Genomic DNA, 230686 nt, shown 5'->3' with positions numbered 1-230686 from the left:
TAGCCATCGAGCCTTTATCGAAATATTTGAATTTTTCAAGCGGTTTACTTTCGACAATATTTACTAAGTTTTTTGCCAGGTGATGTCCCTGTTGAATTGCCGCTGGAGCTACCCCGGGATGGCCATTTGGCGTTTCTTCATCAATAATGGCTGCAACATCGCCAATGGCGTAAATGTTCGGATAACCCACTATTAAATTCTGGGTGTCCGTTTTTAATCTTCCTCCTCTAACAACCTCTGCTTTGTCTAAACCTGGGATCACCTGACCTTTTACACCGGCGCTCCAGATTACCGTTGAGCTTAAAATAGGAGGCTTATCTTGAAGTGTTAATGTGTGCCCATCGTAACCTAATACGCGGGTTTCGTTCATTACTTTCACACCCATCTTAAGCAAAAATTCTTTTGCCTTTTCCTGTGCCTGCTGCGACATTTGTCCTAATAGTTCCGGAGAGTTTTCTACCAAATAGATATTTACCTTACTTAAATCCATCTCTGGATAGTCATTTGGAATAACATGTTTTTTCAATTCTGAAATTGCTCCTGCAGTTTCTACACCAGTAGGACCACCACCAACCACAACAAAATTTAATAACGCACTCTTTCTTTCAGGGTTAACCTCAATGAGTGATTTTTCGAAATTCTGCAATATCAAACTTCTTAAATCTAAAGCCTCCGGAATTGATTTCATTGGCATAGAATTATCTTCGATTTCTTTGTTCCCGAAAAAGTTGCTCGTAGAACCTGTGGCCATAACCAGGTAATTATATTTAACGTTTCCGATATCGGTTTGTAAGCAGTTTTCAGCGGCATTTATTCCTGTAACCTTCGTAACCCTAAAAATGAAGTTTTTTTGTCCTTTGAATATTTTTCGAAGCGGGAAAGCTATTGATTCTGCTTCCAAACCTCCAGTGGCTACCTGATAAAGTAATGGTTGAAAAGTGTGGTAATTATGTTTATCCAACATCACTACCTGAAAGGGTTTGTTCTTTAATCTTTTTGCTAACTCAATTCCACCAAACCCACCACCAACAATTACTACTCTTGGGTATTCACTTTTTGGAAGTTGTAAATCCATTTTATCTGCTTTTTTGTTTGCAAACCTAACAAAAAGATAGCCAAAAGGTTTAAGAATCCAATTTTCAATGATTATTGAAAATAAGATAACTTTAGCATGACGTGGCGGGGTTTCTTCGGTTTGAGCAATACATTGAGTGAGATAAACCTGATGGAAACGAACATGAAGCGTAGCGGAATAAAGTGTACAGCAGGGCTACTGTTTCCTATGAAATACCGAAACTGATTTTCAACAAAAAATGAAATGTAAGTTAACCCTTTTATTTAAACAAAAAACGCCCCGATAAAATCGGGGCGTTCCATGTATTAAGACTTTGACGCTTACTTTTTCTTTTCTTCTGAACTACCCAAATCAATTACGATAGGAGTAGAGATGCATAATGATGAGTACGTACCAATAATACGACCAATCAATAGTGCGAAGATAAATCCGCGGATACTGTCTCCACCGAAGATGAAGATTACCAATAACACGAAGAATACCGTTAATGAAGTTAAAATGGTACGACTTAACGTACTGTTTAATGCGAAGTTGATTAATTGGTTGCGCTCTTCGCCATGTAAATCTTCTTTACCAGCTTCTTTCAAACGCTCACGGATACGGTCGAATACAACAACGGTTTCTGTCATGGTGTAACCCATTACCGTTAAAATCGCTGCGATGAAATCCTGACCAATTTCTAAAGAGAATGGCATAAGACCATCTAAAATAGTATAGAATGATAATACCATTAAAACATCATGCGCAAGTGCCAATACAGCACCTAAACCATATTGCCATTTTTTGAATCGTACAACAATGTAGATAAACATGAATATACATGAAATCAATACTGCGTAGAATGCACCATTAACAATATCGCTGGCAATAATTGGGGTTACTTTTTGCGAGCTCTCAATTTTATAGTTATCGCCAGTTAAACCTTTTTTCAAAGCATCCTCTACTAGTTTATCTGTTTTGATGTCCTGATCTTCGATATGGAAAGTTGTAGTGATTTTAACATTGCTTGCTTCTCCTGCAGTTTTAACCTCAGGTGTTTCACCGCCAAAAACTGGAGTTAATTTTGTTTTTACATCTTCAGTGTTAACCGCTTTGTCGAAATGAACCAAGTAAGTTCTACCTCCTTTAAAGTCAACACCAAGGTTTAAACCGCCATTTTTAAAGTACATTCCAATACCCGCAAGGATAATCACAGTAGAAATGATGTAATAAATTTTACGACGACCAACAAAGTTGAACGCTAAATTTTTGAAGGCATTACGTGTAAAGTTGTTATCGAAACTGATTTCCATTTTACGATCTAACATCGCTTCGAAAACTACTCTCGAAATTAATACAGCTGCAAACAATGAAGAAAGGATACCAATACACAAAGTAGTGGCGAAACCTTGAACTGGTCCGCTACCGAAAGCATAAAGGATAGCCCCTAAAATGAATACTGTAATGTTAGCATCCAAAATAGATGGCATTGCATGTTTGAAACCTTCTTTAATTGCAGTAGGAATGTTTTTACCTAAAGCAAGTTCCTCACGCACACGTTCAAAAATCAGGATGTTCGCATCAACTGATAAACCAATGGTTAGTACGATACCAGCAATACCAGGTAAAGTTAAAACCGCACCTAATGATACCAAAATACCAATGATGAAGAATAAGTTAACCAATAACGCGAAGTTAGCCACCCAACCTGCACGGTGATAATACAACGCCATGAAGATTAAGATCACGATAAATGCAATCACAAATGAAATTAAACCATCGTGAATAGCTTGTGCACCTAAAGTTGGTCCAACTACGTAGCTACCAGCAATACGAGCTGGAGCAGGCAATTTACCCGCTTTTAAAATGTTTGATAAATCTTTAGTATCGGCTTGTGTAAAGTTACCAGTGATTGATGAAACACCACCACCAATTTCATTCTGAACCGTAGGAGCAGAATAAACCATGTTATCTAACACAATCGCAATAGACTTTTTATTGTTTGGATCAGCAGCAGCTTCAGCAGTAATTTTTTTCCATTTCGCAGCACCTTCGCTGGTCATGTACATGGTTACTTCTGGTTTGCCTTTTTGATCGAAATCAGCACGTGAATCGCTAATTGCATCACCACCTAAATCTGGCTTGCCATCAGCGCTTGTTACTTTAATTGCATACAATTCGAAAACTTTAGAACCTTCTCTAGGTTTAACGCTCCACATAAATTTCATCGTAGATGGAATCGCAGTCGCAACTTCAGGAAGTTTTAAGTATGAATTAACTTTAGCAGTATCTTTTTGTAACGACATACCAACAACCGCACCTGGCATTAATTGTTGTTGTCCGTTTTCTCCCTGGTAGATTGGAAGACTTAAAACTGCATATAATGGATTAGATTTTGCCAATTCAGCTCTTACCGCTGTAGAATCTTTTTTAGCTAAGCCAGCAAGTTTGCCTTTATCAGTAGAATCTTTAGCTGCGTTTTCTAAGCCAGCTAATTTACTTCCAGCCTTCGCAGCAGTATCAGTAGTTGTAGCAGGTGCCTCAGTTTTTAAGGTTGATGCTAAAGTTTTATTGATGTTTTCTAACAAAGGTGCAACTTCCTGAACCTGGTAAACTTGCCAGAATTGTAATTCGGCAGAACCTTGTAAAAGTTTCGCAATACGCTCTTTATCTTGTACACCCGGCATCTCGATTAAGATGCGGTTACTGCCTTCTTGCTTTTGCATGTTCGGACTCACAACGCCGAAACCATCAATACGAGAACGTAAAACAGTAAATGAACGATCGATAGCGCTTGTTGCTTCTTTCTCTAAGAAAGATTCAACTTCGCCATTGCTTGCGCTCGGTTTTAATTGCGATGCATTATCTTGATTCGAAAAATAATCAGCAAGTTTTACACCTGGACTTAATTTTTCAAATTCATCAACAAAAATTTTGATGTAATCTTTACCACCAGCGTTTAACTGGATTTGTGCATTTTGAACTGCTTTGTTAAAGTTTGCATCAGTAGGGTTGCCCGCTAATGATTTAACCAATTCAGCTAACGATATCTCCATCGTTACGTTCATACCGCCTTTTAAGTCTAAACCTAAATTGATCTCTTTCGATTTAACCTCACCATAAGTAAATCCAACAATTGGATATACTTTTTCGGTACTCATCGAATCTAAATAAGCCTTTTCTTTGGCTGCATCACCTTTCGCATAGTTTTTTGCGTCTTTTTCCACCTTGGATGCTACCAAAGTGAAAGAAAGTGCATACGCACAAACGATAGCCAATACTATCGCTATAAACTTAATAAAACCTTTTCCTTGCATTGTTTGTTTAAAATAATTTGTCTTTCGCTGTTTTTTAACAAGTCGGCAAATCTAATTAAATTTTTAAATTATAGAACCCCTTAATTGATAATTTATTAAGATTAATTTTCGACAGAGAATTATCACTACAGATTCTTTACATCGAACAAGTTTTACAGATAAATTATGCGTCGGTTTATTTGGAAAGCAATTGCAGTATCATTTTGCTTTGGTTCGGTCCCGCTATAGTTCCAATCTTTTTTGTTATTGTCAGTACAAGCCTGTCAAATAACTTAACAAAAAAGTATTTCCACTTTATCGGGTTTAGTTGGCAGCTATAGAATTGAAATTTTGGCTACTAGCCCAATGCGCTCGTGATTACTTCGTGCCTCGCAATGATGGCTTTTTCTGATTACTTTCGTTTTAACACCTCAAAAGTATAATCGTACTTATTCTTTTCATCCGCTTTGTGAGGTTCAGCACTCACAACCTCCCATTCGCTGCGATCAATCTCAGGGAAGAAAGTATCCGCATCGAAAGTTTGATGAATGGTAGTTAAATAAAGTGTTTCTGTTTTTGGTAAAGCCTGGCGATAAATCTCGGCTCCACCCACAATGAAAACTGGTTTTTCTTCAGTCTTGGTAGTTTCTAAAGCCTCATCCAAGCTATTTACTACCTCAACGCCATCAATTTTTAAAGATGAATCTCTGGTAATCACAATGTTTCTACGGTTTGGCAAAGGTCTGCCAACAGAGTCAAATGTTTTTCGACCCATAATAATGGTATGACCTGAAGTAGTTTGTTTAAAAAACTTTAAATCAGCAGGCATGTGCCATAAAAGTTGATTGTTTTTGCCAATGGCAAAGTTTTCACCAACGGCTACGGCAATAGATAGCGAAGGGGTTTTGGGTTTATTAGTCATTGGTTCATTAATCTAAGTTGGGGATGGCGCTTTGTTAAGATTGCAGGTATACTAGCGGAATAGATCGCGTCGTCGTTCCTCCTCACAATGACGACAATAGAGGCGTCATTGTGAGGAGGAACGGGGTGGCATGCGATTCGGAGTAAGGCAATTTGATTTCTAACCCCGTAATTTCCATTTTGCTCTTAACTCCCCCTTTGGGGGTTGGGGGGTTAAACCGCTACCACTCCTTTAATATGTGGATAGGCCTCGTAATTCTCCAGAGTGAAATCCTCAAATTTAAAATCAAAAATGCTTTTTACTTCCGGATTGATTTTCATAGTTGGCAGTGGTTTTGGCTCGCGGCTTAACTGTAAGTGGGCTTGCTCAATATGGTTGTTATATAAATGGGCATCGCCTAAAGTGTGAATAAAATCACCAGCTTCTAAACCACAAACCTGTGCAACCATCATCGTTAATAACGCATAAGATGCAATGTTAAACGGAACACCTAAGAAAATATCGGCACTGCGTTGGTATAATTGGCAGCTCAATTTCCCATCAGCAACGTAAAACTGAAAGAACGCATGGCATGGCGGTAAAGCCATATTTTCTATTTCAGCAACATTCCAGGCAGAAACGATTATTCTACGCGAATCTGGATTGTTTTTAATGGTATTGATAATATTGGTAATCTGGTCGATATGTTGACCATCTGGTGTAGGCCAGCTTCTCCACTGTGAGCCATAAACTGGGCCAAGGTTTCCATCCTCATCTGCCCATTCATCCCAAATCCTTACACCATTATCTTTTAAATATTTAATATTAGTGTCGCCAGTTAGAAACCAGATTAATTCATGTATGATAGATTTTAAATGCAGTTTTTTAGTGGTAACCATCGGAAAGCCCTCTTGCAAATTAAAACGCATTTGATAGCCGAAAACGCTAATGGTTCCGGTTCCTGTACGGTCGTGTTTTTGAGCGCCGTTATCCAGCACGTGTTGCATTAAATCTAAGTATTGTTTCATATATCCCTAATCCCGAATAATCGTGACTTCCAAAATCTAAGTAAATAATTAAATACAAATATCTAAAATTTATGATTTGTTGATGCGGCTTTTTATGCACACTTGCCATTTACTAACATTGAAATGATTTTAGGCTTAACGGTTTTTTGAAACCTAAATAGTTGTACCAATTTGCATCATAGCCCTGGGTGCAGCGATTACCCTGCAGCGAGGAAGAATGACGAAGCGAAGCGTAAAAGCGAAACACAGGATGAAACTTAAATAAGTTTGAAGGTTTTGCGCTTCAAATTTGGGTTGAGAAATGATGCAGAAACATCAAACACTTAAAACACTTTTGTATGTTTGTGTGCGTATCGATTTTAGCTTTGACGGAAATCGTAAATCGTAAATCAAAAATCGTATCAGCATGTTATCCTTTCCAAACGCAAAAATAAACCTGGGCTTAAATATTACAGAGAAACGCAGCGATGGGTATCATAACCTCGAAACTGTTTTCTATCCAATTAATATTAAAGATTCGGTTGAAATTATTGATGCTGATGAAACATCTTGCAAAATCCACGGTATTGATATTCCGGGAGATGCAAACGATAATTTGTGTATTAAAGCTTACAATCTAATAAAACAAGATTACGATATCCCGGCACAACAAATTAATCTGTTAAAAAATATTCCGGTAGGGGCAGGTTTAGGTGGAGGTTCGGCAGATTGCGCTTTTCTGATTAAACTTCTGAACGATAAATTCAATTTAGGTTTATCAATCACACAAATGGAAAATTATGCCCGTAAGCTTGGGGCAGACTGTGCTTTCTTCATTGAAAACAAGCCTGTTTATGCTTTTAATAAAGGTGATGAATTCGAAAAATGTGAGGTTGATTTGTCAGGCTGGTTTAAAGTTTTGGTAAAACCGCCCATACATGTGAGCACAGCTGATGCTTACGCATTGGTAAAACCTCAAAAGCCTTTGCAATCCTTAAAAGAAATCATACATTTGTCGCCAACAACATGGAAAAATAAGGTTATCAACGATTTCGAGCCATCGGTATTCGCAAAATATCCCCAAATTCATCAAATAAAAACCAGTTTATACGATGCAGGCGCAACATTCGCTTTAATGAGTGGTAGCGGTTCATCGGTTTTTGCAATTTTTAACGAACCTGTTAAACTGCCCGAACTGGAAAAAGACAATTTAGTTTATTATAATATTTAAAAAGAGCTGAAAGGTTAAAGCTGAAAGACTAACGTAAATATGTCTTGATGCTTGATACTAAATACTCGATACTAACAACATGAATATAAATCTCATCCGCAAAAGCGGAAAATTTAATTTCGAGGCAGAAAACGAGAGCGGTTTTACGGTTGAGTTAGATGCAAAAGCTGCTATTGGTGGCGAGGGAAAAGGTTTCAGACCCATGGAAATGCTTTTGGTTGGTCTTGGTGGTTGCAGTGGAATTGATATGGTAAACGTGTTAACGAAACAAAAGGAACCGCTTGACGATATTAAAATTTCGATTAATGCGACCAGAAAAGACGAAGAAATGCCTCCGATTTTCGACGTAATTGATATTCACTTTGATTTATCTGGCGATTTGAATCCATCAAAAGTAGAACGTGCTTTAGCCATGACCTTTGATAAATACTGCTCGGTATCGAATATTTTAGGCCGCTCAGCAAAAATTAACTTTACATATAAAATAAATAATAGTAATTAGCAAGTATCGAGTAGCAAGACTAGTTCTTAGCACTTAGCACCAATTATTGATACTTCATACTAAAATCTTGATAGTAAGAAATGAAATCCGAAAATTTTGAAACCATAGCGATACGCACCCAGGTAGAACGTAGTCTGCATAAAGAACACTCAGCACCTATTTATTTAACATCAAGCTACAAATTTGATGATGCGGAAGAGATGCGGGCGCTTTTTGCCAACGAAAAAGAAGGAAATGTATACAGCCGATACGCAAATCCAAACACCTCTGAGTTTATTGAAAAAATGTGTTTACTGGAAGGTGCAGAAGATGGTTTTGCTACTGCGACTGGAATGGCTGCTATATTCACAACCTTTGGTGCATTTTTAAAAAACGGCGACCATATCATTTCAAGTCGTTCGGTTTTTGGTTCTACACACCAATTATTAACAAATGTTTTTTCTAAATGGGGCGTAACTTTCGATTATGCTGATTTGGATAAACCTGAAGATTGGGAAGGTTTGATTAAGCCAAACACCAAAATGATTTTTGTGGAGACGCCGTCAAATCCTGGTATTGACATTATTGACCTTGCATTTCTGGGTGATTTAGCCAAAAAACATCATCAGCTTTTGGTAGTTGATAACTGTTTCGCTACACCATATCTACAGCAACCACTTGCCTTAGGTGCTCATATTTCCATTCACTCTGCAACAAAGTACATCGATGGGCAAGGTCGTGTTTTGGGTGGGGTAATTTTGGGTTCAAAAGATTTGATTACAGAAGTCATGAATTTTGCCCGTCACAGCGGACCATCTTTATCACCATTTAACGCCTGGATTTTATCTAAAAGTTTAGAAACTTTAGCCGTTCGCATGGACCGCCATTGCGAAAATGCTTTAAAGGTTGCCGAATATTTAGAAAAACACCCAAAAATTAAACTCGTAAAATATCCATTCTTGCCATCTCACCCACAATATGAAATTGCCAAAAAGCAAATGAAACAAGGTGGCGGCATTGTTACCATCGTTATTGAAGGTGGGGTTGAGGGAGCCCGCAAGTTTATGGATGGGTTAAAAATGTTCTCTATATCGGCAAACCTGGCCGATACACGTTCAATAGCCACACATCCGGCAACAAGTACACACAGCAAATTAACCGAAGCCGAACGCAATATCGTTGGCATTGAGCAGGGTTCTATTCGTTTGTCTATCGGTTTAGAGCATATTAATGATATTTTAGCTGATATCGAGCAAGCGCTTTCGTAATTAAGTTTTTAACTTTACGAATTACAATTTTTAGAAAATCAATTTCAGCGGGGCGTCGGTTACGATAGCCCCGCTTTTTGTTTCAAGCTTTTTATTAATTCCTGTCATGCGGAGAAACGAAGCATCTGTTTCATCGGTTGCAAATATTCATTCATCAATATGCCAGCATATTTTAAGTCATTAATAAAAAGCTTTCCACTACAATCGGGTTTATTTAATTTATTTTGCTGCTGAAAACTTACATTCGAACATGAACGACATCGACTTCATCCTTTCCGAACTAAGAGCCATTAGCGAACCTGAATATTTGGAGAAGATGGCGCATTTCGGGATTGATATTACAAAAGCTTTCGGCATTCGGGTGCCAAATATTCGAAAACTGGCTAAAACTATCGGCAAGAATCAAAACTTATCCCTGCAACTTTGGGAAACTGGTTTCCATGAAGCCCGACTTTTAGCATGCTTCATAGGCGATTATAAACTTGTCACAGAGTCGCAAATAGATTCGTGGACAAAAGATTTTAACTCGTGGGACATCTGTGACCAGGCTTGTGCCAATCTTTTTGTTAAAACGCCTTATTTTAAATCGAAAGTTTTAGAGTTTGCAAACGCTGAAGCAGAGTTTGTAAAAAGAACCGCTTTTGTACTGATGGCTTGTGCTGCAGTCCATCTTAAAAAGAGCCTGATGAAACCTTTCACCAATTTTTACCAATCATTGAGCGGGAAGCTTATGATCATAGAAATTTTGTTAAAAAAGCAATTAACTGGGCCTTAAGGCAAATTGGGAAAAGAAATGCTGTACTTCATCCACATGCAGTCAAAACTGCAGAAAATATTCTTGCTCAGCAGAACAAAAAAGCAAATTGGGTGGCCTTAGATGCATTAAGAGAACTCAACGGGAATGTAGTTTTATCGAAGCTCAGTCGTTAAGTACTCCGCTTTTCGCTGCAGACTGAAAACTTTCTTACCCTACATCAATGCACAGGTTTAAAACCTGAAGTAAATTTGTATCATAAACAAGAAAGGAAATTTATGTCACAGTTTATTTTGCACAAAGAAAACACCAGAGGCCATGCAAATCATGGATGGTTAAATGCTCACCACTCCTTCAGCTTTGCTAATTATTACAATCCTGAAAGAATGCACTTTGGAGTTTTGCGGGTTTTAAATGATGACTTGATTGATGGTGGAATGGGTTTTGGAACACATCCGCACGATAATATGGAAATCATTACGATTCCATTGGCTGGAGCCATTGCGCACAAAGATAGCATGGGTAATTCGGCTGTAATTAAAAGTGGAGAAATTCAGGTGATGAGCGCAGGAACAGGCGTTAGCCATAGTGAGTTTAATGCCTTGTCTGATGAAAAATTAAGTTTATTGCAAATTTGGTTATTTCCAAACAAGAAAAATGTTACGCCGCGTTACGACCAGCTAACTCTAGATGTTGAATCTCGTCGTAATAATTTCCAACAGATTTTATCGCCAAACCAGGATGATGCTGGTGTATGGATTCATCAGGATGCATGGTTTTCACTTGGTAAATTTGATGAAGGTTTTGAAACAGAATACAAAATTAAAAAAGAGGGAAACGGTGTTTACGCTTTCGTCATCAGCGGAGAAGTTACCATAAACGGACAAACTTTAAGTAAAAGAGATGGTTTAGGTATTTGGGATACTGATCGCATCAGCTTTAAAGCAAATGCTGCAAATGCAGAAGTGTTGTTGATGGATGTTCCAATGGAATTTTAAATTTAGTTACTTTAAAGGTTGCGGGTTATAAGTCACACAGCTTAAGCTCGCAACTTTTAATATTTAACCCAAAAAATATGCAAACTACCATACTTTACATTGGCAGAGATACACAAATCACGATTGTGATGAACCGCTTATTGAATGCCCGCCCGGAATGGAAAGGTATTTGCGTATGTACCGATGAAGAAGCGATATCGATTTTAGAAGCGCAGGACGTTGATTTAGTGCTTTTGGGTAACGGTATTGATTTAGAATGCGAAAAAGCGCTTAGAGCGAATATAAATGCGCTAAAACCTGGAGTTAAAATTATTCAGCATTACGGTGGTGGAAGTGGTCTGCTTTATGGAGAGATTATGACTGCATTAAGCTAAATGCTATTAATGCTTTTAATAGTAGCAATATTCTAGCCTCCTAAACGGGATTGCAGCGATATCCTTTTTTTGTTGCACATCTACGGGCTCGCTGTAACAATCATAAAAAAAGATTTAGCGGAAAGCCCGACTGACAATCATCGAGGCCGATGTTTCGCTTTCCATAAACAGCTGTAGATTTAGCTGATATAATCCCTATCCTCATCACTCAGTTCTTTTTTTGTCGAAACCGGTTGGTTTCTTTCAATTTCGGCATCGTAGCTAGTTACTGTTTTTCTTGGTCGGCCAACAATGAAACCGATAACAAAACCGATGATAATGCAAATACCAATAACCAGAAGTTTAGATACCGCTACGGTTGATACGAGGAAATCGAAATCGACAGGCTCGGTGTTCACCATCAAAAAAATGGTTAACAATGCAGTTAGGATGATGATGAAGATGGTTTTTCCGCTCATGGGTTAAAAGCTATAATTAAATGAAAACTCTAATATCGGATTTTGATTGTAAATCTTATTAACAAAAACCAATCTTGCTCCTACATCAACAACAGGCTGATACCTCAAAATGTTTAAACTACTATTCAATTCTATACCATAAGTTTTAGGTTCGCCAAAATTGGTACCTACGCCAATGTTTTCATAGTGGCAAAATAAGCCCGCCCTGAAATTACGCACATAAGCCAATGAACTCAATTCCCAATCTGGAAAGACAAAAGGGAAACGATAGTTGAATAGCATACTGTTTTGAAGTTTGCTTTTCGCGAGGATGTTATTGTAGCCGTAAACCGTCGCAATTTCTGTAGCATATTGATTTACGCCACTTGCTTTCTGATAATTGAAACTTGCCAAAAAGGAATGGTTTTTCGCAAAGCCTGGAAAATAAAAGAAACTTTCCAGAGCCATAATTTCGCCGCCCAGGTTTTTATCGAAAGGTTGATGGTTGTAAGTTGCTCTAAAAACCTGAGCCCATTTTGGCGCAATGTCTCTTTCGGTTGTCCTTACACTATGATTAAAAGTGAAATTATATTCTAATGGGAATTTCAGCTCGCGGATAAAATTGATAGGCATATTCTCGGGCATGTACCTTTGGGTAAAACTGGTAGCGGCGTTAAGTGTAAAAGAATAATTTTGATTCCTGGCATTAAACGACAAGGGAACCGACGCATTGAGCTTGAAATAATTCTCTCTCCAATCGCCCTGCTGAATCGCGTTTTTAGCTCGGTAGAACGTTCGTTTCGGTCGGTTGCGATACAGCACACTAAATATAGGATAAAGTGCTTTATAACTCACGTCTGCTGTATATTCAAAACGCTTTAAATCCCGGTGATATTTCATACCGGTATAAAAATCCATGGTATTTAGTAAATTGTTAGACTGTAGCTCCAATCCAAAAACATATTCGTTATCGATCACAGGAATGACGCTGTGAAAACTGAACAAATTTAAGCCCTGGCGAAAGCGTTTTGATTGGTAGGTGCTATCAGGAATATTTTCAAATACATTGCCTACATTCTCTTGCTTTTCTGCTGCTGAAGAAAAATCAACGAAAGTATTTTCGCCTACCGGTTTTTCAGTAAATGTTTTCTCAGCAATTTCATAACCGTTGATTTTATAATCGTTGAAAATGATTTTGTCATCTTCAGTTTCTGTTGGATTGAAGGCGCCATATTTCGAATCAGTTAATGCACTGATTTTTTTGGAAAGGGTGTCAATGCTGTAGATATTATCGATGCCGTTAAAGTGTGCATTGAAAACAATTTTATCCTGGATGAAAACTGGTCGACTGAGCTGTTGCCTGCTGTTTGAAATAAGCAGGGTTTTTCTCTCACCGTTTATTAACCATAAACTTTTTCCTTTTTCGCTAACGCTGATGTACGCAATCTTATTTCCACTTCTATCAAAGTCTGGTGTCTGCAAAATTTCATTCTCAGGGTTAGGATAGACTTTTAAGATTTTGCCCGATGAAGCGTCGATTTCTACCAAATTAAATTGATTGCTAAGTTCAACTTTTACTGCAATAATTTTTTCGCCATCCTCTGAAAGGGTAGGAGAGAAGAGCCGGCTTCTGCTACTTAATTTTTTAAATTTTCTGGTCTTCAAATTATAAGAACAAATCACGCTATAACTTTGTTGTTTGTATCTTGGGTCATAGCGGATTTCATCCCAAACAATGGTGCCATTTTTATAACTAAACCAAGGGTTTTCCTGATAGCCAATTCCAAATAATTTTTCCTCCGTTTGGTCATCATTGATGATGGTGAAAAATCGAGCGTCCTGCTTACTTTCTTTGAGTGCTAAAATTTGATTTTTGTTTAAACGAACAGGAAGAAAATAATTGGTTGCTAATGATGTTTTTTGATTCAAACGTTCATAGTTTTCTGCCTGAATTTTTTCGCTTTGCTCTTTCCACTTTTGTACTAGTTTTTCCTGTGTAGAAAGGAAATATTTTTTCGTGTTTTTTCCGGTGATTTTTTTCAGGCTTTGTGAGAATGGATAAAGCCTCAGAGGTCTTCTTCTGATGTCGCCAAGCAAACTGTCGGAAATGAACTGCCCATATTTTTCTTTCATGTCGGCAACCATTAAATATCCGGTTTGATAGTAGCCTGGAGTGACGTCTTTATTTGAACCGAAATAAGCCTTGCTGTATGAGAATTTTTTCTCTTCCAAAAGAGACGCTCGAAAAGGCATGATCCAACTTGGCTGGCGGCCACGACCTGACTCGGTCAAAGCGGTTTCATTCACGACTGCATCTCCCTCGAAAAACCAGGTTGGTAAACCTGCACCAAAATATGCGAAGTAAACCAACTCGGGAAATGGATGTTTTCTTCCTCCTGTCAATTTGTCAAACTGTGCGATGTGTCGAAGTTCATGACCAGCAAGGTTATTTAACCAGTCTTGGCTATCAAAATATTGAGGTGGTGTAGTATAGAATTCCGACTTCCTCGGACCAAGCTGAACGAAGCCATTTGCAATGGTTCCGCGGTTCTGAAGTAGGAGAGGAATAGAGGTGTTTTGTTGTCTTAAACCTAGTCCGATTTTTGGATAGATAAATGGTAAAGTATTGGCCATGCGTTGTGCCTCTTTTTCCAATTCCTGCGGGTAAATGATTTTGAAGCCACCTGAGTGAATATAGTTCCATTTTACACTAAGTGGGTTCTGTGCGCTGCTGAAAATCTGACCAAAAACCGATAGTGAAATAAAACTTAATGTTATTGAGCATAAGTATTTGATAATTAATAATTTATTTGATTCTTCTGGATTCATCTGTATCGAATGCTAAAATATTTAGTTTTATTAAATTTTTTATCTACTTAGTAAGTTGTTTTTTAATTTATGTAAAATCCATAAAGTGCTGATATTTAAAAAAATGTGAATTTTATATAAATCGATATTATTTAAATTGTAATATGGTTTTTATCACTTATTTTACTCAATAAATCGATAGATAAGGTAATTTGATTTCACCTTATTTTATGCGCTTAATTTACACTTAATAATCGATTTCCCTTGGATTTTTTTAGAGCATATTTGTGTTTTTGTATACTCAATCGCTCATATGAGGTTGACGTTTTTCGGAATTTTGATCATTATTTACGCGAAATTTTTGGACTAATATTCTGTTTTTCATGGAAATTTCGTCTTCAGTAGCTTGCGGATTTAGCATCAAATTTTGATGGTTTTTTCATTTAATTCGCTGCTCATTCCCGGTGTTTAAGACTTATGGTAATCGCCGAAAGTCATCAAATTTGAGTGGATAAATTGTTTCGGAAATCAGTTTAAAAATGATTAATAGTGACTTAATGTCAGTTTTTTTAGAGACTATTTTTAAGTTAAGAATAACAGTTCTTCAATAAATGATTGCTGTTTGTAAGGAAGTTTTCTGGATTTTGGGCTCCGAGTTTTGCGTAAATTAGCTGAGTTTTGCCGCAACAATCTACGTTCGAGATCACCAAAATCATCAAAAATTCTTCGCATTTAGGCGAGTAAATAAATCTTAAACGTATGTTTTTGTATCGTTTTTATGCCCAAATTCATTCGAATTCGCTACTCATAATGGCATTTCCTTCGCATATTCGACCATGAAAGGCAGATTTCTAATTTTTACGTTAAAAACATTTAAATTTTATTAACTGCTTTATGGTCAGTATGATACGTGAGATATTCATGAATATTATCGTATTTGTATTAATGAAGCTTTAAGCTTTCATTATGCTTATAAATTGTAAGTTTTGGGTAGGTATTGTTGCATCTCATAGAGAAATTCTCGAAAAAAATATGCAGATGCAGGTGCTGAAAAATTAAGATTTGAGCTTTTAGGTCTTCTTAATTTTTCCGTGATTTGTGTGAAGTTTCAATAAATTTTTGAGTGAATATTTCATGGTAATCACTCGAACATCTATAGCTATTTTATCTGTTTTTTGCAGTATATTATTAAGTATTGAAATGGCTCAATATCCTATGAAACTAATGGAAAAAAGAAGTCAAATTAGGTCAGGTGTAAGGCAAGATGATAGGCATGATAATCCATCTCTTTTTAGTTGTGTTGTTAGGTCTGCTTTTTGCCTAAAGTGCCCTGCAGCGTTACTGCTTATTCTTTCTTTTTTTATAGATCGGATACAGAAAAATAGAACCTAAAATGATGAGCGCACCAATGTAAAATCCGCCTGTCATTTGCTCTTTATCTTTAAAGAAAAAGAAGGCTAATATGATGCCGTAAACGGGTTCCAGATTGGTGACTAAAGCAACGCGAAAAGCTGATAAAGTTCGCATTACAGATACTCCAGCAACGTAGGCTACAGAAGTGCAAAGCGTCCCTAAAATACCTATATAGAACCAGTTTTTCAGATCCAGATTAAACGGCAAATTAATTAGCGACCCATCGTAAAATCGATACAACGTGATCCAGAATAGTCCGCCAATTAATTCGTAAAATCCGATAATTGATGGTTCGCTTTTTTGAACCAGCGTTGAGTTTATGGTAGAAAAAAGACTGGATGCTACAGCGGCTAGGAGACCGAAAATTATTCCCAATGTATACTGACCTTCGAATTTGAAGATCATGTAAATCCCCAAAATAATTAATAATCCTATTAAAATATCACCCATTTGAATAGGCTGCTTTTTAATTAACGGTTCTAAAATTGCTGTAAATAATGTGAAAGAAGACAGGCAAACCAGCGTCACCGAAACGGTAGAAACTTTGATGGCATGGAAGAAAAATATCCAGTGAATGGCTACAATTCCACCTGTTAAAAAGAACTGAAAGAATTGCTTTTTGGTTATTTTAATATTCTTTTTTGTAACTAAAAACCAAAGAAAAAGTGTTGATGTGGCAATTAAAACCCGATACCAAACTAAAGGTACAGCATCGATTGTAATCACCTTTCCAAGTACTCCTGTAAAGCCCCAGATGAGCACGGTTAAATGAAGGATAAGGAGATTTTTTTTATTGATATCCATTATTACTTTGGCGCTTTTCTCAACAGGTAAATGCCCAAAGTACCAAATACAATTGTTGGTAGAAGTACTGCAATAAATGGTGGGAATCCACCTTTCGTGGAGAACATCTGTGTAAACTGATTAAATACGATATAAGCAAAGCTGATAAAGATTCCGATACCTAATGAAACGCCTACACCACCACGAACCTTTCTAGATGATAATGCCACACCGATAAGTGTTAAGATGTACGCAGAAAGCGGATGTAAATAACGCTTAAATTTTTCAAACTCCAGATCGTTCATTATCCCAGTTCCACGTATCTTTTCTTTCTGAATTTTCTCCGAAAGTTCTTTTGTAGAAAGGTTTTGTACCACATTATCGTAAGCTGAAAAATCATCCGGACGCATGTCTAAAATGGTATCTTTAACCTTACCGCTTCCATAAATCATAGATTCTTTTAGTCCGTCAATTTTTCTGATGGAATAGTTGCTTAGCTGCCATTTTCGCTTCAACGAATCCCATTTAATGTTGTCTGCAACAATCTTTTTTACCATTACATCGCCATTAAAATTATCAAGTGTGAAACGGTAACCGTAATTGGTTTTGTTATCAAAACTTTCGATATAGATGTAAGTTTTGTTATCCAGTTTCATGTGGATATTTGACTTCGTTGATGGGTCATTACGCTTCACGTATGTGTTTTCAAAGCTGTTTTTAAGCGTATTGGTGTATGGTAGGATATAGAGGTTAGAAACTAAATTGGCAGAAAAAATTACCGTTGCTGAAACAAAATATGGGAAGAGAAAGCGGTTAAAACTAACGCCGCCACTTAATATTGGTACGATTTCAGTTTGATCGGCCATTTTTGCGGTAAAGAAAATTACCGCAATAAAGTTGATTAAAGGCGAAAGCATATTCACATAAAAGGGAATGGAGCCGGCGTAATATTTGGTTAAAACGCCCCAGAAACTAAGTCCACTTTTCATAAAATCATCCATCTTTTCCGATAGATCAAATACCACAATGATGATTACGAAAATCGCCAGGGTGTACACAAAGGTGCCCAGGTATTTACCAATAATATATTGATCGATGATTTTGACTTTTCCCTTTAAGAAACCCATTTTACAGTTTTTGACCTAAAACTTTTACCATTTTATTCTTCCATTCATAGAATTCTCCGGAGATGATTTTCTCACGAGCTTGTTTTACCAGCCACAAATAAAAGTGCAGGTTATGTAATGTAGCAATCTGTGCGCCAAGCATTTCTTTACTGTGAACCAGATGCCTTAAATAAGCTTTACTAGTCACTTGATCTGCATGTAAATCACTTTCAGCATCTAATGGAGAGAAATCATTTTCCCATTTTTTATTTCTAATGTTAATAATGCCGTTTCGGGTGAATAACATTCCATTACGGGCATTCCGTGTTGGCATTACGCAGTCAAACATATCAACGCCTAATGCAATATTTTCTAATATATTAATTGGTGTTCCAACACCCATTAAATAACGCGGTTTTTCGTAAGGTAATATGTCGCAAACAATTTCAGTCATGGCGTACATTTCTTCGGCAGGTTCACCAACCGATAAACCCCCAATGGCATTGCCCTCACGATTCATACTGGCAATAAATTCTGCAGATTTTACCCTTAAATCTTTATATACAGAGCCTTGAACAATAGGGAAAAGTGTTTGATCAAAACCATATTTTGGTTCCGTATTATCAAAATGAGTGCAGCAACGTTTTAACCAGCGATGCGTCATTTTGATCGATTCCGCCGCATAGGTATAATCACATGGGTAAGGCGTACATTCATCAAAAGCCATGATGATATCCGCTCCAATTGTTCGCTGAATATCCATGGCATATTCTGGCGTAAACAGGTGTTTGGAGCCATCGATATGAGAATGAAAAGTAACGCCTTCTTCTTTAATTTTTCGAACTTTACTCAATGAATAAACCTGGTAACCTCCGCTATCTGTTAAAATCGGGCGATCCCAACCAATAAATTTATGTAAGCCACCTGCTGATTCCAGTATATCTAAACCTGGTCTTAAATAAAGATGATAGGTATTTCCAAGAATAATTTGTGCTTCGATGTCTTCTTTTAACTCCCGTTGATGAACAGCTTTCACCGTTCCGGCGGTGCCAACAGGCATAAAAATAGGTGTTTGTATTTCGCCGTGAGCGGTAGTTACTGTTCCAGCCCTGGCTTTTGATAAAGGATCGTTAGCCTGTAAAGTAAATTTCATATAGGATGCAAAAGTAACAAATTTAAAACACCTATATATACTGTTCACTCGTTTAATGGCGCAAAGCAAACAATAAAATAAACCCGGCGTTTATTTAGCAAACCCCTTTATTATGAGATCATTTTTTCATCATTTGTTGCTTTTATTTTCTGGAGTTATAATTGGTTTACCGGCGATTGCACAATATGATGCCGGAGCAACTTTAAGCTTAGGAATGGGGCATGGCTATAATGCTTTAAGTCAGAGTGTAATGAGCAATGCTTTCAAAAATAACGGTAATAACTCGGTTAGCAAATCAAATAATGCAGATTATATTTATTTAGGTGCGAGTAACTACAGTAGGTTTGAAGAGAAAATTACGAAAAGTTTAATGGAAAATAATCCAAAAAACGATAAAAATAAAATAAGAAGTTTTCTTTCCAGCACCAGAACAATGTTTCATTTCAATACGAAAAGTAGAGCCTATGGATTAAAAGACACTTACCTGTCTGATCTGCTGGCTACGGGTATTGCATGGAACTGGGAAATGTATCATCAAACTAAGGCTGACAATAAAAAGGTAGTCAATCTTCGTAACACCATAAAAAGTAACATGGCAAAAAGTATTGTAAAAAGTCAGATTGCTAAATTATCGGAAGATCAGCGACGTGAGTGGATACTAGGTTTTATGTATAATCATAGCATGTTGGCTCAAACCATAAAACAATCGGGCAAACTTTCTGCTACGCAAAAACGGCAATTGGCAGAAATGGCGAAAAATGCTGGTGTGCCAGATATTGCGACTGTTTCTTTATAGTAATATTAGGATGTTTTTTTCAACATAGGGTGTAATGCAGATTTAAAATGAGAAATTTGCGCCTATTTATTTTACCATCGTGATATTAACCCTACTTGAAATTATATTGCTTTCTGCTTTAGCTTTTTGCTTAATCATTCAGTTATACTTCGTTCTTTTCGTTCACCTGAAATTAGCAAATGCTACAATCGAAGAAGTTCCCTTATCTGCCAGAAAGCCTATTAGTATAATTATCTGTGCCAGAAACGAAATTAAAAACTTACAGCAATATTTACCTTTGGTATTGGATCAGCAATATCCTGAATTTGAAGTTGTGGTAGTAAACGATCGTTCCTGGGATGGGACGGAAGAGTTTTTGGAAGCCTGGGAGAAAGAACATAGTAACCTTAAAGTTGTTAAAATTTTAGACAATGAGAAGTTTATCGCAGGCAAAAAATTTGCAGTTACCATGGGAATTAAAGCTGCTAAACATGATTGGTTAGTTTTTACAGATGCTGATTGTATGCCTGCTTCAGCAAACTGGTTAATGGATATGCAGCAACCAGAAGATGAAAATACCGATATTGTATTGGGCTACTCTCCATATTTGAAGCGTAGAGGTTTATTGAATGCTTTGATCCGTTTTGAAACCTTTTTCACGGCGGTAAACTATCTCGGTTTTGCACTGAAAGGCATGCCATATATGGGTGTGGGTAGAAACATGGCTTATAAAAAATCGCTTTTTTTTAAAAGTAAAGGCTTTGCTGCGCACATGCATATTCCATCAGGTGATGATGATTTATTCGTCAATGCACATGCGAATAAATACAATACCGAAATCAGGTTAAACCAAGATAGCCATGTATGGAGCGAACCCAATCGTACCTGGGGTGGTTACTTAAAACAGAAAAAGCGTCATTTCGGAGCTGGAAAATTGTATAAATCAAAACATAAATTTATTTTAAGCCTTCAAATCATATTTCAGTTTTTATTTTACGGATTTTTTGTAGGATGCATGTTTCTGAGTAGAGAAGCGCAATATGCTGCAGGGGGAATCCTTTTGCTTAGCATCATGATCAGGTGTTTTGTATATCCGAAATTACTGAAACGGTTAAACTATAGCGATTTGCGTTGGTGGTTCCCGATATTAGATATACTTTTGTTTTTATTTCTAAGCCTGAACGGATTCCTGGCCATGTTTGGCAAGAAAAAAGTGAGCTGGAAATAAGGAATTAAGATTTTCAACTGACGACCACCTAGAATTAGATTCATAGTAACATCATGCAATTTGAATGATTGCACTTTAAACTTTCTACTTTTAATTTACAAATATGGCAGACATAAAACCAGATATCATTTTAAAATATTTTCCTGATTTAACTGAAAAACAAATCGATCAGTTTTCGCAACTATTTGATTTATACGTTTTTTGGAATGCGCAAATCAATGTAATTTCTAGAAAAGATATTGAAGAATTATATGAACGTCATGTTTTACACTCATTAGGTATAGCCAAAATTTGCACCTTTAAAGCAGGAGAATCCGTTTTAGATGTAGGAACTGGTGGTGGCTTTCCGGGCATTCCGTTGGCCATTTTATTTCCTGAAACACAATTTTATTTAGTTGATTCCATTGGCAAAAAAATCAAAGTGGTTAAAGAGGTGGCTTCTGCGCTCGGACTTGAAAACTTAAAAGCTGACCATTTAAGAGCCGAACAAATCAAAGAAAAATTCAATTTTGTAGTTTCTAGGGCAGTAACCCGTCTTGGGGAATTTTATCCCTGGATACAAGGCAAGTTCAAAAAAGAATCAATAAATGCCATTCCGAATGGAATTCTATACTTAAAAGGTGGCGATTTAGCTGAGGAGATTAAGGAATCAAAACTGAAAGCAGAATTATATCCGCTTTCAGAATTTTTTGAGGAAGAGTTTTTTGATACGAAATATGTGGTCTATGTGCCACAATAGCTTAATCTTTCATTTCAATAGCACCTCTTTTATTTTTTAGTGGTTCTCCGGCAATTTTCATGAAATATTGATAAGATCCTTTTGATAAAGGAGAAGCGAAATTACCATAATTGCCTTGTTTTCCATTCCAGTCATTTTTATAATCCATTGTGTTGTAAACTACTTCACCATGGTTATTATAAATTGTTAAAGTTTTGGTTTCATAATCCGAATCGGGAATAACTAGTAGTTCATTTTTGGATCTATCTAAGCTAAGTTTTGGAAAAGGTGGCGGGGTTGGAAACTTATCAATCGTTTTAATATTATCGCCTGTAATTTCTACAGCACCGTTTTTGCCTTTATTACCATATTTTTTGATAGCAACAGATTGATTTATTATTTTTACAGATTCAGTGTTTTGCACACCTACAAACAGTTTATTATCTTCAATTCCTTTTCCATTTACAACAATGAAACGTGGGTCCGTTTTGATGGCTTTCCCTTCGTAATAGGTGTTTCTTACGTAAAAGTATGTTTGAGGAAGTTTCTCCGTTTGTTCATTTTTTTTAATGGCAGACAGTTTTTTTGCCTTTAATGAAGTGCTATTTTTCTTTGTATCAGCTATAAGTAATTTGGGTTTTTCTTTAAATGGTGGCGTTTCTTGAAGTATGTTTCTAGATCGCACTTTCTCGGTTGACGAGAACACAACAATTGCGTAATCTTTACTAAAAGCCATAGTTGAAACAGAAATTGCTCCGCCTATGATTGGAATTACTAATAGCAGTTTGAGCCTTGCCCAACTTCCTGATTTTTTTTGATTTAACATGCTAATTCTTCTTTTTAAAATGGATGAACTAAATATTTGATTGGTGAATGTTAAATTTTGAGCATCTGAAGAGTTTTTAATTAGAAATAGCGCATAAGCGTATTTTTCAACTTCGTAACTAGTGGTTTCCTCATCTGCTAAATATTCATGTATTACTTTTATTTCTCTTTTAATTAGATAAGAGAAGGGATTGAACCAGTTTATAATGTGAAGAATTTCGTAAAACATTACATCAATGCTATGCTTTTGCCTGATGTGCACGAGCTCATGTTTTAGTATTGTGCTTTTTTCAGAAAGCAGAGGATCTAGAAAGAGGAGATTGAAAAAGGAAAATGCTACTTTGGAATCATTCAATTCAAATAGTCTTACGCCATTTTCTAGGGTTTTAAAAGAAGATTTTTTCATCTTCATTATTTTGCCCAAACTATATAAAAATTTTGCCAGAAGTAATATTGATACAATTAAATATATAGCAATCAAAATATTTTCAAAATTAAAAATAGACGCTTTAATTGGTGTTCGGAAGGATTCAGCTGGAGTATAAATTTGTTGAATTTCATCATTGAGAATATAATCAGCCACCAAATTTTCTGAAGGCTTTAAAAAACCTAGTTGAAAAAGTGGTAATATGAAGGCACTGACAGAAGTTGTGATCAAAAAATATCTGTTCAAAGCATAAAAAGTTTCTTTTTGCAAAAACAGCCTATAAAACCCATAAAATAAAATCAGGTATAAGTTTGCTTCGAGTAAATAATACAACCAATTCATCATTTGTCTTTTTTAAGTTTTTCAGCCAATTGAATAAACTCGTTTAGTTCTTTGTTACTCATACTTTTTTCTTTTACTAAAAAAGAAACCAAACTCTCATAAGAATTTCCGAAGTAATTATTCATAACTTTATCCAAGGCAAAGTGTTTATAATCAGCCTCTTTTATGATAGGGAAGTAGATATGAGTATTTCCAATAGCTTTATGGTTTAAAAAACCTTTTCCCTCTAAAACCCTTATAACTGTCGATACTGTATTATAAGCAGGTTTAGGTTCATTCATCTTTTCAATTACATCTTTTACCAATGCTTCTCCCATTTCCCAAAGGATGAGCATAATTTGTTCTTCTGCTTTCGTGAGCTCTTTTATCATGGTAACTATTTTTATAGTTTGGTTATATGAAGTTACTACTATATTTATAGTTTGCAAACTATTTTTATAGTTTATTTTTATTTATTTGATTTTCAGCGCTATAATTTCTATTTGAATAAAAGAGCATAAAAAAAACCTGCCGATTGGGCAGGTTTAGTAAAATTCTTTATCATGTGTTTAAAATTTATTCATTTTCTGAGGATTATCCCGCATCAGCATTTTATCTTTTAATGTTTGCTGTAAACCTGTCTGTTTATCAATGCTGATCACCACATCCAAAACGGTTTTTGCGGCATCGCTGAAAAATTGCTTGGTAATGGTAGAATATTCATCTGTTGCCTTGTGGTAATCTTTATGATCTTCCACGCCAAAATATAAAAAAGGAATATTTTTGGCATTGAATGCACCCTGATCACTTTGATTAGTCCAGTCATCGTGGCCCAATTTAGGATCATCATGACCTAAAATTACTTTGATGTCTTTCCGGTTGGTATCAACATATTTTTTTAACTCTGGATATTTAAAAGTACCAGCCACATAAAGCTCTCCTTTATCACTGTGGCTAATCATATCCATGTTCAGGTTAACAGCAATGGTGTTGATGTTAACTGGCGGATTGGCCACAAAAGCTTTTGCACCTTGTAAACCCATTTCTTCAGCATCAAAGGAAGCAAAAATGATGGTGTTATTAGGTTTGTTTTTTGCAAAGTAAGCCGCGATTTGCAGCAATCCTGCTGTGCCCGATGCATTATCATCAGCACCATTAAACACCTGTTCTTTTACCACGCCCAAATGGTCGTAGTGCGCTGAAACCACGATAACGTTTGTGCTTTTGCCAGGAATATATCCAATTACATTTGTTCCGTTAACTTTTGCTCCGCCTCTTGAATTAAAAGTAAACTCCTGTGCGTAATTTACGTATTGTGGGTAAGATTTTAAACCAAGTTTCTGGAAACGATTAATAATATAGGCTCTCGCCATTTCAGCACCTTTTGTTCCGGTTTTTCTGCCTTCATAGGCATCAGACGATAAGACTTCAACATCTTTCAAAAGTTGATTATCTAGTTTACCAGATCCGGTTGGAGATTGGTTTTTAACTGAAGAACAGCAGCTTAGCATCATGGCTAAGGGGATAATATATAGGATTTTCATGTTTTCTTTTCGTCATTGCGAGGCACGAAGCAATCTTAAGGTTAGCTTGAATAAGATTCGTGCCTCACATTGAAGATATATTTAAATTTGTTTAAAGATATTAAATATTGGGATATTGAAAGGAGAACGTTGCTTGTTTTGCGATATTGCGTAGCTGAAGCATCGGTAGGCTAAGTCATTGCGAGGTACGCAATCTCTTTTGCCAAAATAATATTTCAAATGAGATTACTTCGCCGACTGAAAGAGCCTCCTCGCAAAGACGAGAATAGAGTACTATCGCTTTTAGCTTAATCATTGAGTTTTGTCCTTTCGCTTCTCTACCTAAGCCGCCACTTCCCTTAAATCTACGGCCACAACTCTTGAAACGCCTTGTTCTACCATAGTCACACCATAGATGATATCAGTACTGGCGATGGTGCGTTTGTTGTGAGAAACGATGATAAATTGAGATTGATCGGAGAATTTCCGGATGATGTTATTGAATTTATCGATGTTAGTATCATCTAACGGAGCATCAACCTCATCAAAAATACAGAATGGCGCAGGTTTTAGTAAATAAAGCGAAAATAGGAGTGCGGTGGCGGTTAAAGTTTTTTCACCTCCGGATAACTGATTGATAGATAATGGCCTTTTGCCTTTCGGACGGGCAATAATATCGATATCAGCTTCTAAAGGATTATTAACATCAGAAAGAATTAAATCGCAGCTATCTTCTTCGTTGAAAAGCGAACGGAAAACAATTATAAAATGTTCACGTGCCTGTGTGAAGGCTTGCATAAATTTATCTTTTGCAGTATCATCAATCTCTTTTATGGTTTGTAAAAGATCGGTTTTGGCGGCATTCAGGTCTTTTTTCTGGTTTTGGATGAATATGTAACGCTCCTCCATTTCTTTAAAAGCTTCCATCGCCATAGAATTGATCGCTCCAAATTCATCAAGTTGGCGTTTCATTTTTTCAACCTTCTGCCGGATTTCAAACTCGCTTTCCAGTGCTTCAACTTCCGTTTCTGTTTCCAGAAGATCGTTAATGTCAATATTGAATTCAACAGCCAGCCGCTCTTTCAATGAGTTCAAATCTATTTTCAGCGTATTCTTTTTATCCTTGATTTCGGTCAGAAGGAAATCTGTTTCCTCCCGGTTTTTGCGGATATTTGTGAGACTATTTTCCAGCTCATTGATAGTTCCCTTTTGCTCAAAGTACTCTTTTTCTACTTCAGCAAGGCCTTTTTCCATATCTTCACGTTGCTGGTACATTTCCAAAAGCGTATCATCACTCAAATCGGTATGTTGCAAGGTAGCCGTAATTTGCGTTAGTGTTTCCTGCAGTTCCTTATCATTCTGGGCAACCCGCTTAGTCAGCGCTTCCTCTTGTACAAACCGATAATCAAGGTCCTTTTCCAAACCAGATAATTTGTTTTGCTGCTGATGAAAGCGAATATTATCCTGATTATATTTCCCTGCAGATTCGTTTACCTGATCAGCAAGATCCTGATAAAGCAATTGCTGTTCCTGCAAGTCAACATGTTCCTGCTGTTGCTTTCTCTGCAATTCAACTAAAGCCGGTAATTTTTCTGCCAAAGATTGTTCTATCGAAACAATTTTCTGTGCAATATCCGTTTTACGATTTTCGCTCGTTGTAATGAATTCCTGGTATTGATCACGACGTGTTTGAACTGAAATTTGTTCATTGATCAGACGGTTCAGCTCCTGTTGTAGCGTATTGATCTGGCTTACTTTTGACGCTTCTTTTAAATTAAAAATTTGATCCGTTTCAGTTGTAATCGCCTGATTATATTGATTAATCAATGATTCGGACATTTTGATTTCTTTAGCTAAATTTTCTAAATTTTTAGCCCGACCAATTCTTTTTCCTTCGAATAATCCAACAGAACCGCCCGCCAGCGTAAATTTTGTCTGTGCATATTTTCCGTTTTTTGCCAAAATAGTTATGCTTTCTGTGGGCGTTTCTTTGAAGATATTTTCCTGCTCAGCAACGGCGATATAAACATTTTGCAATAACAGGTTACAAAGTTGCTGATACTTTTTATCTACTTCAATAACCGATAATGCAGAAATTAGGCCTTCGTAAGTTGCCAGAGTTGTATTTTTCTCAGGGATGTTCTCCAAAATGAAGAAGTTCGCCCGCCCGCGACTGGAATCCGTTAGCAGGTTAATCGCCTGAACGGCATCAGCATAATGATCCACCACGTAGTGATTCATTACCGGTTCGAGATAATTTTCGATGGCGATTCGGTAATCCTCATCACAAAACAATATATCCGATAGGAGTAAGGCGCTTTTTGAGAATGCATTATTCTTTTTAAGGAAACGTATAGATTCAGGAAAGCCTTCCAAGCTATCTACAAGTGATTTTGTAAGGTTGTATTCGTTTTGTTTAGCATCCTTTTTACGGTTCTCCGACGTAAGCTTTTCCTTATTTGCAGCGAGGTTAGTTTCCGATTTAGCGAGGTTTTCTATTAAAGATTCTTCGGCTTCCTTAAGTTGTTTAATGTTCGTTTGCTTTTCCGAAACCTGGATATCAAGTTCTGCCAAGGCATGATCAAAAGCCTTCAATTCTGATGTTTTGGTTTCCGTATCACCAACATTTCTGCTGGTTTCCTGCACCAATGCATCTTTTTGAATGTTTAAAATATCAATTTCCTTTTGTGATTGATAAACCTGATTTTGCAATTCGTTAACTGACTTTACGAGGTTATCAATTCGATTTTTCTCCGTCTGCTGTTGCTCCCGAAGCGTATCAAGCGAAGACTTTAACAGTTTTAAATCGGATTCTACTTTATTAAAAACTTCTGTTTCAGTTAAAATCTCTTCATTTAAACGCTTAATGTTGTACTTGATATGATTAAGCTGGTTTTTATCCTTTTCCAATTCGCCCGATAAACGGGTTTCCTTTTCTTGTAAAAAACGCATCTGCTCATTCTTTACCTTTTTCTCACTCTCATAAGCACGAATTTTTGAGACTAACTCATTCGTGGCCTTTTGCTGAACAGAAAGGTTTTTTTCCTGATTTATGCTTTCCAGTTTAAACTTTTGTAATTCTGCCTCCTGGCTATCAATTTGAGTGCTTAATTCAGTTCTCAAAACCTGCTGATTTTGCTCTTGAAATTCAAGTGCATTTAAATCGGTGCGAAAAAAGGCAATACGATGCGTGGCCAATTGAACACTCAGTTCGCGGTATTGCTCTTTCAGTTTGTAGTATCGCTCTGCTTTTCGGGCTTGGTTTTCGAGTGTTTTTAAGTTTTTTTCAATCTCGAATAGTAAGTCTTCTACACGTTCTAAATCGGTTTCTGTATCTTTTAATTTGTTGAACGTTTGCTTTTTACGCAACTTATATTTCGAAATTCCGGAGGCTTCTTCAAACAACGAACGACGGCTGTGTTCCTTGTTGGTTATAATTTCATCAACCATTTTCAGCTCAATGATAGAATAACTATCAGAGCCAATTCCCGTATCGAGAAATAGATCTGTTATATCCTTTAAGCGGCACTGCACATCATTCAAACGGTATTCGCTATCACCATTCCGGTACAACTTTCGGGTTACTGTAACCTGAGAATAGGCCGTTGGAAGAATATTCTTCGTGTTATCAAAACTTAAGGAAACCTCGGCAAGTTGAGCCTGTTTGCGGTTTTTTGTGCCATTGAAAATGATGTTTTCCATCTTTTCAGAACGTAGTGCTTTGGTGCTTTGCTCACCTAAAACCCAGCGCATCGCATCAATAACATTCGATTTACCGCAACCGTTAGGCCCCACAATAGCCGTAACTCCTTCATTAAAATTGATGGTCACTTTGTCGCCAAAGCTTTTAAATCCTTTAATTTCTAACTTAGTGAGTTGCATGGTTTGTGATAGGGCGAACCGAGTTCAATAATAGGTATAAATTTGCTTTTTTTCAAGGCGATATACCGAATTTAACCGTTATGGGGACTTAATTTAACACGGCTTTAAAAGGGATTTGGGATGGAGTGCCCTGGTAAATTTAATAAGAATTGCCAGGGAAGCACGAAATACACGGAAACTCTTTTAAATAAGGAGAACTTACCAGATTAGGTGTAAATTTTAAAAATTGATTGAGGTGGTGATCACCTGAATTTATTTTCGGAATCTTTAAAGATAAAAAAAGCACAAATTTCTTTGTGCTCAATTCTTTGTGGTGAAAATTATGACTTATTTGCTATTGAGCTTACTTTACAATCATCAGTTTAGCAAACTTTAATAACAATTGCTTGTTGCCCAAGCCCTGAAAAAATACGGTTGCCTTAACATCAGGTAAATTACCTTCGAGGCTAATAATCTTCCCGAAACCGAATTTTTCATGCTCTACTTCCATTCCGCCCTGAAACTCGTGTGGTTGTGATGGCGCAAAACCAGGCGTTGGCACATGGGCTTTTGCCAATAACGAAGTCGTTTTCGGGCGAGGTGGTGGGGCAGAAGTTGTACTTGCTGGTTTTGGTTTGCTAAAGAAATCACGAGGCTGCGAAGTCCACGTTTTACGTTCATCATCAAAACTACCTTCAAAAACATTGCTTTTTGCGGGCTTAACATCCAACTCTAAAAACCTTGGATTAATTTCATTAATGAAACGGCTTGGTTCGCAGTTGGTAAGTGTTCCCCAGCGATAGCGGGAAGTAGCGTAAGTGATCGTTAATTTTATTTCAGCCCGGGTAATCGCAACATAAAATAGACGACGTTCCTCTTCTAAATCAGATCGTGAATTAACCGACATTTGAGAGGGGAAAAGGTTCTCTTCCAAGCCCACAATAAAAACGTTCTTAAACTCCAATCCCTTCGCGGAGTGAATCGTCATTAAAGAAACGGTATCCTTGTTTTTATCGCCGTCTTTATCATCATTGGTTAAGAGTGCCACATCCTGCATAAAAATATCCAGTCCTTTTTCTTCAATATCCTCACGCTCGGCAAACTCCTTAATACCATTTAATAATTCCTGTATATTTTCATATCTCGCTCGACCTTCAACGCTATCATCGGTATACAATTCTTTTAAAATACCAGCATGCTGAGCAATAAACAAGGCAGAGTCGTAGGCGTCAAGCTTTTTTGCTTCCGCCTGAAAGCTCTGAACCATCATTGAGAAATCGTTGAGCTGGTTGGCCAAACGGCCATCTACATATTGGTGTGCATTCGAAATCACATCCCACATGGTGATGTTATGCTGATCAGCGGCTACAATAATTTTGTCAATTGATGTATCTCCAATTCCACGTTTTGGATAGTTGATTACCCTTTTAATGGCTTCTTCATCCTTCGGATTAAAAGTCAAACGGAAATAAGCAATTAAATCTTTAATCTCTTTACGCTGATAAAAAGAGGTGCCACCATAAATTTTGTAAGGAACATTTAGTTTGCGCAAACCTTCCTCCATGGCCCTGCTTTGGGCATTGGTACGATATAAAATCGCGAAATCATGGTATTGGTAACCCTTTAAACCCCGTTCCTGGATAATGGATTCGGCAACTAATTTGCCTTCTTCGTTATCCGTAAACGCCCGGGAAACCTTAATCCGATCGCCTTCCACATTTTCTGAAAAAACATTTTTCTCCAATTGGTTTTTATTATTGGCAATAATGCTGCTGGCGGCATCAACAATATTTTGGGTAGAACGGTAATTTTGCTCTAGTTTATATACTTTTAAATCTGGATAATCGCGTTCAAAATTCAGGATGTTTTGAATATTTGCACCACGGAAAGCATAAATACTCTGTGCATCATCACCCACTACGCAAATATTTTGGTAAGCTGCAGCTAGTTTTTTCACAATGGTGTACTGCGAAAAGTTGGTATCCTGGTACTCATCCACCATTAAATACCTGAATTTTTGCTGGTATTTATTTAAAACATCCGGATGTTCTTTAAGCAGAATGTTGGTTTTGAAAAGTAAATCATCAAAATCCATGGCACCAGCCCTAAAACAGCGTTTAGCATATTGCTCATATATTTGCCCCATTAACGGACGTTTATTTTGAATATCTTCAGCCTGTATCTGGTCGTTCGCTTGATATTCGCCCCACGATATCAGGTTATTTTTTGCAGAAGAAATACGGCCGTAAACAAAATTTGGTGCGTATAATTTATCATCAAGCTGCATTTCTTTCAAAATAGCACGAATTACACTTTTACTATCATCGGTATCGTATATGGTAAAGTTGTTCGGATAACCAATTTTTTCAGCTTCAACACGCAAAATTTTCGCAAAAACAGAGTGGAAAGTACCCATCCAGATATTTTTAGCCTCAGCACCAACCACCTTCGAAATACGCTCCCGCATATCTTTACTGGCCTTATTTGTAAAGGTTAAAACCAGGATGTTAAAAGGGTCGGTTCCGGTTTGGATCAGATGTGCTACTCGAAAAGTAATTACACGTGTTTTGCCCGAACCAGCACCCGCAACAATCATTACCGGTCCTTTTGTATTCTCTACTGCTGCTCTCTGTTGTGGGTTTAATCCTTCTAAATAATCCAAATCGGTTCCTGTTTTTTTGAGGTTCAAAAATAACAATTCTCAAGTCTTTTGCGAAAAGTGTTAGTAATTACTTTAATACGGATTGCGATCCTGTTTGAAATATTTCAGTGTGCTTGATCGTCTGCTATAAATGTCGTCAAGCTAGCCTGAAATTCAGGATCGCAACTTTCATATAAAACAATAATGCTATTACACCCGAAATAAATCTAGGGTGACGGCCATTTAAACATTTTTGGTGAACAAAACTTATCGTTATGCCAAAATTACATATTGCTTTTTTAGGAATGGATTTTGATATACCGCTGCTATGGATGATAATAATATTAACAATAATATAGAGTTTACTGATATCCCAGAAGGATCAAGTACTGATATTTATGCTAATCTGAAAGAGAAATTAGAAAGCGTAGAAAAGTTTCCTGGCATTTACAACTTCAAGTTTATAATAACAGGCGGATTAGATAAGATTGAAGAATTGCGCAAAGTTTTGCCTGATGATGAATTTATAGAGCAGCCCTCTAAAACCGGCAAGTATGTTTCTATTACAGTTAAAAAGCAAATGCAAAATGCTGACGAGGTAATTGCCATTTACAAACAAACGGCAAATATCAAAGGCATTATGACACTCTAAGTTTTTTCCGCAGATCTAGCAGATTGTTACAGAACCTTTTCAAGGTCTGCGGGAAACAACATAAAGGTCGGCTACATCCAATTTTCATTACCACTCTCTACCTGGTAAAGCCAATAATTTACAAGACATTTGATTTCGCTATAATTTCCATATTTAAAACGAATTTTACCTGCTGCAGTGTGCAAACATAAATGGCCAACATCTACACCCTTGTGCCATGGATATTGCGAAGCCGTAATGGCCTGTATTTTATGAGGCATTATAATTTCATTTGAAATATCCCAAATGCCACTTGTTTTAATGATGAATTCCTGGTTTACAGCAATTCGATGCCTGCGGTAACTCACGTAAATCATGAATGCTCCTATAATAAGATAGGCGAATCCAAAACCAATAAAAGGCTTTATTTCAGGTACATTAAATGCTACCACTAAAAATATTGCCAGGGGCAAGATCAGTTTAAAAAAGATTGGCAGGTTCAGGAAGCGCCAGTCTGGGATAAAAGTTTTGCCTTTAACCGGAACCTGGCCTAATATCATATGCAGCAATTCATCACGCTCTATTTTATTGCAGCCAACAATTTCAAGGGTGTTTCCTTGCATTTCCTTTCCGTTTTTACTCATCCCGAAATTAGCCTGCTTTAAACTGATGTTAAGCATATTCAATTTCTTTTGAAAATAATTCTGGCTGTGTTTGGTAATCTGTACCTTATCCTGACTGATCATCGTATTCTTTTTTGCAATTAAACCTGATGACAGGATTAGAGAATGTTTTTGTCGCCCGATTTCAAGATCGAAATATTTATAAAAAGTTCTCACCAGGTTGATAATCAGCAAGGCTACCAGAAGCACTACAACTATAATGGCCACAGAAAACAACGTAGCTAAGCCCATCACAGTACTTTCTACATACCCATCGTCAACTTCTAAAAGATCCATAATATGACTTGCCTCCTGAATAAGATATATGAAAAACAGGAACATCAATGTTAAGCTTTGTCCGTAGTTAGATGTTAGGCCAACTTTTAACAGGGTAAGTGCACTAATTTTTAAAACAGGTGTTGCCGTTTCAGGCTGATGAACAGGTTCAGATGTTTCATTTACCGCATTTTTTTTTCTATCTAACAGATGTTCTTTTAGATTATATGCTGAGGCTTCATCTATTGCATAAATAACTACTTCTTCTCCACTGGCGCCAGCAGTATCGATCTTTAAACCATAAACACCGAAAATTTTTTGCAAAACATTTTGGTTGATGTTAACCTGTTGTATCTTCTCAAGATGTATAATTACCTGATCACGGTTTAGAATACCTTTATTCACCACAAACTCCTGATTTTGCTTGTTAAGAAAAAAAGTGAAATTACGGTACCATAAGTAGGAGATGATCACAGCGATTATTAACAGGGCTAAAAGACCTAGAAAAAGGTAGTGTTTGTTTTCTGATGTTCTGAAAAAAGCAATGATGATGGGGATGATAAGTGCTTTGATTACCCGGAATGACCCATGTGCCACAATTACGATAATGCCCGTAGCAGATTGACGCTGTGGTTTACTAAAATCGTTATTCACTGGCATTTGTTTCAGTTTCCACAGATTCAGTTGAATCGAGTTTATTAAGAATCAAGTCTCTGATGCTTTTCGCCTCATCAATCGGTATTCCACCAATCCGCAAATGGCCGCTCACTCCACCTGCAGTAAATATTTGTAGTGAGCCTAATTTAAACATACGGGATAAAATACCTTCATTTAACTCAATATGCTGAATCCTGTTTAGCGGTACAATCGTCGTCGATTCGGCAATAATCCCATCTTTATAAATTACATCCTGGGTTCTGATTGCGTAGCCACGTTTCCTGAAACTCGCCCAAAAAATCACGAAGAAACAAATCAGCAGCATGATATAAGCCGAAACAACGGCGATAAGATAGGGCTTAATCTCATCATTAAAAACTAACAAAAAGGCAGCAATAATTCCGAGGAGTAAAAAACAAATGATCAGATTAATGCAAATGACTTTCCAGTAACTGACGTGAGGTTTTTTTAAAGCGATTTCCTGATACTTCGGAAGTGAATTAATGTCAATTGCATCATTGGTAAAGTTTTCGGTAAGCATGGCTTAAATATTAAAACTAATAAATCCTTATTCAGACGGATGGGTATGCCTTTTGTTACCTCGCTACAATAAACTTTTTCGCTGCATTATATTGGCCTGAATCAGACGTTAGTTTTAAAAAGTATATTCCAGGAACAAAGGTTGAGGTATTGATCTCTAAAGTATGTTTGCCAACATTCAGGTATTCATTGAGCACCGTTTTAACCAGCCTTCCCATCATATCGTAAACCTGTATGGTTAGCTTATCGGTTTGTGGTAATACAACATCCAAATAGGTTTGGGTTCCGGCAGGATTTGGGTAATTTTGCGACACCACAAACATCAGGAATCTATCAAAAATAGCCTTGTTAATGGAGTCGAAGATTACATAACTAATCAATCGGTATCCTCTGGCATTCGGGTGAAATGCATCCTGGTATAAACTAAAATCCCTCCTCATGGCTGCGTTAACATCCGCGAGGTAAATTTTATATTCTGTTACTAACCTGCGGTAGATGACGTTTAATGATCTGATCACATTATTTACCGCAACTAATGGCGGATTATTGCGGTCATCAACATTTTGAAGCGTACAAACAATCGGAACCAGGTTTTGCTTTAAGCTGGTAGAAATCAGTGAGCGCATATTGGCTTCCGTTTCGGCAATGCTGCCCCGGTTATTTGCAATTGCCAGTGCGTCATTAATCCCCATTGATATGACAATAAAGCCAGTTCTGTCTTTAATGGCATTATCAATTCTAAGCAAACCCTGAAAGGTAGTTTGCCCGCCAATTCCATGGTTGGTGATATCTACAACCTTATTTACATAACAATTTGAGAAATTATTTTTAAGCATGGTTTGGAAACCGACACCGCCTACGCCCTCTACAGTACTGGCACCAAAGGTGACAATATTAATACTGTCTTTAGCGTAAAATTGGGCAGCTTCCGGGCAACTTACTCTGGGTGGAGTAGTGGTTTGAGAAAAAGCAGAAATACCAACATAAAAAAGCAACACCAAAAGGAGATAAAGTCGCGTGTTGATTTTCATTACAATTGATTCATTCGGATGTTAGTTAAGGATATTTCTTGAATGGTGCAATTTAACAAAAAATGGTTTAAATTATATTTCATTAAGTTGAATTTTATTTAAAAACAACAATTATTTAACAAATGTGGTTTGCGTAAAATTCGTAAGCTTTTATCATAATAAAATGATAAGATATACAACTGAAAATTATTTTCAATTGATTTATTCCCTCATGCCTTTTGTGCATAAATCTTATATTTGTCGAAATTCAATTTGTTATGCAAGAAATAAAAAATTATGTAGAGGCAAACAAGCAGCGTTTTCTAGACGAATTGTTTGAATTACTACGTTTTCCATCAGTTAGTGCCGACCCAAAATACAAAGGTGATGTGTTGAAAACAGCCGATTATGTAGCTCAAAAGTTGAAAGATGCAGGTGCAGATAATGTAGAAATTTGTGAAACGGCCGGTTATCCAATCGTTTACGGAGAAAAAATAATCGATTCATCTTTACCAACAGTATTGGTTTATGGCCATTATGATGTTCAACCTGCAGACCCATTAGAATTATGGCATACACCGCCGTTTGAGCCTACCGTTCGTGATGGTAAAATTTATGCCCGTGGTGCTTGCGATGATAAAGGGCAGTTTTACATGCATGTTAAAGCTTTTGAATTAATGATGCAAACCAATACTTTGGCTTGTAACATTAAATTTATGATAGAAGGTGAAGAGGAAGTAGGTTCTGCAAATCTTGGCATTTTTGTTAAGGCAAATGCAGAGCGTTTAAAAGCCGATGTGGTGTTGATTTCAGATACATCGATGATTAGCATGGAGCATCCATCTATAGAAACCGGTTTACGTGGTTTAGCTTATATGGAGGTTGAAGTAGTTGGCCCGAATCGCGATTTACACTCTGGTGTTTATGGTGGAGCAGTAGCAAATCCGGCAACAATCCTTTGTAAAATGATTGCTTCTTTGCACGATGAAAATAACCACATTACCATTCCAGCTTTCTATGATAAAGTGATTGAATTAACCGATGATGAGAAAAAGGCTTTAAATTCTGCTCCATATGATGAAGAGGAATATAAAAAAGACCTTAACATAGAAGAAGTATGGGGCGAAAAAGGCTACTCTACTTTGGAGCGTACTGGTACTCGTCCAACTTTAGAAGTAAACGGAATTTGGAGCGGTTACATTGGTGAAGGGGCCAAAACGGTATTGCCAAGTAAAGCAAATGCAAAAATTTCGATGCGCTTAGTCCCGAATCAAAGTTCAGAAGAGATTTCAGAGATTTTTGCTAAACATTTTGAAAGTATTGCACCTAAAAATGTAAATGTGAAAGTTACGCCTCATCATGGTGGCGAACCAGTTGTAACACCAACAGATAGTGTAGCCTACTGTGCAGCAGAAAAAGCGATTGAAGATAGCTTTGGTAAAACTGCAATTCCAACTCGCGGTGGCGGCTCTATTCCAATTGTTGCTTTGTTTGAAGATGTTTTAGGTATTAAATCAGTTCTTTTTGGTTTTGGTTTAGATAGCGATGCATTACACTCGCCAAACGAAAAATACGATATCTACAATTATTACAAAGGCATTGAAACTTTGCCATTGTTTCACAAATATTTTGCCGAATTGAGCAAATAAAATAACTTCAATTATTTATTAAAATCCCTGTTAGGTTCATCCAAACAGGGATTTTTTTTGGAAATGAACGTTCAGTATTTTATTGATGCTGCAGCCCTGCTATCCATTACAATCTTTTTAGGCACTGTTTGTAGAAGCACGAAGCATCTGTTTCATTGGTTGCAGATGCTTCGTGCCTCAGCATAACACTATATTTAACTTTGCTGCAACAAAAAGTATTTCCATTCCTATCAGGTTTATAATATACAGCAAAACTTTCATAGCAAAACAGAGCAAGCCACCTAAACCCGACCTGCATGGAAAATCCTTTACCGATTTTTTCAATCGGGAAAGATTTGAAATGGGGGCGGGGCTGAACTGAGCGATTAGCACTGCAATTGCTTTTCATAAAAAGAAAAATCGTTTTTGGCTATTTTTTTTTAAATTGTGCACATGAAATACATAATCTCATCTCTTTTACTTTTTGTAGCAAGCACTTCTTTTGCACAAAGTACTAAATCGATTAAGCAATCCGGAAACCCAATTTTTGAAGGTTGGTATGCAGATCCTGAAGCGGCTATTTTTAACAATAAGTACTGGGTTTACCCAACTTATTCTGCAAAATATAAAGAACAGGTTTTTCTAGATGCTTTCTCGTCAACAGATTTAGTAACCTGGAAAAAACATCCAAAAGTTTTAGATACGGCTGCAGTTAAATGGGCCAACAAAGCGATGTGGGCACCTGCAATAGTAGAGAAGGATAAAAAGTATTATTTGTTTTTTGGGGCAAACGATATACAAAGCGATAATGAAGTAGGTGGAATTGGTGTAGCGGTAGCCAATAAACCAGAAGGACCTTATAAAGACCATTTAGGTAAACCACTTGTAGATAAGTTTCATAATGGAGCGCAGCCAATTGATCAGTTCGTATTTAAAGATAAAGATGGGCAGTATTATTTAATTTACGGTGGATGGAAACATTGTAACATTGCAAAGCTAAATAACGATTTTACGGGTTTTTTGCCGTTTGATGATGGAACAATTTTTAAGGAAATAACACCAGATAAATATGTTGAAGGGCCATATATGTTCATCAGAAATGGTAAATACTATTTTATGTGGAGCGAAGGTGGATGGACCGGACCCGATTACTGTGTAGCTTATGCAGTTAGCGATTCGCCATTTGGCCCTTTTAAAAGAGTTGGTAAAATTTTAGAGCAAGATGCAGCGATTGCAAGAGGAGCAGGGCATCACTCTGTAATTATTAATGAGAAAAAGAATTCTTATCACATCGTTTATCACCGCCGTCCGTTAACAGAAACCAATGGCAATCATCGCGTTACCTGTATTGATGAAATGAAATTTGACGCAGATGGAAACATCCTTCCAGTAAAAATTACAAACGAAGGTGTTAAAGCTCAAAAAGTAAAATAATATTCTAAAGTCAGTTTTTAACCTGTTTAAAAACTGACTTTAATTGCTTTCAGCAATGTTGTGTGTCTGTTTTTTATCTAACAAGCTGAACCCGTAAGCACAAATTAAAAGGATGCAGGCCAATCCGAACCAAAGCCAGTTATAACCTAAGTGCTTTGCAATAAAAAAACCTGCCATTGGGCCAACTACCTGGGCGCAACTCCAGCTTAGCGTATATCCTGCAGCATATAAACCTCTGTTATGCTCGTTACTTCTACTAATAACTACAGTATTTATAAACGGAAGCACAAACATTTCGCCAATTGTAAAAGTTATGATTGTAAGTATTGCTGTAAATACATGAAAAATAATTGGCGCACTAAGCAATAAATAAGAAACTGCAAAGAAAACAGAACCTATTATTATAAAGAACATTGGCGACCTTTTCTTTTCAATTTTATTAATCATAATCATTTCGAACAGGGCAATTATAGCTCCATTTATGCCAATGATAATACCAATGGCAAACTCATTAATATGCCATTGCTCCTTAAAAAATACCGGAACCACCCTAAACATAAGGAATGCACAAGTAATAAAAAGTGTGGTTAACAATATAAAGCGAACATAAAAAGCATCTTGCCAGGGTTTCAAAATAACCATGCTGCTGCGATTTTCTTTTGCTTTCTTTATAAAATCTTTAACCTGAGGTAATAAAAATAAAATGGCTACGCCTACTAAAATGCTTACGCCACCTTCTACAATAAACAATAGCTTGTAATTTATCGAAGCAATTATTCCTGCCATGCTTATTCCGGCAGACCAGCCAATATTTACGGCAAGTCTGTTTAACGAATATGAACGCGTTATTGTACCCTCCTTGGCATAATGTGCCACTGCGGTAAAATTGGCCGGGCGAAATGCTTCGGAGAAAAAACTGATCACAACTGCCAAACCACACAGTGTAGAAAAATGCGTTATGGTAGAAAATAATATGAATAATAAACCACCAATAATTGAAGAAAGTATTTGAACGGGCCTGAAACCAATAATATCGGTTAGTTTACCTCCCGTAGCTGAACCCAAAATGGAGCCAACGCCAAACAAAGTAATGATTAAGCCTGCGTCAATTTCACTACGATGCAAACTCTGTGTAACATACAAACCCATAAACGGAACGGCCATACTACCGCATCTGTTAAACATCATCACAATGCTTAGCAGCCAGGTTTCTTTACTTAGGCCACTAAAGGATGATTTGTATGTATTTAAAATAAGTTTGAACATGGTGCGTTTTCGTGTGCAAAAGTAATAAAATGGGTTGTGATAAATGATGAGAGAGTAATGAATATTACAGGAAATTTCTTTACCTATTTGCCAAAATTTGCTGTAATGTAATTAATGAGTTAATTTCATTCTAACTAAATTGAAACCTCATGAAAAACAACTCCAAGTCCAGGCGTGATGCCATCCAGCAATTAGGTTTACTTTCAGCAGGAATGTTTATGCTTTCTTTAAACTCTTGTACTGATGAAAAAATAGCAAAAGATAATCTTAAAGAAACTAAGGCACCTTTGCCATTTTTAATTCCTGCTCAAAAACCTTTGGAAGTGGGACCGATGGGAAATAATATGAGAACATTGATAAGGAGTACCCAAACAAATAATCAATTCTCTTGTGTAGAAGCTGTTTTAGCACCAAAAAAAATTGCTGGAAGTCCTCACAAACACGATAAGCTTGATGAACTAATGTATGTTTTGGAAGGAACAGCATCTATCTTAATGGGCGATGAAGTGGTAGAAGTTAAAGCAGATTGTTGGCATTTAAGACCAAGAGGCATTGTTCATGTGGTCTGGAACTCGGGAAGCGAAAATCTACGTCTTATTGATATGTATTTTAATCAGAATTTTGAAGATTATCTCGAAGAAGTTTACTTCAAAATCATTCCGGAGGTCATTCAAAATAAATTATCATTCGAAGATCCAATAATAGCTAAACGCATGGCTGAACTAGACAGGAAATTTGGCTTAACCTATTATCCTGAAAAACAACAGGCGCTGATAGACAAATATGGTCTGAGTTAATTTTCAATTCAACTTCAATAAACATTGAGGAAACTAGATTACTACTTTTTCATTTAATCGCATTTTTTCTCAACTTTGCAGCAGCCATATGCCTCCAGAGAAAAGAATAACCACTACAAGAAAACCTTCAAACCGAAAACCCGTCAATCGAAAAAAGAAATCCAAGTCATTTCCAACACAGTGGAAAGTGGCTATAGCGGGTTTGCTTTTGATATTATTATCTCCTTTTTACTATGGATATGTGGTTAGTGCCTTTGTTTCAACCTGGCGTTGGATAACCGATATAGGCGAGGACCCGAGTTACAGAACTTATAAAAGTTTTGATATTAAAATACCTAAAAAATATTCTATTCATGGGATAGATGTTTCTTATTATCAGGGGAAGATTGATTGGGCACAAGTAAAGGCGATGGAAGAGGATGAAGTGAAGGTAAGTTTTGCCTTTATAAAAGCCACAGAAGGTGTTCTATTGGTCGACCCATATTTTCAAAGAAACTGGAGGGAAGCGCCAAAAGCGGGCATTGTTTGCGGTGCGTATCATTTTTTCCGCCCGAAGCGTGACGGTAAAACACAGGCTAAATTTTTTCTACAAGTTGTAAAAATTGAAAAAGGAGATTTGCCTCCGGTTGTGGATATTGAAACTTTAGATGGCGTTTCTCCACTGAAAATGCGGGCAGAACTTTCTGATTTTCTTAACTATGTGGAAATGAAAACGAAAGTCAGGCCGATTATTTACACTGGGTTAAAGTTTTACGAAGATTATTTGATTGAAAAGTTCGATGAATATCCGCTATGGGTAGCGCACTATTATCAGCCCAAGCTTCGATTAGATAACAGTCGGTGGAAGTTTTGGCAACATTCTGATAAGGCTAAAATAAATGGTATTGGCCATGTGGTTGATTTTAATGCCTTTAGCGGAGATAGTACAGCGCTGGCTGAAATGGTGGTTAAGTAACCCCCAACCCCCCTAAAAGGGGCTTTGCCCTTCAAATGTTTATCTATAGTTTAAAATCTAGTTTCTGTTTTTACGAATTTTGCATTGCCACCTAGCCTGTTGCTCCCCCCTTTAGGGGGCTAGGGGGTTATACCACCCAGCTTTCACACTTCTCTAAGAAAAATTCATCGGCTTCTGCACCAATTCCAGGCGTTTCCGGAACATCTAAAAAGTACCCATTGTAGGTTAAGCCACCAACAGCGGGGTCAACCAAGTGTCCGAGCAAAGCGGTATCTAAATCAAAAAATACAACATTCGGACTCGCCAAAGCAAAGTGAAGATTTGCGCTTAAGGCAATGCGACTTTCCAACATACTGCCAATCATACATTTTACTCCCGTTTGCAAAGCTTCTTCGTGGATTTTCTGCGCACCGAGAATACCTCCTGATTTTGAAAACTTAATGTTTAAATAGGTGGTAGATTGGCTGTTTATAAGTTTTCTTGCATCATGATAGTTGTAGCAACTTTCATCAGCCATCAACTTTACAGGAGAGTTTATGTTGAGTTCTGGTAGTTTGTCATCATACCAGGTTCTCATGGGTTGTTCACAAAATTCGATATTATATTGTTCAAGTTCGCCTAAGGCAAACAAAGCTTCATCAAATGTCCAGCCCTGATTTGCATCCAGGCGAATGGTAATTTCATCGCCAACAGCTTCCCGAATTTTTTTAACCCGTTCTATGTCATCATTAACTTTTTTACCAAGTTTAATTTTTAAAATGGTGCAGCCTTTTTCCTTGTATTGAACGGCAGTTTTTGCCATACCCTCGGGCGTATCTATGCCAATCGTCATATCCGTTTCTATTGTACGTTTGGTTCCACCTAAAAACTGATACAAAGGCAAATCTGCATTTTTGGCTGCAATATCGAATAATGCCATATCAAATGCACTTTTGATGGTGCTATTGTGGTCTGCATAACCTAACAAATCGTTCATTCTCTCTGGTATTTCCAATGGATTTTTACCTTTTAATATGGCGGCAAAATCCTTAGCCATTGCAATACAGGTTTCTTGTGTTTCCCCAACAATCATCGGGAAAGCAGAGCATTCTCCAATACCGTGAATTCCACTATCCGTGTAAATTCTAATCAAAACATTTTGCGCAAAGTGCATGGTTCCGGTTGCAATTACAAATGGCTCCATCGGGATGCTAAAACGATATATTTCGATGTGTGTAATTTTCATGTTTATTATTGGTTGGTAGAAAGTTTAAAGTAAATACTATGTACCCGTTTTATTTATAAATAGATTTCCAACTAAAATATAAAAACAAAAACTAAAACAAAACAGCTTTGTAGATAATTGATAGCTTTACCAATTCATTTTTATACTTTAATTACCATGTCGAACGTACATTCTGAGCCTAATAGTTTAATCAACGCTTCATCACCATATTTACTACAACATGCCTATAACCCTGTTCAATGGTATGAGTGGGGCGTTGAAGCATTGGAAAAGGCAAAAGCTGAAAACAAGTTGATTTTAGTGAGCATTGGTTATTCGGCATGCCATTGGTGTCATGTTATGGAACGCGAAAGCTTTGAAAATTTTGAGGTTGCCGAAGTGATGAACAAACATTTCGTTTGCATTAAGGTAGATCGTGAGGAACGCCCGGATATTGACCAAATTTACATGTACGCCATCCAATTAATGACAGGTAGTGGCGGCTGGCCATTAAATTGCATATGCTTACCAGACCAACGCCCAATTTATGGTGGAACTTATTTCAGAAAAAATGACTGGGTTAATATCCTGGAAAATGTGGCTGCGCTATGGTCAAATGAACCCGAAAAAGCCATTCAGTATGCAGAGCGATTAACTTCAGGCATCCGCGATAGCGAGAAAATAATTCCATCGGTTACAAAAGAAGATTACACTGATGAACATTTAACTGAAATTATTGAACCATGGAAACGCCATTTCGATATATCATTCGGAGGATACAATCGTGCTCCAAAATTCCCACTACCAAACAACTGGGTTTTCTTGTTGCGTTATGGCTACTTAAAAGATGATGAATCGGTTTTTACAGCGGTTTGCCACACATTAGAGGAGATGAGTAGAGGTGGAATTTACGATCAGATTGGCGGCGGTTTTGCCCGTTATTCCGTTGATGATAAATGGCATGTGCCGCATTTTGAAAAGATGCTTTATGATAATGCTCAACTGATCAGTTTATATGCTGAGGCTTATCAATGCACAAAATTTAACTCCTTTAAACAAACCGCGGTTGAAAGTATAAATTGGGTTTTTAACGAAATGACATCTCCCGAGGGTTTATTTTATTCGGCTTTAGATGCAGATAGTGAAGGCATTGAAGGTAAATTTTATGTGTGGGATAAAACAGAATTTTATGATCTGCTAGGTGATGATGCGCAATTATTAGGAGAATATTTCAACATTACCGAAGAAGGTAATTGGGAAGAAGAACAGACCAATATTTTGAGAAAAATACTGAGCGATGATGATATTTTATCAAAACATAACATTGATGCTGAAACGCTTTACACAAAAGTTGAATCGGCAAAGGCAAAATTACTAAATATCAGAAACCAACGGATTAGACCCGGTTTAGATGATAAATGCTTGACCGCATGGAATGGGATGATGATTAAAGCACTTGCAGATGCGGCAACCGTTTTAAGCCATGATTTATATTATCAAAAAGCAGCGGCGGCAGCCCGGTTTATCTTAGTCAATTTAAAAACAGCAAGTGGCGGCTTGTATCGAAATTATAAAAATGGAAAAGCTTCTATCACAGCTTTTTTGGACGATTATGCTTTTTTAATAGAGGCTTTGATTGCACTTTACGAATATGACTTTGATGAAAACTGGTTGAATGAGGCAAAATCTTTTACCGACTATGTGATTGAAAACTTTAGTGATTCTGAGTCACCGATGTTTTTTTATACTTCAGCAACCGGCGAAAGCCTGATTGCCCGTAAGCATGAAGTCATGGATAATGTGATTCCAGCTTCAAATTCGACAATGGCACAAAATTTAAAAGAATTAGGATTGCTATTCGATTTGGAAGGTTACAACAATAAAGCCGCAGAAATGCTTGCTGCCGTGCAGCCGAAAATTAAAACCTACGGATCAGCCTATTCAAATTGGGCAATACAACTGCTCAATGAAGTTTATGGTATAAATGAAATTGCACTTACTGGCGTGGAAACAGATGCCATTAAGCTTGAGTTAAGTAACTATTATATTCCCAACAAAATTACATTAGGTGGAACAAAAAGTAACCTGCCGCTGTTAAAAGGTAAGCAAAGCAATGAAACAAAAGTTTATATTTGCCGAAATAAAGTATGCCAGTTACCGGTTAACACTGTTGAGGAAGCATTAGCATATTTACATTAAAAAAGATTAAATGAATATTTCACCAAACTCAGTAGTCGCAGTAACTTATGAATTGCACACTACGAACGAAGAAGGACAACAAGTTTTTGTTGAGAAAGCTGATGAGCAAAATCCTTTAGTATTTTTATATGGCGTTGGCATGATGTTGCCTAAATTTGAGGAGCACTTAGCAGGTCTAACAACTGGCGCTGATTACAGCTTTGAATTATCTGCTGCTGATGGTTATGGAGAAATTGATCCAGGCGCTTTCGCTGATCTTCCAAAATCGATGTTTACAGAAGCTGGCGGTGAAGTTCCATCTGTTGGTGATGTAATTCCTTTACAAGATAATAATGGAAACCAATTCAGAGCTGGTGTAACTGCTGTTCATGATGAAACAGTTGCAGTTGATTTAAACCACCCTATGGCAGGTAAAAATTTATTGTTCGCAGGAAAAATTTTAAACGTTCGCGAAGCTACGCAAGATGAGTTGGCTCATGGCCATGCTCACGGCGCTGATGGCCACTCAGGTCACTAAGATTAAACATAAAGAGTGGCTTGCATCCCTATTAAGCTTTTGATCTCACTAGTTTTAAATATTAATTTGAATCAGTATGAAAAAGTTATTATTTGCACCGCTTGTATTTTTGTTATTTGTTGAACTTGGATATTGCCAGTCGGTTGATATGGTTGCCCTTAGGGAAAAAGTTCGGCACAATAAAAATTATATTGTTTATACCAATACTATAGATGAAACGGTAAAGGCTTCTTTGAATAAGGAGTTTTCGTTAAACGAAGTTGGCGCTAAGGTTGATAAAAGTAAGGTTGGTAAATTGCAGACCCTGCAGGAATTTAAAGATTTTTACAGAACAGCAGGAGTGAAGGGTGGCAATCGTTTGGCTGCTTTACAATACAAAATATCTTACAGCTTAAAAGCACTAATAAGGGATATTCCTGAATTAAAGAAAATTCCGAAAGCGCAGTTTAATGAATTGCTAAAGCCACCTCGACGTGTAGTTAAAACCAGGTAACAACTTTAGTGATCGTTAAAATCTGAAATTCTTGAATTGTCAAAACCAAAAATCCCGATGAATCGGGATTTTTGGTTTTATAATAATTTTGATGTAGATAAGAGCACCGGAGGATTATCCATTGTGTTGGTGGTGCTCAGTTTTAACACACCTTTCACTGTAATGGGCTGATAAGTAAATTTAATGGGTTCGGCCATTTCCACTAAAACCATAATCGGGATCCCATTTTTACCGCAATAGAAACATTGATTAATGGGTAAGGTAGAAAGCATAAACTTCGTTTGCTTCATGCCATCTTTAATCGGAACAATATATCCTGAAAGCTCAAAAGGTTTGTTCTCGAATTTTTTAATGCCCGGTGAGTAAACAGCATATTTTTCTGTCGGCTTTACAGTTTTAAAAGTGATACCGCCAATTACATCCCAGTTTGGAGAATCCATTTGATCGCTGGGATCATGCTGTGCCTGTGCGTTGAGGCCAATAAAAATTAAAAATATAAATGCCAGTGCTTTCATTATTCCTTTTCTCATGTCAGCACAAATATAAGAAAGATGTAAGTGGGCAAGTGTAATTCATTTATAACAAAACCAATAAATATTGCGAGTGTAATACGGTATGAATTAGGTTATCTATGATGTTGCCCTAAATTTCGGCATCAACATCTTTCTGGCCAGCTTTAATCGCTATGAACTTTTAAAAATCAATTTTCAGCCTCAAACCACCATTGGTAAGATTAAGATTGTCATTAGAAAAAGTCTTCATCGGCAGTCGCAAAAATGGTTCAATAGCAAAATCGGTTTTCTTCGATATTTTTTGCTTGTATCCTAATGAAAAATTGTAGAAGCCAATATATTTATCAGTTACACTTGAAGACTGGGCCTGAGGTTCAGAAACCCGTTCGGTAACGATAAGCATCCGCTGTTCAGCTACGCCGGATGTGTTGGCCACGGTAACATTTTTTCCACTGCTCACCAGGTAATTATTGTCTTGCCTGTTGTTTAAAATGGCCAGTGCCGACACTCCAACGCCTGTGTAAACCTTTTTGCTAATGTTGTATTTTAATTCCAATGGGATGTTTATTCCGCGAACACTGGCATTAACTGATTCCAGGCTTCTGGCATTATTCGCTGAATAGGTTGCCAGTGCGGCCGAGCTAGGTACAGCACTCGCCATTGCATCATTACTTTTTGCATATTGTGTCGATGGATTGCTCGTTGAACTCAACGATGAATAGGCAATACCTGAACTGATGGAAAGTTTTTCAGCCAATTTGTAGGAAAGCGAAAAACCATAATTCATATTCACTTTGTTGTCATTTCCCATTGCAGGTGCAACATAAACTCCCGGTTCCCATTTGGTATTTGCCTGGGTTTTACCAGTATTTTTCAATTCATTTATTTTGCTGTCTTGCGCCAGCAAATCTTCAAAAGTTGGCTTTTTAAGAGGTTTTTCTTTTTTAGGTTCAGCTTTAATTTCAAATTTTCTATCACTGTAAGAATTAAGTGGTATTTTAGTTAAAGCATTATCTAATACGTTGTGGTTTTCAATTGCAACAACCGGATCATTTGTATTAGCAAGTACGGTAATCGCCTGATCTATCTTCTGGCTATCTGGGCTTACCGATGCATCTTGAACCTGGCTATCTTTAGTAAAGGGCGTATTCAATGGTCCAACCATTTCAACCTGATCATTCCTAACCACCGGTTTTTTCTCTTGTCCTACTGGTTTTTCTTTAGTCGTTTTTTTATTTGTGATGACCAAATCCTGTTTACGATTTTGATTATTTAATATCAAAAATGTGCCACCAAAAATTAAAATCAACGCAGCAGCTACCCATAAAGGCCAAAAAATGAAACCTTTTGGTTTGTTCTCCTTTTCAGAAAAACGCTCCCATGCACCCGGCGAGTAAGATTCCTCGTGGTGTTGAAGCTGTGCGGCAATATGGTCTATTAATTCTTTATCCATTTTTTTTATAGGAACCAACCATTGTATTCAGGTAAAGTGTACGTAATTTATTTTTAGAGCGTGTTAAATATACGCGGCTTGAGCTTTCGGGGATATTCAACATTTTTGAGATTTCCTCATGGGCGAAACCTTCAATTTCATATAAGTTAAATACCAGTCTTTGCGTATCTGGCAAATGATTAAGTAAGTTCAAAATATCGTTTACATGCAATTCAGATGCGATAGATACTTCTGTAACAGGGTGCTCATCTTCGCCAAGGTCATCAACATAATACTGCGCTTTTGAAGTTCTGATTTTATCAATCGCAGTACGCGATGCAATTTGCGCAATCCAACCTTTAAATGATCGTTGTAACTCTTCTGGGTTTTTAGGCGATTTGAAGTTGCCCACGTGTTTAAATATTTTTATGAAGCTGTCATTTACAAGCTCCTCACTGTCTGAAGCATTTCTGGTGTACCTCAAAATAATGCCCATTAAATAGCCATAAAATGATTTATACATCATTTCTTTACAGCTATTGTCGTTTTTTACACAGCCTTTTAAAATTTCCTCAAAACTGAGTATTTTTTTTATCACTCCTGTAAAGGACTATTTAAAGTTTGATTAGTTTTTATCTGATATTTTAACCCTTATGCGAAATTAATGAAATAACACCATTCCCGCTTTAGAATGGTGTTATAAATGCATAGGTAGATATTATTTGTTTGTCATCACAGCTAATCCAAATTTTGTACTATCTGTTTTGCTGCTCAATCCTTTGGCCCAAATGGTATAAATTTTTCCCTTTTCAATTTTTATTGCCGGTAAAGTTGCTTTAACGGTTGCCGATCCCGCTTCTTTAACCTGGAAAGTATAACTTTCTGATGGATTGATGGACGCAAACGGGGTAAATTCTTTAAACGCTTTTGCGGTAAATAGAGCAGTGGCGTTTCCTTCAACAGCTAAATCTAAGGCGGTAGAACCCGGACTTAAGTTAATGAAACGTACTTTAGCTTTATCTGCATCTGGTGCTTTCAAATCATCTTCAACCAATAAAATTTTAGTTGATTTAAGTGTATCCACTACAAAAGCCGAGTAAAAAACACCTTGTTTCAAAGTTCCGGTGCCGCTGGTTAAGTATCTTAGCGAATCTTTTTTGGCAACGCCGATCACTCTGTTTCCTGGGTATGCTGCATAGTAGCCGCGATCGTTGGTGTAGGTAAAACTGCCGATTTTTTGATTATCTAATACAAAATCAAGCGCAGCGGTGCCCGGCGAAGCGTGAACGAAGCCAATTCCTGCAGCTTCGATAGGATCATTATTCCAGTCTTTTTTACAGGCAGAAAATATCGTTGTTATAGCGAGAAGAGAGAGTGCAATTTTTGTTGTTAAGCTAAAGTTTTTCAAATGAGTTTTCATGTTTTAAATCAATTTTAGAATCAAAATTGGTTAATGGCCATTAACACTTTTTCTTCTAAAACGATTAACGTGGTGAAAACGCTACAGCAACCTATATTTTTTATTTATTTAAATTATATTAAAATATACCAAGATATTTAATTACCAATTCTGGCGCTAACTTTTAAAATCATCTGACTATCTACGGCACTACCATTCACAGTTGCAGGTGAAAATTCAAAATATTTGAATCTATTAGTTTCGTCTATTAGCTGATAACTTTTGTTGTTGTTTGAAAATGAATAGTTAACAAAAGTTTTATCTATTCTTCCGAGCTTACTGATGTACAAATAGAACATTACTTGATATTCGGTATCCTTTTGCTCCAGTTCTTTGGGTATTCTCGCAGTTGATGTTAGGTACCAATACAAATTATTCATCATACCAATTTTTATCGGATACGTTACTTTATCACCTTGATTTAATGAATCAATATTATAATGCAGGGTTGTATCTGGAATATTAAATTCCATCTGTTTTAGGTTGTAGTTGTAAACTTGTGAAAGGCTGTCTTTATCAAAAAAACGCCATTTACCAACTCTTTCATTGTTTCTGTATAATCCTGTGGCAACAATTTTATTGTGCAGAAAAACTCTAGCAGAACCATTTTTGATATGTGGTTTTGATTTTAATTCGGTGCTTTCTTCTATCAAGTCAAAACCAATAGCGCTTTTTCTTATTCTTGTCGAATCACTCTTTTGAGCGAATGCAGTAAAACCAATAAACAGTAGCAGAAAAGTACAGCACGTTTTCATATAATTTAACTAATTTTTATAGGGTGATTTTGATTATTTCAATTAACTAAGTCTATGATTTGCCTTAACTAACCGTTAGTTTAGCTTTGATAATTATCTTACTTTTAACAGGTTTGCCATTTACATAGGTTGGTATAAATCTGAATTCATCATTTAGGAATCTTTTGATATTGAGTTCGGTTAAATTGGTATTGTAATTTTTTGATGAAAGCTTTTCCTCAACTTTTTCAAGATCGCCTCGTTCATTAATCGTGAAAATGTAAAACTGATCGTAACCTGCTGAATTGTATGGTATTCCATAATGATGTGATTCCTGAAATATCGCCTTAAATGCCATTCTAAAGCCGCCAATTTTTACAGGTTTTATCACACGATCGCCTTCTTTCAAGCTATCAATTACATAAGATATTGAATTTATTGGCTGGTTGTAATCTGCTTTTTTTAAATCATAGTTAAAAATTTGTTCTACACTATCCTTCTGTTTAAAGAAACGCCACCGCCCAACCCGCTTATCATTTTTATACAAACCATAAGCTAATATTACTTGGTCGTCAAATATTTGAGTTAACCCATTTCTAATGCCGGGTTTGGAGATTAATTCAGTAAAATTTTCCTTAAAACCAAAGGCATTCCTTTTCGAGCGTACTTTTGTCGAGTCGCTTTCCTGAGCGACCGCCACGAAGCCAATAAAAAATAAGAGGAGTGTAGAGAGCGTTTTCATCATATTTGATCAGGCTATAAAGAAAAAGGGTTTTGATGTAAAATCAAAACCCTTTTCAAAATATATTTAATCAATGCCTTAGGCGTACATTTCTTCGCGAAGTTTTGCCACATCAGGACTATTGATGTACTCATCGTAAGTCATTAACTTATCAATAGTGCCTTTCGGCGTAATTTCAATAATTCTGTTGGCTACGGTTTCAGTCAACTGGTGATCTCGTGAGGTAAATAAAATGGCACCCTTAAAATCTTTCATACCATTATTCAATGCTTCAATAGATTCCAAATCCAGGTGGTTGGTTGGTTCATCAAACATCAAAAGGTTTGCTTGCTGCAACATCATTCTCGAAAACATACAACGCATTTTCTCACCACCTGAAAGCACTTTTACGTTTTTCAGAACTTCTTCGCCTGAGAACAACATACGGCCTAAAAAGCTACGCACAAATTGCTCATCGGCATCCGTTCCAGAATATTCACGTAGCCAATCTACCAGGTTTTCATCCTTGCCAGCGAAATATTCAGAGTTATCATTAGGAATATCAGCTGTGCTAATGGTAACGCCCCATTTAAATTCACCTTTATCGGCAGGCACTCTACCTGTTAACACATCGTAAAATGCTGCGGTTGCCAAACTATTCTGAGATAAAATTGCAATTTTATCGCCCTTGTTTACCATAAAAGTAACTTTGTCGAATAAAGTGCCATCGTTTCCAGATTTTCCTAATGCATCAACCTGTAAAATCTGATCGCCCGCCTCACGACCTGTGTTGTTAAAAATAATGGCCGGATATTTTCGGCTCGATGCTTTAATTTCAGTAATATCGATCTTATCTAAAGCTTTTTTACGTGAAGTTGCCTGCTTTGATTTTGATGCATTTGCACTAAACCTGCGGATAAATTCCTGCAACTCTTTCACTTTATCTTCCATCTTTTTGTTCTGGTCACTACGTTGTTTTAGCGCCAGCTGACTCGATTCGTACCAGAACGTATAGTTACCAGTGTAGATGCTCATTTTTGCGAAATCGATATCAACAATGTGCGTACAAACTGCATCTAAAAAGTGCCTGTCGTGAGAAACCACCAATACAATGTTCTGGTAATCAGCCAGGAAATTCTCTAACCATGCAATAGTTTCAATGTCCAAATCGTTGGTAGGCTCATCCAGTAATAAAATATCCGGATTGCCAAATAGAGCTTGAGCCAATAACACACGTACTTTTTGTGTATTATCCAGTTCCTTCAATAATTTATAGTGGTTATCTTCAGTAATACCTAAGTTGCTTAACATGGTTGCCGCGTTGCTTTCCATGTTCCAGCCATCCATTTCAGCAAAAAGATTTTCCAACTCTCCGGCACGTTCACCATCTTTTTCGGTAAAATCTTCTTTCATGTAAATGGCATCTTTCTCTTTCATAATGGCATAAAGTTCTTTATGGCCAATCATAACAGTTTCCAATACCGAAAACTCATCGAATTCGTAGTGGTTTTGTTTTAAAACCGCCATTCTTTCTCCTGGAGTAAAGGCTACGCTACCTGAAGTTTGGCTTACTTCTCCCGATAAAATTTTAAGGAAAGTAGACTTACCTGCGCCATTAGCCCCAATTACACCGTAGCAGTTGCCCTGGGTAAATTTTAAGTTAACATCTTCAAATAATGTGCGTTTGCCGTATCGTAAAGATAAATTAGAAACTGAAATCATATTAAATAGAAATAAGCCGCAAAGATAGGCAAAAAGGTTGAGGGTAAAAAGGTAGAAGGCAAAAGGTATGGGATTAATAATTTGAAAATGATCGTTCAGTATCTTTTGGCAATTGTAGTCCCGCTTTCACTTCAATCTTTTTGTTGTCGTCAGTTTGAGTTTGTTGAAGACTGCAACAAAAAGTATTTTCATTCTATCGGGTTTATTTAACAATGGTTTGTGCTTTTGGCTAGAAAGACAACCCAAAGTACTATTTTGGCTAAAGCCGATTTGGCAAATGTTTTTATCTGTTGGTTGAAACCAATGGTAATGAATCGCGTTAGGTTTAATGATTTAAAACCAATGGCAATGATAAGCCATTGCCTGTACATTTAACCCTTTCATTGCCGTCTGCTTCAGCTGACGGAATTTTTTTTAATTTTATCATTCATGCAAATGTTAACAGATCTCCTAGAAAAACCAGTTGGCAAAATAGAAGTGGAGCAGTTTGCCGCAAAAACTTCGGCGCAAACTTTTTCTGCCAAAGATTTAATCGATTTGAGTTTTCATCCTAATGAACAAATTGGTTTCCGGGCTGCGTGGATTTTAGAACGTGTTTATTCCAATCATCAGGAGCGGTTTTTGCCGCATGCCACCTATTTCCTCCAAAAACTTCCGTTGCAACAAAATCTTTCTGCTTTACGCCATTACGTTAAAATTCTGGCTTTTATCACCAACAAAAAAACATCACCTGAAATTAAAGTCATCATAACAGATTTTGAAACTGACACGATTGTAGAAGTTGTTTTCGCTTGGTTAATTGATGAACATGTTCCTGTTGCGGTAAAATCTCACTGCTTAAACATTTTAGCCAACCTCATACCTAAACATAGCTGGATTAAAGAAGAATTAATTGATACAATGGAGTTTCTGGTAGATAAAGAAAGTATCGCTTTTTTTGCGAAGGTTAAACAGATCAGGAAACAGCTTAAGGTGAAAAGCTAAGAGTTTAAAGTGAAAAAGTGCCAGGAGTGGAGGAAATGTTTCGAAGTATAAATTCGGTTTTCCGCATAAGTGTCTGCTTTTGCTTTTTTCTGCTGGCAAGACATTAAAACGTCAAATCTTTTTGTTTAAGACGTTTTATCAAGTGCTTTCAACTTTAATCTTTTTGCTTTTGACTATTTTTACAAAATGAGCAATTATGAAATCGTATCTCAGGTTATAAAAGAGCGACGCAGTATTTTTCCTGCCAGTTATATTAAAAAAGAAATTCCTGTTGAGGTAATTAATCAAATTTTAGAAACTGCGAATTACGCACCCACGCATAAGCTAACACAGCCTTGGCGGTTTACCGTCATCAGGAAAGCAGGCTTGACAAAACTTGGTGAAGAACTTGGAAGATTATATAAAAATCTTGTATCGCCACAAAATTTCCTTCAGAAAAAATATGATAGTTTCGCTGAGAAAACGGAGCAGGCAGATTGCATTATTGCTATAAATATGGCCGTAACTGGTAAAATCCCGGAATGGGAGGAATTGGCTGCTGTTTCTTGTGCGGTACAAAATATGGCACTTACTGCCGAGAGTTTAAAAGTTGGAGCTTATTGGAGTTCGCCACCACTAATTCACGATTTGGGCGGATTTTTAGGCCTGGCGGAAAATGGAAAATGTATTGGCCTCTTTTACATGGGCTACCATAACGAAAAACCTTGGGCACCCAACCGAACCTCAATTGAAGAAAAGGTAAATTGGATTGAGGAGTAGCTCAGGCGCCCATCACCGCAGCGAGATGGCGAATCTTTGTAATTACACAACCTATTTCAAAAAATTTCCCGACTTCGCTCGAAATGACGACTTTCGCAGAGACCATTTTATTTTCAACATCAGCTAAATTTTTTCTTAATAACCATGTCTACTTTAAAAAATCAGTTATTTCAGCTTTGCTTTACTTTTATTCAAAATAGGATAGAAAATATTGAATATTCTATGTTACAAGCCAGGCAAGCTTCTAACGATGATACCAAAAGCAGTGCTGGTGATAAGTATGAAACCACCCGCGAAATGATGCAGCAGGAAATGGATAGGAATAGCAAATTACTTTATGAGGCCGGGCAACAGAAAATCGCTTTGCAACAAATAGAAAACGTGGATGCTGCCAAAGAAGCTAAAAATGGCAGTTTGATTTTAACATCAAATGGAAATTTCTATATCAGTATTAGTGCAGGTGAGCTAAATGTAGATGGAGAAAAGTTTATCGCAGTATCGCAAGCTGCACCGATAGGGCGAGCCTTTCTCAATGCAAAGGTTGGAGATGAATTAAGTTTTAATGGCAATAAATATCTGGTAAAGGAAATTTTATAGACTTTACCTTTAAACTTTTAATTTTTAACAATGTGGATTACATAGTTAAATAACACAACGGCATTCTATTTTATACCAAGTCTTTCAGCAAAGGCAGGAATTAAATAAGCTTTTAGTTCTGAGAAAGGAATAAAAACCACAATCTGCCCTTGTGCATAACTTGCTACCTCATAAGGATTATACATAAATGCCAATCCGTTTCTATTGAAATAAAAGTTGTTATTAGGTTTCAGAAAGTTATCAAACAATACTTTATTTAATTGATCTTGCGGCTTAATATTGTATTGCTTTCTTAAGTTCTGCTCCAACAATTTTTGCAGGGAATTGGAATCAATTTTAACCACATCATTCAATACCATCTGTTTTTTGTTTTTTACATCGAGGCAGAACATGGTGCTGGCATAATTTCCATGAGCACCACCAGTGTATGCATCTGTAAGATAGTCTACCACAACAAATCCATTTTCATTGTAAACAATGCTTTGCTGACTATCATCTGTATAATTCATCCAGGCTTCAAAACCACGATCAGGCCCATCTTTTTGTTGCTTGGAGATTTGTTGTTTGTAATCGGCGAAATATGCTGAGGCCATTTTTTTAAAACCAGCTTCCCGATTTACATTTCCAGATTTTATTCCAGAAATACTCTTCAGCTGATCATTTAGCCAATTTCCAGCATCATCAGTTGATTTGGCCTGTAAGTACTCAAAACTAATGGTTGCCTGTGGCGATTTTTCCCGTTCAGCAAATGCTTTTACTGAGTCGGTATAAACACCTGTGGTAAATTGGTAACTTCCTTCAGGATATTTCTCCGTTAACTGGATTGGAAAATTCTTTGTCCCCTTACCATCAGACCATGTTCCTTTAAAGCCATTTCCTGTCCATTTCAGCGCTAAGTGATTTTGCTTGGCGTCCTGGTCAAAGTAATAATCGTAAAAGCTATTTTCAAATAAAACGAGGCTGTCTTTGCCCACCAAAGTATCAGTCGATAAATTTAACCATGGGCCATCGTAGTGATAATTGCCATCGTATTCACCTTCTAGTTTTTGCAAATTCATCACTACTGCCTTTCCGGCAATGGTACCTTCCAACCTTTTATAAAAATTTGCTGGCAACTCTGTTAAGGTAGCGGAAGTGCTATCCGAAGTTTCTTCAGTACTTTGGTTATTTTTTGAATTGGTACATGAAGCGAGAATTAAAAGACTAAAAAGTGTAAGGTGGATATATTTTCTCATGATCATTTGCAAAGATATTCCCTTATTTTACAGATGAAACTATGATTTTGTTTTATTAAAGCTCTTGTTAATACTGTAATAAAGGTTTTTGGCAGAGTACCTTCCCGGATCAATAATTCTGCGAATGGTGTACAGCGGATAGTTTTCATCACGGGTGGTAGATAAGATAAATGCTGCTTTAAAGCCATGTTCTTTTAACTTATGCAAATTCGCAGCCTTGAAAACACCATAGGGATAGGCAAAATACTCAACTTTTTTTCCAGTGATTTCTTCTAATTTTTTTGTGGGTTCATCTATCTGGGTTTTCCAGTCTTCATCTTTAAACTGAGCAAAATTTTTATGATCATAGGTATGACTTGCAATTGTATTGCCTTCATCAGCCAACTGTTTGATGTTTTCTTTGGTCATGTAATTGATCCTTCCTTTTCTGCCAATAGAAACCGTCATGATAAAATAGACCCCTTTAAAGCCGTACTTTTTTAAAGTGGTGTTGCCGACTGTAAACTGATCCATATCGGTATCATCAAATGTAATCATAATCGGTTTCTCAGGTAGTTTAGCGCCATAAACCAGGTAATCATAAAGTTGATCGGGTAAGATGGTATGGTAACCGCTATCAGCCAGCATCTTAATATGATCTCTGAATTTGTCTGGAGAAATGATGTCATCACCTGCTCGCTTACTGTCACTAGCCAAAGCATTTCTAATTTGGTGGTAGCATAAAACAGGAACTTCTTTGCGTGCCAGAATGGCTTTGGCATCAGCTGGTTTTCTTTGTGATGTATCTGTTTTTAGGGTAGTGGTCGTTGTATCTTCAGTATTTTTTTCTGTCGCTGTTTGATGGCCACAAGCAGAAATCAATAAGACTAAAAGTAAGATAAACGTGAGGGGGTGGGGCGCTGCTTTAAAATTTTTGTTCAATTTGTTATCAATTATTTCACCAAAGATACTGCGTTTTCAGATAAAATAAAGTCTTTTTCAAAGGTGTCCCATTGTTTTGGTGATATCCCTGATTTTAGTGCATTCCGTTTAAAAAAGCTATAATCAGTCGCTTCTGCTTTGGCCATTAAGCAGGTATTTAAAAATTTAAACATTTGCTTTTCTCCGATGATTTGCTCCAGGCCCCTCAGTAAAAACGGGCCATAGCTGTAGCGATAAGTGCCAGAAATATCGTTCATATCTGTGATTGTGTTTAAAGGTTTTGCCTTGAAGTTTTTAAGCTGTTTGCTTCTATCCTGAAAATATTTCGTAGCAAATATTTTCCCGAATTTTTCTTCGCTGGCTTTTACTGATAAATACTCTGCGGTAGATTCCAGAAAAAACCAAAATAATGTTGAATTGGGTTGCAACACATTTCCAAAATAATAGTGGCCGATTTCATGGGCAATAAAAGGATAATCTGTAGAATCTTTCAGTTGAGGTTTTTGATTATCAATCATGTCACCAAGCTTAATACCTGCAAAAGCAATTGTTGGAAAAGCAACGAAGCCCCAGCTGCGGCCTTTATTAAATTTTTCTACTGGTTCATGTTCTATAAAGACGTTTTTAGTATTGTAAGGGATTTTGAGATTTTTAGAGAAATAAGCTTTCATTTCAGCAATATTCTGTTCAAAAACAGATAGCTGTCTTTGATTCATATTGGTGTTTAAAAATAAGGCACCATCCGTTTTCTGTACACCATAATCGCCAACAAATAACATAGGGGCAATGGCAATATCCGATTTAAACCTTCCAGCTGGCCCAGACTGAGGTAAATCGCCATTTACAAAAATGGTTTTGGCGCCTTTGGCACTTACCTGAATATTAAAGGTAACCTGCTCAATCAGCCGATCGTTTTTAACATCGTAAATAATGGGGTACCATTTCGATTGATCAGCAGCTCGCATGGTTTTACCATTGAAAGCGATCAAACCTTTAAAATCTATAAAGTTTAACGTGTCAGTATAAATGGGGAAGGCGCCGGTATACAAAATATGGAGCCGCTTCGGATTCACCATCGTACTATCTTTAAATAGTGGTGCATAGGTTAAACCTTCGCCACGCATTGCCCCGCCGTAAAAGCCAGAATATTTCACGGTATTGTTCTCAGCATCTTTAATCGCTTTAATGTTGAATCCTTTATTCAAAACAATCTGATAATCTTTACTCAGATTTGGGATTTTGCTTAATGTAAAATCACAGGTAATCTGACCGGTTTTCATATTAATATCGACCTGGCCGTTAAGATGCGGTATTTGAGCAGATGTTATACCTGAAATCAATGAAAGGATGAAGAAGGCAATTTTTCTCATGTCGTTTTTCGTTTAAAAAAGGAAAACCCCAGACAATGCCGGGGTTTTGAGTACTTAAAAGCTGTTTTTAATGCTGTTGCTTAAAGTCTTAGGACTCCAATAACCGCTGGCAATAATTCTGCGAATGGTGAATAATGGGTCTTTTTCGTCGCGTTTAGTAGATAGTTGATAAGCCATTCTGAAACCACGTTTTTTCAATTCAGGAATTCCTTCTGGATTCCATAAACCGAATGGATAAGCAAATTCAGTCATTTTTTTGCCGGTTATTTCTTCCAGTCTTTTCGTTGGTTTGTCTAATTGTTCTTCCCAATCCTTGCCGGCGTATTTTTTAAAGTTTTTGTGGTCATAGGTATGTGATCCGATTACATTGCCTTCATCAGAAAGTTGTTTAATCTGATCGCTGCTCATATAATCTACAAATTTTCCTTTTTTACCAATAGATACAGTCATGATAAAATACACTGCTTTATAACCCAGTTTTTTTAATGTTGGGTTTACGATAGTGAACTGGTCCAGGTCGGTATCATCGAAAGTAAGCATAATTGGTTTGCTTGGTAGTGCTGCTCCGGTATTTAAATAGGCATACAGCTGATCCGGCAAAATGGTATGATAGCCACTGTCAGCCAACATTTTCATTTGGTCTTTGAAGTTTTGGATCTCTACAATATAATCCTTACCCACCTTGCCATCTGTGGGTTTCCAGTTCCTTACCTGGTGGTAGCATAAAATAGGTACCTGCTTTCTGGCCAGAATGGTCTTGGCATCAGCCACTTTTATTTTCGAAATATCTACAGGCACTGAGGTGTTCTCTGCTGTTTTAGTTACCTGTCCGGTTGAATCGGTTCCATCGGTATTCCCGGTTTGAGAGTTAGATTGACAGCTGGCGAATAAAATAATGCCAGCAGCTATAATAGTAAGTAATTTGTATTTCATAGTATTTTAATTGCTACAAAACTATAAATTCTGGCAATTTATTATACACCCAATAAACTGGTGTTGATAAATAATTCAACCCTTAAAAATTTGATAAGCTAACTGTTTTATTACAATCTCCATCTATCATAATCAGCTTTTATTAAATAATTTAGCGCCTCAAACCAATTTTGATGAACAAACTTTACAAACTTTTTCTTTGTGCGCCGTTTCTATCCCTAACTGTGGCGGCACAAAATAAAACCTTTACGCTAACTGAGAATATTCAGGTACAACCAAAGGCAAATTATCAACTTGCTTCGCGATTTTCTCCAAATAAATTAAAGAAAATGGTTTATTCCACCTCGGTTGATCCACATTGGCTGAAATTGAGTAATCGTTTTTGGTACACTTTTGAAAGTCCGAAAGGGAAATTTTGGTACTTGGTAGATCCGAATGCAAAAACAAAAAAGTTGATGTTCGATAACGCGAAAATCGCTGCTGGTATCACCTTAGCAGTTCGCGATCCTTTTGATGCAGAACATTTGCCTTTAGAAAACTTAAAGTTTGCTGCTGATGAAAAGAGTATTTCTTTTGAAGTGAAAAGCACAATTGATGAAGTAAAGCCTGACCGCAAGGATAAAAAAGCTGCCGATTCACTACAGAAAAAGATTTTCTCTTTCAAATATGACCTGGCCACAGCAAAGTTAACTGAGGTGCCAAATTTTAGTAAGCCTAAACCAAAACCAAGCTGGGGTTCAGTTGCTCCTGATTCATCTGCCATTATCTTTTCACGCAATTATAATTTGTATTGGATGGATAAAGAGAACTACAAGAAAGCGGTTAAAAATGAAGAAGACAGCACCATTGTAGAACATCAGCTGACCAAAGATGGCATAAAATTTTACTCTTACGGAAGTGATGGTGATGGCGAGAATAATGTAGAGAATGAAAAAAATAATAAGAAACGCCGCGGTGCCTATGTACTTTGGTCGCCTAACTCCAGATACTTCGTATTAGATCGTACTGACTCCCGTAAGGTTAAAGATTTATGGGTAATTAATAGTGTTACTGCTGGCCGACCAACTTTAGAAACGTACAAATATCAAATGCCAGGTGAGGCTGAAGCACCACAAGACGAAATTTTGCTTTTTGATTTTCCGGCAAAGTCTTACAAAAAATTAAATATATCTGCATTTAAAGATCAAAGCATTGGCGTTTGGGGTAAACCTTCATTAGCTAAAGATCGTGATAATGAATTTCGTCCGTCGATTTGGTTGGGCGATGATAGCAGATTTTATTTTTCGCGTACCAGCCGCGATTTAAAACGCATTGATATTGGTACGATTGATATTGCTACAAGTAAAGTGACGCCACTCATTGATGAGCGCTTCAATACTTACGTAGAGGTAAATCGCCCTGGATTGATCAATAATGGAAAAGAATTGATTCATTGGAGCGAGCGTGATGGCTGGGCCCATTTCTATCTTTTTGATGGGAACGGAAAGCTTAAAAACCAAATAACCAAAGGTTCTTTTCATTGCGAAAGTATTGTAAATATCGATGAGAAAAACCGAATACTTTATTTCACCGCAAATGGCAGGGAAGGCAAAGAAGATCCTTATTATTTACATCTGTATAGCATCAACTTCGATGGCTCGAATATGAAGCTGTTAAACGCTGGCAATTTCGATCATGCAGTGAGTATGAATGATAATAACAGCTTTTTTGTAGATAATTATTCAAGGGTAAATACGGCGCCAAAATCTACTTTGTATGACAAAAATGGTCATAAAGTAATGGAATTGGAAGCTACTGATCTTTCCCTACTAACCGCTGCAGGTTATAAATTTCCGGAGCCTTTTACTGTGAAGGCTGATGATGGCGTAACTGATTTGTATGGCGTAATGTATAAACCTTTTGATTTCGACCCAAACAAGAAATATCCTATTATTGAGTACGTTTATCCTGGCCCACAAACGGAAGCTGTAAACAAAGCTTTTAGTAAGAGCATGGACCGTACAGAACGTTTAGCACAGTTTGGCTACATTGTAATCACCGTAGGTAACCGTGGTGGAAATCCATCACGATCTAAATGGTACCATACTTACGGTTACGGAAACCTGCGTGATTACGGATTGGCCGATAAGAAAACTGCAATTGAGCAATTGGCCTCAAAATACAGTTATATTGATGATACTAAAGTGGGTATTACTGGTCACTCAGGTGGTGGATTTATGTCTACCGCGGCGATGTTGGTTTACCCAAACTTTTTTAAAGCTGCAGTTTCTAATGCCGGAAATCATGATAATAGTATCTATAACCGTTGGTGGAGTGAAAAACATCATGGCGTGAAAGAAGTTATTTCATTAAAAGGCGATACATCTTTTAAATACAGCATCGATAAAAATCCTGATTTGGCCAAAAATCTGAAAGGTCACTTGTTATTAATGCATGGCGATGTAGATAACAATGTGCATCCGGCAAATTCGATTCGTGTAGCGAATGCCTTAATGAAAGCCGGAAAACGTTTTGATTTTTTGATTATTCCAGGGCAAAGACATGGTTTTGGGGATATGACAGAATATGCTTTCTGGAAATTGGCTGATCACTTCAACAAATATTTAATTGGAGATTTCTCAAGTCCGGAAGATGTCGATTTGTTGGAAATGGATCGGGATATCGAAAAGACTGGAAAGTAAATTCTTTTTAATTTTAGTCATGATTACAGCGAAGGCTTGCGTTAAAATGCAAGCCTTCGCTGTTTTTTAAAAACTGTTCGAGTTTAAAATCTGAAAGAGATAAGCTGATTGGTAGTTATATGGTTTTATTTTGATCAATAAGTTGCACCATACTTTTGTTAAACAAAGATAGGCTGGTGTCTAAAGAAGCAAAAAAAACCTTATCCGCATTTTCTACCTCAACAAGTCCTTTTTGCAGCACATTTTCACCATCCGGAGTAAGGCGAATTGTTTTTGCTCTGGTGTCAGTTTCGTGTTCTTGTCGCGTTACAAAACCTTTCTCCTGTAATGTTCGTAAAACCTTTGAAACCATCATTCTATCGGTATTACTCTGGTTTGCGATGTCAATTTGTGTAACTTCATTATTTGTTTTTGAAAGCCAACCCAACGCAGCAAGCAATACAAATTGTGTTTGTGTCAAATCCAATGGATCTAACACTTTTTTTAATTTACGTTGCCAAAGCATGGTAAGCTGTCCGAGCAAATAACCCGGACTATCATTCGGAGTTTTAAACTGAAATTCTATTTCTTTAGCCATTTTGATGGTGAAGCATTTTTGATGAAATTAACTCAAAATCTTTTTGATTGATTTCAAAGAAACCAAATCGAAATGGATAACCCCAACTTTTTTTATTAGGGATAAAATCTAAATCATCTATCAGCGGAAGAATTGAAGCATTCTTACATTCAAAAAACTCAATTTCGCGTCTGGATGGGTAAAAGTCTGCTGACACTTTAACTGTATAAGTTTCTTCAGTTCTTACTATTCCGATGGCTGTGAATTCCTGACATTTGTCTGGTTTCCCCATCCTTTGCTTCCCAGAATAATAGATTACGAAATCTCCTTTTTTCATTCGCTGTAAAGGCGAAAATTTTCCTTGGCAAGCCTGAGCAATCCCTTGTGCTTTACCCACTTTGACATGATCTTTAGAAGCCACAATGATCCAGTTTTTTACTATACGATCAGCCATCACGAGCGTTTAAATGGTTTCCAGAAAAGTAATCACATAGCCGTCGGGATCTTTTACCATTATCGTTCTGCCAAAAGGCGTATTATTAATATTCCCAATCAATGTTACTTCTTTAGCGATCAGTTGGTTTTGTAAATCCTCAATGTTCCCATCAATAGCAAACCAAAGCGACGTACCAATACCTAATTCTTTTCCTTCTATATCTCCGATAGGTGTCCTAATTGCGAAACTGGCTTCACCTTTATTATAAGTGAAAACACAGGCATAAGGATTACTCATTTCAGAAACTTCAAACCCTAATTTCTCTGTATAAAATACTTTCGATATCGCTAAATCTCTAACCTGAAGCGATGCAAATTCTAATCTTCTCATCATAAATTATTTTGTTGTCACAAATATAGTAATCACGACAACAATATAAGTGTTTTTCTTTTTTTTTATTTTTTGCCTCAATAGTTGGATATTTTTTTTTCCAGGCTAGAACAAAATGGTGATAAATCCAAGAAAAAAAATGTTCTTAAGAAAAGGATTAAGACAAATCCTTCAGGGTAAATTTAAGTTTCCTCAAGCAAAGCCTTATGTTTTTCTCCCCAGTTTTCTAAGGCTTTAATAATTGGTTTTAATTCATAACCTATGGCTGTAAGTTCATATTCTACCCGTGGCGGTACTTCTCCATAAACCGTCCTGGAAATTATTTTATTTTCTTCCAATTTACGCAGCTGAAGCGTTAACATTCGTTCGGTAATATTGGGCAAATTCTTTTTTAATTCACTAAACCTTAATTTCCCCTCCAGTAGCCAGGAGCAAATTACCAATGTCCACTGGCCGCCGATGATATTAGATGCATAAGCTTCAGGGCATTCATCTGCCAGTGCTTGCTTGTTGGCGAAATTGGTCGATGTTTCCTTAATCTCAGTCATACTTACATTTTATATAGTACATTACAATAGGCTGTTGATATACCAAAGCTACTGCAGGGGCATTACTTTTGTTTCAAATAATTTAAAATTTTGATAAAATGCAAACATTAATTATTGTTACTCATCCAGATATTGATAGCTCTTTGGTAAACAAAAGATGGATTGAAGCACTGCGAAAGTTTCCTGATCAATATGTAGTGCACCAGCTCCACCAGACCTATCCTGATGGAAAAATAGATGTTAAGGCAGAACAAAAGCTGATGGAAAAATATGATAAAATCGTGTTTCAGTTTCCTTATTATTGGTTTAACAGTCCGTGGTTATTAAAGAAATGGTTTGATGAAGTTTTAACACATGGCTGGGCCTACGGAAGTAAAAGCGGCTATCCACTATCCGGAAAAAAAATTGCGCTGGCAATTTCACTGGGTGTTGGTGAAGATGAACTTCGTCCTTCGGGAATCTATAAATATCCTTTAAAAGAACTTACCCGCCCGTTTGAGCTCAGCTTAGAATACGTGAAAGCAGATTACCGGCCGTTCTTCGCCTACTATGGAATAGAATATCATTCCACGCCAGCATACATTGAAAAAAGTGTTCCGCTATATTTGGAATTTTTGAAAGCTTTATAAGCTGAATACTATCATTATTCCTTTGCATCTTTTAAAACCAGAAGAAAGTGTGCGCTTCTAATATCAAACATTTGGTTTTCTCTAATGTTATTTTAATATGAATTATAAAAGTACAATTATGGCAGCATTTCTTCTAGTTGGGGGAATTGCCAGTAGCAATGCTCAGGATATAGATCAAAGTAAAGTTCCTGCTGCGGTAAAAGCCGCTTTCGCAAAAGCCTATCCAAAAGCAACCGATGTGGATTGGGAGATGAAAGGTGGAAATTATGAAGCTGATTTTGATTTAGGTAAAATCGATCACAAAGCCACCTACATGGGTAATGGCAAGGTCGTTTCATTTGAGAAAGATATTCCAAACGCACAATTACCCGCTGCAATAGCAAAAAGTATTAAAGCTAAATATCCAAAGGGTAGGATAGATGATGTAGACTGGATTAATACCGGAGGCAAAATTAGCTACAAGGTAGATATTGAAGGTACTCCGGATGTAAACGTTTGGTACGGTGCTGATGGCAAATTCATTAAAGAAGTTGCCGATTAATTAGCGATAACCACAGCCATTGGATCTTTAAATGGCTGTGGTTTTTTAGTTATATATGATTTTCATTAATGGTTTTGTGCCGGAGAGATGTATCAAAGCAAACCTTAAAAGATCTGATAATTAACTAAGATGTTAATATTCATTTCTGCAGATGCCCTGCCACAATATAAAAAGCTATGATTTTGTTGTTATTAATTTTTAATAGCGATTTATCTTCTTGCATAGTTAGTATAACCTCCATCAGCCAGCAATTCTGTTCCGGTAATAAAACTTGCTTCATCAGAAGCTAAAAATAAAACTGTTTTGGCAATTTCACTTGGATCACCTAATCTTTGCAAAGCTGTAGCTGATGCCATATAATTTTGGGCATCATCTGTAGCAACCACCTTATCAAATCCTTCTGTTTTAATAGGACCAGGGCTAATAATATTCACCCGGATTTTTCTTTCAGCAAGTTCATTTGCTGCAATTTGAGCAATTTTATTTACGGCTCCTTTGGTTGCTGAATAAATACTGGTGCCTAAATTCGAAGCGGTGGCCACTGTTGATGAGGTAAACAATACTGTTGCACCATCAGCCAAATGAGGCATCAATTTTTGTAGGGTGAAGAAAAAGCCTTTTACATTGGTATTAAACTGTGCATCGAAATCTGCTTCAGTTGCTTCCGCGATAGAAGCAAATACTGCTATTCCTGCGTTTAAGAAAAGTACATCTATTTTTTTTCCGCTTGCAGCAACTGCTTTTTCCAGCACATCAATCCCAGGTATATAGGAAGTGTCTGAAACGACCGTTTGCAAGTTCGAACTGTTAATTTTAGCCGCTGCCTGTTGCAGGTTTTCAGCGTTTCTGCTTGTGATAGTTACATTGGCTTCTTTTTCAATAAAAGCTTTAGCTGTTGCGAAGCCAATTCCTGTGCTTCCACCGGTGATCACTACATTCTTATTTTTGAAATTCATTTTAAATTATTTAAACGCTTTTGATGGTACAAATGTAGAACAGTTAAGTTCGTTTTCGTAACTTTGTAACGAAAAGTAACAGTAACACAAGAGTAACCAAGTAACCTCATGAGTATACCAGAAGCCTGCTTAATCGGGCACAAAAAAGAAATGAGAGCCGTTCAGGATTCAATGGATATATTGAGCGGCAAGTGGAAAATTGCCATTATTTCCTCAATATGTTATTATAACAAAAGGCGATTTTCGGATATTCTAAAGGATGTAGAAGGAATTTCAAACAGAATGTTGAGTAAAGAGTTGAAAGAACTGGAAATAAATAAACTGATTAACCGAACCGTTCTAGACACGCAGCCTATCTCGGTTCAGTATGAACTCACGGAGCACGGTTTAACGTTGAAAACCATTATCAATAACCTAACAGAATGGGGGATTGCGCACCGTAAGAAAATTATTGGTTAACCAGTCAAATATATCCTGCGGGTTGATCTGTTGGAAATTTGGACATATCCATAAAGAAAATTTCCCAGGTATGCCCGTCAAAATCTTCTAAAGTTCGTTGTTGCATAAAACCGTAATCCCTGATTTCATTTGGTTCGGTTCCGCCGGCCTTAAGCCCATTCTCCACAATCTTGTTTACTTCATCTACACTGTCTACAGATAGTGAAAAAAGTCCGGCTACTGCCGATTGGGTATCGGCAATGGGTTTGGTTGCAAAAGATGAAAATTTTTCGTGAGAAAGCAACATCACGAAGATATTTTCGCTCCAAACCATGCATTTTCCGGCATCGTCTGAAAATTGAGGATTGTTTTCAAAGCCCAATGCGGAGTAAAAATCCATTGATTTTTGAACATCCTTAACTGCTAAATTGATGAAAATTTGTTTGGCCATAACATCACTTGTTTTTTTGTTTTTTAAAATTATCGATTTGTAGTCCGCGATTTTAGTTCGGCATGACTGTTATTATAAATTTTACCTTTTTTTGGATGAGTGAATTTAATGGCAGACCAGGTACTGTTTACACTTAAACAAGTGCTTTCTACCAATCCAAACTCGTAACCATTTTTAATTACTTTCGGTAAGGATAAATCGGTATTGAGTTGTCCGCCCTTGGGCCACGAAACCCACAGCATACCATCTAGTTTCAGGTGCGCTTTTAACTTTGGGAAAACAGCTAGTTGTTCATCGCTTTGCGTTACAAATAAATGAATATAATCAAACTCGCCGGTTAAGGTTTTGGTCAATATTATATCAGGAAGAACAATTGATTCTATTGCTTCTTTAGGCGCATTCATAAAAAACGTTTTCGCATTTTCCTTTATTCCCATTTTTTGAGCTACCGTTTTCATTGTTGTATGGTAATAAACATTAGTTAAAATATCATCCTGTCTTCTCTAAATTAAAAAAAATGTAATAAAAAAACAGGATTGAATTTTTCAATCCTATCCTGTTTTGTCTGCGCTAAGCTGTTTCCTATTTTGAAGCCTCACCCCAAATTGGTCTTCCTACTCTATTTTTTCAGAGAATAGCCAAACTTCCTAAATTTTAGAATTCTCAATTCTCAATAAATCAATGCCTTTCTAAATTATTCTGTGTGACTTGCGCCATCAGTTTTAATTATCCGGTAATTTTTAAAGATTGTATCAAATTATCTTTTATCATGAGATGATAAGCTAAAACAATCGGGCTTCCAGGAAAATTCCCCGAAACTTCCGCTTTCAAAATTTCTTCTGCCGGTAAATATTCAATTGGTTCCATTACCGTCTGATATTCCTCGTTAGCTTTTTTAATCCATTGTTCAATTGCTGTTTTTCCTTGATGTGTTTTTCCTTCATCAAAAACTACGGCTGTTTCTGCAAAACAATTGGCGTATGCATGGCTGTCGAAATTGTTTTGCGCTTGTGTTAAGTCAGCGATTACTTTTGGTAAGTTCATTTTTAGTTTGATTAAATTGTTGGCACTGTGCCACCGTCGATTACAAAATTTGTTCCTGTTAAATAATTTGCCCTGGGCGAAACCAAAAAGCCAACTAATTCCGCTACTTCTTCCGGTTCTGCCGGTCTGCCAAAAGGTATTCCGCCCAAGGCATCCATTACACCTTGTTGCGCTTCCTCTACGCTACTGTTTGCGTTTCTTGCAAGCTCACCCAGCCATGCTTTTGATGCTGTCGTATTGATCCATCCTGGCGAAACAGTGAGTACGCGAACTCCTTTTGGCGTTACTTCATTTGATAGGCTTTTACTATAATTTATCAATGCTGCTTTTGAAGCTGCATAAGGTAATGTAGAGTCGTATAGCGGTAATTTACCTTGAATAGAGGCAATGTGGATGATCACGCCACTTTTTCGTTCAATCATTTGCGGTAAAAATCCTCTGTCCAATCTTACAGGAGCAAGCAAATTTGCCTGTAGGGTTGATACCCAGTCTTCATCCGTTAATGCGGCAAAGCCACCAGCTGGAGTTACTGAAGAACCGAGATTATTTACTAAAATATCCAGCCTTCCATATCTCGAAAGTACCTCGCTAACCAATTTTTGTGCATCTTCTGCCTTGCTTAAATCTGCAATGGCAAAGTGCTGGCCCGTAACTGCTACCTCCGGCGCATTTCTGGCAGTGGTGATCACCGTTGCTCCTGCTTTCTGAAGTCGTTCGGCAATGGCTTTTCCAGCACCTTTAGTGCCACCGGTTATTAAAGCTATTTTTCCAGATAACTCATTATTAAAATTAAATTGCTGTTCCATATCTATCGTTGTTTAGTACAAAATTGAAGCATATAACGGGTTTGCGCAAGTACGGAAAACCGAATTGCATACGGATAAATTTTTCCCCTATTGTACAATTTGGAACATAGGTGTACTTTTGATTATGAAGGATAGAAAAATTCCATTAAACTTAAATTGTGGACTCGATCTGATAGGAGAGGTGCTTTATGGCAAATGGAAAATTCGTTTATTATGGTTTATAAGCCAAGGCCATCAAAGACCTAGCGAACTGCAAACGAAAATTCCAGATGCTTCCCGCCGGGTTTTAAATATTCAGCTCAAAGAATTGGAGGAGCACGATTTGGTTGCCAAGAAGATTTACCCTGTTGTACCTCCAAAAGTAGAGTACAGCTTAACAGCGTTCGGACAAACGGTGATTCCTATAATCGCTGTATTGGGGAATTGGGGCAACGAAAACGAAGAGCGATTGAGAAAGCTAATTTTAAATGCACAATCGGTAACCGATGGTTTAGAAGATGAGGTTATCGGGCGATAAGCTTATCTTTTAGGCGAAGTTGAGCAGATTGTCTGATTAATTACTTGAATAAACTTCCCAGATACTTGATCAAGATTCAAGTTGTATATGATAAAATGTTCTATCGGCAAATCTTTACAAACCAAATCCGCCGTGTTAAAATAGCTTTCTAAACATCTTCGAACTTATCTAAAATCTGGCGGATGCTTAGGTTTTAGGAAATAAATTACTGCCTGGGCAATCGTTGCATCATAAGCGCTATTTTTTCCTAATCACATAAATACCCTTTTTACCATTTTCATGAAAATTGGTGCTATAATCGTAGGCTAGAAAACCAACATCACTTTTATTGGCAAAATTTAGAGGTAAGCCAAAAAGGTAAATATCGCTTTGCGTAATTGCGCCTATGCCATTGTGCTTATACCCAACGGTTTTAAAATTAAATACTTCATTGTGTACATTTAATTCGTAATAAGCAGTGCCGTAAAAGGTATTAGGAATACCTGGATTATAATATCCTTCGGTAGTATAGGTTTCCTTAGAAAAAGCCAGGGTTTTTAATGCTCCAAAAGCTTCATATTTTAGTGCTTGGTCTCGAAAAAAAGAAAAGTCTGAATTGTACGGCGTAATGTAATCGTCGGTATGACGAAGTTCATTAGAATAAGTTGCCCTTGCTGGGTCTTTAAGAAAATGCTCTTCGTGCCATTTATGAGGAATTTTTCTGCCTTTTATTTTACACTCTATTTTCGAACCTTCCGCATAAACATACATAGGGCCAGCGTTTAAAAAAGTATAAAGTTTTGTCCATTTGCCATCGTTGCGGAAGTACACGCACTGTGCGTTTTCCAAATCGGTATGCCAACCATAAAGCACAATGTCGGCAGTTGAATACTTCTGTTCGAATATTTGTTCCCACTCTTTTGGCGCTAGGTTTTTATCGCGATTAAGCACTTCGCTAAAAGGTAGGGCAAGCGGCTTAACAGCAGAAAAATCATAAATACCATCAGCGCCAATAACAAAACAATTAATTGATTCTACAAATTTAAAGGCATCTTTTCCCTCAAACTTAAGTTCAAATACGTTTTTTCCATTGCTATCTATTTTGATGATATGAAAATAACCATTGGTTTGGAAGTTGCTTAAGAGAAAGAAATTGTTTTGCGGAAAGTAGCGTATGTTAACATTGGCTGTTTCTGTAGCTCTGTACATTGCATATTTGTCCGATTTTAACCCATCGTTTAATTCAGGAAACTTTTTGTAGTTAGTAAAGAGCAATTTAGGGGATAGATTGATTACCGTGCACCTATCTATCACTAAAATGATGATGATAAGAATAAATATGAAGAGATACATTTTTTTCATTTTATGAGGTGGAGGTTTAATTTCTTTTGATTTTATGAAGTTTTAATAAACCTTGCTTCCGGCAATGGTAAGTGCATGTGTAGTTTTTATAGATGGGCAACATCTGCCATCAGTTTCTGCGTAGGCCAGTTTTTCGACGTAGATTTTGCCTTTAGTTATTTTAAGGAAGCTAAACATATAGTCGGGTTCATATCCGGCAATTACGTTAACGGCTGACCCGGTATTTTTGTAAAGTGTTAAACCTTGGGCAACGATGGTATTTCCACCTTCGTTTGGCGCAAGAGAAAAATAAATGGCGATATCCTCCAAGCCATCTCCGGTAAAATCTCCAGTAAAGGTGTCCTGGCTATCCAAATAGGCATTGTGCGCATTTAGCATAGTTGGTAAATACTTCGCAAATTGTGCTTCTGCAAGTTTTACGGCATCTTTTAGCGGAATTTTTTTCTGGTTCGATTCAGCTGTTCTTAATTCAAGATCCTTTTCTTTCAACGCTAATTTTTTTTCTTTTAGTTCTAGTTCCTTTTGCTTTTCCTCGGTGGCATTGTTACAGCCAAGTGATGTGAGCATAATCACTAAAATGAGAAGTCTATACCCTAATTTCATATCGTTAACAATCTAAAAAATTAATAATACGTAAACGTCATCGATTTAACCATTGTGCCTTCCTTTGAATCTACAATTATATCTATCAAACGCTTTATATTTACTAATATCAATAACAGCATCTTTCGGCAGATAAACGGTTTTTTGCGATACCGATTTTAGTCTCCCTTTTAAACCATATTTTTTTATGGTTTCATTAATGTCCTCTTTAGTTACCTGGTAAATATTTTTTGGCTGTAGATCAATTTTCTCGACCCTGTTTTGCCCACAACTTTGCAGGCAAACAAAAACCAGTATAATAGGGATGATATTTTTCGTTTTCATATCTTTCTAAAATGATTATCAGTAAAATTTTTAATTAGGTTTGAACCTTTTACCAACTAAACATCATCATAAAAATAGAATAAGAATTACGAATAAAATCTCTGATTACAATTCGCCTGGCTTTGCTAATAATTCGTCGGATTTTGATTGTTATTCGCAATTACCTTGGAGGAAAGATTGGGGTTGTAGCCTTTAACCTGGCCAAAACGGACTGCCTACTGTTTTAGTGGCTATCATCGCGTTTTAATACTGTTTTTTGTATACAGGTTAGAATGGGGAATTGGTCTATTTTTTTTTCCTGGCCTTTGCTGGTGGCAATTCTGTAAGGGAAATTCTAATTAATTCACTCAACCAATCACTGTCTTCTATTTTTTCTTCAATCAAGAAGCTTGGCTTTGCACCTTCGTAGGGTGAAGCTTCAACAACTTCCCCAATAAATGCTCTGCCAGAAATAGTTGGTTTAACAAATAACTTGTTGTCGCACACCAAGGCGAACAATATTTCGTCAGCATAAATTCCATACTCGCCAAACATTTTCTTAGCGGTTATTTTTCCCACATTTTGGATTTGTTCTACAACAAAATCTACAAAATTTTGGTCGGAAGCCATTGTTTAATATTTTATTTTAGGGTTAGGCATACATAAAACTACTGATTCCAGTTCGCAATTGCTTTTTGTAAAGCAGCATCGGTATTCAATAGTTTTAACAGCTCATCATCATTTAGTTTTTGTTTTTGCGATAACAGCATGCTCCATATTTTTTTCATTGAAGATGCTCCGCCTGCATCGTAAATATCGCCCGCCATAACATGGAAACGACATTGATACCAGCCATAATTATCGGGAAAATTTTTAGCTATTTCATTATAATTGGCTTCAAAATCTTCCAGTTTTGTAAATTTTAATCGTTGAGTAGGGAAGGAAGAAACTGCCGTTTTGGTAAACACAGTGATGTAGGGCAGTTGTTTAGGGTCGTTATCAGCCAGATAAGTGTGTAATAATATGTTGCACAACAATTCGTTTAGCCAATTTCGCTGACCAAGCATTTTGGCTGCACTCTGAAATGCATGTCCCAATTCGTGTATCGCTAATAAATCGAAGGCATTGGTTAAATTAATTTCACCATTCTTGTCGGTATAAGTTGCTTTCATTTTCTCGGCAAGTTCTTGAGGTAATTTGTCGACAGGAGCTGCATTTCGTTTCCAAAAATCATTATTTTCTGATGCGACCACCAATCTTCCATCTGGTAAATAATGTGGAATGCCATAAATAGCTTGTGGATGGGCATATTTTTTCCAATCAGTAGGAGATAAAACCAATAAGGTATAGCTTGGTTTTACATTGAATTGTTTTTGAAAGTAGGTTTCAGCTTTAGCTACGTCAGTTGATATTTTTACAGCCCTTTCTTTTGCGTTCTCGCTAAAGTAAACATTTTGGCTAATGTTGCTTAGCTTTTGAAGGCCATCATAGGTTTGGGCAAAAGTTAAATTAGTCAATACCAGAAATAACACGATGATGATCTTGGATTTCATAGCTTTCGAGTTTTGATTAAACGTATTGTAAGGTTTGTGCTGGTCGGAAACTGCTTGACGAAGAGGGGAGCGACAACGAAACTTTAACTAAAATACAAATTTTGATTCAAGTATAAATGTTGATGTCGTTGAAAGTTGAATTGAAAACTGTTTGTGAATTTGGCACTAAACCCAACAGTTTGCAAAACCCTCATTAGCAGTTGCCATTTTAATTGTAGGTTTTCTGCTCAACTTTACAATTTTCTTTTTTTGCGCTCTATGGCAATGAATTCGGGTAGATAATCCGGTGTACAACCTTTTGAAACCATTTGTTCTTTGTAAAGTCCTGTTTTTTCTCCCAGTGCAACACAACGATCTTGATATTTTTTTTCATAAACGCCAATCCAACCTGCTGTGAAATTCATTGCCCATTGCACTTCTGGTTCTTCGTTTTCAATTTTCTTTTCAATTTTAAAAAGCAATTGTTCACTATCTGGTTGTATTTTTCCCATCCAACGCAAACGAGCCTGATAATACCAGTAAACCCTTCTTTTTAGTGAAGAAGGATTATTTTCCCAACTTGTTAGAAAAGCAATCGTTCTTTTGTCTTTCATCAATTGGTTTGCCATTAGCCAATCTATAAGTTGCAGTTTTTCATTGTTTTCGTGTTGATTGATGTCATTAATTAAATCGTCAATCGCCTGCTCCGAAAGTTGTCTTTTGTCCATGATGAGGATTGCCAATTGTCTGGCAAAGAAAACGCCTGTTGCCCAAAGTTCCATTGCTAGCCCATGATCTTGTTTAATGTCTTTTGCAATGGTTCGCAAATCCCCAAGTTTGGTATTCATCCCACTAATTTGGGCGAATATTTTTTCAGCTTTGGTTGATAGTTTCATTATTAGCTTGCTATTTATAAAGTTGCAGATTAATCGAAGTATAAAGCGTGAATTTTAGACTTTCCGCCCGCTATTGCCAAAGCCTTATCAGTGGTACTGGTTTTCTTAATGTCCTTTTGTTACCTCGTCAAAAATTCGCAGATAGTTTCCACCACCAATTTTTCCAATTTCTTTTTCAGTATAGCCTGCTTTCAACAAGGCTTCTACAACTGTGAAATAAAAACCTTGTTTTTCTCCTCCCCAAACGTTATTGGTTGTATCGCCACCTTGTTTTTTATTTTCATTGCCTTGTGGTTTATCCTCACTGTTGAAATTGCTATCATTCTTGTTCTGCCTTGGTCTTTCTTTAGGTTGTTCCCATTTATCGTTTGGTGAACGATAAGCGGGTGTCATTTTGGTATCTGTTCCAATAGCAACATGGTCAATTCCCACAATATCTACCATCGCTTTTATGTTATCTGCAAAAGCAGTTGGTGTATCTGCAAGATGAGTCCAAATACCGATTACGCCGCCTGCATCTGCAACTATCTTGGCTTGGTCTTTACTGATTAATCTCGGTTTCATCATTTTTGCCATAAACTCCTTATCGCCCAAACGCGTATTTAAGCCTGTATGAGAGATGATGAACGGCTTTGTCATAACTTTTAAAGCACCGTTAATGGTATTGTTGTCGCAGTGTGAAAGGTCAACCAAAATTCCAAGTCGTTCACATTCTTTAATCACTTCTGCTCCGAATGTAGTCAGTCCGCCCCATTTAGGTGAATTGGTAAAAATGTCTCCCAAAGGAACAGACGCGTCATTGTCGTGTAGTAATGTTAAATGTCTTAATCCTCGGTCATAAGCAACTTTAAGTCTATCAATTTTTCCTTCTAAAAAGTGTGCACCTTCCACCGATTGAATTACAGTTGGTGTCTTCGTTTGGTGTGCACTTTTTAAATCTAATAAATTAAGAGAACGTTTCATTTTATTGTGCTCAAGAGCCGAGTCCATCGCTGTAAGTCCATTTAAAAATCGGTCATAAGCTTGTCCTTGTTCCGTTAATTTCTGATAGTCTACGGCAAATGTCATCACAATGGCAGATAAGCCGGAATTTTTCATTTGCCCGATCAGATCAATTTCTGGTCCCGGTAATTCTGAGGAGAGCAATGGAACATCGATATGATTATGCGTATCTATTCCAAAAGTTTTAGCAACAATTTTAGCCACTTTTTTTTCATCATCGCTCAACCAAGCCCAAGCTGAAAAAGGATTAGCAATAAGTGCAGCACTTGCCGCTGACATTGTTGCCAAAAATCTTCTTCTGGTCCATTCACGTTTAATTTCGTCCATTCTTTTTGTTCTATGATGATGTTTACGCGTTCGTTTTCATTTGGCTAATTGCTACTAACGCACTAACCTTGTGACAGCAATAGCATTCCGTCTGCCGAATATAGTACAAAAGCTAAATAGTACCGCAAAATTGAGGTCATGTTTGTAAGTGGTCACGGCAATGCCGTCCGGGTGGTTGTCCGGTTTCTTGCCTGTGTTGGTTCTGCATTTTCACCCCAAAAAATCAATGATAAATTTTGCGGTCTCATTTGGCTTTTCAGCAAGAATAAAATGACCACAATCTTCAACTTTTTTTAGTTGTAAGTCAGTTGTCGCGTTTGATAATGACATTTCTAACATACTGTATCCGCTACCACCAATTCCAAGCACGGGCATATCTAGTTTTTTGTAGGTTTTACTATCTTCAATGTCTTGTGGAAAGGCTTGATACCAGGCATTTGACGATCGAATTGCCTCTTTGCTGTTATAGGCAAATTCATACACTTCTTTATCAAAATCACTCATGCTGTTCTGGTCAACAAGTAAGTTTTTGAATAGCCATTTAATTACCATATTCATTCGTCCATCAAGCAGCTGTTCAGGGAGTTCTTTTACTTGATTAAATGCTAACCACCAGGGATAAAGGTAAGTTGCTCCTAACATTGGCAACATGGGTAATTGGTACATTCCGGCGTCCGGATGCGGGGTGTCCAACATTATTAATTTAGAAGTTGATTGTGGAAAATTTGCTGCAAAACTAAAAGCAACATGAGCGCCAATATCGTGTCCGCCAATGTGCACTTTTTCGTATCCCAATTGCTTGACAAGCTCAAATATGTCTTTCGCCATATTCTTTTTCTCGTAACCATCGGCTGGTTTGTCAGAACTGCCCATTCCTCTCATTTCAACAACGATAACAAAATATTTGTCAGCAAGAATAGGCATCACCTTATGGTAAGCCCACCAGGTTTCGGGATAACCAGGAATTAAAATTAATGGCTCCCCTTTACCACCTTCAACATAATGTAATTTCGTCCCATTCACCTCTGCATAGTTATTTGCAAAATTTGGTAGCGATTTAATAAGTGCTTCATTTGTGTATTTCATCCTGCTTTTTATTTGTTATTGAGTGCTCTGTTTTACATTGCAATAATAAATACTAGTTTTGTAACCAACAAGTATGAAGTATACTGTATAGTTAATATTTATTTTTGAATACCTACCTTATGAAATTGATAAATCAACTTTCCAAAGAAACAGGCATACCGATTGGAACCATTCGTTTTTACGAAAAAAGCGGGCTGGTGAAAGGTCAAACTAAGAAAGAAGTCACTACCAACAATTATGTATATTATGATGAGGAAACTGTTGAGAAACTTAGGTTTATACAAATGGCCAAAGCTGTAGGTTTTACCTTGTCAGAAATTAAAGAGGTTGTAGATGCCTGGTATAAAAAACAGATTAGTAAAGTGGCAAAAATTGAAGTGCTGAACAAAAAGTTGTTACAAATAGACGAGAAAATGAAGGAATTGAAGGCTGTCAAAAAGCAAATAGCAGTTTGTATATATAATATTGAGAACGAAGATGACTAAATCCTTTCAAGGAGTGGTGACGGTTTGCCGGTGACGTTTTGCGGCTTGGCGGTGGTGGGGAATCGAAGCACAAAACTTTAATTTTGCACAAAAGTTGAACCGAAGTATCCCGTACCTACGGGATTGATTTTGCAGTTTCGCCCCACTATTGCAAAGCCCTTGTTAGCGGTTCGGGCTTTTGTCTATTATCTCTTTAAATTTAGTTTTGTCAATACCGCCACCATTTTGAGAAATGTCGCCAATATCATTTTGTGTTTTAATAATTTTATAGTCTACAAGCACTCTCGAAATAATATCTTCAAAGTTATTTTTTACCCTTGCATAACGAAAGAACGTCTTGATATGTTCAGATTTCTTATCAGTAATTGCTCTAATTTTCAATTCAAAAAATGTTGGGATTGTCAACCTAACTAATTGCTGGTATTGCTTATAACTAAGTTTTTTACTTCCATTTACGTTTTTACTGTAATTTATTTTTGTGTCTTTTGAATTGAGTGGGAATGGCGAAATGTCCACAATGAGTAGTCCGATTTCATTACATATTTTAATAAAATCTTCCTTGTCGTCTATTTGCCTATTCAATATGTCGCCCAAATCACTTCGATAGAAAAATTGAGAATTGTTAGTTTTTGGATTGTAAATATATTTTTTAATATTTCCCCAAAGCGGTGCTTCAGCAATCATTAAATAATTTACCGTTTTGATTTGCTTAAAGTTGTCAAGCCAAATTTTGTAAATTTCATTAAAGGCATTTTCCAGGTAAATATTGTCTGTGTCAAACGCACCAGAAAGTCCATTTTGTTCGTAGAAAAATTTTAGGTTTGTTTTATTGTCAAAATAATTCATTTCTGTTGTTTTGTTGAAGTTCTGAACGTCGTCTTTAGCCTGATCGCTAACGGTTTGCAGCTTGACGAAGTGGCGGAAATCGAAGCACAAATGTTCAGTTTTGCACAAAAGTTCAATCGAAGAACTGCCGTTGAATTTAGCACTAAACCCGCCATTTTGCCAAACTGCTGTTAGGTGCAGTTTTATTTTATCTCAAAACTTATACCGTCAAACTTGTCGACAAGCTGTTGAATATTTATTGTCTGAATGCTCAATTGCGAACAAATTGCAGGTATTTTTTTGAAAACTTTATTGTCATTACTGACTTCTGTTTCTTCGGTTACGAGAAATACCTCCTCGTTTGGATTATCTTTTATGAGAGTAAGGCTTGTTAGAATTAATTTCATATCAGCCGAATTCATAAAGTCGTTTTTAACTGAGTCGTATTGAGTTTCTGTTAGGCGATTTTTCTGAACACCATTTACAAATTGGTTGTCTACCTGTCTGTAAAATTTAGCAGGTGCAGGTGGTAAGATGAACTCTGTATTGAATGGAAGTTTGTTCGTTTTATTAAAAGTCTTGTCAGTTAAAAACGCAAGTGTTGTCAAAACAATTCCTTTTGATGTGTAGGCACACTCATCAACAATCTTGTCAATAACCAAGATTTCTCCATTTGCAATTTTTGATTTAATTGCATCAAATAAAATTGTTTTCTTATCAAATGGTAAGTAGTACCGAACCAACGACAATAAAGAGCTGGTATCAATTACTACTTTCATAGAGGAAATTATCAATTTTATCTGGTTTTATGTTTAGCTTTTTGCAGAATTCGTATTCACTAATTACACCTTCATAAAATGCGGTTTGAATTGTTGATACTAACAATGGCGATTTAATTGGTATTGGCGTCGAACCACCAGGATTAATTCCGTTCTGCTTGTCTAATTCTCTTTTCTTCTTTAATTCTTCATTTTTAATTCTAAAGTCCTCTTCAAAACCAGCTTTTACTTTGTTGTAATTAGCTGGACTGATTTTATTAATCAAAAGCAATTTTGTAAAAATTGCAATTCTACTTAAATGAGTTTTTTCGGATATTGATTGAATTAAGTCAATATTATAATCATTTTGGGCAGTTGAATTATCAATAGTTTCAATGATTTCTTCAAATTCTCCACTTAAAAAATGGAAAGCAAAATCATTACACCAAGTTTCAATTCTTGATAATTTTTGATTTACGAAATCTTGATAATCAATTTGGTCTATTTCCTCTTCATTCAGAATATAATGCCCCAATTCGTGGGCAAGCGTAAATATTTCTCTTTTAAAAGAAATTTGTTGCCGTTTTAAAACAATAACATTTGGCTTAAGGAAAAAGCCGTCAATATTTGCTCTTTCTTTTTTGTTCCAAGTTTCTACAAACTCAAAAACTAAAATATTTTTCTCTGCAAGTTTTTTTATTAGTTCTGTTAGAAAATCTTTATCCTTGATTTTAAATTCGGGATTTACCAATTTTCTTATTTCTGTTGCTACATTTTTGGGATTACTGTTTAGTGTAAAAACAGGTAATATTCTATCAAACTTTATGTCAGATAGTTCAGCAATGGCGGATAAAGAGATTTTAAATTCTTCAAAATGATTTACAATCTTTCTTGCACCTAAACTTAAATCAACATCAAATTTAGTCTTTCTAAAAAATATACTTGCATCTTTAGAAACATCTGGTGATTTTGGGTCTAAATAGTAATGAATACCTTTATTGAAAACTTTATCAATTCTTTTAAGGTGTCCAAGTTCAATATTTGGACTTAATATCTGTTTTTTTGTTATGGGTTTAGTTAAACCTTCACTTATCAAAGGCAATAGTTCTTCAACCGACATCTTTAGCAGTGTCAGCAAGTACTTTAGCCTTTCTATGTTTTGTTCAACTTTCAAGAATTTTTCTTTAATTTATTTGCAAATATACTCAAATTTTTGGTTGACTGTCGATGCACAGTAGTTCGGGAAAATCGCACCTAACGTTTCGGGGCTTGGCGATGGCGGGCAAATCGAAGCGGAAACTTTCAACTAAAATACAAATTTTAATCGAAGCGCAAAACGTGAACTTTTGACGTTCCGCCCGCTATTGCCAAACCCTTGTTGGCAGATGCGCCTGTCACTTCGATTGTTTTAGTTTTGTTAAATTTCTAGAATATTTTCGATTTTTCAGCGTTATTTTTTTCTCGTTTTTTACTTGTTAAATCTCCATTTTTCAATTTTTTTTCCTTTGCGCAAGTTTCAGAACGTATTTTATTCAGCAGTTTTTGTTCGGCAAGATTTTGTCCATTTTTTTTGTTAAAGTCGAGTAGAAGTTGTCGAAACAGTTGTCAGAAATGGTCATTGAAAATTTCGTTAAGTCAGTGGTTTTTGAAAATTTTTGTCAGCGTTTTTTTAGTCCGATAGAAAATGAATTCAGACCTCTCAGCGCAAAGAAAGTTAGGTCTGGATTCAGTTTCTTTTATGATTCAAGTTTGTCCAATATTCAGAACCGTTGTTTTTATGCCGAATCTTCAATGGCGTTTCTGCCAACGTTTCGGGGCTTTGCGATGGTGGGGCAACCGAAGCACAAAACTTCAATTTTGCACAAAAGTTGAACCAAAGAACAACTGTTGAACTTTGCAGTTTCGCCCCACTATTGCAAAACCCTTGTTAGGCGATGTTTTTTTCGGCTTCTTTTATTTCCTTAATATTTCTAAAAAAAAATCGTCCATTATTTTCAATTCCAAATTCGCCTAAGCTTAATTTTTTTGCAATTAATTTGTCTTCAATAACTAGTATTTCGTCTGTTAATTCAGTATTTACTTCTCCGAAATTTACTTCAATAGCTGAAAATTGTATAAAATGCTTATCCGTTTCAAAAGCTATTTCAATTGGAACAAAATATTTACCTAAAAATGCTTTATGCCAATAAATTTTTGCATCAATTATTGTATCATTTAGAAACTTTGAAGGATAATTTTTTTGGTTTTTATTTTCAATAAATTCAAATTCAGTAATATTTCCTTTTTTTAAATTTAAGCCATTATAATGTTTTGCAAAAAAGTAATTTCCTAAGTAATATTTTTCGTTATTTAATATTATTTCAACGCCATTTAGTAAGCTTTTACCGTAAATATTTTCCTGTTCATTGTAATCAATATCTTCATCATCTAAAAAGAAAATTAGTTGATTAATTTGTTTTCCAATAAAGCTATTTGTTAAATCAAAAATATTTTGATATTCATTGATTTCCTCTTGATTCCACGTTGTTGTCATAAAATATCGCCTAACGTTTCGGGGCTTTGCGATGGTGGGGCAATCGAAGCACAAAACCTCAATTTTACACAAAAGTTGAACCGAAGAACAACCGTTGAACTTTGCAGTTTTGCCCCACTATTGCAAAACCCTTGTTGGCAGTAGTTTTTTTATTCGTTTCTATATGTTTTTAAGTTTTTCGTCAAACCAAATGTCTTCATAACCTTTACTGTCAATTAAAAATCTGAAACCAATGTCAAGTCCTAAATATTTAATTATTTCTGGTCTTTGTTGTAGCAAATGTTCAGCACAAATTGGTTTGAAAAAGTCGTCTGCTTCTGAATATTCACCCGTCCATATAAACCAACCCGTTGTTCTTTTTTCTGCTGGATGTCTTAGTCCATTAATTGGGTCTTTTTCAAGATTTGTGGAAACACCGATATTTAATTTCTTGTTGATTGGTTTCCAAGTTGAGTTACTTTTTTCGCAAATTTCTTTTTGTGTGTCAATGTGTACATTCCAATTATTATGAGTTAGCAAATCGTCTTTTTCAGACAATAAACGTTTTTTCCACAGTGAAACATTTGTTTTGTTAATTTCAAAATTAATATTCTCGTTATCCCACTCAAAAATTGTGTCTGAAATAATTTCGTCTTCGTCCCATTCGAAATCATCATCGCTAATTGCCGTCCAAGCAAAATTTTGAATCACAGTTTTGTCAATTTTATCGTCTAAAAAATTGTCGCAAAGTTCTATTAAATTTTGTCTGGTTACCTTCATTTCGGGTTGTTTCTAAAATTACTGCCAACATCTAAATTTACGCATTGCGTAAATCTAAGTTATAATCAATTGCGTAAAGCCATAAAATATTTCTGGCTTTACGAATGTTTAATTCAAATTCTGCAGTACAATTTTGAACCAAATGCGCAATCGCTTCCTTTATTTCCACTAAAATAGAAAATAATTTCACTTGCACATTACAGAAAACCGTATAGCGGTTTGTATTTTCAGCATTCATATATTTACTGATTTTGCCACTTAGCCCCGATAGGAGTGGAAAGCCCGCAATCCCGATTTTTTCGGGAGCGGACTTGAAACGGATAGCGGGAGCAAGCCTTAAAAGTTGCTGCTGGCTTTGCGCTTCAAATCCTAAAAAACTGTAAATCCTCAAAATTTATTAAATTACCATCCTAAAATTTCCTAAATGAAGAAAATCTTATTTTACGGAGCGGCGATTGCCATGTTTGCCAGTTCTTGCCAGCAAGCATCAGAAAGTGAAACAAGCGGGCCAGATTCTTTGGCCATTAAAGCAATTAACGATTCGAGCTTGACCAAATATTTATCGGCCATTGCTGCCGACAGCCTGGAAGGGAGAAAACCTTTTACCAATGGCGAAACCAAAACCATTAACTACCTAAAACGTGAGTTTGAACAACTCGGTTTAGAACCAGGAAACGGTGATAGCTTTTTCCAGGAAGTGCCTATGGTTGAAATTAAATCGATACCCGAAAGTAAAATGGTGATCAAAGGGAAAACGGGTAGTTTAAACCTGAATTACCTGACTGATTTCGTTGCCGGATCTCGTAGGGTGCAGAATGAAGTGAGTATTGCGAATTCACCTTTGGTTTTTGCCGGCTATGGTATTGTGGCGCCAGAATATGGCTGGAACGACTATAAAAACCTGGATGTAAAGGGTAAAACAGTGGTGGTGATGATCAACGACCCGGGTTTTGCGGATTCAACTTTGTTTAAAGGCAAAAACATGACTTATTATGGCCGTTGGACATATAAATTCGAAGAAGCTTCGCGGCAGGGTGCGGCTGGTGTGTTAATTATTCATGATACAGAGCCTGCTGCTTATCCATGGAGTGTGGTGAGAAGTGGCTGGTCGAAATCGAAGCTAACTTTGCAGTCGGCAGATAATGGCATGAACCGAACGGTAGTTGAGGGCTGGATTTCATTGGAAAAAGCGAAGGAACTTTTTAAAATGGCCGGACAAAGTGATGCCTTATTTGAAGCTGCCAGAAGGAAAGATTTTAAAGCTGTGGATTTGAATGCTAGCACATCACTTGTGGTGAAAAATAATGTCAAAAAATCAGTTACGTATAATGTTTTAGCTAAAATACCGGGCGATAAAAAGAAAGATGAAGCCATTATTTACTCGGCACACTGGGATCATTTAGGTGTGGGCGAAAAGATTCAGGGCGATTCGATTTACAATGGTGCGGTAGATAACGCTACGGGTGTGGCTTCGTTATTTGAGCTGGCTTCGGCGTTTAAAAAGTTGCCAAAAAAGCAGCAGCGTACCATTTTGTTTATTTCTTACACCGCCGAGGAGCAAGGCTTACTGGGATCGGAATATTATGCCAAACATCCCTCTTTTCCGCTGGATAAAACCGTGGCCAACATTAATATGGATATGATGGGTATTGCTGGTAAAACCAAAGATATTGTGGTCTATGGTTTTGGTCAGTCGGAGTTAGAGGATTATGCTGCGGCTTCGGCAAAAAAGCAGGGAAGGGTAGTGGTTCCGGATCCGGTTCCATCTTCGGGTTTATATTACCGTTCTGATCATTTTAATCTGGCTAAAGTAGGTGTGCCTTCTTTGTTTACCGGTTCGGGTGTCGACAATGTTAAAAATGGCAGAGAATGGGGTTTGAAACAAGTGGCTGACTTTACCAAATTCAGGTATCATTCACCACAGGATAATTTCGATGCCAATACCTGGGATTTATCTGGCATAGTGGAAGATGTAAGATTGGTTTTTGATATGGGCTATCGTTTAAGCAATGAAGAGATTTACCCGAAATGGAAAGATGGCTCGGAATTTAAGGCCATCAGGGAAAAGAAATAAGGCTAAACATCCGTTTGAACTTATTCAGAAAAGCATTGATAACCTCCAAATATTGTTTCAGTCGATTAAGGCTGTAAATTAAAAAGCCTCAGACTTGCAGATGTTTAATCTGCAAATCTGAGGCTTTTAGCTTATGAAACGTTCTGATTAAAAGTGGAACTGCACACCTAATTTAGGAGCGAAAGTGTTCGCTTCTAAACCGAATGAGTTTGCAGAAACTTCAGCACCTGTAAGTTCGTTTTTAACATTAAGATTGGTGTAGCCTAAACCATTAACTGAAACCTCGATACCGATTCTTTTGGTTGGGAAAAAGGCAAAACCTGGTGCGATATTTACACCAATGCTTGTAGTGGTCGCTACTTTTGCGCCGGTATCTCCATTATTGTTTACCACTTTATTGTTTCCAAAAGCCATTGGAACTGATAATTGTCCGAAGAATTTGAATTGATCTGATAAACCAACATAGTAACGACCGAATGGTGCCACCACGAATGCCTGGTTTAAGATATTTGAACTAACTTGTTTGTCATAGTCATAACCTACACCTGTTCCAATTGCGAAGTTATCGCTTACAAAATAACCTACACTTGGAACTACGCTAAAGCTTACATCAGATTTTGCTGCAGTTTCTACTTTTGTAGAATTGAAGCCCACATTACCACCTAAAATTACTTTACCTTTTTCTGTTTGTGCATTTGCTCCATACACTAAACCTGCAACTGCTACTACTGATAATAATAGTTTTTTCATCTTTTTTATTATTTATTTGTTTGTAAAAAATAGCCAGTTTTTACCTTTTTAATGTCTGACTATATTTGACTAAAAGTCAATACCGGTGCCAAAAAACACTGTCAGTATCATTAAAAAATCAGTTTTTATTCAACTCCTTAACTTTTAGTTAGATATGAATTTGGTGTTAAATCAATATTATTTTTGTGTGACTAAAAGTTAATCGACTGATTAATTTCGATAGGCTGTCAGATTGACAAACTGACTTTTTTTGTATAAATGTCAGCTTTAACCGGAAGGTTTGACACCTTTTGAGAATATCAAAAATGGAAAAAGCCGCTTAAGTTAAGCAGCCTTTGGTTATTCAGCAAATATGATTTTGTTTGTACGTTTTGGTTGAATGGAGCAAATGTGCGAGAATTTTTTTCAACACATTTAGCTGATGTAGGTCAACTATACTATCCGTTATACTTTAGATGCAACAATCAGATTTTCAATTTTCCTTTTGATTAAACTTATGGTTTTTTCATCCGTTAAATTTCCTGCTTCATCAAATTTTGTTTGTGCCTGTGCAATCAGTACTTCAGGCTGTAACACAGGATTCATATTCAGGAAAGTAAAAACAGGAAGGAAGGCCGTTTGCATTCTTACCGTTCCCCACATGCCCTGTGTAGCACCAAGCATGGCTACCGGTTTGTGCATCAGTGGAGCATCTTTTCCACGGCTTGCCCAATCAATTGCATTTTTCAATCCACCCGGAATGGAATAGTTATACTCAGGAGAGGCAATGATGAAAGCATCTGCCTGAGCCAATGCCGCTCTGAACTTAACCACGCTTGCAGGCCGTTCTGCTACCTCTGGTGTATCGTTATCTGCATTGTAAACCGGAATATCATCAAAAGGAACAATTTCAAATTCTATTCCTTCTGGTACTAATGTGCCAGCAAACTTAAGTAACATTGCATTGTACGAGCCTTTTCTCAGGCTTCCGCACAAGCCAACAATTTTTCTGTTCTTTTCCATACAGATAAAACCCCCGCATAATAAAAATGTTTGATACCAGCAAGGACCTGTCGTTCAGGATAAAAAAATATAATCGCTATTTTTGTGTATTATCAATTCCCTTATGACTGATCAAAATCCTTCCAAAGCAATTATCGAAAAAACAGTATTCCCGATTTTATTTGCGCTAAGTTTTTCCCATTTGTTAAATGATACCATTCAATCGTTAATTCCTGCAATTTATCCCATTATTAAAACCGATTACCATTTAAGCTTCTCACAAATTGGATTAATTACGCTCACGTTTCAACTGGCGGCTTCACTGCTTCAACCTTTTGTAGGATTATATACTGATAAAAAGCCACAACCTTACTCACTAGCTGTTGGGATGGGTTTCACCTTAATTGGATTGATAACGCTATCTCAATCGACTCATTTTTATACCATGCTGGTTTCCGTAGCCTTAATAGGCGTAGGTTCATCCATATTCCATCCGGAAGCCTCGAGAATGGCGCATGCGGCATCAGGTGGCAAAAGAGGTTTGGCACAATCTGTATTTCAGCTGGGCGGAAATGCAGGCAGTTCATTAGGTCCTTTACTAGCCGCCTGGATTATTGTTCCTTACGGACAGTTTAGCGTAGTTTGGTTTTCCATCATTGCACTTTTAGCCATTATCATTTTGAGCTATGTTGGCAACTGGTATAAAGGTTTTGTGCTTGCACGAAGTAAAAAAGCAGCTATTACCACCACAGTGAATCAGTTTTCGAAAAACAAGGTCATTTTTTCAGTGGTCATCCTTTTGCTGCTTATTTTCTCGAAATACTTCTACATGGCCAGCTTAACCAACTACTTCACCTTCTATTTAATCCAGAAATTCAATGTTTCAGTTCAAACCTCACAAATTTATTTGTTTGTGTTCCTTTTTTCCGTTGCAGCAGGAACGTTATTGGGCGGACCTATTGGCGATAAAATCGGAAGAAAATATGTAATCTGGGCATCTATATTGGGCACAGCACCGTTTGCGCTGTTATTGCCACATGCTAATTTGTTTTGGGTTGGCGTTTTAATTGTTCCTATCGGGATGATTTTGGCATCTGCATTTTCGGCCATTTTAGTTTATGCACAAGAGTTGATACCTGGTAAAGTAGGTTTAGTGGCGGGATTGTTTTTTGGCTTTGCGTTTGGAATGGGTGGGATAGGATCTGCTTTGCTGGGAAAACTTGCCGATTCAACCAGTATTGAATATGTATTTAATATTTGTGCTTTTTTGCCATTAATTGGATTGTTAACAGGGTTCTTACCAAATATTGAAACAAAAAAGAAATAAAAAATCCCGCCTTTTTCCAGGCGGGATAAATTTTAAAAATGAAAATTGAAACCTAAGCTAGGTACAAATGTATTTAAGCCAAAAGTGAAGCTATTGCTGTCGAAAGCAATCGCATTTTGGTTCTTTTCATCAGACTTATCATTTCTTTTGCTGTAAGCAAGTAATGGGAAAGAGAACTCAATCGCCCATTTCTTTGCCGGAAAAAAAGCAAAGCCAGGGTTAATTGATGCATTGTAAGTTGTTGATTTAGATTCTACACTTTGATAATTGAAGCTTCCGGTTCCACTTAGTGATTGATTAGTTTTTCCAAATGCGACGTCGAAATTAGCCTGACCAAAAAATTTGAACTTATCTGTGATATCTACATAATATCTCACAAACGGACCCACATTAAATGACTTGTCTCTTTGAATTGAAGTAGATATCAGAGGACTGTTTCCAACGGTGAAAAATTGCTCTACTACGTTTTTTCTTTCATCATAACCAATGCTTAAACCAATTGCAAGATTTTTGCTAAAGAAGTGGCCAACCCTTGGCATTACATTGAAAAATGTTGATTCGCTAGCGCCATAATTCATTGTACTAACAGGCCTTAACTCATCTTTACCATACCCAATTGATCCACCAATTATAGTGTTTCCCTTGTCTGTCTGAGCAATTGAAGTAAATGCAGCAGTGCATAATACTGCTAATAATAATAGTTGTTTTTTCATTACGTGTGTGTTTATTTGTTGGCGCAATTATAACACAAAAAAATTATAACAACTAGTTTGTTTGGTGGCTTAAATAAAGATTCGGCTTTATAAAAAAAAGCATCAACTATTTGGTTGATGCTTTTAAAAGGACGAATTTTAGCTGAAAAGCTTATCGTATGTCACTATTTTCCCAAATCGAACGATACGCCAATATTAAATGAGAACTGATTATTCAAACGCTCGTAACCAATGGCATCCGAATTGTATTTTGCAATCGGGAATTGTGCTTCTGTAAATAATCCGAATCCTTTATCAAAGAAAACTCTTCCGCCAACATGGCCACCAAAGTTTTTCAAACCAAGGTTTAAACCTGGGTACAAATCTACGTTTGATGGTAAGCCGATCACGTTACCCAGGTTGGCATTAAATCTTGCTTTAAGATCAAACCGGTCGCCAAAACCTGGCTTATCAATACCTGCAAAGGATTTTACGCCTAACAAATAACCAGCTTGTGCACCAATGGAGAAGCTTTGCCCCAGGCCATAGTCAAGCGAGGTAACAATTCCGGTGCCCCATTTTTGCAGATTGGCTCCGATCTGGAATCTCAAGTCTTCTTTTCCTTTATATGCATCGATTTGTGCATTTGCCTGCGAGTAAACGATAACCAGTAAAAATAAGCTCGTAATAATTCTTTTCATTTTTAAATAATTGATTTTATGGGTAATTAATAAATTCTTTTTCAATCTTTAAAACTGATGAAATACAGAAAACACCACACATCGATGCCTGATTTCATTACTTCATAGAAATAACAGTTCGAAAGAAATTTAAATTTTATGCAGCTATTAAAACAGCTGATATTACAGGATGTAAGTTGCTATAAGGATGTTTAGCAAGCCGATTTGGCGCTGCAAATATATAAGAAAAGATGGCGAAAGGGAATTATTACGATAAAATTTGCAGCTATGTAGTTTAAATGGTGTTGATCACTGTAAAAAAAGAAACTGCCTCATTAACACAATCCTTCAGACTTGGTTGCGGTTGACGAGGCAGCTCCTTTAATTTTCACGAAGGTATCTTTATTGCCGATTGAGTTTTTCGATAAAGTAATAGGTGTTTAATGCATCGTCCGAAGCAGGATCGTCGCCCTCATTTTGAATTGATTTTATTTTACCTTTACTTTTAGATGCCGTTGCATTGAAATACTCAAACCGGATGTTTCCAATCGTTTTGATCTTGCCATCTTCATCAGGAAATACTGAATTGTAATATGCTACCCGTACATCTCCAATGGATTTAATTTTTCCATCTTCTGACGGAAAAACGCTGTTGTAATACTCAATACGCTTGTCGCCAATAGATTTCACTTTGCCGTCTTCTGATTTAAAAACGGAATTATAATAGGTAATTGGAGTTCCATTAATTGATTTAATTTTTCCATCTTCTGATGGGAAAACACTGCTGTAGTATTCAATTTTACCACGGAAACGTTGTGCGTGAACCTGTAGTGAAGATATAACTATGAGCATGATCACAAAGCTGCTATATCTTGAAATTTTAGTTAATACATTTTTCATGAGATGATGTTTAGAAATGGAAATTAATGGTGAAAGTAGGAGTGAAGTTGTCCAACGCTAACCTTAAATTATTCTTCTTATCGAAGTTGTACAAAGATTCTTCAGCATAATAGTTCTGATGAAAAAATGTAACTATCGGGAAAGAAAATTCGAGGCTGGAGTCATCAGACAGGAGGTAAGTAAAGCCCGGAGTTAAGCTTGCGCCCCATCCTTTTGCTCTGGCATCTGTTCTGATTAAATAGCCTTCATCATCTATTCTATTAAAGGTATTGATTTGCAGGAGTAAGTTAGCTTGTGCAAAAAACTTGAAGCGTTTCTTTACATCTACATATTTTCTGATGAAAGGAGAAAGGCCAAAACTAAATTCTTTCGGACCATAGCGGTCTTCATATCTGCCATCTTCTTCATCCCAGGAAATGTAACTCTCCCCACGAAGTTTGGAAAGGTTTAAAGGGATTTCCAGCCCGATGGCGAGATTATCCTTTAAAAAATAACCGCCTCTGGGTGTTGCTGTAAAAGTGTTAATTGCAGCGGTAGAATTATTTTGCTTTGAAGTGCCAAAGCTTAAGCTGATGCCGGCAAAGCCACTGCCTTTTTCAGTTTGCGCATAGCTACGCCAACTGACGGCGCACAGCAGCGCCATGATGATTAATTTAGGTTTCATTGTTTGTGTTTTTGTGTGTAATCAATAATAATCATTATCGAAATAAAAAACAAGAGGGGAATATTGTTCATGCTAGCACTGACGTTTATATTCCGTCATTGCGATCCCGATATTTCATCGGGAGAAGCAATCTCATCCTTAAAGAGAAGATTGCCGCGGTCGTGAAATACTCCCTCGCAATGACGAACTGGCTAGGGGATGGGCGAAAATATTACGTTTAGGCATAATATATGAACATCATAAATGAACGTCAATTATAAATGGTCGTCATCCGCAGCTTCCCGAAATGAATTCGGGACAAGTAAACTGGGGATTTTAAAGCATAAGAATGATGAACAAAACCATTTTAATAGCTTCTTCGTCATTCCCACCTGCATCCAGCAAAAATAAATTGCAAAAAAAAATCCTTCAGAAACTAATCTGAAGGATTTTTTTATTGATTTGCCTAATCCTCTTTTTGGTTCAGGAACACAAAATTATGATCGAACATATCTAACTTAATTTTGCTGTCTTTATCTATCTTACCCGCCAGTATCTCTTTTGACAACTCATTTAAGATTCTTTTCTGGATCACCCTTTTCAATGGCCGTGCACCAAATTGCGGATCGTAACCAAGTTGTGCCAGCCAATCTAAAGCTTCATCGCTCGCTTCCATTTCAATGCCCATTTCTGCAAGCGTTTGTTGAACATGCTTAAACTGCAAGGCAACAATATCTCTAATTTCACTGCGGTTTAATGGCGTGAACATAATCAGCTCGTCGATTCGGTTTAAAAACTCCGGACGAATGGTTTGTTTTAACACCTCAAACAACTCATTTTTTGTTTTTGCAATTACCTCGTCACGGTTTTCATCACTTAAATTTTTGAAGTTATCCTGAATTAAGTGGGCACCGATGTTCGATGTCATGATGATGATCGTATTTTTGAAGTTAACCGTTCTGCCTTTGTTATCTGTTAAGCGCCCATCATCTAACACTTGTAACAGAATATTAAATACATCCGGGTGTGCTTTTTCAATTTCATCAAGCAATACAACTGAATATGGTTTACGTCGAACGGCTTCGGTTAACTGTCCACCTTCATCGTAGCCAACGTATCCCGGAGGCGCTCCAATCAAACGTGAAACGGCATGGCGCTCCTGATATTCACTCATATCAATACGCGTTAAAGCATTCTCATCATTAAATAAAAACTCTGCCAGTGCCTTAGCCAGTTCGGTTTTACCAACTCCGGTGGTACCTAAAAATATGAAAGAACCAATTGGTTTACGCTTATCTTGTAAACCTGCACGAGAGCGGCGAATGGCATCAGAAATGGCTTCAATGGCCTCGTCTTGTCCGGCTACCCGTTGGTGCAATTCCTGTTCAAGGTTTAATAATTTTTCACGCTCGCTGGCAATTAATTTCGTCACCGGAATCCCTGTCCAACGGCCAACCACACCGGCGATATCGTCAGCAGTTACCTCTTCCTTCAGCATTCTGCTATCGGTTTGCTGATTTTCCAGATCAGCTTTTAACTGCTCTACCTGGTCTTGTGCTTCTTTAATTTTACCATAACGGATTTCGGCAACCTTGCCATAATCTCCGGCACGTTCAGCTTGTTCAGCCTCTAATTTAAAATGCTCAATTTGTTCCAATTGATTATTAACCGCATCAACCAGGTCTTTTTCGCCCTGCCATTTGGCTTTAAATTCATCACGCTCTGCCGATAAATTGGCAATTTCTTCAGATAACTCCTGAACCTTGCGATCGTCTTTTTCGCGTTTAATGGCTTCGCGTTCAATTTCCAAACGCATAATTTCCCGGTCAAGGGCATCAACATTTTCAGGAACGCTATCCATTTCCATACGTAGTTTTGATGCGGCTTCATCCATTAAATCAATGGCTTTATCTGGTAAAAAGCGATCGGAAATATATCGCTGACTCATTTCTACCGCTGCAATAATAGCTTCATCTTTAATCCTCACTTTGTGGTGAGTTTCATAACGTTCTTTTAAACCCCTTAGGATAGAAATGGCATCCTGTGTGTCTGGTTCTTCCACCATTACTTTTTGAAAACGACGCTCCAGTGCTTTGTCTTTCTCCAGATATTTTTGATATTCATCTAAAGTAGTAGCACCAATTGCTCTCAACTCTCCACGGGCCAAAGCTGGTTTTAAAATATTTGCGGCATCCATAGCACCTTCGCCACCGCCTGCACCCACTAAAGTATGGATTTCATCAATAAATAAAATGATATCTCCATCGCTTTGCGTCACCTCTTTTACCACCGCTTTTAAGCGTTCTTCAAACTCGCCTTTATATTTCGCACCTGCAATTAAAGCACCCATATCTAATGAGTAAACAGTTTTGCTCTTTAGGTTTTCAGGCACGTCACCCTTAATAATCCTGAACGCAATTCCTTCAGCTATAGCAGTTTTACCTACGCCAGGCTCACCAATTAAAATCGGATTGTTTTTCGTCCTACGAGATAAAATTTGAATAACCCGACGAATTTCTTCATCTCTACCGATAACCGGATCGAGCTTTCCGCTTTCGGCATATTCATTTAAGTTTCGGGCATATTTATTTAGTGCCTGATAAGTGGCTTCTGCGTTTTGATCTGTTACACGATTATCGCCACGTAATGCGGTAATGGCTTTTTTAAGGTCTTTTTCGCCAACACCCTGTTCTTTTAATAATTTGGATGTATTATCGTTAACTGCCAGAATTCCTAATAATAAATGCTCTACAGAAACAAATTCATCCTTAAATTCTTTCAAAAATGTTTGCGCTTTCTGCAAAACGCTATTGGTATTTGATGACAGATAGACATTGCTTCCGCTAACTTTCGGGAACCTGGCAATTTCTGCGTCTAAATTTTGGTTTAAAGTATTCAGGTTTACGTTGAGTTTCTTTAATACATAAGAAACTACGTTTTCATCAACAGTAAGCAAACCTTTAAGGAGGTGTGCCGTTTCAATAGCCTGCTGCTGATTGCCCTGGGCTATTTCAGAAGCCTGTTGAATTGCTTCCTGGGCTTTTATTGTAAAATTGTTGAAGTTCATATAACCGTTTTAGTCAAAACAAATGCCACAGCTATTTTGATTCTTCAATCGGAAATTTTGTCGGTTAATATTTGGAAATCATGTCTAAATTGCTGATTATTAGTATTTTGTACTGAATAATTGGCGCATTTGCTTGATTATTCAGGTTCAAACCCTTTTATCCCCACGCAAAAACAAATTTATGATTCTTTACGTAGGGAGAAAGATGATTGGTAATTTATATGACTACTTTACTTTATGTTCAATCAGATATTTACCGGCTGCCAAATTAATTTTTCCGGACTGGGTGAGTTTTCCATTCACAAATATATCCATGTGACTTACCATACCCAGGTTAATTGTGCCAGTTGAGTTTGGAGGAATAGTGATATCATATTGAATGCCTTTGCTTGTACGCTGCCAGGCACTCGTAATTTTACCGTATGGTCCAATGTGACTAGCTTCAAAAGAACTTAATCCCTCCACAATGTGTGGATCTAGGATGACATGTTTAAATCCAGGTTGATTTTCATCAGGCTTAATACCGCCGGGAGATTTGTACAACCAGGCACCAATCTCCCCAAACATAATGTGGTTCATGGAGATATCGGACTTCGCATCTATTGGCCAGTTTTCATATAAAGTTGTGGCGCCATTTTCCATCCACCACCCCCAGCTAGGATAGGTTTTTTGCGCAGCCACTTTGTAAGCTGAATTGCTATAGCCATTTTCGCTTAAGGCATTTAATATTGCCTTAGTGCCAAGCAATCCCACATCCAGGTGATAACCGTCTGCCTCTACACGTTTAGCTAAATTCTCTGCTACCAGTTGTACAGATTCTTCAGGAACAATTTTCCAATAAAGTGGCACACTCATATCTGTTTGTATCCCTGAACCATAAATGCCTTTTGTTTTATCAAGGTATTTGGCATTGAAGGCTAGCTTAATTTTATTGGCCAGCTTGGTATATCTTTCACTATCTGCAGTTTTCCCTAGTATTTTAGCTGCTTTGGCCAAAATCACCACGTCAGCATAATAATAACAAGTTGAAGTGAGTTCTACAGGAGATTTTGATTTCACCGGAATCCAGTCGCCCAGCCCCCAGCTTGTTAGACCTGTTGGGTACGTTTCATCGATATGGTTTACATATTTACGGATGTTTTCGTAACAATCGGAAAGCAGTTTTTTATCACCATAAAACAAATATATGTTCCACGGTATAATTGCAATGGTACTCGTCCAATCTGGTCCGTTTCCCCATTCGTAACCCCAGCCATCCGTAGGAATAATAGAAGGGAGCACACCATTCGGCTGCTGCTCATCGCGATGATCGGCTAACCATTTTTCATAAATGGTAATCCCATCAAAACCATATAGTCCGGTTTCTATGGCAATCTGGGCATCACCCGTCCACCCATTTTTTTCCCTTTGCGGACAATCAGTAGGGTAGCCAAAAAGATTTGATAAGTAGGAATTATTGGTGGCGTAATATATTTTGTTAATGATGGGTTCTGAAGCCTTGATATTTCCAGATTGTGGAACATCGCTATGCATAAAATAGCCCACTAAGTCTTCTTTTTTCAACTCAAGCGGAACGGAAGTAGTCACTTCCACATATTGAAAACCTTTATAATTGAAATGCGGCATAAAACTTTGCTCTCCTTTGCCATTTAAGATTAAAATGTCAGTCTGAAATGGATCTGTATTATCTGTAGGGCGATAATGTGCATCAATGTTTGAAATATCTAATCGACCATTAGTATACAATCTTTCACCATGTTTAAGGCGAATAATTGTTCCCGCGGGGCCATTTAAAGTAATTTTGCTTACGCCAGAAATATTCCTTCCTAAATCAAACAGATAGGTGGTATCATTAATCTTTTTGATGGATTTTGTCGCAATCTCCTCAACATTCCGAATAGGGTGTAAGGCTTGTGCAACAATATTTCTTGATGGCGCAGAGCGATACATTACGGCCCTCCAGTCTTTATCATCAAAGCTTGCCGTGTTCCAGCCCGGCTTTTCCATGCGTGCATCATAATGCTCGGCCGTATAAATGCTGTTAAAAACGATGGGGCTTAAAGCTGTTTTCCAATCTTTGCCTGATTTAATGGTTTCTGTGGTTCCATCTTCATAGGTGATTCGCACATCTAAACAAAAAGTAGGGCGGTTACGCCATGGTGCACGATCGAAATACCATACCGCTGTTGATTGATGATTATACCAACCATTGCCAAGCAGTACGCCAATACCATTTTTTCCCTGCTGTATGGCGGTGGTAACGTCGTAGGTTACGTACAGCGTACGTCTGTCGAAACGTGTATACATCGGATCCATTCGATGATTGCCAATTTTCTTACCATTAATAGATAGTTCGTATAAACCGCCGGCGGCGATATAAGCTCGTGCCGATTTTATTTTTTTTGCCGCCTTAAAGGTATATCTAAAATAGGGTGCAGGTTTGAGTTTGATGTTTTCATTATCTGATATCCAAGCACCTTGCCAGTTGGCCATATTCATCATTCCCATCTCAAAACTTGCAATTTTGCTGAAGGTTTTTTTGCGACCATTTGTAACATCAATCCTCCAGAAATACTTGGTAAAAGGTTTTAGTGGTTTCCCAGAAAAAATAACCAGGTTGATATCAGATTTATTCCAGCCTGAATTCCAGCAGCTAGCTTTTTCTTGCATCAGGGCAGCTGAATCAACATCAACCAAAATACGATAAGCTGTTTGTTTGGCGCCGAGGCTCGCATCGTTCATTTGCCAGGTAAAACGCGGCTTGGCATTGTCTAGGCCAATGGGGTTTTCCAAATACTCTGTCTTAAGCGCAGTTAGAGATTGCGAACTTGCGTTTGAGTAAATGAACGGTGCAAGAAATAACGTTAAAATTTGAGGGAAATGAAATTTCATAGTTTTTGGTTATTAAAAACTAAGGTATCAAAATAAAAGACTCCTAAATAAATATCAACGGAATTTTTACGCATAAAAAAAGCGAAGAGGAATCTTCGCTATATATTTCGAAATAAAGAGTCAGAAACCAGCCCGTCGTACTTTTTGACTACCCTAAAATTTCTTTTAATTTTTCAGTTTGATGATCAACCAGTTTTTGTAATGGACCTGAAGCCAGCATTTTCATCATCATATTTAAATCTGCTGAGATGATGTGTTTTGCTGTGGTAGTACCGTTTCCATTATCTGCTACAGTCCATTTTAGCTCCACCTCAAAAGGCGCTTTTTCGGTTGGGATGGCTGTTAATTCCTGGTTTTCTACACGATTAGAGATTTTGATTGCCAGTTTAGCCATATTTTGAATGGTAAAACGTGCTTCATCTTCTGTAGACTCCCAGTTGTAAATATTTTCCGGCATCAATTGCTGATGATTGTTCATGTCAGAAAGAAAAGTGTAAACCTCTGAAACGGGTTTATTTACCTCTACAGCGTTTTCAATAATCGTCATTATATATTTTATCGGTTAGTTTTTCAGGTATTTATGATTTAGGACTTACTGCTTGTCCCCATTCTGATGGATTTAAGCGCCATTTGCTTAATAATTCCATATCGCTTTTGGCAATAATACTGTGCTCGGCAGCATAATCAATTAAAGCGGCATAGTTTGATAAAGTTAAGTAACGGCATTTTGCAGCAGCGAAATTCTCGTCAGCTTTTTCAAATCCGTAAGTAAAAATTGCAGCTAAACCAGCTACTGATAAGCCAGCAGCTCTCAGTGCTTCAACGGCTTGTAGGCTGCTTTTACCTGTAGATATTAAATCTTCAATTACTACAACGCGTTGTCCTTCAACAACTTCGCCTTCAATTAAGCTTCCTGTTCCGTGTTCTTTAGCTTTAGCTCTAACATAAATAAAAGGTAAGCCTAATTCCTGCGCCACTAAAACGCCTTGTGGAATGCCGGCAGTGGCTACTCCAGCAATAACATCAACTGACCCAAATTCTTCCTGAATCGCTTGTGCTAACTTCTGACGGATGTAAGTTCTAACCTGAGGATGTGAAAGGGTGATTCTGTTATCGCAATAAATTGGCGACTTCCAACCCGAGGCCCAAGTAAAAGGATTATTAGGTTGTAATTTAATTGCCTTTATTTGTAATAAAAATTCCGCTACCTTTAATTCAATATCACTTTTATTATACATGGCCCAAAAATACAGAATTTATATTAACGATAACACCCTCTTCATATCAGATGTTTTGCCTGAACAAAAAGAAAAAATTCAACAGCTTGAATTTCAGGATTTTGATTTGCAGACATTTTACAAAAAATTAAAAAACGGGTCGAAAAAAAGCTATATATTTTTAACAAAAAACCCTCAGGAAACATTTAGGAAGCTAAAAAGGAACTGTGAGATTATCAAAGCTGCTGGGGGCTTGGTGGAGAGTGTGAATGGGAATTACTTGTTTATCTTTAGAAATAAGAAATGGGATTTGCCAAAGGGAAAGCTTGAAGATGGCGAAAACATGAAAGAAACTGCCGTTAGAGAAGTAGAAGAAGAGTGTGGAATAAAGGTTGCTAAAAGAGAAGAGAAACTTTGCAAAACTTATCATGTTTATCCCATGGGTTCGAAGATGGTGATTAAAAAAACCAATTGGTATAAAATGAAGGTGAAAGGAGAACCGAAACTGATCCCTCAAAAAGAAGAAGGCATTGATGAGGCGGTTTGGTTAGATAAAAATCATATCGGACCAGTGGTAAAAAACACTTTCCCATCGATTATGGATGTGTTAAGGGCAGGTGGGATTTTGTAATCCCAAAACCGATCTTTCAATTGTATCACTGAAATATACAAGCTTTTTTTATGCGATTAAATCGAAACGCTATTATGCGCTCGTTTCAAACGAGCGCAAACAAGATTATATATAGCTTTAGGATTTGTTCGAAATGTTTATTCATCATCCAATTCATCAACCACTTTTTTAACCCTGGCTAAATACTTTCCATAATAATACCAGGCCCAGAGTTCGGTAATTACGCCAATAATCACGATGGTGATAAAACAGTTTAATAGTATGTAAGTTGGCGAAAGTTTTGCGAACACCCTATTTATCGCACCAGTTTTTTCAATAAGTAAATAAACCGTTATAAAACTCATCCATATAAAAGCAATGATATATGTGAGTGCTTTGTAGAGCTCTATATTTAATTTCATTTCATAGAAAAACCAAAGGATACTTTTCCTGCTATCCATGGTCATATCGTATGAATTCTTATAAAACCGGTAGAATTTGAAAAAATAATGAGCTGTAAAACCACATGTTATCGCATAAAAAGCCAGAAATATTAATTTCATCTGAGGCGAAAAACCAAATAAGTAAGGAAATGCGGCCATTAAAATTAATGCAACAATCTGGTAATTAAACTCATGTTTCATCTTTTTGCGAAGGATATCAATAGGTGTTTTGGCTTGCTTTATTTCAAGTAAATCTTTTGAGATGTTGGGTTCGGATGATTGATCAGCCTGCCAATCGTTTTTCAAATCGTCAAAATTCATAACCGTTTTTCTTTATAATGAATTGTAATTTTTCTTTTGTTCTGTTAAGTTTTACCCTGGCGTTTACTTCACTAATTCCTAGGTTTAGGGCAATTTCCCGATGCGATTGATTTTCCAGGAAAAGAAAGATTAATGCTTTTTCAACTGCATTTAATTCCTGAACAGCTTTGTAGAGATAAGCTAACCTTTCCTCCTTCGCTTCGCTATCGTCGGTATCAATTACATCAATATTCTCATTAAGTGGTGTTTTATCCACTTTTCGATGATCTTTTTTGAAATAAACTAATGCCGTATTTAGGGCTACACGGTACATCCACGTAGAAAACTTGCTGTTACCCTTAAAAGTTGGATAAGCTTTCCAAAGCTGCATCACAATTTCCTGAAACAAATCCCGCTGTTGTTCAGCATCGTTCATATACATTTTTGAAACTTTATGTATAATCGCTTTATGCTGATTGATGAGAGAAAGAAATATGTTTTCAGTTTCTTTCATTTTAGGCTTTTGGATGAGCGAAGTAAAAAGCATCAGGAAACATGGCTGTTGTCACAACATCAAGAATTACCAATTGAGTTTTCATAATTTAGTATTTTTACTCAATAAGTAACCCGTTTTGGAAAACGTTACACCAGCTATTAAAAATATTCCTAAAATCAAGGTTTATATAAAAAATCCAAGGCCTCTCTAGGCACAAATGGACTTACATCGCCATGATTTCTTAAGATGTCGCGAACGATGGTTGAGCTAATGGCAGAATATTCAGGTTTGCTTAATAGCAGAATGGTTTCTACTTCAGGCATCATGGTTTGGTTGATTTGAGCGATGGCTCTTTCATATTCAAAATCCGATGCTGAACGGATGCCACGAACCATATAAGTGGCATTAATTTTACGGCAAAAGTCGACAGTTAAGCCTTCGTAAGTCTGGATTTCGATATTTTGATAACCCTGGAAAACTTTTTCTAAAATATGCAGACGTTGTTCGGCGCTTAGGAAGTTTTGCTTGGCGCTATTTAAACCAATTCCGATTACAATCTTATCAAAGAGAGGAGTGGCACGTTGTAAGATGTTAACGTGTGCAATGGTAATTGGATCGAATGAACCTGGAAATAGCGCTATCTTCATCATTCAAATATAGATTTTTAAGTGTAAAAGAGAAAGATTAAAACAGCTTATGCTGAAATGGCTGTATTTCAGAAAGTAAGAAAGGCCTAAACTTTTTGGAGAGAAATTTAGGTGCGTTTGCTGGTTAGAAAGATTTTCAGGCTCGCTCGAGATAACAACTTTAATAGTTGAGGAGTTTAGCTTTTCTTCTTTGCGAAGAACTTTTTGTTCTTTGCGGTTAACTAAACTCAAAAAAACTGAATGACGAATTACCATATTTACGGGTTTCAGTATATCCTGGCTGGCTATTCAGTTTCATATTGCTTTGGTGTTCCACAACCAGTAAACCGCCTGGTTTAAGCAATTGCTGTGAGGCAACCATCACCGGAATTTGCGGAATGTTAGGCATATTATAAGGTGGATCGGCGAAAATTAAATCGTAGGCACCGGTCATTTGTTTTAGCAGTTTAAAAACATCACCCTTGCGTACTTCCACCTGCTTGAATTCATATTTGCTGGCAGTTGCTTTAACCCAGTTTACACAACCATAATCCATGTCTACAGCCAAAATCTTTTCAGCATCACGGGATGCAAATTCAAAAGTCAGGTTTCCTGTACCACAAAATAAATCTAAAACGGTACAGGTTTCAAAATCGAACCTATTGTTTAAAATATTGAAAAGCGCCTCTTTTGCCATATCAGTAGTTGGGCGTACAGGTAAATTCGCTGGCGGCTGTAAACGAATTCCTTTTAATTTGCCTCCAATTATTCGCATAAATCCAAAGCAAGCAATCCGCTAAAATAGTGTTTAGGCATATCAGCCAATAACTCACTGTTTTGTTTTCCTGCGGGAAAAAAGAAATATAGATTATTGAAATATTTTAGAAGCGTACTGTAATACTCATCGTCTTCATTAATAATGCCCTGCAGATACACCGGAACAGATTCTGTTAATCCTAATTGCTCAATAATTAACAATAAGAAGTAATTAAATTCTTCAGCATTTTCTGCCTCATAATGGTTTTGAAAAGTGATTTTCTTATCCTTTACAAAGAGCACATTAAATGAAGTAGCCGTAAAATCTACCAGCAACGCATCGCCAGATAAATGACCAGATAGAGCAAGCAAGGGCGAAGACTGGGGATAAACAACCGTGTTTTCAGGAAGTTTTTCTTCAACCTTTTCATCCAGAGAAAATAGGGTGTTAAAGCCTAGTTCATCATGATGTTTGGTGTAGATTTTACGCTCAGAACCCATGAATTTCGTATAAACGGAAAGGTTTTCTTGATCAAACCATTCATCAGGAATAAAAATGAAGTTTGAGGTATGAATTGCAGCTTTGATAGCGCCATACGATTGAGCTAAGTGAGCATCAGTTTCGAAAGCAAACTTCAAATCCTGCTCAACATCCTCACATCCCTGCTTATCGAAAATTACATTAATCTCATCCGACTCCTTATTTATTACTGCATAAGAAAAACTGTCATTCGTTATTTTTAACAATAAATGGCAATTTACTGATGCATCAGCTTTAAAATTCGGATCGACCAATAAAAGACTGTTGTTACTCATTAAAACAAAAATAGAGTTTTTTAAATATTAACTGCAAAGGCTACAAAGTTTTTTAGCAAAGAGGTCAAACTAGTGCATCAACTATTAAATGGTTTAAACCGCAAAAATCTAAAATTCAAATTTTGTTGCCTTTTCGTGATGATCGACTCTGGCTTTTATTAAGGTCAAATCAAACGCAATCTTTTTACCAAAATCATACCTTTCCTTTATCTGAAATTTGAAATATTCAGCTTAAATTCGACACATGAGTTACAAGCCTACTTATAAAGCAGCAAACACGGTTGCAGGTAAAATTGAGCAACATTTTGTTAAACTACATGCAAATGCAAAGGCGCAAGGAGAGTTGGATTTGGCTACCCAGCCTGATAAGAAAACCATAGAGGCGCTAATTGATGTTGCTTTCTGGAGTAGCTTGCGGAAAGAGGAGGGGCATTCACCTCGCATTTCTATTGCTTTTTTGCCCCCTTCGCAAACTTCGAAACCGTTAAAATTTGCCAAGCCTTTGCCGCTAAATGCGAATACGCTTACTAAAATTGCACCCGGTATTGAGCGTTCAGGAATTCACCTGGGAGTTTGGGAGGAAGACGGCGAACTGTACATTTGGGGTACTACCTTAAATATTCCCAACTTTTGCTTTGTTGTAGATGTTTCCGAACCTGGGCTTATTGTGATTAAACACCGCCGTATTTACGGCATCGGAAAATATACCAATGTGGCTGTACTAAAAGGAGAGCAGATTAGAATTGTAGACGATACTTCATGCGGGAACCGCGATTGTCCGCCGATTTTAAAGGCTCTGCTTGATTTGACGGTGCTTGCAAGCTGGAACGACCCGATTAATATTTTAATCCAATTTTCTGTTTCTATGCGTAGCCATGGCCGAGGTGGTGCATTATTGATTGTGCCGAAAAATGATACGAAGTGGGAAGAGTCGATTATTCACCCCATACAGTACCTGGTAGAACCTCCGTTTTGTGGATTATCAAACCTGGCAAAACAAAGTGGAAACCAGAGTGAAATTTTTTCTCAAGGCGCTTTGCGTAGAGAAGTGGAGCATCTTGCAGGCTTAACTGCTGTTGATGGTGCGACCATTATTAACGAAGAATTTGATTTGATAGCTTTTGGTGCCAAGATTGGACGTGCGAAAGGTAAGCCAACTGTAGAGCAGATCGCGTTTTCGGAACCAATTGTTGGTGGCGAGGATAAAATTTTGTACCCCGGGCAACTGGGTGGAACAAGGCATTTTTCTGTAGCACAATTTGTTAACGACCAGCCGCAGGCAATTGGTTTGGTTGCATCGCAGGATGGACATTTTACCATTTTTAGTTGGAGTAAACAGCAGAAAATGGTAATGGCGCATCGCATTGAAACGTTGTTATTGTAATAGGAAAATCGTAATTGCAAGGTAGGTAGCAATCTCTTCACTTTTTCGTTTTGTCCTGGCCGGACGGGCTTTTTTCTTTTTGACAACAAAAAGAAACAAAAATTGCCGGCTGAAAATTTTTGTATTAAAGTTAGTAGTAAGGCTTGTGTTTTGCATGCCCAAAAATTTGTTAGGCCGGATTAGAGTAGAACGGAGATTGGGTAGTAAGGCTTAGCTGGGTGGATGATTTGGTGCTTAGGCATTTTGCAGGAAGTTGCTTTCAAAAGTGTTTTATCTTTGCCACCTAAACCGTATTGCAGCGGCATCCCCCGATTTTATATCGGGGATATAGCGGAAAGACGGATTATCGCAACCAATTAGCATTGCAATTGCTTTCCAAAAACTAAAATTGTGGCTTTTAAAAACAATTTAACTATAGCGCCATTTAACAATTGAATAATTCAATAATCCATGTACATCGATAAAAGTCAACTTATTGCCCAAGCTTATGAACACCTGCCTACTAAAGAGCAACTGCTTTTTTGCGAGCGGATGTCGAGGTTTTTGCAGAACGATGATGAATACAGGTGTTTTGTTTTAAAAGGATACGCAGGTACAGGTAAAACAACGTCGGTAGCCGCGTTGGTAAAAGTATTGGGTAAATTTGGTTTAAGAAGCGAACTATTAGCGCCGACGGGGCGGGCGGCCAAAGTGATGAGTCAGTACGCACAGCGGAAGGCCTTAACCATCCACAAAAGAATTTACCGGAAACGGTCGGCTGCATCGCCGGAAATGCAATTTCAAATTGCGCCAAATTTATCAGAAAATACGCTTTTCATTATTGATGAGGCCTCGATGATTGCAGATGAATTTAACGAAACGGGCTCTTCTATTTTGAGAGATTTGCTGGAATTTGTATACAACACTAAAAATTGTTTCCTGCTTTTTGTGGGCGATACGGCACAATTGCCACCAGTTGGGAGCCTAGATAGCCCGGCTCTGAACGAACAATATTTGAAAGATAAATTTGCGCTAACAATAACTTCTGTAGAATTAAAAGAAGTAGTGAGGCAGGAAAAGAAATCAGGGATTTTAGCTAACGCTACCATGTTGAGGAATCAGATTGCTAAAAATCCTGAAAATCCGTTACCTAAATTTTTAACTAAAAATTACCAGGATATTTACAATATGGCTGGCGCCCGGTTGGTTGAAGGGCTGGAATATGCCTACCGAAAATTTGGCATAGAGAATACTTTGGTAGTTTGCCGCTCTAACAAATCGGCCAATATTTATAACCAACAAATCAGGGCAAGATTACTCTATCGCGAAGAAGAATTAACGGGTGGCGACCAAATTATGGTGGTTCGAAACAATTATTTTTGGTTGCCCGAAAATGAGGAAACTGCCTTTATTGCCAACGGCGATATGGCCAAAGTTATTCGCGTTCGTGGTGAAGAGGAGCGTTATGGTTTTCGCTTTGCCGATGCAACGCTGGAGTTTTTAGATTTTCCGGCTGCGGGACAGATTAGTTGCAAAGTAATGTTGGATACTCTGAATCTGGAATCGGCAAACCTGCCTTACGAGCAAAATAAAAAACTTTTCGATGGTTTGAATGAGGATTATGAGCACATTGCTAACAAGCGGGAACGAATGCTGGCCATTAAAGCCGATCCGTTTTATAACGCTTTGCAAATTAAATTTGCTTATGCGGTTACCTGCCATAAAGCTCAGGGCGGTCAATGGGATGCTGTTTTTGCAGACCAGGGCTATTTAACCGAAGAGATGATTGATCTGGACTTTCTTCGCTGGTTGTATACCGCTGTTACACGAGCCAAAAAGGAACTTTACCTGGTAAACTTTGCACCACAGCTCTTTGCCAAAACGGCTCAGGCAGATTATTTTTAATAAAATGAAAACCCTATGAAATTCGCATTTAGTTTAAAAAATAAGCTTAAAGTAGCATTCTTTCTTTTCTGTATTATGTGTTGCACTTTGCTTATCCGTTTTTTGGAAGATAAAAGTGTATCGAAAATTAATGAATCATTTATCTCTATGCATAAGGACAGGTTGATTCCAGCAACTGATTTATATTTCATCGCCGAAAACCTTTACCACAAAAATGCGATTTTACAGGATGCCCTGACTGATGCTGAAACTCATTCATTTGGAAGTGTATTTAAAATTAACAGGCACAATAGGATTATCGATTCGGTAATCAATAAATATGAATTAACATTTCTGGTAAAACAGGAAAAAACTTTCCTTGATGATTTGAAAACTGCTTTGCTTGTTCAGCAGCAATTGGAAAACAAAATGCTTGGTTTGAATGGTTATGAAAGAAAGCAAATTTACGATTCCATTGGGCGAAGTACAGCTACGCAAACACTGGCAAAACTTTCTGCCCTAATTAAAATCCAATCGGAAGTAGGAGATGAGCTGATTAAAGATTCAAAAATACTTGTTTCAGGAACTAAAATTTATTCTACCCTCCAAGGCATTTTAGCTGTAATGATCGGAATCATGATTGTATCAATCATTTCAGCATCCAATATGGTAAAAATTAAAAACGATAAATTTAACTTAAACTAGTCTTTAAGCAGTTAGCTCGCCATATAAGACATCTGAGTTCAAATGTCTTACATGGTTTCAGAAATTACAGACTTTTATTCAGCATCATCATCCGTCAATAGCCGAATCGAATCATCAGAAAGCACAATTAAGCGCTCTTTGTATAATGAGCCAATGGTTTTCTTAAATGCACTTTTGCTAATCTGAAAACGATGATAAATTTCCTCAGGGGAGCTTTTGTCGCCTAATTCAATCACACCACCACTTTTTTTCAGCTCTGCCATGATCATTTCTTTAGAATCTAAAATGTGGCCATAACCGCTGGGTTGTAAAGTCATATCAATTTTGCCTTCTACGCGGATTTTTTTAATCCATCCTTTACGTTGATCACCAATTTGAATGTTATCAAAAACCTCATTGTGGTAAAGCAGGCCAATATAAGTATTGTTAATAATCGCATTAAAACCTAAATCAGTTTCTTCTGTAATCAACAAACTCACCTTGTCACCTTCCTCAAAATCAAAATCTTCCTCTTCAACAAAATCGTATAATTTAGATGAAGCCAGCAAGCGGTCGTTATTTTCATCCAGATACAAATACACTACATATTTGTAGCCTTTTTGCATAGGTCTTTTTTGCTCTTTAGCAGGTACATAAACATCTTTATCAATACCTAAATCCATGAAAACGCCATCGTCTCCATCTGAAACTACTTTTAAAAACGCAAAATCTCCAATTTCGGCATATGCTTTTTGCGTTGTTCCCGTTAGCCTGCCATCTTTCTGGATGTAAACGAAAACATTTACGTTATCGCCAATCTCCAGGCCTTTCGGTACATATTGGTATGGTAAAATGACCAATTTATCGCCATCAGTTAGATTTAAACCAGACTCCGTTTTGCTTAAAACCCTTAATTCGTTGTATTTTCCTATTTCAATCATCTTATGGGAACCATTTTCTTCAATGGTTATGGTACAAAGGTAGCAATGTTTGCCCGTAATCTATTTTTAAATTATTTGGAAAGATGCTGCATCATTACATCGTTTAGTTCAGTCGGGCTGTTCGCAAAATCTTTTATTGGAAAAGTTTCTCATTCTAGAAGGCTTTGTCTTGATAGAGGTAGTAACTTTTGAAAATCCAATAAAAGGATATCGCTGCCATCCCGTTTATTAACAAAGGCTTGTGTAAATTGAGCAATGCCTTTTCTGGTTCCTGATAATGAAAAGATGTTTATTGTTATCAAGGTTGTTAGGGTGTTTTCAATCTGCGTCATCTTTTCCATTTATGGTTAATAAATGAAAATAAACCTCCGATCTATCAGATAATTGGGTTAAATTTGATGTTTACAAAGCTCGTATTATCACATGGCAAAACCCAAAGAAGCTAAAAAACCAAGTGTTTTTAGCTTGCTTGCATCTTATAAAGGCTTAATTTTTTTATTGATTTTGTTCGCTCTATTAAGTAATGGCATAAATCTGTTATTACCCAAAATCATTGCCCACGGAATTGATTCATATACCAACAAAACGTTTGATTTAAATTCAATCTTAGTTCAGTTTGCTTTAGCAATTGTGCTGGTTTTTATTTTTACTTATTTGCAAAGCATTGTGCAGACCTACGCATCCGAGCGTGTAGCTAGAGATCTAAGAACCAAATTATCAGACCAGATTTCGCGTCAGAGCCACGCCTATATCATTCAGGCCAACCCATCAAAACTACTTACCAACCTTACTTCCGATGCTGATTCTATTAAACTTTTTGTTTCGCAGGCGATTGTTTCTCTGGCATCATCGATATTTCTAATTGTTGGCGCCAGCATTTTGCTACTCATGATTAACTGGAAACTTGCTCTTTGCATTATCGCGATCGTTCCGATTATTGGAGGGGCATTTTTCTTCGTGTTGAAAAAAGTAAGGGTATTGTTTATCAAAAGCCGTGAAGTTATCGACTGGTTAAACAAGGTAATCAGCGAAAGCATTTTAGGCTCAGCAATCATTCGGGTAATTAATTCGCAACAGCTTGAATATCACAAATTTTTAGATGCAAATGCAAAGGCCAGAGATTTAGGATTGTCTATTCTTCGTTTGTTTGCAGGTTTAATTCCAATAATTGTTTTCGTCGCTAACCTGGCCGGGTTATCCATCCTGGTACTAGGAGGTCATTTCGTGATTACTGATAGCATGACTTTAGGGGAATTTACCGCCTTCAGCAGTTATTTATCACTGATTATTTTCCCAATTTTGGTCATCGGTTTTATGAGTAATGTCATTGCACAGGCAACGGCATCCTATCAACGAATTGAAAGTGTTTTAAACGCTCCAGAAATTAAACACCCCGGAACTTTTAAAGATGAACTATCGGGGAATGTTGAAGCTAAACAAATCTCATTAACCGTTGGACAAAAGCCAATACTAAAAGATATTTCATTTACTGCCAAAGCGGGTTCTAAAACTGCCATCATTGGCCCTACAGCAGCTGGCAAAACACAACTGCTTTACATCTTAACAGGATTAATCCCGTCAGATAGTGGTGCAATTCTGTTTGATGAAAAAGAAATCAATCAATATCAGCAAGAAGATTTTCACCGGCAGGTGGGTTTTGTTTTTCAGGATAGCATTATGTTTAACATGAGTATCCGCGAAAATATTGCGTTTAGCGATACCGTTACCGACGAATCTCTGGCAAAAGCCATCCAAACGGCAGAATTAAAAGACTTTGTTGATCAACTTCCTGGAAAATTAAATACCATCATTTCCGAACGTGGAAACAGCCTTTCTGGTGGACAAAAACAACGCATCATGTTGGCCCGAGCTTTGGCTGTTGATCCAAAAATTTTATTACTGGATGATTTTACAGCCCGTGTAGATACCAATACCGAGAAAAGAATTCTGGAGAATATCCAAAAGAACTATCCAGATCTCACATTATTATCAGTCACTCAAAAAATAGCTTCTGTTGAAAATTACGATAAGGTTATCTTGTTGATGCAGGGAGAAATTATTGCTTCGGGAACCCACCAGGAATTGCTAAAAAGCAGTCCTGAATATGTTCAAATTTACAATTCACAACAGAGCACCAGCAATTATGAACTACAATCTTAACCAGCTTAATCAAAAGGAGGAAAAGCAATCCACCTATCAGGCGCTTAAAAGATTGCTACAACTCATTTCTGCAGAGCGAAGAAACCTCTGGTTAGCACTTATTGCCATTTTATTAAACTCCGGCCTGCTTTTGCTCGGGCCACTTTTAATTGGCCATACCATAGATGCTTACATTCGTACCAAACAATTTAATGGCGTGCTCATGTTTGCCGGAATTATCCTCGTCATGTATATCATTGCCATGGTTACGGGCTATATCCAAACCAAAATGATGGGCGGTATTGGGCAAAGGATGCTTTACACTCTACGAAATGCTATTTTTAATAAGCTACAAGAACTGCCTGTTTCCTTTTTTAATCAGAATAAGGCGGGAGATTTAATTTCGCGGGTAAATAACGATACCGATAAGCTGAACCAGTTTTTTTCACAGTCGCTTATGCAATTCATTGGCAGTATTGTAACCATGATTGGGGCCGGATTTTTCCTATTAACGATCAATTTTGAACTGGGGGCTGCGGCATTATCACCGGCTGTGGTTATTGTAATTTTTACCATGGCATTATCACCCTGGGTTAAGAGAAAAAATGCTAAAAACCTTAAAAGCGTAGGCGGCATGAGTGCCGAAATTCAGGAAAGTTTAAACAACTTTAAAGTAATTATCGCCTTTAACCGCCGCGACTACTTTAGAAAACGTTTCGATGAAGCCAACAGAGAAAACTACAAAACAGCGATAGGCGCTGGTTTGGCTAATAATATTTTCGTTCCCGTTTATGGCTTGCTTTCAAGTGCCGCACAGTTAATTGTTTTGCTTTTCGGAATTTATCTGATCTCCATCAATCAATTTTCTTTGGGTTTGTTGGTGAGTTACATTTCCTATTCTACCAATTTTTATAATCCATTGAGGCAGTTGGCGGCATTATGGACAAGTTTTCAGGTGGCTATGGCAAGCTGGGACAGGATTTCCCAAATCCTCTTACTACAAAGTGATCTCGCTCAGGTCGATGTTCATGAGTCGATCAAATCTGATGCTTTATTAGAATTTCGAAACGTTCATTTTTCCTATGATGATTCGAAGGAGATTTTGCACAACATCAATTTAAAATTCGAAAAAGGGAAAACTTATGCTTTAATCGGTCCCACTGGTGGCGGCAAAACAACTACTGCCTCATTAATTTCTCGGTTATATGACGCGACAAAAGGCACTGTTTTTTTAGATGGAAAAGATATTCGATCTTTTAGTCCCGAAGAGCGAACACAAAAAATCGGCTTTATCTTGCAAGAGCCATTTCTTTTTACGGGAACAGTAAAAGATAATATTCTGTATGGAAATAGCCAGTACAAAAATGTAACCGATGAAGAATTAACTAAAATAATAAACGATGCACATCTAGATGCATTGTTAGCGATTTTTGATGAAGGGTTGAATACGCCGATCACTTCAGCATCTGATAGTATCAGTTTAGGGCAAAAGCAGTTAATTGCCTTTATGCGAGCTGTACTTCGTAATCCTGAATTGTTGATTTTGGATGAAGCCACTGCTAACATTGATACCATCACCGAGCAATTGTTAACCAGTATATTAAATAAATTATCGAAAGAGACAACGCTGGTAATTATTGCACACCGGCTAAATACCATCGAAAATGCCGATGAAATTTACTTTGTGAATGAGGGTGAAGTGCAAAAAGCAGGTACGCTGGATGAAGCATTAGATATGTTGTTAAAAGGAAAGCGGGTAAGTTAATCGATCTAGTAATCAAAACATTATCCTGAACTGTTTTCAAGCTCTCATTATGGAGATGCTCACCAAGAAGTCGCTATATGCCTTTAAAAACAAGATCTATTTTTAGCATAATTTTAGAACGACGAATATTTTATGCAAGTAGTAATTTTAAGCGACATTCATTTTCAATCCAAAAGTTTAATCCTCATCGCAAGCCAAATATCAAATTATGAAAAAGTGTCTTTTGCTTTCTATTTTAAGTTTACTGTGTTCGCTTTGTGATGCACAGAATCCAATTTTTGTGCAGGATAGTTTAAAACTCATTTCTTCACAGTTTAAGTTTACTGAAGGTGTTTCTGTAGATCAACATGGCAATATCTTTTTTACCGATCAGCCGAACGATCAGATTTGGAAGTATGACACAGATGGAAAATTGAGTTTGTATATGGCACAATCGGGCCGAGCAAACGGAACTTACTTTGACAAAAAAGGTAATCTTGTTGTTTGCGCCGATGAAAATAATCAGATCTGGTCTATTGATAAACATAAAAAGGTAAGTGTTTTATTTTCTGATTTTGAAGGCAAAAAAGTTAATGGGCCAAATGATCTTTGGCTGGATGCAAAAGGTGGCATTTACTTTACTGACCCTTATTACCAACGCGACTACTGGACCAGACAGAAGCCCGAAATCGAAAAACAACGCGTTTATTATCTTCCAAAGGGACAGAAAACTGCCATCATTGCTGCAGATGATTTAAGCAAACCAAATGGGATTGTAGGTACACCAGATGGAAAATTTCTATACGTTGCAGATATGGATGCTAACAAAACCTATCGTTACCAGATCAATGCCGATGGCAGTTTAACTGATAGACAAACCATTTGTCTTCAACACTCTGATGGAATGACATTAGACAGCAACGGAAATATTTATCTTACGGGCAAAGGAGTAACCATCTATAAACCAACTGGTGAAAAAATTGGGCACATTGATGTTCCGGAAGATTGGTGTGGGAATGTTTGCTTCGGTGGTAAAAATAAAGATGGTCTTTTTATTGCTGCATCTAAATCTATTTACAAAATCAAAACTTCTGCAAAAGGGGTAGAGTAGTTGAAATTTAAAATTTTGTAATTAGGCGGTCACCTGTATCTGACATATTTTATTTTCAGTAAATTTTGAAAGTTTAAAATATTGTAATTATGTTTGTTTATAAATTAATGCAATATGAGAACATTTTTAAACAACAGGCTATTAGGTTTCATCATTCCAAATTTCATTGTAATTACTATAATTGGAATTAATAAATTGATTAACCCTTTAAGCGGGGGAGTGCTCGTTTTTTCAGAATTTGTGATTTTGCCCATCTTGATGGGGATAATGAGCTCTTGGTTTTGGAAGGCGCTAAAGCTAAAAAGCGGTAGTTTAGTAGGTTATTCCATTCTAAATGGTGTGATTGCAATTTTATTGAGCTTCATTTTTCTAGCAGAAGGGAGCATTTGCCTTATTATTGTATCGCCGCTCATTTTCGCTTTTGTAATTACAGGTGCTTTTTTAGGCAGAGCCATGTTCAATAGAAACCATAAAACTTTAAATGTAAGCTTTGTTACTTTGTTGCTGGCAATATTTATTGTCGATTCAATCTCCGAACATCATTATGAGAATATGGTATCTGATGAATTGATTATCAATGCAAAGCCAGATAAAATATGGGAAAATGTTGTTGCTTTTGAGAAAATTAAATCTCCGGATCAGTATTGGTTATTTAAAGTCGGGATGCCAAGCCCAATGCAAACCACCGTTACCGCGAATGAGATTGGTGCAGGCAGAAAATGTATATTTAGCAACGGTTACACATTTGATGAAAAAATTGTAGTGTTTGATGTGAATAAAAACTTAACATTCGATATTGTTAACCAGCCTAAAGATCCTGAAATTATGGGGCATATCGACATTGACAGAGGACAATTTATTTTGAAAGATAATGGAAATGGTACCACAACACTTATCGGTAACAGCTGGTACAAACTTCATGTTTTTCCTGTTTGGTATTATGATCTCTGGGCTGAAAGCGTTACGAGAAATGTACACTTGCGGGTGATGGATCATATTAAAGTTTTGAGCGAAAAGTGATATTTCGGTTTGTAGTTAAATACTTTGGTTTTTTAAAATCGATTCCTTTGATTGCTTTGATTTACGATAGTTTGTTAAAGCTTCAACTAATTGTTTTTAAGCCTGAAAAGCTGGACTGGTTCGATGAATTAGAAGAAGAAATACTAAAATGGGAGGGGACGACTATTCAATTACATAAATTTGGAGGAACACAATTTAATTTTCAGAACAGGGAATTAGGACATCTGCATAGTAACGGCGTGTTAGATATTTTGTTTAGTAAAAAAATCAAGGCAGAACTAATGGCTGATGGCAAGGTCTCTGAACATCATGTCTTTAATAAATCCGGATGGGTAAGTTTTCAGATTAAAGCGTACACCGATGTTAAAAGAGCATTGGAACTAATGCAATTAGCTTATCATCGTGCTCAGAAATAAGATATTCTATATTGTTCTCTATTATTCATTTAGTCAGGTATTATTTATATTCTGTTCAGTTTATTCAAGCGACAGAAATGTTAAAGCCAATACATAAATTTGTGTTCCTAATATATAGGGATAGACAACTAAAAAAGCCCTGTCAGGATTGAAGGGCTTTTTTAATTTAATTCGGTTGTTTAAGATATTCAGATATCAGTTCACGTGTTTCCTCGCTACATTCTTTTCTACTATGATTAATTAAACGGTGTTGCGAAGAATTGTACTTCTCAATAAAGGTTGCTTCAGTATCGCTAAATTTCAGGTAGCCTTGCTCAAAATATCTTTCCTCTATTTCTGCTGATGAATCCATTGACCGAAACCAAAGTTTAACCATGGAAGAGGTAAGCCTATCAAAATATAACCAATGATAAATTTGTGAAATATCAGCATCATCACGAAGATCTAGCCGCTGAATTTCCATAATCAAGGTATCAGCATTTTCGAAAAGATAGCGTATTTTATAGTTAGATGACATTGCTGGCAAAAGTAATACAAGAATAAGAACTTATTTAATGATGTTTTCAACATCTTGTGAAAGCTTGCTCTTATTTAGCAATTCAAATTTATAATGTTTTCAGGTTTTGATGGACAGGATATGATTCCGGTATTGTCTGTCGACAAACTATAAGTCAACATTTATTACAAATTATTAGATACTGTATTAGTGATAAGACAATGAGTTTGATTATTGTCAACACAAATATTTCATTTTGGTATCAAATATGTAATATTAAACATACAAAATATGCATAATCAATCTTTGTATTCTTATCTTTGTCGAAATTTAAAATGAATGAAAATCGTCCCATCACTAGCTCTCTCTTTATCAGTTGCCATCTCAATTCTATCCGTTTCACTTAATACCTTTGGTCAGCAGTTTCGTAATGTAAATCATACATCATCAGCTGAGGTAACAACAAAGATTAACGGCAATAGTCTTATTGAGAATCTACTCACTCAAAGAGATGCTTTTACCAAAAGTCTAAATAAATCTAATGAAGTTGTAGCACTTCCACAGGCACAATACATATTTGACAGAGATCAACAAACGACCATCACCTTTAATGGCCTTGATTTTGTCATCAGAGATAATGAGGTATTGGCAATTAAAGGACTGAATCTGTCAAAAGAGGTGCTTACACAAATCACTGAAAAATTGGTTTTCCTTGATCGGGTTCAATTTTATTACGCTCAAAAATCGAATCTGACCTATTTAAATCCAAATGCTGATGTTCAGGAAGTCAAATTTTTAGACAAGCAATTCATTTCTTCATTAAAAATTTTCAATACAACAGTAAAAGACATTGCTGCTTTAGCAAAAACAGAAAATCCATCATTTTCGGTTGAAACAAATATTTCGAAAATGCGCCAGCCAAATATTGATAAAGCTATAGAGAAACAAACGCTTCAATCATTGGTGCAATTGGCTAAATAACAGGTAATTAATCAGACCATTTTTTTTGAGATATATTTTTTTGAAAGCCATTCGTCAGGATGGCTTTTTTAGTTTAAGCCATTTAATCGCTAAATCTGGTATAATTTAATTTGCTTTGGCTTGTTTTTTGTATCTTTGTTGTTCTATTAGATGTAATTCATAAAATAGAAACTGGGGCCGTTCTTGGATTTGACAGGGTGGCGAAGGTTATGTTAGCATGCAGTGCGTTGTACGGAGAGCACTTAAAGTGAACGTTCACATTTTAGTTGGCGAAAATACTTACGCCTTAGCTGCCTAGTTTAGAACTAGCATAGCTTTTGTCCCTCTAACTGCTGCATTGTTGGGTTAGAATCCGGGGCATCGAAACAACAAAGCTGGCTTCAAAGTGATGCGATTTGAAGTGAGATCAAGCATCTAAGGAATTAAATAAGGTCGGTTTTCAGCCCGTTTATTTCCCGAAAATTAATTGAAAAATAAGCATGTAGAAGGTATAGGTTATCTCACAACTGGACAAGGGTTCGACTCCCTTCGGCTCCACCGAAAAAAGACTCACATATTAAATTATGTGGGTCTTTTTTATTATAATCATTCAAATATTCTACAATCAGGACTTAAATTAATTTTCCACACGCATAGGATCAATTACGGCACACATTAAAAGCATATTGCAATGCTATGGTTTTTACTTTTTTTCCTGAGCATCAGCATAAAAAACGTTTCTTTGCATGAATGTAGATTTCTTTTTAGCTGGCTCGCATTTCCATTTTCTACTTGATAATTTAAAGCAGTTAGCAAGCACAACTTTGCTTTGAATATTAGCGCTGTCGAATACCGATTTCATCACACTAATTTTATAAATCTTATCATGATCTACCACGCTGTACCAGAAATAGCCATTACTTGTAAACTTATCAATCAATGTACCTTTGATCACTTCAGTGTGAGGTCTGATAGATTGACGGGGATATTTGCCTGATTGGTAAACTTGCTGGCCAAAAGCAAACGCGGAAAAAATCATCAGCGTAATAAATAATTTGATTGTAAGAGCGTACATCTAGTTAGAGTTTTTAAAACTCCTAAAGGTTGTAATATCCGGCTTTACAAAAAATGGCCTTTTTGGACTATAAGGTCTGCCAGGTCTCGGGATCAATTAGAATACTATTGTTATCAAATTTGGCAGTTTGAGGAATGGCGTTTTTTTAGAGAATTAAGTGATCGACAATGATAAAAGAAAATGATTAGCACTGTTTTTCCTACTTGTTTTTTGATCTGTAGAATGATCTATTTGATCATCTTTCGCATTTAGGTCTTTATAGATGCCTATGGGTTCAGGAATGGACTTTTATACTTTCAGTATCCCATATTTGTATGCAAATGATATTAGTGAAGCGATATTTTTTGTTCGCGTTTTGCTAATCAGGTTTTTTCTTAGGTTTAGAACTTTACTTGTTTTCAAATTAAGTTTTTCACCAATTTCAATATGAGTAAACCCATCTGCAATCAATTTAATCATTTTGATTTCATAATCATCCATCCCCATAATATATCCTGAAATCGGTCTTTCTTTATTCATACAGTAAAGCTAAATTTTTAGTAGCATTATTTGCTAAATCATGACTGCCTACAGCTACAAATCATCATTTTTTTGATTTTTGTCATCACAATTCTTTATCGTATCTGATAATTGGCCAATTTTAAATACCAATAATAAATGTAGCTGTACATCATACAAGACGGACTAAATTTGATGGTATTGGAGTCATTAAATAATTACATGTCGGAATCCATCTTGGTACTGTATGGTCAAAAAAAAGCTCGCAACAATTACGTTGTGAGCTTTTCCAGTTTTTCTTATTGGATTAAATCGTTCTTCCGGGATATTGTCGAAGAGCAATTTCCAAACAATCCATAGCCTTATTTAATTCTTCCGTGTTCAATACATAAGCCATTCTTACCTCATTTTTTCCTGATCCTTTAGTTGAATAAAATCCGGTTGCAGGCGCCATCATCACCGTTTGGTTTTCATGGCTAAAATCTTCTAAAATCCATTGGCAGAATTTGTCAGCATCGTCAATAGGGAATTTTGCCACTACATAAAAGGCGCCACCAGGGTTAGGGCAAAACACACCTTCAATATTATTTAATCTGCTCACTAGCGTATCTCTGCGTAAGGTATACTCTGTATTTACTTTTTCGAAGTAGCTATCTGGTGTATCAACAGCGGCTGCCCCGGCGATTTGTTCAACCATTCCCGGGCTTAACCTCGCCTGTGCAAATTTTAAACCTGAAGCGATTACCTCTTTGTTTTTAGTAATTAGGCAGCCTAGGCGTGCACCGCAAGCACTATAACGCTTAGAAACGGTATCCATAATTACCACATGCTCATCCAATCCATCCAAATGCATTGGAGAGATAAACTCACGCCCATCATAACAAAATTCGCGGTATGCTTCATCTGAAAACAAAAACAAATCGTACTTTACACAAAGTGTTTTCAAAGCTTCCAGCTCTTCTTTTGAATATAAGTACCCAGTCGGATTGTTCGGGTTGCAAATTATAATTGCTTTCGTTTTATCGGTGATTAACTTTTCAAATTCAGCAATTGGTGGCAGTGCGAAACCATTTTCTATGTACGATAAAATTGGTTTAACAACTACATTACTCATACACGCAAAGCCATTGTAATTGGCATAAAACGGTTCTGGAATAATAATTTCGTCGCCTTCATTTACGCAGGTCTGCATGGCAATAGTTATGGCTTCAGAGCCACCAACAGTTACCAGTATATTTTCTGGCGTAATATTATACCCAAGTTTATTGTAATATTCGGTTAATTTTAAGCGGTAGGCTAAAGTCCCTTCAGATGGTGTATATGCCCAAACATTGAAATCAATGTTTTTAATTGCATTTAACATTCCTTCTGGTGTTTCAATATCTGGTTGACCTATATTAAGGTGGAAAACTTTTTTACCATCTTGTTTTGCTTGATCAGCAAATGGGGTTAATTTTCTGATTGGTGATGCAGGCATCTGCAAACCTTTTTGTGAAATTTTTGGCATGGTGCAAAAATAAAAAAGTCCCGATGAAAATCGGGACTTTAAATACTAATATTAAAAATATTATTTAGAACTTGCTGAGCTCGCAGCAACCGTTTCACCTTTAATGTAAAGAACCTTAATTGGGGTTTTAGCATTCGAAGTAATTGTTACAGCTTTAGAAAATGGAGACGGACCAGCAGCAGCATTGAAAGTAACTGAAATCACACCGCTTTCACCTTTTTTAATCGGAGTAGTGGTATATTTTGGAACGGTACATCCGCAACTAGCTTCAGCTTTTGTAATAATTAAAGGCTCTTCGCCTACGTTAACATACTTAAAATCAAACGTAACCGGTTTGTTTAATGTGATTTTACCGAAATCGTGAGTTTCCGATTCAAATTTAAATTCCGCAGGTTTAGCCTGTGCATTTGCTGCAACGCCAAAACCTAATACAAAAGCGAATAATACTAAGATCTTTTTCATGTTATGTTTGAAATTATTTTTTTAAATTTTACTTAAACAAATTTAATGTTTTCAGTTTAAAACAAAAACTATTCCACTTATATTTTGCTCATCCATATATAATTTTACAATTCAAGATAAAGGCAAACTTTTTATTTTGTATATATTTGCCGCAACCAATATTTGATTATGGCGCAGAATGAAAAATTTATAACCAACTCTATTGACCGTTCCGAATTAAGTTTTAACGATTTTAAAACCATCGTTATCAACGATTATAAAATCGCCTTTGAAAGCAGACAAGCTAGCATTTTAGGGCGTAGGGAAGTGTTAACAGGGAAGGCTAAATTTGGCATTTTTGGCGATGGTAAAGAGGTTCCTCAGGTGGCTATGGCCAAGGCGTTCAAAAACGGCGATTGGCGTTCTGGCTATTATCGTGATCAAACTTTTGCCTTCGCAACAGGAATTTCAACCATAAAAGAATTTTTTGCTCAGTTGTATGCAAATCCAACAGATGGCGCCGACCCTTTTTCTGGCGGCAGGCAGATGAATTGCCATTTTGCGACAAAATCGGTTAACCAGGATGGAAGCTGGAATGACTTAACGCAAATTAAAAACTGTTCTTCTGATATTTCTCCCACAGGTGGTCAAATGGCCCGACTGGTAGGTTTGGCTTATGCATCTAAGCTGTTCAGGAACAATAAAGAACTGGAATATCTGAAGAATTTTTCAGTAGATGGAAATGAAGTAGCATTCGGTACCATTGGCAATGCATCCACTTCGGAAGGTGTATTTTTTGAAGCCATAAATGCTGCAGGCGTATTGCAAATTCCCATGGCTATTTCTATTTGGGATGATGCTTACGGTATCTCAGTACCAGCCAAATATCAGACTACAAAAGAAGATATTTCAGAAGTTTTAAAGGGTTTTCAAAGAGATAGCGAGCAACCTGGATACGAAATTTATAAAGTAAAAGGATGGGATTATCCCGCTTTATGCGAAGTTTATGAAAAAGCAATAGCGGTTTGCCGAGCTGAACATGTACCTGTGCTCATTCATGTTACTGAATTAACTCAACCTCAGGGGCATTCAACTTCCGGATCTCATGAACGGTATAAATCTAAAGATCGTTTAAGCTGGGAAAATGAGCACGATTGCATTCTCAAGATGAGAGAATGGATGTTAGATTCAGCCGTTGCGACAGAGGAAGAAATTTCAGAGGTTGAAAAAGACGCAAAAATATCTGTTCGGAATGCACAAAAGGAAGCCTGGAATGAGTTTTTAGATAGTATTAAACCAGAGCAAAAGCAGGTAGTGGATTTGATTAGTGGCATGGCTAAACATCAACCAGAGCTAGCCAAAATTTCAGCTCAGCTTGCCTCAACGGCCGATGCGCAAAGAAGAGAAGTTTTTTCAGCTGCCCGTAAGGCGATTCGTCTTTCCGCAAAAAACAGTTCTCCGGAAAGAGATGAAATGTTGAAATGGTATCAGGATCAGGAAGCGTTAAACGAAGATCGATATAATTCTAAATTACATACTGAGGGGAAGGAAAGCCCTGGTAATATCGAAGTGATTGACGCAGTTTATGACGATCTTTCGAAAATGGTTGACGGTAGAGAGGTTTTAAACGCCTGTTTCGACGAAAATTTTGAAAGAGATCAAAGGCTTGTTGCTTTCGGAGAAGATTTGGGTAATATTGGCGATGTTAATCAGGGTTTCGCCGGTTTACAGGCGAAGTTCGGTGAACTAAGAATAACAGATACCGGCATCCGCGAAATGACTATCATGGGGCAAGGCATTGGCTTGGCCATGAGGGGTTTAAAGCCCATTGCTGAAATTCAATATTTAGACTATTTAATCTTTGCACTGAATGTGCTCAGCGATGATCTTGCGTCTTTATCCTACCGGACAAAAGGCATTCAGAAAGCACCGGTAATTGTGAGAACCAGAGGACATCGTTTAGAAGGAATCTGGCATTCCGGATCGCCGATAAGCATGTTGTTGGGCTCCCTGAGAGGTATGCATTTATGTGTGCCAAGAAATATGACTCAGGCGGCAGGGATGTACAATACACTTTTTAGGGCAGATGAGCCTGCCGTAGTGATTGAATGTTTAAACGGTTACCGTTTGAAAGAAAAGCTTCCGAAGAATGTTGGAACTTTTACCGTGCCACTCGGCAAAGCAGAGGTATTAGAACAGGGAAGTGACATTACGGTAGTATCCTATGGTTCATCATTAAGGTTGGTTCAAGAAGCTGCAGAAGAATTGGCAAGCATGGGAATTTCAGTTGAAATTATTGATCCTCAAACCCTGTTGCCATTTGATACCACTCATGTTTGCGCTGCATCTTTAGCAAAAACGAATAAGTTACTAGTTGTGGACGAAGATGTTCCCGGTGGGGCATCCGCATATATTTTACAAAAGATCCTTGAAGAACAGAGAGGGTACTTCAGTTTAGATGGACAACCCAAAACTTTATCGGCAAAAGCACACCGTCCACCATTTGGTTCAGATGGAGATTACTTTAGCAAGCCATCGGTTGATGATATCATCGAAACAGTTTATGCCATGATGCACGATGCCAATCCAGCTAAATACCCATCAATTTTTGAATAAGGGTAATTTAACCATGAATATTCTCGCTGTGTTTTAATTATTGGCAAAAAAAAAGTTGATTATTAGTTATTTTTGTAATAAAACAATATATTACATCAAGTTAACGTCTATCAACCTATTTATGCCTATCTTCTGTTGTACATACCTTACCTGTATATTAAGTTTGTTTCGTAATAATCTTTCTTAATATAGATGTTGAGTAGAGGACTAACATATTATTACGAAAGTTTTTCACGCAAAGAATTTGCTTTTAAGCATTGGTCATACCTGTCATTAGTTTTGTCCATTCTTTTAGGACCAATAGTTGGTTTTGCCCAGACCGCCGAACAACAGCGGCATTTAGATAGTTTATTGGTTCGAAACCAAAGTTATAACCGTATTGATTCAACTAAAGTTAAAATCTTAACAGACGTTTACCGTCAATACATGAAGATTAAGGATGCAGATCGTATGGAAGATTATGTAAACCGTACGATCCAGCTTGCTCAGCAATTGAAGCTTAATACCTTTTCGGCCATGGCATATTATCGAAGAGGCCTGTTCTATCATGGCAGAAGCGATTACATAAGAGCTGAAGCAAATTATGAACACGCCATCAGCGAATTCGACCTGGTTAAAAATTTGGATATGATTGCAGGCACCTACTTAAATATGGGTGCAATGTATGCTAACATACCCGATTATGCTAAATCTTTAGAGGTTAATCAAAAAGCCATCGCCATTTATGATAAACTGGGTAACGACCTGGATATGGCGAGTTGCTACACAAATATCTCCAGTATCTATCAGGATTTAGGTAAAGCAAGCCAATCGTTAGTTTATCTCCAAATGGCGCTCAAAGTATTTGCAAAAGATGAGCCTAATGGTAGAGGAGTTGCTGTTGTTCAAAACTTAATAGGCGCTGCCTATTTAGATGCCTCAAAAGATGAATTGCTAAAAATGGGTACAACAGTTAAGGATCGTTTACAAATTGCGCTAAGTAATTTCGAAAAATCTTTAACAATTTCAGAATCGCTCGGCGAAAATGGTTTAATCGCATCTAATAAACAACAGATTGGAAACGTTTATAATGAATTGGGAAATGATGATTTAGCACTTAAATCTTATCAAAAGGCAATCCAGATTAGTAAGGTTGGCGATGATAAAAATTTGTATGCTGATTGCCTTTATGCATTGGGGAGTTTTTACCTCAAGCGAAAAGATTATGAAAATGCGCTGGTTCTGTATTCTAATAGTTATGAAATTGCCAAGCAGAATAATCTACTTGAAATTAAGAAACAGGCAGCATTTGGATTAAGTGAGATTTATGAGAATTTAGACCGTTACGATGAATCACTGGCATTTTACAAAGAATATATCATTGTAAAAGATCAGATCTTTAATAAAGACAAAGAGAGAGAAATTACCCGAAGACAAATGCAGATTGATTTCGGATTTAAGGAAAAAGATTATCAATTTAAACAAAAGATAACTGATGTTGAACTTCAAAAGCAGGTGTTGTTGGCAAAGCAGCAGCAACAGGAGCTTTTTTTAAAACAACAGGAACTAGCGTTAAGCGATAAAGAAAAAACGTTGCAGCGACTTACTTTTTTAAAAAAACAAGTTGATCTGGAGATAGATCGTGAAGTGCAGAAAAATAAATTTGAAAGAGCAAAGCTTCAATCTAAATATGAAACCTCACTAAGAGATCGACAAATTATTAAGCAAGACGAGCAAATAAAGTTCGATTGGCGTGTAAAAATTTTTCTTACAGTAGCCATTACGCTTGTTCTGTTAACGGCATTGGTTATCTTTTTAAATCAACGAAAAACAACACGCTTGAATAAAATCATCAGCTCTCAAAAAAGAGAACTTGAGCAGTTAGGCCGTGTAAAAGATAGAATATTTAGTGTAGTGAGTCATGATTTAAGAACCCCTGTAAACTCCATAATTTCTTTTATCCAGCTACTTGAAGGAGGAACCATTGAACAGGAAAAATTGACTAAATATGCATCATCGTTAAGAAATAATCTTAGTTACACATCTACAATGATGGAAAATTTGCTGAATTGGGCAGCCAGCCAAATGCAGGGATTTAACCCACATTTAGAATCGCTCGATATTGAGAAAGTGATAGCAGAAGTGACCCGCTCTATGCAGGACTTAGCCAACCAGAAAGGTATTTCTTTGAATAACAATATCGAAAAATTCGTGACTTGCAAGGCAGATCACAACATGCTTTCCCTTGTTATTCGAAACCTTCTTAGTAACGCGATTAAGTTTACGGATAAAGGTGGGAAAATAACTATCGATGCTATTATTGTTGCTGAAAATCTGGAGATTAAAATTATCGATACCGGAATTGGATTAAAGACTGCTCAGATTAACCACTTCAACAAGCCCGGCTATTTGGGGGCAGGAGTAAGTAGTTTAGGTACGAATAACGAGAAAGGTACTGGCTTAGGTTTAATGCTTTGCCGAACTTTTGTTGGATTAATGGAGGGAGAAATTCAGGTACAGCCAAATCCAGCTGGCGGAACGATATTTACAATTATTTTGCCCCGGTAAATTTGCTATCTCTACTTTAGAGTGTTAAAAATCTACTAATTGGCATAGTACAATCAACTTTTGGAATAAATTTTAATATATAGTTGATAATTTTAGGACCGTAACATTACGTAATCAGTCATCTCTCACGCAAAAATACTATGCCTCAATTCAAAAAAATGGTTTCTTTCGGTAAATTGATTTACAGTTTTATGATTTATCTTTTAGATCAAGGAATCAATAACAATAAATTACAGCGCAAGATTAAATAATAACTATTTAATAAATCTTGATAGGATTTTCTTTTCGATAGACTTTTCCATCAATTCTTGCCTGTTAGAAGCACTTATTGGAACAATAAAATTAAAGTCCAAATGAACCTCATGGTTTGTTAGTGTTGCAATGTGGTTGATATTAATAATGTACTGTTTGTGTACGCGGGTAAAGATATCTTCAGGTAATTGTTTTTCGAGGTTTTTTAAACTTACCAATATAACATGTTTGTCATTGCTGGTAAATAGTTTTGAAAAATCCCCCATACTCTCAATGTAAATCACATCGCTGTATTTCAATTTTGTTATTCCTTTGGTTTCTCTGAAATAGAAAAAATCTTCATTTTCTTTTCTGATCTCGGCTTGCTCATTTCCCTCAACACTTATCTGTTTTTTAAGCTCCAGATACTCAATTGCTTTGTTAGCTGCTTTTAAAATGCGCTCAAAGGTTGCAGGTTTCACAATAAAGTCTATGGCGTCTAAGTCATAGCTTTCAACAGCATACTCACTATGAGATGTAATAAAAATGAACAATGGTTTGTTTTTGGTAATCTTCAATAATGCCATGCCAGATAGCTCGGGCATATCTATATCGGAAAAAACAATATCGATTTCAGTATTAGATAGCACCTCAGCAGCTTCTACACCACTTGTACATACCTTAATGATTTGTAATGATGAAATTTTTTTCAAATGCATTTCTAATGCATCTCTTTCAATTTCATTGTCATCGACAATTATACACTTATACAACATTAGGATAGATTATTAATTTATTATATACAGGTTTTTAAATTGTATTGTTTTAAATATACTCTAAAATTATGCCGATAAAAATAAATTATTGTTAATTATATTTATATCAATGAGTTATGTCATTTTCGATGTTTTTTTTCTCCAGTATAAAGTTTTTCTCCGGCTTTAATTTCTAACTGTAAATCATTTTCTTCCGGGGGAACAGGACAGCGATAGCCATCGCTATAGGCGCAATATGGGTTGTAGGATTTATTAAAATCAATTTCTACCTTATTATTCAGGATATCAGTAGAGCTCAAATCAATGTATCTGCCGCCACCGTAAGTTTCTTTGTTATTGGTTTCATCTGTAAAGGGTAAAAACAATAAATTTTTAAATGCAGGATTGCCAGCCAAAGCAACATTTTTGTACAGGGTCATTACAGTTTCCTTGCTATTTAAAATGAATTTTATTTTAGCAAAGCGAAAAAATTCCTTACTTGTTCCATCATAAGTGGGCATTTTAAAAATCTTTTCATTTTTTACAATCTCAACATCAGCAATAACTTTATATGTGCTGTCAGCATCATAAAAATGAAGGTTTTTTAAATCAGCTTCTTTGAGTGGAGAATTAGCTTCCTTAACAAAATCTTGTTTGTAGCTATCGCGATGTTTAGCTATTTGTTCGGTATAAGATTGGGCAAAACTGTTTAAGCTGAATAATAGAAATAGTATAGGGAGAAGTTTCATGATTCGTTTCCTCATTAATGGTCAGTCTGAGTTTGTCAAAGACCAATAGTAAAGTTCTTCAACAAGCTCAGGATGACAGGTAGCGTTAAATAATACTTGCCTTATTCCTTAAAAACTGGTCTGCTAAAACCAACGCTGCCATTGCTTCGACAATGACCACAGCTCTTGGAACCACACATGGGTCGTGGCGGCCTTTGCCTTTAATTTCAGAAGCTTCGCCTGCTGCATTGATGGTTTGCTGGTTATGCATGATGGTTGCAACGGGTTTAAATGCTACTTTAAAAGTAATATCCATACCGTTTGAAATACCACCCAGAATACCGCCTGCAAAATTTGTGGTGGTTTTGAAAATTTTTGAATCAGCAGCTTTTGGCCGAGGAATGTCGTTATGCTGAGAGCCTCGTAATTCGCTTCCGGCAAAACCAGAACCATATTCAAAACCATGAACAGCGTTAATACTTAGCATTGCTTTTCCTAAATCAGCATGTAATTTATCGAAAACCGGCTCACCCAATCCAGCGGGACAACCTTTTATTACACATCCGATTTTACCGCCAACGGTATCGCCATCTTTTCTTACTGAATCGATGAACTCAATCATCTCATGTGCTGTTGCAGGGTCGGCGCAGCGAACAATGTTTTCTTCTCTTATATCCAGCAAAGCTGATAAATCGTTGCTTTCCAAATTAGGTGCTTCAATGGTTCCGACTGAGGTTACATGAGCGAAAATTTCAATGCCTTGTTGCTTTAAAAATAACTTGGCGATGGCGCCTGCTGCTACACGAGCGGCAGTTTCACGAGCTGATGAACGTCCGCCACCACGATGGTCGCGGATGCCATATTTTGCATCGTAAACATAATCGGCATGGCTCGGGCGGTAAACATCAACATTGTGGCCGTAATCTTTTGAACGCTGGTCTTCATTCGGAATCAATAATGCAATTGGTGTTCCGGTACTTTTTCCCTCAAAAACGCCTGATAAAATTTGAACGGTGTCGCTTTCTTTTCTTTGTGTGGTAATTTTTGATTGACCTGGTTTGCGTTTATCCAACTCTGATTGAATAAAATCCATGTCGATATCCAATTGCGCCGGACAGCCATCAATAATTACCCCGATGGCTACACCATGAGATTCGCCAAAGGTGGTGATGCGAAATAATTGTCCAAATGAGTTGCCTGCCATTTTTATTTTAGATTGATGATTTTAGGGATATTCTTTTAATCTTTATACTTGATTCTCGCTACTTAATACTTATCACTTAATACTAACGTCAAATCCTGCTTTTTTCAAATCTTCCCAAAAATAAGGATAAGATTTTTCTACAACCTGCATTTCTTCAATCTCCACTTCGTTGATTAATAATGCTAGCGGTGCAAAGGCCATTGCCATACGGTGGTCTTCGTAAGTGGCAATAGTAATTTTTTCAGGAAAATGAAGTTCATCTGTATTTAGCGTATAAACCAGATTATCTTCCGTTAAGGTGACGCCAATTTTAGCCAGCTCATTTTGTAAAGCGGCAATACGGTCAGTTTCTTTAATCTTTAAAGTTTCTAAACCAGTAAACGACATGTTTTTACCTAATACTGCTGCGATAACAATAATGGTTTGCGCTAAATCAGGACAAGTTTTTAAGTCTAAAACCTGATTGGTTTCTAAAGACAAACCCAGGTTGCTGATTAAAATTCCCTTTTCAGTTTTATCCGTTGCGATGCCGAAAATCTTCATGATTTTTTGGATTTGGCTATCTCCCTGCAAACTTTTGTCTTTTAATGCCGGTAAACTGATTTCTGCTTCGTCAGCTAAGGCTGCAATGCTATACCAATAAGATGCTGCACTCCAATCAGGCTCTACCACCAAAGTTCCCGGTTTAAAAGCTTGCGGTTTAATCGAAATTGAATTTTTATTCCAACTGTGTTCGATACCTACTTCAGCCAACATATCCAAAGTCATATCTACATAAGGCTTCGAAGTAAGCTCGCCCTCAATTTCTAAGGTTAAACCTTGAGGCAGGATAGGAGCTATCATCAGCAATGCTGAAATGTACTGACTGCTCACATCGCCTTTAATTTTAACTTCAGCAGTTTTTTGATTTAAGGGGCCAATAATGTTTAATGGAGGAAAGCCTTCAGATTCTACGTACGAAATATCCGCTCCCAATGTTTTTAAGGCTTCAGCTAAAATTCCAATCGGGCGTTGTTTCATCCGCTCTGTTCCGGTGAGCAAAAAGTTTCCGTTTTTAGCAGAAAGATATGCCGAAAGAAAACGCATAGCCGTTCCTGCAGGACCAACATCAACGGTTTTCGATTCCTGAATCTCTACCTCTAATTCTTCCTCTAAAATATTAAGAATGCCATTTAATGTTACTGTATCGGCAGCGTTCGATAGGTTTTCTACCTTAACTAACTTTTTGCTGAGCGCACTGATAATTAATGCCCGGTTGCACTCGCTTTTCGAACCTGTTAACTGGATTTCCGTATGAATATTCTTGGTTCCTTTAAAAGAAACTAAGGCGTTTTTTGACATTTTATTCTGGTTTTATTCTTAATGGATTGCTATTATTCTATTGTCAGCCTGAGCCTGTCGAAGACCATGATAAAGTCTTTCGAAAAGCTCAGGACGACAATTATAATATACAAACCATCATATTTGTAAAATCGTCATTACGAAGATTGAATAATGCTAATACTTATCGCATTAAGATTGCTTCGTGCCTCGCAATGACGCGATGCCTAGACCTTGCTTTTCGCTTTAGTCTTTCAGCTTTATTCTTTATGCTTTAACTTCAGTATGTTGTTCAGCAGCAATTCCTTTTTCGGCTTTACCAGCATTCATAATTTCAGTTTGTTTACGAATAGATTCTCCGTGTACCAATTCTAAGAATTTTTCGGTAAAGTTTAAATCTAGTTTTAAAGCTTTTGCAAAAGCGTGACCTTTTTTGATAATCGAATCCCAACGGTTAACCTGTAAAATGGTTACTTGGTTATCACGTTTAAATTCTCCGATTTTCTCCACGATAGCCATACGCTCCGCTAATTTTTGCAATAGGATATCATCAATTTTATCGATGTTCTTACGTAAATCAGCTAATTTATCAGCAAAAGCCTCATTTGGTGCTTCTGGTTCACGAACAGTCAAACGCTCCACTAATTCAGCTAAAGCAGCAGGAGTAACTTGTTGTTTTGCGTCCGTCCAAGCAACCGATGGGTCAACATGAGATTCAATCATTAAACCTTGCATATCTAAATCTAAAGCTTTTTGAGAGATGTATGGAATCAACTCACGGTTACCACAGATATGACTTGGGTCGTTGATGATTGGCAATTCTGGACATAAAGTTTTCAATTGAATAGCCATTTCCCACATTGGTTCGTTGCGGAATGAACTTTTTTCAAATGATGAGAAACCACGGTGGATTGCACCAATTTTAGTAATACCAGCGCCGTTGATGCGCTCAATTGCACCAATCCACAATTGTAAATCAGGGTTTACCGGGTTTTTAATTAATACCGGAACATCATGACCTCTTAAAGCATCAGCAATTTCCTGAACAGTGAAAGGGTTTACGGTAGAACGTGCACCAATCCAAAGGATATCAACACCTGCAGCTAATGCTTCTTCAACATGTTTTGCGTTTGCAACCTCAACAGCTGTTGGTAAACCAGTTTCCGCTTTGGCACGTTTTAACCATTCTAAACCAATGCTTCCGATACCTTCAAATTCTCCTGGACGGGTACGTGGTTTCCAGATACCAGCTCTTAAAACCGATACTTTACCAGTTGCAGCCAATAAATGTGCTGTAGTTAATAATTGCTCTTCAGTTTCTGCACTGCAAGGCCCAGAGATGATTAATGGTTCGTTGTTAACGTTTAACCAAGTGTTTAAAGGTTGGATGTTTAAATTAAGTTTCATGATTTATGGCTTGTTTTTTAGTCCGAAGTCTACAGTCGTGTGTCCGGAGTTATATTTTGATTTTATTTATTAATATTTCACTATTTGTTTTTGGACTCCTGATTTAGGACTTCCGACTTATTTATACTTTATCGTTCTTTTGATATTCTCCCAGGATATTAAAGTTTGAAGTATATTTTAATGCTTTTCTAACGGCTTTATCATACTTCTCAGTGCTTGGCCACTCTAAATCGACATAAAAATAGTATTCGTTTCGTTTACCCAACACTGGCATAGATTGTATTTTTGTTAAGCTTACCTCTTGTTCGGCGAAAATGTTTAACACCGTTGCCAATGAGCCAGCTTTATGGCCAACCTGAAAACAAATTGATGCCTTGTTGATTTTCTTTCCCTCATCTGTTTTATCCTTTTTAAGGATAAGGAAACGGGTATAGTTTTTTTTATTGGATTCAACACGACGTTCTAAAATGTTTAGGCCGTAAAGTTCTGCAGCTAAACTATTTGCAATGGCCATGGTGTCTGTCAGTTTTTCCTCCTGAATACGTTTTGCACATGCAGCAGTATCATTACTCTCAACAATTTTTATGTGTGGATAATCGTAAAAGAAATCAATACACTGACGGATAGCAATAGGATGGGAGGTTACAATTTTAATATCTTCGAACTTTACGCCAGGCAAAGCCATTAAGTGCAATTGAATAGGTAAATAAACCTCACCAACTACCGAGAAACCATAATCGCGGATTAAAGTATAGTTTGGCAGCAAGCTACCAGCGATAGAGTTTTCAATGGCCATCACCACGAAATCTGCTTCGTTTTTTTCCAATTTATCGCAAGTTTCTTTAAACGAATTGCATTCTACCGTTTCGATGTTTTTACCAAAGAATTTGTAGGCCGCTTCTTCGTGAAAAGATGCTTTAATACCTTGAATTGCTACTCGTTTTGTCGTTTCCATTTTTGCGTAAAACAAAAAAGTCCCGGCTATTTGCCGGGACTTTTTATACATTTAATATTTTATATATCTTTTTGCATATTAGCCCCGGCTCTTACTAAAAAAGTAAAAGTAACCAAAGTAATATGTGTTGAATAATTTCATTTTCGTTTTTGAATGAGCCAAATGTAATAACAAAATTTAATTTGTCAATAGGAAAATGAAAATATTTTTATTTTTTTTGATTTAGACTGTTTTAGGCTTTGGTATAAAAGTCTGGTAGTTTATTATTGGAGGCTCTCGATATTGTTTTAGGCACTTTGCAAATACACACCATGTATCTTCTACTGGCGAGGAAATAAAAGGGGGGGGATTTGAAGAGATAATTTGCTTTACAGATTCCTCCAACTTGCCGCTCCTATGGGGGAAAGCATGGTATAAAATCTTATAAAATTTTAAACGATTTTGCATCGATGCACAGTTTTACGTTTCCTAAACCTGATAGGAATGAAAATACTTTTAAAATTGCAGGAGACTTAGATATTCTGTCATGCTGAGGCACGAAGCATCCGCAACCGATGAACAGGTTTCTTCGTTCTTCAGCATGACAGAAGTTTTTTAAAAGATTGTAATGGATAGCAGGGCTGCATAACCCAAAGGAACCGAGCCATTAATTTACAAAATCCTATTAAACAAAAACGGCCTGTAAAATGCAGACCGCCTATGTTATCCTGTTGAACTTAATGTTCGTTGTGTTTCGTTAAAATCTTTGATGTTGTTTTTCTTTGCTTGTTCCTCAGCTTCATGCAATTCCTGTTGCATGATTTTGGCAATTTTTGTACTTCCATCGTGGCTCCATCCAGGTGGGTTAAAAAGATATTTCACCTTATCCATAAATGTTGGTGCTTTTTTAACATCGGCTGTTAGTGCAATAAATTCATGGAAAATAATGTTTACCGGACCTGTATCTTTCGGTTGTGTGGTTAAGCCGTATTTAATTTCATCTTCAGGTAATTCTGCCTGAAATGTGCCAAACATTCTATCCCAAAGGATTAAAACCATACCCATATTTTTGTCTAAATAACGCACATTGCTAGCATGATGAACGCGATGATGCGATGGCGTAACAAAAACATATTCGTACCATTTTGGGAAATTGATTTTGTATTGCGTATGAACCAAATTGCCGTAAATCTGCGTTACGAGGTACGCAAAAAGTATATCCATTGCCGTGAAACCCATAAATGCCAGAGGCAAATAAAAGAATACGCGATACAGCGGTTCAAAAACAGTAGAGCGGAAACCTGTAGTTAAATTGAAATGTTCTGATGAATGATGGGTAACATGCATCGCCCAGAAAAAGCGAACGTAATGTCCAACAGTATGTAGAAACCAATACAAAAAATCCTGTGCAAGGATTAATACCGTCCAATAAATCCAGATATTTGAGATTTGAAACAACCTGAATTGATAGCAATATTCCAAAAGAAAGAATGTTGCAGTTTTCATGCCGAGGTTAATTATAATTGCAGAAACCATCAAATATATATTGGTCCAGGTATCTCTTTTGGTATATAATTTCCTGTCGTGGGCATAGCTGAAATACATTTCAACCAAGGTTAAAACGATTACGAAGCCAAATAATGCGCCTACAGAAATATCACTTCCGGTGTACTTCATTTTATAAACTATTATAATAATCTAAACTGCTCAAAATATCAGCTGTGCTTACACGGCAGTTATACGTGCATTTGCCTGTAGTTTCTAAAAGAGAGAATAAAATATTACCATCCTCGTTCTTTTTATCGCTTTGCATTAATTCTAAAAGCGTTTCGAAACTCTCTTTTTTGATATGATATTTAGGATATAACGACAGGATATAATCGCTGATATCTGTCAACTCTTCTTTTGTTAATCCACTGTTTTTGATGGATAAAGCCGCTTCACAAACAAATCCAATGGCAATTGCTTCGCCATGAGTAAGTGGGTTTTCATCATTTGCTAACGAATAACTTTCTACCGCATGGCCAATGGTATGGCCAAAGTTCAAAATCTTACGTAGATTTTTTTCATGCGGGTCGATGGTTACGACTTCGTTTTTTATTGCAACCGAACGGTAAATATCTTCTGCCGATGGTGTAAGATAATCGGTAATTTTTAATTTTTCGTAATAGGTTTTATCGTAAATTAAACCATGTTTAATCATTTCGGCGAAGCCCGATAAAAGCTCACGCTGTGGTAAAGTTTTCAAAAATTCTGTTTCGATAAAAACCATTTGTGGGAGTGTAAAAGTACCCACCATGTTTTTTACGTTATCGATATCAATACCTGTTTTGCCACCAACCGAGGCATCAACCTGCGACAATAGGGTAGTAGGAACGTTAACAAAATCAATACCGCGTTTATAGGTCGAAGCAATAAAACCACCCATATCAGTAATTACACCACCACCTAAGTTTATCATCAAACTTTTGCGGTCGGCCTCAAAATCCAAAAGGGTTTTCCAAATACCGATACAGAAATCAATATTTTTATTTTCTTCGCCAGCTGAAGTCTCAATTAAATCAAAATCAGCAAAATCATCCATCATCGATTGAAAAACCGGCAAACAAATTTCGCTGGTATGCTCATCAGCAAGAATAAAAATCTTGCTGTATTTGTTGCTTTCTAGAAGAGTTTTTAAGGCATCTAAATTGCTTTCGAAATAAAGCGAATGGCCTGCGCTCGTTAAAGTTTCCATTAAATTATTTCGATTTTATCTTGTTCAAAAGTGATGATATCGCCAACCCTAACTTTATAGCGTTTACGAAACTCAACCTCACCATTACACTTAACTAAGCCATCCATAACAGCAGCCTGAGCATCGCCACCTGTGCCAACTAATCCGGTTGCTTTTAATAGTTGGATTAGCGGAATAAATTCGCCCTCTAATTTGAATTGTATCATTTTGCTGCAAAAATACGATTATTTCAAGGTTTTACGTTCGTAGAATGGATGCTTTTTATAATTTTGCATCCATCTGACTTATTACATAACAAATGATTGAATCATCTCCTAATAAACAACCGAATTTTGATAATACGGAAGTAGCTTTCCGCCAAAAAAGTAATGCAGAACTGAAAAAAGCTTTTTGGCTTTTTAAAATGATTGGCAGCAACTTTTTAACCAAGGTTGGTCCGCCGATAACAAATTTCTTTTTAAATATCGGTTTGCCTATTCAAGGTGCAATAAAAGCAACTATTTTCCAGCAGTTTTGTGGTGGCGAAACCATTGCTGAATGCGATAAAGCGATTACTCAGCTGGCTAAAGGCGGTGTTGGTACCATTTTAGATTATTCGGTGGAGGGCGAGGAAGAAGAAATCGTTTTCGATGAAACTTGTCAGGAAATTATTCGCACCATTCTTCGTGCCGATGGCGATAAAAACATTCCAATTACGGTTTTCAAAATTACAGGCATCGGTCGGTTTGCTTTGCTGGAGAAGTTAGATGCGAAGAAAACTTTAACTGCCGATGAACAGTCAGAATTTGAGAAAGTAAAATTGCGTTGTGAAATGATTTGTCGCACCGCTTTTGATAAGGGCGTTCCGATAATGATTGATGCTGAGGAAACCTGGATTCAGGATACGATTGATGAGTTGGCTTTAGATATGATGCGTAAATTTAACCAGGAACGCATTATTGTTTACAACACTTATCAAATGTACCGCCATGATAAGCTGGCCGACATGAAAGCCGACCATTTAATTGCTAAAGCTGCCGGATTTATTTTGGGTGTAAAAATGGTTCGTGGCGCTTATATGGAAAAGGAGCGTAAACGTGCCGCCGAAATGGGTTATCCATCGCCAATTCAACCTGATAAAGAGTCATCAGATAGAGATTATAATGAGTCCTTACGTTATTGCGTAGACCATATTGAAGAAATTGCCATTGTTTGTGGTACGCACAATGAAGATAGCAGCCGTTTATTAACTTACCTTTTGGACGAGAAAAAAGTGGCACATAATCACCCGCATGTATATTTCGCTCAATTATTAGGTATGAGCGATAATTTAAGTTTCAACCTTGCCGACGCCAACTATAATGTTGCTAAATATGTTCCTTACGGACCTATTAAAGCGGTAATGCCATATCTTTTTAGAAGAGCACAGGAAAATACTTCGGTTGCAGGGCAAACAGGTAGGGAACTGGGTTTAATTGAAAGGGAATTGAAAAGACGGAAATTATAAGGCACTTGCTTAAATGAGAAATGGAATTACCGAAAGGATGATTCCATTTTTTATTTGGAAAGGAAAGTGTGGTGGTTCTTCGGATTTAGTATTCCCGCTTTCTGCTTCAATCTTTTTGATATTGTTAGTTCGAACTCGTCGAAGACCTGCTGCAAAAAGTATTTTCGCTCCAATCGGGTTTAAGAACAAAGGTTTTGCTAACACCGCTAATCGTTTAATAACAAACAGGCAGCTCAAGCAGCCTGCAATAAATAGCGAATAAAAGACTATGTTTATAATTCATTACCATTGGTTTCAACCAACGGCTTAAAATAAGTTGCTAATCTTTCTTCACCACAAACCCTTGTTTTCCCGTAAGCAAATCGTAAAAAAGGATAAAATCGCTTGCTAAGCTATAACCCGGGTATTCAAAAGTAGCGGGTTTATTTTTCTCAAAAAAGAAATGACCCACCCATGCAAAACCATATCCTAAAATCGGCATCGCCAAGAAAAAACGCCAATCATGAAAGAGAAAGCCTGTAAAAAAGGCGAGTACAACTAAACCTGTGCCTATAAAGTGAAGTACTCTGGAAGTTGTATTGGTATGCTCACTTAGATAATAGGGATAAAACTCTTTAAGAGATTTGTATTTCTTTTCCGCCATAACCTTAATTTACAAAACGCCGTTGGCTTTCAAAAATGATTCCAGTTGAGCTGGTTTTTCAGTCATCAATAACGTATTTAAACCCACTTTTTTTGCCCCTTCAATATGCTGCGGACTATCATCTATAAACAAAGTTTCGGCAGGATTTAAGTTGTTCTCCTTCAATACTTGCTCAAAAATATTAGTATTAGGTTTACGCAATTTCATATGCTGAGAAAAATAAGCTTTCTCAAAATAGTCATCGTAATTGTTCAGTTCGAAAGTTGTTTTCAGGTAATTGATAATCCATTCGTAGTGGATTTCATTGTTGTTACTTAATAGAAAAGTTCTGTATTTCTCTTTTACCGCCATTAACAAATTATGATTTTGTTGATGGGTTCCTATTAATAAGCTATTCCATGCCTCATCAATCTGCGCATCAGTTAAATCAGGTTTCTCAGCAGCTTTTCTGATACCCTCGCGAAACTCTGCCGGAGAGATTGCGCCGGTTTCAAAATCATCAAATATTTGATTATGGCCTTTATGTGCAAAGAAATTTTCTATATCTGTTATGCCAAGTTTTTTAAACGAAGCCTGGGCAATTCTAAAATCGATATCGAAAATTACGTTTCCGTAATCAAAAATGATGTTTTTAATATTTTGCATGGATCAATACTTTTGCGCAAATATCCTTAAATATTTCTAATCGCCAATAAATAAATCCAACTGAACCTATTATTTAATTACGAGAATTGTTCCATCATTTTTGATCTTGTAATAGTATTGCGTTTCCTTCTTTCTATTCAAAATTTCTATGTCTGCAACTTCACCCTTTTTCCCGGTATCATCCTTTATGATATCGCCTTCTTTAACTTCATTAAGTTCTTTGGTAGAACTTTTTTTATTTACATTTTTCATAGCGATGGTTTTAAACTAATGATTAAACATTTAAAATATTTTTAAGTTTTAATTATCATAATTAGCGATCTGATTTAATAGTCATACCAACCCGATATTCTACGATAATCAACTTAGGTACAAATCATATCTATTTATTGTGATAGAATATCTACTGCATTATTTTTTTTATACACAATCAACTATGTTTATATCAATTAACGCTCAAAACTAAACATGATGAATGGTGTCATTACAGCTTACAATAAGCAAAGAGGTTTCGGATTAATCTCACAGGAATTAGTAGTTCAAAGTATTTATTTCGATATATCAGATTGTAAAGCAAAGGGTCTTTATATAGGTAGCTCAGTAGAATTTGAACTTGCCATCACAAAAAGAGGAAAAGTTGCTAAAAATATTGTCGGCATGGCCAAAAAAAGGTCTAAGTTGAAGGTCGTTTAATCAAATCTTTGTTGGTGTTTGATGAGGATTCTCTTCAAAACCGATGCAATTCTCACCTGTTCGATCACTATCACCTGTTCATACACAAAGCGATGATTTATTTTTTTTAAATACAATCTATAGATTACTTTAACCCCTCAGGTTGTATTTAACGTAAATCATCTGAATGTCATCATAATTTTTGTAGCTTACAAAGATGGATGACAGAATGAATTTAATATTAGGGATTATTTTTATACTTAGTGGTATTACAGTTTTTTGGATAATCTTTGCAAGTAAGAAGATATAGCAGAATAATCTGGCAATACTCACTTCTTAAGTTTGTATAATTTCTTTTTTAAAGGAATTGTAATGAAGTATATCAAACAATTAAAAGAATATTTTAGGTTAAACCGCCAGGTACTATCCTTCATCTATTAAAACGCAGTAAAAATCTATTACATTTTTTAAACTTTTTTCATTTTGCTATGTTTAGAAATCTAAACTTTCTAAATTAAATGCAAGGAACAGTAAAATTTTATAATGAGTCAAAAGGTTTTGGATTCATTAAGTCAGAAAACGGAGAAGAGATCTTCGTACACATTACCGGATTAGTTGATAAAATTAATCAAGATGACCAGGTAGAGTTCGAAGTAACTCAGGGCAAAAAAGGTTTAAATGCAGTTAATGTTAAACTAGTGTAAGATACTATGAGACTCGGAACTGTAAAATATTATGATGATGAAAAAGGACTAGGATTAATTACACCTTCTAATGGAGGAAAGGATTTAATCGTTTCGGCTAAAGGATTAATTGATAAAATTCAAACGCAAAATATTGTACTTTTCGATCTCAACTTCGCTGCCAACAATGTTGAAGTAGTAAAGGTTACAGTATTAAAATCCTGAAAGAATCATCACATTAAACAAAATGAGCAAACTTAATTATTAGTTTGCTTTTTTTTTGCCTTGGATTTTATTGTTGATAGCTTAGAATTTTAGCTACAAGCCGATCAACACTATAATATTATTTATGTTTGCGCAAGAATTTATTAAACCATTGATTTCGTTACAGCAACAGGAAATTTGGTTTAGATTAACAATTTATTAATGTAACTTTTAATGTGCGTTGGTAGTCTTAGAAACCACACTAATTTATAATGATAAACGATCTCTCACTAAACACTTTAAAATCTAAGTTGATATGATACAACTTGAGGTGATTAAAGGATTTTATAAAAGGGAAAAAGCTTTGCCAGCAGCTTTTCCGATGCGTATTTTAGTAATTAAAGAAGCTGAAGGATACCTGCACATGAATTCTGGTGATCATAAATTGATTGCCGGACGAATATTTTTTATTCCTGAAGAGGGACTGGTAAGATTAGACGGCGAAATACAATTTGCTTATTGGCTAACGTTTAGCAGCATATTATACGCTGAATTTTTATTGCAGCACTTAGATCCCCTCGCCAAAAATCTTTTTTTAAAACTTTCTTACCGAGACCTGGATGGGAATGAGTTTAAAAAAACAACTAGCCTCATTGAGCAGCTCCGTAAAGAAGTAGATGCAAGGAGAGATGTAGCTTATCTATCTCAGTATCTATCGCTATTTTTAGGATATACTTCAGATTTGGATGGTTATTTAGCTGCCCTTTCGTTGGATGAGTTACAGCAGGTACTTCGTTTCAGAGCGATATTAGAACAGTTTTACAAAACGGAGCGGTCCATTGAGTTTTATGCCCAGGGAATGGGGATCAGTAGCAGAAAGCTTAACTTGTTTTTAAGTAAAGTTTTGGGCAAAAGTTTATCCAGCCTGATCAAAGATCGGATCATGAGAGAGGCCGAAATGTTGTTGCTCCATTCAGATCATAGCGTTGATGAGATTGCGAAGATTTTAGGATTTGAACAAACTTCAAACTTTCATTCTACCTTTAGAAGATACAAAGGAGTAACGGTAAATCAATTTAGCCATTTAGGATAAAATTAATGCGACCGTCAAAGAAATGTTAATCATAAGGATAAATTTCTTCCAAGAATCCAGGTTTTCCGTACCTCACAACATATTTTGCCTAAGCGCCACACGCGTAAAATATTGCTAACTGCTTCATGCTTTTATCAGTCGCATTAATTTAGTGCTAAATTAAAAAAACTAACACAAATTGGAAATAATATTCCAAAATCTACTAAATATGAGTAGTAGTACCAGTCATCTGTAATAATTTCTTCAGAAACTATTAAATTAGGTTAGGGGAAAGATGCTTAGGTTTCCGTCGAAACACCGAGACTACCTTTGCGGTAAGCCAATCATTAATCTTCAAACAAATAACCACTGTAGGCGAGGCCTTTCGCCACACTTTTAAAATTATCGCCTGAGTTTAAAGGGATATGTGGAAACCGGCGTCTAAATAGTTGCTGTATGGCTGAAACCATTGATGTTCCTCCTGTTAAAAACAGGCAATCAATTTCTTCAGGGTTGATGTGATAAGTATTCATAAACTGGTTAAGATAAGCTTCGATCTTTAAAACGTCTTTTTCAATAATGGCATTATACTGATCTAATTTGATTTGCTCATCAATCTCTATTCCCAAGCTGGAATACTCAAAATTGGAAACGGGTAAATCGGAAAGCTCGATTTTCGTTTTTTCTATCGCTCTGAATAAAGAATAGCCCAAATTATTTTCAACCAGGGTAATTAGGTTTTTAAATTTTGGATCATTGCCAGAATAATAGTAGTACTCTTCTATTTCTTTTTGGATTTTAAGTCCATTAAAAAAGTTCATCTTATCCCAGGTGCAAATATTTGCGAAAAGCGATTTCGGAACGTTTAAAACCTTGCCGGGTGTGGCTTCGTAAGTTGTGTTTTTTCCAAAATAAGGCGTTCCTTTATCCCACATAAAAGCTGAATCTAAACTGTCGCCACCAATATAAATACCCCCTGATGCGATCATATCATTTTTTCGGTCTTTACTACCCACCTTTGCCGGATCGAGGATAAGATAAGTAAAGTCAGTTGTTCCACCACCCAAATCAGCTACTAATACCCGTTCTTTTTTATTAATCGTTTTTTCATAAGCAAAGGCAGCGCCAATCGGTTCAAACTGAAAGCGCACATCAGTAAAGCCAGCGTTTTCAGCGGCTTTCTTTAATCTCGTTTGCGCCAAAGTATCTCTTTGCGAATTATCATCATCAAAAAACACAGGTCTCCCAATGATGGCTTTGCTACAGTTTCCATTTATAATTTTATCTGCCTTCGATTTCAGATCTTTGAGGATTAGTGTCACTAAATCGGCAGCTGTGTATCGCTTATTATGAATTCTGGTCTCTGTAAAGGTGGTTCGAGATAGGATTTGTTTGATTGATTTAATGAAACGCCCTTTCATCCCGTCATTTAAATAACTTTCAATTGCTTTTTCTCCAACAATATGACTTTCGCCATCAACAAAACTTTTTGTTTCGGTAAAATAGATCAAAGAGGGAATGGAAATTGTATCTATAATTTCCTTTTTTTCTTCATCGTAAATAGATAGCGCAGAATTGGTTGTGCCAAAATCAATGCCGTACAAAAACTTGCTCATGGTAAACGAAATATTTTAATGTTTGGTGATCCTTATTTTAAGCAGGATTTAGTTCAGTAAGGCTGAACCAATATTTAAGCCGAAGTAAACAGGCTTGTATGTTTGCAGAAACAAATTGCCTTGCAAGGCGCAAAGGTTGTAAAAATTATTCTAATACAATAATTCGATTTAATATTATGGCATTAAGCACCTGAATTTCGAGGGGATCGTCCGCTACAGATTTAAGATAAATTCATTTTATCTTTATTTATCAAATGAGGAAACGAATTGATAAGTGCTTTAAGTTTCGGACTTACAATATTTCGGCAGAAGGGCTTTTCCCTGTTACCATAATAGTAATTTAGGTATTTATTTTGATTGAGCTTAAATTGCCTAAAGGGGATAACTTTTGTAATGATGGGATGTGCAAAATCAGATTGTAGTGTTACAATGGCATCATTCGCAAGTTGTTGCTGCAAATCATTAAATACATAAATGGCCGAGCGATACTTCACACGCATGGAGTGTTGTGCGGTACAACTGTGCGTATGGAGATGTATTTCGATTAATGATTTTAAGTCAATTATTTCTTCTGCGTAGTGCACAATAACCGCTTCAGATAATTCATGATCACTGCCTGTTGACGAAATCCAACCTTGTTCAACCTTCACCACACCTCTAATTGATAAAAATATTGCTTCAGTACACCAGTGGCAGCTTCCCCCAAATCCAATTTTTTCCATTCGTTAAATCTAAAACTAAATCCGCAACATTTACTTTTCTCTATCAATAGCTTGTTTCAAAGCTTCCCAATGGTCGAAACCCAAAAAACTGCCAATGGCGTTCTTAACAAAAGGTGAAGAATCTGATAAGTTCGGTGTGGTGCTGAAAATGCGTTTAATAGTAGACCTGCTTACGTAATAACCAGTTTTTACGAATATTTGGACTGATATTTCAGAACAATCACCCGGGCCTAAAGTTGTAGAACCAATTTTTTCAAGTAAACGTCTTCTCAAAACCGAAAGTTCGTGATTTGGATACATGAGTATTTGATTTTTAAGATTAACATCTGCCAAAGGCTAATAGTTACAATCAAAAGCATTCCTAAAAAGAGTTATTTTCTTTTAAAGTCGTATTAACATCATAATCAAGATTTATATTTTAGTATTCGTGTTTGGGGTATGAATATTGTTTACCTTAACAAGAAAGATATTTGGTCGTTAATTAAAACGATTTATCAAAAAAGCAGAAAATGGACAGTAAACAAGGGCGTAAATTTTTAAAATTCGAAAAGGATGATTTACTGGAACAACATATCAGGCTTTTAAAAACCGTATTTAACTCAGATCTAGTAGAAATCAATATCCATAAACAGGCGCTGCAGGCTCCAGGTTTGAAAGCGGAAAGTCATCTCCTGAAGCCTCTAATTAATGCTTCTAACCAGTTGATAGGAGAGATAATAATAAAAGATATCAGAGCAGACGGCTTAGAAGCACATGGAAAAGAGATATTGGAAATTATTGCGGCCAACATTGTTAAACAATTTCAGTTTCTGGAAGAATATGCTGCGCTGATACAACAGGTTGATATTTGTGCTAAAGAAATAGCAAGTCACCGAAATGAGCTTGATACATTGTACGAAGATTTAAATTTGGCTCATGAAGAACTCAGTCAGGCTTTTACGGCTACATTTCAATTAGGAAAGAGCTTATCGAAGTCTAAAACCAAAATAAGTGGCTTTTTAGAAAAGGCACCTATTGCCTTTGGTGTTTTGCGTCATCGCCAACTTAAGATCGAAATGGCAAATAATTTAATTCTTGAGCTTTGGGGTAAAGATAAAACCGTTCTAGGAAAACCTTTAGCGGCAGGTTTACCCGAACTGCAAGATCAACCTTATCTTGAAATACTCGATCGTGTTTATACCACCGGTGAGAGATATATTGGCAAGGAAGCGAAAGCTATTTTAGAGAAAGATGGCCAGAAAGTAGATTGTTATTTCAATTTTATATATGAACCATTGAAAAATGATCGGGGTACAACGAATTCGATCATGATTATTGCTACTGATGTTTCTGATTTGGTAAAAAGTAGAAACGAATTGTTGCCCGGTTAGGGGTTGTAATTTTATGTACACTTATTACTTTATTTAAAAACTAAACAATCTCAGTTTACGTTCATATATTTACACGTCATCTAATTTAAGATGCGCATCTTGATGAACTCGGAGTATCGCCCCTGTGCAGCGGGTACGGTAAACGAGAAATATGAAGATCATCACAAAATTCCCTGCATCAGGAAAAGTAAATTTTTATTCAGAAGTCAGGCAAAAGGTAAATGAACAGTTTCACAATCGTGGATTGGGAATCAATGCCAACAGTTTGATGTGGATGAAGACTTCCATTTTTTTAAGCCTATTTATCATATTATATCTCAGCATTCTACTTTCTGGGTTAAACTGGATATATCTCGCTCCACTTACTTTAGCCTTGGGAGTAACCTGTGCATTTATTGGTTTTAATGTGTGCCACGATGCCATTCATGGCGCTTTCTCGGCTAATAAAAAAGTGAATAAGTTGCTTGGAATGATTTTTCATCTGCTCGGCGCCAGTCCTTACGTATGGAATATTACCCACAATGTAGTTCATCACACTTATACCAATATACCAGGACACGATGAAGATATTGAGATTGCACCGGGATTAATCCGCATTTGTAATGAAGATGAATTGAAGTCACATCAGCGTTTTCAGCAATGGTACGCATTTCCATTATATGGTTTAGCTTCAATCTCGTGGGTGCTACGCAAGGATTACAAGAAATTCTTTCAGAAAAATATAGGTGCCAGAGAAAATATTCATCCCAAAATTGAGTATTTTAATCTTTTCTTTTACAAGTTTCTCTATTACTTTCTCTTCATCGTTCTTCCAATTTTAATTACCGATTTAGCCTGGTGGCAGGTTTTGGTTGGCTTTGTTTTGCTTCATATCGCTCAGGGAATTACAATGGGCTTGGTTTTTCAGCTTGCTCATGTTGTAGAAGGTACAGCTTTTCCGGTGCCTAATCATTCAGGAAACATGGAGGAAGCCTGGGCTGAACATCAAATGCATACTACGGCAAATTTTGCTGCGGATAGTCCGCTTGCTGCATTTTTCCTTGGCGGCTTAAACAGACAGATTGAACACCATCTATTCCCAAAAGTATGTCATATTCATTATGGATGGATATCAGTTATCGTAAAGAAAACAGCTTTAGAATATGGCATTCCTTATCATGAAAACGCAACTTTCTCATCGGCTTTGGCTTCTCATTACCGGATGCTCAAAAAAATGGGTAGTCCAGCTGTTTAATGCTATTTAATGGTGATTTTTTCTGCTAGCGATTTACCTGTAACCAAATCAATTCCTTCAATTAAAGCGTACCTCACATTAGGTAGCCAAAACGAGCCACCAACTATCCGAATAAAAAGACGGTTGATCTTAATTGTTTTTCCATTAACGGCCACCGTAACAGTATATTTTTCACCTACCTTACTTAAATAAAGCGGCAAGGTTTTATGTGAAACAAATCTTAGTTCGAATTTATCTTTTGCAATTTCCTTAGTCACTAAGCCGTAGGCAAATTTCTTCTGGATATATCCCAATTCTTTTTTCTCGCCATGTTCGCCGTAACGAAGCCAATAAATTGAAACAGGTTGTGAGCGATTAATGCTTCCATTTTCCTGTAAGTTTAAAGCATAAATAAGTGTGTTGGTATTTGGATCTCGCTGTAAATAAAACAGCATATTTTCTATGTTTTTTGGGATAGGGAAATTGATAGGAGAGGGGTCTGATACTTGCGCTGTTAACTGGCCAGCCAATAAAAGTAATAGCAGCGCAAGCATGCCTGACCGCAAATAATTCCTATTGGGCTGTATGGACATTAATATTATTATCAAAATTTTGCTGATGTTTTTTCTTTTTGGTTTTAAATACCCAAAACTTCATCATCGGATAATTAAATCCGTAAGAGACTATACTATCAATTAATAATCTCCCAATACGGTAATCCAGATTGAAACCCCGGTGTAGCAAATAGGTTCCTGTTGATTTTAATGTAATGCTTCCAAGCACTACGCTGAAAAACCGGAAGAATTGCATTTTTGCAGATGAAGCATAAGCCGATTGATCCTTAAAAGCCCAATAGCGGTTGATGCAGAAATTAACCATTCCTCCTAAAGAACCAGATATGAGAATTGATACCGTAAAATGAATACCCAGCTTCTCGGTGAGCAAGATCATCATTCCATAATCTGTAACACCGCCTGAAAAGGCTGAAAGTTGTGCTTTGAGAAAAACGTTGACAGATTTTTTTTTAATCATTCGTTTTATCCTTCCCATCACGTTTATTTCCAAAACGCAGCAATTCCATGGTATCCAGAATATTAACTACAAGCAAGGTAATCGTAATTAAAATCGCAGAATACAGAATAGATCCGGGCAATAAAAGCTCTAGCAAAAGAATAAAACCGATGATGATTCGAAGTTCAGTAGGGCCGAATATACCGGAATCGATGCGGTAAACATCAGTAATTTTATAACGTAGCAAAGAAATAATCATCGACCAGCCATAAAACACCACGAAAAAGAAAGCTAAAACTTTTGCTGGGGCTTCCGCATAATAATAGTAACCTAATCCGATTAGAACAATACTTGCCCAATCCATGATGATGTCAAGCGCAAAACCGTACCATTTTCGCGGAATTTGCCGATAATAGGCCAGCCTTCCATCAAGCGAATCGCCAAACCAGTTAATAAAAAGACCCAAAATTCCTAGCAGCAGAAAACACTTATCACTGGTTATGGCCAATATAAATGATACGGAAACAGTTATTGAACCCAGTAATCCAATGCCCGTTAATATGTTTGGCGATACGAATTCCGGCATCTGTTTTAATAAAAAATGAATGAAACGCTGCTCACCATTTCTCAGGATGTTGGTTCTCTTCCGATCGGCAAAAATCTTTTCTCGTTGTGAATGTGTGTCGCTCATTAAATTTTAATAAATTAAAACGCTGCATCCTAATATAACTGCGGCTTCAGGACGAAAGATTTTTGAACCAATTCTTCTTTTGAAAGCTTTGAAACCAGAAACCTGTTTTTGTAGTTTTCCAGTTTTAGCCAGATAGCTGAATATCAATATAAATACCATGTTATTACTTCACAATTCCAGCGAAACGCTGATAAAAAACGGTTGGACTATTCTCATTTTTCGGCGCATATTTACCCGCAATAATAGGGATGTAGATTACTCGCCTACGACTTTCCTCTCCACGTATGGATGATTGTGCAACACGATGCCACAACCTTCCATCATGGATAGTCAAATCACCCGCTTCGGGTAAAATCGAAACCTCATCCTTATCTGCTTTATTATCTAAAAAGTATTTTTTACGAAAAAGCATTTGATAAACACTTTGTTTATGGGTGCCGGGAATAATCTTTAATCCACCGTTTGATTCTTTTTGTGTGCTTAAATGGATGCCTACATTAAGCATCGGATTAAGTTTGCCTCCATAAAAAATATCTCTTAATCCATCCGTATGCCAGCCCATTTTAGTAAAAGTACTTTCAGGCCCGTTGATGTAATGATTGAAAACCATCCCATCTTTTTCTTCGGTACCTAAACGGGAACCTTCTCCTGCGAGTGGCAGTAAAGCGGTAATACGGGGATCTAGGAGTAAGCCTGCTAATGTCATATGGTGTTGATTGATAAATGCAAACCTTTGTACAATCTTTTCTCCGTTTAAATCTTTTCCGTATTTAATTGGCACACCATTTACTTTTTTGATATCATTTTCAACCCAGTTTCGCTCCACTTCTTTTGAAGCATGTATAATAGAGGAAACGGTAGATTTTGTTATAAAATTCTTAAAATGGATAAAGCCGTGAGCATTGAAGAAATCAATTTGTTCGCTGGTTAATTGATCAGATAGGGTAAAGGTTGGATAAGATGAAGCCATGGTTCAAAAGTTTAGGTAAAGAAAAATAAATTGGTTGGAAGAAGAATTATGCGCAACAACAGCACATTCGCATTCGCGAGTGGTTCTGTGCTGAAGTGAAATAAAACAAGATTGTTTTATTATACATAATCTATAGATTTAGTAGTATTTAATACAAACGTAACATTTTTTTAATATTCCAAAGAATATCAGGTACAATTTTTTCAAAAAATCTTTAAGTTTTATAAATTCCTGCTGCCATTTTTTCGATGAATGCCTTTGGCAAAATCCGGTTTGCGAAAACGCTTATCCAGTTTGTAAAACCCGGAACAATTTCCGGCTGATGAGCAAATAAACCTTTCAGTGCAATTTTTGCGACTTCTTCAGACTGCATATTAAACTTCTCAGCCATCTTGCTAAAGGCATCAAGCCCAGCCCGGTGCGCAAATCCTGTATCAATTGGTCCGGGGCTTAAACAGCTTACTGCTATCGTTGTGTTTTTTAGTTCAAATCTTATTGCTCTGGTAAATGACAGCACAAATGATTTTGTGGCAGCATAAACTGCCAGTGTTGGAACAGCCTGGTATGCAGCAGTGCTCGATACATTTAAAATATAAGCCTTATCAGATCGGGATAGGCGGGGAATCAACAGATAGGAAAGTTCTACTACAACATCGATATTTAAGTGGCACATGTTAAATTGATCTTCGAGCGGTAGCTCATCAAATCTTCCCCATAAACCATAGCCGGCATTATTGATCAGTATCGAAACCTGAAAGTCATTTTTTTCCACCCATTCGTTTACGGTTTTTGCAGAACTTCGTTGTGAAAGATCAATTGGAAAATAAAGTGCTTTTATACCATAACCGGTTTGTAATTCCTCGCTCAGCTTAGCCAATTCGTCTTCCGAGCGAGCAACCAGTAAAAGATCGTAACCTTTTTTTGCCAGTTCAGTTGCAATTGCTTTGCCCAATCCTTTGCTTGCTCCGGTAACCAAGGCAAATGTTCCTTGCAATGTATTCATATTTTATTTATAGTAGACGTCATGGGCGGATTCGAACCGCCGTAAAAGGTTTTGCAGACCTGTACCTCAACCACTCGGCCACATGACTATACGATCAAAAGTAAAGCGTGTATGCAAACTGCCAGGCTTCTATCAAATGATGAAGCAAAGATATAATAAAAAATATAATGTCTATAGATTTTGTAGTCTTTTTATTTTTTTAATACATTTGCTGCATCAATTCACTATTTAAAAAGACGATATGGCTACAATTGGACAATTTCAAGACAACTTAAAGAATAGGGCGAAAAAATACCTTATCGAACATGAACTAGGGAAGGATCTCATTCAGCGGATTGAACTGGCTGGGGGTGAACTTAAACTTTCTAACGGCAAAAAAGCATTTGAATTTTTAAATATTTCTAAAGATCTTCAAACAGAGCTGGAAGAAAAAATTCCAGGTGTACAACAGGGTTTGCAGAAATGGAGACTTGATTAAAATTAGATCATGTCTGTAAAATTAACGCTTGATATGCCATAGGCTCGCACTCAATTTCATAGATTAGCCAGTAGAAAAAACCATTATGGCGAAATTAGAAGTCTGGCAGAGAGGACCTTTACCTAATCTTGAACCTTTATTGCAACCGATTGGTCATGCAATTTTGCAAGCGCAGGAAGAGTTGCATGATTATTTAGTTGATTTTCCGGCTGAACTGCTGTGGACTAAACCAGCCGGAATGGCTTCAGTAGGGTTTCATTTACAGCACTTATCCGGAGTTTTAGACCGCGTTTTCACTTATGCTAGGGCAGAGGCTTTAACTCCTTTTCAATTTGAACAATTAGAAGAAGAGGGGAAAGATAGTTTTGCTGGCTATTCAGTGCAGCACCTCATTCATCGTTTTGATCAACAGGTGCTTAAAGCGATGCAACAACTTTATGAAACTGATGTGCAAACACTTACACAATTCAGGGGCATTGGTCGTGCCGGGTTACCTTCTACTGTTTTAGGATTACTTTTTCATGGAGCAGAACACACCATGCGCCATCTGGGTCAGTTGATGGTTACCGCCGCAGTAGTTAAACAAAATAATCAAGCAATAAATCTCTAATACCCCTTCTCATGTCTATTTCTTTAGATGAACAGCCTATTCAAGATAATTATCATACCGAAAAGAAGCCTTTTCTAAGCTACCTCACTGAAGATTGGTGGGCTGTGATTTTAGGTGGATTTTTGATTTCGCTCGTTGTATATTTCTATGGGTTAGGTTACACAATTGATCTGCCGGTTTATAAATGGGCTACATTAAATGATCTTTCAGAAAAAATATTTTCGGCAGATAACATCTTGAAAATATTTGGTGTTTGGGTTGTGTTCCTCTCATTAACAACTACCGCTATTGCGTTATCAGGAGGGAAGGTTAAGCGATTCATACTTGGCTTTACTTTTATTTATGTTGTTTCAATCTTCGCATTCCTGATTGGAGGAAATAAAAACGTTTCTTATTACGGTTTGGAATATGTAGTATTCGCCTTGCTGATTGGAATTTTACTGGGTAATTTGGTCCAACTTCCGCAGTGGTTAAAAGAAGCCGTTCGGTCAGAATTTTATATTAAAACTGGTCTGGTTATTTTAGGGACGACCATACTTTCAGCTGATTTAGTAAAAGCTGGGTTGCCCGGTATTTTACAGGCTGTAGTAGTGGTGAGCGCAGTTTGGTTTTTTTCGATGTGGTTAAGCAGAAAATTAAAGGTAGATGATGAGTTCGGTGTGATTTTGGCTTCTGCTGTTTCCATTTGCGGCGTTTCGGCAGCTATTGTGGCGGCCGGAGCAATTAACGGAGATAAGCGAAAACTATCTTACGTAACTACTTTAGTTTTAATTATGGCCATTCCAATGATGGTTTTACAACCCTGGGCAGTTAAATTTTTTAATATTCCCGAAGTTGTTGGCGGTGCCTGGTTGGGTGGAACCCTGGATACCACAGCAACTGTAACCGCTGCGGGAGATTTGATTGGACCAATCGCAGTTAAAGCCGGCGTAATTGCTAAATTTTCTCAAAACGTTTTTATCGGTATCGCCGCTTTTCTTATCGCTATATGGTGGGCTTATAAAAAACCTAAAAAATCAAATGGAGAAATTGCTATTCAAAAAGGTAACGGTATTGGAATTGTTTGGGAACGATTTCCAAAATTTGTAATTGGTTTTATTGCAGCCTCGCTTATATTTTCATTTCTGTTGTCTGCTGAAACCTCTAAAGCGGTTGTACCCACGCTAAGCGGTTTACGAACAGTTTGGTTTGCTTTGGCATTTGTATCCATCGGTATGGAAGCCAAGCTTTCATCGCTAATTAAATTGCAAGAAGGAAAGCCCGCTGTGGTATTTGGTGTGGCACAATTGTTCAATATATTTTGGACGTTATTATGGGCTTACATTTTATTCGGAGGATACATTTTCGAAGTGCCCGATTTTAAGTAACAAATTTCGTTTCCTTTAGGATCAACTGTAGAACCGATAGTTTTTCAGTTGATCCCTGATAGATGCTAAAGCTGCATTGTAGTTTATGTTATTTTAAATAAATCTGTACTCAAAGGACTAAATAATCTTTAATCTTTCTTCTTCCAAATCGATTTGATATAATTGCTGGCGGATAATTTCCTCATCAATTTTTGGGTCTTTATTCAATTCAACCAAATATTCGCGTTGGCTATCCAAAAGTTCAACGAAAATGGTTTTGGTGTCGTCATTCATCCAGCTATCATCAGCAGCCTTGGCCCGTTCTTCCCACTGTTTAAGTATTTTTGCGATCTTCTCATTGCCCTGTAAACCATTTTCGTATTTATTTTTAAGCTCTTGATAAACATGTTGTTTTAGGCCTTGCTTCATTTTCAGCCTGGTTGCTTCTTCATTTTCGAGGCCAAATACACCATCAAAAAAATGGGTGCGTTTAATGAAATAGGGCAGGGTTAACCCTTGGATTAATAAGGTTAATAATATAACCACAAAAGTGATAAAGAGAATAAGATTTCTATGCGGAAAGGCTGCTCCATTTAGCGTAACGGGGATAGCTAATGCTGCGGCGAGTGATACCACACCTCGCATACCGGTCCATCCCAATAAAAGCGGCATCATCCAGCGTCTTACCCGCGATGAGGCATGCGGTCGAACACTTGGCCGGAAGATGGTAGTAGCTACCAAAGCCGCATAAGAGCTAATCATCCGGGCACCAATAAGCACAGCTGTCACCAATAGTCCATAATTAATAGCCGTACCTAATGAAATTCCTTCAGATCTTATCCCGCCAACAATTTCTGGCAGCTCTAAGCCTATAAGCATGAAAACTACACCGTTTAAAATAAATACAAAACTTTCCCAAACACTGTATCCTTTTATCCTACTGGCGCTGTTTAAAAAGACGAGTCGTTTTGCAGACATGTATAGACCACCACATACCACCGCCATTACGCCAGAACTATGTACCTGCTCCGCTACCCAATACATAAAGTAAGGCTCAATGAGTGTCAAGGCGATATCAGAGGGCGCATCAGTTGGTAAACGTTTATGTGCCTGAACGAAAATCCAAGCCAGCAACAAGCCTATTGCAGCACCACCAAGTACCATCCATATAAAGCTTCCTGCAGCTTCATGCCATACAAATTGCCCGGTACCAACGGCTACCAAAGCAAACCGAAAAATAATCAACGATGAGGCGTCATTTAGTAAACTTTCCCCCTCTAAAATGGCCGATGTAGAACGAGGAATTTTAACAAATTTCATGATGGCTCCGGTGCTTACCGCATCTGGGGGCGAAACAATACCACCCAGTAAAAAACCTATGGCAATGGTAAATCCTGGAATTAAATAGTTGGTAACCAGGGCAACTGATAGCGCTGTGAAAAATACAACCAGAAAAGCGAAACTGCCGATAATACGCCACCATTTTTTCATTTCCTTAAAAGAGATTGACCAGGAAGCTTCGAAAAGTAAGGGAGGCAGGAATATAAAAAAGATCAGGTCTGGATCAATCTTAACCGTTGGTAAACCCGGAATAAAACTGATGGCCAATCCTGCGATAACCAATAAAATAGGATAAGCAATTTTTAATTTGGTAGCCCACATGTTTAATAAAACGATGGCAGCTATCATTGCCAGTAAAAAGGGTAAAAGTGTATGCATTAACTATGTTTGTTTAAATTTTTCTGATGAAAAGACTTTATTACATCAAAATATCGTTAACAGGTTGTATGGGTTGTGGCAGTTCTGTTTCACCCAGCATTTGCAACAGGTCGATTTCGATGGTGCGACAAATCGATAGCATCGGAATATCTGTTCCCAGACCTTCAAAAGGGTTTTCAGAATAATCTCCAATTAACTCCATTACAACATAAATCCAGCCCACAATGGTGCCAAAAGGAATCATTAACCAAACTCCTGCTTCTTCTAATTTTGCAAATTCTGCCACAATTCCAAGGGGCAAAAGGAAGATAAAAATACAAGTGAATATAAAACTCATGTTGGCGTATTGGCGGGGGATAGGAAATTTTTTAATCCGCTCTGCTTTACCCTGATGGTCGTAAAAATCTGATAGGATTTTTTGTAATTCTATTTGCCTGCGCATGTGCAAAGTTTCTTCCTCATGAAGCTGCGCTAAATCCTGCGACTGCAAATTAATGATTTGTGTGGCTTTATTGGCTGCGTTGTCCCATTCAGCTGCATCGGCATAATAATTTGCCTTTTGCTTTTCGTTTAAGTAATTTTTAAACTGCCCTATACCGAAACGCTCCCGCCGTTGAACTGCAATTTTTCCGAATAGATGCTTTAAGTTTACGTGTTCCCACTGTGTGGAAACCAACAATTGTTCTCTTAAAATGTATAGCCAGGCAATGTGTCGGTAAGTTAATCTGGTTTTTATTTTTCTGATTTCCTCATCGGTAAGCTGGTTATTTAAGATGAAGGAATTCACCATCATCCCCCAGCTTCGGCTACTATTTACAATGCCACCCCATATTTTCCGGGCTTCCCAAACCCTATCGTAAGATTGGTTATTTTTGAAGCCAAGGTAAAATGCCACTGCTGTACCAATTAACGATACGGGAAGCCATGGAATGGAAATCCATTGCCAACCCACTACTTTGTACAATACAGAAATGATAAACATGTAAGCTGTAAGCCAATAAATGTGATGACCAGCAAATTCAAAAATGCCTTTCAGCGTAATGGTTTTTTTTACTATCATTTTTACAAATAATCTTATAAGTAAATCTTTAGCTTTTTTTTAATTTAAAATTAAGCTTTTATTTAACATACCGAAGACTCAGTAATTTATGAGTTTACAGTATTTTGGGATTAGAAAAATAATAGGGAAAACCAACTTAATGGCGATTAAAAGGGGAATGATAAAGTAATCAACTCATATCCAAGCTAAGAATATCTTCAGCCTTAATGCTGTGTTTAGTTTCAATTTGCCTTTTAGTTTTTTCGAGTTCACTTAAACTATCGGAAATTTGCTTAAAAAATAAATCACATTGTTTCACCGCTAAAAAGGAGAAGATTTTAATCCGAATTTGATCTGCAAAAAATATTTGAATGACTATTAGAGAAATCAAAAAGATATAGTGTGAAAAAATTAAAGGATTTGAGCCGTTAATACCGATTTTATAAGCAATACAATCCAGGATAATGGGAACAAGTAAAATTGGTAGAAACGATAGCATCTTTGAGCGCAATTCAGTTTGTTTTTGAGCGGCTTCAACCTGCTGTAACGCACTTTCCAATTTCGCGTTTAGCGGAAGTTCCCGATTTGATCTTGATTGATCGATTTCTGCCAGTTGTTTGCCGAAGGCAACATCAATCTGACTCATTTTCTCCAGCAAAGAAAGTTCATCTTCATTCAGTTTTTCCTGATCGGCCACGATGGCTTCCTGTTCAGCTATGAGTTGTTCCATTTCATCCAGATCATCAGGAATTCCTAAATATAACTTTTGCTCAACAATCAGAATCCTGTCATCAATGGTTTGGCGAATATCTTTAAGTTTTTGGTGTTCTTTTTTAACCGCATCTTTTTGCAAGTCGTGATTTCCCTGAATTTGCAAAAGGTTAACCGCAAATTCAAGTTTTTTTAACTCCGCTTCGTTAACGGTTAAACGTTGATGCAATTCTTTAATAACTGCAAAACTATCTTCGGTGTGACCCAACTGTGTAAGTCGCTTTTGGTAAGTCTGAAGATCTTTTGACGAAAGAGAAAGAATTGGCATCAAGTATTGAAATATTAGGTTGTAAAATTATAAAATTAATTGATGAGCGGTATTTATATAATGCCATAATTCTAAATATAGTTTTCGACATTTAAGATTTATGCACAGCAAAACACATTTCACCAAAATTATTTTTTTGCTACTGATCTTAAAAATCGATTTTTCAAAAACCTTGTTTTTTGGCTATAGAAGCTATTTTTAAATGTCAAATCCACATTTGTTATAGATTTAGAAACAAATTTTATACCTGTTTCCAGCTCAAAGTCCTAACATTGCTCTTGTTAAATCTCCAATAGATTTAGCATGACTAACCAATTATAAACTTATTTCTAAATTATGAAGAAAAGCCGAAGATCTGTTCTGAACTACCTTTTTAATGGCCGGTTCGCTCTACACTCAACTAACCAAAACCAAATGTAAATATTATGAAAAAAGGAAATTTACTTAATCTATTTCATGTTTATCAGGTTGGTAACTTAAAAAGAATGCTTGCGCTGCCATTCGTTGTGGCTGCAATGGCTTATCCAAGTTACGCTTCCCTAACAAAAAACGAAGGCTTTGAGGTCAAAGCAAATAAATTCGACATCCAGATTACTGGAACTGTAAAAGCTGCCTCCGGAGAAACACTTCCAGGGGTTTCTGTAAGTGTTAAAGGTGGCGGAAGAGCCGTTGTAACCGATGCTGCGGGTAAATACAGTATTTCTGTTCCGGAAGGAGCAACTTTAGTTTTTAACTATATTGGTTTTACTGCTAAAGAAGTTGTTGTCGGTTCTAGCCCTGTAATCAATGTCACATTGGAATCATCTGATACGGCACTGGATGACGTGGTGGTCATTGGTTATCAAACCATCAGAAGAAAAGATTTAACTGGTGCAACGGGTTCTGTTAGCACTGGAAACACAGAAAAGCTAGTATCTCGTTCTCTTCCTGAAGCACTTCAGGGGCAAACGCCAGGTGTTGCTGTAAGAAACGGTGGGGCTCCCGGCCAGGAAGCAGTTGTGAATATTCGTGGTTTGGCAACCTTTGGAAATGCAAGTCCACTTTATGTTATTGATGGAATGATTGCTGATCCAAATACTACCGTTAGTCCTAATGATGTAGAAGACATTCAGATTTTGAAAGATGCATCTGCCGCTGCAATTTATGGTTCAAGAGCAGGAAATGGCGTGATTTTAATTACAACCAAAAAAGGTAAAGAAGGACCAGCGAAAATTAATATTACGAGCAGATACAGCATTTCGCAAGTGCCTAAAACTTACGATATGATGGATGCTGCGGAATATGCTGCAACCAATACACGTGCTTATCAGGCATCAGGCATGGCGATCCAGCCTGGTGTAGCAAATTATAATGGCCGTATCAATACGGATTGGGTTGATGAAACTTTAAGAACAGGTTCGGTTCAGGATTACAATGCCAGTATTTCTGGTGGCGGTAATGGCTCGAAATACTTAATTTCTGGTGGTTATTTTAAAGATAAAGGTGTACTGATTGCCAGAGAATTTGAGCGTGCCTCATTTAGGGTAAATACAGAAACTACCAAAGGCAGATTCAAATTTGGAGAAAACCTGGCTTTCTCATCATCTACATCAAAAGCACCTTTTCAGGGAGGTGCCTTCGCCGGAAACCCTTGGTATGATATGTTTTCAAGTGTACCACTAATTCCGGTTCAGGATAATGCTTTAATCAGTACTAACAATCCTGGCGGCTGGGGTTACGGTTCAAATGGTAACATCAATACTTTTTCGCGTAACCAGGTGGCTATTGCCAATATTACTTCAGTAAAATCAAACTTCGCTAAGTTAATTGGTAATGCCTATGTTGATTTTAAGATCATCGAAGGTTTAAACTATAAATTTAATGCAGGTATTGAAACCAGTTTTGATAAAAGTAAATCGATCAGAAAAGATGGTTCATGGTACCAAAATCAATCGCCTGATTTTAGTCAGCTAAGCGATAATCGCAATCAGTTTTTAAGTTATCTTTTAGAGCATACTTTGAACTATAATTATGTTATTGGTAAACATAGCATTAATGGGGTAGTAGGCTATACGCAGCAAACTACACAAACTGATAATACTTTTGGTAGTGGAATTAAACTGGCTCAGTTTGGAGGTGAATATTTTGATACTTTAACTTCAACTGCTGGTGAAGGTCGTACATCTTCAGGAACCAGATATAAAAACCTGTTAGATTCTTACTTAGGTCGTTTAAATTACACTTATGACGATAAATATTTATTAACCGCAACTTTCCGTGCTGATAAAGATTCTCGATTCTCTCCTCAATTTAGAACAGGTTATTTCCCTTCAGGCGCTTTAGGTTGGAGAATTTCTAAAGAGGATTTCTTTAAGGTGGATTGGGTTTCAGATTTGAAACTAAGAGCTTCTTATGGTGTGCTTGGTGTGAATACTTTAGGTGCATATCAATTCATTGGTTTTCTTAACCAGGCACCAGATGTGGTTTTAGGTAGCGGGCAGGTCACCAATCCTGGGGCAATTCAGGCTAAACTTGCGTCTGGCGATTTGAGATGGGAAAAGAAAAAAACGACCAACTTAGGTTTTGATGCATCACTTTTTAAAGATCAGTTCACCATCAACTTTGATGCGTTTCGTTCCGTTTCAGAAGATGTATTATTAAGCCAACCTCTGCCAGGATATCTTGGTAATTTACAGGGAGATCCAATCGTTAACATTGGTTCTATTCAGAATAAAGGTTTAGAATTAAATTTAGGTTATCGCCCGAAATTAGATGGCGAATTTAAATGGGATATCGCCGGAAACATCAGTATTGTAAGAAACAAGGTGTTATCTTTAGGTAATTTAGGTATCGATACGGAAACAGGTCAGCCAAAAGACTACATTCAATCGGGCAATACCAGAACACAAGTTGGCAGATCGATTGGTGAATACTATGTATTGAAAACTGATGGAATTTTCCAGAATCAGGCAGAAATTAATGCGCATAGAGCACAAAGCGCTTACGCCAAACCAGGTGATATCCGTTATGTGAACACAATTGATGGTGGCACGAACGATGATATCAATGATAAAGACCGTGTTTTTGCAGGTTCAGCTTTTCCAAAATTCACATCTGGTTTACAATTTAATTCGAGATACAAAGATTTTAGTTTAACAATCCAGTTGTATGGTGCTTTCGGACAAAAATTGTATAATGATGTACTTAGAGATTTAGATAGCTACGGTAACTCAAATTATAGAAGAGCAATCAATCCATGGACACCTGGTAATACCGACACCACCTTCCCAAGATTAGGATATCAGTTTGCTGCAAATGACAGAGGAATCAACGAAAATGCAAGAGGCAACACTGATCGCTGGATTGAAGATGGTTCATTTTTAAGATTACGTAACGTGGAATTAGGTTACAGTTTCCCGCAAAAATTAATCTCAAAAGCTAACATTAGCAGTGCAAGATTATACGTAAGCGGACAAAACTTATTCACCATTACCAAATACAGTGGTCTTGATCCTGATGTTGTGGGTGCAAATCCAAATCTTGAACCAGGAGTGGATAATGGAAATTATCCTTCATCAAGAATAATTTCATTTGGTTTAAGCGTAGGTTTCTAATTAAATATAACAAATCATGAAAAAATACATATTCATATTAACCGTAGCAATTACTGCGCTAGCAGGTTGTAAGAGGGATTTTGATGCGGTGAACCCGAATGCACCAACTATAGCAAGTTTTTGGAAAACCGGGGCGGATGCCACAAAAGGGATCAATGCAGTTTACAGTACATTCTACCGTACAGCCAGTTTATATTCTCGCTGGATGTTTTACCACGGAATTTTGAAATCTGATGAAGGTTTCGGATCTGGCGGCGATGGCGGATTAAACAACTTAATGCGTTTTAACCAAACCAATTATAATGATGGTTTAACAGCGCAAACCTGGCAAACACTTTATGTTGGCGTTTTTAGAGCAAACCAGGTGATTGCTAATGTACCTAACATCGCGATGGATGAAACCACCAAAAAGAGAATTATTGCGGAGGCTAAATTTTTAAGAGCGCTATTCTATTTTAATTTAACACTTTATTATGGAAGACCACCCTTAATGTTAACACCATCACAACCAAAAGATGTTCCGGCTAATGCAACAACTGCCCAGGCCTACGCACAAGTTGCCAAAGATTTAACTGAAGCTATAGCTGATTTGCCAGTAAGTTATCCTGCTGCAGATTTAGGTAGGGCAACCAAAGGTGCAGCATACGCCTTGTTAGGTAAAACTTACCTGCAACAAAGAATGTATCAGCAAGCGGCAGATGCTTTTGCTTACCTGGTAACGGGTGCCGGAAGTTCAACATATGCTTTAACTGCCGATTATCGTGACAACTTTATAATCACCAAGGAGAATAACAGTGAATCTATATTTGAAATTCAATTCAGTGAAAACCAATCAGAAAGTACTGATGATGATGTGGATGAATCAAGAATAAATAACACAGGTACCTCTATTTCTCAGTTCTTTGCGCCTCCGGGTGTTGGTTTCTCTGATGGTGCTGCCCGCAGATGGGTAATTGATGAGTTCTTACAGGAAAGAACAGTTGCAAATGCTCAGGATCCGCGTTTAGCTGCATCATTCATTTTTAATAATGCCAATCCTGCAGGCCCAACTGCAACTATTGTTTATGGCCAAACTTTCCAAAGCAGATATGGAACTGGTCCTGATGCAAATGGTGTATGGTTCCGGAAGCTGTTAAATGATCACTGGAAAAATCAGGAAGGATTCCGTTCTCCAAATAACTATCGCTTAATTCGTTATGCTGATGTGTTATTGATGTATGCGGAATGTTTAAATGGTTTAAACAGAACTGCTGAAGCTTATCCATTGGTTGATAGAGTGAGACAAAGAGCTGGCTTAGCTACTTTGACAGTTGCAAAACCAGGCTTAAACCAGGCACAATTTTTAACACAACTAAAACACGAACGTTTAACAGAATTGGCCGGAGAAGGATGGCGCTGGGCAGATTTACAACGTTGGGGCGATTTAAGTCCTGCATTAGCAACCAGAGATGCAGATTTTACAGGCTTCATTGTTGGCAAACACGAAGTTTATCCAATTCCACAAAGTGATATTGATTTAAACTCGAATTTAACGCAAAATCCTAAATATTAATTAAAAAGGTTAGTGGCTTGCTGCTAACCTTTTCAACATTTCCTATTATGAACAAATTCACATCAAAAGGATTAAAACTTCACATGCTTTGGCTCGCACTATTTGTTTCTGTGAGTCTTTCTTGTGGCAAGTCGAGTAATCCAACACCAGTTGATCCGGTACCACCTACCACGTTAAGTACCTTTTCCAACCCGCTGATGAATGGGGCAGACCCTTCCGTTTTTCAAAAAGATGGTGTTTATTATTATCTTCAAACCAATGGAAGTTCTATTAATTTATGGAGCACTACGGCTATGTCTAAGTTGAGTACTGCAGTACCAAAAACCGTTTTCACTCCGGTTGCTGGTGCAGCAAACTCCAGAAATGTTTGGGCGCCAGAATTATACTTTTTTGATGGTAAATGGTATATCTACTACACCGCAGGTAACGGGGCAGACATTAACCAAAGAACATGGGTTTTAGAAAATAGCAGTCCTGATCCAACAACCGGAACGTGGGTTGATAAAGGAAAAATATTTAGTCCAAGCGCTGATTTTTGGGCCATAGATGGTTCTGTACTCGAAGTAAATGGAAGCAGATATTTTCTTTGGTGTGGAAGACCGGATGTAACGAATGTGAATTTGACACAAAATATTTACATCGCTAAAATGACAAATCCTTATACCTTAGAGGGTACAGCGACAAAATTAACTGAGCCTGAATTTGCCTGGGAGAAAAATGGATTTGGCGTAAATGAAGGTCCACAAGCCTTAACATCTCCAGATAATAAAACTTTTATTATTTATTCGGCGAGTTATTGTGGTACAGATGATTATGCTTTGGGGCAGCTAGCGTTAAAAGCCGGGGGAAACCCATTGGTAAAAGCAGATTGGACAAAATCTACTCAGCCGGTATTTACGAAACAGCCGCAAAGCAATGCCTTTGGCCCCGGTCATAATTCCTTTTTTAAATCTCCGGATGGGAAGGAAAATTGGATCATTTACCATGCAAATTCTGCAACGAACCAAGGTTGTGCTGATCAAAGAAATGTGAGGATGCAGAAGTTTACATTTAAGGCAGATGGCAGTCCTGATTTTGGCGTGCCAGTAGCCACCGGATTACAGATTAGTAGACCTTCTGGAGAAAAGTAATATGAATAAACACATTAAAAAAATAAGAATTTCGCTTGCCTTCCTGTTTCTTTTTGTTGCACAGGTAAGCATTGCGCAAACATTTACTAATCCACTGCTTCCCTCTGGAGCCGATCCGTGGAGCATTTACAAAGATGGCTATTACTATTATACCCATTCTATGCAAAACAAACTGGTCATTTGGAAAACGAAAAATCTGGCTGATTTGAAAACCGCAGAGAAGAAAACCATTTTTGTACCACCGCCCAATACAGCTTACTCAAAAGAACTTTGGGCGCCTGAAATCCATTTTATTTCAGGAAAATGGTATGTTTATTTTGCTGCGGATGACGGAAATAACAACAACCACAGAATGTATGTGCTTGAAAATTCATCAAAAGATCCGTTAAAAGGCAACTGGGTTTTCAAAGGCAAAGTGGGGGATGCCACAAATAAATGGGCAATTGATGGATCAGTCTTCACTTATCAAAAACAGCTCTATATGGTTTGGGCTGGCTGGGAAGGCGACATCAATCAGAAGCAAGAAATTTACATTGCAAAAATGAAAAACCCATGGACAATTGATGGGGATAGGCATAAAATATCTTCACCACAATTTGAATGGGAAAAACATGGTGATTTAAATGATCCCGGAAATCCACCGCATGTTGATGTAAATGAAGGTCCTCAAATTCTCATAAATAAAGGAAAAGTTTTTCTAATTTATTCTGCAAGCGGTTGCTGGACGGATTTTTATGCGCTTGGCATGTTAACGTTGAAAGGGAATGATATTTTGGATGTAAATTCATGGGTAAAAAGCACCCAGCCTGTTTTCAAGCAATCGCCAGAAAATGGCGTTTATGCACCAGGTCATAATTCCTTTTTTAAATCTCCGGATGGAAAAGAAGATTGGATTTTGTATCATGCAAACTCTGGTCCGGGTCAGGGTTGCGGCGGAAAGCGCTCGCCAAGGGCACAAAAATTTACCTGGAACGCTGATGGATCTCCAAATTTTGGTATTCCCGTTAAAACTGATCAGGAACTTAAAATTCCATCACAAAAAAAATAATACTGATGTTGATGCAGGGGCATCAACTAAATTTTATATCATATGAACAGATACTTTAAATATTTATTGCTGGCACTGTGTACCATTGCAACAGTTGCAAACGCTCAGGAAGCAACACCTGTTGTAGGCAAAGTTTGGTCAATAGAGAAGGCTAATGCCTGGTACAAACAATACAAATGGATTAACGGTGCAGATTTTTTGCCGAGCACGGCCATCAACCAGTTGGAAATGTGGCAGGCAGATACCTTTGATGCTGCCACAATTGATAAAGAATTAGGATGGGCAGAAAGTATTGGCTTCAACACCATGAGGGTTTACTTGCATAGTTTAGCCTGGAAACAGGATAAAGAAGGATTTAAGAAGAGAGTGGATCAATATTTATCTATAGCTAATAAACATAAAATTAAAACGGTTTTTGTGTTTTTTGATGATTGCTGGAATAAACAAGCAACGCCTGGAAAGCAGCCAGCTCCAAAACCAGGTATTCATAACTCTGGCTGGGTACAAGATCCTGGAGATCCTGATTCAAAACAGGAAGCAAATTTTCCTGCTTTAGAAAAATATGTAAAAGATGTAATGACTCGTTTTAAATCAGATAAACGCATTTTGCTATGGGATTTATACAACGAGCCGGGTAATTCTGGCAAGTTAACAAGTTCATATCCATTGCTTAAAGCTGTATTTACCTGGGCAAGAGCTGTAAATCCTGAGCAACCGATTAGTGCCGGCCTTTGGGCGTGGGACTATAAACAGTTAAATGCATTCCAAGCATTAAATTCTGATGTGATTACTTACCACGATTACGAGGAGCCACAGTGGCATCAAAGGGTAATTGATATGTTAAGATCTCATGGCAGGCCGATGATTTGTACCGAATATATGGCCCGTACCAGAGGCAGCCGCTTCGAAAACGTAATGCCAATCTTGAAAAAGGAGAATATTGGAGCCATTAACTGGGGTTTGGTTGATGGAAAATCGAATACTAAATATGCCTGGGATACTCCATTGCCAAATGGAGAGGAACCTAAAGAATGGTTTCATGAAGTTTTTAGAAAAGATGGAACACCTTACAAAAAAGAGGAAGTAGACTTGATTAAAAAACTAAATGATATAAAATAGTGCGCCCACACAATAAAGATCGCTATATTGTGTAGCCTATCTAGCCATTTATTTATGATAATTAAAAAATTAAGCAGGGCGATAGCCCTGCTACTTTTTTGGGGTGTTTTTTTTACACCAATAGCTCAAGCGCAAAAAATATTTTTCAGGCATTATACTGTTTCTGATGGTCTGTGTGCTAACACCATCTGGGATATCGAACAAGATAATCAAGGTTATATGTGGTTTGGCACCAAGTATGGCTTGAGCAGATTTGATGGCTACGATTTTAAATCCTTTCAATACCAAAAGGGTGTTCCAGGTAGCATTGGAAATAACTTTATTCGCAAAATATTTAAGTATGATGCCAAAACTTTCTGGATCGGCACCGATGAAGGTATTTACATTTTCGACCTGGAAACAGAAAAGTTTACACTTTTTAAACCACTTCAAAATTCTTTTATCAACGATATCATCCGATCTAAAGATGGTAACATCTGGATTGCAACCAAAGAAAGAGGCGTTTACTGTTTCTCTACACCAACTCAAAAGTTAAAAAACTTTTCGACTTCCTCCGCAGTAAAAATTTCATCAAATGAAGTACCTAAAATACTGCAGGACGATGCAGGAGATATATGGTTGGGTACTTATGGTAAAGGAATTGATGTTTTAAATCCGAAAACAAATCAAATCCGACACTATAATACATCTTCTGCTTCGAAGCTTTCGAGTAATGTAATTCTTGACTTGTATAAAGACAGTAATGGCGATATCTGGATTGGAACCATGGCAGGTGGTTTAAATCTTTGGAATAAAAAGACAGATAGCTTTACTATTTATCAAAAATCATCAGGAAATTCCATTAGCGATAATATTGTCAGAACTATTTATGAGCCGAAGCCTGGCTATATCTGCCTGGGTACTGAAAAAGGTTTAAACATTTTTGATCGCAAAAATAATCGATTTACGGTTTATCAAAATAAAAATAATGATCCTTTCAGCATCAATGATGATGCAGTTTACAATGTTTTTAAAGATAAAGAAGGTGGCATTTGGGTAGGGACTTATTTTGGAGGATTGAATTATTACCACGAAGGAAGCTCAGGATTCGAGTTTTATTATCCATCGGGTGTTAAAAATTCCCTTTCTGGAAATGCGGTAAGTGCTTTCCTGGAAACTAAACCGGGGCAAATGTGGATTGGTACGGAAGATGGTGGTTTGAACTATTTTAATTCAGTTGATAAAACCTTCAAAAAATTTCCCTTTTCAGCCGGGCAAGACAGTCTTTCGTATCACAATATTCATGCACTTTATAAAGATAAATCTGGCAATATCTGGGTTGGCATGTACACCGGCGGTTTGAATATTCTTAATCCAGCAACAGGGAAAATCAAGCGGTATAAAAGTGATCCCGGAAATCCAGCCACACTTAGCGATAATAGCGTTTATTCAATTGAAGAAGACCGGCAAGGTAGAATTTGGGTTTCAACTATCTCTGGCTTAAATCTTTATGATCAGCAAAATGATCGTTTCATTCGCATCAAAGGAAAAAATCTGGATAAGAGTTGTATTTATCAGGTTTACCAGGATAAAGATAACGTCATCTGGATTGCTACATACGATAACGGATTAATTAGGATGGATCCTAATAACCACCTTACACAATATGCTTATTCCAGTAAACCTGGCTCCATCAGTTCTAACAAAATTATTTGTATGCTGGATGATGGCGAAGGTAATTTATGGCTAGGAACTGATGGAAGCGGCTTAAATGTTTTCAATAAAAAATCGGGTAAATTTAAATCTGCAGAAGATGAAAACTGGATTAAAAGTGCCGTTGTATATGGCATTGTAAAGGATAATACCGGCAAAATGTGGTTTTCTACTAATAATGGCGTTTTTGAATTTGACCCCAAAACGAAGGTGAAAAGGAGCTTTGGAAAATGGGATAATTTGCAAAGCCAGCAATACAATTATAAGGCATTTTATAAAGATTCAACCGGGAAGCTTTATTTTGGAGGGATAAACGGATTTAACGCTTTCTATCCAGATCAGGTTCAAAATACCACTTCAACACCAAAGGTTTCATTTACTAATTTTCAGTTATTCAATAAAGATTTAGACTTAAACGATGACAAAAGTCCGCTGAAAAGTTCCATAAATTATACCGATGAAGTGATATTGGATTACAACCAGTCTGTATTAAGTATCGAATACGCATCACTGAGTTTTATCGCTCCCAATAAGCTACAGTATGCTTTCAAAATGGAAGGATTTGATAAGGGATGGAACAATGTCGGTAGCCAGAGAAAAGCAACCTATACCAATTTACCTGCCGGCGATTACAGTTTTCAGGTAAAGGTAATTGATGATTTAGGGGCAGATATTGGAGCGGTATCTACCATTAAAATAAAAATATTACCACCGTTTTATAAAACGATTCCGGCCTATATCTTCTACTTTTTGGTTTTTGTAGCTGGTGCATTCTGGCTACGCCGGTATGTGTATGAAAAGGAACGAAAACGCAACGAAATTAAACTGGAAAGGCTAAAAAACAAAAATGAGCAAGACTTCTATAAACAAAAAATAGAGTTTTTTACAGCAATGGCACATGAAATCAGAACACCGCTTTCATTGATTATTGCTCCGTTAGAGCGACTTCTATCAAAAAAGGAAAAAGATAGGGAAGCGATGGATCAGCTACAGGTAATGGAAGAAAACTCTGATCGCCTGCTTACATTAGTGAACCAGTTACTTGACTTTAGACGCATTGAAAGTGATATTTTCGAAATCCATCCAGAGCCAATTGAACTCATCTATCTGATCAATAGTATTCGCGATCGTTTCTCGCCAATTGCAACAAAAAGAGGATTAGAATTTTCGATTGTAAGTGCTTTTCAAAAACTTGACATTAACGCCGATCCGGAAGCTCTGATGAAGATTCTGAGTAATTTATTAATCAACGCCTTTAAGTTTGCCCGCAATAAACTGGAAATCAAGGTAAATGATTTGTATACTTCCGCAGATGGGCAACAGATGGTTTCCATTAGTGTAGAAGATGACGGAATAGGTATTCCAAAAGCGCAATTGGATTCAATTTTTAAAAAGTTTTTTAAGGTTTCTACCGAGGAACATCATTATACCAATCTCGGTGGTACGGGTATTGGATTAGCACTTGCCAAATCTTTGAGTGAAAAACACGGAGGTAAGCTTGAAGTGAGGAGTGAGGAAGGGGTGAGAACAACATTCACCGTTTTGATTCCATTTATGCAAAATGAAATTGCAATGGGCAACGATTTTGAAGAGGTGAGTGAAGATCCCGAAGGTAAACTAACTGTATTAGTGGTAGAAGATGATCCATCTTTGCTGGAATTTTTATCTAAAAGCTTTATTGCTGAGGGCTATCATACCATCAGATCGAAAAACGGAAAAGAAGCACTTAAACAGCTGGATCATCACCAGGTTGATCTGGTAATTTCTGATGTGATGATGCCGGTAATGGATGGCATCGAGCTATGCAAAATCATCAAAAATGATATTGATTATAGCCATTTACCGGTGGTTTTATTAACTGCCAAAACGAATACCGATGCAGAAATACAAGGTTTAGAAAGTGGGGCAGACGCTTATATCTCAAAACCTTTTAAATGGAAACAGCTTTCTTTAGTGATTAAAAACCTACTGGAACGGCAAGCGAATTTGAAACAACGATTTGCGCAAAGTCCGTTAGAAGGAACTGAAATTTTAATCAGTGGTAATCGGGATAAAAAATTTCTGGAGAAAATTACCCAGATTATCGAAGCAAGAATTTCGGATCCGCAACTTTCTGTTGAAGATTTAGGAAGGGAGGTTGGTTTAAGCCGGTCGAGTTTATACAAAAAAATCAAAGCCAAAACCGGCCATGTACCCAATGAATTTGTGCGATTAATTAGATTAAAAACAGCTGCTAAATTATTGGTAGAGCAGGAATATACGATTGCTGAAATTGGCTATATGGTGGGGTTTAATTCGCACTCCTATTTTAGCAAATGCTTTTTTACCCAATTTGAATTAACGCCAACAGAATTTGCCGAAAAATATAAAAAAGATATTCCAGTAGATTAATTTACTGGAATATCTTTCCTTAAAACAAATCATTAGATTTTCGATTGTAGTGTATAGTTTGCAGAAACGCCTAAATTTTCTTTAGAGGCTGTTATCTATTTGTCTGGTTCCTGCTTTATAATACAACTCTGCTATCGTTTTCTGATAACTGGAAATCATACTTTCCTGCTTTATTTTCATATCGATTAACTTCGTTTCACGGCTGTTAATCAAAAACAATGTACTTTCACCCAGTGCAAATTTTTGGTTTTCACCGGTTACCAAGATCTGCTGATTTTCGATACTCTTTTGTTGTACTGCCAACTGTGCAGCGTAAGCCGAAAGATCGTTGTACGAAGCTAAGATGTTATTCCGGATTTCTCTTCCTGATTGCTGAAGCTCGTAGCTCAGTTCCTGCTGCTTAATTTTCACTTCTCTGAGTTTTCCTCTTTCAGATCTTAAAAAAAGTGGAAACGCAAATTCTAAACCCAGTTTATAGTTACTCCAATTAAAATCATAATAACCCGGGATACTACTGTTAAAATTTGTGCGGCTGGATATTAAATTACCGATCACATTTAGCTTTGGTTTGAGTAACTCTTGCCGGTAACTTCTTTCAATTGCCAGTTGCGCTCCCTTGGTTCTTAACTTTACCAGATCCGGGTGCTGGTTAGCTGATTGACCTAACAAAGTATCTAATACCAGTGGATTTAAGCGATTTGGTATTGCTATGATGTTTTGTGGCAACGCGTCTGCCGGTAGTTCAAGCGGGTTTCCATCTTCGTTCCAAAGGTGATTTGATAATACCAAACGGGCATTCTGTAATTCAATAGCCGTTTTTTCTTTTTGGATCATCCTTTCCTGAACGGTAATATAAGCCTCAACTGAATCTATCCCGGGTTTATCCCCTAATACCGTTTGTGTGCTCAGTGCTTTAAAGCGCCGCTCAGCCAATTCAAGACCTTCTTCAATAAGCTCAAACTGCTTATAAGCATAATACCAGTTCCAATAATCTTTAGCTACGCCGTACCAAACACTGTTAATTTGCTTTAACTGATCTGCTTCAGCGTACTCAACCATAATTTTCGATTGCCTTAAAGTATTTCTTCGGGCATCGATGATTAATCCTTGGCCTAATGGAATACTTATTCCTACTGCAGATAAGCCTTGGTTATTTGTTCGGCTTTCAGGGTTTACGTACGTTCCAACATTGCGGTCATAGCCAACCTTTAAATCAGCACCAGCAAGCCAAAGTGGGATTTTCAGTTCGCTATCCCACTTATTGTAATATTCTGTGTTTCCAAATAACTTTCTGGCAAAACCAGCTTTTAAAGTTGGGTCGAAATAACCCAGCGATTGCAATACATTTGCCCGTGCCGCCTCACTTAAAAGTGCCGCCTGTTTTATAATCGGATGATATCTAAAAACAAGCATCTGCAAATCTTCAAGTGAAAAAACTCTGGCCGTATCGTAATTTTTTTTGATTACTGCATTCGGTTTTAGCTGAGCAGTGCTAAACTGGCTTATTAACATCATCCATATAAAGCAAATAGCAAAGCTTTTTAATTTTATATTCATGTTAAAATTATCTTTATTTTGCATCTGTCAAACTTTTAGAGGGTTCTTTCTCTAAACTTGGAGGAAAACCATTAAGTTGTCGCCAGATTTCATACCATAGCGGCACTGATCTAAGAATGATGCGGCCAAAAACCCCCGATCCTTGACGTAGCTGAGGTGGCCATGGTTCATCGTTCACCGGTACCGGGTTGGTTTGACTAATCAGTACACGATATTTTCCGTCAGAACTACTCACTTTATCAATAGAAAATATTTTTCCGGCAAAAGTACCTACTGCTACTGATGGCCATCCAGAAAACTGAACCGATGGCCAGCCTTCGAATTGTAAACGAACATTGCTTGTATCTAAAATCAATGGAACATCCATGGCACTCACATATAACTCTGCCGCCACCATTGGTGATTTTGGTTGTAAGGTGGCTACTGATTCTCCTTCTTTAATATTTTCGCCAATACCCGCTTTTAGTGTTTTTACTACAAATCCGCTTTGCGGCGCACGAACAACGTATAAACTTCTCCTCACATTGATGTTGGAAATATCATTCCTTAGCTTAGCAATTTCACCCTGTGCACTGGCCCGGCTGGAAATTGCCGAACTCATATCTGACTGTGCTTTCGCCAATGATTCCTGGTATTTTGCCCTGATGTTATCCAGTTCGATAATTGAGTTCAATAAATTTTGTCTCGAATTGCCTAACTTATTTTGCTGACTGATTACTTTGGCATTATCCTCCTGTAGTTTTAATCTTCTGGTCTCAATATCTGTTAATGAAAATAACCCGTTTTTATAACCAGCTTCATATCGCTCCAAACGAACTTTTGCTGTTTCATAGAATTTTTGTACCGCCAAAAGTTCCGCACTATCTATGCTTAAATAATTCCTGGCCTGGCGAACCTTGTTTTCTGCAGCTTTTATCTGGAAATTCAAACCATTACCCAAAGCATCAATCTGAGATCTAGTGGCATCCATTTTTTGTACGGCTGCGGTTTCACTTCCTCGTTTAGCATCCAACTGTTCATTAAGTCGGGTGGGTAATTCCGGATCAAAATAAGATTGACTGGTTTCTGAAATTACCAGGATGGTATCACCTTTTTTTACTTCTTGTCCTTCTCTTACTGCCCAATGTTCTATTCTGCCGCCAATTTGATTTTGAACAGTTTGCGGCCGATCTTCAGGACGCAATGCTGTAACAGTGCCACGTCCGGGTATAGTTTGCCTGTAAGGAAGAAACAATAAAATGATGAAGAAAACTAACACAAACAGTGCTACTTTACCTAACCGCTTTGAGCCCTTAGCATCAATAATTCTGCTATTGGCATGTGTAGAAAGCTCTTCCCAAGCTTTAATTTGAGCCAGATTGTTGCTAATTTTACCCATTAGTCAGGTCTCCTTCCTCTAACTCCAAATCGGTTACGACAGCTAATTTCTCACTTCCCGTAACCATATCAAATACCGTATTTAAGTTTGTCATCAGTTTTTCAATGGCATAACTAATTTGTACAATAATTACTTCTGCGGCAACGAACTGGCCAAAAGTCATTTGGCGCTCTACTACAAAATATGATCCCATTAACAAAAGCGCTCCCATTAAAATGGTACGTAAGGCTACAGCGCTCATGAAAAAATTTCTCAATACCGTAAAATGGTCATTACGGGCCTGAATATAATTTGCAGTAATCTCATCGGTACGGTCTATGATTTCTTTTCTTTTAACTTTGCTTTCGCGATAAGTATCTAAATCTCCGGCAATTTCTTCCAGATAGGCCACCACTTCATACTTATAACTCGATTCTTCCATGCTCGTTTGCACCCCACGGCGATAGTATAAAACTAACACCAGGATAATCACCAGCAATACGAATGTTCCAAAAGCCATAAAAACAGGGTGATAGAATGAGAGCAAAATTACGCTGAAAAAGATTTGCACTCCAGCGGCAATAATATCAACCAATAATTTGGTTAAGCCCTTCTGTATGGTTAGGATATCGAAAAACCGATTGATCAGCTCTGAAGGATTTTCGCCTTCCAGAGCCTTCTTTTTAATACGTGGCAAGCGAAATGCAAATTCCAGTGCTGCCTTTGTAAAAATCTTTTGCTCTAAAAACTCAACCAGAGTTAACTGGCCAATTAATAAAATACCGCCTACAACAATACCTACCAATATCACGGCAATTAAGATATAAGTAGAGCTATACACCGCACCGTTAGATAGCAAATTAAATACTGCACTGGTTCCTAATGGTAATGATAGGCCGATTAATCCAATTAATAGGGCATATATATAAATGTAATTGATGGTTTTACGCTCCAGGTGAAGCATACGCACCAATCTTTGCCAGGGCGTTGGAGCGCCGACAATATGATGATTTTTCATTTGTGTATGATAATTTTTAAAAAGTTTGGGATGAAATTTCCTGGGATGAAATCTTTAGCTCACAAAATTAGTCAAAAAATATAATTAAGACTTAATTTATGTCAAAGCTGGTCCGTCCGGAGGCGGTGTAGGCACATTTTTTGGAGGGAAATTTCCAATTCGATCCCTATAGGCACTAACCCTAACTGGCAAATGATTTGTCCAAAGTGGATGCTCATGATCCATAATTGATGATTCGTATAGGAGCAACTTCTTTTTCGCGGTATCGAAGGATTCTTCTTCCTTATCCTTACTTTCCTCCGCACTCTTTTCGATAGAATAGGTAGAAGATGATGAAAAAGAGGAAATGGAAAAGGTGAAGAATTTAAGCATAAATATGCCCAACAGCAAGCAGCCAAATATGCTCTTCAAAGAATTTTTTCCTAATAACCTAATCATCGAGTTGCAAAGATATAATGGCAATCGATACGGTGAACTCATTTTACTCATTTTAAAGTCACTTTCTGGAAGATTTAGCAAAGATTAACCTAAATATTATATTATTATTAAAACGAAATTAGAAAAAGCTCGAACTTGATTAAAACTTATCATTACTTATTAAAGGCAATTCTATTTTAGACCTAATTCGGCTAAGTGTCTCAACCCTCATCCCAAGATAACTTGCTTGGAATTTTACCGGCAGGCGATCGATATAGTTAATGCCTTTCGACACAAACATGCTGTATCGATCTGCAGCATTTGGTATTCTTGCAAGGATTGCACTTTGAGATGCAGCATAATATTGAATAGCGAAAAGTTTTCGCCCTATAATATGCGCCTCAGGGAATTTGGCATACACGGTTTCAATTAAGGAATAGGGAATTCGTATTAAATGACAGTCTTCTAAAGCCTGCAAATACTCTGTAGAATAACTCTCTAGGCCATCGGGATGTCTGATTGCGCCAATAATTTCATTCTCAAAACTAAAACGTGTGGTAATTTCTTTATTATTATTCCGTACGAAACCTCGAACCAATCCACTGGTGATAAAAAAAAGATATGCATTGTGATCCAATGGGGAAACAATGAATTTTTTTTTTTTTACTGTTATTGGGCAGCAATGGGTTCGATAATCGATCATTAATTCTTCTGAAATAGGACTTAAACTTTTAAAATAATTAAAAAGTGGTTCGATAAATGAATTTGGTTCGGAACTTAGCATATTAATTAGAAACGGCTTATATCTTCGATTAGGTTTTTAATTTTATTTGTTGATTTACGTAATATTCCCAGAAGTGGTTTTTAACCTATTTGATAAAATTTAAGATAAATTATAGCAATTGTGGGATATTATTTCGGTATAAGTGATTCGACTACATTTTATCAAGAAAAAATTAGGTTGATGGCGCACAAACTCGGATCTTTAATTTTCAATATTAGATTTTCAAGTAATAAAACCTTCTTGTAGATATGCGAAATTTCCTGTTGCTAGTGATCACGATATCTTTAATCATTTTCAATCTCCAAGTTTTTGCGCAACACACTTCTGTTTATGATCAGGAATTAATTAGGTTGAAATCTGAAGCTAAGGAGAAATTATCCCGGCAGGTTGATCTATTTAATGCATACAGGGATCGCCCAGAATCCGACGGCCCATATCGTAAAGAAAATAATAAAGATTTTCTACTTAACAATGTTCCGTTTTTTGATTGCGACGATACGCTTCTATCAGAAGTTTATAACTATCGCTGGTGGATGATCAGCAAACATCTAAAGGAATATAATGATCCTTATGATCATAAAAAATATTGGGTGGTAACGGAGTTTTTTGGCGTAAAGCCATGGGCATCGAGGAGCGGAGCAATCACTTGTCCGGCAGGGCACCAGTTTTACGATGTGCGCTGGCTAAGGAATAATCAGTATTTGAAATCCTATACCGACTATTTTATCAGTGGTTCGGCTTCTAAATTAAATCAGCGGGAAAATGCAAATTTTTTAACTTATTTGAGCAGGCCGGAAAGTCACCACTTTTCGAGTTGGATGATTAACGGCGTTGATGCTTTCCTAAAAATTCATCCTGATAAAACATGGCTTAGAGAGAAGCTACCTGATTTAGAACGTCATCAACAGGTTTGGGATAGTTTGTTCACGGTGAAAAATAAAAACTCACCCACTTCTGGAATGTATAAAATTCTTGATTTGTATAATGGAATGGAATTTAGTCTTTCTGCAGTAATGGGATTGATTAAAAGTGAAGGTCCATACAGTATTTACACAAATGAGTCATGGCGGAACTATTATTTGGGTTGGGAAACTACTGGTAGAGCCGCTCAATCATTACAGGCAAAGCAATATCCTAAAGCGTTTCGCAGCGGCTATCCTGATTTTTATATGGTCAGGCCATCGGTAAACAGTTATGTTTATGGCAATCTGAAATCGTTAGCTGATCTCTATCGGCAGGACGCTTTTAACTTTAAAGACGAACATTCGGCAACAAAAGCAGCACTTTATCAGAAAAATGCTACGAACCTTCAAGAAAAGGTATTAACCGTGTTATGGAACGATGATGATAAATTTTTTAATTCGCTAACTGCCGGAGATAACGAATTCGGTGTAAAAGATTTCCAGTCAAATGTTCGTGAGTCTGTTGGTTATTCGCCATGGTATTTTAAACTGATTCCGTTAAAACATTACCGGAAGTTTGGCGAATCATGGAATATGTTTTCTTCCGCAAAAGGTTTTTATCATACCAAAGGAATGACTACTGCAGAACGTCAACATCCGTTTTACAACGAACAGGCCTATGCGTGGAATGGCAGGGGCTGGCCATATGAAAATTCAGTGGTTTATAAAGGTTATGCAAATTATCTTCGCGACTACAAAAAGAATGCTTCATTAGGTGAGAAACAATTGCTGATAGATTATGTAATGAAGCTTGCAAGAATGCATGGCTCGAAAGAAAAAAATATCGGCGAATGGTACATTCCCAGCAATGGAGAATCTTTCGGTGGAGAAAAGGATTATTTTCATTCTAGTTTTCCCGATATCATTATTGAAGATCTTATTGGCTTCAAGGCTTCACACGCAGATGAGTTTGCTATCGAACCGCTGCTTTATGATGATCTTTGGAGCTATTTCTATCTGGGGAATATTAGATACCATAACCATGATATCGATATTGTTTGGAAAAAAGATTGGGATACTGATAAACCTGGAAATCAAAGTAAAATATGCGTTTGGGTTGACGGGAAGTTGAAAGATTCAAAAAAATCACTAGCTGAAAAAATGAAAATTAAGCTTTAGACCGCAGAAAATCGAACATAAAAAAACCCTCCAGTTTTACTGAAGGGTTTGTGGGCCCAGCTGGGCTCGAACCAGCGACCAAAAGATTATGAGTCTTCTACTCTAACCAACTGAGCTATAGGCCCTGAAAAAAACATTGTTTTTTTGCGAGTGCAATGTTACAAATTTGAATTCAATTTTGGAAAATGTTTTTAGCTAAAAGTTAAATATAGGCTCATTTTGAGTAAATTAAAATCAAATGGCAGTTATCAAGCTAAATCGATCATTAAAACTTTTCCAAACCGATAAGGTGTATATGCATATTATAAATTTAAACGAATATTCTGACCAGCAATCTATTTGTTTATGGAGATATATTTTGAACGATGAAATAGTTTGCTAACGAGTTCAGATTTTGAAAGCCTCAAATCAATCTCCTGATCATTCGAATTGTAATAACCCCATTAATTTCAAAACGCCAAATCTCATTTTAAATTAACTGTCTGTAAGTTAAGTCTTTACGTGATGAAAGATACTAAATAAATTTTATTTATAAATCACAATGATTATTTGTGATGATATGCAAATAGTAAATTTGATGCAGAGAATAGCTCGTTGCAATTGGTTTAACCTCTTTTTATAAAATTTAGCGTAATTTTATAATCTGTAACCAAACAATTTTGGCTAAAAAGTATTTAAAGAAAATGCATTTCTTCCAAACAAATAATTTATATCAACAAGAAACACATTCATGAATTACAAACAATTGCAGGAAGATGTAGAAAAGCACGTTAGCGATTACTTCCATACCCACAACGATCCGCGATTGGTTTATCATAATTTGGAACATACCGAGGAGGTTGTAAGTGCAGCCCAGCAAATTGCAAATCACTATCAATTAAACGAACAAGACTATTTTACCGTAACGGTTGCAGCATACTTTCATGATACAGGTTATTTTGAAGATGCATTTAATCACGAGGTTAAAGGTGCAGAATTGGCCGATCAGTTCCTGCTCACTCACAAGGTGAATGATGAAGTTCGTCAACAGGTTAAAAGTGCAATTCTGGCTACAAAAATTCCGCAAACGCCTAAAAGTCAAATCGATAAAATTATCTGTGATGCCGATCTTTTTCATTTAGGATTAACCGATTTTCGGAAAAAAGGAAAGCTCATGCATAAAGAAGCTGAGCTAATCCATAAAAAAGACATTAGCAAATTAGATTGGCGCAAAAGAGATATCCAGTTTATGGAATCTCATCGCTACCATACTGATTACGCTATTCTTTTGCTAAATGATCAGAAACAGGCAAACATAGCTAAACTAAAAAGCAAGCTAACGGCGCAACAGGAAATTAGTACCGAACTTGCTGAGCCACGTAATTTTGCGCCAACCATAGATCTTGGAAAAAGCAAAAAGAAGGATAAAGACGATCGACCGGATAAAGGTATCGAAACCATGTTTCGCATTACATCGGCAAATAACCAGCGGTTAAGTGATATGGCAGATAACAAAGCACATATTTTAATCACTGTGAATTCTATCATGCTTTCCTTAATTGTGAGTTTGCTTTTACGCCGGCTGGAAGATCATGGAAATCTGATTATTCCAACATTTATCCTTCTTATCGTGAGTTTAACCTGTGTGGTGGTTTCGATATTGTCAACACGTCCATCTATACCAAAGGGAGAGTTTACCCAGGAGGATATGGATAATAAAAAAGTAAACCTCTTGTTTTTTGGTAACTTTTATAAAATGAGTTTGCCGAGTTATACCGATGGGATGATCAAGGTGATGAACGATAAAGATTTTCTCTATGGAACTTTAATTACCGATGTGTATTCACAAGGGGTGGTTTTGGGAAGAAAATATAAATTAATCCGCCTGGCTTACAACATATTTATGTGGGGTTTAATTGCTGCGGTATTTGCCTTTGTAATTGCATATGCAGCTTACGGTAAACTTTAAAGGCATAAAATGATTGAAACATCTTTTTTTAACAGAGATTTAAGCTGGCTGAAATTCAACGAGCGGATTATGATGGAAGCCGAACGCGATACGGTTCCATTGCTCGAAAGAATTAAGTTCCTCTCGATATTTTCTTCAAATCTTGATGAATTTTATCGTGTGCGTATGCCTGTGCTCTTGGCTTTAGAGAAACTGAGCAGCCGGGAAGATAATGATATTCACATCGAGGAGGATCTTTTAAATACTGCTAATCAATTTATTTCCGATCAGCAGCAGCGTTTCGGTAAAGCTTTAAAGTTGAGCATTATTCCTGCGCTGAAAGAAAATCACATTACTTTGGTTTATGGCCACGCTTATCCTAACGAGATTGAAAAACCTGTTACTCAATACTTTTTGAGTCAGGTGCTGGCATTTTTACAACCTGTTTTTATTGATGGAAATACCAATTTCTTTCCTGCTAACAATGAACTTTATTTTCTGATTACGCTTAAACGCAACTCGGGAACAAAAGCAGTGGTTCTTAATATTCCGTCGAATGAGTTACCGCGTTTTTATAAAGTTGAAACCCAGAATGAAACTTTTGTTGTCTTTCTAGATGATATTATTCGTTTCCATTTGGATCGTATTTTTCCAGATGATGAAGTTTCCGGTTGTTTTAGTTTTAAAATTACACGCGATGCTGAGATTGATTTGAAAGATGAATATTCCGGTAGTCTGTCTGAACAGTTGGAAAAACAATTACAGAAACGGGATTTGGGTCTGGCGACACGTTTTCTACATCAGCCCGGAATCCCAGCCGAGATTTTAACACTGGTAAAGAAAATATTTAACCTCAAAAAAGCCAATAATATTGAAGGTGGTCAATATCATAACCTGAAAGATTTAATGGCCTTTCCGGTAAAGTCGGATAAACTCTCAAACGACTTATGGCCTAAGATATGTAATACTGACTTTATTGACGGGACATTAACAGCGTCAATCGAAAAGAACGATATCATTGTGCATACACCTTATCAGAGTTACGATAGTGTTTTACGTTTTTTTAACGAGGCAGCAATTGATGAAACCGTAAAAGAAATCTATGTTACACTTTATCGTGTAGCAAGCGATTCAAAAATTGTTAATGCCTTAATCAGCGCAGCTAAAAACGGTAAAAAAGTGACGGTTTTGGTGGAGTTAAAGGCTCGTTTCGATGAAGCCAACAACATCAAGTGGGCAAAAAAAATGAAAGCTGTTGGCGTAGATATTATTTATAGCGTTACGGCACTGAAAGTTCATGCTAAGGTTGCTTTGGTGAAACGAAAAGTGGACGGTAGAATGCGTTACGTAGGTTTATTTGCCACCGGTAATTTTAATGAGACTACAGCGGGCTTTTACACCGATCATATTTTAATGACAGCCAATAAGGAGATGCTTCGTGAGGTGGAATTGCTTTTTATCTTCCTGGCTAAACGTGTTAAGCCTACCGCAGAAAATTTCATAAAGTTTAATGAGTTATTGGTGGCACAATTTAATCTGCAACAAAGGTTTCTTTCATTAATCGATCGGGAAATTGAATTTGCCAAACATGGAAAAGCAGCAGCAATTACCATCAAAATGAACAATCTCGAAGAAAAGGTACTGATTAACAAATTATACGAAGCATCGCAGGCTGGCGTAAAAATCGAATTGATTGTTCGCGGAATTTGCCGCTTAATTCCCGGCGTAAGCGGAATGAGCGAAAACATCAAAATTATTAGAATTGTAGACCGCTATTTGGAACATGGTCGGGTTTTTGTATTCAACAACCTGGGTGAGGAGGATGTTTATTTAGGCTCTGCAGATTGGATGAACCGAAATATTTACCGCCGGATTGAGGTTTGCTTTCCCATTCACGATCAAAAAATAAAGCAAGAAATTTTAGCAATCATCGATATCCAAAAACAGGATAATACACAAGCTGTTATTATTGATGATTTGATGAATAATGTGCCGGTTAACGCTGGAAAGATTCCCGTTGCCTCACAGTATGCCATCTATCAATATTTAAAGGACAAGAATTAAATTTCCAAAAATGAATAAGAATAAAACAAAAATAACCGCAGTTGCTGCGTTAATGACTTTAGCTTTTGCAGGGGTTTCATGTGTAAATGAAAAACACGATGATAAAGCGGCTTCCACTGAAGAAACAGCAAAAACGAGTACGCCAAAATCTGATTTACCATACGATTTAGCTAATCCGGTAAAATATAACATGCAACAAAACCTGTTCGAAATTTCAGGCATTGTTTTCCATAAAGGCGATCCGAGTAGAGTATTCGCCATTCAGGATGAAGATGGTGACTTATTCTATTTAGGTTTAGAGGATAAAGAATCTAAATTTACCAAATTCGGTGGTAAGGGCGATTATGAAGATTTAGCGATTATCAACGATCAGATTATTGTATTGAAGAGCAATGGAGAACTGCATACATTTCCAATTTCGGAAATTAATAAGCCTGAAGTAGCAAATGTGGTTAAAACGACAGATTTGGTTCCGAAAGCCGAATATGAGGGTTTGGCCGCTGATGAAAAAGCAGGGATGGTTTATGTCTTAACAAAAGAGGTGAAAAAAGGAAAAAAAGATGAAACGGAAATTTTTGCCTTTAAATTCGATGGAGGTAAATTTACTCCGAGTGGAACCTTTGCTTTATCATATAAAGAAATTGCTGATTTGGCGGGCGAGTCAAAAATGAAATTTCGTCCATCAGCTTTGGCTAAAAATCCGTCGACAGGCGAGTGGTACGTGCTATCTTCTATGAATAAATTGTTAGTGGTTACCGATGCTGATTTTAAAATTAAAGGCACTTATCCGCTAAAAGGAGGCGCATTCAATCAACCTGAAGGAATTGCTTTTGATCGTGATAATAATCTTTACATTTCTAACGAGGGTGGCACCTTAGCCGCAGGAAACATCTTAATGTTTAAGGTTAAAAAGTAGTCAGCCGAAAATTATCTATCTTTATACAAACGCCAGGCTATGATTAAAAGATTTACCCTTTTAGCAATTTTATTTTTAACTCATTTTATCACTTTTGCGCAAAGCGATGTCAAATATCGTGTCATTCTATTTGGTGATGCAGGGGAGATGAATCCGGCGCAAATGCAGGATTTAAAGAATGCGGCCAAACAGATCATCCCCAAAAAAACAACTGTAATTTATCTTGGAGATAACATTTACCCAACAGGAATGGGTTTGCCCGGCAGTCTTGAAGAAGAAGAAACCAAGAAAATTCTTCGCTCGCAGTTTGAGCCCATGCGTAAAGCTGGCGCACCAGTTTATTTCATCCCAGGTAATCATGATTGGGATAAGTCTGGTCCGAAGGGTTTGGCTAAAATTAAGGCACAGGATGATTTTTTGAAGGCTCAGGGCGATCCGCTATTGAAATTAATTCCTGACAATGGTTGTCCGGATCCTGTGGCGATTAAATTAACGGATAAATTAACCATTATTGCTTACGATAGTGAATGGTGGTTGTTCCCGTACAATAAATCCAACCCGGCCGGTGAATGCGAATGCAGAACAAAAGACGAGGTTTTAGTTAGGATGGAACAACTGCTGGAGCAAAATAAAGACAAGGTGATTTTGCTGGCTTCGCACCATCCGTTTCAAAGTTACGGACCGCATGGTGGTTATTTTAATTTGCGCAACCACCTTTTTCCATTGACTTCCCTGAATAAAAATTTTTATATCCCGATGCCTGTTTTAGGCTCGGTTTACCCGTTTTTAAGATCTACTTTACTAAGTCCTGAAGATTTAAATCATCCTGCTTATAAGGATATGATCAGGTCGGTAAACGGTGTTTTTGGCGATTATCCGAATGTTACTTATGTTGCTGGTCATGAGCATGGTTTGCAATTAATTAAAGGGAAACAGCTTCAAATTGTAAGCGGATCAGGCTCGAAGGTTTCACCGAATAAGCAAGGTAAAACCTCGTTATTTCATGAAATGCAGCAGGGTTATGTAGTTGCTGATCAGCTAATGAATAATGATATGCGTTATGAATATTACGTCTATTCAGATACAAGCGTAAAAAAAGTTTATAGCTATACCAAGAAATTTGAACTATTGCCTACAAAAGTAAAAAACCGCGATAAACCCATTACAGCTGATAGTATTTTCGTTAAAATTAAACCAGAATATGATAGCGTTGGTCGCTTTCATCGATATGTTTTCGGTGAAAATTACCGTAAAGAATACGCAGAGCGAACCAAGGTTCCGGTATTAAGGATTTCTAAAATGATGGGTGGTTTAAAAGCTACTCAACGTGGAGGCGGAAACCAGTCACGCTCCTTACGCCTGGAAGATAAAAACGGCAAAGAGTACGTATTAAGAAGTGTAGAAAAGTTTCCTGAAGTTTTATTGCCGGAAGGATTACGCAACACTTTTGCCAAAGATATCATTAAAGATAATATGTCTGCGCAACATCCTTTCTCGGCTTTGGTTGTGCCAGAACTAGCTAAAGCAGCTAACATCCCGCATTCTAATCCGGTCATTGGTTGGGTTTCTCCAGATGATGGTTTAGGAGAATTTGAATCGGCTTTCGCCAATACTTTGTGTTTGTTTGAAGAACGTGAGCCGGTTGGCGAATCAGATAGTTCACCTAAAATGGATAAGAAACTAACTGATGATAACGACAATAAGTTAGATGGTCCGGCTTGGGTGCGGGCCAGGGCGCTGGATGTTTTGCTGGGCGATTGGGATCGACATGAAGACCAATGGCGTTGGAAAGAAACCAAAACAGAAGATGGCTCAAAATACACGCCGGTTCCCAGAGATCGCGATCAGGTTTTTTACATGGGCGATGGTAAAATACAACGTTTTACGCAATCATCTTCTTTGCTTCCAATGATGCAAGGTTATGAGCGTCCGATCCAGAACATTAACTGGTTTTTATGGGAGGGCAGAGAGATTAGCAGCCGTTGGACTGCCAATATTGATGAAGAAGAGTTTGATAAAATTATCAAAGATTTTTGTGCCAAGTATAACGATGAAGTTTTTGAAAAAGCATTAAAAGCACTTCCTGAACCAAGTTATTCGCTACACCACGATGTATTTCTAGCAACGCTCCGGGAGCGAATTGCCAATATGCCAAAGATGATGAATGATTACTATCATTTCTTCAACCGCATTGTAGATATTGAATTGACCAATAAACATGAGTTAATCAAAATTTCAGATACCGATAATAATGGTTTAAGGGTAAAAATCAATAAAATATCCAAAGAGGGAAATATCAAAGAAGAATTATTTGACCGGAAATTCGATCCAAAAGTGACCAGAGAACTTCGAATTTACATGCACAACGGTAACGATAGCTTGCTTTTAGATAATAAAAATTCCAATATCAAGATCAGGATTATAGGTGGTAAAGGCGATAAGTATTATGATTTTGCAAACAGTAACGGAACTGTTAAATTGTACGGAAGAACCAATAAGGCCACTTACCAGGGTGAGGATCAGAATAAAATAGGTAAAATTATATCCAATGATACTTCCAATTTCAGTTATATCCCAAAGGATATGTATCGCAGACGTTCGTATAACCTGAATGCAGGCTACAATCGCGATGATGGAATTTTATTAGGCTTGATTTACAAGCAGACTAATCCCGGCTTTAGAAAGCAACCTTGGGGCAATTCTCAAACGGTTTCTTTTTTACACTCTTTTTCTACAAAAGCTTTCAGATTTAACTATAAAGGCGAATGGTTAAAGGCAGTTGGCAAAGGAGATATCGTGGTAAACGGAAATGCTTATGCACCCAATAACACACAGAACTTTTTCGGTTTAGGAAATGATACACACTTTGATGAGCATGGCGATGATATTCGTTACTATCGGGCTCGTTTTAACCTCTATCAGGTAGATGCGGCCATCAGGTGGCGCAGGCCGAAATCTACTTTTTCAGTCGGACCATCTTATCAGTATTATAAATTTAACAGGGAAGATAATGATGGACGATTTATCTTAAACCCTGGAGCACTTCATTCTTCTGACAGCCTGACAGTTAGAAACGAAAAAATGTTTGCCGGGGCAGTTGTTAACTTTACAAATAATACCCGTGATAATGACTTATTACCAACCTTAGGCAGTTTTGTAGATTTTAAATTGTTGGGTTATAAAGGCGTAAATAAATATTCCAATTCAATTGGGCAGTTTACAGCCAGCATTTCGCTTTATAAAAATCTTGATGGCAGGAAGAAATTCATTTTGGCCGATCGCTTTGGCGGTGGTGTAACCGTTGGACAACCGGCATTCTACCAGGCTTTGTATTTAGGTGGGCAGGGAAATCTCCAAGGTTACCGTCAGTTTAGGTTTGCCGGCGAACACATTTTCTATAATAATTTAGAGTTAAGAGCAAAACTCGGTGATTTAGTAAGTTATGTTTTACCAGGACAAATTGGCCTGACAGGTTTTTGGGATGTAGGAAGAGTTTGGAAAAGAAATGAAGCATCGCAAACATGGCATCACGGCGTTGGTGGAGGGGTTTATTTCGCTCCGGCATCACTTACAGTTGTTCGATTTGTGATGGGTCATTCATCAGAAGGCTGGTATCCTTACTTCTCTCTAAATTTTAGGTACTAAATTTGTGTAACATCAATATAGATGTTTGATCCAAGTATTACGTTGTGCAGACCATTGTTGCTTCATGGAGTGCGTATCTTTGCGAAGCGTTTAATAATTAATCGATCACTATAAAATTTACACTATAGATAAACTTATACCATGAATACCAACGTAATAAAAATTCATAAAAATGAATGTATAGGTTGCCAGGTAGAATCTGCATTATCTTTTCGCCCCCTTGTGGAGTATTTAAAAGATAGGCTTAAAACAGAAAAATCGGTTAAATCAGAATTTTACAGGTTTTTACTTGAGAAGATAGAAAAAGATGAGGTGCTTTTAAATAGCATCGATGCTGAAGAATTATCGAAATACAAAGATACATTAGAATTAATTTTTACCATTTTAACGCCGTTAATGGGCGATGAAGATGATTTGTTTTGGGCATTAAGTACCCCAATTCCTGATCAGATTTTCTTTAGTACAAATGCATTTTACAAGTTTTTTAAAGATCACGATCCTAAAAATAAAGTAAATAAAGACAGCGAGCCGGTAGAGAAAAAGCAGCTGAAGTTTATATACAATATTATTTTAAACAGATTTTATAACTTTACTTATGTGCTTAAAAATGAAATTATTTATGCACATGTAAACGAAGAAACTAAACTTACCCAATATTATAATATTCAAACAGATACTAAATTTGTTGATATTAAACATAAAGGGAAACTTCCCGAATTAAACTTCGAAGCATTAGCTCAATATTTTCAGGAAGATAAGGAGTTAGAATACTTACTGGATAATCTGCCCCTAAAAGATTTTAAATTTGATGGTTTTAGCATCATTTCCATCACTGATGTAACATTACAGCATTCTATTGATGGAATTCGTGATGCTTTGGTGAATCATAATTATCAAACTGAAGCATATACCCACGTCATCCAGGCGTTGAAAAGTTTAAGTGGTGATGGAAGTTTAGAGTTTGGTTTGATGCCTTTTTTAACCGTTAATAATAAACTGGTTTTCGATAACAAGGAATTTTCTCAAAGTATGCTGATTAATTCGGCAAAGGCTGCAAACCTTGAAGAGGAAGTGTTTTATTCTTTGGTTGATAAATACAAGGAAAATCCAAAGGCGATTTTTGTGAGCGCCATCAATGATGATCAGATTACGAAGGATCCGTTTTTAAGGGTTTTAAAGGAAGCTGGTGTTTGCTCATACTCCGTATTGCCGGTTTATTACAATAATCAATTGGCAGGGGTTTTAGAAGTTTATTCAAACCACGAAGTCCAGGTTGATGACAAGTTGCTTTCCAGATTACGTCCGGCCATGCCATTGATTGGACAGCTTTTTCAATACAGTATTGAAGAATTTGATGCAAAAATGGATGAAGTGCTGATGGATAAATTTACGGCTTTACAACCTTCGGTTCAGTGGAAATTTAACGAAGCCGTATGGCATTTTCTTCAAAGCCAGAATAGCAATAGCAAGGTGAAAGAAATTGAAACGGTTACTTTTAAACACATGTATCCGCTATTTGGCGCTGTTGATATCCGTAATTCGACTACAGAACGTAATATCGCTTTAAAGGATGATTTGAATGTACTTTTAAATCATCTGATTAATGCCTTGAAGGCGATGAAAAAAACAGTGAAGCTGGATTTGATTGATAAACTTTTGTTCAATTGTAAAGATTGGATTAAACAGATTGGAAGTTTTGCATCGTCGAATGAAGAAAATCAGCTAAGAGAATTTTTAGAGCTCGAGGTGTATCCGTTTTTATCAATTATAAAGGGAAATCATCCTGAAACGGCAGAAATCGTTGATCAATACTTTGAGGTAGTTGTTCCAGCCACTGGTGCTGCATACGACAATCGCAGGCAGTTAGAAATATCAATGCAACTGATCAACACCGAGGTTAGTCAATATCTTGAAAAATCTCAGGCTAATTTGCAAGCATCTTATCCTTGTTATTTTGCAAAATTCAGAACCGATGGGGTAGAATACGATATTTATATCGGACAGGAAATAGCGCCAGAAAAACCATTCGATTTATTGTATCTGAAAAATATCCGTTTGTGGCAACTTACATCGATGGTCGAAATTGCTCGTTTATCAAAGAGTTTAATTGGTGAAATGCCTCGTCCCTTAGAAACCACGCAGTTGATATTTATCCACTCAAATGCGATTGATATCAGCTTTAGAAATGATGAGCGCCGTTTCGACGTGGAGGGTGCTTATAATATTCGATATGAAGTGGTGAAAAAACGTATTGATAAAGTATTAATTAAAGGAACAACTGAACGTTTAACTCAGCCGCATAAAATTTCTATGGTTTATTTTAACCCGGATGAAGCGAAAGAATACATGGAATATATTAAATACATGCAAGTTCAGGGATATTTGAATGATGATTTAGAGCAGCTTGACCTTGACGAATTGCAAGGTGTATCAGGATTAAAAGCGTTGCGGGTAGGTGTTAAGTATTTGGATGCCAAGAAAGATACAACAAAGAAACTAAAGCCTACTGAGTTGAAATCAATCGAAAAAGAGATTGCTAAAATGCTTCAAAATTAGGTTTAATAAAAAAGGCTTTCTGATCAAATCAGAAAGCCTTTTTTATGATTAGAGTGTCGCGAAATTATTTTATTGAAGCAATTTCTTTTTCTACTGCTATTGTTTCTACCGAACTGATGCTTGTTCTTAGCGCTGCAAATTTATCTATGGTTATCTTCTGTGTTTTGCCCATCACAAGTGTGTGGTTATCGGTTGATCCGCTTAGTTTAAGGTCTGCATTATCGTTAATTACCGTGTATAAGCCTTCGGTACTTGTATTAATTTCTGCATGCGCATTTCCTTTTAAAAAGATTTGAAGATATTGTGTTGTTAATTTGCCTTGCGTTTTAACAATTGCATTCTCTGAAGCTTCAATTCTGAAAATATCATTTACGTAAACCAACACTTTCGTTAATCCTTTATCTAATGATGTTATTCTCAAAACATCTCCATCCTGCATGATTTTTGCGGTTCCGGTATTATCTTCAGCGTAAACAACGCCGGTTGTTGCTCTTTGAATGATGGTTACTTCAACATTACCTTTTACTGAAACTCGATGGAAATTGCTGGTTTTTGAAACTTTTACAGTTGGAATTTCAGTAGCAACTGCGCCAGTTGAACCTAAAGCGCTTGATAAAATGATAGCTGCGAATGAAGATGTGATTAGGGTTTTGATTGAGGTTTTCATAATATTTTTGATTAAAAATTAAATGTTAATTAATTGTTATTGAATTGTTTATGTTTATTTATCGTTGTTTGTAGATAAGACGCAACCAGTGGAAAAACGTTGCAGCCCTTTTGTCGATATTATACAAGCCATTGTAAATTCTCGACGAACTGGCGTATATTCAAGACAAAAAAATATTTTCTGATAAGACTGGGGTAAAAAAAAATATAAATGGGTATTCCATTATTCTTTTTCCTTATATTTATAAATATATTCCTATTTAGTTTATGAAGAAAAAGGTTGTACTTGTTCAGGATAATAAGGATATCCTAGAGATTATGGATCAAGTATTGGAGGAGGAGGGTTTTGACGTAACAGCGTCTTTAACAACTGAACCTATTGAGAAAATTGAGAAGATTGAACCGGACGTAGTCATTGTAGATGATCACATCAAAGGAAAAAAGAAAGGTTCGGAAGTGATTAAAGAATTAAAATCTGATCCCGAAACAGAAAACGTTGGCGCCGTATTAACTTCAACATCTAAAGATTTGCCTGAAACTGCCAAAGAATGTAAAGCCGACGACTATATAGAAAAACCATTCGACATCGATCATATGGTAGAGGTAGTAAAGAAAAATGCTTAGCTACCTGTTTAGCGTAGGTTCATAGGTATCGGTATTTACAGTAGCATTTAATTCATGTAAAATTTGATACAAACCAAAATTTGTACGGTTTACATATATAAAATGTTTTACGCCACGTGCCTGTTTAAATTCAGGCATCTTTGAAATCTTTTCGCCGTAGGCATATAATTGATCAAAAAATTCTGGTTTGCTAAAATCAAAAATCTTGTTAATATATGGTTTTGCAAAAAGGCTGATCATCTCCCGGTAAGATTTATAGTAAAATTCTACCTGCTCTTCGGTATCCTCAGCGTGTATCATATCGAGTTTTCTAAAAGCATCAATCGTTTTAGCCTTATCGTTAATCACATCAGTTGATATTAACGAGAAGAAAGGATAGTAAAAATCATTGGGCATTTCTTTGATGCAACCAAAATCAATTACACCTAAATCTTCATTTGGGGTAATCATAAAGTTTCCAGGATGTGGATCGGCATGTACGGCCCGCAATTCATGCTGCTGGAAATTGTAAAAATCCCAAAGTGCCTGACCAATTTTATTTCTTAACTCCTGAGATGGGTTAGTTTTTAAAAACTCTTTTAAATGCAACCCATCTAGCCAATCCATCGTGATGATCCGTTTTCCTGATAATTCCGGGTAATATTTTGGAAATACAACATGATCAAGATTCTGGCAGTCTTCTGAAAATTGAATGGATCTTCTTACTTCCAATTCATAATCAGTTTCTTCTAATAAACGTTCTTCAACTTCTTTGATATAGATATTAAGTTCTCGTTCAGACATGCCTAATAATCTAAAAGCAAAAGGCTTTACCAATTTTAAATCTGATGAAATACTATCGCCAACACCAGGATACTGGATTTTGACGGCTAATTTTTTGCCGTTTAACGTAGCCTGATGAACCTGACCAATTGACGCCGCATTGCTCGATTTAAGATTAAAAGTATCGAAAATTTGTTCTGGGGTTTTACCAAAGTTTTTGGTAAACGTTTTTACAATTAAAGGTCCGGAAAGGGGAGGTGCATTATATTGCGACTGGGTAAACTTATCTACATAAGATTTTGGCATGATGTTTTTATCCATGCTTAACATCTGCGCAATCTTTAAGGCACTTCCTTTTAGCTCACTTAATGATTTATAAATATCTGTAGCATTATCTTCATTAAGCTGCTCCCGATCCATATCAGGATTAAACAGCTTTTTAGAATAATGCTTAATATAGTTACCACCGATTTGGAAACCCGTTTTAACAAATTTTGCTGATCGCTCTACCTTTGTGGTTGGAATACTTTCTTGTGCCTTCATCAACTTTAAAATCCCATCTTTTCTTTAAACTTTCCATTTCGCGATAAAAATTTACCGTAATCGATCAGGTTATCAATTGGCGAATGCTGGAAAAGATCAAATGTTACATTAATCCCTTTTTCAATTGCCTCATCACTCTTCTCAAAACCATCACTGTCATCATTGATCCAAAAATTTACGATAAAAGCAAACTGTACCCAAAGTGCGTTTTTATAACGTTTAGTTAGAAATTTACGTTCAGCCAATTCACCGGTATCTAAACCCTCATCAATAACTTCCTGAGCAAAATTTTCGAAAATAGGTTTTACGCCTGTCCAAATGCTCGGTATAGCAACTTTTCCCTGATAATTTTTTAGGCTGTAAATAACGAAACTGCGATCATTTTTTAAATTTTCGAGATAACTATAAAAAAAAGAAAGCATTTTCTCTCTGGAGGTATATTGCAGCCAAACTTCTTGTTCTTTGATTTTGCTAATTGTTTCGAAAGTTAATTCGAACCAAATCGTTTTTTCAATACTTTCGAAAGAAGAATAAAACTGATAAAAATCAGCTTCAGTAATTTTAAGTTTTTTTGCAAAACTGTAAACCGATTTTGGTTTTTCGTTGTTGCTTAAAACATAATCTATATAAGCTGTTCTGATTTGCTGGGCCGTTGCCATAATCACTGTTTTTTACAATAATAACGTTTTAATCATTTGCTTGTTTTATAGTGGCTTTGATTTGTTAATCACAAAATTGTAATAATAGCTTTCAAAATAATTGAAAGTTAGTTTTTTAACTAATTAATTTAGTTTTTAAAAGTGTCGTGTGGAAACTTTTTACCCAATTTAAACTAAAAATATTAGTATAATTGCGTTGTGATATTTAATAAACTACAATAGATATGATTGAGCTAAGCGATTTTTTATATGGCAAATTGGAATTCCCGCAAATATTCGCCGAGCTTTTGGAAACCGATGCGGTGAAGCGCTTATCAGGCATCCATCAGAGCGGCGCTATCTTCTTGGTTAATCCAGATATTTGTCATTCACGTTTAGAACATACGATCGGAGTTACCATGCTAATTAAGAAGATGGGAGGATCAGAACTGGAACAAATTGCCGGTTTATTGCATGACGTTTCTCATACTGCATTTTCACACGTTGGTGATTATGTTTTCGATCATGTTGATGAAGATTATCATGAAAAAGTTTTTGCTGAAGTAATTTATCGTTCAGAAATTCCTGATGTGTTATTGAAATACGGTTACAATGTGAACCAAATCCTTTATGGAACGTTCGATATTTTGGAACAACCTTTACCACTATTGTGTGCTGACCGTTTAGATTACACCCTGCGTGATGCGGTTCACGGGGGGATCATATCCAGACAAAGCGCCCGTGAATTTTTGAGTGCTGTTGTATTAAGTGATGGAAAAATTGCCGTTACTAAAGACGACCAGGTGAGGTGGATTAATGAGGTTTTCGAAAAGTTAAATAATGAAGTTTTTAAACTTCCACTTCATCTATATGCCAACGGTAAAATGGCAGAACTAATTAGAAGTTTCTTAAAAAAAGGACTATTAAAAGAAAGTGATATGTTTAAAACCGATACGCTTTTGCTCAATAAAATCAGAACCACTTTTGAAGGTTATGAAGCAATAAAATCTATTAAGCAATTGCGTGGTTTTGCCGAATTTATTCGCTATGGTGCTGTACCGAAAATTAAATCGAGAACCTTAAAAGCGCTTCTGGTTTAAAATTCACAAATCAACCCCAAACATTGTAAATCATTTTATCGTATATTGTACATAAAAAAGATATGTCGGCTGTTGAAATTATTTTAATTGGGGTGGTGATTTTGTTAATATTTGGTGGTAAAAAGCTGCCTGAACTTATGCGGGGTATCGGTAGAAGTGTAAAAGAGTTTAAGGATGCTAAAGATGAACCAGTAAAATAATTTATCGAATAAAACTTTCTGGGATGTAACGTTGTTTTGATATAAAATATTTTAAAATGGCCAATCCAGCAAACGATCCCAATAAATCAGAATTTGATAAGAAAAACCAGGAAAATTCCGCACAGGGAATAAATAACTGGAATGACCGACTGGACGAAAACCTTGAGCCTGAAGATCATAATGATCCGGTTGCTGATGAAAATGCCAAAGAGTTTTCCGAAAAACTCGGTAGTGGAAATCAGTCAGACGACGCTAACGGGTGAATATATATCATTTAGACGATTTCACTAATCTCTTCAGGTGTTGTGTTATTTGGAAAAAATACCAGGTCATGCGATGAAAAGATCAGATTGGTGTATGATAAAATCCTTTCCAAATCAACAATATCATACAATTGGCCATTTAGCCTTGTAATTGTATGCGCCAATTGATTTCGCTCAGAATCATCCAATTGACTTTCTATTAATCTAAAGCCATCTTTTATCGCATCACAAATATGTTTTTTGAAAAAGAAAAACGCATTTCTATAATTTAATAGTAACGATTCATCTTCGGTTTTCGAATTTTCCAGCTGAAAACGAGCTTTTAATAATTCCTTAAAAAATTCCATCTCAATCTCATCATTTACACGAGCAGGGTAAATTTTTGTAATCAGGCAATGATATAAATTTTCAAATTTTTCCATCTTAAACAGAAGTTAACAATTAATAATGTTGGGATGGATTTATCCACACAATAGGATTTTATCGTGTAGATTCTGCGGGATTGAGCTGTCAATTTTAATTATTAGCCTTCATGAATTTTTATTTTTTTACACGAACCGCCTGAATTATTACATGAATTTAAGTTTTTTAAATATAAAAATGTTAATTAATTGAAAGATATTTTACTTGTATGTGAGAAATAGTATATTGCATATCTATAATACTTCCAAATGAACTTTTTCTCTTAACAGGCTAATTATCGATGAAACGAGCAGGATTATTAGCTTTACTGATATTTTTATTGGTTTCTTTGAGATCTTATGCCCAAAATGTTTCCAACGAAGGAACTGATTTTTGGGCTGTTTTTCCTACGCATGTACCCAGTCAAAACAATAATGCTGAAATTGCTGTGTTTGTAACCTCCAAGTACAATTCTGAAGTTACAGTGAGTTGCGGTACCTATACTGAAACAAAAATTATCCCCGCTAATAAAGCTGTACAATTTAATGTTTTAAGACTTGCAGCTTATGTTAATGAGTACGAATCAAATTCGAATTTAACCAATCGTGGAATTCATATAAAAGTAACAGATGGAATGCCGAAGGTTTCTGCTTATGCACACATTTGGGGACGGGCGAGATCAGCAGCATCATTAATTCTTCCTTTTGAAACTTTAGGACAAACCTATTATTCGATGAATTATTCACAATCATCGGAGGGAAAAAATTATTTGGCCATTGTTGCCGTTGAAGATAATACCAGCGTTTTAATTCATGAAAAAAGTGGCAATGTTTTACCTGTTACGCTGGCGAAAGCTGGTGATGTTTACGAATATATGGCTGGTAACAGAGATTTAACGGGTGTGTTTGTAGAAACGGATAAGACAAAATCTTCATGTAGACGATTTGCAGCATTTTCCGGGGCATCGGTAATTATGATTGGCGGATGTACTGGCTCACAGGATCCACTATATCAGCAACTATATCCAACAGTAAGTTGGGGACGAAATTATGGTATCGTGCCTTTCAGAAACAGAAGATATATCTTAAGGATTCTAGCGCAAGAAGATAACACAACATTCTCTATGAATGGTGTTACTACTACTTTAAATAAAGGGCAATTTTTTGAAAGTAGCACCTTAACCCAGTCAACTTTTATTTCTGCTGATAAATTGATCAGTGTAGCACAGTATTCGCTTACGCAAAATTGTTCTTCGATTGCGGGTACAGCCATTATTGGTGATCCAGAGATGGTCATGTTAAATCCAATTGAGTTTAATATTAAGGCAGTAACGGTATTTTCATCGTCATTAGAATCAATCACAGAGCGATACATAAATGTAATCATCAGGAGCAATAAACTTAGTTCATTTAAAATCAACGGGGTAGTGCCAAGTGTAAATTGGTCGACACTAATTGGCAATTCTGCTTATTCTTTTGCCCAAATACCGGTATCTGATGAAAGCCTGACATTAACTGCTGATGATGGATTTAATGCAATTGCTTATGGTTTTGGCAATGCAGAATCTTATTCATATTCAGCTGGAACAAATTTATCATCTAATAATTATTTAACAGTTGTAGATGAAACCCGAAATGAAGAAAGCCCTAATGGTTGTATTGGGCAAACCGTAGATTTTAAAGTGAATTTGCCTTATCAACCCGACTACATTACCTGGACATTAGAAGGTGGTGTTCCGGAAACAATCAATAACCTAACTCCCGAAATAAAGACTGCGAACGGGCAAACAACTTATGTTTACAGATATCCCATAAATAAAACCTATACCCAGGTTGGCGAATATCATTTGGAAGTGGTGGCACACGTTCCTGCAAATACAACAAATTGTACCTCGGGTGATATCACCACAAATTACGTATTTAATATTTATGATCTTCCAGTAACTGCCTTTGAAGCGCCTTCAACAAGTTGTGCAAATTCAGAAGTTCAATTTACTGATAAGAGCGATTCGAAAACTAAAGATTTTTCTATTACCAATTGGCTTTGGGATTTTAAAGATGGAAGTACATCAACTGATCAAAATCCTAAGCATGTATTTGCAAAAGAAGGTAAGTATAAAGTATTATTAACCGTAAAATCGGGTACCGGCTGTTATTCTGAGCCTGTGGAAAAGGAAATTGAGATTTATCCTTTACCCATTTCTGATTTTAAAGCACCGGCAAAAACCTGTACCAATACTGAATTTATCGTTCAGGATTTATCTTCAGTGAGCAATTTAATATCTGTAAATTCTATAAAAAGCTGGAAATGGGATTTTGGAGATGGTTCGCCAATAGTAAATGATCAAAATCCAAAACATCAATACACTGCAACAGGAAAATATACGATCTCATTGATTACTACCTCGGCAAGAGAATGTGTTAGCGAGGTAAAGAAGTGGGATATTACCGTTACTGAACTACCAAAAATTGGCTTTAATATGCCAGATATTTGTTTGAGGGATGCGGTTGCAACATTTACAAATACTTCTGTAAATGAAGATGGTTCGACTACGGGGCTAACCTATGCCTGGGATTTCGGCGATAAATATTTAACCGGAACGGATTTAGCAAAGAACTCATCGGCTGATAGAAATGGAAGCCATACTTACACCAGAGCAGACGATTATAATGTTACTTTAACGATAACCAATGAAAATGGTTGTATCACTACGATTACGCAAAAGTTTACAGTGAACGGATCCGTTCCCAGAGCTAATTTTGAGCCTTTAGCTACCAATAACTATTGCAGCAATAATATTTTTTCTATCAAAAACACCTCTACCGTAGATTTTGGAAAAATTACTAAAATAGAAGTTTATAAAGATATTGTTAATGATCCATCAAATTTTGAAACGTTTACTTATCCAATTCCTGACCAGATTGATTTAAGTTATGAAACATTCGGATCGCCCGATACCAAAGATTATCAGGTTAAAGTTGTCGCTTATTCCGGAGGGCAGTGTTCGGATTTTGTTGTAAAGCAATTCACCCTTAACGCATCACCGTCAGTTTCTGTTGATGAAATTTTGCCAGTTTGCGAAAATGATGGAAATGTATTATTCAATCAATTTCATGTAACTAACGGCATTGCAGGCACTGGTATATATTCAAGTGATGGGAAAGGATTACAGGCGGATGGAACTTTTAACCCAAAACTTGCGGGTGTCGGTTCGCATAATATTACCTATACATTTACTGCCAACAATGGTTGTATGGCATCGGTAACTAAATCTATTTTTGTTAATAAATCTCCGGTGGTAGATGGTGGTCCAATTATTTATATATTAGCAGGAGGAGAAATACAAATTCCGGCAGAAGCAGTAGGAACGGGTTTGAGTTACGAATGGTTGCCCGCAACCGGATTAAATGATAATAAAATTCTTAATCCAATCGCTTCGCCCGAGAAAGATACAGAATACACTTTAACCGTTACTACAAATCCTGATCAATGTACGGCTGTGACGCATGTTTCAGTTAAAGTATTGCAATCGGTGAATCCGCCAAGCAGCTTTACACCAAACGGCGACGGTTACAATGATGTTTGGAATATCAAGTTTCTGGAAACGTACCCGAATGCAACTGTTGAGGTTTTCAACAGAAATGGTAATAGAATTTTCTTTAGCAATGGATATAAAATTCCCTTTGATGGGAATTTTCAGAATGAACAGCTTCCTGTCGGGGTTTATTACTATATTATCAATCCGAGAAATGGAAGAAAAACAGTAACAGGACCGCTCACTATAATTAGATAAAATTGAAAAAGTATATCGCCCTATTAGCCATTCTAATTTCTGTTAAGGCTTTTTCACAACAAAAGCCACAGTACACGCAATACATTTTTAATCAATATTTACTTAACCCGGCACTTTCTGGTATTGAGAATTACATAGATTTTAAAGCGGGATATAGAAAACAATGGGCTGGTATTAATGATGCTCCTCAAACTTCTTTTGTTTCGGCTCACTGGGCATTGGGCAACAACCAATTATGGAGCAATGCATTAACCTCCTTTCCTGAGCAAACAGGAAATCCGATGGATAGAAACTATACGCAAAATTATACTTCATCTCCTTCTCATCATGGAATGGGGGTAACTGCCGTTTTGGATAAAACAGGGCCCATAAAAAGGCTTGATGCAAACCTGACCTACGCATATCATCTGCAGTTAAGTAATAGTTTTAATTTGTCGGCGGGTGTTGCTGCAGGCTTATCAAGTATATCTTTAGATATTAATGCATTAACTTTTGAAAATCCTAACGAACCATCATTGAACAGGGCAATTACGAGTCAGTTACGGCCTGATTTAAGCATCGGACTTTGGTTATACGGAGCGAGAATGTTTGCAGGCGTATCAGCGCAACAGGTTTTATCTCAAAAACTCAGTTTTTCCGGCGATGATTCTTACAATCTTGGAAAGGCAGTGCCTCATTTTTTCGCTACTGCAGGTTACAAATTTTTCCTCGATGAAGAAATTGCTGCCATTCCATCGGTGATGGTTAAATACGTACAACCCAGCCCCGTTTCCGTTGATTTGAACATGAAACTCGCTTTCAGGGATAAAATTTGGTTGGGTGGAAGTTATCGCAAAGATGATTCGTTTTCGGCAATGGCAGGATTCAATATTGGAAAAATGGTGAATCTTACTTACTCATATGATTTTACCACTTCAGATCTTAATCAGGTAAGTAACGGAAGCCACGAGATTGTTTTAGGATTACTGCTCAACAACATCTACAAAGTACCTTCATATATTAGGATGTGGTAACTCTATTTTCAATAGCTAATTACCTTTCATGTTTAGATATTAACTAATAGCTAAATTTTCATTTAACGAGCTAATTAAAGTTCTTTTCTTAGTCTGGCTACAGGTATATTCATTTGCTCGCGGTATTTTGCTACTGTTCTTCGGGCAATGTTGTAACCTCTTTCCTTTAAAATTTCAGTTAGTTTTTCGTCGGCTAAAGGCTTACGTTTATCCTCATTGCCAATGCAGTCTTCCAAAATCTTCTTAACCTCTTTGTTTGATACTTCTTCTCCATTTTCTGTTTGAATAGCTTCAGAGAAAAAAGATTTCAATAAAAATGTACCAAACTCCGTTTGAACATACTTAGAATTTGCCACCCTTGATACTGTGGAGATATCCATGTCGATTTTATCAGCAATATCTTTTAAAATCATCGGACGCATTTTACGTTCATCAGCAGTTAAAAAATATTCGTACTGATAATGCATAATCGCATTCATAGTTTTAAGTAAGGTTTGTTGCCTTTGCTTAATCGCATCAATAAACCATTTAGCAGAGTCGAGTTTTTGTTTTACGAACTGAACGGCTTCTTTAAGTTTTTTATCTTTAGAAGATGCTTTGTCATAATGCTCAAACATCTCCTGGTAAGAACGGCTAACCTTTAGTTCAGGAGCATTTTTCGAATTAAGAGTTAAAATCAAAACGCCATCATTATTACTGATATGAAAATCAGGTATGATTTGCATTTGCTTGGTAGTTACCTGGTTTGCATCGCCTGGTTTTGGATTTAAACGCAGAATTTCATTAACAACCTCTTTAAGCTCTTCGCTATCCAGATTTAAACTTTTTTCCAGTTTATCATAATGCTTTCTGGTAAATTCATCTAGGTAGTTTTCTACAACATTCATTGCTTTCACAATAATCGGATTGCTCTGATCTTTCCTTTTCAACTGAATTAACAGGCACTCTTTAAGGTCGCGAGCACCAATTCCGGGAGGATCAAAACTTTGAATCAATCTCAGCATTTCAAGCACATCTTCTTCCTCCACCATTACATTTTGAGAAAACGCCAGGTCATCAATCATTGAACCCAGTGGGCGACGTAGATAACCATCATCATCTAGGCTACCAATAATTTGTTTTCCAACAATAAAATCCTGATCGGATAAGGGAATAAGGTCTAATTGTTCCTGAAGACTTTCGAAAAACGTACTTTCGATGGCGATAGGAGTTTCTTTCTTCTCCTCATCATCATCGCCATTATTGTAATTTGTACTGTAGTCATTGGTGTTGTCATCCTGCAGATAATCATCTACATTAAACTCATCCATACTATTGTCTTCAGATGGGCCATCGAAATCATCAGGTCCGTCATTTAGATCATCATATTCATTTTTAGGCTCATCTTGCGTCATTAAACTCGGATCTTCCAAAGCAGGATTATCCTCTAATTCTTCCTTTACGCGGGTATCTAAAGCAACGGTTGGCACCTGTAACAACTTTATAAACTGAATTTGTTGAGGTGATAACTTTTGAAGTAATTTTTGTTGTAAATGTTGCTTTAGCATATTTTAAAGTAAGAATTGGAGCAAAAATAAACAAATCATTTCAGATATTCTTTAGAATTGATCTAAATGAGTTGGAATGTTTCGGTTTTAAATTGTTTGCTAAACATTTGTATTGAGTATAATGTTTGTTACTTTTACAAATTATATAAACTAAACAAAAATTTATGAGTATTGTAAAAGAATTTAAGGAATTCGCCATAAAGGGAAATGCCTTCGATTTAGCCGTTGGGGTTATTATAGGCGGCGCTTTCGGTAAAATTGTTACTTCTGTAATTGAAGATTTAATTATGCCGGTAGTAGCTGCGATGGTTGGTAAACCAGATTTTAGCAGTATTTATTTTGCAATGGGTAAAGGTGCTGAATCAATTCCTGCTGGCGCATCGCTGGCTGATGCAAAAAAAGCGGCTCCAGATGCTGCGATATTTGCGTATGGTAACTTTATTACTGTAGCCATTAACTTTTTATTGTTGGCATTGGTTGTTTTTATGATGGTAAAAGCGATCAATAAAATGAAAAAGAAAGAAGAGGCTGCGGCAGTAGTGGCACCGCCAGCACCACCAAAAGAAGAAGTTTTATTAACAGAAATAAGAGATTTGTTAAAAGCAAAAGCATAAATAAAAAGATCTGCCAAATTTTGGCAGATCTTTTTATTTAAAAGCTTCTTTTGATACTCGGATCTGTGATAATAATATAATCACCAAGACTTTTATATTTCCCCCAATCCGGGCTTTCAAAATCTTCACTACTGAAAGACGAAATATTTAAAATATTTAATTTTGGCGAGTATTTCTGCAGTTTCGCTAAAGTGCCTAGTTTTTCATCGCTGTGGAAGCGGCCGTTTAAGTGCAAAACCTTATTGCTTTTTGTAGTTTTAAAGGATTTAGCAATAGACCATGCCATTGTTGCATCCCAGAAATTTTGCGTTTGATAAACTTTCATCGAGCCCATGTTATGTCCGCCTAATAAATCAGTGAACTTTTCCAGATATCGCCCAGTGGCAGTATCTAGCGGTATTGGTGGCAGTATATCGAGTGATGACTTTGGAAAACTTTTTAAAATATCCAGTCCACTTTTTGTTACGGCATTACTGTAGCGTGTAGCTGCATTTGCTGCTATTACCGGCAGCTTATTTGCTTTTGCATATTCTATTAATGGCTGATAATCTTTATAATTAGACCACGCTCTTCCTTCCTTAACGAAATTTTTTTCTGATATCAGTCCTGCCAGATATTCATCAACAACAGATTGAATATCCGTATGGAACATTTCTAAACTAAGCGTAATTCTACCAGGATAAGCCTCGTTTAGTTTTTTGAAGATGGTGGCTTCTAACATATGGCCTATTGAGTCGTTATGTTCTTCTCCAAAAAACAATACATCATTATTTTTCATGTCTTTAATAATATCATCAATTGCTATAGCTTTTTGTTTCTTAGTATCGTAAACTTTATAGCTTAAAGCAGCTTCCTGAGAAAATGATGGTATAGAAATTATTATGAAAAGAATAAGCAGTAAATATTTCATGCCCTCAAAATAGGAAAATAATTTCACCGATGAAATCATGCAGCTTACCGCTTTTTCGCTGATGCTCATCATAAACGGTATATATACAAATGCAATGAATAAATATATTTGATTATTAATAATTCAACACATGGAAAATATGAATGAAACTAAACCAATTAAAAGTTCAGGAAGAGTGCTGAGCGGTTTAGTAATTATAATAATAGGCTTAGCCTTTCTTCTGGACAATATGGGTTTAAATATTCCGCATTGGATATTTAGCTTTTGGACGTTTTTGATTGCATTGGGGGTATTTCTTGGTGTAAGGCGTAATTTTAAAGGAGTTGGGTGGTTAATATTAATCCTGTTTGGTGTTTACCAAACTGTTGATGACATGGGGTTTGATTTTGATGTATCAAAATATGCGCTTGGATTTGGTCTTGTAATTATTGGTGGATTTTTAATATTGAAGCCACGGGATAAAAAGTCGTTTAAAGATAATTTCAAAAATGAATTTGGCGGTGGAGTAGGTGAGAATGCCGAGTTCAAAGCTGCTGATAAAAATTCGAATTCGAATGACATTATTGATGTAACAGCAGTTTTTGGGGGTTCAAATCAAACTGTTTACTCGAAAAATTTTAAAGGAGGAGATATCACCACTGTTTTCGGCGGAGCAGATATCATTATGACTCAAGCCGATTTCAATGATTCAGTTTCAATTGATGTAACCGCTGTTTTTGGAGGTATTAAATTAATCGTTCCTCCCAACTGGGCTATAAAATCGAATGTAACAGCAATCTTCGGAAGTGTAGAAGATAAGAGAGGACATATGCTTCCAGTAGATCAAATGCAAAAAACTTTAATTTTAGATGGTACGGTGCTATTTGGAGGCATCGAAATTAAAAGTTTTTAAACCAAAACTAAAATATATGGCGAGCTACAATATTCGCCATTTTAACTCATCCTAACATTAACTAATCAAATCTCTCTTGACAACTAGACCGCTTTCCATACCACGAATACAGAAAACTTCTTTGGCTATTGCCATTGCGTGGTTCATTTTATGTAGTGTGGGTTTACATTATGTGGTAAACTTTTCGTGGTTAATCTCTTTAGCTGATAGCTTTTTGAGTAATTTTCTGTTGGTGATGGCCTGCATTGCCATAAGCAATATGTTGGGATATTATCAGCCCAAAAACGAGCGGATTTTGTATGTATTGATTATTACCCTGGCGTTAACCTTTGTAATTATTTATGCAGCAAAATATGCCATTTTCTACATATTTACCGATTTTAAAGAATATTTAGATTTTTACAATTTTTCCTTTGCATTTCGCGGCTTAATTTCTTTTATGTGTTTGGGCTGGTGTGCGCTAGCAAATATTTTATGGTACAGGTTAGAAGAACAGTCTGAAACCCATGAACGGCTTTCGGCGGCTAAAAGCTTAGCGAAGGAGGCTGAGCTAAACAAATTAAGGCATCAACTTCAGCCTCATTTTTTGTTTAATAGCTTAAATTCGGTATTTGCGCTTACTATGGTAAACCCAAAAGAAGCTGGGGTGATGATTACGAAGCTGGCTTCTTTTTTAAGGGGGACTTTAAAACGTGATGATGAATTATGGGTTTCTGTTGAAGAAGAAATGGAGTACATACAATTGTATCTTGATATCGAAAAGGTGAGGTTTAGCCATCGATTAAATATTGAGGTTAATGTTGCTGATGATACTTTGAATTTATCTTTGCCCGGGACCTTATTACAACCGATAGTGGAAAACGCCATAAAGTTTGGTTTATATAATACATCTGCAGGAATTACCATAAAAGTTGATGTAACGGTAGATCGTAATATCTTAGCGTTACGCGTTCAAAATCCGTTTGACCCAGAGATGAAAGCAGCCGGTGGAACGGGTTTTGGTTTAAGTGCTATTAAACGTCGATTATATTTATTATTTGCAAATCCACATTTGCTGCAAACCGAAATTGAAGCAAATAATTTATATATTACCACCCTAAAAATTCCCCAAACAAATGATCAGAACGATACTAATTGATGATGAACCTTTAGCGAGAGATATTGTTAAATATTATCTGACCGATCATCCTGAAATTGAGATTGTTGCAGAGTGTTGCGATGGCTTTGAAGGATTAAAGGCAATAAGCCTGCATAAGCCTGATTTAATTTTCCTAGATATTCAGATGCCAAAAATTAGTGGCTTTGAGATGCTCGAGTTAGTGGAAGATAAGCCTGCAGTGATTTTTACAACGGCTTTTGATGAATATGCCATTAAAGCGTTTGAAGTTAATGCAGTTGATTATTTGCTTAAACCGATTGATAAGGGCCGTTTTGATACAGCCATCAAAAAGCTGCCTTCCAGATTGAATCAAACCGAAAATACCGAAGCGGTGTTAGATGCTGCTGCACTAAGCCCGGCACAAAATAACAGGGTGGTAGTGAAAAAAGACGGTGTAATTAAAATTATTCCTACCGGAGATATCAACTACCTGGAAGCAGATGATGATTATGTGAAATTAAGCACCGCTGATGGCGCCTTCTACAAAAATAAAACGATGGCATACTTCGAACAAACTTTAGATTCCAGCCAGTTCATTCGCATCCATCGGTCATACATCATCAACCTGGCCCAGGTAACTAAAATAGAATTGAAAGAAAAAGACAGTTACGTAGTTTTGCTTAAATCGGATATTTGGTTGCCAGTAAGTAAAACAGGTTATGTTAAACTGAAGGCAGCTTTGGGTTTATAAAAATTCAATATAAGTTTGAGGCCATTAGAAACCGATTCTTAAAAAGAATTATTACATTTGTTTTTCAAATAAAAATAAAAACTAAACAGACTTGCATTTGTAGAGAAATCGCTTTATATTTGCACCTCTTAATTTTGAAATTATAATAAGATAATATACAGTCATGAAAAGAACATACCAACCTTCGCAAAGAAAGAGAAGAAACAAACACGGCTTCCGCGAAAGAATGGCAACAGCTAACGGCAGACGAGTATTAGCATCACGTCGTGCTAAAGGAAGAAAAAGATTAACAGTTTCTGACGAACGCAAGCATAAAGCATAATTTTTGATTGCTTTCCGGGCAACCGGAACGGGCAGATCAAAATCTGCAATTATCAATCAAAAATATATGTACACATTCAAAAAAGAAGAACGGTTATGTAGCAGAAGATATTTAGATCTGCTATTTAAAAACGGTTCTTCTTTTTTATTATACCCATTTCGTATCTCTTACCTTTTTGTTGATGAAGCTTCAAGTGTTCAGGCACAAGTTGTAATCAATGTGCCAAAGAAGAGATATAAGCGAGCAGTAGACCGCAATCTGCTTAAACGTCGCATCCGCGAAGCCTATCGTCTAAACAAAAAAGAATCTTTTTATACTCAGTTACCTACAGATAAAGGCCTGTTGCTTTTCTCAATACAATTTGTTGGAAAAGAAAAATATGAATTTACTTTTATTGAAAAAAAGTTATTAGCTACATTCAAGCGTTTTAAAACTTTAGTTCTTCCTAATGAAGCTGATCAATAAAATTTTTTCCTGGTTTTTTTTAGGCTTGATCAAGGTTTATCAATATGCCATTTCCCCCATGTTGGGAGCAAACTGCAGATTTACCCCAACCTGTTCGCAATACGGAATTGAAGCGATCCGCAAGCATGGCCCGTTTAAAGGTGGTTGGCTGGCGTTAAAACGTATTGGTCGTTGTCATCCCTGGGGAGCGCATGGGCATGATCCGGTACCTTAATAAATTCCTTCGCTGAATTGGTGGACCTATCATTATGCCTTTCTTCAGAGCGTATTTAGTTTGTAATAGATTTTAATTTCTAGTTAAGATTTTCAGCTTCTAAATCCATTTTACAATTTTTAATATCTTTGCCGCATGGCTACAATACTTCAAATAGAAACTGCTACTCAGGTTTGTTCAGTTGCATTATCAATTGATGGAAAAACGATTTGTGTAAAAGAAGAAATTGGGCAAAATCTTCACGCCAGTAACTTAACACTTTTTATTGAGGATGTAATTCATGCCACTAAACTCACTTACCAAGATTTAGATGCAATTGCCATAAGCAAAGGCCCGGGCTCGTATACTGGTTTGAGAATTGGAGTATCCACCGCTAAAGGTTTATGTTACGCACTAGATAGACCTTTAATCGCCATTGAAACCTTAAAAATGATGGCAGCTGGCTTTATTGCCGAAAATCAATTTTCAGGATTAATATGCCCAATGATTGATGCCAGAAGGATGGAGGTTTACACCGCTGTTTTCGATACTGAATTGAATGCTTTAGAACCTACCTCTGCTAAAATTATTGATGAAACAAGTTTCGCTAATTTGCTGGCAACTAATCAGATTACCTTTTTAGGAGATGGCGCAGCAAAATGCGTAGAAACTTTGCAACAATCTAATGCAAGTTTTAGTGAAGCCAATTTTAACTCAGCGAAATATATGTCATCGTTGGCAAATCAAGCGTTCCAACAATCTGATTTTGAAGATATTGCTTATTTCGAGCCTTTTTATTTAAAAGATTTTGTAGTTACACAACCTAAAAAGAAAGTTTGATTATTTTCTTTTAAAAATTGAAAACAAGTTTTTAAAGAAGCTGCCTTCGTTCTGATCATTAATGCCAGGCATGGTATCGCTGAATTGAGGATGATTTACCACATTCCCGAACTTAATTCCGATACCCATGTAAATCGAAGCACCATTCGGACCCTTACCCACATCTGCAGTACTATTGATGATTCCTCTTGCCTGGTTTACGGTAGAAAATAAATTGTCTGTGCCACCAAAAAGTTCAAAATTAGGTGTTTGGTACTTGCCCTGTAATCCAACCATAAAGATGTTGTTTAGATTATAAGCCGGTGTAACACTGGCAGAGAGATTATTATAATTGAAAGTATTTATAAACGCAATATCTCCACCTTTATAAAACAGGTTTTTAGATACAACGAGCCCGGGTTTGTAAAAACCATAGGTTTTAGAAACATAAACATCAAGCTTTGCGTTTGTAGCTGCCAAAAACTTTTTGCTTTGCTGAGAGAGCAGAAAAATATCTTTAATCTCCTGATTGGTATTTGATCGATTATCGTTTAGGTCTTCGATGAATTTTTGCGTATTCACGGTTGTGCGTTGAGTTCCGCTTCTCCACCAGATAAAACCAAGATCTTTAACATTGGCCATTAAAAACAAGCCTTTTTTGCTGGTGTAATTTGTACCAAAACTAAGAGATAAACCAGGGTTTTTGAAGTTAGGAAAAAATGTTTTTTTATCAACTTCATCTAAATCATAGAAGTTGCTTGAGTAGGTTCCATCTACTCCAATTAATAATGAATTTGTTTCAGGACTGATATACAAATTTGAATGAGCGACATTTAAATCTGTATATACAATTCCACTCAATAAACTCGCCTTGGCACCAAAGGCAAGTCTTTTGTTATAATTCTCTCGGTAAGAAAAACTAAATTGGTGATAAGCTTGCTGATAGCCTTTTGTATTAAATATATCCCTCAGATCGGTATTTGTAGGGAAGCGGGTAAAGGTATCGAAGATAGCAAGGGTTTCATTAGTGTAATCGATGTGCGCATCAGATCGGATTTGCCAGGCAAAACCCATTTCTTTTTGATATTTGTAAGATTTGAATAATCTAAAAGTTGCAACATAAATATTGCTGTTGGTATATAGATTATTGATCTCACCATTACCAATGGATAGGGATTCAGTGTCATAAACTCCTGCCTGAGAAATTCTTCTGATAGAATAAGCTGAGTTGCCTCTGTTTGCAGCATTTGTTCCAAAATAAGGGAGAAAAAAATTAGAAGAGAATTTTCTCGATGAATCCAGCGTAAATGACTTTTGAGATGGATTTTCGAAAGCGTCAAACATGGTTTTTGTGCCAAAAAGCGCATACTGCTGGGCATTTACATTTTTGAAGCTGGCGATAATGACTAAGGCAAGTAAGAGTTTCTTCATGTATAAATTAGGTTCTTTGCAATTTTCTTATTAACGGATACTTAGCGAATCTGGTATTAAAGCTTGTACATATTTGTTTAACAGTACATTAGTGATAAATTTGTTTTGATCAGCAACGAGTTGATAACAAAACGTATCAAAACTTCTTAAGCCACTATCTGCCCGAAGGTGCTTGTAATATTTTAAAGATAGATTATCTCGTAGAATATCGCTCGAATTTTTCAGGTTGATATAATATGTAACATTAGATGTCGACGAAATTTGATTCATGGCATCAAGATAATCAGCTTTCTGAATAAGCAGTTTGTTATTTTTGTAACTATTTAAAAAGGATTGTAAAGTACTGGCGTTGTTAGCCACAACCATGTAGTTATCAATGATGATATAATATGGTCTGCTGAAATGTTTAAAGGCCTCTCCATAATAACTGTAGAGGATATTGGAAGATTTAAAAATTTTAATATCCTCATTGTAATCTGTACTAACATCTAACAAAAGTTGCTTAACTTTTTCTCCGTTGCTAAGTTGAATGGTAGCTAACTTTTCTGTAGTGATTAACTGAAATGTTGCAAACTGATTTTTAGTATAAATCGGGAATATTGAATTTAGATCTGTTCGGTATTGATTTTTAACATCATTAATAATTGATTTTGCTCGATCGCTGTCTTTTATTTGCGTTTGAAAGAGGATAAAATCTTTATACCATGATGGAAAATCTTCAAAAGCATATATGGTGTAATTAGCCGTATTATCTGGTAAGATATTTTGAATATTGGTAACCTGAGCTGCACTCGTTTCAAAAAGTTTCAGATAACTATCTTCATTTTTTAGCGTGGTGTTTCCGTTAAAGAGAATTCGTTCCTTACTGAAATTGTAACTTAATGAAGCAAAACCATTCTGTTTATTGATGAATGCAATATTTCCGTTTAAATTTCCTGACAAGATATTCTTCAATAATAAAGGCGCCTGATTGAAATTAAGGTAAACCTGTGCCAAGGCACTTTTTGCCGCACCACTATGCTCTTTAATATAATCTGTGAATGGATTTTCTGACAGGCGTACAGCTGCATCCTTAATTAATTTTAATGAAGTGGAAAATGTAATTACTCTATCCTTAATCTGCGCATAAGCTGAGATGGTATCGTTCAGGTTAATTCGATATAAATCATCTTTAATTAGTGAAATGTATTTTTTCGACTTGATGAGGGTATTAAGCTTGTTCACATCTTCTTCAGGCTTAATTTGTACAGTTAATAAAAAATTAAGTGATTGGTTCGAATCTGGAAGCAGGCTAATGTAAATGTTTTGATCTTTAATATAACTGTTCAATCCGTTATCATCAATAATCAGTGTTTTTAATTCGGTTAAAAAATTGGTTTTTTCTTCCCCTAACACCTGCTGAACAAGATTTTGAGCGCTTATAATCTCATAAAAACTTTTGTCATTTTGAAAAGATACCACCAATGAGGCATTATTGGTAGCACACTGAAGCGCTAAATCTTTCGCATTATTTTCTTGTCCTAATTTTGAAAAATATAGGTACGTCATGAAAACAATACCGACTAATAAGGCAACTATTAAAATTATGATCTTTTTCATTTGCTGTGCAACAAATTTAATTTATTACATTGATTAGAGCGAAGTTCTATGCCAATTTATTAATTTAGCGATTGCTTCAAGCAAAAATATATGAATAAACGAATTATACTTACTGCTTCTTTTTTTGGTGTAGTGGCTGTTTTACTAGGTGCTTTTGGTGCACATGGCTTAAAGGCTTTAATAGATAACTCATCAATGGAAATTTGGCAAAAAGGAGTTGATTATCAATTCTATCATACTTTCGCTCTTTTATATCTTTCTACTTTTGCCAGGTATAGAAATAAGCTGATCAATATTGCTTACTTCTGTTTCACCTTCGGAATAATTTTATTCTCAGGATCTTTATACCTACTGGCCACCCGGAGTATTTTACACCTAGATTTCATTAATTTAATTGGGCCATTAACACCAATCGGCGGGTTATTGTTCGTATTGGGATGGATCATGTTGTTTTTTGCAGCTTTTAAAGATAAGTAATGGATAGTTTCGGAAATGATATTTTTGCAGAGAGAGAAACACTTTTTGTAGAAGTTATTTTGCCTTTATCTTTGGCGATAAATTATACTTATCGGGTACCCTTCGACTTGAATGACCAGGTTGCAATTGGTAAAAGAGTTGTGGTTCAGTTTGGCAAACATAAAATTTATACTGCATTAATCAGTGGAATATCTACCAAGCCACCTGGAGTATACGAAGCGAAATACATTATTGATATCATTGACGCAGAACCGGTAGTCACCCCAACTCAGTTGAAGTTTTGGGAATGGATGAAGAATTATTACATGTGCAATGAGGGCGACGTCATGTCTGCCGCTTTACCAGCCAGTTTAAAACTTGCAAGCGAAACCATTCTCATTCTTCGCGATGATTTTAATGACGAAATTGCTCTTACAGAAAAAGAAGAAATAATTGTTTCCGCATTAAAAACGCAGGAGAGGCTTACTGTTAATGATGTTTCAAAACTATTAGGACAAAAAACAGTTTACCCGATCATCAACGATTTATTGGATAAAGAGCTTGTTCTGGTAGCAGAAGAAGTTGTACAGAAATACAAGCCCTTATTAAAGTCGTTCGTTCTATTGAATGATTTTTACACGGATCAGGAAAATCTCAAACAATTATTTTCTGTTCTGGAGAGAGCACCCAAACAGTTAGATGCTTTACTTGCTTATCTTAAACTACAAAAATCAAATCTTCCTATTTTAAAAGAACAACTTTTAGAAGAAAGCAATTGCGGACCTGCAGCACTTAAAGCACTTACCGATAAAGAAATTTTTATAGTAATGAAGCGACCGGTGAGCAGGTTGGCAGCTCATGATGAAGCCTTTAATGTAAATTTCCAACTTAATGATGGTCAAAAGGAGGCATTGGTCAAAATTCAAAATGCATTTGAAGAGAAAGATGTGGTACTGCTTCATGGCGTTACCGCTTCAGGTAAAACACAGGTTTACATTAAGTTAATCGAAGAGGTTATTCAGAATACTGATGGCCAGGTCTTATTCCTTTTGCCGGAAATTGCGCTAACAACGCAAATTGTAGAACGTATAAAACGCTATTTTAGCAACGCAATCGGTGTTTATCATTCTAAATTTAATAATAGCGAAAGGGTTGAGATCTGGAATAAAGTAAGAACCGGCGCTTACAAGGTTGTGCTTGGCGCCAGATCGGCAGTTTTCCTTCCTTTTCAGCATTTGAAATTGATTGTTGTCGATGAGGAACATGAACCTTCTTACAAACAATATGATCCGGCTCCAAGATATCAGGCAAGAGATGCTTCAATTTATCTAGCGCACTTGCATCAGGCGAAGGTGATTTTGGGTTCCGCCACACCATCACTGGAAAGTTATTATAATGCTTTGCAAGGTAAATACACCTTGGTTGAAATGAAAGAACGTTTTGGCGGAGTGCAGCTGCCAAATCAACAAGTGGTGAGTATTTCGGAAGAAACAAAAAGGAAAACCATGGTTTCGTATTTCTCCAGTGTATTGATTAAGGACATCGATCTGGCGCTTTCTAAAAAGGAGCAAATTGTCCTTTTTCAAAACCGAAGAGGATATGCAACCATTTTGATTTGTGCTACTTGCGGCTATACGCCCAAATGCGTCAATTGCGATGTAAGTTTAACCTACCACAAAAGTAGCGGTAAATTGCACTGCCACTACTGCGGCTATCAGCAGAGCAGTGTAACTATTTGTCCGGCCTGTGGCTCAGTACATGTCGAACAAAAAGGTTTCGGAACCGAGCGTATTGAAGAAGAACTCAAGTTGCTTTACCCGGATATTACGATTGCCCGTTTAGATATGGATAGCACACGCACCAAAAACGGTTTGCAGCAAATTTTAACTGATTTTCAAGAGAAGAAAACCGACATCCTGATCGGCACACAAATGGTGGCTAAAGGTTTGGATTTTGATAATTTAAGTTTGATAGGCGTTATCAATGCCGATACACTTTTAGGTTATCCTGATTTTAGAGCTTACGAACGCAGTTTCCAACTTCTGGCTCAGGTAGCAGGAAGAGCTGGCAGAAGAGCAGACCAGGGCAATGTATGCATTCAAACTTATGATGCAGATAACCGAATCATTAAACAAGTTGTAAATAATGATTACGAAGGAATGTATAACGATGAGATTGCTGAACGTGAAAAATTTCAGTATCCGCCATTTTCAAGAATGATATTCCTTTACATTAAGCACAAGGATTCTCACGTCTTAGATCATGCTGCGTTGAGTTTGGCAAATATCTTAAAAGCTAAATTCGGTAAAAGGGTTTTAGGGCCAGAGCAGCCACTGATTAGCCGTGTTCGTAACCTTTACATCAAGCAGATTATTATAAAGGCAGATAAACACACTGCAATACAAAAAGTAAAAGATGCTTTAAGGGAAACACTTACGCAGTTTAATGCCACCAAAGAGTTTAAGGGTGTTTTTACTCAGATTGATGTAGACCCGTATTAATTTTTACTGTTGAAGTTGAACTGAATGCCAGCCGAAACAGGATTTAATAAAAATTCCCATTTATTATAGGTATTAACAGTTCTTCCTGCTAAGTTAGGCTGTGTAATATCTTGCTTCTCATAGGAATAATAAAAATCCAAGCTACTTTCTGCAAACACAGATAGATTGGGGATAATATTAATCTTGAACCCCAGTGAAGGTGTCATCACCAATCCATTTTTGCTAGCATCTGCTGATTGACTAGTTGAAGGCACCATTTCATTTGCTGGCGTCAATGTTCCGGTAAATTTGTTTGAACGGTAACCGATGTCGAAAGCGAAATAAGGTTGGATTCTTGAATAATTGAAGTTTTTCTCGAAACCAATTTTAAATGAATAATCAGTTACTTTTCCTTGTGCTATCTCGCAAGTTTCGCAAGTATTTTGAAACATTACATCTCCACTTCTAAAATAATTTCCGCTAATTCTATAGCTAATCTGGTTATCGTTGAATTTAAGCATCACACCATTCCCATACATTTTAGTATAGTCTTGAGTATTCGTTTGATTTAGTATCTTCGGTAGTTGCATCAGGCTGAATGCCCTTGCTGCGATAGAGTAATTATAGTCGGCACTGGTTTGTGCTAAAATATTTGTTGATACGGCTGTGCTTAACAAAAATAAGCCTATTAATACTTTTTTCATATACAGATATAGATTGAGCAGTGTATTTTAGACTTCAAAAGTAGAAATAATTCCTTAATACACAATTAATGTTTAACACTTTGTTTAGAGCCTAACCTTTTAGTTTTGATTTACTGCAAGTTAGGTTAATGTTGAATTCTTTATCTTGTAACAATGTTTAAAAAAGCTAATTTTGAGACTTCATGGCCTATAAATTTGTTGATAATTACCGAGAGCGTGGTGCGAGAAAGAAGTTAGTTGAATTACTGAAATCTCGTGGGATTGAAGATAGGAACGTATTAGAAGCTATAGGCAAAGTGCCGCGTCATTTCTTTTTTGATGAAACATTTTGGAATCAGGCTTACAAAGATATTGCTTTCCCGATAGGAGATGGACAAACCATTTCTCAACCTTATACTGTTGCTTATCAAAGTGAGTTATTGCACATCAAAAAAGGCGATAAAGTGCTGGAAATTGGAACAGGCTCTGGATACCAAACTTGTATTTTAATGGAACTTGGTGCGGAGGTGTATACCATTGAACGGCAAGAGAACATTTACAACAGAACCATTCAAGTTCTACCGGGCATGGGCTACAAACCTACATTTTTTTGCGGTGATGGTTCAAAGGGGATTGCTAAACATGCACCTTATGATAAAATTATCGTAACGGCAGGTGCGCCACTTGTTCCAGAAATTCTACTCAAGCAGTTAAAAATCGGTGGTATTCTGGTTATTCCCGTTGGTGATGAAAAAACGCAAAAAATGGTAACGGTCATCCGCGTAAGCGAAACAGATTACGAAAAAATAGTTTTAGATACCTTTAGGTTTGTGCCACTGGTTGGCGATCAGGCCTGGTAGTGCTTTGCAATTTCAGTTCGAACTAAAGTTAAAATCTTAAAATGGAGACTACACTACCTTTTCATCGCACGATCCAATTCGCGTTTAGTATCTCTATCTTTAATACTATCCCGTTTGTCGAACTCTTTTTTACCCTGAGCAAGGGCAATTTCCATTTTTGCAAATCCACGTTCATTAATGAAAATTCTTAATGGCACAATGGTGTAGCCTTTCTCTTCACCTTTTAAACGTAATTTTCTAAGTTCTTTCTTTTGAAGTAATAAAGCTCGGTCTCTTTTAATATCATGATGGTAAAACGAACTGTGGCTATACTCTGAAACATGAAGATTTCTTACATATAAAATGCCCCCGATAAACATGCAGAATGCATCTGTCATGTTAGCCTTTCCCTGTCTAATCGCTTTAATTTCTGTTCCTAAAAGGGCGATTCCTGCTACATATTTATCTAGTAAATTGTAATCAAAATATGCTCTCTTGTTTTTTATATTGATATCGTTTTTCAAAATTGAAGTATGTTATTGGTAGATAGAATCTACGTGATCTAATTCAGCAAAAATGCTGGGCTGCAAATATCTTAAAATTTGATGTTATAATTTTGTTTTTCTTTATTTCAGCATCAGGTATTGTCAACAAATAAAAAGTTCATCTGTTTGTAAAAGCTAAATGAATTATCAATTGGGTGAAAATTATTATTTAAGTTTGATTTTTTAAAAGTAAATATGAAGTTCAGAATCCTCATTTTAGTGTTATCGCTATTTGTTTCCCTACAGTTAAAAGCTCAACAACCTACGATATTGCCACAGTTCACCTTTTTTAAATTAGATGGTAAAGCATTTTCTAATAAAAATTTGGTTCCTGGTAAAAAAAATCTTTTTATCCTTTTTGATTGTACTTGCGAGCATTGTCAACGAGAAACTAAATTGCTGAATACCAACTACGCCCAGTTTAAGGATGTAAATATTTATATGATCACTCTGGATGAGGCTTATATCATTCCACAATTTTTTAATACTTATGCAAAAGGATTAAATACTAAGCCTAACGTTACGGTTTTGCAAGATAAAAATCAGCTTTTTATTCCTTCGTTTTTGCCGAAAATGTATCCGGCGATGTACCTGTATTCTCCTGCCGGAAAACTTTTGGTTTATAACGCTGGTGATGGTGGAATTAAAAAGCTAATGCCAGCCTTGAAAAAATAATTACCTGATAATTAAAACCGGTATATCTACCTTGTGTCTAACAGAATCTACTGTTGTACCAAAAATTAAATCTTTGAGGCCCTTGTGACCGTGAGCGCCCATTACCAACAGTTCAAGGTTGTTCTTGTTACTAATTTCTGCTATTGACTTTGCTGTACTTCCAAAGCCTATGAAAGGAGTAGAATCATAGCCCAGGTCTTCAAGATTTGTTCTGTATTTTTCCAGGTTTTCGCGATCGCTCTGCGTTTCATGATCCATTACGTCGTTTCCGTGATAACGGGCAGCAGCAGTTTCGACCACATGGATTAAAAAATAATGTGCGTCTTTTCCTCCTTGAATTAAAGCATGGCGAATGGTGTTTCGGTCATTTTTAGAGAAATCAACAGCGATACCAATTTTCGAGTAGCTGATCTTCTCAATTTTCCCAATATCCAAAGCATTTCCATGTGGAACCATTTGACGTTCACGATTCTTTTTCTCAATCACCGGGTGAAAAAACACATACAGCAATAAGAAAACAATAAAAATTAACGCTGGAAAAACAAAAACGTAAATCCACCAGGTATTGGCATCTTTTGCCCAGCCACTTATCTCTTCAATCACCAATTTAACATTTAGTGCAACAATGGCGAAAGCACTTGCCCAGGCCAAAACCTTTACCCAGGTTTTAATGGCGAAGTCTTTCATCAGTTTTTTATCTGAATTGAAATGGATTAGTGGAATCACGGCGAAGCCCAACTGCAAACTTAACACCACCTGACTTAACACCAACAAGCCCCCTAATGCGTCATCGCCGTAATGAAGGATGGTGAAAAATGCAGGGATAATGGCCAATAGGCGGGTAATTAATCTACGTAACCAAGGTTGTATTCTTAAATTGATATGCCCTTCCATAATGATTTGTCCTGCTAAGGTACCGGTAACGGTAGAACTTTGTCCGGCAGCAATTAGTGCGATAGCAAACAGGGCAGGAGCAACATCACCGAAAATATTAGAAAGTAGTTTATGGGCATCCTGAATTTCTGCAACTTCATGCAATCCATTTTTATAAAATGCTGCTGCAGCTAAAATCAAAATTGCAGCATTCACAAAGAAGGCGAGATTTAAGGCGACAGTGGTATCAATCAGGTTAAATTTTAAAGCTTCTTTAATTCCCTTGTTCGTACGCTCTATCTTTCTGGTTTGCACCAATGATGAATGCAGGTAGAGGTTATGAGGCATTACTGTTGCTCCAATAATTCCGATCGCGATATATAGGGCATCGCCACCTAAAACTGAAGGTTCGAAACCCTTAACAACCTCCTTTAGCGAAGGCTCAACAATAAACATTTCCACAAGAAAAGATAATCCGACGATGAAAACCATCGAAACGATAAAACCTTCCATCGCTCTCATGCCTTTATTCAGCAGGAAAAGAAGCAAGATGGTATCAAAAATGGTAATTGAAATGCCCCAAATTAATGGAAGGCCGAAAAGCAATTGCAAACCAATTGCCATACCGATGATTTCGGCTAAATCGCAGGCGATGATTGCCGTTTGCGCCAAGCCAAAAAGAGGGATGTTTGCCCAACGAGGGTAGGCGTGTTTAGAGGCCTGCGCTAAATCCAATCCTCTTACAATTCCCAATCTGGCGCTAAGTGATTGTAGTAACAGCGCAATCAAATTTGACATGAGTAGCACCCAAATCAACTGATAACCAAATTTACTGCCACCTGCTAAATCTGTTGCCCAGTTTCCCGGGTCCATATAACCAACACTAATTAAGTACGCCGGTCCGATAAATGCCAAAATCCTTCTCCAGCCTTTTCGCTTATCGGTACTTACACTTTGATGTACTTCACTTAACGATTCAGTTTTTGCCATTACTGCTAATTAAAATGTGCTTTGCAACTTCTCTACTAATATTAATCTGTTTATCGGCTATCAGAATTTCTACTGAACCATCGAAATCCGTAACATCATTTACTTGAATTTGTTTGCCAAGCGTTAAACCTAATTTTTCTAAGAGTTTCAGAAAAGCAGAACTGTGTTGGCTTACTCCGGTTATCGTTCCCCCGTCGCCAACTTTTAGATCAATTAGTTTAGTAAAATGCGTTTTTGCAAACCGCCCGTTTTTATCCGGTATCGGATCGCCGTGGGGATCTGATTTAGGAAAGCCCAAAAACTCGTCTAATCTTTCAATCAATGTTTCTGATTTAATGTGTTCCAATTCTTCCGCAACATCATGAACTTCATCCCATTTAAAGTTGAGCTTATCTACCAAAAAAACTTCCCAAAGCCTATGTTTACGCACAATATCTATAGCAGCATTTTTTCCTTTTTCTGTTAGCGTTACGCCTTGATATTTTACGTAATCTACATAGCCTTTTTCTGCAAGCTTTTTAATCATATCTGTGACCGAGGCGGGTTTGGTTTGCATTTGCTCCGCTATGGCGTTAGTTTGAACGTTGTTTGAACTTTCTGCCAAATGATAGATGATTTTAAGATAGTTTTCTTCGGTAAAACTTTGCATTTATATTTATCTAATTTTATTTTTAGGTAAATCTAAAAAAAAATCTTTAAAATATATTAGATAAATTTTGTTAAAATATAAAATATAATTTGGTTATGTTTGTGTTCTCAATACCTTTGAATTTATATGGCATCAGAATTAGATAAAATTGATTTTAAAATTTTAAGAATCTTACAAGAGAATGGTAGAATTACCAACTTGCTTTTATCACAAGAAATCGGCTTGTCGCCAGCGCCTACATTAGAACGCGTTCGTAAATTGGAGATGGCTGGTTACATTAAAAGTTACCACGCCCTGGTAGATGAAGAAAAATTGGGATTAGGAATTAAAACATTTATCCAAATTCAGTTAGATTTTCATAAAAACAATACCATTCAAATCTTTTTAGATGAGGTTAATCAGATTAAAGAGATTACTGAATGTCATCATGTAACTGGTCAGGCAGATTTTTTGCTTAAAGTTTATGTGAAAGATATAAAATCATATGAACGTTTAATTATGGAGAAAATAAGCAAAATTTCCGTGGTAAAAACTTTTCAAACGATGATGATTATGTCGACTACGAAAAAAGAGCCTATTGTGCCTTTGGAGTATTAATTGTTTTAACCACCTAAGAAACTATAGAACATCTTAGTCAGTTGTTATAATTGTACATAAATTCGCTAACAAAGGATTTTTTCCCATTCTGTACAATATTAGTACAGTTAAAATTTATTATCAATCCTTTGGGTGCCTTAAGCAGTTTCATGTAGGTTAATATCTGAGCTTCATGTATGGGATGTATTTTCTCAGCTGATTTTATTTCTAAAATTAGACAGTTTTCAATATATAAATCTGCTCGTAACGCTGTATCGAGTAGTACATCTTTGTAAGTGAATAGAACGGGTTGTTCTGAAGAATAATGGATATTTTGTAGCTGCAGTTCTCGTGTAAGACATTTATGATATATACTTTCCAATAGACCTGGACCTAGATTTTTGTGCACCTCTATGCAGGCACCTGTAACTCTATACTCTAAATTATCAATAAAGGATTTGTTTTTCATAAAAATCATCTAAAATGCTATGTTATCGGGGATGATTTTTTGACATTTACTAAGATGTTCTAGGATGTCTTAGATGGTAAATTTAAATGTAAGTTATTAATAATTCCTGAGATTTCTCCTGCATTTTGATAAACCATAAAATGTGTTCCATTTTCGATCACGAAATCGGGCTTAGCTGATTTTGAGTATAAAATTCTATCATTTGTGCCATGAATGTGGTATAAATTATCTGGCCTAACGCTATTTCTCCAGCTCAAAATACTAATGATAGCCCACTTTAAAAATCCAGAATCAGTATCAGCTATAATTTTGCTGAGTAATTGCTTTTCACTACTTGATTTTGTTCCAAAAAAGAAATTTTGGGTAAGCCAATTTGATGATTTGATCAACCAGGAAGGAATTAATTTGACTAACTGAAGTTTACCAGCAAAGCGATAAAGCAAGGGTAAATCCTGGCTGTATATTGTACTAGATATGATAATGGTAGAACAAGGCTTTAAAAGTTTAGAGATTTCCACTGCAATCATTCCCCCGAAAGAAACACCTACAATTATAAAATCATGCGAAACATCCATTATAGAACTCAACCTTTTAGCGTAATTGCTTAGCGATTCATTTTTGATAGGGGCGATCCATTCGATGTTAATGACTTCCATTTGAGGATCAAGTTTCAATCTCGAAAATATCCTTTTGTCAGCGCCTAAGCCGCTAATAAAATAAGCTTTCATCTTAAGCTGGCAAATTCCAGTCGATAGGCGCAAGGTTATTCTGGATCAACAACTGATTAGCTTTGGAGAAATGTTTTGATCCAAAGAAACCATTGTATGCTGAAAATGGAGATGGGTGTGCCGCGGTTAATACATAATGCTTTTTCTGATCGATTAATGCCGCTTTTTGTTGTGCATACTTTCCCCATAGCAAGAATACCAGATGCTCCCTTTTGATAGATAAGGCTTTAATAATTTCATCGGTGAAAACCTCCCACCCACGGTTTTGATGCGATGCTGCTTCTGAAGCACGAACAGTTAATGTAGCATTCAAAAGCAGCACACCTTGTTCAGCCCAATATGTTAGATGGCCATGGCTTGGCGTTATAAAACCTTCAATGTCTGTTTCCAATTCTTTATAAATATTCTTTAAAGATGGAGGTACTGCTACACCACGCTGAACTGAAAAGGATAAGCCATGTGCCTGACCAGCACCATGGTATGGATCTTGACCAAGAATAACAACTTTAACCTGATCAAAAGGTGTAGTATTTAGTGCATTAAAAATATCAGCGCCTTTCGGGTAAACCGTGGTGCCGTTCTGCTTCTCTTCCTGAAGAAAAGCCTTTAGGCTTTTCATATAATCTTTCTCGAATTCGTCTTCTAAAACGGCTAACCAACCTGGTTCTAATGCAGCTGACATAATTTATTGTATTATGGATATAGTTTATGTATTAGCTATTAACTAATGAGCATAAAAAAATGTTTACGATTTCTTTTGGTAAATGGCTAACAGGTCTCCCTCAAGGGTTGTTTTTGGATGTTCCACAATTCTGCCCAGTTCCTTTCCTTTTTTATCAAATACAATAAATGTGGGTACACGTTGAATGTTTAAGCCATCAATAATACCATTTTCCGCTTTTTTTGCGCCATCTACTGCGATAATTTCAACATTTTTTTCCTTGAACTGAAGGTTATCTAAAACTTTGAAAAAGTTTGGAACATTCACTTTGCTATCGCCACACCAGGTTCCGAATACAATTTTAATTTTCTCTTTTTTGACCAGTTTTTTTAATTCGATCATTGTTGCAGCATCAGGAACGTAAGCTGCATAAAGTGGATCATACATTTCCTTAAATTCCGGAAAAGTAGTAATGCCCTCTCTGGTACAAACGTTAATAAGAACATCTTTATTTCTGGCCTGATCGTGGATTTTTTTATTTACTTCTTGTGCAGAAACATTCATGGCGATTGCGATTAAAGTAATTGATAAGAGGATTTTCATATTAATTAGATGAATTGTTTAAACTGTGAAATTTTTAATGAAATTATTATTTTAAAATCTAATTTCTGCCATTTAAAAACGATATTTGCAAAAAAAAATAATTAGAATAAATTTTTATGCCAAATATTATCAGATTAATTGCGGGGTTTGTTTTACTGGGTGGCGCAGTTGCTTTATTTGTTTTCGGTTTCTGGCCTTGGGGAATTGTGGCCATCTTATTAGGGTTAATTGTGTTGGTTACTTATTTCTTTAATGAGAACATGCTTTTAGCACAATGGTTTCTTCGAAAAGATAACATGCCTAAAGCAAAAGCTTATTTAGATAGAATTACAAATTACGAGAAACAGTTAATTAAAGTGCAGCATGGCTATTATAATTTACTTGTGGGTTTAATAGAAAGTAGAACTGCACCTTTAAAATCAGAAAAATATTTTAAAACTGCACTGAACTTAGGGATGCAAATGGAACATAATGTTGCGCTTGCCAAATTAAGTTTAGCGGGTATTGCAATGGCAAAACGTAACAAACGTGAAGCAACTATGTATCTTGCCGAAGCTAAAAAGGCAGATAAAAATAAACTACTTGCCGATCAAATCAAACAAATGAAAGATCAGATGGGAATGATGGACAAGCAACAACAAGTTCGTTACAGGTAAGATAAAATTAATAGAAACACCAGAAAGCCGGGAAATCCCGGTTTTTTTTATGAAGCGTATTTCGTAACTAAGTAATAATCTAAAATTTAATTTAGACGAGTCGAAATTTTTAGGTATTTTGGGGATTTACTGATCCTTTAAAATATTTATGGAATTATATTATTCATTCTCCGTTCTCATCGTACTTGCTTCATTTTTTTCTTATCTCAACCTGCGATATTTAAAACTTCCTTCTACCCCATTGGAATCATGATTATTGCCATGTTAAGCTCCATCGTTTTGGTGTTTACAGGCAGTTTATTTCCTAAAACCTTTGATCATTTTTCTACGCTGCTTCAAGATGTTGATTTCACGGAAGTATTGATGGGCGCCATGCTGAATTTTTTATTATTTGCGGGGGCCATTCATATCAACCTGGTTGATTTGCGAGAACAAAGGGCACCAGTAATCATATTCTCAACTGTAAGTGTGGTAATTTCAACTTTTGCGGTTGGTGCTTTGCTGTTTTACGTCACGCCGTTGTTTGGCTTTCAGATACCCTTTATCTACGCTTTGTTATTTGGTGCATTAATTTCACCAACGGATCCTATTGCAGTAATGGGTGTTTTAAAAGATGCTAACGTTAAAAAATCGTTGGAAACCAAGGTTGCGGGCGAATCGCTGTTTAATGATGGTGTAGCGGTAGTAATTTTCGCTGTAATCCTTCAACTGGCGCAAGGCAGTGATATCGACTTAAGTTTTACCAATATTTCCTGGTTACTCATTAAAGAAGCGCTTGGCGGCTTTTTGTTAGGAACACTTTTAGGTATAGGTGCCTCAAACGCCATGCGGAAAATTGATGATTACAAAGTTTCTGTTCTGATTACTTTATCGGTGGTAATGGGTGGATATCTAATTGCTCATTCCATTCATATTTCTGGTCCGCTAACCATGGTAGCGGCAGGGATAGTGATTGGAAATTATGGTAAACGTACGGCAATGTCGGCTGTGACTAAAGATTACCTGAATAAATTCTGGGAATTGATTGATGAAATTTTAAATGCCATCTTATTTCTATTCATTGGTTTTGAGTTATTAATCATCCATAACATTACTGATTATTGGTTAATTGGAATCTGCTGCATTCTTATTGTACTTTTTTCCCGGTTCCTGTCGATTTATATTCCGGTAAGGCTAATTCCTTTTAAAAATAAGTTCAGTAGCGGCACTATAAAAGTTCTGGTTTGGGGAGGCTTACGTGGCGGTGTATCTATTGCGCTTGTATTATCAATGGATGAAGGCCCATACAAACCTTTATTGGTCGGAATTACTTATTTTGTTGTTGTATTCTCTATCATTGTTCAGGGTCTAACTGTTGGCAAGCTGGCTAAAAGAGTACTTTCTGTAGAAGAAGTTTAAAGATCACTTTTAAATCATTCAAATATTTTTTGATCGGCGTTGTGTCTTATAAGCACAGGTTTAAATGCATAAACCTGATAGAACGGCTATACTTTTTGTTGCAATAACATTAATTGTTAAAGTTACGGACACAAAAAGATAATAGTGATAGCAGGGCTGACTTCTAGATGAGCAGCAGGTTGCTTTTCAAAATATTAAAACCAAAATGGATTTGCTTTTGTAGTATTTAAAAAATCTACATTATGGCAACATCACAAGAAGGAAGTACTAACAATACTCAAGAAGAAGACAATATTAAGGATTTAGGTGGCAATGACGCCATTGAAAAACTGCGTGATTTAGCAGGGAAAGCAGAAAGTTGTTTTTTTTGCACTAATATTAAAACCGGAGTACCGTTATCCGTTCGGCCTATGGCTATTCAACAGGTTGATGATGAAGGTAATATCTGGTTTATGAGTATGAAAGATAGTCACAAAAATGATGAGATTTCTTCAGATCCATTTACGCATTTACTTTTCCAGGCGGGTGCACATTCGGGATTTGTAAATATTTATGGCATTTCGGAAATCAGCAGAGATCAGGCTAAAATTGATGAATTGTGGAGCCCTTTTATTAAAACCTGGTTTCAGGGTGGCAAGGAAGATCCAAACATTACCCTGATTAAGGTAATTCCATCCGAAGGTTATTATTGGGATACTAAAAATGGTACTGCCGTAGCTTTCCTTAAAATGGCAGCTTCTGTGATTACCGGAAAAACAATGGACGATTCTGTTGAGGGAACGTTGGATATTGATTAGTAAGTGAAAGTTTAGGGTTAATAGTATTTATTTGTAATTTTTAACCTACTTATCTTCCAAACTGTCGTAACCTTCCAGTTCTTCTCTTTGAGATCTTTTGCTGAGGATATCATCTTCTTCAACTTGCGCTCTGGAGAAGAACAACGCTTCGGCCTGAATTCTTTTTATCAGTTGGCGAACCAGGGTTAAATCAAATGCATCTTTACTTAATTTGATGCAGTATTCTCTTTCGTTAATTTCTAAACTTGAAGTATTCATAGGTAATTGTATTTATTTTCAATTACCGTAAATATAGAAAAGGCTTGCTAAACAATTGTTGGCAAGCCTTTTAAGTTTATGTTATGTTTTTGTTAACCGATCTATTTATGTGACAGAAATAAGCCATCATCTGTTTTAGATACTTTCAAAATTCCCTTTCCTGTTAGGGCTTTTAATGTGATATCCCATTTTTTATTGCTCCAGTCTGACAGTTTTGCTTTTACGTCTGTTAAAAGTAATTGTTCGCCTTCGGTTACCAACCCAAATAATTCTGTTTCTTCAGCTGTTAGCTCTATTTTCTTTTTTTCCGGGCGCATCTGCGGGAAGAACAATACTTCCTGAATGGTGCTTTGATTAGTCATTAGCATCACAATTCTATCAATACCAAAGCCCAGGCCTGAAGTTGGAGGCATACCATATTCTAGCGCACGAACGAAATCATCGTCCATTGCCATAGCTTCTGCATCCCCACGGTCAGCTAATTTAAGCTGATCTTCAAAACGCTCTTTTTGATCGATTGGATCGTTCAGTTCTGAATATGCATTTCCAATCTCTTTACCATTCACAAATATTTCAAAACGTTCTACCAAACCTTCTGATGAACGGTGTTTTTTTGCCAATGGAGTCATTTCGATTGGATAATCTGTAATAAAAGTCGGCTGAATTAAATTCGCTTCAACTTTTTCACTGAAAATTTCATCTACTAATTTACCGCGACCCATCGTTGAATCGGTTTCAATTCCTAAAGATTTGCAGGTTTCAATCAATTCCTCTTCAGTCATAGCTGAAACATCAATTCCGGTGTATTTTTCAATTGATCCATACATGGTTAATTTTTCGTATGGGCCTTCGAAATTAATTTCATTTTCTCCAACCTTAACTACAGCAGAACCGTTGGTTGCAATGGCTACTTTTTCTAAACATTCTTCCACCATCGCCATCATCCAGATATAATCTTTATAGGCTACATAAATCTCCATTGAAGTATATTCCGGATTATGTGTCCGGTCCATCCCTTCGTTACGGAACATTTTACCGAATTCATAAACACCATCGAAACCAGCAACAATTAAGCGTTTTAAATACAATTCATTCGCTATACGCAAATAAAGTGGCATATCTAAGGTGTTATGATGCGTAGCAAACGGACGAGCGGCTGCACCACCGTGAATAGGTTGAAGGATAGGGGTTTCAACTTCCATCCAGCCCTGGTTATCAAAGTAATTACGCATACTGTTAATTACTTTACTGCGTTTGATGAAGATTTGTTTGTAATCTGGGTTAACCGTTAAATCTACATAACGCATTCTGTAACGCAATTCCGGATTAGTAAACCCATCATATACATTTCCTTCATCATCACGTTTAACAATTGGAAGCGGACGAAGAGATTTTGCTAAAACTTTAAATTCCGTAACGTGAATAGAAATTTCGCCGGTTTGAGTTGTGAAAACATAACCTTTGATGCCGATGAAGTCACCAATATCTAAAAGTTTTTTAAATACAGTATTATATAATGTTTTGTCGTCGCCTGGACAAAGCTCATCTCTTTTTAAATAAACCTGAATACGAGCAGTAGAATCCTGAATTTCAGCAAAGGACGCAGCGCCCATGATATTTCTACCCATGATACGACCAGCTAAACTTACCGTTTTATAAGCCGTTTTATCCTTTTCGTAGTTTTCTAAAATATCTGCAGCACTTACATTTACTTCATATGATTCTGCAGGATAAGGCTCAATGCCTAATTCGCGTAATTGTTTTAGCGACTCACGTCGTAATATTTCTTGTTCTGATAATCCTATACTCATTTCAGGTATTTTTTGCAAAAGTAAGAATTTTGCAAGAGGTTTAATAATAGTATTTTGTACTCTTTAGCCGAGTAAGAGGATATGGTTAAGTAATATGTTTGACATTTAGGTAAAACTTTAAAAGCCGCTTATTTAAAGTGATAAAGAAAAACTACATTCCCTGTGTAAGCAGTTTTCGTTTGTCCTTTAATGTCAAGATTAGCTTCAATCACCACTTTTGTAATGCCTCTTAAATCAGAAATTGCAATTAATTTCGCCCGTAACTGAACCTCATCATCTACCAATACCGGTTTGTTAAATTTAAACCTCTCAATCCCATAATTTACTTCCATCTTAACATTTTGGATGTCGGCAATTTGTTTCCATAAATAGGGGATAAGCGATAAGGTTAGATAACCATGAGCTATGGTCGATCCGAAAGGGCCAGTAGACTTGGCTTTCTCCTGATCGCAATGAATCCATTGAAAGTCTAATGTGGCTTCTGCAAATTTGTCTATTTGCTCCTGATTGATTTTATGCCATTGAGAGGCACCAATTTCTTTGTCCAAATATGATTTGTACTCTTCAAAACTATTAATTATTACCATAAGCTTAATCCCAGCCTTGCTCCGTTTATGAAAGCTAATTTATCGCCGAATTTTTATACTTGACTTAATTCTGACAGTTGGAAGGTAACTAAATTTTAAAGAATTTAAAGAAAATTTAACTTTTGAGTGGTTTTATTTATATTATTGAACATGAAATCTAAATTGATACTTGTATGCCTATCAATTCTATCGCTTAATATTTACGCACAATCTGGCAGTCGGAAAGAAATAACTTCTTATATCAATACAATCCTTAATCGGGGTTTGAACATAAAGTTTACTAATATCGAAAACCGCTCCCCATTTAATTATATAAGATTTGTATCTCGGAAAGATCGCGTGATGTTAGGGTTTTATGGATCAGATAATGCTAATGATACCCGTGGAGTACTCTATCAATTCAATCCTGCTGATATTTTATCTTTTGAAAAGGTTTCAGAGATTCGGTCAAATCCGATGCGCATAATTCGGTTAAATTTTCCCAGTAAATCTGTTAAGTATAGCTACTCCTGGAGAATAAAGAAAAGCCAGGATTGGTTTTTTATGTTAACAGAATGTGTTGAAATTCCATATTTATCAACTGATGAATCGCAATATGATCTTTTAGTTCAGGCCTTTAAAAATCTTCAGATTGATTACGGAAATACTAGGAAGAAAAGATAGGCACAAGAAATGATTTATGTAAATATTTTCTGATTATAATTAGGAACGACATTAAGATTCCGCCTCAACACCTTCTTCATACATTTCGTTAATCGCATCAGCATACTTCTTTTCTACGATTCTCCGCTTAACTTTCATGGTTGGCGTGATTTCTCCTTCATCAATGCTGAATGGATTACGTTTAATTTTAAAGTTTTTGATGCGCTCGAACTTGGCCAGTTCGTTAGAAATTCTTTTGATGTCTTGTTCTATCCAATGGATAATTTCCTGCTCACGGATAAAAGGGTCTGTATTTTCAAAAAAAGATGGTTTGAGTTTGAAAGTCTCTTCTAATGTTTCTCTGTTGGGAATAATGATTGCAGTGATAAATTCACGTTTATCGCCAATTAAAAATAGTTGATCTATTTTCGGACTTTTTAAGTAAATATTTTCTACCGGTGTTGGATACACATTTTTGCCGTAGGCATTCACAATCATGTTTTTTAAACGATCAGTGATTTGGAGGTTGCCTTTGTAAAAGCGGCCAATATCTCCGGTATGAAACCACATATCTTTGTCAATAGCTTCAGCAGTTTCAGTAGGTTTGTTAAAATAACCTTTCATTACACAATGTCCGCGAACAATCACTTCACCTTCAACGCATTCAAATTCCTCATTAAAAGTATCATGTGTTTGAATATTGATGATTTCTTTGCTTTCAACATCTTGTATTCCAACTTCGATTCCAGGGATAACGCGTCCAACTGTTCCGTAAACTTGCCTGTGGTATTCCGTAACCGACATTACCGGAGAGGTTTCCGTTAAGCCAAAGCCTTCAAGGATTTTAATGCCTAAGTCGCCAAAAAACTCACCAACATTTTTAGGCAAAGCTGCTCCGCCGGAAATCATAAACTTTAAACGGCCACCGGTTTTCTCTTTAATTTTGCTGAACACCAGTTTTTCGGCAACGGCTTTTTTTATTCCTAAAATTAAGCCTGGGTTTTCACCTGCTTCTTTTGCAATACGATATTTATTTCCGGTTTCTAAAGCCCAGGTAAATATTTTGGCTTTAGTTCCGCCACCGGCAGTTCCCGATTTTATGGCTTTATCGTGAATGCGCTCTAACAATCGCGGTACGCAGCTCATCACTGTTGGGCGAACTTCCCCCATATTCTTAGCTAATAATTCTAAACTTTGCGCAAATGCTATTTTACAGCCCTGTGCACAGCAAACATGGTAGGTTGCGGTACGCTCAAATACATGCGATAAAGGCAAGAATGATAAGAAAGTTTCGGTTTCATCTATTACAGGAATTTGTTGTAAACAAACTTCTACATTTTTTACAAAATTCCGGTGTGTAAGCATTACACCCTTCGGCGTACCCGTTGTGCCAGAAGTGTAAATTAATGATGATACATCGTTTGGCTCAACCAAGCTTCTGCATTGATCAATTTCCGCCCGTTCAGCAGCAGTAACCTGATGCTTAAGTGCTAATATGTCAGCGAAGGCGATAATTTCAATATCTAAAACTGCAGGAACATTTACTTTTTCAAAATCTTTAAAAGCGGGGATGATATATTTCAGTTCTTTACAGCTTGATGCAACCTTAAGTACCTTTCTGTATAAAAAATTGTTTCCAACAAGAATTCCCTTTATACCTGAATCATTAATAATATATGCTACCTCTTGTTCTGATAAAGTGGGATATATGGAAACATTAATAACACCAATTTGCTGAATGCCTTGATCATAATATACATATTCAGGAGAATTTTCGATCATTAAACCTAACCGGTCTCCTTTTTTAATTCCTTTTTCCAGAAAAAATGCCGAAACAGCATCTGCTCTTTTTAGCGTATCTTCAAATGAAATCTCTGCCCATTCTGAACCTTGTTTATGAATCAAAAAAGTTTCTTCAGGCTTGTGAATGTTTTTTACAACATTTCTCAACAAGGTAGGGACGGTTGAAAATTCGTTAATTAGTGGCATTGCTTTTTATTTGGTGTTCGTTATAATTAACAATAATAATGCTTTTTGGTTTAAAAACGCAAATTGATGTGTGCTAGCTGATTTAAAAAATGAACTATCCACCGCAGGTTTTGGATAATTGAGAGTCACTTTCATATCAAAACTTAGAAATTATTTAAAGCTACTAAAACAGCATTTTTCCTGAAAGGAAAAAGCTCAAACAAAAAAAGACCCCGAAATCGGGGTCTTTGAAATATTTATAAAATAATTTTTAAACGGAGAAACTTTCACCGCAACCACAACTGCGACTGGCGTTTGGATTGATGAAGTTAAAACCTTTACCATTTAATCCATCCGTAAAATCCAACTCAGTTCCTGCCAAATACAGGAAAGATTTCATATCCAATGCGATTCTGATTCCTCTATCTTCAAAAAACTGATCGCCTTTTTGCTCTTCATTATCAAAGTCTAAGTTATAAGATAATCCAGAACAACCGCCACCTTTTACAGAAACACGTAAGAAGTAATCAGCACCCATCTCTGAATCCTGCATTAAATGAACGATTTTTTCTTTTGCTTTATCTGTTATAGTAATCATATTGATTTCCGATTTTAGATTTCCGATTTTAGATTTAAACGAATAGCAAATCGTAATTCGTTAATCTAAAATCTAAATTCTGTTTAGTGATGCGATTTCTCTAATACAATTGCTTCTAAACCATTTTTTACGCGATAATCGTTAATGGCCGATTTAATTGCATCTTCTGCTAACACCGAGCAGTGAATTTTTACTGGAGGTAAAGCCAATTCTTCAACGATATCCATGTTATCAATCGATAAAGCCTCATCAATTGTTTTTCCTTTTAACCATTCTGTAGCTAAAGAAGAAGAAGCGATCGCCGAACCACAACCAAATGTTTTAAATTTAGCATCGGTGATTACATTATCTTCACTAACCTCAATTTGTAAACGCATTACGTCACCACACTCAGGTGCGCCAACTAATCCTGTACCTACAAATTTACTGTCTTTATTTAATGTACCTACGTTACGTGGGTTATTGTAATGGTCAATTACTTTTTCTGAATATGCCATGATATTTTAGATTTTAGATTTACGATTTTAGATTGCCCCTTCACCGTAATTTATTAAATTTTATATTTTTATTTGCTTGCAGATTTCAGAATCGTAACCCTTAAATCCACAATCGTAATTTAAACTAGTGTTCTGCCCACTCAATTTTACTCAAGTCAATTCCTTCTTTAAACATTTCCCAAAGTGGAGAAAGTTCTCTTAAATGATTAACTGCTTTTTGAGTAACCGCAATTGCCTGATCAATTTCTTCTTCAGTAGTGAATCTTCCTAAACCGTAACGGATAGAAGAGTGTGCTAAATCATCAGATAAACCTAAGCTTTTCAAAACATATGATGGTTCTAACGAAGCCGAGGTACAAGCCGAACCTGAAGATACAGCTAAATCACTCATTGCCATCATTAAACCTTCTCCCTCAACATATTTAAAAGAGATATTTGCTACGTGTGGTAAACGGTGTTGTGTATTACCATTAACATAACTTTCTTCCATTTTGTTTAAAGTGGTCTCTAACTTATCACGCAAAGCTGATAAACGGATAGTTTCACTTTCCATCTCTAAACGGCAAAGCTCGCAAGCTTTACCTAAACCAACAATGCCAGGAACGTTTAATGTACCAGAACGCATTCCACGCTCATGGCCACCGCCATCCATTTGTGAAGTTACTTTAACTCTTGGGTTTTTTCTACGAACGTAAAGTGCACCAACGCCTTTCGGACCATACATTTTGTGCGCTGAAAAAGCCATTAAGTCAATTCCATCTGCATTTACATCAACCGGAATTTTACCAACTGCCTGCGTTGCATCAGTCATAAATAAAGCACCATGTTTGTGTGCAATCGCCGAAATTTCTTTTACAGGTTGGATTACACCGATCTCGTTGTTACCATACATGATCGACACTAAAATCGTTTCAGGAGTCATTGCAGCTTCTAATTCAGCTAAGTCAATTAAACCATCTTCTTTAACGCCCAAATAAGTTACTCTTGCACCATTTTTTTCAAGGTGTTTACAAGTATCTAAAACTGCTTTATGTTCAGTAACCGCAGTAATGATGTGGTTACCTTTATCTTTATACATTTCGAACACACCTTTAATTGCCAGGTTATCGGCCTCAGTTGCGCCTGATGTAAAAATTACTTCTTTTTCAGTACAGCCGATTAATTTGGCTACCTGCTCACGAGCATAATCTACTCCCTCTTCAGCCACCCATCCAAAAGCGTGATTACGGCTTGCGGCATTTCCAAATTTTTCAGTAAAGTAAGGTAGCATCGCTTCCAACACTCTAGGGTCTAAAGGTGTTGTTGCGTTATTATCTAAATATATCGGCTGTTTCATCTCTATTCTGTTAATTATGATCACAAAGATACAAAAAAAGTTTTCTAACAATTATAATTAATAGCTATGAGGTTATAGAGAAAACACGCATTTTTACATTCAACCAACCTTTCAAAACAATGAACAAGATAGAACATATTGGAATTGCCGTAAACAGCCTCAATAAGTCTGTTCCGCTTTACGAAATTTTGCTAAATACCTCCTGTTACAAAACAGAAATAGTAGCGTCAGAACAGGTAAGTACTGCATTTTTGAAAACCGGTGAAAATAAAATAGAATTGTTAGAAGCTACATCTGAAGATAGCGCAATAGCGAAGTTTTTGGAAAAAAAAGGCGAAGGGATTCATCACATCGCATTTGCTGTAGATAATATTTTGGAAGAAATGGAACGACTCAAAGCCAATGGTTTCACGCTGTTAAATGAAGTGCCGAAAAAAGGAGCCGATAATAAAATGGTTTGTTTTGTTCATCCAAAAAACACCCATGGCGTATTAGTAGAACTTTGCCAGGAGATTAAATGGTTATAGGCGATCACTTTATTGACTTAATTTTTTGTTGAAAACGACCAGTTCAGCTTTTCATTGCCTCTGCAGTCCTGCTTCCACTTTACTTCGTTACACTCCGTGCTCGTTTCTATCAGGTTTATTTAACTTAGCTTTGTGTTTCATAGCTCTAATTAAATGGTCAATAATAATCTAAAAATACCTTTCAGTGTCACTTATTAAAATCATAAGCAAAGATTTCGATATCAACGAAAACCTCACAGACAATCAATTGCGTGAAACCATGATAGATGCGTTTGCCTATTTGGTCGATAACGATTTCCCTAAATTAATTCAAATTTTATACAAAGCAGATGTAGATCAATATAAACTGAAAGAATTATTAGAAACTGCCCAGGGCAGGAGTTCAGCCGAAGTAATTGCTGATGGTTACATGGAGCGTCAAATGGCTAAATTAGAAACCTGGAAAAAATATAGCAAGTAGTTTTTTTTCATTTAGTCTTCTATCAAATTAAACGATAATAGGTTTCTAGAAGTGACCAAGTTATATAAGAACAATTTTCAGTAAAATACAGTTCAGAATTTGACCTTATCAGTAGGTACAGAGAAGTATTTCAGGTATTTGGGTAAAACGAACCTTCTAAAATTAACTAAGTAAATTAAAGCAAAAGAAAATATTTTAACACGCCCTTGTAAATCAAAAATAAAATTAGGATATTTGCATCCTCTAAAATAGAGGTAGAAAAGACTAATAGAAAATGTCATAAGCGTTGTTGCCAGCAAATTGCAAAAATGTTCTTGATGCTTTCACACAAATAACTTAAAATAATATTCAAATGAAAAAAGATTTGCACCCATCAAGCTACAGACCAGTTGTTTTCAAAGATATGTCTAACGAATATGCTTTCTTAACAAAATCTTGCGTTGATACTAAAGAAACTATTAAATGGGAAGATGGTAATGAGTATCCTCTTTATAAATTAGAGATTTCTCACACTTCACACCCTTTCTATACTGGTAAAATGAAATTGGTTGATACTGCAGGACGTATCGATAAATTTAAAAACCGTTACGCTAAGAAATAATTTTAGCTGTAAAAAGCATTTTTTAAAGTCCCTTTGCCAAAAGCATCGGGACTTTTTTTATTTTTGTTGCTTATGACAATCAATCTATTTGATGATGCTTGCTGGGCGTCTCTTCGTCCGCTAACGTTTACAAGGCCTGTTGCTGATTTGCGTATTGGTATTCTTACAATTGCAGAGAAATGGGCAAAATATTTAAACGCTGATTTCGGTTTTAACACTCAAGATTATCTTTCGATAAAATACGCTCCCAAATTAAACGCAAAATTATTTGTTAATGGTGCCATATGTCCTGATCATGAATTGCTTACTGCTGTTTCAGGACTTCAAGCAGGAGAAGTTCTATCATCTGGCAGTGATGTAATTGCTTATGCATGTAATGAAAGTTTAACATATGAACAAGCTAAGCAACAACTCAGGCCAATCGATTATAAACAGAACTTTCTGAAAATCATTTATCCGGAAAATATTTTCACACATAATCCTGCAGAAATCAGAAAAGATTTTGAACTTTTAACTAAGGGGCGAATTTCAGCTAACATAAGCAGCACCAATCAGTTGCTTGGCGATGATATCTTTTTTGAAGAAGGTGCAAAAGCCGAATGTAGCGTTTTAAATAGTGGCTATGGTCCAATCTATGTAGGTAAAAATGCCGAAATTTGGGAGGGAAGCTTAATACGTGGATCTTTTGCGCTCTGCGAAAATTCATCTGTTAAAATGGGTGCAAAAATCTATTCGGGCACAACCATTGGCCCTAACAGCCGTGCGGGTGGCGAAATAAATAATTCTGTAATTTGGGGTAATTCTGCAAAAGGGCATGATGGCTACTTAGGTAATTCGGTACTGGGTGAGTGGTGTAATATTGGTGCAGATACCAATAACTCCAATTTAAAAAACAACTATGCCGAAGTGAAGCTCTACGATTACGACAACAAAGCCATGCGTAACACAAACCTACAGTTTTGTGGTTTAGTGATGGCTGATCATGCGAAATCTGGTATCAACACCATGTTTAATACAGGAAGCATTGTTGGTGTAAGTGCCAATATTTTTGGCGGAGGTTTACCACCAAACCACATTCCAGATTTCAGCTGGGGTGGTGCAGCTGGATTTGAACATTATAAACTGAATAAAATGTTTGAAACAACAGCAAAAGTATTTGCAAGAAAAAACAGACTTTTAGAAGATACCGAAAAGCAAATCTTAACTAAAGTTTTTGAATTAACAGCTCCACACAGAAACTTTTAATTTTAATTATGATTTCATCAGAAATCAGCAAACCAATAAAATAAATACAATGAGAAAACAAATCGTAGCAGGAAACTGGAAAATGAATTTAGATTATAACGAAGGCGTTTCGTTATTCAGTGAGATTGTAAATATGGTTAAAGATGAGCGTAAAGGCAATCAACTGGCTATCATTTGTTCTCCGTTTATTCACTTAAACAGTTTAGCTAAATTAGGTGGGAATGATGTTAAAATTGGTGCTCAAAATATCAGCGACAAAGAAAGTGGTGCTTTTACTGGTGAAACCTCGGCTAAAATGGTAAAATCTGTAGGGGCTGAATATGTAATTTTAGGGCACTCTGAGCGCAGACAATACTTTGCAGAAAGCGATGCTCTGTTGGCAGAAAAAACAAAAGTTGCTTTAGCACACGGTTTAACACCAATTTTTTGTATTGGTGAAACACTAGATGAACGTGAAAATGGAAGTTATTTCGAAGTCTTAAAAAAACAATTGGTAGAGGGTGTTTTCAGCCTAAACGATAGTGACTTTTCGAAAATTGTAATTGCTTACGAACCAGTTTGGGCAATCGGTACAGGCCTAACAGCTTCTCCAGAGCAGGCTCAGGATATTCATGCATTTATCCGTTCGGAAATTGAAGCAAACTATGGTTTCAACATTGCTGACGATACTACAATTCTTTACGGTGGTAGCTGTAATCCTGGTAATGCGGCAAGTTTATTTGCTCAAAAAGATATTGATGGTGGCTTAATAGGTGGTGCATCATTAAAATCTCGTGATTTTACAGATATTATTAAAGCCTTAAATAGCTAAATGCAATATATAAAAGCAGTATTTACATTCGAAAATATCGAAGATTATCAACAAGATTTATTAATTAGTGATCTTGCTGATTTAGGTTTTGATACTTTTGAAGACAGTGAAAAAGGTTTCACGGCGTTCATCATCAAGGATAATTTCATCAAGCAAGAGTTAAAAGGTTTACTTTTTCGGTATGCTGATGATTTCGCTTGTGATTATCTTTTAGAAGATGTAGCAGATGAAAACTGGAATGCTGAATGGGAGAAAAACTTCAGTCCGTTGGTTATTGATGACGTTTGTTATGTAAGGGCAACCTTTCATGAGCCACAACCATCTTACCCTTATGAAATTGTAATCGACCCGAAAATGTCGTTCGGCACCGGTCATCACCAAACTACTACTATGATGATGCAGTATATTTTAGCTGCAGATTTAAAAGACAAAGCAGTTTTGGATATGGGCTGCGGAACGGCAATCCTCGCCATTCTGGCTGCTAAATTAGGTGCTGAAAGCCTGGTTGCAATTGATTATGATAATGTTTGTTACGAAAGTACCATAGAAAATGCTGCATTAAATAATGTAACTAATCTGAAAGCGCTTTGCGGCAGTAAGGAAGTGATTCCAAATGAAGAATATGATGTCATTTTTGCAAACATTAACAGGAACATTTTACTAGATCAAATTCATCGTTATGCGGAAGTTTTGAAGCCTGAAGGTAAAATATTCTTTAGTGGTTTTTATCTCGATCCTGATTTAGGAATGATTACTGCTGAGTGTGCTAAATACGGTATCAAATACCTTGATCATAAGCAAAATGGCGATTGGGTTGCGGCTCAGTTTGAGAAAAAATAAAAGGGAATAAAGCTTAAGGAACAACGTATCATGATGAAAGTGTACATAAAATCTTTGATCCTTGTTCTTTCATCAAAAAATAAATATGCGCATACATTTTATTGCGATTGGCGGAAGTGCGATGCACAATTTAGCCATTGCCTTACATAAAAAAGGTTATCAAATCACAGGATCTGATGACGTGATTTTCGAACCTGCTAAATCCCGTTTAGATAAATATGGCTTGTTACCGGCAGAAATGGGGTGGGATGAAAATCACATTTCCAGTAACCTTGATGCCGTAATTTTAGGCATGCATGCCCGGATTGATAATCCTGAATTATTAAAGGCACAAGAATTAGGCATTACTATTTATTCTTATCCTGAATATATTTACGAGCAAAGCAAAAATAAATTACGAGTTGTTATTGGTGGTAGTCATGGTAAAACAACGATTACAAGCATGATTTTACATGTGTTAAACTATTATAACCGCGATTTTGATTATTTAGTTGGTGCCCAACTCGCTGGTTTCGAAACTATGGTTAAGGTAACAGAAAACGCTCCGGTAATGATCATTGAGGGAGATGAATATCTTTCCTCTCCAATTGATAGAAGACCTAAATTTCATCTCTACAAAGCAAATGTAGCGGTGATTAGCGGCATTGCCTGGGATCATATAAACGTTTTTCCAACCTACGCAGATTATACCTCGCAGTTTGAGAAATTTATTAATACCATTGAAGAAGCTGGAACTTTGATTTACTGCGAAGCAGATGCCGACTTGAATGAAATAGTTTCCCGTTCTGAAGCAAACATTAACAAAATAGGTTATGGAATTCCTGCACATGAAATTGAGAACGGAATTACTTATTTGCTACCTGAAAAAACAGCTTTAAAGATCTTTGGCGATCATAATCTGATGAATCTAAATGCAGCAAAATTAGTTTGCGAGCAATTAAATATCAGTACAGCAGATTTTGATACTGCAATTGCATCGTTTACAGGTGCAGCAAAACGTCTTGAAGTAATTTCAGCTAATGATTCAACCAATGTTTATAAAGATTTTGCTCACTCTCCATCAAAATTAAAGGCTACAATTGATGCGGTTAAAGCGCAATTTGCAGATCGGAAGTTAGTTGCCTGCATCGAATTACATACGTTCAGCAGTTTAAATAAAGATTTCTTAAAGGAATATGCCGGAGCAATGGATAAAGCTGA

At 36.7% G+C, this 230686-nt stretch carries 218 protein-coding genes, 2 tRNA genes and 1 other RNA gene (2 of these 221 running past the window's edge); 94 read left to right on the top strand and 127 right to left on the bottom strand.

Going from position 1 to position 230686, the window contains the following annotated elements:
• The 4 genes from EA772_RS21010 to EA772_RS20995 form a co-directional block, all read right to left on the bottom strand.
• Nucleotides 1–1075 carry the 5' portion of an NAD(P)/FAD-dependent oxidoreductase gene (locus tag EA772_RS21010; protein WP_124914815.1) on the bottom strand. 242 nt of this gene lie to the left of the window's left edge, so the window shows 1075 of its 1317 coding nt (coding positions 1–1075); it begins with the start codon at nt 1073–1075; its stop codon lies off the left edge, out of view.
• Nucleotides 1076–1395: 320 nt separating this feature from the next.
• A complete protein-coding gene (secDF, locus tag EA772_RS21005; protein ID WP_124914814.1) occupies nt 1396–4371 on the bottom strand; it encodes a protein translocase subunit SecDF in 2976 nt (991 codons plus the stop codon).
• 391 nt (nt 4372–4762) lie between these two features.
• Nucleotides 4763–5272 carry a dihydrofolate reductase gene (locus tag EA772_RS21000; RefSeq protein ID WP_124914813.1) on the bottom strand — a complete coding sequence of 170 codons (510 nt, stop codon included), beginning with the start codon at nt 5270–5272 and terminating at the stop codon, nt 4763–4765.
• Between the two features lie 212 nt (nt 5273–5484).
• The gene (locus EA772_RS20995; protein WP_124914812.1) at nt 5485–6279 is read right to left on the bottom strand and encodes a thymidylate synthase; all 795 of its coding nucleotides are present in this window, start codon (nt 6277–6279) and stop codon (nt 5485–5487) included.
• 406 nt (nt 6280–6685) lie between these two features.
• Here EA772_RS20995 and ispE point away from each other — a divergent pair, with 406 nt between their 5' ends.
• The 7 genes from ispE (at nt 6686) to EA772_RS20965 (ending at nt 11364) form a co-directional block, all read left to right on the top strand.
• On the top strand, nt 6686–7489 hold the full coding sequence (gene ispE / locus EA772_RS20990) for a 4-(cytidine 5'-diphospho)-2-C-methyl-D-erythritol kinase (RefSeq protein WP_124914811.1): 804 nt from the start codon (nt 6686–6688) through the stop codon (nt 7487–7489).
• A 79-nt stretch (nt 7490–7568) separates the two neighbouring features.
• On the top strand, nt 7569–7991 hold the full coding sequence (locus tag EA772_RS20985) for an OsmC family protein (RefSeq protein WP_124914810.1): 423 nt from the start codon (nt 7569–7571) through the stop codon (nt 7989–7991).
• Nucleotides 7992–8071: 80 nt separating this feature from the next.
• Nucleotides 8072–9238: a PLP-dependent aspartate aminotransferase family protein gene (locus tag EA772_RS20980; protein ID WP_124914809.1), complete on the top strand. Its 1167-nt coding sequence runs from the start codon at nt 8072–8074 to the stop codon at nt 9236–9238.
• 250 nt (nt 9239–9488) lie between these two features.
• Nucleotides 9489–10013: a DNA alkylation repair protein gene (locus tag EA772_RS20975; RefSeq protein WP_210405060.1), complete on the top strand. Its 525-nt coding sequence runs from the start codon at nt 9489–9491 to the stop codon at nt 10011–10013.
• Nucleotides 9950–10168, top strand: a complete 219-nt coding sequence (locus tag EA772_RS22500) for a DNA alkylation repair protein (RefSeq protein ID WP_210405116.1) — start codon at nt 9950–9952, stop codon at nt 10166–10168. The genes EA772_RS20975 and EA772_RS22500 overlap by 64 nt, the downstream gene beginning before the upstream one ends.
• A gap of 102 nt (nt 10169–10270) precedes the next feature.
• Nucleotides 10271–10990: a pirin family protein gene (locus EA772_RS20970; protein WP_124914808.1), complete on the top strand. Its 720-nt coding sequence runs from the start codon at nt 10271–10273 to the stop codon at nt 10988–10990.
• A 77-nt stretch (nt 10991–11067) separates the two neighbouring features.
• Entirely contained in the window at nt 11068–11364 is a 297-nt protein-coding gene (locus EA772_RS20965; protein WP_124914807.1) for a hypothetical protein, read from the top strand.
• A gap of 179 nt (nt 11365–11543) precedes the next feature.
• Here EA772_RS20965 and EA772_RS20960 read toward each other — a convergent pair whose 3' ends face one another.
• The 5 genes from EA772_RS20960 to tgt all read right to left on the bottom strand — a co-directional run bounded on the left by EA772_RS20960 (nt 11544) and on the right by tgt (nt 19064).
• The gene (locus EA772_RS20960; RefSeq protein WP_010599142.1) at nt 11544–11822 is read right to left on the bottom strand and encodes a lipopolysaccharide assembly protein LapA domain-containing protein; all 279 of its coding nucleotides are present in this window, start codon (nt 11820–11822) and stop codon (nt 11544–11546) included.
• 3 nt (nt 11823–11825) lie between these two features.
• Nucleotides 11826–14630 carry a hypothetical protein gene (locus EA772_RS20955; protein WP_124914806.1) on the bottom strand — a complete coding sequence of 935 codons (2805 nt, stop codon included), beginning with the start codon at nt 14628–14630 and terminating at the stop codon, nt 11826–11828.
• 1317 nt (nt 14631–15947) lie between these two features.
• Nucleotides 15948–16826, bottom strand: coding sequence for a DMT family transporter (locus EA772_RS20950; protein WP_124914805.1), 879 nt, complete (start codon nt 16824–16826; stop codon nt 15948–15950).
• 2 nt (nt 16827–16828) lie between these two features.
• Nucleotides 16829–17932 (bottom strand): LptF/LptG family permease, encoded by a 1104-nt coding sequence (locus EA772_RS20945; protein ID WP_010599139.1) that lies wholly within the window; start codon nt 17930–17932, stop codon nt 16829–16831.
• A 1-nt stretch (nt 17933) separates the two neighbouring features.
• Entirely contained in the window at nt 17934–19064 is a 1131-nt protein-coding gene (tgt, locus tag EA772_RS20940) for a tRNA guanosine(34) transglycosylase Tgt (RefSeq protein ID WP_010599138.1), read from the bottom strand.
• Between the two features lie 112 nt (nt 19065–19176).
• Between tgt and EA772_RS20935 the strand changes: the two genes are divergently transcribed.
• The 3 genes from EA772_RS20935 to rsmG all read left to right on the top strand — a co-directional run bounded on the left by EA772_RS20935 (nt 19177) and on the right by rsmG (nt 21806).
• The gene (locus tag EA772_RS20935; protein ID WP_124914804.1) at nt 19177–19860 is read left to right on the top strand and encodes a hypothetical protein; all 684 of its coding nucleotides are present in this window, start codon (nt 19177–19179) and stop codon (nt 19858–19860) included.
• Between the two features lie 79 nt (nt 19861–19939).
• Nucleotides 19940–21067 (top strand): glycosyltransferase, encoded by a 1128-nt coding sequence (locus EA772_RS20930; protein WP_246834008.1) that lies wholly within the window; start codon nt 19940–19942, stop codon nt 21065–21067.
• A gap of 103 nt (nt 21068–21170) precedes the next feature.
• On the top strand, nt 21171–21806 hold the full coding sequence (gene rsmG / locus EA772_RS20925) for a 16S rRNA (guanine(527)-N(7))-methyltransferase RsmG (RefSeq protein WP_124914803.1): 636 nt from the start codon (nt 21171–21173) through the stop codon (nt 21804–21806).
• A 1-nt stretch (nt 21807) separates the two neighbouring features.
• Here rsmG and EA772_RS20920 read toward each other — a convergent pair whose 3' ends face one another.
• From EA772_RS20920 to EA772_RS20900, 5 genes are all read right to left on the bottom strand, one after another.
• Nucleotides 21808–23382, bottom strand: a complete 1575-nt coding sequence (locus tag EA772_RS20920) for a M56 family metallopeptidase (protein ID WP_124914802.1) — start codon at nt 23380–23382, stop codon at nt 21808–21810.
• Nucleotides 23379–23750 carry a BlaI/MecI/CopY family transcriptional regulator gene (locus tag EA772_RS20915; RefSeq protein WP_124914801.1) on the bottom strand — a complete coding sequence of 124 codons (372 nt, stop codon included), beginning with the start codon at nt 23748–23750 and terminating at the stop codon, nt 23379–23381. Before EA772_RS20915 ends, EA772_RS20920 begins: the two co-directional genes overlap by 4 nt.
• Nucleotides 23751–23927: 177 nt before the next feature.
• Complete coding sequence (locus EA772_RS20910) at nt 23928–24902, bottom strand: M28 family peptidase (RefSeq protein WP_124914800.1); 975 nt, start codon at nt 24900–24902, stop codon at nt 23928–23930.
• A 321-nt stretch (nt 24903–25223) separates the two neighbouring features.
• A complete protein-coding gene (gene smc, locus EA772_RS20905; protein ID WP_124914799.1) occupies nt 25224–28763 on the bottom strand; it encodes a chromosome segregation protein SMC in 3540 nt (1179 codons plus the stop codon).
• 343 nt (nt 28764–29106) lie between these two features.
• Entirely contained in the window at nt 29107–31404 is a 2298-nt protein-coding gene (locus tag EA772_RS20900; RefSeq protein WP_124915109.1) for an ATP-dependent helicase, read from the bottom strand.
• 307 nt (nt 31405–31711) lie between these two features.
• On the opposite strand from EA772_RS20900, the gene EA772_RS20895 reads away from it, so the two are divergent.
• The gene (locus EA772_RS20895) at nt 31712–32035 is read left to right on the top strand and encodes a DUF493 family protein (protein WP_010599130.1); all 324 of its coding nucleotides are present in this window, start codon (nt 31712–31714) and stop codon (nt 32033–32035) included.
• 71 nt (nt 32036–32106) lie between these two features.
• Here the strand turns inward: EA772_RS20895 and EA772_RS20890 are convergent, their stop codons facing one another.
• The 3 genes from EA772_RS20890 to EA772_RS20880 are packed head-to-tail and all read right to left on the bottom strand — an operon-like array spanning nt 32107 to nt 35180.
• A complete protein-coding gene (locus tag EA772_RS20890) occupies nt 32107–33612 on the bottom strand; it encodes a PH domain-containing protein (protein WP_124914798.1) in 1506 nt (501 codons plus the stop codon).
• Entirely contained in the window at nt 33599–34150 is a 552-nt protein-coding gene (locus EA772_RS20885) for a PH domain-containing protein (protein ID WP_124914797.1), read from the bottom strand. The genes EA772_RS20890 and EA772_RS20885 overlap by 14 nt, the downstream gene beginning before the upstream one ends.
• Before the next feature lie 55 nt (nt 34151–34205).
• Nucleotides 34206–35180, bottom strand: a complete 975-nt coding sequence (locus EA772_RS20880; protein ID WP_124914796.1) for an SGNH/GDSL hydrolase family protein — start codon at nt 35178–35180, stop codon at nt 34206–34208.
• Between the two features lie 257 nt (nt 35181–35437).
• On the opposite strand from EA772_RS20880, the gene EA772_RS20875 reads away from it, so the two are divergent.
• Both EA772_RS20875 and EA772_RS20870 read left to right on the top strand, forming a co-directional pair.
• On the top strand, nt 35438–36808 hold the full coding sequence (locus tag EA772_RS20875; RefSeq protein WP_124914795.1) for a dipeptidase: 1371 nt from the start codon (nt 35438–35440) through the stop codon (nt 36806–36808).
• Between the two features lie 432 nt (nt 36809–37240).
• Nucleotides 37241–38221 (top strand): glycoside hydrolase family 43 protein, encoded by a 981-nt coding sequence (locus tag EA772_RS20870; protein ID WP_124914794.1) that lies wholly within the window; start codon nt 37241–37243, stop codon nt 38219–38221.
• Nucleotides 38222–38260: 39 nt separating this feature from the next.
• Here EA772_RS20870 and EA772_RS20865 read toward each other — a convergent pair whose 3' ends face one another.
• Nucleotides 38261–39487: an MFS transporter gene (locus tag EA772_RS20865; RefSeq protein WP_124914793.1), complete on the bottom strand. Its 1227-nt coding sequence runs from the start codon at nt 39485–39487 to the stop codon at nt 38261–38263.
• A gap of 149 nt (nt 39488–39636) precedes the next feature.
• On the opposite strand from EA772_RS20865, the gene EA772_RS20860 reads away from it, so the two are divergent.
• Nucleotides 39637–40284 (top strand): cupin domain-containing protein, encoded by a 648-nt coding sequence (locus EA772_RS20860; RefSeq protein ID WP_124914792.1) that lies wholly within the window; start codon nt 39637–39639, stop codon nt 40282–40284.
• An 88-nt stretch (nt 40285–40372) separates the two neighbouring features.
• Nucleotides 40373–41239 carry a glycoside hydrolase family 25 protein gene (locus EA772_RS20855; protein ID WP_124914791.1) on the top strand — a complete coding sequence of 289 codons (867 nt, stop codon included), beginning with the start codon at nt 40373–40375 and terminating at the stop codon, nt 41237–41239.
• A 127-nt stretch (nt 41240–41366) separates the two neighbouring features.
• Here EA772_RS20855 and EA772_RS20850 read toward each other — a convergent pair whose 3' ends face one another.
• Nucleotides 41367–42464 (bottom strand): mandelate racemase/muconate lactonizing enzyme family protein, encoded by a 1098-nt coding sequence (locus EA772_RS20850; RefSeq protein WP_124914790.1) that lies wholly within the window; start codon nt 42462–42464, stop codon nt 41367–41369.
• Between the two features lie 156 nt (nt 42465–42620).
• Between EA772_RS20850 and EA772_RS20845 the strand changes: the two genes are divergently transcribed.
• The 3 genes from EA772_RS20845 to EA772_RS20835 all read left to right on the top strand — a co-directional run bounded on the left by EA772_RS20845 (nt 42621) and on the right by EA772_RS20835 (nt 45652).
• Nucleotides 42621–44642 (top strand): thioredoxin domain-containing protein, encoded by a 2022-nt coding sequence (locus EA772_RS20845; protein ID WP_124914789.1) that lies wholly within the window; start codon nt 42621–42623, stop codon nt 44640–44642.
• Between the two features lie 10 nt (nt 44643–44652).
• Complete coding sequence (locus tag EA772_RS20840; protein WP_010599119.1) at nt 44653–45159, top strand: peptidylprolyl isomerase; 507 nt, start codon at nt 44653–44655, stop codon at nt 45157–45159.
• A 76-nt stretch (nt 45160–45235) separates the two neighbouring features.
• Complete coding sequence (locus EA772_RS20835) at nt 45236–45652, top strand: hypothetical protein (RefSeq protein ID WP_124914788.1); 417 nt, start codon at nt 45236–45238, stop codon at nt 45650–45652.
• Nucleotides 45653–45729: 77 nt separating this feature from the next.
• On the opposite strand, the gene EA772_RS20830 is transcribed toward EA772_RS20835, so the two are convergent.
• The 7 genes from EA772_RS20830 to EA772_RS20800 form a co-directional block, all read right to left on the bottom strand.
• Complete coding sequence (locus tag EA772_RS20830; RefSeq protein WP_238533574.1) at nt 45730–46182, bottom strand: DUF3299 domain-containing protein; 453 nt, start codon at nt 46180–46182, stop codon at nt 45730–45732.
• Nucleotides 46183–46345: 163 nt separating this feature from the next.
• Nucleotides 46346–47617 carry a hypothetical protein gene (locus tag EA772_RS20825; RefSeq protein ID WP_124914787.1) on the bottom strand — a complete coding sequence of 424 codons (1272 nt, stop codon included), beginning with the start codon at nt 47615–47617 and terminating at the stop codon, nt 46346–46348.
• Nucleotides 47610–48194: an RNA polymerase sigma factor gene (locus EA772_RS20820; protein WP_124914786.1), complete on the bottom strand. Its 585-nt coding sequence runs from the start codon at nt 48192–48194 to the stop codon at nt 47610–47612. The genes EA772_RS20825 and EA772_RS20820 overlap by 8 nt, the downstream gene beginning before the upstream one ends.
• Before the next feature lie 120 nt (nt 48195–48314).
• Complete coding sequence (locus EA772_RS20815; RefSeq protein WP_010599114.1) at nt 48315–49016, bottom strand: DUF4397 domain-containing protein; 702 nt, start codon at nt 49014–49016, stop codon at nt 48315–48317.
• Between the two features lie 137 nt (nt 49017–49153).
• On the bottom strand, nt 49154–49810 hold the full coding sequence (locus EA772_RS20810; protein WP_124914785.1) for a hypothetical protein: 657 nt from the start codon (nt 49808–49810) through the stop codon (nt 49154–49156).
• Nucleotides 49811–49874: 64 nt separating this feature from the next.
• The gene (locus EA772_RS20805) at nt 49875–50534 is read right to left on the bottom strand and encodes a hypothetical protein (RefSeq protein ID WP_124914784.1); all 660 of its coding nucleotides are present in this window, start codon (nt 50532–50534) and stop codon (nt 49875–49877) included.
• 75 nt (nt 50535–50609) lie between these two features.
• A complete protein-coding gene (locus EA772_RS20800) occupies nt 50610–52232 on the bottom strand; it encodes an ABC-F family ATP-binding cassette domain-containing protein (protein WP_116167571.1) in 1623 nt (540 codons plus the stop codon).
• Nucleotides 52233–52667: 435 nt separating this feature from the next.
• On the opposite strand from EA772_RS20800, the gene EA772_RS20795 reads away from it, so the two are divergent.
• From EA772_RS20795 to EA772_RS20785, 3 genes are all read left to right on the top strand, one after another.
• The gene (locus EA772_RS20795) at nt 52668–53216 is read left to right on the top strand and encodes a hypothetical protein (protein WP_124914783.1); all 549 of its coding nucleotides are present in this window, start codon (nt 52668–52670) and stop codon (nt 53214–53216) included.
• A gap of 186 nt (nt 53217–53402) precedes the next feature.
• Entirely contained in the window at nt 53403–53975 is a 573-nt protein-coding gene (locus EA772_RS20790) for a nitroreductase (RefSeq protein WP_124914782.1), read from the top strand.
• A 144-nt stretch (nt 53976–54119) separates the two neighbouring features.
• Complete coding sequence (locus EA772_RS20785) at nt 54120–54572, top strand: 3-oxoacyl-ACP synthase (RefSeq protein WP_116167574.1); 453 nt, start codon at nt 54120–54122, stop codon at nt 54570–54572.
• Nucleotides 54573–54637: 65 nt separating this feature from the next.
• Here EA772_RS20785 and EA772_RS20780 read toward each other — a convergent pair whose 3' ends face one another.
• The 4 genes from EA772_RS20780 to EA772_RS20765 are packed head-to-tail and all read right to left on the bottom strand — an operon-like array spanning nt 54638 to nt 59031.
• On the bottom strand, nt 54638–55807 hold the full coding sequence (locus EA772_RS20780) for a DUF3298 and DUF4163 domain-containing protein (RefSeq protein WP_168187611.1): 1170 nt from the start codon (nt 55805–55807) through the stop codon (nt 54638–54640).
• Between the two features lie 39 nt (nt 55808–55846).
• Nucleotides 55847–56728, bottom strand: coding sequence for a polysaccharide deacetylase family protein (locus tag EA772_RS20775; protein ID WP_124914780.1), 882 nt, complete (start codon nt 56726–56728; stop codon nt 55847–55849).
• Between the two features lie 11 nt (nt 56729–56739).
• Nucleotides 56740–58098, bottom strand: coding sequence for a M1 family aminopeptidase (locus tag EA772_RS20770; protein WP_124914779.1), 1359 nt, complete (start codon nt 58096–58098; stop codon nt 56740–56742).
• A 54-nt stretch (nt 58099–58152) separates the two neighbouring features.
• Complete coding sequence (locus EA772_RS20765; protein ID WP_124914778.1) at nt 58153–59031, bottom strand: polysaccharide deacetylase family protein; 879 nt, start codon at nt 59029–59031, stop codon at nt 58153–58155.
• Between the two features lie 173 nt (nt 59032–59204).
• Between EA772_RS20765 and EA772_RS20760 the strand changes: the two genes are divergently transcribed.
• Complete coding sequence (locus tag EA772_RS20760; RefSeq protein ID WP_124914777.1) at nt 59205–61712, top strand: DPP IV N-terminal domain-containing protein; 2508 nt, start codon at nt 59205–59207, stop codon at nt 61710–61712.
• Nucleotides 61713–61827: 115 nt separating this feature from the next.
• Here the strand turns inward: EA772_RS20760 and EA772_RS20755 are convergent, their stop codons facing one another.
• From EA772_RS20755 to EA772_RS20740, 4 genes are all read right to left on the bottom strand, one after another.
• The gene (locus EA772_RS20755) at nt 61828–62289 is read right to left on the bottom strand and encodes a MarR family winged helix-turn-helix transcriptional regulator (protein ID WP_124914776.1); all 462 of its coding nucleotides are present in this window, start codon (nt 62287–62289) and stop codon (nt 61828–61830) included.
• The gene (locus EA772_RS20750) at nt 62282–62722 is read right to left on the bottom strand and encodes an EVE domain-containing protein (RefSeq protein ID WP_124914775.1); all 441 of its coding nucleotides are present in this window, start codon (nt 62720–62722) and stop codon (nt 62282–62284) included. Before EA772_RS20750 ends, EA772_RS20755 begins: the two co-directional genes overlap by 8 nt.
• A 9-nt stretch (nt 62723–62731) precedes the next feature.
• On the bottom strand, nt 62732–63097 hold the full coding sequence (locus tag EA772_RS20745; protein ID WP_246834007.1) for a VOC family protein: 366 nt from the start codon (nt 63095–63097) through the stop codon (nt 62732–62734).
• Between the two features lie 179 nt (nt 63098–63276).
• The gene (locus EA772_RS20740; protein WP_124914774.1) at nt 63277–63642 is read right to left on the bottom strand and encodes a helix-turn-helix domain-containing protein; all 366 of its coding nucleotides are present in this window, start codon (nt 63640–63642) and stop codon (nt 63277–63279) included.
• A gap of 98 nt (nt 63643–63740) precedes the next feature.
• Here EA772_RS20740 and EA772_RS20735 point away from each other — a divergent pair, with 98 nt between their 5' ends.
• Together EA772_RS20735 and EA772_RS20730 are read left to right on the top strand one after the other, a co-directional pair.
• A complete protein-coding gene (locus EA772_RS20735) occupies nt 63741–64271 on the top strand; it encodes an NAD(P)H-dependent oxidoreductase (RefSeq protein ID WP_010600107.1) in 531 nt (176 codons plus the stop codon).
• A 118-nt stretch (nt 64272–64389) separates the two neighbouring features.
• On the top strand, nt 64390–64812 hold the full coding sequence (locus tag EA772_RS20730; protein WP_168187610.1) for a PepSY-like domain-containing protein: 423 nt from the start codon (nt 64390–64392) through the stop codon (nt 64810–64812).
• Between the two features lie 209 nt (nt 64813–65021).
• Here EA772_RS20730 and EA772_RS20725 read toward each other — a convergent pair whose 3' ends face one another.
• Entirely contained in the window at nt 65022–65768 is a 747-nt protein-coding gene (locus tag EA772_RS20725) for an SDR family oxidoreductase (protein ID WP_010600105.1), read from the bottom strand.
• Nucleotides 65769–65876: 108 nt separating this feature from the next.
• Here EA772_RS20725 and EA772_RS20720 point away from each other — a divergent pair, with 108 nt between their 5' ends.
• Complete coding sequence (locus EA772_RS20720) at nt 65877–66227, top strand: helix-turn-helix domain-containing protein (RefSeq protein ID WP_039841928.1); 351 nt, start codon at nt 65877–65879, stop codon at nt 66225–66227.
• Nucleotides 66228–66231: 4 nt separating this feature from the next.
• Here EA772_RS20720 and EA772_RS20715 read toward each other — a convergent pair whose 3' ends face one another.
• The 4 genes from EA772_RS20715 to EA772_RS20700 form a co-directional block, all read right to left on the bottom strand.
• Complete coding sequence (locus EA772_RS20715; protein ID WP_124914772.1) at nt 66232–66657, bottom strand: VOC family protein; 426 nt, start codon at nt 66655–66657, stop codon at nt 66232–66234.
• 29 nt (nt 66658–66686) lie between these two features.
• Nucleotides 66687–67115: a hypothetical protein gene (locus EA772_RS20710; protein ID WP_116167586.1), complete on the bottom strand. Its 429-nt coding sequence runs from the start codon at nt 67113–67115 to the stop codon at nt 66687–66689.
• Between the two features lie 268 nt (nt 67116–67383).
• Nucleotides 67384–67701 carry a nuclear transport factor 2 family protein gene (locus EA772_RS20705; protein WP_116167587.1) on the bottom strand — a complete coding sequence of 106 codons (318 nt, stop codon included), beginning with the start codon at nt 67699–67701 and terminating at the stop codon, nt 67384–67386.
• Between the two features lie 11 nt (nt 67702–67712).
• Entirely contained in the window at nt 67713–68507 is a 795-nt protein-coding gene (locus EA772_RS20700; RefSeq protein ID WP_124914771.1) for an SDR family oxidoreductase, read from the bottom strand.
• Nucleotides 68508–68631: 124 nt separating this feature from the next.
• Here EA772_RS20700 and EA772_RS20695 point away from each other — a divergent pair, with 124 nt between their 5' ends.
• Nucleotides 68632–69024, top strand: a complete 393-nt coding sequence (locus EA772_RS20695; protein WP_124914770.1) for a helix-turn-helix domain-containing protein — start codon at nt 68632–68634, stop codon at nt 69022–69024.
• Nucleotides 69025–69261: 237 nt separating this feature from the next.
• Here the strand turns inward: EA772_RS20695 and EA772_RS20690 are convergent, their stop codons facing one another.
• From EA772_RS20690 to EA772_RS20655, 8 genes are all read right to left on the bottom strand, one after another.
• Nucleotides 69262–70365 carry a hypothetical protein gene (locus EA772_RS20690; RefSeq protein WP_124914769.1) on the bottom strand — a complete coding sequence of 368 codons (1104 nt, stop codon included), beginning with the start codon at nt 70363–70365 and terminating at the stop codon, nt 69262–69264.
• A 42-nt stretch (nt 70366–70407) separates the two neighbouring features.
• Nucleotides 70408–70968 carry a hypothetical protein gene (locus tag EA772_RS20685; RefSeq protein WP_124914768.1) on the bottom strand — a complete coding sequence of 187 codons (561 nt, stop codon included), beginning with the start codon at nt 70966–70968 and terminating at the stop codon, nt 70408–70410.
• 45 nt (nt 70969–71013) lie between these two features.
• Nucleotides 71014–71292, bottom strand: a complete 279-nt coding sequence (locus EA772_RS20680) for a hypothetical protein (RefSeq protein WP_124914767.1) — start codon at nt 71290–71292, stop codon at nt 71014–71016.
• Between the two features lie 285 nt (nt 71293–71577).
• Nucleotides 71578–71901 carry a TfoX/Sxy family protein gene (locus EA772_RS20675; RefSeq protein WP_124914766.1) on the bottom strand — a complete coding sequence of 108 codons (324 nt, stop codon included), beginning with the start codon at nt 71899–71901 and terminating at the stop codon, nt 71578–71580.
• 38 nt (nt 71902–71939) lie between these two features.
• Nucleotides 71940–72824 carry a hypothetical protein gene (locus tag EA772_RS20670; protein ID WP_124914765.1) on the bottom strand — a complete coding sequence of 295 codons (885 nt, stop codon included), beginning with the start codon at nt 72822–72824 and terminating at the stop codon, nt 71940–71942.
• A gap of 233 nt (nt 72825–73057) precedes the next feature.
• Entirely contained in the window at nt 73058–73651 is a 594-nt protein-coding gene (locus EA772_RS20665; RefSeq protein WP_246834006.1) for a DNA alkylation repair protein, read from the bottom strand.
• 153 nt (nt 73652–73804) lie between these two features.
• Complete coding sequence (locus EA772_RS20660) at nt 73805–75028, bottom strand: dipeptidase (protein WP_124914763.1); 1224 nt, start codon at nt 75026–75028, stop codon at nt 73805–73807.
• 210 nt (nt 75029–75238) lie between these two features.
• The gene (locus EA772_RS20655) at nt 75239–76114 is read right to left on the bottom strand and encodes an alpha/beta fold hydrolase (RefSeq protein WP_124914762.1); all 876 of its coding nucleotides are present in this window, start codon (nt 76112–76114) and stop codon (nt 75239–75241) included.
• Between the two features lie 119 nt (nt 76115–76233).
• Between EA772_RS20655 and EA772_RS20650 the strand changes: the two genes are divergently transcribed.
• Nucleotides 76234–76599, top strand: coding sequence for a MerR family transcriptional regulator (locus EA772_RS20650; RefSeq protein ID WP_124914761.1), 366 nt, complete (start codon nt 76234–76236; stop codon nt 76597–76599).
• Nucleotides 76600–76761: 162 nt separating this feature from the next.
• On the opposite strand, the gene EA772_RS20645 is transcribed toward EA772_RS20650, so the two are convergent.
• From EA772_RS20645 to EA772_RS20620, 6 genes are all read right to left on the bottom strand, one after another.
• Nucleotides 76762–77553, bottom strand: a complete 792-nt coding sequence (locus tag EA772_RS20645) for a hypothetical protein (RefSeq protein WP_210405059.1) — start codon at nt 77551–77553, stop codon at nt 76762–76764.
• 74 nt (nt 77554–77627) lie between these two features.
• Nucleotides 77628–78203: a DUF4411 family protein gene (locus EA772_RS20640; RefSeq protein WP_124914759.1), complete on the bottom strand. Its 576-nt coding sequence runs from the start codon at nt 78201–78203 to the stop codon at nt 77628–77630.
• Nucleotides 78187–79356: an ImmA/IrrE family metallo-endopeptidase gene (locus tag EA772_RS20635; RefSeq protein WP_210405058.1), complete on the bottom strand. Its 1170-nt coding sequence runs from the start codon at nt 79354–79356 to the stop codon at nt 78187–78189. The genes EA772_RS20640 and EA772_RS20635 overlap by 17 nt, the downstream gene beginning before the upstream one ends.
• Nucleotides 79357–80109: 753 nt before the next feature.
• Complete coding sequence (locus tag EA772_RS20630) at nt 80110–80715, bottom strand: hypothetical protein (RefSeq protein WP_124914758.1); 606 nt, start codon at nt 80713–80715, stop codon at nt 80110–80112.
• A 159-nt stretch (nt 80716–80874) separates the two neighbouring features.
• Nucleotides 80875–81474: a hypothetical protein gene (locus tag EA772_RS20625; protein ID WP_124914757.1), complete on the bottom strand. Its 600-nt coding sequence runs from the start codon at nt 81472–81474 to the stop codon at nt 80875–80877.
• A gap of 37 nt (nt 81475–81511) precedes the next feature.
• Nucleotides 81512–81865 carry a hypothetical protein gene (locus EA772_RS20620; protein WP_124914756.1) on the bottom strand — a complete coding sequence of 118 codons (354 nt, stop codon included), beginning with the start codon at nt 81863–81865 and terminating at the stop codon, nt 81512–81514.
• Nucleotides 81866–81898: 33 nt separating this feature from the next.
• Between EA772_RS20620 and EA772_RS20615 the strand changes: the two genes are divergently transcribed.
• Complete coding sequence (locus tag EA772_RS20615) at nt 81899–83548, top strand: M28 family metallopeptidase (protein ID WP_124914755.1); 1650 nt, start codon at nt 81899–81901, stop codon at nt 83546–83548.
• A gap of 147 nt (nt 83549–83695) precedes the next feature.
• On the opposite strand, the gene EA772_RS20610 is transcribed toward EA772_RS20615, so the two are convergent.
• On the bottom strand, nt 83696–84298 hold the full coding sequence (locus tag EA772_RS20610) for an outer membrane beta-barrel protein (RefSeq protein WP_116167605.1): 603 nt from the start codon (nt 84296–84298) through the stop codon (nt 83696–83698).
• A 444-nt stretch (nt 84299–84742) separates the two neighbouring features.
• On the bottom strand, nt 84743–85300 hold the full coding sequence (locus EA772_RS20605) for an NADPH-dependent FMN reductase (protein WP_124914754.1): 558 nt from the start codon (nt 85298–85300) through the stop codon (nt 84743–84745).
• A 103-nt stretch (nt 85301–85403) separates the two neighbouring features.
• Between EA772_RS20605 and EA772_RS20600 the strand changes: the two genes are divergently transcribed.
• Nucleotides 85404–86606: an MFS transporter gene (locus EA772_RS20600; protein ID WP_124914753.1), complete on the top strand. Its 1203-nt coding sequence runs from the start codon at nt 85404–85406 to the stop codon at nt 86604–86606.
• A gap of 32 nt (nt 86607–86638) precedes the next feature.
• Here the strand turns inward: EA772_RS20600 and EA772_RS20595 are convergent, their stop codons facing one another.
• The 8 genes from EA772_RS20595 to pyrE form a co-directional block, all read right to left on the bottom strand.
• Complete coding sequence (locus EA772_RS20595) at nt 86639–87319, bottom strand: outer membrane beta-barrel protein (protein ID WP_116167608.1); 681 nt, start codon at nt 87317–87319, stop codon at nt 86639–86641.
• 164 nt (nt 87320–87483) lie between these two features.
• Complete coding sequence (locus EA772_RS20590; RefSeq protein ID WP_029204137.1) at nt 87484–87999, bottom strand: DUF6646 family protein; 516 nt, start codon at nt 87997–87999, stop codon at nt 87484–87486.
• 381 nt (nt 88000–88380) lie between these two features.
• Nucleotides 88381–88878 carry a hypothetical protein gene (locus tag EA772_RS20585; RefSeq protein WP_124914752.1) on the bottom strand — a complete coding sequence of 166 codons (498 nt, stop codon included), beginning with the start codon at nt 88876–88878 and terminating at the stop codon, nt 88381–88383.
• A 10-nt stretch (nt 88879–88888) separates the two neighbouring features.
• Nucleotides 88889–89542, bottom strand: coding sequence for a hypothetical protein (locus EA772_RS20580; protein WP_116167610.1), 654 nt, complete (start codon nt 89540–89542; stop codon nt 88889–88891).
• A gap of 445 nt (nt 89543–89987) precedes the next feature.
• Nucleotides 89988–92588 (bottom strand): ATP-dependent chaperone ClpB, encoded by a 2601-nt coding sequence (clpB, locus tag EA772_RS20575; RefSeq protein WP_116167611.1) that lies wholly within the window; start codon nt 92586–92588, stop codon nt 89988–89990.
• Between the two features lie 225 nt (nt 92589–92813).
• Nucleotides 92814–95480, bottom strand: a complete 2667-nt coding sequence (locus EA772_RS20570) for an alpha-L-rhamnosidase (protein ID WP_124914751.1) — start codon at nt 95478–95480, stop codon at nt 92814–92816.
• Between the two features lie 148 nt (nt 95481–95628).
• Nucleotides 95629–96027: an SRPBCC family protein gene (locus EA772_RS20565; protein ID WP_010603068.1), complete on the bottom strand. Its 399-nt coding sequence runs from the start codon at nt 96025–96027 to the stop codon at nt 95629–95631.
• Nucleotides 96028–96058: 31 nt separating this feature from the next.
• Nucleotides 96059–96718 carry an orotate phosphoribosyltransferase gene (pyrE, locus tag EA772_RS20560; protein WP_010603067.1) on the bottom strand — a complete coding sequence of 220 codons (660 nt, stop codon included), beginning with the start codon at nt 96716–96718 and terminating at the stop codon, nt 96059–96061.
• Between pyrE and EA772_RS20555 the strand changes: the two genes are divergently transcribed.
• A complete protein-coding gene (locus EA772_RS20555; protein ID WP_124914750.1) occupies nt 96717–97328 on the top strand; it encodes an NUDIX hydrolase in 612 nt (203 codons plus the stop codon). The two genes, pyrE and EA772_RS20555, sit on opposite strands and share 2 nt — an antisense overlap.
• 137 nt (nt 97329–97465) lie before the next feature.
• Here the strand turns inward: EA772_RS20555 and EA772_RS20550 are convergent, their stop codons facing one another.
• From EA772_RS20550 to EA772_RS20530, 5 genes are all read right to left on the bottom strand, one after another.
• Entirely contained in the window at nt 97466–98071 is a 606-nt protein-coding gene (locus EA772_RS20550) for a hypothetical protein (protein ID WP_116167614.1), read from the bottom strand.
• On the bottom strand, nt 98061–98564 hold the full coding sequence (locus tag EA772_RS20545; protein ID WP_116167615.1) for an RNA polymerase sigma factor: 504 nt from the start codon (nt 98562–98564) through the stop codon (nt 98061–98063). Before EA772_RS20545 ends, EA772_RS20550 begins: the two co-directional genes overlap by 11 nt.
• 158 nt (nt 98565–98722) lie before the next feature.
• Nucleotides 98723–99193: a pantetheine-phosphate adenylyltransferase gene (coaD, locus tag EA772_RS20540; protein WP_124915106.1), complete on the bottom strand. Its 471-nt coding sequence runs from the start codon at nt 99191–99193 to the stop codon at nt 98723–98725.
• 217 nt (nt 99194–99410) lie between these two features.
• Nucleotides 99411–99947, bottom strand: a complete 537-nt coding sequence (gene rsmD, locus EA772_RS20535) for a 16S rRNA (guanine(966)-N(2))-methyltransferase RsmD (protein WP_124914749.1) — start codon at nt 99945–99947, stop codon at nt 99411–99413.
• A complete protein-coding gene (locus tag EA772_RS20530) occupies nt 99938–100744 on the bottom strand; it encodes a DUF3822 family protein (RefSeq protein WP_124914748.1) in 807 nt (268 codons plus the stop codon). Before EA772_RS20530 ends, rsmD begins: the two co-directional genes overlap by 10 nt.
• Before the next feature lie 244 nt (nt 100745–100988).
• On the opposite strand from EA772_RS20530, the gene EA772_RS20525 reads away from it, so the two are divergent.
• The 3 genes from EA772_RS20525 (at nt 100989) to EA772_RS20515 (ending at nt 104696) form a co-directional block, all read left to right on the top strand.
• Nucleotides 100989–102128, top strand: a complete 1140-nt coding sequence (locus EA772_RS20525) for a putative sensor domain DACNV-containing protein (RefSeq protein ID WP_010603036.1) — start codon at nt 100989–100991, stop codon at nt 102126–102128.
• Nucleotides 102129–102578: 450 nt separating this feature from the next.
• Entirely contained in the window at nt 102579–104012 is a 1434-nt protein-coding gene (locus tag EA772_RS20520; protein ID WP_116167620.1) for an ATP-dependent RecD-like DNA helicase, read from the top strand.
• A gap of 15 nt (nt 104013–104027) precedes the next feature.
• Entirely contained in the window at nt 104028–104696 is a 669-nt protein-coding gene (locus EA772_RS20515) for an MCP four helix bundle domain-containing protein (protein WP_010603038.1), read from the top strand.
• 74 nt (nt 104697–104770) lie between these two features.
• Here EA772_RS20515 and EA772_RS20510 read toward each other — a convergent pair whose 3' ends face one another.
• Nucleotides 104771–105616, bottom strand: coding sequence for a S1 RNA-binding domain-containing protein (locus tag EA772_RS20510; RefSeq protein ID WP_124914747.1), 846 nt, complete (start codon nt 105614–105616; stop codon nt 104771–104773).
• A gap of 423 nt (nt 105617–106039) precedes the next feature.
• Here EA772_RS20510 and EA772_RS20505 point away from each other — a divergent pair, with 423 nt between their 5' ends.
• From EA772_RS20505 to EA772_RS20485, 5 genes are all read left to right on the top strand, one after another.
• The gene (locus EA772_RS20505) at nt 106040–107776 is read left to right on the top strand and encodes an ABC transporter ATP-binding protein (RefSeq protein WP_124914746.1); all 1737 of its coding nucleotides are present in this window, start codon (nt 106040–106042) and stop codon (nt 107774–107776) included.
• Entirely contained in the window at nt 107721–109520 is a 1800-nt protein-coding gene (locus tag EA772_RS20500; protein ID WP_246834005.1) for an ABC transporter ATP-binding protein, read from the top strand. The genes EA772_RS20505 and EA772_RS20500 overlap by 56 nt, the downstream gene beginning before the upstream one ends.
• A 208-nt stretch (nt 109521–109728) precedes the next feature.
• Nucleotides 109729–110610 carry an SMP-30/gluconolactonase/LRE family protein gene (locus EA772_RS20495; protein ID WP_124914744.1) on the top strand — a complete coding sequence of 294 codons (882 nt, stop codon included), beginning with the start codon at nt 109729–109731 and terminating at the stop codon, nt 110608–110610.
• 114 nt (nt 110611–110724) lie between these two features.
• Nucleotides 110725–111630: a hypothetical protein gene (locus EA772_RS20490; RefSeq protein ID WP_124914743.1), complete on the top strand. Its 906-nt coding sequence runs from the start codon at nt 110725–110727 to the stop codon at nt 111628–111630.
• A gap of 47 nt (nt 111631–111677) precedes the next feature.
• A complete protein-coding gene (locus EA772_RS20485) occupies nt 111678–112046 on the top strand; it encodes a luciferase family protein (protein WP_246834004.1) in 369 nt (122 codons plus the stop codon).
• Nucleotides 112047–112212: 166 nt separating this feature from the next.
• On the opposite strand, the gene EA772_RS20480 is transcribed toward EA772_RS20485, so the two are convergent.
• A complete protein-coding gene (locus EA772_RS20480; protein WP_124914741.1) occupies nt 112213–112563 on the bottom strand; it encodes a hypothetical protein in 351 nt (116 codons plus the stop codon).
• 318 nt (nt 112564–112881) lie between these two features.
• Between EA772_RS20480 and EA772_RS20475 the strand changes: the two genes are divergently transcribed.
• Together EA772_RS20475 and ssrA are read left to right on the top strand one after the other, a co-directional pair.
• Nucleotides 112882–113523: a hypothetical protein gene (locus tag EA772_RS20475; protein WP_124914740.1), complete on the top strand. Its 642-nt coding sequence runs from the start codon at nt 112882–112884 to the stop codon at nt 113521–113523.
• A gap of 173 nt (nt 113524–113696) precedes the next feature.
• Nucleotides 113697–114063: a transfer-messenger RNA gene (gene ssrA / locus EA772_RS20470) on the top strand.
• Nucleotides 114064–114205: 142 nt separating this feature from the next.
• Here the strand turns inward: ssrA and EA772_RS20465 are convergent.
• The 4 genes from EA772_RS20465 to EA772_RS20450 all read right to left on the bottom strand — a co-directional run bounded on the left by EA772_RS20465 (nt 114206) and on the right by EA772_RS20450 (nt 117044).
• Nucleotides 114206–114577 (bottom strand): hypothetical protein, encoded by a 372-nt coding sequence (locus EA772_RS20465; protein ID WP_116167770.1) that lies wholly within the window; start codon nt 114575–114577, stop codon nt 114206–114208.
• 288 nt (nt 114578–114865) lie between these two features.
• Entirely contained in the window at nt 114866–115096 is a 231-nt protein-coding gene (locus EA772_RS20460) for a LuxR C-terminal-related transcriptional regulator (RefSeq protein ID WP_116167771.1), read from the bottom strand.
• A 286-nt stretch (nt 115097–115382) separates the two neighbouring features.
• Nucleotides 115383–116582: a pyridoxal phosphate-dependent aminotransferase gene (locus tag EA772_RS20455; RefSeq protein ID WP_124914739.1), complete on the bottom strand. Its 1200-nt coding sequence runs from the start codon at nt 116580–116582 to the stop codon at nt 115383–115385.
• Between the two features lie 60 nt (nt 116583–116642).
• The gene (locus tag EA772_RS20450; RefSeq protein WP_116167773.1) at nt 116643–117044 is read right to left on the bottom strand and encodes a DUF1573 domain-containing protein; all 402 of its coding nucleotides are present in this window, start codon (nt 117042–117044) and stop codon (nt 116643–116645) included.
• A gap of 168 nt (nt 117045–117212) precedes the next feature.
• Between EA772_RS20450 and EA772_RS20445 the strand changes: the two genes are divergently transcribed.
• Complete coding sequence (locus tag EA772_RS20445) at nt 117213–119639, top strand: thiamine pyrophosphate-dependent enzyme (protein WP_124914738.1); 2427 nt, start codon at nt 117213–117215, stop codon at nt 119637–119639.
• A 279-nt stretch (nt 119640–119918) separates the two neighbouring features.
• Complete coding sequence (locus EA772_RS20440) at nt 119919–122186, top strand: tetratricopeptide repeat protein (protein ID WP_168187609.1); 2268 nt, start codon at nt 119919–119921, stop codon at nt 122184–122186.
• 254 nt (nt 122187–122440) lie between these two features.
• Here the strand turns inward: EA772_RS20440 and EA772_RS20435 are convergent, their stop codons facing one another.
• The 9 genes from EA772_RS20435 to EA772_RS20395 all read right to left on the bottom strand — a co-directional run bounded on the left by EA772_RS20435 (nt 122441) and on the right by EA772_RS20395 (nt 131708).
• Nucleotides 122441–123193 (bottom strand): LytTR family DNA-binding domain-containing protein, encoded by a 753-nt coding sequence (locus tag EA772_RS20435; RefSeq protein ID WP_116167776.1) that lies wholly within the window; start codon nt 123191–123193, stop codon nt 122441–122443.
• 119 nt (nt 123194–123312) lie between these two features.
• Nucleotides 123313–123921, bottom strand: coding sequence for a DUF1684 domain-containing protein (locus EA772_RS20430; RefSeq protein WP_124914736.1), 609 nt, complete (start codon nt 123919–123921; stop codon nt 123313–123315).
• An 85-nt stretch (nt 123922–124006) separates the two neighbouring features.
• The gene (aroC, locus tag EA772_RS20425) at nt 124007–125104 is read right to left on the bottom strand and encodes a chorismate synthase (protein ID WP_124914735.1); all 1098 of its coding nucleotides are present in this window, start codon (nt 125102–125104) and stop codon (nt 124007–124009) included.
• A 72-nt stretch (nt 125105–125176) separates the two neighbouring features.
• A complete protein-coding gene (gene aroA / locus EA772_RS20420; protein WP_124914734.1) occupies nt 125177–126445 on the bottom strand; it encodes a 3-phosphoshikimate 1-carboxyvinyltransferase in 1269 nt (422 codons plus the stop codon).
• 246 nt (nt 126446–126691) lie between these two features.
• Nucleotides 126692–127831 (bottom strand): chorismate mutase, encoded by a 1140-nt coding sequence (locus EA772_RS20415; protein WP_010599521.1) that lies wholly within the window; start codon nt 127829–127831, stop codon nt 126692–126694.
• A 121-nt stretch (nt 127832–127952) separates the two neighbouring features.
• A complete protein-coding gene (locus EA772_RS20410) occupies nt 127953–128786 on the bottom strand; it encodes a prephenate dehydratase (protein WP_124914733.1) in 834 nt (277 codons plus the stop codon).
• A 702-nt stretch (nt 128787–129488) separates the two neighbouring features.
• A complete protein-coding gene (locus EA772_RS20405) occupies nt 129489–130442 on the bottom strand; it encodes a sterol desaturase family protein (protein ID WP_124914732.1) in 954 nt (317 codons plus the stop codon).
• Nucleotide 130443: 1 nt separating this feature from the next.
• Nucleotides 130444–131502, bottom strand: coding sequence for a 3-dehydroquinate synthase (gene aroB, locus EA772_RS20400; protein WP_124914731.1), 1059 nt, complete (start codon nt 131500–131502; stop codon nt 130444–130446).
• Nucleotides 131502–131708: an RNA-binding S4 domain-containing protein gene (locus EA772_RS20395; protein WP_010599515.1), complete on the bottom strand. Its 207-nt coding sequence runs from the start codon at nt 131706–131708 to the stop codon at nt 131502–131504. The genes aroB and EA772_RS20395 overlap by 1 nt, the downstream gene beginning before the upstream one ends.
• 92 nt (nt 131709–131800) lie before the next feature.
• On the opposite strand from EA772_RS20395, the gene EA772_RS20390 reads away from it, so the two are divergent.
• The gene (locus tag EA772_RS20390) at nt 131801–132988 is read left to right on the top strand and encodes a proline dehydrogenase family protein (RefSeq protein WP_124914730.1); all 1188 of its coding nucleotides are present in this window, start codon (nt 131801–131803) and stop codon (nt 132986–132988) included.
• A gap of 319 nt (nt 132989–133307) precedes the next feature.
• On the opposite strand, the gene EA772_RS20385 is transcribed toward EA772_RS20390, so the two are convergent.
• The 3 genes from EA772_RS20385 to EA772_RS20375 all read right to left on the bottom strand — a co-directional run bounded on the left by EA772_RS20385 (nt 133308) and on the right by EA772_RS20375 (nt 134528).
• Nucleotides 133308–133631 (bottom strand): DUF962 domain-containing protein, encoded by a 324-nt coding sequence (locus EA772_RS20385; RefSeq protein WP_116167785.1) that lies wholly within the window; start codon nt 133629–133631, stop codon nt 133308–133310.
• Nucleotides 133632–133640: 9 nt separating this feature from the next.
• Nucleotides 133641–134276 (bottom strand): HAD family phosphatase, encoded by a 636-nt coding sequence (locus EA772_RS20380; protein ID WP_124914729.1) that lies wholly within the window; start codon nt 134274–134276, stop codon nt 133641–133643.
• A gap of 69 nt (nt 134277–134345) precedes the next feature.
• Nucleotides 134346–134528 carry a hypothetical protein gene (locus EA772_RS20375; protein ID WP_116167787.1) on the bottom strand — a complete coding sequence of 61 codons (183 nt, stop codon included), beginning with the start codon at nt 134526–134528 and terminating at the stop codon, nt 134346–134348.
• Nucleotides 134529–134744: 216 nt separating this feature from the next.
• Between EA772_RS20375 and EA772_RS20370 the strand changes: the two genes are divergently transcribed.
• The 4 genes from EA772_RS20370 to EA772_RS20355 all read left to right on the top strand — a co-directional run bounded on the left by EA772_RS20370 (nt 134745) and on the right by EA772_RS20355 (nt 136928).
• The gene (locus EA772_RS20370) at nt 134745–134969 is read left to right on the top strand and encodes a cold shock domain-containing protein (RefSeq protein WP_010599511.1); all 225 of its coding nucleotides are present in this window, start codon (nt 134745–134747) and stop codon (nt 134967–134969) included.
• 497 nt (nt 134970–135466) lie between these two features.
• Nucleotides 135467–135652, top strand: a complete 186-nt coding sequence (locus EA772_RS20365; RefSeq protein WP_010599510.1) for a cold-shock protein — start codon at nt 135467–135469, stop codon at nt 135650–135652.
• Nucleotides 135653–135658: 6 nt separating this feature from the next.
• On the top strand, nt 135659–135856 hold the full coding sequence (locus tag EA772_RS20360) for a cold-shock protein (protein WP_116167789.1): 198 nt from the start codon (nt 135659–135661) through the stop codon (nt 135854–135856).
• 295 nt (nt 135857–136151) lie between these two features.
• Nucleotides 136152–136928: an AraC family transcriptional regulator gene (locus EA772_RS20355; protein WP_124914728.1), complete on the top strand. Its 777-nt coding sequence runs from the start codon at nt 136152–136154 to the stop codon at nt 136926–136928.
• A gap of 326 nt (nt 136929–137254) precedes the next feature.
• Here the strand turns inward: EA772_RS20355 and EA772_RS20350 are convergent, their stop codons facing one another.
• From EA772_RS20350 to EA772_RS20340, 3 genes are all read right to left on the bottom strand, one after another.
• Entirely contained in the window at nt 137255–138523 is a 1269-nt protein-coding gene (locus EA772_RS20350; protein ID WP_124914727.1) for an Hsp70 family protein, read from the bottom strand.
• 221 nt (nt 138524–138744) lie between these two features.
• Nucleotides 138745–139245, bottom strand: a complete 501-nt coding sequence (locus EA772_RS20345) for a peptide-methionine (S)-S-oxide reductase (RefSeq protein WP_124914726.1) — start codon at nt 139243–139245, stop codon at nt 138745–138747.
• Between the two features lie 30 nt (nt 139246–139275).
• The gene (locus EA772_RS20340; RefSeq protein WP_116167793.1) at nt 139276–139545 is read right to left on the bottom strand and encodes a hypothetical protein; all 270 of its coding nucleotides are present in this window, start codon (nt 139543–139545) and stop codon (nt 139276–139278) included.
• A gap of 209 nt (nt 139546–139754) precedes the next feature.
• On the opposite strand from EA772_RS20340, the gene EA772_RS20335 reads away from it, so the two are divergent.
• Both EA772_RS20335 and EA772_RS20330 read left to right on the top strand, forming a co-directional pair.
• Nucleotides 139755–140615, top strand: a complete 861-nt coding sequence (locus EA772_RS20335) for a PAS domain-containing protein (protein WP_124914725.1) — start codon at nt 139755–139757, stop codon at nt 140613–140615.
• A gap of 151 nt (nt 140616–140766) precedes the next feature.
• Nucleotides 140767–141849: an acyl-CoA desaturase gene (locus tag EA772_RS20330; RefSeq protein WP_124914724.1), complete on the top strand. Its 1083-nt coding sequence runs from the start codon at nt 140767–140769 to the stop codon at nt 141847–141849.
• A gap of 2 nt (nt 141850–141851) precedes the next feature.
• Here EA772_RS20330 and EA772_RS20325 read toward each other — a convergent pair whose 3' ends face one another.
• From EA772_RS20325 to EA772_RS20300, 6 genes are all read right to left on the bottom strand, one after another.
• Nucleotides 141852–142382: a DUF4833 domain-containing protein gene (locus EA772_RS20325; RefSeq protein ID WP_210405057.1), complete on the bottom strand. Its 531-nt coding sequence runs from the start codon at nt 142380–142382 to the stop codon at nt 141852–141854.
• A 19-nt stretch (nt 142383–142401) separates the two neighbouring features.
• Complete coding sequence (locus EA772_RS20320) at nt 142402–142860, bottom strand: GtrA family protein (protein ID WP_124914722.1); 459 nt, start codon at nt 142858–142860, stop codon at nt 142402–142404.
• On the bottom strand, nt 142853–143530 hold the full coding sequence (locus EA772_RS20315; RefSeq protein WP_124914721.1) for a CDP-alcohol phosphatidyltransferase family protein: 678 nt from the start codon (nt 143528–143530) through the stop codon (nt 142853–142855). The genes EA772_RS20320 and EA772_RS20315 overlap by 8 nt, the downstream gene beginning before the upstream one ends.
• A 163-nt stretch (nt 143531–143693) precedes the next feature.
• Entirely contained in the window at nt 143694–144500 is an 807-nt protein-coding gene (locus EA772_RS20310; protein ID WP_124914720.1) for a phytanoyl-CoA dioxygenase family protein, read from the bottom strand.
• A gap of 214 nt (nt 144501–144714) precedes the next feature.
• Complete coding sequence (locus EA772_RS20305) at nt 144715–145503, bottom strand: SDR family oxidoreductase (protein WP_124914719.1); 789 nt, start codon at nt 145501–145503, stop codon at nt 144715–144717.
• A gap of 16 nt (nt 145504–145519) precedes the next feature.
• Nucleotides 145520–145591: transfer RNA gene (locus EA772_RS20300), tRNA-Cys, on the bottom strand.
• A gap of 153 nt (nt 145592–145744) precedes the next feature.
• Between EA772_RS20300 and EA772_RS20295 the strand changes: the two genes are divergently transcribed.
• The 3 genes from EA772_RS20295 (at nt 145745) to EA772_RS20285 (ending at nt 147958) form a co-directional block, all read left to right on the top strand.
• On the top strand, nt 145745–145981 hold the full coding sequence (locus EA772_RS20295) for a hypothetical protein (protein WP_116167801.1): 237 nt from the start codon (nt 145745–145747) through the stop codon (nt 145979–145981).
• An 85-nt stretch (nt 145982–146066) separates the two neighbouring features.
• Nucleotides 146067–146591 (top strand): DinB family protein, encoded by a 525-nt coding sequence (locus EA772_RS20290; protein ID WP_124914718.1) that lies wholly within the window; start codon nt 146067–146069, stop codon nt 146589–146591.
• Between the two features lie 11 nt (nt 146592–146602).
• Nucleotides 146603–147958, top strand: coding sequence for a YeiH family protein (locus EA772_RS20285; RefSeq protein WP_124914717.1), 1356 nt, complete (start codon nt 146603–146605; stop codon nt 147956–147958).
• 117 nt (nt 147959–148075) lie between these two features.
• Here the strand turns inward: EA772_RS20285 and EA772_RS20280 are convergent, their stop codons facing one another.
• The 3 genes from EA772_RS20280 to EA772_RS20270 form a co-directional block, all read right to left on the bottom strand.
• Complete coding sequence (locus tag EA772_RS20280) at nt 148076–149656, bottom strand: Na+/H+ antiporter (protein ID WP_124914716.1); 1581 nt, start codon at nt 149654–149656, stop codon at nt 148076–148078.
• Between the two features lie 40 nt (nt 149657–149696).
• Nucleotides 149697–150716 carry a bestrophin family protein gene (locus EA772_RS20275; RefSeq protein ID WP_124914715.1) on the bottom strand — a complete coding sequence of 340 codons (1020 nt, stop codon included), beginning with the start codon at nt 150714–150716 and terminating at the stop codon, nt 149697–149699.
• A gap of 169 nt (nt 150717–150885) precedes the next feature.
• Nucleotides 150886–151734, bottom strand: a complete 849-nt coding sequence (locus EA772_RS20270) for a hypothetical protein (protein WP_124914714.1) — start codon at nt 151732–151734, stop codon at nt 150886–150888.
• Nucleotides 151735–152159: 425 nt separating this feature from the next.
• On the opposite strand from EA772_RS20270, the gene EA772_RS20265 reads away from it, so the two are divergent.
• The 6 genes from EA772_RS20265 to EA772_RS20240 are packed head-to-tail and all read left to right on the top strand — an operon-like array spanning nt 152160 to nt 164259.
• Nucleotides 152160–155327 (top strand): TonB-dependent receptor, encoded by a 3168-nt coding sequence (locus EA772_RS20265; protein WP_124914713.1) that lies wholly within the window; start codon nt 152160–152162, stop codon nt 155325–155327.
• Nucleotides 155328–155343: 16 nt separating this feature from the next.
• On the top strand, nt 155344–156879 hold the full coding sequence (locus tag EA772_RS20260) for a RagB/SusD family nutrient uptake outer membrane protein (RefSeq protein WP_116167808.1): 1536 nt from the start codon (nt 155344–155346) through the stop codon (nt 156877–156879).
• A 47-nt stretch (nt 156880–156926) separates the two neighbouring features.
• Nucleotides 156927–158009 (top strand): family 43 glycosylhydrolase, encoded by a 1083-nt coding sequence (locus EA772_RS20255; RefSeq protein ID WP_124914712.1) that lies wholly within the window; start codon nt 156927–156929, stop codon nt 158007–158009.
• Between the two features lies 1 nt (nt 158010).
• Entirely contained in the window at nt 158011–159057 is a 1047-nt protein-coding gene (locus tag EA772_RS20250) for a family 43 glycosylhydrolase (protein ID WP_124914711.1), read from the top strand.
• A 42-nt stretch (nt 159058–159099) separates the two neighbouring features.
• On the top strand, nt 159100–160176 hold the full coding sequence (locus EA772_RS20245; RefSeq protein WP_124914710.1) for a cellulase family glycosylhydrolase: 1077 nt from the start codon (nt 159100–159102) through the stop codon (nt 160174–160176).
• 54 nt (nt 160177–160230) lie between these two features.
• Nucleotides 160231–164259, top strand: coding sequence for a two-component regulator propeller domain-containing protein (locus EA772_RS20240; protein ID WP_124914709.1), 4029 nt, complete (start codon nt 160231–160233; stop codon nt 164257–164259).
• Between the two features lie 81 nt (nt 164260–164340).
• Here EA772_RS20240 and EA772_RS20235 read toward each other — a convergent pair whose 3' ends face one another.
• The 5 genes from EA772_RS20235 to EA772_RS20215 all read right to left on the bottom strand — a co-directional run bounded on the left by EA772_RS20235 (nt 164341) and on the right by EA772_RS20215 (nt 169392).
• A complete protein-coding gene (locus EA772_RS20235) occupies nt 164341–165816 on the bottom strand; it encodes a TolC family protein (RefSeq protein ID WP_246834003.1) in 1476 nt (491 codons plus the stop codon).
• 13 nt (nt 165817–165829) lie between these two features.
• Complete coding sequence (locus EA772_RS20230) at nt 165830–167194, bottom strand: HlyD family secretion protein (protein WP_010600185.1); 1365 nt, start codon at nt 167192–167194, stop codon at nt 165830–165832.
• A complete protein-coding gene (locus EA772_RS20225; RefSeq protein ID WP_010600184.1) occupies nt 167187–168191 on the bottom strand; it encodes an ABC transporter transmembrane domain-containing protein in 1005 nt (334 codons plus the stop codon). The genes EA772_RS20230 and EA772_RS20225 overlap by 8 nt, the downstream gene beginning before the upstream one ends.
• Nucleotides 168192–168287: 96 nt before the next feature.
• On the bottom strand, nt 168288–168671 hold the full coding sequence (locus EA772_RS20220; RefSeq protein ID WP_124914707.1) for a hypothetical protein: 384 nt from the start codon (nt 168669–168671) through the stop codon (nt 168288–168290).
• Between the two features lie 97 nt (nt 168672–168768).
• Nucleotides 168769–169392: a Crp/Fnr family transcriptional regulator gene (locus EA772_RS20215; RefSeq protein ID WP_124914706.1), complete on the bottom strand. Its 624-nt coding sequence runs from the start codon at nt 169390–169392 to the stop codon at nt 168769–168771.
• A 248-nt stretch (nt 169393–169640) separates the two neighbouring features.
• Here EA772_RS20215 and EA772_RS20210 point away from each other — a divergent pair, with 248 nt between their 5' ends.
• Nucleotides 169641–171473 carry a hypothetical protein gene (locus EA772_RS20210; RefSeq protein ID WP_124914705.1) on the top strand — a complete coding sequence of 611 codons (1833 nt, stop codon included), beginning with the start codon at nt 169641–169643 and terminating at the stop codon, nt 171471–171473.
• A gap of 51 nt (nt 171474–171524) precedes the next feature.
• On the opposite strand, the gene EA772_RS20205 is transcribed toward EA772_RS20210, so the two are convergent.
• A tRNA-Ile gene (locus EA772_RS20205) sits at nt 171525–171598 on the bottom strand.
• Between the two features lie 605 nt (nt 171599–172203).
• Between EA772_RS20205 and EA772_RS20200 the strand changes: the two genes are divergently transcribed.
• From EA772_RS20200 to EA772_RS20180, 5 genes are all read left to right on the top strand, one after another.
• Nucleotides 172204–173421, top strand: coding sequence for a Pycsar system effector family protein (locus EA772_RS20200; RefSeq protein ID WP_124914704.1), 1218 nt, complete (start codon nt 172204–172206; stop codon nt 173419–173421).
• Nucleotides 173422–173430: 9 nt separating this feature from the next.
• A complete protein-coding gene (ppk1, locus tag EA772_RS20195; RefSeq protein WP_124914703.1) occupies nt 173431–175464 on the top strand; it encodes a polyphosphate kinase 1 in 2034 nt (677 codons plus the stop codon).
• 10 nt (nt 175465–175474) lie between these two features.
• Nucleotides 175475–176380 (top strand): SdiA-regulated domain-containing protein, encoded by a 906-nt coding sequence (locus tag EA772_RS20190; RefSeq protein ID WP_124914702.1) that lies wholly within the window; start codon nt 175475–175477, stop codon nt 176378–176380.
• A 39-nt stretch (nt 176381–176419) separates the two neighbouring features.
• A complete protein-coding gene (locus EA772_RS20185) occupies nt 176420–180025 on the top strand; it encodes a BamA/TamA family outer membrane protein (protein ID WP_124914701.1) in 3606 nt (1201 codons plus the stop codon).
• A gap of 141 nt (nt 180026–180166) precedes the next feature.
• The gene (locus EA772_RS20180; RefSeq protein WP_124914700.1) at nt 180167–182581 is read left to right on the top strand and encodes a GAF domain-containing protein; all 2415 of its coding nucleotides are present in this window, start codon (nt 180167–180169) and stop codon (nt 182579–182581) included.
• 64 nt (nt 182582–182645) lie between these two features.
• On the opposite strand, the gene EA772_RS20175 is transcribed toward EA772_RS20180, so the two are convergent.
• Entirely contained in the window at nt 182646–183248 is a 603-nt protein-coding gene (locus tag EA772_RS20175) for a GIN domain-containing protein (protein WP_124914699.1), read from the bottom strand.
• A gap of 266 nt (nt 183249–183514) precedes the next feature.
• On the opposite strand from EA772_RS20175, the gene EA772_RS20170 reads away from it, so the two are divergent.
• The gene (locus EA772_RS20170) at nt 183515–183871 is read left to right on the top strand and encodes a two-component system response regulator (protein ID WP_116167864.1); all 357 of its coding nucleotides are present in this window, start codon (nt 183515–183517) and stop codon (nt 183869–183871) included.
• On the opposite strand, the gene EA772_RS20165 is transcribed toward EA772_RS20170, so the two are convergent.
• Nucleotides 183872–185176: an AarF/ABC1/UbiB kinase family protein gene (locus EA772_RS20165; protein WP_124914698.1), complete on the bottom strand. Its 1305-nt coding sequence runs from the start codon at nt 185174–185176 to the stop codon at nt 183872–183874.
• Nucleotides 185177–185181: 5 nt separating this feature from the next.
• Nucleotides 185182–185835: a TetR/AcrR family transcriptional regulator gene (locus tag EA772_RS20160; protein WP_124914697.1), complete on the bottom strand. Its 654-nt coding sequence runs from the start codon at nt 185833–185835 to the stop codon at nt 185182–185184.
• Nucleotides 185836–186059: 224 nt separating this feature from the next.
• On the opposite strand from EA772_RS20160, the gene EA772_RS20155 reads away from it, so the two are divergent.
• The 3 genes from EA772_RS20155 to EA772_RS20145 all read left to right on the top strand — a co-directional run bounded on the left by EA772_RS20155 (nt 186060) and on the right by EA772_RS20145 (nt 187377).
• Nucleotides 186060–186914, top strand: coding sequence for an HD domain-containing protein (locus EA772_RS20155; protein ID WP_124914696.1), 855 nt, complete (start codon nt 186060–186062; stop codon nt 186912–186914).
• 62 nt (nt 186915–186976) lie between these two features.
• Nucleotides 186977–187114, top strand: a complete 138-nt coding sequence (locus tag EA772_RS20150) for a twin-arginine translocase TatA/TatE family subunit (RefSeq protein ID WP_010601736.1) — start codon at nt 186977–186979, stop codon at nt 187112–187114.
• A gap of 56 nt (nt 187115–187170) precedes the next feature.
• Nucleotides 187171–187377, top strand: a complete 207-nt coding sequence (locus tag EA772_RS20145) for a hypothetical protein (protein WP_010601735.1) — start codon at nt 187171–187173, stop codon at nt 187375–187377.
• An 11-nt stretch (nt 187378–187388) separates the two neighbouring features.
• Here EA772_RS20145 and EA772_RS20140 read toward each other — a convergent pair whose 3' ends face one another.
• Complete coding sequence (locus EA772_RS20140) at nt 187389–187799, bottom strand: hypothetical protein (RefSeq protein WP_124914695.1); 411 nt, start codon at nt 187797–187799, stop codon at nt 187389–187391.
• 281 nt (nt 187800–188080) lie between these two features.
• Between EA772_RS20140 and EA772_RS22405 the strand changes: the two genes are divergently transcribed.
• Both EA772_RS22405 and EA772_RS20130 read left to right on the top strand, forming a co-directional pair.
• Nucleotides 188081–191572: a PKD domain-containing protein gene (locus EA772_RS22405; RefSeq protein ID WP_124914694.1), complete on the top strand. Its 3492-nt coding sequence runs from the start codon at nt 188081–188083 to the stop codon at nt 191570–191572.
• A 2-nt stretch (nt 191573–191574) separates the two neighbouring features.
• Nucleotides 191575–192585, top strand: coding sequence for a type IX secretion system membrane protein PorP/SprF (locus tag EA772_RS20130; protein WP_116167868.1), 1011 nt, complete (start codon nt 191575–191577; stop codon nt 192583–192585).
• A gap of 74 nt (nt 192586–192659) precedes the next feature.
• On the opposite strand, the gene rpoN is transcribed toward EA772_RS20130, so the two are convergent.
• Nucleotides 192660–194132 (bottom strand): RNA polymerase factor sigma-54, encoded by a 1473-nt coding sequence (gene rpoN, locus EA772_RS20125; protein WP_116167869.1) that lies wholly within the window; start codon nt 194130–194132, stop codon nt 192660–192662.
• A 164-nt stretch (nt 194133–194296) separates the two neighbouring features.
• On the opposite strand from rpoN, the gene mscL reads away from it, so the two are divergent.
• A complete protein-coding gene (gene mscL, locus EA772_RS20120) occupies nt 194297–194746 on the top strand; it encodes a large conductance mechanosensitive channel protein MscL (protein ID WP_116167870.1) in 450 nt (149 codons plus the stop codon).
• A 37-nt stretch (nt 194747–194783) separates the two neighbouring features.
• Here the strand turns inward: mscL and EA772_RS20115 are convergent, their stop codons facing one another.
• Nucleotides 194784–195728 (bottom strand): ChaN family lipoprotein, encoded by a 945-nt coding sequence (locus EA772_RS20115; RefSeq protein WP_246834002.1) that lies wholly within the window; start codon nt 195726–195728, stop codon nt 194784–194786.
• A 58-nt stretch (nt 195729–195786) separates the two neighbouring features.
• Between EA772_RS20115 and EA772_RS20110 the strand changes: the two genes are divergently transcribed.
• From EA772_RS20110 to tsaB, 7 genes are all read left to right on the top strand, one after another.
• Nucleotides 195787–196548 carry a LiaF domain-containing protein gene (locus tag EA772_RS20110; protein WP_124914693.1) on the top strand — a complete coding sequence of 254 codons (762 nt, stop codon included), beginning with the start codon at nt 195787–195789 and terminating at the stop codon, nt 196546–196548.
• A gap of 76 nt (nt 196549–196624) precedes the next feature.
• Nucleotides 196625–197686, top strand: a complete 1062-nt coding sequence (locus EA772_RS20105) for a sensor histidine kinase (RefSeq protein WP_238533689.1) — start codon at nt 196625–196627, stop codon at nt 197684–197686.
• Nucleotides 197664–198398, top strand: coding sequence for a LytTR family DNA-binding domain-containing protein (locus EA772_RS20100; RefSeq protein WP_116167873.1), 735 nt, complete (start codon nt 197664–197666; stop codon nt 198396–198398). The genes EA772_RS20105 and EA772_RS20100 overlap by 23 nt, the downstream gene beginning before the upstream one ends.
• Before the next feature lie 163 nt (nt 198399–198561).
• A complete protein-coding gene (gene rpmH, locus EA772_RS20095) occupies nt 198562–198720 on the top strand; it encodes a 50S ribosomal protein L34 (RefSeq protein WP_010601723.1) in 159 nt (52 codons plus the stop codon).
• A gap of 66 nt (nt 198721–198786) precedes the next feature.
• Entirely contained in the window at nt 198787–199185 is a 399-nt protein-coding gene (locus EA772_RS20090; protein ID WP_039842483.1) for a ribonuclease P protein component, read from the top strand.
• Complete coding sequence (yidD, locus tag EA772_RS20085; protein ID WP_010601721.1) at nt 199169–199399, top strand: membrane protein insertion efficiency factor YidD; 231 nt, start codon at nt 199169–199171, stop codon at nt 199397–199399. The genes EA772_RS20090 and yidD overlap by 17 nt, the downstream gene beginning before the upstream one ends.
• A gap of 135 nt (nt 199400–199534) precedes the next feature.
• On the top strand, nt 199535–200218 hold the full coding sequence (tsaB, locus tag EA772_RS20080) for a tRNA (adenosine(37)-N6)-threonylcarbamoyltransferase complex dimerization subunit type 1 TsaB (protein ID WP_124914691.1): 684 nt from the start codon (nt 199535–199537) through the stop codon (nt 200216–200218).
• Here the strand turns inward: tsaB and EA772_RS20075 are convergent, their stop codons facing one another.
• Both EA772_RS20075 and EA772_RS20070 read right to left on the bottom strand, forming a co-directional pair.
• Entirely contained in the window at nt 200219–201628 is a 1410-nt protein-coding gene (locus EA772_RS20075) for a DUF5723 family protein (RefSeq protein ID WP_124914690.1), read from the bottom strand.
• Nucleotides 201629–201658: 30 nt separating this feature from the next.
• The gene (locus EA772_RS20070) at nt 201659–203227 is read right to left on the bottom strand and encodes a hypothetical protein (RefSeq protein ID WP_124914689.1); all 1569 of its coding nucleotides are present in this window, start codon (nt 203225–203227) and stop codon (nt 201659–201661) included.
• 90 nt (nt 203228–203317) lie between these two features.
• Between EA772_RS20070 and EA772_RS20065 the strand changes: the two genes are divergently transcribed.
• Together EA772_RS20065 and priA are read left to right on the top strand one after the other, a co-directional pair.
• Nucleotides 203318–203704, top strand: coding sequence for a DUF423 domain-containing protein (locus EA772_RS20065; protein WP_010603106.1), 387 nt, complete (start codon nt 203318–203320; stop codon nt 203702–203704).
• Nucleotides 203704–206184: a primosomal protein N' gene (gene priA / locus EA772_RS20060; RefSeq protein ID WP_124914688.1), complete on the top strand. Its 2481-nt coding sequence runs from the start codon at nt 203704–203706 to the stop codon at nt 206182–206184. The genes EA772_RS20065 and priA overlap by 1 nt, the downstream gene beginning before the upstream one ends.
• Here priA and EA772_RS20055 read toward each other — a convergent pair.
• The gene (locus EA772_RS20055; protein ID WP_010603104.1) at nt 206181–206867 is read right to left on the bottom strand and encodes a hypothetical protein; all 687 of its coding nucleotides are present in this window, start codon (nt 206865–206867) and stop codon (nt 206181–206183) included. The two genes, priA and EA772_RS20055, sit on opposite strands and share 4 nt — an antisense overlap.
• A gap of 182 nt (nt 206868–207049) precedes the next feature.
• Between EA772_RS20055 and EA772_RS20050 the strand changes: the two genes are divergently transcribed.
• Nucleotides 207050–207706 carry a protein-L-isoaspartate(D-aspartate) O-methyltransferase gene (locus EA772_RS20050; protein WP_124914687.1) on the top strand — a complete coding sequence of 219 codons (657 nt, stop codon included), beginning with the start codon at nt 207050–207052 and terminating at the stop codon, nt 207704–207706.
• Nucleotides 207707–207759: 53 nt separating this feature from the next.
• On the opposite strand, the gene smpB is transcribed toward EA772_RS20050, so the two are convergent.
• Entirely contained in the window at nt 207760–208209 is a 450-nt protein-coding gene (smpB, locus tag EA772_RS20045; protein ID WP_010603102.1) for an SsrA-binding protein, read from the bottom strand.
• Nucleotides 208210–208425: 216 nt separating this feature from the next.
• Between smpB and EA772_RS20040 the strand changes: the two genes are divergently transcribed.
• Complete coding sequence (locus EA772_RS20040) at nt 208426–208905, top strand: redoxin domain-containing protein (RefSeq protein ID WP_010602069.1); 480 nt, start codon at nt 208426–208428, stop codon at nt 208903–208905.
• Here EA772_RS20040 and EA772_RS20035 read toward each other — a convergent pair whose 3' ends face one another.
• Together EA772_RS20035 and EA772_RS20030 are read right to left on the bottom strand one after the other, a co-directional pair.
• Nucleotides 208906–210768 carry an Nramp family divalent metal transporter gene (locus tag EA772_RS20035; RefSeq protein ID WP_124914686.1) on the bottom strand — a complete coding sequence of 621 codons (1863 nt, stop codon included), beginning with the start codon at nt 210766–210768 and terminating at the stop codon, nt 208906–208908.
• Nucleotides 210755–211417 carry a metal-dependent transcriptional regulator gene (locus tag EA772_RS20030; protein ID WP_124914685.1) on the bottom strand — a complete coding sequence of 221 codons (663 nt, stop codon included), beginning with the start codon at nt 211415–211417 and terminating at the stop codon, nt 210755–210757. Before EA772_RS20030 ends, EA772_RS20035 begins: the two co-directional genes overlap by 14 nt.
• A gap of 126 nt (nt 211418–211543) precedes the next feature.
• Between EA772_RS20030 and EA772_RS20025 the strand changes: the two genes are divergently transcribed.
• Nucleotides 211544–212014, top strand: a complete 471-nt coding sequence (locus EA772_RS20025) for an Lrp/AsnC family transcriptional regulator (RefSeq protein ID WP_010602066.1) — start codon at nt 211544–211546, stop codon at nt 212012–212014.
• Nucleotides 212015–212051: 37 nt separating this feature from the next.
• On the opposite strand, the gene EA772_RS20020 is transcribed toward EA772_RS20025, so the two are convergent.
• From EA772_RS20020 to EA772_RS20005, 4 genes are all read right to left on the bottom strand, one after another.
• Nucleotides 212052–212462, bottom strand: coding sequence for a GxxExxY protein (locus tag EA772_RS20020; protein WP_246834001.1), 411 nt, complete (start codon nt 212460–212462; stop codon nt 212052–212054).
• 59 nt (nt 212463–212521) lie between these two features.
• The gene (locus tag EA772_RS20015) at nt 212522–213190 is read right to left on the bottom strand and encodes an alpha/beta fold hydrolase (RefSeq protein ID WP_124914683.1); all 669 of its coding nucleotides are present in this window, start codon (nt 213188–213190) and stop codon (nt 212522–212524) included.
• A gap of 1 nt (nt 213191) precedes the next feature.
• A complete protein-coding gene (gene ung, locus EA772_RS20010) occupies nt 213192–213872 on the bottom strand; it encodes a uracil-DNA glycosylase (RefSeq protein ID WP_124914682.1) in 681 nt (226 codons plus the stop codon).
• Between the two features lie 63 nt (nt 213873–213935).
• Nucleotides 213936–214454, bottom strand: a complete 519-nt coding sequence (locus tag EA772_RS20005; RefSeq protein WP_124914681.1) for a thioredoxin family protein — start codon at nt 214452–214454, stop codon at nt 213936–213938.
• A gap of 116 nt (nt 214455–214570) precedes the next feature.
• Between EA772_RS20005 and EA772_RS20000 the strand changes: the two genes are divergently transcribed.
• The 3 genes from EA772_RS20000 (at nt 214571) to EA772_RS19990 (ending at nt 217305) form a co-directional block, all read left to right on the top strand.
• Nucleotides 214571–215110, top strand: a complete 540-nt coding sequence (locus EA772_RS20000; protein ID WP_124914680.1) for a DUF2892 domain-containing protein — start codon at nt 214571–214573, stop codon at nt 215108–215110.
• A 261-nt stretch (nt 215111–215371) separates the two neighbouring features.
• Nucleotides 215372–216508, top strand: coding sequence for a sodium:proton antiporter (locus tag EA772_RS19995; RefSeq protein ID WP_246834000.1), 1137 nt, complete (start codon nt 215372–215374; stop codon nt 216506–216508).
• A gap of 242 nt (nt 216509–216750) precedes the next feature.
• Nucleotides 216751–217305, top strand: coding sequence for a pyridoxamine 5'-phosphate oxidase family protein (locus EA772_RS19990; protein WP_010602059.1), 555 nt, complete (start codon nt 216751–216753; stop codon nt 217303–217305).
• Nucleotides 217306–217350: 45 nt separating this feature from the next.
• Here EA772_RS19990 and EA772_RS19985 read toward each other — a convergent pair whose 3' ends face one another.
• The 3 genes from EA772_RS19985 to EA772_RS19975 form a co-directional block, all read right to left on the bottom strand.
• Nucleotides 217351–217563 carry a hypothetical protein gene (locus tag EA772_RS19985; RefSeq protein ID WP_010602058.1) on the bottom strand — a complete coding sequence of 71 codons (213 nt, stop codon included), beginning with the start codon at nt 217561–217563 and terminating at the stop codon, nt 217351–217353.
• 101 nt (nt 217564–217664) lie between these two features.
• Nucleotides 217665–219374: a lysine--tRNA ligase gene (lysS, locus tag EA772_RS19980; RefSeq protein WP_124914679.1), complete on the bottom strand. Its 1710-nt coding sequence runs from the start codon at nt 219372–219374 to the stop codon at nt 217665–217667.
• 128 nt (nt 219375–219502) lie between these two features.
• Nucleotides 219503–219961, bottom strand: a complete 459-nt coding sequence (locus EA772_RS19975) for a MaoC family dehydratase (RefSeq protein WP_124914678.1) — start codon at nt 219959–219961, stop codon at nt 219503–219505.
• Between the two features lie 342 nt (nt 219962–220303).
• On the opposite strand from EA772_RS19975, the gene EA772_RS19970 reads away from it, so the two are divergent.
• Nucleotides 220304–220624, top strand: a complete 321-nt coding sequence (locus EA772_RS19970; RefSeq protein ID WP_124914677.1) for a hypothetical protein — start codon at nt 220304–220306, stop codon at nt 220622–220624.
• Between the two features lie 51 nt (nt 220625–220675).
• Here the strand turns inward: EA772_RS19970 and EA772_RS19965 are convergent, their stop codons facing one another.
• The 4 genes from EA772_RS19965 to EA772_RS19950 all read right to left on the bottom strand — a co-directional run bounded on the left by EA772_RS19965 (nt 220676) and on the right by EA772_RS19950 (nt 225002).
• The gene (locus EA772_RS19965) at nt 220676–222592 is read right to left on the bottom strand and encodes a long-chain fatty acid--CoA ligase (RefSeq protein ID WP_124914676.1); all 1917 of its coding nucleotides are present in this window, start codon (nt 222590–222592) and stop codon (nt 220676–220678) included.
• Between the two features lie 250 nt (nt 222593–222842).
• On the bottom strand, nt 222843–223169 hold the full coding sequence (locus tag EA772_RS19960; RefSeq protein WP_010602055.1) for an iron-sulfur cluster assembly accessory protein: 327 nt from the start codon (nt 223167–223169) through the stop codon (nt 222843–222845).
• Between the two features lie 83 nt (nt 223170–223252).
• Entirely contained in the window at nt 223253–223666 is a 414-nt protein-coding gene (gene iscU / locus EA772_RS19955; protein ID WP_010602054.1) for a Fe-S cluster assembly scaffold IscU, read from the bottom strand.
• A gap of 124 nt (nt 223667–223790) precedes the next feature.
• A complete protein-coding gene (locus tag EA772_RS19950) occupies nt 223791–225002 on the bottom strand; it encodes an IscS subfamily cysteine desulfurase (RefSeq protein ID WP_010602053.1) in 1212 nt (403 codons plus the stop codon).
• Between the two features lie 119 nt (nt 225003–225121).
• Here EA772_RS19950 and mce point away from each other — a divergent pair, with 119 nt between their 5' ends.
• From mce to murC, 7 genes are all read left to right on the top strand, one after another.
• A complete protein-coding gene (mce, locus tag EA772_RS19945; RefSeq protein WP_124914675.1) occupies nt 225122–225529 on the top strand; it encodes a methylmalonyl-CoA epimerase in 408 nt (135 codons plus the stop codon).
• Nucleotides 225530–225713: 184 nt separating this feature from the next.
• Nucleotides 225714–225989 carry a hypothetical protein gene (locus EA772_RS19940; RefSeq protein WP_124914674.1) on the top strand — a complete coding sequence of 92 codons (276 nt, stop codon included), beginning with the start codon at nt 225714–225716 and terminating at the stop codon, nt 225987–225989.
• A gap of 352 nt (nt 225990–226341) precedes the next feature.
• Nucleotides 226342–226590 carry a type B 50S ribosomal protein L31 gene (locus EA772_RS19935; protein ID WP_010601831.1) on the top strand — a complete coding sequence of 83 codons (249 nt, stop codon included), beginning with the start codon at nt 226342–226344 and terminating at the stop codon, nt 226588–226590.
• Between the two features lie 72 nt (nt 226591–226662).
• A complete protein-coding gene (locus EA772_RS19930; protein ID WP_029204360.1) occupies nt 226663–227835 on the top strand; it encodes a GlmU family protein in 1173 nt (390 codons plus the stop codon).
• A 49-nt stretch (nt 227836–227884) separates the two neighbouring features.
• Complete coding sequence (gene tpiA / locus EA772_RS19925) at nt 227885–228646, top strand: triose-phosphate isomerase (protein WP_124914673.1); 762 nt, start codon at nt 227885–227887, stop codon at nt 228644–228646.
• Nucleotides 228647–229486: a 50S ribosomal protein L11 methyltransferase gene (gene prmA / locus EA772_RS19920; protein WP_124914672.1), complete on the top strand. Its 840-nt coding sequence runs from the start codon at nt 228647–228649 to the stop codon at nt 229484–229486.
• 85 nt (nt 229487–229571) lie between these two features.
• Nucleotides 229572–230686: the 5' portion of a UDP-N-acetylmuramate--L-alanine ligase gene (gene murC, locus EA772_RS19915; protein WP_124914671.1), read on the top strand. The gene runs 238 nt beyond the window's last position; only the first 1115 of its 1353 coding nucleotides appear in the window; the start codon lies at nt 229572–229574; the stop codon falls past the right edge of the window.

The organism is Pedobacter sp. G11 (assembly GCF_003860265.1).
Taxonomy (GTDB): domain Bacteria; phylum Bacteroidota; class Bacteroidia; order Sphingobacteriales; family Sphingobacteriaceae; genus Pedobacter; species Pedobacter agri.
This window is presented reverse-complemented; position numbering and strand designations above follow the sequence as displayed.

Bases quoted from the DNA above. Each gene is read 5' to 3' on its own strand.
- secDF (WP_124914814.1), bottom strand. From the start codon at position 4,371: ATGCAAGGAAAAGGTTTTATTAAGTTTATAGCGATAGTATTGGCTATC.
- EA772_RS21000 (WP_124914813.1), bottom strand. From the start codon at position 5,272: ATGACTAATAAACCCAAAACCCCTTCGCTATCTATTGCCGTAGCCGTT.
- EA772_RS20995 (WP_124914812.1), bottom strand. From the start codon at position 6,279: ATGAAACAATACTTAGATTTAATGCAACACGTGCTGGATAACGGCGCT.
- ispE (WP_124914811.1), top strand. From the start codon at position 6,686: ATGTTATCCTTTCCAAACGCAAAAATAAACCTGGGCTTAAATATTACA.
- EA772_RS20985 (WP_124914810.1), top strand. From the start codon at position 7,569: ATGAATATAAATCTCATCCGCAAAAGCGGAAAATTTAATTTCGAGGCA.
- EA772_RS20980 (WP_124914809.1), top strand. From the start codon at position 8,072: ATGAAATCCGAAAATTTTGAAACCATAGCGATACGCACCCAGGTAGAA.
- EA772_RS20975 (WP_210405060.1), top strand. From the start codon at position 9,489: ATGAACGACATCGACTTCATCCTTTCCGAACTAAGAGCCATTAGCGAA.
- EA772_RS20970 (WP_124914808.1), top strand. From the start codon at position 10,271: ATGTCACAGTTTATTTTGCACAAAGAAAACACCAGAGGCCATGCAAAT.
- EA772_RS20965 (WP_124914807.1), top strand. From the start codon at position 11,068: ATGCAAACTACCATACTTTACATTGGCAGAGATACACAAATCACGATT.
- EA772_RS20960 (WP_010599142.1), bottom strand. From the start codon at position 11,822: ATGAGCGGAAAAACCATCTTCATCATCATCCTAACTGCATTGTTAACC.
- EA772_RS20955 (WP_124914806.1), bottom strand. From the start codon at position 14,630: ATGAATCCAGAAGAATCAAATAAATTATTAATTATCAAATACTTATGC.
- EA772_RS20950 (WP_124914805.1), bottom strand. From the start codon at position 16,826: ATGGATATCAATAAAAAAAATCTCCTTATCCTTCATTTAACCGTGCTC.
- EA772_RS20945 (WP_010599139.1), bottom strand. From the start codon at position 17,932: ATGGGTTTCTTAAAGGGAAAAGTCAAAATCATCGATCAATATATTATT.
- tgt (WP_010599138.1), bottom strand. From the start codon at position 19,064: ATGAAATTTACTTTACAGGCTAACGATCCTTTATCAAAAGCCAGGGCT.
- EA772_RS20935 (WP_124914804.1), top strand. From the start codon at position 19,177: ATGAGATCATTTTTTCATCATTTGTTGCTTTTATTTTCTGGAGTTATA.
- rsmG (WP_124914803.1), top strand. From the start codon at position 21,171: ATGGCAGACATAAAACCAGATATCATTTTAAAATATTTTCCTGATTTA.
- EA772_RS20920 (WP_124914802.1), bottom strand. From the start codon at position 23,382: ATGATGAATTGGTTGTATTATTTACTCGAAGCAAACTTATACCTGATT.
- EA772_RS20915 (WP_124914801.1), bottom strand. From the start codon at position 23,750: ATGATAAAAGAGCTCACGAAAGCAGAAGAACAAATTATGCTCATCCTT.
- EA772_RS20910 (WP_124914800.1), bottom strand. From the start codon at position 24,902: ATGAAAATCCTATATATTATCCCCTTAGCCATGATGCTAAGCTGCTGT.
- smc (WP_124914799.1), bottom strand. From the start codon at position 28,763: ATGCAACTCACTAAGTTAGAAATTAAAGGATTTAAAAGCTTTGGCGAC.
- EA772_RS20895 (WP_010599130.1), top strand. From the start codon at position 31,712: ATGGATGATAATAATATTAACAATAATATAGAGTTTACTGATATCCCA.
- EA772_RS20890 (WP_124914798.1), bottom strand. From the start codon at position 33,612: ATGCCAGTGAATAACGATTTTAGTAAACCACAGCGTCAATCTGCTACG.
- EA772_RS20885 (WP_124914797.1), bottom strand. From the start codon at position 34,150: ATGCTTACCGAAAACTTTACCAATGATGCAATTGACATTAATTCACTT.
- EA772_RS20880 (WP_124914796.1), bottom strand. From the start codon at position 35,180: ATGAAAATCAACACGCGACTTTATCTCCTTTTGGTGTTGCTTTTTTAT.
- EA772_RS20875 (WP_124914795.1), top strand. From the start codon at position 35,438: ATGCAAGAAATAAAAAATTATGTAGAGGCAAACAAGCAGCGTTTTCTA.
- EA772_RS20870 (WP_124914794.1), top strand. From the start codon at position 37,241: ATGAAATACATAATCTCATCTCTTTTACTTTTTGTAGCAAGCACTTCT.
- EA772_RS20865 (WP_124914793.1), bottom strand. From the start codon at position 39,487: ATGTTCAAACTTATTTTAAATACATACAAATCATCCTTTAGTGGCCTA.
- EA772_RS20860 (WP_124914792.1), top strand. From the start codon at position 39,637: ATGAAAAACAACTCCAAGTCCAGGCGTGATGCCATCCAGCAATTAGGT.
- EA772_RS20855 (WP_124914791.1), top strand. From the start codon at position 40,373: ATGCCTCCAGAGAAAAGAATAACCACTACAAGAAAACCTTCAAACCGA.
- EA772_RS20850 (WP_124914790.1), bottom strand. From the start codon at position 42,464: ATGAAAATTACACACATCGAAATATATCGTTTTAGCATCCCGATGGAG.
- EA772_RS20845 (WP_124914789.1), top strand. From the start codon at position 42,621: ATGTCGAACGTACATTCTGAGCCTAATAGTTTAATCAACGCTTCATCA.
- EA772_RS20840 (WP_010599119.1), top strand. From the start codon at position 44,653: ATGAATATTTCACCAAACTCAGTAGTCGCAGTAACTTATGAATTGCAC.
- EA772_RS20835 (WP_124914788.1), top strand. From the start codon at position 45,236: ATGAAAAAGTTATTATTTGCACCGCTTGTATTTTTGTTATTTGTTGAA.
- EA772_RS20830 (WP_238533574.1), bottom strand. From the start codon at position 46,182: ATGAGAAAAGGAATAATGAAAGCACTGGCATTTATATTTTTAATTTTT.
- EA772_RS20825 (WP_124914787.1), bottom strand. From the start codon at position 47,617: ATGGATAAAGAATTAATAGACCATATTGCCGCACAGCTTCAACACCAC.
- EA772_RS20815 (WP_010599114.1), bottom strand. From the start codon at position 49,016: ATGAAAACTCATTTGAAAAACTTTAGCTTAACAACAAAAATTGCACTC.
- EA772_RS20810 (WP_124914785.1), bottom strand. From the start codon at position 49,810: ATGAAAACGTGCTGTACTTTTCTGCTACTGTTTATTGGTTTTACTGCA.
- EA772_RS20805 (WP_124914784.1), bottom strand. From the start codon at position 50,534: ATGATGAAAACGCTCTCTACACTCCTCTTATTTTTTATTGGCTTCGTG.
- EA772_RS20800 (WP_116167571.1), bottom strand. From the start codon at position 52,232: ATGATTTCAGTTTCTAATTTATCTTTACGATACGGCAAACGCACATTA.
- EA772_RS20795 (WP_124914783.1), top strand. From the start codon at position 52,668: ATGTTAACAGATCTCCTAGAAAAACCAGTTGGCAAAATAGAAGTGGAG.
- EA772_RS20790 (WP_124914782.1), top strand. From the start codon at position 53,403: ATGAGCAATTATGAAATCGTATCTCAGGTTATAAAAGAGCGACGCAGT.
- EA772_RS20785 (WP_116167574.1), top strand. From the start codon at position 54,120: ATGTCTACTTTAAAAAATCAGTTATTTCAGCTTTGCTTTACTTTTATT.
- EA772_RS20780 (WP_168187611.1), bottom strand. From the start codon at position 55,807: ATGAGAAAATATATCCACCTTACACTTTTTAGTCTTTTAATTCTCGCT.
- EA772_RS20770 (WP_124914779.1), bottom strand. From the start codon at position 58,098: ATGAGAAAAATTGCCTTCTTCATCCTTTCATTGATTTCAGGTATAACA.
- EA772_RS20765 (WP_124914778.1), bottom strand. From the start codon at position 59,031: ATGAAATACAAATTACTTACTATTATAGCTGCTGGCATTATTTTATTC.
- EA772_RS20760 (WP_124914777.1), top strand. From the start codon at position 59,205: ATGAACAAACTTTACAAACTTTTTCTTTGTGCGCCGTTTCTATCCCTA.
- EA772_RS20755 (WP_124914776.1), bottom strand. From the start codon at position 62,289: ATGGCTAAAGAAATAGAATTTCAGTTTAAAACTCCGAATGATAGTCCG.
- EA772_RS20750 (WP_124914775.1), bottom strand. From the start codon at position 62,722: ATGGCTGATCGTATAGTAAAAAACTGGATCATTGTGGCTTCTAAAGAT.
- EA772_RS20745 (WP_246834007.1), bottom strand. From the start codon at position 63,097: ATGATGAGAAGATTAGAATTTGCATCGCTTCAGGTTAGAGATTTAGCG.
- EA772_RS20740 (WP_124914774.1), bottom strand. From the start codon at position 63,642: ATGACTGAGATTAAGGAAACATCGACCAATTTCGCCAACAAGCAAGCA.
- EA772_RS20735 (WP_010600107.1), top strand. From the start codon at position 63,741: ATGCAAACATTAATTATTGTTACTCATCCAGATATTGATAGCTCTTTG.
- EA772_RS20730 (WP_168187610.1), top strand. From the start codon at position 64,390: ATGGCAGCATTTCTTCTAGTTGGGGGAATTGCCAGTAGCAATGCTCAG.
- EA772_RS20725 (WP_010600105.1), bottom strand. From the start codon at position 65,768: ATGAATTTCAAAAATAAGAATGTAGTGATCACCGGTGGAAGCACAGGA.
- EA772_RS20720 (WP_039841928.1), top strand. From the start codon at position 65,877: ATGAGTATACCAGAAGCCTGCTTAATCGGGCACAAAAAAGAAATGAGA.
- EA772_RS20715 (WP_124914772.1), bottom strand. From the start codon at position 66,657: ATGGCCAAACAAATTTTCATCAATTTAGCAGTTAAGGATGTTCAAAAA.
- EA772_RS20710 (WP_116167586.1), bottom strand. From the start codon at position 67,115: ATGAAAACGGTAGCTCAAAAAATGGGAATAAAGGAAAATGCGAAAACG.
- EA772_RS20705 (WP_116167587.1), bottom strand. From the start codon at position 67,701: ATGAACTTACCAAAAGTAATCGCTGACTTAACACAAGCGCAAAACAAT.
- EA772_RS20700 (WP_124914771.1), bottom strand. From the start codon at position 68,507: ATGGAACAGCAATTTAATTTTAATAATGAGTTATCTGGAAAAATAGCT.
- EA772_RS20695 (WP_124914770.1), top strand. From the start codon at position 68,632: ATGAAGGATAGAAAAATTCCATTAAACTTAAATTGTGGACTCGATCTG.
- EA772_RS20690 (WP_124914769.1), bottom strand. From the start codon at position 70,365: ATGAAAAAAATGTATCTCTTCATATTTATTCTTATCATCATCATTTTA.
- EA772_RS20685 (WP_124914768.1), bottom strand. From the start codon at position 70,968: ATGAAATTAGGGTATAGACTTCTCATTTTAGTGATTATGCTCACATCA.
- EA772_RS20680 (WP_124914767.1), bottom strand. From the start codon at position 71,292: ATGAAAACGAAAAATATCATCCCTATTATACTGGTTTTTGTTTGCCTG.
- EA772_RS20675 (WP_124914766.1), bottom strand. From the start codon at position 71,901: ATGGCTTCCGACCAAAATTTTGTAGATTTTGTTGTAGAACAAATCCAA.
- EA772_RS20670 (WP_124914765.1), bottom strand. From the start codon at position 72,824: ATGAAATCCAAGATCATCATCGTGTTATTTCTGGTATTGACTAATTTA.
- EA772_RS20665 (WP_246834006.1), bottom strand. From the start codon at position 73,651: ATGAATACCAAACTTGGGGATTTGCGAACCATTGCAAAAGACATTAAA.
- EA772_RS20660 (WP_124914763.1), bottom strand. From the start codon at position 75,028: ATGGACGAAATTAAACGTGAATGGACCAGAAGAAGATTTTTGGCAACA.
- EA772_RS20655 (WP_124914762.1), bottom strand. From the start codon at position 76,114: ATGAAATACACAAATGAAGCACTTATTAAATCGCTACCAAATTTTGCA.
- EA772_RS20650 (WP_124914761.1), top strand. From the start codon at position 76,234: ATGAAATTGATAAATCAACTTTCCAAAGAAACAGGCATACCGATTGGA.
- EA772_RS20640 (WP_124914759.1), bottom strand. From the start codon at position 78,203: ATGAAAGTAGTAATTGATACCAGCTCTTTATTGTCGTTGGTTCGGTAC.
- EA772_RS20630 (WP_124914758.1), bottom strand. From the start codon at position 80,715: ATGACAACAACGTGGAATCAAGAGGAAATCAATGAATATCAAAATATT.
- EA772_RS20625 (WP_124914757.1), bottom strand. From the start codon at position 81,474: ATGAAGGTAACCAGACAAAATTTAATAGAACTTTGCGACAATTTTTTA.
- EA772_RS20615 (WP_124914755.1), top strand. From the start codon at position 81,899: ATGAAGAAAATCTTATTTTACGGAGCGGCGATTGCCATGTTTGCCAGT.
- EA772_RS20610 (WP_116167605.1), bottom strand. From the start codon at position 84,298: ATGAAAAAACTATTATTATCAGTAGTAGCAGTTGCAGGTTTAGTGTAT.
- EA772_RS20605 (WP_124914754.1), bottom strand. From the start codon at position 85,300: ATGGAAAAGAACAGAAAAATTGTTGGCTTGTGCGGAAGCCTGAGAAAA.
- EA772_RS20600 (WP_124914753.1), top strand. From the start codon at position 85,404: ATGACTGATCAAAATCCTTCCAAAGCAATTATCGAAAAAACAGTATTC.
- EA772_RS20595 (WP_116167608.1), bottom strand. From the start codon at position 87,319: ATGAAAAAACAACTATTATTATTAGCAGTATTATGCACTGCTGCATTT.
- EA772_RS20590 (WP_029204137.1), bottom strand. From the start codon at position 87,999: ATGAAAAGAATTATTACGAGCTTATTTTTACTGGTTATCGTTTACTCG.
- EA772_RS20585 (WP_124914752.1), bottom strand. From the start codon at position 88,878: ATGAAAAATGTATTAACTAAAATTTCAAGATATAGCAGCTTTGTGATC.
- EA772_RS20580 (WP_116167610.1), bottom strand. From the start codon at position 89,542: ATGAAACCTAAATTAATCATCATGGCGCTGCTGTGCGCCGTCAGTTGG.
- clpB (WP_116167611.1), bottom strand. From the start codon at position 92,588: ATGAACTTCAACAATTTTACAATAAAAGCCCAGGAAGCAATTCAACAG.
- EA772_RS20570 (WP_124914751.1), bottom strand. From the start codon at position 95,480: ATGAAATTTCATTTCCCTCAAATTTTAACGTTATTTCTTGCACCGTTC.
- EA772_RS20565 (WP_010603068.1), bottom strand. From the start codon at position 96,027: ATGACGATTATTGAAAACGCTGTAGAGGTAAATAAACCCGTTTCAGAG.
- EA772_RS20555 (WP_124914750.1), top strand. From the start codon at position 96,717: ATGGCCCAAAAATACAGAATTTATATTAACGATAACACCCTCTTCATA.
- pyrE (WP_010603067.1), bottom strand. From the start codon at position 96,718: ATGTATAATAAAAGTGATATTGAATTAAAGGTAGCGGAATTTTTATTA.
- EA772_RS20550 (WP_116167614.1), bottom strand. From the start codon at position 98,071: ATGAATTTTGACGATTTGAAAAACGATTGGCAGGCTGATCAATCATCC.
- EA772_RS20545 (WP_116167615.1), bottom strand. From the start codon at position 98,564: ATGAAAGAAACTGAAAACATATTTCTTTCTCTCATCAATCAGCATAAA.
- coaD (WP_124915106.1), bottom strand. From the start codon at position 99,193: ATGAAGATAGCGCTATTTCCAGGTTCATTCGATCCAATTACCATTGCA.
- rsmD (WP_124914749.1), bottom strand. From the start codon at position 99,947: ATGCGAATAATTGGAGGCAAATTAAAAGGAATTCGTTTACAGCCGCCA.
- EA772_RS20530 (WP_124914748.1), bottom strand. From the start codon at position 100,744: ATGAGTAACAACAGTCTTTTATTGGTCGATCCGAATTTTAAAGCTGAT.
- EA772_RS20525 (WP_010603036.1), top strand. From the start codon at position 100,989: ATGAGTTACAAGCCTACTTATAAAGCAGCAAACACGGTTGCAGGTAAA.
- EA772_RS20520 (WP_116167620.1), top strand. From the start codon at position 102,579: ATGTACATCGATAAAAGTCAACTTATTGCCCAAGCTTATGAACACCTG.
- EA772_RS20515 (WP_010603038.1), top strand. From the start codon at position 104,028: ATGAAATTCGCATTTAGTTTAAAAAATAAGCTTAAAGTAGCATTCTTT.
- EA772_RS20510 (WP_124914747.1), bottom strand. From the start codon at position 105,616: ATGATTGAAATAGGAAAATACAACGAATTAAGGGTTTTAAGCAAAACG.
- EA772_RS20505 (WP_124914746.1), top strand. From the start codon at position 106,040: ATGGCAAAACCCAAAGAAGCTAAAAAACCAAGTGTTTTTAGCTTGCTT.
- EA772_RS20500 (WP_246834005.1), top strand. From the start codon at position 107,721: ATGTTCAAATTTACAATTCACAACAGAGCACCAGCAATTATGAACTAC.
- EA772_RS20495 (WP_124914744.1), top strand. From the start codon at position 109,729: ATGAAAAAGTGTCTTTTGCTTTCTATTTTAAGTTTACTGTGTTCGCTT.
- EA772_RS20490 (WP_124914743.1), top strand. From the start codon at position 110,725: ATGAGAACATTTTTAAACAACAGGCTATTAGGTTTCATCATTCCAAAT.
- EA772_RS20480 (WP_124914741.1), bottom strand. From the start codon at position 112,563: ATGTCATCTAACTATAAAATACGCTATCTTTTCGAAAATGCTGATACC.
- EA772_RS20475 (WP_124914740.1), top strand. From the start codon at position 112,882: ATGAAAATCGTCCCATCACTAGCTCTCTCTTTATCAGTTGCCATCTCA.
- EA772_RS20465 (WP_116167770.1), bottom strand. From the start codon at position 114,577: ATGTACGCTCTTACAATCAAATTATTTATTACGCTGATGATTTTTTCC.
- EA772_RS20460 (WP_116167771.1), bottom strand. From the start codon at position 115,096: ATGAATAAAGAAAGACCGATTTCAGGATATATTATGGGGATGGATGAT.
- EA772_RS20455 (WP_124914739.1), bottom strand. From the start codon at position 116,582: ATGCCAAAAATTTCACAAAAAGGTTTGCAGATGCCTGCATCACCAATC.
- EA772_RS20450 (WP_116167773.1), bottom strand. From the start codon at position 117,044: ATGAAAAAGATCTTAGTATTATTCGCTTTTGTATTAGGTTTTGGCGTT.
- EA772_RS20445 (WP_124914738.1), top strand. From the start codon at position 117,213: ATGGCGCAGAATGAAAAATTTATAACCAACTCTATTGACCGTTCCGAA.
- EA772_RS20435 (WP_116167776.1), bottom strand. From the start codon at position 123,193: ATGTTGTATAAGTGTATAATTGTCGATGACAATGAAATTGAAAGAGAT.
- EA772_RS20430 (WP_124914736.1), bottom strand. From the start codon at position 123,921: ATGAAACTTCTCCCTATACTATTTCTATTATTCAGCTTAAACAGTTTT.
- aroC (WP_124914735.1), bottom strand. From the start codon at position 125,104: ATGGCAGGCAACTCATTTGGACAATTATTTCGCATCACCACCTTTGGC.
- aroA (WP_124914734.1), bottom strand. From the start codon at position 126,445: ATGTCAAAAAACGCCTTAGTTTCTTTTAAAGGAACCAAGAATATTCAT.
- EA772_RS20415 (WP_010599521.1), bottom strand. From the start codon at position 127,831: ATGAAACTTAATTTAAACATCCAACCTTTAAACACTTGGTTAAACGTT.
- EA772_RS20410 (WP_124914733.1), bottom strand. From the start codon at position 128,786: ATGGAAACGACAAAACGAGTAGCAATTCAAGGTATTAAAGCATCTTTT.
- EA772_RS20405 (WP_124914732.1), bottom strand. From the start codon at position 130,442: ATGAAGTACACCGGAAGTGATATTTCTGTAGGCGCATTATTTGGCTTC.
- aroB (WP_124914731.1), bottom strand. From the start codon at position 131,502: ATGGAAACTTTAACGAGCGCAGGCCATTCGCTTTATTTCGAAAGCAAT.
- EA772_RS20395 (WP_010599515.1), bottom strand. From the start codon at position 131,708: ATGATACAATTCAAATTAGAGGGCGAATTTATTCCGCTAATCCAACTA.
- EA772_RS20390 (WP_124914730.1), top strand. From the start codon at position 131,801: ATGATTGAATCATCTCCTAATAAACAACCGAATTTTGATAATACGGAA.
- EA772_RS20385 (WP_116167785.1), bottom strand. From the start codon at position 133,631: ATGGCGGAAAAGAAATACAAATCTCTTAAAGAGTTTTATCCCTATTAT.
- EA772_RS20380 (WP_124914729.1), bottom strand. From the start codon at position 134,276: ATGCAAAATATTAAAAACATCATTTTTGATTACGGAAACGTAATTTTC.
- EA772_RS20375 (WP_116167787.1), bottom strand. From the start codon at position 134,528: ATGAAAAATGTAAATAAAAAAAGTTCTACCAAAGAACTTAATGAAGTT.
- EA772_RS20370 (WP_010599511.1), top strand. From the start codon at position 134,745: ATGATGAATGGTGTCATTACAGCTTACAATAAGCAAAGAGGTTTCGGA.
- EA772_RS20365 (WP_010599510.1), top strand. From the start codon at position 135,467: ATGCAAGGAACAGTAAAATTTTATAATGAGTCAAAAGGTTTTGGATTC.
- EA772_RS20360 (WP_116167789.1), top strand. From the start codon at position 135,659: ATGAGACTCGGAACTGTAAAATATTATGATGATGAAAAAGGACTAGGA.
- EA772_RS20355 (WP_124914728.1), top strand. From the start codon at position 136,152: ATGATACAACTTGAGGTGATTAAAGGATTTTATAAAAGGGAAAAAGCT.
- EA772_RS20350 (WP_124914727.1), bottom strand. From the start codon at position 138,523: ATGAGCAAGTTTTTGTACGGCATTGATTTTGGCACAACCAATTCTGCG.
- EA772_RS20345 (WP_124914726.1), bottom strand. From the start codon at position 139,245: ATGGAAAAAATTGGATTTGGGGGAAGCTGCCACTGGTGTACTGAAGCA.
- EA772_RS20340 (WP_116167793.1), bottom strand. From the start codon at position 139,545: ATGTATCCAAATCACGAACTTTCGGTTTTGAGAAGACGTTTACTTGAA.
- EA772_RS20335 (WP_124914725.1), top strand. From the start codon at position 139,755: ATGGACAGTAAACAAGGGCGTAAATTTTTAAAATTCGAAAAGGATGAT.
- EA772_RS20330 (WP_124914724.1), top strand. From the start codon at position 140,767: ATGAAGATCATCACAAAATTCCCTGCATCAGGAAAAGTAAATTTTTAT.
- EA772_RS20325 (WP_210405057.1), bottom strand. From the start codon at position 142,382: ATGCTTGCGCTGCTATTACTTTTATTGGCTGGCCAGTTAACAGCGCAA.
- EA772_RS20320 (WP_124914722.1), bottom strand. From the start codon at position 142,860: ATGATTAAAAAAAAATCTGTCAACGTTTTTCTCAAAGCACAACTTTCA.
- EA772_RS20315 (WP_124914721.1), bottom strand. From the start codon at position 143,530: ATGAGCGACACACATTCACAACGAGAAAAGATTTTTGCCGATCGGAAG.
- EA772_RS20310 (WP_124914720.1), bottom strand. From the start codon at position 144,500: ATGGCTTCATCTTATCCAACCTTTACCCTATCTGATCAATTAACCAGC.
- EA772_RS20305 (WP_124914719.1), bottom strand. From the start codon at position 145,503: ATGAATACATTGCAAGGAACATTTGCCTTGGTTACCGGAGCAAGCAAA.
- EA772_RS20295 (WP_116167801.1), top strand. From the start codon at position 145,745: ATGGCTACAATTGGACAATTTCAAGACAACTTAAAGAATAGGGCGAAA.
- EA772_RS20290 (WP_124914718.1), top strand. From the start codon at position 146,067: ATGGCGAAATTAGAAGTCTGGCAGAGAGGACCTTTACCTAATCTTGAA.
- EA772_RS20285 (WP_124914717.1), top strand. From the start codon at position 146,603: ATGTCTATTTCTTTAGATGAACAGCCTATTCAAGATAATTATCATACC.
- EA772_RS20280 (WP_124914716.1), bottom strand. From the start codon at position 149,656: ATGCATACACTTTTACCCTTTTTACTGGCAATGATAGCTGCCATCGTT.
- EA772_RS20275 (WP_124914715.1), bottom strand. From the start codon at position 150,716: ATGATAGTAAAAAAAACCATTACGCTGAAAGGCATTTTTGAATTTGCT.
- EA772_RS20270 (WP_124914714.1), bottom strand. From the start codon at position 151,734: ATGCCAATTCTTTCTCTTTCGTCAAAAGATCTTCAGACTTACCAAAAG.
- EA772_RS20265 (WP_124914713.1), top strand. From the start codon at position 152,160: ATGAAAAAAGGAAATTTACTTAATCTATTTCATGTTTATCAGGTTGGT.
- EA772_RS20260 (WP_116167808.1), top strand. From the start codon at position 155,344: ATGAAAAAATACATATTCATATTAACCGTAGCAATTACTGCGCTAGCA.
- EA772_RS20255 (WP_124914712.1), top strand. From the start codon at position 156,927: ATGAACAAATTCACATCAAAAGGATTAAAACTTCACATGCTTTGGCTC.
- EA772_RS20250 (WP_124914711.1), top strand. From the start codon at position 158,011: ATGAATAAACACATTAAAAAAATAAGAATTTCGCTTGCCTTCCTGTTT.
- EA772_RS20245 (WP_124914710.1), top strand. From the start codon at position 159,100: ATGAACAGATACTTTAAATATTTATTGCTGGCACTGTGTACCATTGCA.
- EA772_RS20240 (WP_124914709.1), top strand. From the start codon at position 160,231: ATGATAATTAAAAAATTAAGCAGGGCGATAGCCCTGCTACTTTTTTGG.
- EA772_RS20235 (WP_246834003.1), bottom strand. From the start codon at position 165,816: ATGAATATAAAATTAAAAAGCTTTGCTATTTGCTTTATATGGATGATG.
- EA772_RS20230 (WP_010600185.1), bottom strand. From the start codon at position 167,194: ATGGGTAAAATTAGCAACAATCTGGCTCAAATTAAAGCTTGGGAAGAG.
- EA772_RS20225 (WP_010600184.1), bottom strand. From the start codon at position 168,191: ATGAAAAATCATCATATTGTCGGCGCTCCAACGCCCTGGCAAAGATTG.
- EA772_RS20220 (WP_124914707.1), bottom strand. From the start codon at position 168,671: ATGAGTTCACCGTATCGATTGCCATTATATCTTTGCAACTCGATGATT.
- EA772_RS20215 (WP_124914706.1), bottom strand. From the start codon at position 169,392: ATGCTAAGTTCCGAACCAAATTCATTTATCGAACCACTTTTTAATTAT.
- EA772_RS20210 (WP_124914705.1), top strand. From the start codon at position 169,641: ATGCGAAATTTCCTGTTGCTAGTGATCACGATATCTTTAATCATTTTC.
- EA772_RS20200 (WP_124914704.1), top strand. From the start codon at position 172,204: ATGAATTACAAACAATTGCAGGAAGATGTAGAAAAGCACGTTAGCGAT.
- ppk1 (WP_124914703.1), top strand. From the start codon at position 173,431: ATGATTGAAACATCTTTTTTTAACAGAGATTTAAGCTGGCTGAAATTC.
- EA772_RS20190 (WP_124914702.1), top strand. From the start codon at position 175,475: ATGAATAAGAATAAAACAAAAATAACCGCAGTTGCTGCGTTAATGACT.
- EA772_RS20185 (WP_124914701.1), top strand. From the start codon at position 176,420: ATGATTAAAAGATTTACCCTTTTAGCAATTTTATTTTTAACTCATTTT.
- EA772_RS20180 (WP_124914700.1), top strand. From the start codon at position 180,167: ATGAATACCAACGTAATAAAAATTCATAAAAATGAATGTATAGGTTGC.
- EA772_RS20175 (WP_124914699.1), bottom strand. From the start codon at position 183,248: ATGAAAACCTCAATCAAAACCCTAATCACATCTTCATTCGCAGCTATC.
- EA772_RS20170 (WP_116167864.1), top strand. From the start codon at position 183,515: ATGAAGAAAAAGGTTGTACTTGTTCAGGATAATAAGGATATCCTAGAG.
- EA772_RS20165 (WP_124914698.1), bottom strand. From the start codon at position 185,176: ATGAAGGCACAAGAAAGTATTCCAACCACAAAGGTAGAGCGATCAGCA.
- EA772_RS20160 (WP_124914697.1), bottom strand. From the start codon at position 185,835: ATGGCAACGGCCCAGCAAATCAGAACAGCTTATATAGATTATGTTTTA.
- EA772_RS20155 (WP_124914696.1), top strand. From the start codon at position 186,060: ATGATTGAGCTAAGCGATTTTTTATATGGCAAATTGGAATTCCCGCAA.
- EA772_RS20150 (WP_010601736.1), top strand. From the start codon at position 186,977: ATGTCGGCTGTTGAAATTATTTTAATTGGGGTGGTGATTTTGTTAATA.
- EA772_RS20145 (WP_010601735.1), top strand. From the start codon at position 187,171: ATGGCCAATCCAGCAAACGATCCCAATAAATCAGAATTTGATAAGAAA.
- EA772_RS20140 (WP_124914695.1), bottom strand. From the start codon at position 187,799: ATGGAAAAATTTGAAAATTTATATCATTGCCTGATTACAAAAATTTAC.
- EA772_RS22405 (WP_124914694.1), top strand. From the start codon at position 188,081: ATGAAACGAGCAGGATTATTAGCTTTACTGATATTTTTATTGGTTTCT.
- rpoN (WP_116167869.1), bottom strand. From the start codon at position 194,132: ATGCTAAAGCAACATTTACAACAAAAATTACTTCAAAAGTTATCACCT.
- mscL (WP_116167870.1), top strand. From the start codon at position 194,297: ATGAGTATTGTAAAAGAATTTAAGGAATTCGCCATAAAGGGAAATGCC.
- EA772_RS20115 (WP_246834002.1), bottom strand. From the start codon at position 195,728: ATGATGAGCATCAGCGAAAAAGCGGTAAGCTGCATGATTTCATCGGTG.
- EA772_RS20110 (WP_124914693.1), top strand. From the start codon at position 195,787: ATGGAAAATATGAATGAAACTAAACCAATTAAAAGTTCAGGAAGAGTG.
- EA772_RS20100 (WP_116167873.1), top strand. From the start codon at position 197,664: ATGATCAGAACGATACTAATTGATGATGAACCTTTAGCGAGAGATATT.
- rpmH (WP_010601723.1), top strand. From the start codon at position 198,562: ATGAAAAGAACATACCAACCTTCGCAAAGAAAGAGAAGAAACAAACAC.
- EA772_RS20090 (WP_039842483.1), top strand. From the start codon at position 198,787: ATGTACACATTCAAAAAAGAAGAACGGTTATGTAGCAGAAGATATTTA.
- yidD (WP_010601721.1), top strand. From the start codon at position 199,169: ATGAAGCTGATCAATAAAATTTTTTCCTGGTTTTTTTTAGGCTTGATC.
- tsaB (WP_124914691.1), top strand. From the start codon at position 199,535: ATGGCTACAATACTTCAAATAGAAACTGCTACTCAGGTTTGTTCAGTT.
- EA772_RS20075 (WP_124914690.1), bottom strand. From the start codon at position 201,628: ATGAAGAAACTCTTACTTGCCTTAGTCATTATCGCCAGCTTCAAAAAT.
- EA772_RS20070 (WP_124914689.1), bottom strand. From the start codon at position 203,227: ATGAAAAAGATCATAATTTTAATAGTTGCCTTATTAGTCGGTATTGTT.
- EA772_RS20065 (WP_010603106.1), top strand. From the start codon at position 203,318: ATGAATAAACGAATTATACTTACTGCTTCTTTTTTTGGTGTAGTGGCT.
- priA (WP_124914688.1), top strand. From the start codon at position 203,704: ATGGATAGTTTCGGAAATGATATTTTTGCAGAGAGAGAAACACTTTTT.
- EA772_RS20055 (WP_010603104.1), bottom strand. From the start codon at position 206,867: ATGAAAAAAGTATTAATAGGCTTATTTTTGTTAAGCACAGCCGTATCA.
- EA772_RS20050 (WP_124914687.1), top strand. From the start codon at position 207,050: ATGGCCTATAAATTTGTTGATAATTACCGAGAGCGTGGTGCGAGAAAG.
- EA772_RS20040 (WP_010602069.1), top strand. From the start codon at position 208,426: ATGAAGTTCAGAATCCTCATTTTAGTGTTATCGCTATTTGTTTCCCTA.
- EA772_RS20035 (WP_124914686.1), bottom strand. From the start codon at position 210,768: ATGGCAAAAACTGAATCGTTAAGTGAAGTACATCAAAGTGTAAGTACC.
- EA772_RS20030 (WP_124914685.1), bottom strand. From the start codon at position 211,417: ATGCAAAGTTTTACCGAAGAAAACTATCTTAAAATCATCTATCATTTG.
- EA772_RS20025 (WP_010602066.1), top strand. From the start codon at position 211,544: ATGGCATCAGAATTAGATAAAATTGATTTTAAAATTTTAAGAATCTTA.
- EA772_RS20020 (WP_246834001.1), bottom strand. From the start codon at position 212,462: ATGAAAAACAAATCCTTTATTGATAATTTAGAGTATAGAGTTACAGGT.
- EA772_RS20015 (WP_124914683.1), bottom strand. From the start codon at position 213,190: ATGAAAGCTTATTTTATTAGCGGCTTAGGCGCTGACAAAAGGATATTT.
- ung (WP_124914682.1), bottom strand. From the start codon at position 213,872: ATGTCAGCTGCATTAGAACCAGGTTGGTTAGCCGTTTTAGAAGACGAA.
- EA772_RS20005 (WP_124914681.1), bottom strand. From the start codon at position 214,454: ATGAAAATCCTCTTATCAATTACTTTAATCGCAATCGCCATGAATGTT.
- EA772_RS20000 (WP_124914680.1), top strand. From the start codon at position 214,571: ATGCCAAATATTATCAGATTAATTGCGGGGTTTGTTTTACTGGGTGGC.
- EA772_RS19995 (WP_246834000.1), top strand. From the start codon at position 215,372: ATGTTAAGCTCCATCGTTTTGGTGTTTACAGGCAGTTTATTTCCTAAA.
- EA772_RS19990 (WP_010602059.1), top strand. From the start codon at position 216,751: ATGGCAACATCACAAGAAGGAAGTACTAACAATACTCAAGAAGAAGAC.
- EA772_RS19985 (WP_010602058.1), bottom strand. From the start codon at position 217,563: ATGAATACTTCAAGTTTAGAAATTAACGAAAGAGAATACTGCATCAAA.
- lysS (WP_124914679.1), bottom strand. From the start codon at position 219,374: ATGAGTATAGGATTATCAGAACAAGAAATATTACGACGTGAGTCGCTA.
- EA772_RS19975 (WP_124914678.1), bottom strand. From the start codon at position 219,961: ATGGTAATAATTAATAGTTTTGAAGAGTACAAATCATATTTGGACAAA.
- EA772_RS19970 (WP_124914677.1), top strand. From the start codon at position 220,304: ATGTTAGGGTTTTATGGATCAGATAATGCTAATGATACCCGTGGAGTA.
- EA772_RS19965 (WP_124914676.1), bottom strand. From the start codon at position 222,592: ATGCCACTAATTAACGAATTTTCAACCGTCCCTACCTTGTTGAGAAAT.
- EA772_RS19960 (WP_010602055.1), bottom strand. From the start codon at position 223,169: ATGATTACTATAACAGATAAAGCAAAAGAAAAAATCGTTCATTTAATG.
- iscU (WP_010602054.1), bottom strand. From the start codon at position 223,666: ATGGCATATTCAGAAAAAGTAATTGACCATTACAATAACCCACGTAAC.
- EA772_RS19950 (WP_010602053.1), bottom strand. From the start codon at position 225,002: ATGAAACAGCCGATATATTTAGATAATAACGCAACAACACCTTTAGAC.
- mce (WP_124914675.1), top strand. From the start codon at position 225,122: ATGAACAAGATAGAACATATTGGAATTGCCGTAAACAGCCTCAATAAG.
- EA772_RS19935 (WP_010601831.1), top strand. From the start codon at position 226,342: ATGAAAAAAGATTTGCACCCATCAAGCTACAGACCAGTTGTTTTCAAA.
- EA772_RS19930 (WP_029204360.1), top strand. From the start codon at position 226,663: ATGACAATCAATCTATTTGATGATGCTTGCTGGGCGTCTCTTCGTCCG.
- tpiA (WP_124914673.1), top strand. From the start codon at position 227,885: ATGAGAAAACAAATCGTAGCAGGAAACTGGAAAATGAATTTAGATTAT.
- prmA (WP_124914672.1), top strand. From the start codon at position 228,647: ATGCAATATATAAAAGCAGTATTTACATTCGAAAATATCGAAGATTAT.